The organism is Streptomyces rhizoryzae, assembly GCF_023155275.1.
Lineage (GTDB): Bacteria > Actinomycetota > Actinomycetes > Streptomycetales > Streptomycetaceae > Streptomyces > Streptomyces rhizoryzae.
Map to the genome: position 1 here is coordinate 1 of NZ_JALMUV010000006.1, position 227,578 is coordinate 227,578.

The window sequence follows — 227,578 nt, forward strand, 5'->3', positions numbered from 1 at the left end:
GGACGTAAAGCGAAGCAGTCCGGCACACCACCCCCGCAGGCCCGTCACCGCACCCAACAGCCCCGCGCAGCGGAATCCCGGCCCCGCGCAGCGGAATCCCGGCCCCGCGCAGCGGAACCCCGGCCCCGCGCCGCAGGCGCAGCAGAAACGCCCCCGCGGCGGGAGAGCCAGCAACGTGGGCGGCGCCCCGCCGTCTCAGGCGGCCCCGTAGCCGGCGATCGTCTCCGGCCCCCGCGCCGCAGGCCCCACGTAGCGGGCCGACGGGCGGACCAGGCGGCCGGTCCGCTTCTGTTCGAGGATGTGGGCGCTCCAGCCCGCCGTACGGGCGCAGGTGAACATCGAGGTGAACATGTGGGCCGGGACCTCGGCGAAGTCCAGGACGATGGCGGCCCAGAACTCGACGTTGGTGGCCAGTACCCGGTCGGGGCGGCGGTTGTGCAGCTCCTCCAGGGCGGCCTTCTCCAGGGCCTCGGCGACCTCGAAGCGCGGGGCGCCCAGCTCGCGCGCGGTGCGCCGCAGCACCCGGGCGCGCGGGTCCTCGGCGCGGTAGACGCGGTGGCCGAAGCCCATCAGCCGCTCGCCCTTGTCGAGGGCCTGCCGGACGTAGGCGGCCGCGTCGCCGGTCCGCTCGATCTCCTCGATCATGCCGAGGACGCGGGAGGGGGCGCCGCCGTGCAGCGGGCCGGACATGGCGCCGACCGCCCCGGAGAGCGCGGCGGCGACATCGGCCCCGGTGGAGGCGATGACCCGGGCGGTGAACGTGGAGGCGTTCATGCCGTGTTCGGCGGCCGACGTCCAGTAGGCGTCGACGGCCTTGACGTGCTTGGGGTCGGGCTCACCGCGCCAGCGCTTCATGAAGCGCTCCACGACCGTCTCGGCCTTGTCGATCTCCTTCTGCGGCACCATCGGCAGGCCCTGGCCGCGGGCGGACTGGGCGACGTAGGAGAGCGCCATCACGGCGGCCCGGGCGAGGTTGTCGCGGGCCGTCTGCTCGTCGATGTCGAGCAGCGGCTTCAGGCCCCATACGGGCGCGAGCATGGCGAGCGCGGACTGGACGTCGACCCGGATGTCACCCGAGTGCACCGGGATCGGGAACGGCTCGGCGGGCGGCAGCCCCGGCTTGAACGCACCGTCGACCAGCAGCCCCCAGACGTTCTCGAAGGACACGTGCCCGACGAGGTCCTCGATGTCCACGCCGCGGTAGCGGAGCGCGCCGCCCTCCTTGTCGGGTTCGGCGATCTCCGTCTCGAACGCGACGACTCCCTCAAGCCCGGGAACGAAGTCGGACATCAAGCGGCTCCTCAAGATGGGACGGCGGGCCGGCGGTGACCGGCTGCCGTGCGGTCGAGTCAGTTACGGCGCCGGTGCGGTTACGCGGCTGCGGCGGGCAGCTCGCGGTCCGTACCGGTCACCCCGGTGATGCCCCGCCGGGGCCGGTGCCACGCGACGGTTCCGCCCGCGGGGGGTCGGTCCACGGGCGCGGGCCGCCGCCGGTGGTGCCGTGCGGCGGCCTGAAGACGGACACGATAGCTTCCGGTGTCCGGGGCCCACAGAGGGCCGGGCCATGATTTTGGCGGGTTCACCACCTGCGGGGAAGCGTGACATCCGGCACACTGGGCGATTTGCCGACGAGAGGGTTACGCCCCGGCGACGGGGGGCAGACTTCCGGCCCTCCGGGCTGACCGCCGCGGCGCCGATGCTGCAAGATGAGGCCGTGCATCCCGCCGACATGCCCTCCGCCGACACCCCCGACCCCTCCTCCATGCGCGCGCACTACCGCGCCGAGGGAATCATCGAGTCCGACCTCGCCGCGAGCCCCTTCGACCAGTTCGCTCGCTGGTTCAAGGACGCGGCCACGGCCGGTCTGCACGAGCCGAACGCGATGGTCGTCTCGACGGCGGACGCCGCCGGCCAGCCCAGCTCAAGGACCGTGCTCCTCAAAGCATTCGACGAGCGCGGCTTTGTCTTCTTCACCAACTACACCAGCCGCAAAGGCCGCGAACTGGCCGAGAACCCCGCGATCTCCCTGCTGTTCCCCTGGCACCCGCTGGCCCGTCAGGTCATCGTGACCGGCACCGCCGAGCGCATCGGCCGGGACGAGACCGCCGCGTACTTCCGCACCCGCCCGCACGGCTCCCAGCTGGGCGCCTGGGCCAGCGACCAGTCCGCCCCGATCGCCTCCCGGGACGAACTGGAGCGGGCCTACGCGGAGTTGGCGGACCGCTACCCGGAGGGCGAGCAGGTGCCCGCGCCGCCGCACTGGGGCGGCTTCCGGGTCGTCCCCGGGGAGATCGAGTTCTGGCAGGGGCGGCTCAACCGCCTCCACGACCGGCTGCGGTACGTCCGCGAGGGCGCGCCGCGGGCCGGGGCCTGGCGGGTGGAGCGGCTGGCCCCCTGAGCGTACGGGCGGGCGCGGGGGGCCTTCCGGGGCGTCCCGCGGCCCGTCGCCCGGCCGCCCGCGGCGGCGCGAACGCAGACGACCCGCGGGCTGCTTCCTCCGCGCGTGGTGCGCGAAGGGCCGGTCGGACGAACCGGCAGCCCGCGGGTCGGGTGACTGCTTGGGATTGGGCCGGCCTGCGCATCTGCAGTATGCGCTGTCCGGCGCTGCACTTCGGTGAAGCGACGGGCTGCTAGCCCGCAGCCACCTCACGCGTCCGGTGCGAAATCATCTGCCGAACCACCTCCCTTCTCGTGTACCCCACACGTTAGGAACCGGCGCGGCGCCGCACAACCGGTTTTTTCCCGCGGCGCCCCGGAGGCGTCCCCGCAGGCGGGCCCGGGAGCGGAATCCGGGCGGCGATTTCGGCGAAGGGGATGTGTTCCACGTCACGTTCCAGTTGAATGACCCCACGTGGAGCACGTGCGGCCGCGTTCGTAAGGGGTGCCAGTGACTGCCTCGTCAGCTTCTTCGGCCTCATCGGCCTCATCGCCGCAGCGACCCGCCGCGCCCGGGCCGGCCGGCGGCCCCGGCGGAACGTCCGGCGGACCCCCGCCGTCCGGCGCCGGCGCCGATCCCGGCCGGCCGCCGGACGCCGACGACTCCGGACTGCTCGCCGCCCTCCTGGACGGCATGGACGCCGCCCTGATGGCCTTCGCCGCGGACGGCACGGTCACGCACTGGAACCACGAGGCCGAGCGGATCCTCGGCTGGAGCGCCGAGGAGGCCGTCGGCCGCCGCGGGCTGGCCGGCTGGGCGGTCCGCCCCGAGGACGCCGAGGGCGTGAGTGCCGCGCTGGCCGCCGCGATGCGCTCCCCGGGCCGCCAGGTGCACGACTTCGCCCTGCTGGCCAAGGACGGCCACCGGGTCCTGGTGCGTACCCAGTCCTCGGCGGTCCGGGGCCCCGACGGCCGGGCCGCCGGCGCCTACTGCGCGTTCGGGGAGTCGCACACCCAGCTCGACCTGGAGCGGGCGGTGGCGCTCAGCGAGGCGCTCTTCGAGGACGCCACCTGGGGCCTGGTGCTGATCGACGCCGACCTGCGGCCCGCGGCCGTCAACGCCCATGCCGCCCGCACCTTCGGCACCGGCCGCAGCACGCCGCTGGGCCGCCCGCTGGGCGATCTGCTGGCCCAGGGTGTGGAGGAGCTGGAGAGCGCCCTCCAGCACGTCCTGGCCGAGGGCAGCCCGCCGGCCGTCGCCGAACTGTGGGTGACGCTGCGCGACGGGGAGGCCGAACTCCCGCGCCGGTGCTGGCGCAGCGGCTTCGTACGGCTCGCCTCACCGCTGGCGGAGGAGCCCGTTCCGCTCGGTGTCGCCTGGCTGTTCCAGGACGTCACCGACGCCAAACGGGCCGAGCAGGACGGTTCCCTGCTGCGCTTCCGGGCCCACCAGCTGCACCGCGCCGGCCGGGCCGCCGCCGAGTGCCCGGACCCGGCCGAGGCCGCCGCGGTGCACCTCGACTTCGCGCTGGCGGGCTTCGCCGACCACGCCCTGGTCGACCTCGCCGGGCCCCCGGCCCCGGCCCCGTACGGCGCGCTGGACGCGGACGCCGCCTGGGACGCCGACCCGCCGCCCGGCGAGGAGAGCGCCCCCGGGGCCGCCGGCGGCCCGGACCGCGCCCCGCGGCTGGTGCGCGCGCTGGCCTCCCCGGCCGGTGCCCCCGGCCCCTCGGAGGCGCCCCCGGCGACCGGCATCCCGGTGGCCTACGCCCCGAACCACCCGGCCCTCCAGGCGTACGCCCGGCGCGGTGCGGTACGGGCCGGGGCCGGCCCCGGTGCCGCCGAGGGCTGGGCGGCCGCCCGCAGCTGGCCGGACGGCACGGTGCACGGCCTGTGCGTGGTGCTGCGCAGCCGGGGCCGCACCTTGGGCGTCGCCACGTTCCTGCGCACCGCGGCCCGCCGCCCCTTCGACCGCGCGGACGCGGACTACGCCGAGGAGGTCGCCGCCCGGATCGCCGCCGCCCTGGACCTCGCGGGGGCGGCGGGCGCCTGAGCCGGGCGGCCCGCCGGCGGCGGCCGGTCAGTGCCGGTAGAAGATCCGGTCCGCGTACTCCCGCATGACCCGGCCGTTCCACTCGTGGCCGCCGTCCACGTTGCCCGAGCGCAGCAGCGGCGGCTGCACCCCGCGCTCGGCGAGCGCACCGGCCGCGGTGGCCACCACGGCCTGCATGATCGCGCTGGTGACCACCGTCGAGGCGGGTGCGAACGGCGCGTCGATCCCGGGCAGCGTCAGCTCCGCGTCGCCGACCGGGATGCGGCTGTCCAGCACGACGTCGCAGTGGTCCTTGAGGTACGTCCCCGAGGAGTGCCGGGACTTGGTCGCGTCCGCGTACCCCACCGACGTGACGCCGATGACCGTGATGCCCAGCGCCCGCGCGTTGATCGCCATCTCGACCGGCAGCGCGTTCCGCCCCGACAGCGAGATGATCACCAGGACGTCGCCGCGCTCCAGCGGGCTGGTGTCCAGCACCGCCCCGGCCAGCCCGTCCACCCGCTCCAGCGCGCTGCCCAGCGTCGCCGGGCGGACGTCCACCCCGACGACCCCGGGGACGGACAGCAGGTTCATGACCGCCAGGCCGCCGGCGCGGTAGACGGTGTCCTGGGCCGGCAGCGAGGAGTGCCCGGCGCCGAAGGCGAAGACCCGGCCGCCGGCCGCGACGGTGTCCGCGATCAGCCGCCCGGCCTCGGTGATCCGCTCCCCCTCCGCGTCCCGGACCTCCCGCAGCAGCGCGATCGCGGCGTCGAAGTACCGCCCGGCCAGTCCCTCGCCCCGGTCGCTCTCAGCCATTGCCGCCGGCCCCTCTCGTCGGTCTGCGTCGGATCAGCGGCGGCCGGCACCGGAACCCGGCCGCGCCGCCTCGTGGATCAGTGGCCCGGATCACGTTGCGGTCTGGACCAGTGCGCTGTCAATACGCCGGGCACCGCACCGGTCCGCCCGCCCGGGGGGCCGTCCGGTGCGCGGACGACGACGCACCGATGTCAGTGGGATGCGTCAGAATTGAATCCAGGGCCACCGCACGACATATCGAGGGGCACGCATGTCCGGACTGATCGACACCACGGAGATGTATCTCCGCACCATCCTCGAACTGGAAGAGGAGGGTGTGGTCCCCATGCGCGCCCGTATCGCGGAGCGGCTGGAGCAGAGCGGCCCCACGGTCAGCCAGACCGTGGCGCGCATGGAGCGGGACGGCCTGCTGACGGTCGCCGGCGACCGGCACCTGGAGCTGACCGAGGAGGGCCGCCGGCTGGCGACGCGGGTGATGCGCAAGCACCGCCTCGCCGAGTGCCTGCTGGTCGACGTCATCGGTCTGGAGTGGGAGCAGGTGCACGCCGAGGCGTGCCGCTGGGAGCACGTGATGAGCGAGGCGGTCGAGCGCCGCGTCCTGGAGCTGCTCCGCCACCCCACGGAGTCCCCGTACGGCAACCCCATCCCGGGCCTGGAGGAGCTGGGCGAGAAGGCCGAGGCCGACCCGTTCCTGGACGCCGGCATGGTGAGCCTGATGGATCTGGACGCCGGTGCCGACGGCAAGACGGCCGTGGTGCGCCGGATCGGCGAGCCCATCCAGGCCGACGCCCAGCTGATGTACACCCTGCGCCGGGCCGGGGTGCAGCCGGGCGCGGTGGTCAGCGTCACCGAGTCCCCGGCCGGGGTACTGGTCGGCAGCAGCGGCGAGGCCGCCGAGCTGGACGCCGGGATCGCCAGCCACGTCTTCGTCGCCAAGCGCTGACCCCGTCAGCTTCCTCCGCGGGCGCCGGCCCGGCGCCCGCGCACCGGCGGCGGGCCGGAAGCGGTGTGCGGCGGCCGGTCCCGTGGCACGCCGACGCCGACGCCGACGCCGGCGCACGGCCGTGCGCCGGGCACGTGCGCCGGCTGCGCTGACGGGCGAGGGGGCTGCGATGCGTCCACCGCATCCGGTGCGGGACGGTCAGGGCCCCGGCGCTGCGAGCAGCCGGGGCCCTGCCTCCCCATGTCCCCCCGCCAAGACCCGGAGCCCCGAGCTCTCAGGGTCTTTCCCCACGGGCTCCCTTCCCGGTGGAGCCCGCCTCCCGGCAGATGTCTCCCCGTGGTGGGCGTGGACAATCCCGCAGCAAGGTCACTCGAAAGGGGGGAGTTGGGCGCGACGGCGCTCCGTTCGAATAGGGGTTCGATAGGCTGAGGGTGCGGGGTCGGTCAGGGGGTGATGGGGGGTGTCAGGGCGCATGGTGCGGCGCAGCGAGGTGACGGGGTCCGGCGGTGTGCGGCTCGCGGCCTGGGAGTTCGCCGAAGGGCCCGAGCGCGGTGGCGGGCCGGAGGAGGGCGGGCGGCGGCCCGGTGTGCTGCTGCTCCACGGCCTGATGGGGTGCGCCTCGCACTGGGCGGCCACCGCCCGCCGGCTCGCCACCGCCCACCGCGCGGTGGCCCTGGACCAGCGCGGCCACGGCCGCAGCGAGCAGCTTGCCGCCGGTCCGCCCGCCCGCACCGCCTACGCGGACGACGCCATCGCCGCCATCGAGCAGTTGGAGCTGGCCCCGGCCGCCTTGGTCGGCCACGGCATGGGCGCGCTGACGGCCTGGCAGGTGGCGGCCCGCCGCCCGGATCTGGTCAGCGCCCTGGTGATCTGCGATATGCGCGCCTCGCCGCTGGGGGCGGCCTCGCAGCGCGCCTGGGCGGAGTGGCTCTCTTCCTGGCCGGTGCCGTTCGCCACGCTCGCCGACGTCCGCACGTGGTTCGGGGAGGGTGATCCGGCGCTGGAGCGGCCCCGGCCGGAGCGCGGTGCGTTCTTCGCGGAGGTGATGGCCGAGCGGTCCGACGGCTGGCGGCCGGTGTTCTCGCGCCGCCGGATACTCGGCGTCCGCGAGACCTGGGTGCACGACGCCCACTGGGACGAGCTGGCCCAGGTGACCTGCCCGGCCCTCGTGGTCCGCGGCCTGGATGCCGAACTGGGCCGCGCCGAGGCCCAGGAGATGGTCCGGGTCCTGCCACGCGGGGCGTACGCCGAGATCCCCGACGCCGGCCACCTGCTGCCCTGGGAGCAGCCCGAGGCGTGGTACCGCGCCATCGAACCGTTCCTGCACGCGGTGGCGGCCCGCTCCTGAGCCGACGGGCCGCCGACTGGGCGGAGTGCGGCGCTCGTCGAGGAGGTGACGTGCCCTCCCGGCCGTGCCCCGCAGCGGAGTTGACCGGCTGCCGGCGGGGAAGGGCCGTCCGGCGCCACCGCGGCGGCAGCCGGTCCGCCGGTCGTCCGCCGCCCGTCCGCCGCTCGTCAGCCGGTGGGGCCGAACCTCCAGATCAGCGGGTCGGCCGCGTCGTCGTCGCCCCAGCGGACCTCCAGGGACCTGGCGCCCCGGGGGATCATGTAGGTCTGGCAGATGACATGGCTCCGGCCGACCGCCCAGTCGTCGATGTCGAGCGGGTCCTCGCAGCCGGGGAGGTTCGCGGGGGAGCCGAGGAGCAGGCCGCCGCGCTGGCCGTCCGCGTAGATCTCGGTGCCGTTGGCCACCCTCGGCAGGCCCGTGACGACCGAGGGGCCCCTGTTGGTGAACTTCACATACGCGGTGGCGGGGACCAGGCCGTTCGCGTCCTTCGGATCCTGCACCATCTTCTGGGCCTCGGCCTCGGTGCCGACGCGGACCTTCTGTGCCGCGACCTCGTAGGTGACCTTCCCGGCGTCCTCCCGGTACCGGCCGGTGCCGCTCCGGCCGGGCCCGAGCGCACCGCCGCGGGACGGCGCGGCCGGGCCGGTGTCGGCCGCCGGTGCGGCGGCCGCGGCGTTCGGCCGGGCGGCCGCACCGGCAGGGCCGGCGGTGCCCGCCGCGCCGTTCGTCCCGCCGCAGGCGGTCAGCGTCAGCGCCAGTACGGCGACGGGTGCGGCGGCGCGCAGCCATGCGGCCCTCATGTGCGGCAAAACGTTCTCCTGGCCCGTGTGTTCCCCCGTTGCGCGGCACCGCTGCCGGTGCTCGCGAACGGCTGTGCGGGCGGAGCATAGGAGCGCGCTTTCGCGCTTGTCGAAACGGCGGAAGCCGCCCCCGGACCGCTGCCTTCCGGTGCCGCCGGAACGCCCCGGCGGATTCGCCGCAATTCTTGTGAATCAGCCGGTGGGGGCCGCGCCCGGCCGCCGTCCCCTTGCGGGTGAATTCAGCGGGCTTGGGGGCGCGCCGGCCCCGGAGGGTAATCCCTCGACAAAACTTGGCCGGATTCCGCCCCCACCGGCCCCCCGGCCCCACCGCCCCCCGGCCCCGGCAGGCCGCTCGGCGCCCCTTCTGCGGCCGGGGAGCGCTCACTTGGCGGTGCGGGTGAAGTCGCCGCGCTGGACCCGTTCGGTGAGCGAATCCCCGGACAGCAGGGAGCCGTAACCGGTCGCGGCCCAGAGGCTGCGCGCGGCCGGCACCTCGAAGTACGGGACCGGGCGGCCGTCCAGCCGGTCGGTGAGCACCTCCGGTGCCCGCCGGGCCCGTACGGCCCGCAGGCAGGACTCGCAGGCGGCGACCCGCAGTTGCTCGCGGCGGCCCAGCGGCCGCCAGGGTATGCGGCGGGCGGCGGGGCCGTGGAGCGGGTGGAAGAAGCACAGCGGGAGCGCGCCGGGTGCGGGTGAGAGCGCCGCCCGGCCCTCGGCCACCAGCGCGAACACGCCCGCCAGATCGGGCACCGAGCGCGCGCGGTCCAGGACCGTACCGGCCGCGGCGTACGCGTCCAGCGCCCGTTCGATGCCCGCCGGGTCGCCCGCCGCGGCGCGGGCCTCCTCGCCGAGCCGCACCACCTCCTCGCCCGCCCGCTCGCGCAGCCCCTCCGCATCGGCCTCGCGGGCCGCGGCGAAGACCGACCGGGGCATCGCGAACGGCGTGCCGAACCCCCGCAGCCGCGACCGGCGCCGCAGCAGCAGCCAGGCCGCGGCCAGCACCAGCAGCGGCCCGATCGCCAGCGTGACGATCCGGACGACGGGGGAGGAGCCGGGCGGTGCGGACGCCCCGGCCGCGCCGCCCCCGCCCGGGGACGTGCCGAGGTGGGCGGTGAGCCGGTCGTAGACCCGGTCGCCGTCACCGGCCTTGATGATCTCGATGGCCCGGGAGACCCGCTTGGCCAGCCCGGCGCCCTTGAGGGAGTCGTCGAAGTACACCGAGGCGGCGGCGCGTTCGGCCTGGTGGGCGTGGGCGGGCCACTCACGGGCCGCGATGTCGCCGGCGAGGTCCCCGGGCGTGATGAGGATGGCCGGGCCGCCGCCCATCCGCTCGTGCACCACCTCGGTGAGCTGCTCGGGCTTGCCGCCCCAGTTGTCGCCCTCGACCAGCGGGACGAGCACCACCCGGATCGGCAGCCCGGTCCCCCGGATCTGCGCCACCAGCGCCTGCTGCTCCGCCGGGCCGACCGCCGAGGAGAGCGAGGGATCGACGTACACCGGCGAGGTGCGCAGCGCGTCGGCGATCCGCCCGCCCGGGCTCGCGCCGTCCGCCGCGGCGGGGCCGGCCGTGCCGCACAGCAGCGCGGCGGCGGCCGCGGCCGCGGCGAGCACGGCCCGGGCCGGACGGCGGTGGTGGGGAAGGTCAGTTGACACCGAAGGACTCCCGTACCTCGCGGGTGAGTTGGTCTATGCCGGTGCCCTGGACGAGCCGGGCCAGCGGACCGGGGTGGACGGTGTACGGGGCGTACCGCCGGGGCCCGGTGCCGTCGGAGCCGTACAGCCGCAGGATCGGCCCGGGGGTCTCCCGGCAGGCCGCGCACACCGGCCGCGGTGGCGGGGTGGAGCCGCGGCCGGGCCGCCGCCGCTCCCGCTCCGCGGCCGGGCCGTGCAGGGGGTTGCGGTAGCAGACGTGGTCCGGCGCGGCCGGCTCGGCCACCGCCGCCCGGCCGGCCCGGGCCAGCACGAGGGCGCAGGCCAGGCTCGCGGAGGTGGCGTCCGCGTCCGGGCGGCCGTCGCTGTCGCCGTCGATCAGCAGGGCCGCGGCGTCCAGGCACTCCCAGGCCCGGCGCCGGGCCGCCTCCGGCAGCTCAGCGGACCGCGCCAACTCCGCGCCCAGCGCGGCGCATTCGACCCGGGCGGTCCGCCGCAGCCAGGACGGCCGCGGCTCGACCGGCGACGCCGCGGTGTCCCGGGCGCGGGCCCGCACCCCGTGCAGCCACCGCACCGCCGACCGGACCGCCACCACCAGGCCGAAGACCAGCAGGGCGGCCAGCGCGCCGATGAACAGTCCCGGCCGGAAATCGCCGGTGAACAGGCCGGGCAGCGCCTGCTGGGCCGCCGGGTCCTCGGCGGGCGGCGGGGCGGGTGCGGGCGGCGTCCGGTCCGCCGCGGACACCGGGGCCGTGGCGGCCGCGGCGACCAGGGCGTCCAGCCGGGCGGCCAGCGCGTCCGCGGGGTTCGGTCCGGCCGCGGGCTCGCGGGAGGCCGCCTCCAGGGCACCGGTCTTCAGGTGCGTGCCGTGGTCGGCGACGTCGAGCGAGCCGGAACCGGGCTCGGCGAGCACGAACACGGCGTTCCGGCGCAGCCGGTCGTGCAGCGACGCCAGGAACAGGTCCTTGTTGCCGGCGGACTCGTCGTCCAGCGACGTGGGCACCACGGCGACCAGCACGGGCACGGGGAGCGCCGCGAGCCGCCGCCGCAGCCGGGCCTGCTCGGCGGCGTCCAGCGGGGAGGGGCTCTCGGGGTCGACGTACAGCGGGTCGTGGCGCAGCCCGCCCGCGACCCGGTCGATCCGCGCCCGCAGGTCGGCGGCGGTCGGGACCGAGCCGTCGCCGGTGGTGGTGGCGTCGAAGACCCGGGTGGCGGTGAAGGCCAGCAGCCCGGCGAGCGCGAGCGCGCCGAGCGGCGCGGCCGGCCGTACCCGGCGGGCCGCCCGGGCCGCCTTGGTACCGGACCGCCCGGGCCGCAGCCGCCACCGGCGCCCGGCGTACCCCGCGATCAGCAGCGCGGTGAGGGGCACCCCGGCGACCACGACACCGGTCAGGAAGCTCTGGTCCTCGCGGTCCGTCCGCGTGGTGTGCAGCGGAGGCGGCTCAGGGGCGGCGGACGCGCCGCCGTAGGCCGCGCGGGCCGCCTCGGCGCGCTGGGCGGCGCGGCCGGAGGTGAGCACGTCGACGAAGTGCCGGAAGGTCTCGCGGGCGGTGGCGTCGTAGGGGAGTTCGTACCGGGTGGCGGTCGCAGCGTCCTGTGCGCCGGGGACGCTCACGCCGTAGGTCTGCACCTCGCTCAGGCGCGACTCGGACAGGGCGACGTAGAGGCCCTTGCGGCCCAGGTGGTCGTGGATGCCGGCGAGCAGACCGGAACGCAGGCCGCCGGAGAGGTCCGGCAGCACCACCACGTACGCCGGGACGCCCAGCCGCCGGGCCTGGGCGGCGAAGTCGGGGGCGGTGGAGCGCGGCACCGCGCGCGGCAACTGGTCGGTGACGTAGACCGGATCGTGCCGGAGCTGCTCGGCGAGGTAGGCGGACGGGCCCGGGGCGGCGGCCCCCGCGGGCGCGGCCGCTGCCGGGCCGGCGGCGAACAGCACCGCCAGCCAGCCCGCGACCAGCACCATTCCGGCGCGCATCACCGCCGCCACCCCCCTCGTCCGTACCGTCGTTCGACGCGTCGCGATGACGCTACCGCCCGCGCGCGGCGGGCGGGGAAGCCTGTGGATAACGTCCCGGCAAAGCCGGTGAGCTGGGGCGTCGGGGCAGCGGGACGGGCCCCCGGGGGTGCCGGGGGCCCGCCGGCTCAGCCCTTGCTGACCGCCACCAGGATCTCCGGCAGCCGCCGGGCCACCCGCGGCGCCGCCACCCGCAGCCCGAGGGCCGCGATACCCAGCCCGTACAGCGCGCCGGCCGGCACCAGCACCCACAACAGGCCGGTCAGCCCCGCGACATGGAGCCAGACCACCACGGCCACCAGCGGCGAGGTCAGCACCGCGGCGACCAGGAAGCCGCCGAACAGGCTGATCCAGGCGATCGCCGCCTGACCGGGCGCCACGCTCTGCCGGCCCTCCGACGGGATGGAGTACGGGAACAGCGCCGAGCCCATCGCCCCCGTGGCCAGCAGCGCCCCCAGCAGGCCCAGCGACAGGCCGTAGACCTCCAGGAAGCGCGACCACGGGCCGATGAACGCGGCGGCGCCGACCACGACCAGCGTGACGTACGGGAACGCCACCAGCACCAGGGCCAGCGCCCGCGCCCGCAGCTCCGCGTAGGCGTCCCGCGGGGTGGCGATCGTCGAGGCCACCATCCAGAACGCCGAGGTGTCCTGCCCGAACTGGTTGTACATCTGCATGCCGAGCAGCGCGGACGCCGAGAAGGCGGTGTAGATGGTGCCGTTGCCCTGGAGGGAGGAGACGACGGGGATGAGGAGGCCCAGGCCGAGCGCCATCGCCCAGGACATCTTCGCCTTCGGGTCGCGCCAGGCGTAGCGCAGCGACCGCAGCATGACCGTGCCGGTGCGCCCGCCGGGCAGCAGCCGGGCGAGCCCCCGCTCGGCGCCGCCGGCCCGGCGGCCGCTGCCCTTCTCGACGGCCTGGAGGGTGGAGGAGTCCGGCGCGGTCATCAGGACCGTCAGGGTGCGCCGCCACCACCACAGGAGCAGCACCAGGGCCAGCACCGCCAGCCCCAGGCCGAGCGCGGCGCGCCCGTAGGCGCCGTGCCCGGCGTCGTCGACCGCGCCGATCGCGGAGGCCGGCGGCACCCAGCGGAGCACCTTGGCGAGCGGTTCCAGGACGGACAGGCCGTCCGGGCGGCCCAGCCGCTGCGCGGCGATGCTGACGCCCTGGCCGCCGAGCGCCACCAGCAGGCCGCCCAGCACGGCCAGATCGCGGCCCCGGCGGCTGGTCAGCAGCCGCACCGAGGCGGCGGCCACGGCGCGGGCCAGGACGACGCAGACCAGCACCACCAGGGCCACGGCCGGGACGGCGACGACCGCCGCGGCGGTCCCGTCGGCGACCGCGATCACCGAGCCGGTGGCCAGGGCGAGCGTGACGATCGGACCGACCCCGACCAGGGCCGTCACCAGCAGCGCACCGGTCAGCGGGCGCGGCCGCAGCGGCAGCATCACCAGCCGGGTGGGGTCCAGGGTCTCGTCGCCGGAGGGGAAGAACAGCGGCATCACCGCCCAGCCCAGGGTCAGGATGCCGGTGAGGAGGACGGCCAGCGCCCCGGCGTGCGGGACGCCGCGCAGCGCCACCAGGCCGATCAGGGCCAGGGCGGCGACCAGCAGGCCGGCCAGCAGCGAGATGACGAAGGCCGCCGCGCGCCCCGGGGACCGGCGCAGTCCGTTGCGCATCAGCGTGAGCTTGAGCCGGACGAAGACGGCGACCGGCGACGGGGCCGCGGCGGTGGTGGGCTCGGTGCTCATCGGGCGCCGCCGCCCAGCCAGTCGAGGTTCTGCCCGGCACCGCGCGCGCCGGCGCCGACGAGTTCGAGGAACGCCTTCTGGAGCGAGGGCGCGGCGCCGCGCACCTCGGCCAGCGGCCCCTGCGCGCGGATCCGGCCGGCGGCCATCACCGCGACCCAGTCGCACAGCGACTCCACCAGCTCCATCACATGGCTGGAGAAGATCACGGTGGCGCCGGAGGAGGTGTAGCGCTCCAGGACGCCGCGGATGGTCTGCACGGAGACCGGGTCGACGCCCTCGAAGGGCTCGTCGAGGAAGAGGACCTCGGGGTTGTGCAGCAGCGCGGCGGCCAGCCCGATCTTCTTGCGCATGCCGGTGGAGTAGTCCACGACGAGCTTGTGCTGGGAGCCGGAGAGGTCCAGGACGTCCAGCAGCTGGTCGGCCCGCTTGTCCACCTCGTCGCCCGGGAGGCCGCGCAACCGGCCCGTGTAGCCGAGGAGTTCGCGCCCGGAGAGGCGCTCGAAGAGGCGCAGGCCCTCGGGCAGCACCCCGATCCGGGACTTGACCCCCACCGGGTCCCGCCAGACGTCGTGCCCGCCGATCTCGACCACGCCGGAGTCCGGCCGCAGCAGGCCCGTCACCATGGAGAGCGTGGTGGTCTTGCCGGCGCCGTTGGGCCCGACCAGGCCGATGAAGTGCCCGGCGGGCAGCGTCAGATCGATGCCGTGGACGGCGGTCTGCTCGCCGAACCGCTTCCACAGGCCCTCGATGCGTACCGCGGGCGGGCGGCCCCCGGTGCCGTCCGGGGCGGCCGCCCCGCCCTGCTCGTGCTTCGCTATCCGTTCGCCGGCCACGGCCTGCCCTTCGACGTCCCCGCAGGGGTCCGGTCGTGACCCCCGTCGCGCTACACGATAAGGGCGGGTCCTGACAAACCCCCCGCGGGGGCGCGTCAGTGGCCGCGGAGCGCCGCCGCGTCGCGGGCGCAGGCGTACGCGAGCGGGCTGAGCAACTCCTCGGCGTCCGGCAGCCAGCGGTTGCTGGCGGTGGGGCGGCGGACCCACTGCACGGCGCCGTGCGGGCCCACCCGGGTCGGCGGCGCGGCGATGTACTCGCCCTCGCCGCGGCAGACCAGGTCCATCGCGGCCGGGGCCCAGCCGAGGGCGCGGACCAGGTCCGGGACCTTCGCGGCGGCGCCGGGCAGGACGAGGAAGAGCATCCGGCGGTCCGGGGTGCGGGTCACCGGGCCGAGGGCCGCGCCCAGCCGCTCCATCCGGGCCAGCGCCAGGAAGCCGGCCGTCTCGGGCACGTCGAGCGCCTCGAACGTCCGGCCCGTCGGCAGCAGGATCGACGCCCGCGGCTGTGTGCTCCACATCCGGCGGACCGCGGTGGCGCTGCCGCTGGCCAGTCCGGCCCAGCCGGGCGCGGTCGGATGGGCGCCCGGCAGCGGGCAGTTGAGGGCGCGGCACGAGCAGCGCGGCGTGTCCCCGTCGTGCTCCAGCCACGCGCCGGGGAACACCTCCCAGTGGCGCTCCTCGGCGTAACGCACCGCTGTGTCGAGCAGCTGCTCGCCGCGCTGCTGGGGGACCCGCGTGGCTCCTGTGACTCCGATGGTGTCTTCCACGCCCAGGACAACTCCGGCTGTCACCAAGGGTTACGGCCGAATGGGTGACGACCCCCGGCGCATCGTTCCCCTGCGCGGGGCGCATGGATGCACCGGTGGGGGCGCGTGTGCGGAGGGGACCCGGGGAGCGGGTAGCCACCTGCGTGACGGGCGGAGAGACCGCCCGGCGGACGACCGCGGGGCGCCTGGGGAGCATGCGCCGCGGCGCCGTGACCGGTGCACGGACACCGCTCGCCCTCCCTCCCGCGCGGACCAGCCCGTCCGCGCGCGGACCACCGGGAGACCGCGCCCCGCACGACGACGCACGGGCACCGCGCACCTCGCGCGCACCCCGGGCATCCGCTGCGAAGCGCAACTCCCGGTGGATACCGCGCATATCCCGGATTTCTCGGATATCCGGGATATGTACGGGGAATTGATCGCGGGGACGGCGTTCGCGGTGAACGCGCAGCAGCAGTAGGGGGTACCCACCATGGCCGCCAGGCCACTCGTCGCGCGCCAGCCCAATGAGCGGTTGCAGGCGCTCATCCAGGAAGCCGGCTGCTCCAACGCCGGGCTCGCCCGCCGCGTCAACATGTGCGGGGCGGAGCACGGCCTCGACCTGCGCTACGACAAGACCTCCGTGGCCCGCTGGCTGCGCGGGCAGCAGCCCCGGGGCCGCGCCCCGGCCGTCATCGCGGAGGCGCTGGGCCGCAAACTGGGCCGCACGGTCACCATCGACGAGATCGGGATGGCCGACGGGAAGAACCTCGCGTCCGGGGTGGGGCTCCAGTTCTCGCCCACCGTCCTGGGCGCCATCGAGCAGGTCTGCGAGCTGTGGCGCAGTGACGTCGGGCGGCGGGACTTCCTCAGCGGGTCCACGGTCGCCGCCTCCGCGCTGGTGGAGCCCAGCCGCGACTGGCTGATCACCGGGGCGGACTCCCAGGTGTCGCGCAACGCCGGTGCCCGGGTGGGCATGTCGGACGTCGCCGCCGTACGGGCCATGACCTCGGCGCTCAGCGAACTGGACCACCGCTTCGGCTCCGGCCACGTCCGGCCCGTCGTCGTCCACTACCTCAACAGCGTCGTCTCCGGGCTGCTGGCCGGGTCCTACCGTGAGGCGGTGGGGCGGGAACTCTTCGCCGCCGTCGCGCGGTTGACGGAACTGGGCGGCTACATGGCCGTGGACACCGGGCAGCCGGGCCTGGCGCAGCGCTACTACATCCAGGCGCTGCGGCTGGCGCAGGCGTCCGGCGACCGCGGCTACGGCGGCTACGTCCTGGCCGCCGGGATGAGCCACCTGGCCGCCTCGCTGGGCAATCCACGCGAGATCGCCCAGCTCGCCCGGGCCGCCCAGGAGGGTGCGCGCGGGCAGGTCACGCCCCGGGCGGAGGCGATGTTCTTCGCCGCGGAGGCGCGCGGCCACGCCCTGCTGGGCGACGCCCGGGCCTTCCAGGCGGTCGCCGGCCGGGCGGTCTCGGCGATGGAGCGCGCCGAGGCGGCCGCCGACGCGGGCGACGACCCCGCCTGGATCGCCCACTTCGACCCGGCCTACCTCGCCGACGAACTCGCCCACTGCCACCGGGACCTGGGCCAGCCGGGACCGGCCGCGCAGCGCGCCCGGGAGGCGCTGGACGGCCATCCGGAGGGGCGGGCGCGCCGCCGCGCCATCGGGCTGGCCCTGCTGGCCGGCGCCCAGGTGCAGCAGCGCGAGATCGAGCTGGCCTGCCATACGGGCACCCAGGCCGTCGAGCTGCTGAGCGGGTTGCGGTCGGACCGCGGCGCGGAATACCTGGAGGACTTCCGCCAACGACTGGAGCCGTACCGGGACGAACCCGTCGTAAGGGAATTCAGCGCACGGATGGAGCTGCGCGCCGCGGCGTGAGCAATGCCTCAAGGAGCGGAGCGGGACGGTGGTGACGGGGGCCCGGGGAGGGACGGAAGGAGGGCCCGGCCGACGGGCGTTCGGCCGTGTGCCGCCGGGGCGGGCCGGGCCCCGGGCCCGCCCGCCGCGCGGCCGGCGGCACCGGTGGCGCGGCCGGCCGCCGACCCCGGTGGTGACCAGGACACATGGTCGAACGTTGCTGCGAACCGGTAGCGTGCAGCCGACGATTCCGTAGGTCTGCACGATGGTAGGAGTCCCGGTGACGCAGAGCGGACAGGGTCACGACCCGCAGAATTCTGCGGCCGGCCCGGCCAGGGAGGGCATAGTCCTGCCCTCCGGCGGCGGTGACGCATGGGCGCCCGACCAGCAGGCCGCCCCGCCCGCCGGCCAGCCGTGGGGCCAGCCCTGGGGCCCCGGGCAGCCCGGCGCCGCCCCCGGCCCGCAGCCGTACGGCGGGACCCCGGCACCGGGCCACCCGGCCGCCCCGCACCCGTCCGCGCCGCTCCCGCCGCCCGCCGCCGCCCCGCAGCAGCCGATGCCGCCGCAGCAGGGCTACCCGCCCCAGGGGCAGCAGCCGATGCCGCCGATGCCGGCCGCGGCGCCCCCGATGCCCCCGCAGGCTCCCCAGCAGCAACAGCACCAGCAGCCCCACCACCAGCAGCCCGGACCGGCGCCGCAGCCGGGTGCGCAGCTGCCGCCCGCCGCGAACGACTCCGAGGCGACCACCGTGCTGCCCCTGGGCGCGCAGCCCCGGCCGGGCCACGCCCCCGGCGCCCCCGGGACCCCGGCGCCGCAGCACGCCCCGTACGGCGCCCCGCCCGCGGCGCCCTCCGGTGAACTGGTCCGCGCGACCCCGCAGACCGGCGCGCCGCTGCCGCCCGCCGCGGGCGACGGCGACGCGACCACCCTCCTGCCGCCCGTCGGCGGCGGCGCCCCGGGTGCCGCCCCGGAGCCGCGCGATCAGGCCACCCAGATGCTGCGCGCCGTCAAGCCGCACCAGGGCGCCCCGCAGGCCGCGCCGATGCCCGGCGCCACGGACGGCTCCGAGGCCACCCAGCTGATCCCGCCGGTCGGCGGGGCCACGGGCGCCGGCGGCCCCGGGGTGCCCGCCCCGCCGCCCGGTGCGCCGTTCGGCATCCGGCCCGGTGCGCCCGACGACCGGCCCACGCCCGCCGAGTTCGACGGCCTGTTCCGGGACGGCCCGGCCACCCCCGGGGCCGCCCCGGCGGCCGACGCCACCGCCCAGCTGCCCCGCTTCGACGAACCGGCCCACCCCCCGTACGGCCGGCCGGCCGCCCCCGGCGGCCCGTTCGCCCCCGGTGGCGGGCGCGACGACCACGCCGCCTACGAGGAGAGCGGCGGCGGGCGGCGCAGGCTTCCGGCGGCCGCGGTCGTCGGCATCGCCGTGGTGGCGCTGGCCGGCGTCGGCCTCGGCGTCGGCTGGGCGCTCAGCGGCGGCGGTGGCGACGAACCCGCCCCGAAGAAGGACCCCGGTGCCGCGCCGGCCGCGTCGGCGAAGGACGACACCTCCGCCCAGCCCGCCGACGACCCGGCCGCCGCCCAGGCCAAGGGGCTGGACGCGCTGCTCGCCGACAGCAACAACAGCCGCTCCGCGGTGATCGGCGCCGTGCAGAACATCAAGACCTGCACCAACCTCGACGGCGCGGCCGGCGACCTGCGGTCCGCCGCGGGGCAGCGCAACGACCTGATCAAGCGGCTCCGGCAGCTCCCCGTCGACAAGCTCCCGGACAGCGCCCGGCTGACCGCCGCGCTGACCAAGGCGTGGCAGTCCTCGGCGGCCGCCGACAACCACTACGCGGCCTGGGCCGACAAGACGGCCGGCAAGGGCGGCTGCGACAAGGGCCACGCCAAGGGGGGCAAGGAGCCCGCCCAGGGGAACGCGGCCAGCGGCGCGGCCACCGAGGCCAAGAAGGAAGCCGCCGGCCTGTGGAACCCGATCGCCAAGAAGTACGGCCTGCGCGCGCACCAGCCCGAACAGCTCTGAGCCGCGCGGCGGTCGGGGCCGCCCGGGCGCACCGGCGTCACAGGTCGTCGGTGCGCCGCTGCTCCAGCGTCCTGGTGACGTCCACGAACCCCTCCTGGGCGGCGACCAGTTCGCCGTCCCTGACCACCTGGTACGTCACGTCCGCGTTGACGATGCGCGGGAAGTCGGCGACCGCCAGCATGTCGTCGTCGCGCCAGCGCAGCTTCGGCGTCAGCCCGCCGGTGTCGATGGCCCGCTCGCCGCGGTCCAGGGCGGTCTGGAGGGCGTGCGCGGTGACGTCCCGTACGCCCTCCGCGTCGAGCTGCCGGATCACCGCGGCGAGCACCGTGTAGGCGATCCAGGTCGTCTGCACGCCCTGGTCGGCCGGGTCGACGCGGTTGTCGCCGAACGCCTCCTGGGTGATCACCTCGCGCATCGGCCGCCAGCGCGGGTCGCCCGCGGCCGGGTACCAGCCGGTGATGTCCGCGCCCTCCAGCGGCCCCGAGGCGCCGCCGGTGCGGTCCACCAGCGCCTGGTCGACGCTGCCCAGCACCGACCCGATGCGCACCTTCGGGCTGTCCTCCTGGAGGCGCCGGAAGGAGTCGAAGAAGGTGTCGGTGTGGTCGCCGAGCGAGGCGTTCAGACAGGCGCCGGGTGCCGTCCCGGTGGCCGCGGCGGTCCCAGGGGCGGCCGGGGGCGCGCCCACCGCCTTCAGCGCGGCGGCCACCTGCGCCGAGTAGTCGGTGCCGTCGTCGGGCGCCTTGATGTCCGCGGCGGCCCGCCGGCCCCCGGCTCCCTGCGGTCCGCTGCCGAGCCCGGCGTCGATCAGGCCGGGCATCTGGTCGCCCTGGACGGTGTCCGGGCGGACCAGCGCCACCCGCCGGCAGTCGCCCGCCAACTGGCGGCCGTTCCCGGCCAGCAGGGCCGCCTGGCCGCCGTTGACCGGGTACGACAGCGGGCTGGCGAACTCCTCGGCGGAGGCGCCGTACCCGCCGATGTACGGGATCCCCGCCACCTCCAGCGGCGACATGAACGCCCGTCCCCACCGGCTGTACGAGCCGACCACCGCGACCGCCCCGGCGTCCACCGCACGCTGGGCGCAGCCGGTGGCCTCCACCGAGTCGTCGTGCTCGTTGCAGGTGAGGACCTTCAGGGGGTGGCCGGCGATCCCGCCGCGGGAGTTGACCCAGCGCGCGTACGCCTGCGCCATGGCCGGCATCCCCGGCATGTTGGTCGTCCGGGTGCCCTCGGGCGCCCAGGTCATCACCGTGACCGGCTCCCGCTCCCCGGATCGCGCCCCGGGGAGGGAGCCGCAGCCGGACAGCAGCGACGCGATGACCGCCGTGCACGCCACCGCGGCGGCGGGGCCGTGCGGGGAGGGGCGGGGGGAGGGGCGTCGCCGTCCGGTCATGGCCCCGCAGCCTTCCGCGCCCCCCGGAACGGCCGAGTGACGGCCGGTCAACGGATGGTGACGCCGGGGTGAACTCCGGGGGGCCGATTGCGCGCAATCGGGAGGAACGTACGATCGCATGCTGTGCAAGGTTCGGAGAAGTCTTCCCGTCGCGGCCGCCGCTCGACCACCATGGGCGGTATGCCGCTCACTGACATGCCGTGGTGGCGCTGGCGCAGCAATGTGCGCTCCGCGCTGCACATGCTCTCCGACCCGCTCTTCCAGCAGCACACCTGGCTGGCCGGCCGCCCCGGCTACGGAGACGTGACCGACGCCGTGTACCGCCTCGTCGAGGACACCTGGCTGGACAACTGGTCCGCCGACAAGTACATCGGCACGATCTTCCGCGACGAGCGGGAGGCGCAGCTGGTGGACGCCGCCGTCCTGCGGGTGCTGCGGATCATGCACCAGGTGGGGGCGGACGCCCCGGTCGCCGCCTACCTGGAGCACCCCAACTGGCCCGACGCCGTCCGGGCCGCCCGGGAGGCGCACGTCCAGCTGGCGGCCGCGGACGGTGACGACCCGGATACCGCACCGCACTCCCTGGACGCGCTGGCGGCGCTGACCGGCGCCCTGCGCGCCCCGGCGTGAGCGGTGCCCGCCCCGCCCGGGTCCGGCCGGCCCGGCGGATGTGCGACCCTATGAGGTCATGAGCGAGTCGCAGCCCACCCAGTCCGGCCAGCACGACCGGAACGACCAGTACGTCCTCACCCTGTCCTGCCCGGACAAGCAGGGCATCGTGCACGCCGTGTCCAGCTATCTCTTCATCACCGGCTGCAACATCGAGGACAGCCAGCAGTACGGCGACCGGGACACCGGGCTGTTCTTCATGCGGGTCCACTTCAGCGCGGACGCGCCGGTGGACGTGGCGAAGCTGCGCGCCAGCTTCGCGGCGGTGGGCGACTCGTTCGGCATGGACTGGCAGATCCACCGGGCCGACGAGAAGATGCGGATCGTCCTGATGGTGTCCAAGTTCGGGCACTGCCTGAACGACCTGCTCTTCCGCTCCCGGATCGGCGCGCTGCCGGTCGAGATCGCCGCCGTCGTCTCCAACCACACCGACTTCGCCGAGCTGGTCGGCTCCTACGGGATCCCGTTCCACCACATCCCGGTGACCAAGGACACCAAGGCACAGGCCGAGGCCCAGCTGCTGGAGCTGGTGGAGAAGGAGCGGGTCGAGCTGGTGGTGCTCGCCCGCTACATGCAGGTGCTCTCCGACGACCTGTGCAAGGCGCTGGCCGGCCGGGTCATCAACATCCACCACTCCTTCCTCCCCAGCTTCAAGGGCGCCCGGCCCTACCACCAGGCGCACGCCCGGGGTGTGAAGCTGATCGGCGCGACCGCGCACTACGTCACCGCCGACCTCGACGAGGGCCCGATCATCGAGCAGGAGGTCGAGCGGGTCGGCCATGAGGTCACCCCGGACCAGCTCGTGGCGATCGGCCGGGACGTCGAGTGCCAGGCGCTGGCGCGGGCCGTGAAGTGGCACAGCGAGCGCCGGGTGCTGCTCAACGGCACCCGCACGGTGGTCTTCGCCTGAGGTCCGCGGTGGTCTTCACCTGAGGTCCGCCCCGGCCGGCCGCCAGGGCGGCCGGGACGGACCGGCGGCGCCTCACAGGCGGGACAGCGCCGCCGTCGCGAACAGCACCTCGCGGATCGCCTCGCGCTCGCCGTCCTGTCCCGCCGCGGCCTCCTCCGGCGCGATGTGCCCGGCCGCCAGCTGGCAGAACTCGTCGCTGTCCAGGGCGATGTGGGCGACCGCGCACTCCGGTGAGCCGACCGCGCCGGGGGAGTCCAGGGCTATGTACCAGTCGCCGCCGCCGTTGCCCTCGACCTCCAGGTGGAGCGAGCGGCCCGGGGCGCCCGCGGCGACCAGCCGCCGCGGCGGTGCGGCCAGTCCGGCCCGCCGCCGCTGGGCGAGCGCGGCGGGCAGCAGCCGGGCCGCGAGGTCGACCAGCAGATGCAGATGGCCGGAGCCCGGTGGTTTGTACGGGTAGTCCACCGCCTCGGCGATGTCCCCGGCGTGCACCCAGGTCTCGAAGGCCCGGTCCAGGAACGCGTCCCGCAGGGTGAGGCTGAACTTCCCGTAGGGGACCGGGAGTTCGGCGACGCCGCCGCCCGCGAACGAGGCCGTTCTGGTCAGTGCCTGGCTCTGGTCGCGCCACGGCCCGTGCGGCGCCCGCGGGTCCGGGTCCTCGCCCAGGGCGCGCCAGTACGCCTCGGTGCGGCGGCGCGGGCCCGGGCGCTCCGGTGCGGCGGGGCCCAGCGGATCGGGCAGCCCGAGGGCCGTCGCGGCCATCCCGTCCACCGCCAGCAGGTGCCCGATCACCCCGGCGACGGTGGTGCCGCGCTCGACCGGCTCCCGGCCGTCGAACCAGCGCAGCCGCACCGGCGCCCGCCACTCCGCCTCGCCCATGTCGCGCAGCAGGGCGTCCAGCTTGGCGGCCTCCGCGTCGTAGGGCGTCGCCCACTCCGGGACCGGGATCCGGGCCGGGCGGCGGCCCAGGCAGCCCTCCAGGACCCGGGACCGCAGCAGTGGATTGAGGTCGAGGCTGTCGGCGGGGTGCAGCAGCGCCACCGCGTCGCGCAGTCGCAGCGCCTCGTCGGCGCAGGGGGCGCAGTCGGTCAGATGCGCCTCGACGGCGGCCGTCTCCTCCGCGGAGCAGGCGGCCAGCGCCCAGGCGCCCAGCAGCGACTTGAGGACCTTGTGGGACGGGGCGGCCGGCGGGGGGCGGGGCCGGGTCCGGAGCGGGCGTCCGGCGGGGGACGGGCGGGAGGTCGGGCAGCGGGCCGCGGTCCTCCGCCGCGGGGCGCGGGGACGGTATCCGGGGCCGCTCACCGGGGCCGCCGGGCCGCTCGCGGCCGTCCCACTCGTCCGGGCCCCTCACCGCGACCGCCCCTGGCCCGTACCGGGCGGGGAGGGGTGCGGCGGGCGCGTGGTCTGCGGGCCCCGGGCGGTGCCGCGGCGCATCGGGACGGCCGGCAGGGCCTGGTGGTTGTGGGCGGTGGACAGCAGCTGGAGGCCCAGGCGGAGCCGGCGCCGCGCCTCGTCCTCGGTGACGCCGAGGTCGGCGGCGGTCTGGCGGTAGTCCCGGCGCTGGAAGTACGCCAGCTCCAGGGCCTCCCGCAGCGGGGCGGGCATGGACGTGACGATGTAGTCGGCGCGGGCCGCGGTGGACGCCTCGTGGATCCGCCGCTCCAGCTCCCGCTCCGCCTCGGCGGGCGCCGCCCCGCCCCCGCCGTCGCCGGGCGCCGCCGCGGCCCCGGTCCGGCGCAGCCGCTGGACGGCCTGGTGGCGGGTGATCCCGGCCACCCAGGAGCGCAGCGAACCCTGCTTGGGGTCGTAGGTGTCCGGGTGCTCCCAGACGTAGCCGAAGACCTCGCGGGTGATGCGGTCGGCGGCGTCCTCGTCCGCCAGGACGCGGTAGGCGAGGCTGTGCACCAGGGAGGCGAAACGGTCGTAGAGCTCGCCGAGCGCGGCCGCTTCGCCGCGGGCGAGCCGCTGCTGCATCCGCCTGTCCCAGCGCGGTGGTGCGTCATGTGCCATGGGACCCCCATCCCTGCCCGTCGCGGCCGTGCCCACACCCCGGCCGGCGCCGCGCCGGGACCGCCCCCGCGGTCCGGCGCCCGTGTGCGGGGCCCGCGGTGGAACCGGGCCCCGCGCCGTCACTTTCGACCACTGTCGTACCCGTGCTCACCCCTCCGCTCACGATCGCCGGTGCGTCACCCGATCCGGCGGCCCGCCGGCCCGCGCCGGGCGGCGGACGGACCACCGCGACCGAGAGTAGTGCGCCGGTGTGACAGCGCAGGCGCCTTTGCGGCAAAGCCGGACCGGCGGGCGCCCCGGATGGTAAGGGCGCGGCGCGGACGGGTGGGGGAGCCGCCGGAGCGCGCGATCGAAGTCGAGCGGGGCCGACCGTTCCCGCCCGGATCGGGCCATGTGTTACGCGGGTGTGACCGGTTGCGGGCGAAAACCCGCCGCCCGCTGGGCATAGCCTTGGGGGGCACGGCCTGCCGGCGCCGCGGAACCGCAGAAGCGTTTCAGGGGGGACGGGCCGGGCAGTCGAGCCGGGGAAGGGTGGGCTCCGGATGACCGTCGGGACACATCCGGTCCGCAAGCGAGCGAAAGGCTTCGAGCGCGTGTCGTTGAAGGTGGCAGAGGACGAAAAGGGCCCCTGGGCCGTACTCCAGGTCTCCGGCGAGATGGACCTGGTCACATCGCCGGCGGTCCGCCAGCACGTGCACGACGCGGTGGCCGAGGGCCGGCGCTCCGTGGTGCTGGACCTGTCCGGCGTGCGGTTCTGCGACTCCAGCGGGGTGGGCGTGCTGATCGCCGCCCGCCGGCTGATGCGCTCCTGCCAGGGCCGGCTGCGGCTGATCCTGCCCGCCCAGGGGGCCGTCGACGGCTCCCACGTCAACCGCGTCCTGGCCGCCCTCGGAGTCCGCCGGCTCTTCGAGGTCTACCCCGACCTGTCCACCGCCGTGGACGAGGCGGCGGCCCCGCTCTCGGCCTGAACCGGCCGGCCCGCCGCCCCCGCTCCCTCACCCCGCCCCGTAGGGGAACTCCGCCCGTACGACGAAGCCGCCCTCCGGCGTGGGGCGCGCCTCCAGCGTCCCGCCGAGGCTCTGCGCCCGCTCGCGCAGCCCCACCAGCCCGTGCCCGCCCCCGGGGAGCGCCGGCACCGGTGCCGCGGCGTCCGGCGGCCCGTTGCGCACCTCCACCCGCAGCCCGTCCGGTGCCCGCCCGGCCGGGTCCGCGCCGTCCGGTGCGGTCAGCGCGACCGCGCCGACGCGGACCCGCACCCGCGCCCCCGGGGCGTGCTTGCGGACGTTGGTGAGCGCCTCCTGGACGGTGCGGTAGGCGGCCCGCTCCACCGTCCGGGCACCGCGCGCCCGCCCGCCCGCGGCCGCCGCCCCGCCGTCCGCCGGCTCCGGCGCCGCCGGCCCCTCGTACGTGACGTCCAGCGCGCTCAGCTCGATCAGCCGGGGGAGGTCGTCCAGGCCGGGCTGCGGGGCCGGTTCGCCGGCCTCCCGGGCGTCGCCGCCGGCCGCCCGCAGCACTCCGACCATGTGACGCAGCTCCTCCAGGGTGCGGACCGACAGCTCCCGGATGGTCCGCGCCCCGTCGCGCACCGCCCCGTCCGCCGTGCTGATCTGGAGCGCGCCGGCCTGGAGGCTGATCAGGCTGACCTGATGGGCCACCACGTCGTGCATCTCCCGGGCCAGCCGGGCCCGTTCGGTGGCCTTGACCCGCTCGGCCAGCAGCCGGTCCTCGCGGCGCAGGCTGCGGGTCAGGTCCTCGACCCGGACGGCCAGTTCGCGGCGGGTGCGCACCAGCAGGCCGAGCGCTATCGGGGCCGCGGAGGTCACACAGGCGTCGATCAGGACGAGGGTGTTCTCCCGGTAGGCGGTCGGCTCGAAGTCGGAGATCGGGTACGGCAGGAAGTGCGCGGTGACCAGCAGCAGCGCGCAGACCCCCAGCCGGGCGCGGCCGGGCCGCAGCGCGGCGAGGGTGTAGAGGGCGATCATCGGCGCGAACCAGATGTAGCCGATGTAGAGCCCCGGCAGGGTCACCAGGAACACCGCCAGCGGCCACCGGCGGCGCAGCAGCAGGGCCGTCGCCGCGACCACCGAGACGGCCAGCTCCAGCGCCATGCCCAGGCCGTTGACGAGCAGCGCGTCGGCGATCGCCAGCAGCGCCGGGACCACCACCGGGCCGATCCGGCGCAGCCACCGGGCCGGCCGGCCGTACAGCAGCCACCGGGCCGCGCGGCCGGGGAGCCGGCCCGCGGCCCCGCCGGATATCACCGGGCACCCCCGGGGACGCCCGGCACCAGGCCCGCCCGGTCGGCGACGATCGCCGCCTGGACGCGGTTGATACCGCCCAGCTTGCCCAGCAGCGCCCGCACGTGGTCCTTGACCGTGCTGGGCGCCAGCCCCATCCGCCCGGCGATCTGCGCGTTGCCCAGGCCCTCGCCGAGCAGCGCCAGCACCTGCGCCTCGCGCGGCGTCAGCCCGCTCACCGCGCGGGCCGCGGCGGCCTGGTCCTCGGCCGTCAGATAGCCCCCGATGACCGCCCGGGTCACCCCGGGGTCCAGGACGCTGCCGCCCGCCGCCAGCGTCCGCACCGCCCGTACCAGCTGCTCCGGGTCGGAGTCCTTGAGCAGGAAGCCCGCCGCGCCCGCCCGCAGCGCCGCGGTGAGGTACTCCTGCGCGTCGAAGGTGGTGAGCATCGCCACGGCCGGCGGCCGCGGGGCGGCGCGCAGCCGGCGCAGCACGGTCAGCCCGTCCACGTCCGGCATCCGGATGTCGAGCAGGACCACCTCGGCCGCGCAGTCCAGTACGGTCTGCACGGCCTCCGCGCCGCCGCAGTCCGCGACCATCTCGATGTCCGGGGCGGTCCCCAGGATCATCCGCAGTCCCGATCTGACCAGCCGCTCGTCATCCACCACAGCGACACGGATCACCGGCCGCCCCTTTCTCCATCGCACCCGTTCCGAGCCCGGAACCGCCCGGCGCTGCGCGACTCCGTCCCCTGCCGCGGACCCCCCTCGTGGGAGGGCCCCGCACCCCGCCGACCGGCGGGGGTACGCCCCCGACCTGCGGACGATGCCGCGCGGCGGACCCGCGGGCAGAGTGGTTCTCATGCTGCACCACTGAAGAGGCCACAAGCCCGGTACGCGTTGCAGTTCACATCGACGGCCGCCGCGGCCCCCACACGCGGCGGCCGTCACCGGCGTGCGGGGGCGGTCAGGAGGGGGATCTCCCCCGCACCGCCCCGGGGGGCCTACGAGGCCCTGCCGCCGCCCCCGCCGCCGTCTTCCGGCCCACCGGCCTGCGCGCCCCCCGCGCCCTCCGGTGGTGCCTCCCCGGAGCACCGGCACCCCGCCGGCCGGTCGCCCCGGCTCTCCGCGACCCGTACGGCATCCCGCAGCGCCGCCCCCAGTTGCGCGGACAGGAACCGCAGCGACCCGCTCCCGGCCGCCGGATCGCCGAGGACGGCATCGGCGTGCTCCAGCAGTGGCCGGCCGTCCGGACAAGGACGCCCCGGGCCACTTCGCGCGCCCCCTGGGACGCCGTGTCCCACCCGCCACCCGTACGGGCGGAACGCCCTACGCGTCCAGGTCGAGGCGGCCGGCGAGCTCGGTGAGCGGCGAGGCCCGGCGCCGTTCCCGGCCGCGGAGTTCGGACACCAGCCGCAGGCTCGTCGCGTGGTAGCGCATCCACTCCGGGGCGATGCCCTCGGCGGTGAGCAGCGCCGCCACCGCCGCGTCGTCCTGGTCCAGGTCCGCGAGGGCCAGTGCCCGGTCCACATGGAAGCGTGCCCGCCAGGTGGGCGGCAGGGACCGCAGGTCCCGGACGGTGCGCGCGGTGCGCAGCGCCTCCGCGGTGTCCTCCATCTCCACCTGGAAGTTGACCGTCGCCACACCCAGGTTGGTTGGGCCGAACGGTGTCGCGTAGTCGACCCGGTCCGTGCCGAGGCGGGCCGCCGCCGCGCCCGCCAGGGCGAGCAGTTCCCGTACCGCGTCCCGGCGCTCCAGCCGGACGGCCGCGGTGGCCGCCCGGAGCAGCAGGACGCCCCACAGCGCCAGCTCGACCGGCGGGGAACGGAATCCGGGCTCGATGCGATCGGCGGCACGGAGCGCGACGCGTTCGGCGTCCGCCAGCCGCCCCTGCTTGGTCAGGACCCAGGCGAGGCTGGAGAAGCCGACGGTCTCCAGATGGGGATCGTCCCCCTTGGCCGCCGCCGCCATCGACCGTTCGAGCGCGGTGAAGGCGGCGTCCTCCTTGCCCAGCGCGGTCAGTGTCGTCGCCGCGACCTGGTACGCCTCGGCCAGCACGGACTGGGCGGCGGCCGCAGCAGGTCCGGTGGACGCGTGCGCCACCGCCTTGGCGTCCCGGATCAACTGCGGCAGCAGCGCGCCGATTTCGGCCATGCGGCCTTCCCGGCGGATGCGCTCCGTCGAGCGCAGCGAGGACCGCAGCGCCGCGAGGTCCGGCGGATCCTCCGGGTCCGGTTCCTCCCCCAGCAGGTCGGCCACCGGGGAGACGGCCTGGCGCAGCGCCAGCACGGACGGCTGCTCGCCGTCGGCGCGCACCTCGAAGGTGGCGGGCTTGCCGACCAGCGCGGACGGCTCCACGTCCAGGGCGCGGGCCAGCGCGTTGAGGGTGGTCAGCCGGGCCGTGCGGCGGACGCCCTGTTCGAGCTTGCGCACGATGTCGACGGACAGCCCGGCGCGCTCGGCGAGCCCTTCCTGGGTCAGTCTGCGCCGCGCGCGCAAGCGGGCGATGCGCTCCCCGATGCCGGGCCCCTCGTGGAACAACTCCATGGCCACCCCCGCGAGTCGGACGTACCGACCACGCTACGCCGGTGCGCACCGGGGCGCCGCATCACGGACCGTCGCCACCCCCACCCACCCGCCCCATCGCCAGCACCACCACCGACGTCATGGCCGCCAGGCCGTACGCGGTGGTGGTCATGGAGAGGGCGCCCTCGGGGGTTTCGAAGGACTGGTTGAAGAAGTCGGTGACGGTCAGCCAGACCACCGTGCGGACGGTGAGGTACAGCTCCACGGAGGCGAACACCAGCAGCGCGCCCCGCAGGTCGCGGCGGGCCCGCAGGGCCAGTACGCCCAGGACGCCGCAGGCCAGCACCGAGCCGAGGGTGGTGAACTCGGCGGACGCCGCGAGGTTGAGGGTGCCCAGGACGGAGCCGTCCACCGCGCCGCGGAGGTAGCGGGCCGTGTCCATACCGGCCGTCGACAGGTCCCGGACGGTCCAGGCGAGCCGGGCCAGGCCCAGCACCAGGAGGAGCGCTCCGCAGATCCGGGAGAGCCGCCGCTCGCGGGGGCCGGACGCGGCCGCCCGCCCGGCCTCCGCCGCCGGGAGCATCGTGGTGAGCACCGCCACCGCCACGACCAGGCCCAGCACCCGGGTGGCCAGCGCCCAGCCGCCGAGCGGATCGGTGGCGTACTGGTCGCGGTAGGCGGCGTCGGTGAACCCCACCGCCTCGCGCAGGGAGACCGCCAGCAGGAAGAAGCCGCAGAACAGCGCGGCGCCGCGGGCCGTCCGCCGGTGCGCGGCCGCCAGGCCCGCGGTCACCAGGAAGGCGGCGGCGAAGCCCCACTCGTACGGGCCGACCAGCTGCGAGGCGGGTGAGGCGCCCGGGTTGAACAGGCCCTCGGCGAAGTCCACCGGGGAGGCGTCGCCCTGGACGATCCCGTAGACCGTCCAGGCGGCGAGCGCGGCCGCGTAGAGGGTGAGGAAGAACGCGGTGGTGTGGTAGGCGCCGTGGTGCCGCGGGGCCGCGCGGGCGGGACCGGGGTGCGGACGGACGTCCAGTGCGTCGCCGTCCCGCATCGCCATGCCCGTTCCCCGTTCCGTCCCGCGTCCCGCACCGCCGCCGGCCGCGCCGCCGTCGCCGCAGCCTCACTGTGTCAAGGACGGGCGGAGGGCCGGGGGAGGTTCCGCCCCGTGTGTCGCGAGTTGATCAAGACGCGGGCCCCGGGACGGGGCCGCGCCGGACGGATCCGGGTGCGGGCGCGGCCCGTTCACCGCACGCGGCGGGCGGTGGCCGCCACGAAGTCGCGGATGCCCTGCCGGGTGGCCGCCCGCAGTGCGGTGAGGGCGTCGCGGTCCTCGGCCCAGTGCAGCTCGGTCACCGCGGCCATGATCCGCTCGGTGCGGTCGAGGACCTCCGGGTCGTCGCTCACCATCTGGGCGCGGAACATGGCCTCTTGGGCCGCGTAGCGGTTCTTGTAGACCTCCTCGCGCAGCTCCGGCGTGTCCTCGCCGCAGCGCTCGTCCTCGTGCAGCACGAACCAGCGGTGGACGAGGACCCGCCGGTAGTCCAGCAGGGCGCCCGCGTACGCGCAGTAGGCGTCGATCCGCTCCTGCCGCAGCCGCTCCGCGCGGGCGAACCGCTCGCTGCGGTCGGCGGCCCGGCTCTGGAAGTGGTGGGTGACGGCGGACCCGAGCAGGGTCCCGACGACGGCGACGACGCTCCCTATGACTGCCTCCATGACAGGAAGTGGATCACAGGGGGAGGGCGGATTCCGGCCATTTCCCCAACGGGGTGCCGGGGACAGGGGTGTTGGCGGCGTCCCGTTGCGCGTACCGGGGTGCCGGTGGTGGCAACAGGCGGCGCTGTGCCCCGAGTTGGCGGCACAGGGTGCTGCCGCCGGCCCGGGGGCGGTGCGGCAAGATGGCGCCATGGGCATTTTCGGGGGAGAAGGCCGGCTGGTCGGTGGCCGGTACCGGCTGGGCATACGGCTGGGCCGCGGCGGTATGGGAACGGTCTGGCGGGCCACGGACGAACTGCTCGGCCGCCAGGTGGCCGTGAAGGAGCTGAACCTGGACGACGCGGCGGCCGGGCCCGGGGCGCGGGTCCGGCGCGACCGGGCGATGCGGGAGGCCCGGGCGGTCGCGCAGATCAAGCACCCGAACGTGATCGTGCTGCACGACGTGGTCGAGCAGGACGGCCGCCCGTGGATCGTGATGGAGCTGGTCGAGGGGGAGTCGCTGGCCGACCGGCTGGCCTCCGGCGGGCCGCTGGCGCCGGACGAGGCGGCCCGGACCGGCCGCGCGCTGCTGGGCGCGCTGCGGGCCGCGCACGCCCGCGGTGTCCTGCACCGCGACCTCAAACCGGCCAATGTGCTGCTGGAGGACGGCGGTCGGCGGGTGGTGCTGACCGACTTCGGGATCGCCCGGCTGCCCGGTGCGACGACGCTGACCGACGCCGGCGGCTTCGTCGGCTCGCCCGAGTACACCGCGCCGGAGCGGATGGCCGGGCGGACCGCCGGCCCGGAGGCCGACCTGTGGTCGCTGGGGGTGCTGCTGTGCGCCGCGCTCAGCGGCACGACCCCGTTCCGCCGGGACTCGATGGCCGCGGTCCTGCACGCGGTCGTCTACGAGGACCTCGAACTCCCGCCCGCCGTCGGCCCGTTGGCGGACGTGGTGCGGGGGCTGCTGGAACGCGATCCGCGGCGCCGGCTGGACCTCGACGCGGCCGACCGGCTGCTGAGCGGCCCGGCACGGGCGGACCGCCGTGCGGGCGGGGGTGGCCTCCGGGGTGGCGGCCCGGTACGGGACCCGTTCGCCGAGGAGCCCACCGGGGGCCGCTCCGGCGCGCGGCCCCCGCACGGCGGCCCGTTCGGTGTCCCGCCGGACGACCCGTCCGGTGAACCGCCGGGCGGCCCGTTCGCCAAGGCGGCCGCCGCCGCACCCGGGGACGAGCCCCGCCCCTCTCCCGCGGCCCCCTTCCTTCCCACCGACCCCTTCCGCGCCGCCCGTACACCGGTCCTCTCCGGCCCGGCAGCCGCCGGCCTCCCCGGCGGGCCGGCTCCCGCGTTGCCGGGCCAGGCGCCCCCCGGGCCCGCGGCGGCCCCCGCCCCCGCAACCGGTGGCCGGGCCCGCCCCGCGCTGCTGGTCGCCGCCGCCGTAGCCGTCCTCGGCGGTGCCGCGGCGGGCGTCGCCGTCCTCGTGGCGCACGGGAACGGCGACGGCGGCACCGGTGACCCCGCCGCCGCGCACCCGGGGACGTCCGCGCAGGCCACCGCCCACAGGAAGGGGCAGCGCCCGCCCCGGGGGCCGGGGGGCCCGCAGGGCGTCGCCCCCGGGGCGCCCGCGCCCACGGTCACGGTGACCGCACCGGCCGCCCCGGGGGACGGCCGGCAGGCCCCGCCCGGCTACCGCCTCGTGGACGACCCGGCCGGCTTCCGCATGGCCGTCCCCACCGGCTTCACCCGGTCCTACGAGAACTCCCGGGTCTACTACTCCTCCGAGGGCAGACGCTTCCGGATCGGCGTGCAGCTCCAGCAGCCGGTGCCCGAGGGGCCGCTCGGCGCGATGCGCACCGCGGACGCCAACGGGCCGAAGAGCTACCCCGGTTACCGCGGCGGCCAGGTCGTCGAGACCACCCACAACGGCCTCCGGGCCGGCCGCTGGGAGTTCGTCTGGGACGGCAGCGCCCGGGACGCCGGCGCCCGCTACACCTACGACCTCAGCTGGAACGAGGGCGGCCGGATGATGGACGTCTGGGTCTCCTCCCCGGTCGCCTCCCGGGCGGACGCCGCGCGGCAGTTCGACACCGCGGTGCAGACCTTCGCACTGTCCGGGCGGTGAACGGCCGGCCCCCGGTCCGCCCGCGGGGCACCCGGCCCGCCCCGCCCCGGCCCCGGACCGCCGCCCACGGCACCGTCCGCCCAGGCCGGCGCCGTTACGGCCAGCGGACACTGGCGCGATTGTGCGCAGCGCGTGAAAACCTGTTACTCCCGGGTACACAAAGCGCCTGCGGACGCATACGCTCGCCCGCATGACGGACTCGCAGGACACCGGAACGCCCACCGCCCCCGCCCCCCAGGCCCCCGCCGCGCCCGCCGCCCCCGCCGGAGGCAATCCGGTCGTGCTCGCCGCGCCGGGCACCCGCACCGCCGCCGACGTGGTGAGCCCGGAGGTCGCCGCCCGCCTCACCCGGGACGTGGTCGGTTCCGGCCGGACCGCCAACCACACCCCGTTCACCGGCGAGAAGCTGGCCGACCTGCCCGAGTCCACCCCCGAGGACGTCGCCCGCGCCTTCGAGCGGGCCCGCGCCGCGCAGCAGCGCTGGGCGAGGGTCCCGGTCCGGCAGCGCGCCGCGGTCCTGCTCCGCTTCCACGACCTGATCCTGCGCCGCCAGGCCGAGGTGCTGGACCTGATCCAGCTGGAGACCGGCAAGGCCCGGCTGCACGCCCACGAGGAGGTGCAGGCCGTCGCGGTCGCCGCCCGCCACTACGGCCGCAAGGCACCCGCCTACCTCCGCCCCAAGGGCCACACCGGTGTCGTCCCGACCCTGACCAAGGTCACCGAACTCCGCCAGCCGCGCGGTGTGGTGGGCCAGATCGCCCCCTGGAACTACCCCTTCGAGCTGACCGTCGGCGACGCCCTGCCGGCCTTCGCCGCGGGCAACGCCGTCGTCATGAAGCCCGACACGGAGACCGCGCTGACCGCCCTGTGGGCCCGCGAGCAGCTGATCGAGGCCGGGCTCCCGGAGGACGTCTGGCAGGTGGTGATCGGCGAGGGCCCGGTCGTCGGCCCGGAGGTCGTCCGGCACGCCGACTACGTCTCGTTCACCGGCTCGACCCGCACCGGTCGCGAGGTCGCCCGGGGCGCCGCCGCCCGCCTCGTCGGCGTCTCCCTCGAACTCGGCGGCAAGAACGCCATGCTGGTGCTGCACGACGCCGACGTGGAGAAGGCCGCCGCGGGCGCCGTGCGGGGCTGCTTCTCCTCCGCGGGCCAGCTGTGCATCTCCATCGAGCGGCTCTACGTCCACGAGTCCGTCGCGGACGCGTTCCTTACGCGGTTCGCCGCCCGCACCAAGGCCATGCGGCTGGGCAACGCCCTCGCCTACGGGGCCGACATGGGCTCCCTGGTCGGCGCGCGCCAGCTGGAGACCGTCACCCGGCACGTCGAGGAGGCGGTCGCCAAGGGCGCCCGGGTGCTCGCCGGCGGCCGCCCCCGCCCGGACATCGGCCCGCTCTTCTACGAGCCGACCATCCTGGACGGTGTGGAGGCCCCGATGGCCGTGTGCGAGGAGGAGACCTTCGGCCCGGTCGTCTCGGTCTACCGCTTCCGCGACGAGGACGAGGCGGTGGCCCGCGCCAACGCCACGCCGTACGGCCTGAATGCCAGCGTCTGGACGAAGGACGGCCGGCGCGGCCGGGCCGTCGCGGCCCGCCTGCGCACCGGCACGGTCAACGTCAACGAGGCGTACGCGGCCGGCTACGGCAGCGTGCAGTCCCCGATGGGCGGGATGGGCGATTCGGGCCTGGGCCGGCGGCACGGCTCCGAGGGCATCCTCAAGTACACCGAGGCCCAGACCGTCGCCCAGCAGCGCCTGATGCCCCTGGCCCCGGCTTTCGGCATGGACGACGAGAAGTACGCCGCCTTCATGACCCGCAGCCTGCGCGCCATGAAGGCCCTGCGCCTGCGCTGAACCCCGGCAAGCCAGCCCGCCCCGGGCGCGCCGGCCAGCCCCTCCGGCCCGGGGCGGCGCCCCGCATACGGATACGGAGGTACCGGTGCCACAGGACCACACAGCCCAGCCCACCGCGCCCGGCGAGCCCCCCGAGGCGCAGCCCGCCGGCCCCCCGCCCGGCGAACGGCGCTCCCACGACTACGACTACGACGTCCTCGTCATCGGCTCCGGCTTCGGCGGCTCCGTCTCCGCCCTCCGCCTGACCGAGAAGGGCTACCGCGTCGGCGTCCTGGAAGCCGGCCGCCGCTTCACCCGCGCGACCCTCCCCAAGAACTCCTGGGACCTGAAGAACTACCTGTGGGCCCCGGCCCTCGGCCTCTACGGCATCCAGCGCATCCACCTGCTGGGCAACGTCATGGTGCTGGCCGGCGCCGGCGTCGGCGGCGGTTCGCTCAACTACGCCAACACCCTCTACGTCCCGCCCAAGGCGTTCTTCGACGACCCCCAGTGGCGCGACATCACCGACTGGCAGCAGGAGCTGGCGCCGTACTACGACCAGGCCCGCCGGATGCTCGGCGTCCGGCTGAACCCCACCATGACCCCCTCCGACGTGCACCTGAAGGCCACCGCGCAGGCCATGGGCGTCGGCGACTCCTTCCACCTGGCGCCGGTCGGGGTGTTCTTCGGCGACGGCGAGGACGCCGGCGGCACGGTCCGGGCGGAACCGGGCGCGGAGGTCCCCGACCCCTACTTCGGCGGCGCCGGCCCCGCCCGCCGGGCGTGCACCGAGTGCGGTGAGTGCATGACCGGCTGCCGGCACGGCGCGAAGAACACCCTCACCGAGAACTACCTCCACCTCGCCGAACGGGCCGGCGCCGTGATCCACCCGATGACCTCGGTCGTCGCCGTCACCGAGGACTCCCGCGGCGGTTTCGCGGTGCGCACCCTGCCGACCGACAACCGGAGGAAGGGCGCCGGCCGCACCTTCACCGCCCCCAAGGTGGTGCTGGCCGCCGGCACCTACGGCACCCAGACGCTGCTGCACCGCATGAAGGACACCGGACTGCTGCCGCTCCTCTCCGACCGCCTCGGCGCGCTGACCCGCACCAACTCCGAGGCGCTGGTGGGCGCGCAGACCACCGACCGGCGCTACCGCAAGCGGCACGGCGCCGACCGGGCCGACTTCACCAGGGGCGTGGCGATCACCTCGTCCATCCACCCCGACGAGAACACCCACATCGAACCGGTCCGCTACGGCCGGGGCTCCAACGCCATGGGCGGCCTGACCATCCTCCAGGTGCCGTACCGCCCGGCCGGCCGGGTCCTGGGCTGGGTCGCCAACGTGGTCCGCCACCCGCTGCCGGCGCTCCGCTCGCTGTCCAACCGCCGCTGGTCCGAGCGGACCATCATCGGCCTGGTGATGCAGTCCCTGGACAACTCCCTCACCACCTACCGGCGTCCGCGCGGCCCGGGCAAGGGCCTGCTCACCGCCCGGCAGGGCCACGGCGCCCCCAACCCCACCCAGATCCCCGAGGCCACCGAGGCCGCCACCCTGCTGGCCCGGGAGATCAACGGATTCGCCGGCAGCAACGTCGGCGAGCTGATGGGCACCCCGCTCACCGCGCACTTCCTCGGCGGCTGCCCGATCGGCGCGGACGCCGACCACGGCGTCATCGACCCCTACCACCGCCTCCACGGCCACCCGGGCATCTCGGTCGTCGACGGCTCCGCGGTCTCCGCCAACCTCGGCGTCAACCCGTCCCTGACCATCACCGCCCAGGCCGAACGCGCGATGTCCCTGTGGCCCAACAAGGGCGAGCCGGACCCGCGGCCGGCCCCCGGGCAGCCGTACGCGCGGGTCGAGCCGGTCGCGCCGGTCCGCCCGGCGGTCCCGGAGGGGGCGTTCGGCGCGCTCCGCCTGCCGCTCCTGCCCGTCCCGCCGGTGCCGAAGAAGGACCGGCAGGGGTGAGACGGGGAAGGGCCGCGCCCCCAGGGGACGCGGCCCTCCTCGCTGCCGTGCGGGGCGCCGGTTACGCGGCCGCGCCCCCGGTGGCCTTGCGGCGGCGGACGGCGAAGATCGCCCCGGCGCCGACCACCATGGCCACGCCGCCGATCATCGCGATCGTCGGCAGGGCGGACGAGGCACCGGTCTCGGCGAGGTTGCCGGTCACCGGCAGCTTGGCCAGGTCCTCCTTGGGCTTGGCCGGGGTGACCGGCTTGGCGCCGCCCTGCGGCCCGGGCTTGTTGCCCGGCTTGCCGGGCTTGGCCGGCGGGACCTGGCCCGGCTTGCTGCCGGCCGCCAGGATCGCGAAGTCGTACCACTGCTCCGCCGACGAGCCGCAGGAGCCGTCCGCGTTGTAGTAGTCGCCCGCGACCAGCGCGAACCCGTCACCGGACTTCGCGGACTTGTCCGCGCTGATCCGCATCGTCAGCTCGGCGGTCTCGTGCGGGTCCAGCTCGAACCAGCCGAAGTAGTCGCCGTCGGTCCACTCACCGAACGCGGTCCACTTGCCGGTGTCCGGGTCCAGGTACTCCAGGTGCAGCGTCGACTCGGCGCGGTGGTCGCCGCCGTCCAGCGGCTCCAGCGGCACCGCCAGGATGAACGGGTAGACCTCGTCCAGCTTCCGGTCGGTGGTGTTGGTCAGCGCGACGGTGAAGCGCGACCAGCCGGCGCCGGCGACCAGCTTCGAGGGCAGGTTGCGCACCTCGGTCTTCAGCGACGCGTCGTCGATGGTGCAGTCGTCCTCGCCGTCCGAGGGCGCGGTGGCCGACGGGGAGCCGGGTGCGGTCGTACCGCCCGGCGGGGTCGGCGCGACGGACGGACCGGGCGTGGCGGAGGGGCTCGCGGTGGACGGCGCGGTCGGGCCGGCGCCGCCGGTGGTGCTGCCGCTCGCGGCTCCGGTGTCACCGGCCGGCGTCGGCTCGCCGGCGGCCGGGGGCGCGTCCGGCGCGGAGGTGGTGCCGCCGTTCCCGTCCGGGCCGGGGGCCTGCGGCGTCGGGGCGGTGGTCGCGGTCTCGGCGCCGGGGCCGGTCGCGTACGCGGCGGGGGCCGCCAGGAGGGCGGCGGGGGCGATGACGGCCGTCGCGGCGACGGCCGTCAGGGCACGGCGGAGCTTCATCCAGAAGACCTCTCGGGAACCGAGTGCCGCGGGAACGCGGCACCAGGGGCGCGGGCCGTCGCGGTGGGGCGCGGTATGGCCGTGCGATGTCAGGTACGTGACCACCGATGGCCGAAAAAGGTTGTTCACTCAACCGAAAAGATCGCCGTGATCCCGCTCACACCTTTCACAGCCGCCCCACAGGCACCGCAATGGCGCCGCAAAGGTGCCGCCACCCACGCACAGCGAAGGGCCCCGGGACTCCTCCGCGAGGGGGGACGCGGAGGCCACGGGGCCCTTGGCTTTCGGTGCCGGCGTCAGGGCAGCGCCGGCACCGACGGGCGGCGCTGGGGGGGGGGTAGCGCCGCTGGCTCATGGGTGGTGCGGGTCGTACGGGGTGGTGCGCGGTGCCCGCCGCCGCTTCTGGTGTGGACCAATGGCGCGCACGGCAAAGGTCCGTACCGGAGGCGGTCTGCGGTTCGTCAAGCATCGTCCTGGATGCGCCTCACCTGGCGCAACCGTTTCGACCGGATGCGGTCGGTCCCGGGCGTCCCCAGGACCGACCACCCCATCGGTGTGACCGGGCTGCTGTCCCCTGCTGACCGGTCACGGACCGGAACGAGGTCCCACGACGGCGGCCGCTGCCGGCGGCCGGACGTCTCATCGCTCCGGCGTTCCGCCCGAGGGGCGGCGTCTACGCGTAGTCCTGCAGGCCGCGCCTGGCTGGCGTGGCACCGGGAACAACGACCCCTCTCCGAACCCGGTCACGCGCCGTACGGGTGAGAGGGCACCCGAACTCAGATCCAGCCGCGCCCCCACGGAAACACCGCACGGATCCGGCCGCGCGCTCCGGCGTGCGCCGGGCGTCAGACCCGGCCCCGGCACAGCTCCAGCAGCGTCATCGCCAGCGCGGTGCCCGGCCGCCCGAGCTGGTCGCGGTAGTGGCCGAGGATCTCCATCTCCCGGGAGAGGTTCACCCGGCGCCCGCCGGAGGCGATCCGCTCGCGCTGGATGACCGCGGAGACCGCCATCCGCTCCTGCACCAGCCCGATGATCCGGCCGTCGAGATCGTCGATCCGGCGCCGGGCGTCCTGGATCGCACCGGCTGCCTCCGGGGTGCGCGCGCCGGTGTCCGGGGCGGCGGCGGTGCGGGGCTGCTGGGCGGTGTCGCTCGTCATGTCCATTTCCGTTCTCCTGGGGTAGGGCCCCGAGAGCTCCGCCGGACCACTGGCGGTCCCGGACAGACACAGGCGCCCCGGACCGTCATCGGCCCGGGGCGCCTGGGGAAGTCGCTCGTCAGATCAAGCAAGCGTGACCATGGCAGCCGGACGGGCCGGTGCCATAGGTAAAGACGAAGGTCAGCTGCTTGGACATGGCGCCAAGTATGAGCCCGTTAGAATCGAAAGTCCAACCCCCGCTCCACACCGCCGGAAGGCCGCCGAAGTGCCATCAGCACCCCCTGCTGCCGCCCCGGACGTCGTCCTCGTAGTCGACTTCGGCGCACAGTACGCCCAGCTCATCGCCCGCCGGGTCCGCGAGGCCCGGGTCTACAGCGAGATCGTGCCGTCCACCATGCCGGTGGCCGAGATGCTCGCCAAGAACCCCAAGGCGATCATCCTCTCCGGCGGCCCCTCGTCGGTCTACGAAGAAGGCGCGCCCACCCTCGACCGCTCGCTGTTCGAGGCCGGCGTCCCGGTCTTCGGCATGTGCTACGGCTTCCAGCTGATGGCCACCACCCTCGGCGGCACGGTCGACAACACCGGCGCCCGGGAGTACGGCCGCACCGCGCTGTCCGTCAGCCGGCCCGGCTCCACCCTCTTCGAGGGCACGCCCACCGAGCAGTCGGTGTGGATGTCGCACGGCGACGCCTGCTCCGCCGCCCCCGAGGGCTTCACGGTCACCGCGTCCACCGACACGGTCCCGGTCGCCGCCTTCGAGAACGACGAGAAGAAGCTCTACGGCGTGCAGTACCACCCCGAGGTGATGCACTCCACGCACGGCCAGCAGGTCCTGGAGCACTTCCTCTACCGCGGCGCGGGCCTGGAGCCCACCTGGACGACCACCAGCGTGGTCGAGGAGCAGGTCGCCGCGATCCGCGAGCAGGTCGGCAGCAAGCGCGCGATCTGCGGACTGTCCGGCGGCGTGGACTCCGCGGTGGCCGCCGCCCTGGTCCAGAAGGCCATCGGTGAGCAGCTGACCTGCGTCTACGTCGACCACGGCCTGATGCGCAAGGGCGAGACCGAGCAGGTCGAGAAGGACTTCGTGGCGGCGACGGGCGTGCAGCTCAAGGTCGTCGACGCCAGCGAGCGGTTCCTGGCCGCGCTGAAGGGGGTCTCCGACCCCGAGCAGAAGCGGAAGATCATCGGCCGGGAGTTCATCCGGGTCTTCGAGCAGGCCCAGGCCGAGCTGGTCGCCGAGGCCGGCGCCGAGGGCGAGGAAGTGGCCTTCCTGGTCCAGGGCACGCTCTACCCGGACATCGTCGAGTCCGGCGGCGGCACCGGCACCGCCAACATCAAGTCGCACCACAACGTCGGCGGCCTGCCCGACGACATCGAGTTCGAGCTCGTCGAGCCGCTGCGCCAGCTGTTCAAGGACGAGGTCCGGATGGTCGGCAGCGAGCTGGGCCTGCCGGACGAGATCGTCCACCGCCAGCCGTTCCCCGGCCCCGGCCTGGGCATCCGGATCGTCGGCGAGGTCACCCAGGAGCGCCTGGACCTGCTGCGCGAGGCCGACGCGATCGCCCGCGAGGAGCTGACCGCGGCCGGTCTGGACCGCGAGATCTGGCAGTGCCCGGTGGTGCTGCTGGCCGACGTCCGCTCGGTCGGTGTGCAGGGCGACGGCCGCACGTACGGCCACCCCGTCGTGCTCCGCCCGGTCTCGTCCGAGGACGCCATGACCGCGGACTGGACGCGCATGCCGTACGAGGTGCTGGCCCGGATCTCCACCCGGATCACCAACGAGGTCGCCGACGTCAACCGCGTGGTGCTGGACGTCACCAGCAAGCCGCCGGGGACCATCGAGTGGGAGTGAGCTCCCGCTGACCCGCGACGACGCCGCCGCCCGGACGCCCGGGCGGCGGCGTCGCCGTATGCGGGCCGCGTCGGGCGGGGTGGTTGACGGGCCGAGGGGCCGGAGCGGAAGATGTATTCCGCATTACGGCATCCAATATCCGCATGGCGGAAGAAGTGGGTCACGCTATGAGCACCATCGCATTCCTCGGCCTCGGCATCATGGGCAGCCCCATGGCGGTGAACCTCGCGCAGGCCGGCCACACCGTCCGCGGCTGGAACCGCAGCCCCGGCAAGGCGGGCGCGCTGGTCGCCGCGGGCGGCACCGAGGCCGCGTCGGTCGCCGAGGCGGTCGCGGACGCGGACGTGGTCATCACCATGGTCCCGGCCTCCCCGCAGGTCGAAGCGCTCGCCTACGGGCCCGACGGCATCCTGGCGCACGCCCGGTCCGGTGCGCTGCTGATCGACATGTCCTCCATCACCCCGCAGACCTCCATCGACCTGGCCCGCAAGGCCGCCGAGCAGGGCATCCGGGTGCTGGACGCCCCGGTCTCCGGCGGCGAGGCCGGCGCCGTCGAGGGCGTGCTGTCGATCATGGTCGGCGGTGAGCGGGCCGACTTCGACGCCGCCCGGCCGGTGCTGGAGGCCGTCGGCACCACCCTCGTCCACTGCGGCCCGCACGGCGCCGGGCAGACCGTCAAGGCCGCCAACCAGCTCATCGTCGCGGTCAACCTCCAGGCGTGCGCCGAGGCCGTGGTCTTCCTGGAGAAGTCCGGCGTGGACCTCGCCGCCGCCCTCGACGTGCTCAACGGCGGCCTGGCCGGCTCCACCGTCCTGACCCGCAAGAAGGACAACTTCCTGCGGCGCGAGTTCGCCCCCGGCTTCAAGCTCGAACTCCACCACAAGGACATGGGCATCGTCACCGACGCCGCCCGCACCGTCGGCGCCCCGCTCCCGGTCGGCGCCGCCGCGGCCCAGCTGGTCGCCTCCGCGGTGGCCCGCGGCGACGGCGGCCTGGACCACTCGGCGCTGCTCCGCGGCGTGGAACTGCTCAGCGGCTACCGGCACGCGGAGTGACCCCGCCCCGGCCGGCGGCCGCACGGGCCTGGCCCCGGAACGAAGCGGAGGGTAGCTTCCGCCCACCGCCGTGAGCCGTACGCGCCAGGAGGAGAGCCGCGATGCCCGAGCCGACGCCGATACCCACCGACCAGCTGCACTTCGCGCTGCCGCCGACCCACCCGACCGCCGAGGAGGAGCGCCGCCACCGCAGGGAGCGGCTGGTGGCGGCGGTGCGCCTTTTCGGCCGCCACGGGCTCGACGAGGGCGTCTCGGGCCAGCTCACCGTCCGCGACCCGGAGTTCGCCGACTGCTTCTGGACCAATCCGTTCGGCGTCCCGTTCGCGCTGCTGACCGTCGGCGACCTCATCCTGGTCAACGGCGAGGGCCAGGTCGTCGAGGGCCGCCACCACGTCAACCAGGCGGCGTTCACCCTGCACGCGGAGATCCACCGGGCCCGCCCGGACGTCGTCGCCGCCGCGCACAGCCACTCCCCGTACGGCCGCGCGCTCTCCGCGCTCGACGCGCCGCTGGAACCCCTCACCCAGGACGCCTGCGCGTTCTACGAGGACCACGCCCGCTACGACGCGTACACGGGCGTGGCGGTGGACCCCGCGGAGGCGCGGCGGGTCGCCCGCGCGCTCGGCCCGCACAAGGCCCTGATCCTGCGCAACCACGGACTGCTGACGGTCGGCGGCTCGGTGGACGCGGCGGCCTGGTGGCTGCTGGCCATGGAGCGCTGCTGCCAGGTGCAGCTGGCGGCGAAGGCGGCCGGTGACCCCGTCCCGATCGGCCACCGGGACGCCGTGCGCACCCGCGAGCAACTGGGCAGCGACCTGGTCGCCTGGATCAACTACCAGCCGCTGTACCAGCGGATCGCGCGCAGCGAACCGGAGATGTTCGGCTAGCGGACCGGACCGGACCGGACCGGGCCGGGGAGCCCGGCGGGGAGGGCGGGCCGGCCGGCCCCGGGCGCCGCGCCGCCCTCCCCGCCGCGCGTCACACCCCCGGGAACAGGTCCAGGAACGTCCCCGCGTCCGCCGCCGGCCCCCGGCTGAACGGCGCGTCGAAGTCCCAGACCAGCACCAGCAGGAACGCGATCAGCGCGCTGAACACCCCGGCCATCAGCATCTCCCGCCCCGACCGGCGGATCTGTAGGGTGAACATCACCGCGATGGAGACCACGCCCCCGATGATCAGCCCGAACCACACCACCCCCGGGAGCGTCGAACCGGCCGCGTCCGCACGGGCGGTGCGGGCACTGTCCACCGCCGCGACCTGGTCCACCAGCGGCTGGTACGACTCCCGCTCGAAGTCGTCCCGAGGGTGGTAGCCGATCACATCGGAGCGGATCTTCCCCAGGAGTGCGGCGCCGCGGTCGGTGAGCCGGCCGTGCTCGGCCATCACCGGCCACTCCTTGTGGACGACGTGGCTCACATAGGAGGTGACGTCCCGGCGCACGGTGTCCCGGACGGGCGCGGGCCACGCCTCGCCCCGCACGCTGACCTCGTGCAGCGCCTGCGCCTCGGCCCGCACGGTGTCCTCGGCGGTGCTCCGGGCCTCCCAGACCCCGGCGATGGCCAGGCCCAGCACGATCGCGTAGACCACCCCCACCATCATCGTCAGGTACTCGATCACATCGGGTGTTTCGGACGGGTCGTCGTCCTCGCCGATCCGGCGCTCCTTCAGGACGGTGATGGTCAGGACGACACCGCAGACCGCGGCCATGGCGAGGGTCAGCACCAGCCACTGCGACATGGAGACCTCCTACGAGGAACTGCGCCCGCCGGAACGGGACGAGGAGCGCGAACGGGGACGGAGAGCGGCACCGGCGAGCACGGCCGGGGCGGTGACCAGCAGCATCCGGGTCACCACCGACCGCTGGTGGTGCGGCCGGGGGCGGACCGGGGTGTAGGCGTGCGGGCGCGCGGGGGCCGGGGACGGCGTGCGGCGCGCGGTCGGTGGCTGTGGCGGTGGGGGCGGTGGTACCGGCGGCGCCGGCCGGGCGGCCGGGGCCGGGGGCGACGGGCGGGGCGCGGGCGCGGCCGGGGTGGGCCGGGGGCGCGGCCGCGGGGCCGCGGTCGGGGCCGGCGGCGGCACCGGCCGCGGGGTCGGCCGGGCGGTGGGGCGGGGCGATGGCCGGGTGCAGGGGAAGTGCCAGCCCGGCGGCACCGGGAACTCGGTCGGCAGCCGCACCTGGGGCGCCGTCCCGGCGTACGCGCAGTTGTCGCCGGACGGGCGCTGGGGGAGCCCGGGGCGGGCCGCGGCGGCCGGCGGGGACGCGGCCAGCGCCAGGGCCGCGGCGAGCGTCGAGGCCGCGGCCAGCGCCAGCGCGGCGGCCCGCGCCGCGGTGGCGAACGGGGGCCGGGCCGGGCGGCGGCCGGGCCCCGGGTCGGTGCGGTGGCCGGTGCGGTGGCGGCCGGACCGGCGGCCCGGTGCGGTGGGTCTCCGGTCGCGGCGCGGGGCGCCGGCGGGGTGGTCGGCGGGGTCGTCGGAGAGGCCGCCGGAGGGGGCCTCGGGGGGTGGTTCGTGTATCTCGCGCACGGCGGGAAGCCTGCGCAGGGCCCGGGCCGGACAGCCGCCGATCGGCGGCGATTCGCCCGAACGGGGGAGGCGGCGGGAATGCGCGTCCGGACGCCGCCGGCCCCGCCCGCCGCGCGGCCCCGCGCCCGCGTCAACCTGCCGCTCCCGGACGTGCCCGTCCTGACCAGGACGATTACCTGCCGGGCCGGGCGGCTGGGGCACAATCCCCGGTCAGGGAAGAGAAGTTGGGACGAGCGGCGGCGGGGCGGTACGGACGTGTCGGTGGATGCGGCGGGCAGGGTGGCCGGACGGGGCGGGACGGGAAGCGGCGGACCGGCCGGCGACGGCGGTGCGTGCCGGTGCGGACAGTGCCCGCACGGCGCCCGCGAGGGGCACCGGCAGGCGCTCGCCGCGTTCGTCGCGCTCCGGGAGGACTTCGCCGCCGGGCGGGGCGTACCGGCCGGTCTGGCGCACTCCGCCGGCGCCGCCCGGCAGTGGGTGTCGGACGAACTGACGCTGTCCGCCAAGGCGTTGGCCGAGCGGCGGGCCTGGGAGGGTGCCGGCTGGCCGGTGGCGGTCTCCCGGCGCACCGCGTGGGTGGTGTGGGCGGCGGTCCTGGCGCTGCTGCTCGGGCAGGCGCTGACCGCCGTCGGGACCGGCTGGACCGCGGGCCGCACCGCGACGCTGACGGCGGCCGCCGCCCTGGCCCTCGGGGTGACCGCGGCGGCCTGGCGCCACCGCCGACAGGCCGGCCTCCTCGCCCCGCTGATCGGTGAGGACCACCGGCTGTCCACCTCCCGTGCGGTCGCCGCGGCATGGGTGCTGACGGTCCTGTACGCCGTCCTCACCCTGGCCGTGGAGCTGGCCGTGGCGCCCGGGCCCGACGCCCGGCGGCGGCTCCTGCCGGGACTGGGCCTGCTGCCGTCGGCCGGACTGCTGGCCATACTGGCCATGGCCTGCGCGGTGGCGGTGCTGGCGTACGGGATGACCGCCGGGCGGGTCCGCTCCGGACGGGTGCAGAAGGTCCCGGCCGACCGGCCCCGGGCCGCGGACCTGCTGGCCGACGACGCGGGCCGGGGCAGCTTCACCGACGCCCAGTACGTGCTGGTGAACGCCGCCGTGGCGGCCTTCGCGCTGGTCCGCCTGGCCGACGACCCGACCCGGCTCCCCGCGCTCCCGTGGGTGCTGGTGGTGCTCGCCGGGCTGTCCGGCGTGACGTATCTGGCGGGCAAGGCCGTCACCGGCGGCCGGCCGGTGATCCATTCCGTCGTCCGCTCCCGGGAGCTGGGCGACCTCGCCGCGCCGATCCGCACCGGCGACGACATCGAGATCCGCGGCACCGGCTTCGTCCCGCCGGGCGCGGGGACCCCGGACCGGCTGGCCCGCACGGTCGTCCGGATCGGCGCGGTGCACGTGCCCGTCCCGCTCGTCCCCGTCCCCGGCGGATTCGCCAACCCGACGGACGGCGTGCTGACCGTGCCCGTGCCGGTCGACGTGGAGCCCGGCCCCGTGGAGGTCCGCGTGATCACGGCCGCCGGCGCCGAAACCCGCCCCTACCGCATCGACGTCCAGGACTGAGGGGACCGCGACGGAAGGGGCCGAGGCCGACGGGGGCGGGGCCGATGGGGGAGAGGTCAGTGGGGGAGAGGTCGTAGGGGGCGGGTGTGCGGGGGGGGGCTGGGGCTGGGGCTGGGCTGCCGGGCGGGGGGCTGAGGTGGCTGCGGATGTGCGGAGTCGGGGCGCGGTGCGGTGCGGGGAGGACGGTGCGGGCGCGGGAGGCCGGGCGGAAGGCGCCTGGGGCGGCGGCGGGGTCCGCGAGGTGAGGTGACGGCGCCCGGCCGCTGCGCCGGGCCGGCTTGAGGGTGCCCGGCTTGCGGGGATCTGGCGTGCAGGGCTCCGACTTGAGCGTGCCTGGCTTGCGGGGATCTGACGTGCAGGGCTCCGACTTGAGCGTGTCTGGCTTGCGGGATCCTGGCTTGCAGCCGTCCGGCTTGGAGGTTCCTGGCTTGCCGGGGCCCGGCTCGAAGGCGGCTGGGGCGGCGGCGGGGTGGTGTGTCCGCAATCGTGAAGTGCCGTAATCCGTAAGGAAGTTGGCGTCAGGGGCTGATCCGGGGGGCGGAGGCGGCTGGCCGGCGGCTGCCGGCGGAAGGAACCCCGGGCGGACGCCGGTCCGTATCTCGCCAAGCCGTGCGGGCGGCGGCACAATCGTCTGCTCCCGGAGGCAACGGAGAGGCGGCCGCCATGGCCCACGCATACCGCACACCCCCGGCCGAAGCGGGCGGCGGCACCGGATTCCGCGGCCGGCTGGGCCGCCACGCCCTGCTCCCGCTGCGGCTCTTCCTGGGCGGCACCTTCCTCTACGCCGGACTCCGGAAGCTCACCGACCCGGCCTTCCCGGCCGCCGGCGGCCACGGCTCGCTGGGCGAGCTGCTGCGGCAGGTGCACGGCACCGCCGCCGTACCGCAGTTGGTGGAGCTGGCCCAGCGCAACCCAGGCGCCGTCGGCTACGCCCTCGCCGGCGGGGAGGTGCTGGTCGGCCTCGGCACGCTCGCCGGGCTGCTGGGGCGGGTGGCGGCGCTCGGCGGCGCGCTGATCTCGCTGACGCTGTGGCTCACCGTCAGCTGGCCCACCACCCCCTACCCCTACGGCAACGGCCTCGCCTACCTGCTCGCCTGGACCCCGCTGGTGCTGGCCGGCGCGCCCCGCCTCTCCCTGGACGCGGCGCTGGCCCACCGCCGCCGCCGGCACGGGAGGCAGCTCTACGGATGACCGGCGCCGGCCGCGCGGGCCGGGCCGGCGGGCGCCGCTCACACCGGCTCCCGGGGCGGTGCGTCCCGGCCGTGCTGGCGCCGGGCGGCGGCCCACACGGCGGTGGTGATCCCGGAGAGCAGCAGCCCGGCGGGGAGGACGAGGAACAGCCACGGGCCGGGGGCGTGCCAGAGGCCGAGGGCGTCGAGGCCGTAGCCGGTGCCGACGGCGAGGGCGGCGGCGCCGGAGACCAGGCGGCCCGGTTCGAAGGGGTGGCGCTTCACTGCGGGGCTCCCTGGGGGGTCGGGGCCGGGGCGGGCGTGGGCGGGGGGACCGGGGCGGCCCGCTCGACGGAGAGCTGTCCGGCGCCGACCGAGAGGTCCAGCTCGACCGTGCCGTGCGGCCGTTCGCCCTTCGTGAGGCCCTGGGCGGGCAGGGTGACCGTCCGCTCGCGGTGCCCGGCGACGAGCTCCACGGAGCGGGCGTCCTCGCCCGGCAGCTGGATGTCGCCGACGCCGAGCGAGAGGTGCAGGGTGGCGGTGGCGTCCCGCGGCACCGTCACCCGGAGCCGTCCGGCGCCGACCTCCGCGCTGGCCCGGACCGTGGTGCCGGGCTTCAGGGCGAGGCGGCCGAGATCCAGGCGGCCCTCCCCGGCGCCGACCGCGTAGTGGCGCTGGACCGCGGCGGCCGTGGCCGGGGACCAGGTGCGGCGCTGCCAGTCGGCGGTGACGCCGGGGGGCAGCACCGTGGCGGCGGCCAGCAGCGCGGCCGTCAGCACCGTCCAGAAGACCGTGCCGCCGCCCGTGCGGCCCAGCCAGGCGCTGAGGATCAGGCCCAGCCCGAACACCGCCAGGGCGCAGGCCAGACCGGCCTGGAGGGCCGGTGCCAGCGCGGCGTGCCGGGCGACGGCGAGCGCGGTGCCGGCGCCGGCCAGCGCGGCCAGCAGGAACGTCCGGCCGCCGATCCCGCCGCCGGCGGGGCGGGCCGGCGGGGCCGGGGGCGCGGCGGGACGCGGCGCGCCCGCGGGGGCCCAGCTGCCGCGCGGGCGGGGGCCGTCGGACGCGCCGTGGGTGAAGTCGTAGCCGACGTCGATCCGGGTGTCGTCCGGGCCCCAGAGGTAGACGCGGCGGATCGACGGCTCCCCGGTGCGCGGATCGCGCCACCAGGAAGGGGTGTTGGGCGCCGGGGGCGCGGTGGCCTCCGGCGGGGCGTCGGCGACCGCCTGGGCGGTGGCGGCGTCCACCGCCCCCGGGCCCTCGGCCCGGGCGCGCCGGCGCTGCCGCGACCAGTACGCGGCACCGGCCACCGCCAGCGTCACCATCAGCGCGAAGGACAGCATGCTGCCCTTGCCGAGCGTGGTCAGGAACAGCGCGCAGCCGGCCAGCGCGGACAGCAGCGCCGTCAGCGCCGACCCCTCGACGCGGCCCGAGAGCAGCCGGCGGACCTCGTTCTCCTCCTCGCCGTCGAGCGGGACGAGCAGCCAGGCGAAGCCGTAGAAGATGAGGCCGAGGCCGCCGATGGACAGCACGGCGAGCACCACGCGGAAGATCACCGGATCGACGTCCCACTGCCGGCCCAGCCCGCCGCACACGCCCGCGACGACCTTCTGCCGCCGGCTGCGGCGCAGCGGGGCGGGCGGCGGGGGGCTGCCGGCGGGGCCGGGGGCCGCCGGACCGGCGGCGGGGGGTGCGTCGTTCATGGAGCCATGGTGACAAGGGCGGCGCGGTCGCGGTATCGGTGAAAACCCTGGCTGATCCCTGAGATCCCCCGAGGCGACCCCGAGAGAACCCCCGACCGGCCCCGGGAGGGCCGGTGCCGGGGCGTACCGACGGGCGTGCGGGCGCGCCGCGTGGGCCGTGCGCGGCCCGCGGAGGGTGGGCCATACCGGAAAAAGATCTCGTCGCGGCGGTGGCCGGAGGGCTGTTCCGCGCCACCGAAGACTATCGTTGCGCCCTGAATACGTACGGGTTTCCGGAGGGGCGTGCGGTGGCGGAGACGGCGTCGGCGAACGAGGGGCGACTGGTCGCCGGGCGATATCGCCTGGTCGAGCGGATAGGGCAAGGAGGGATGGGGACCGTCTGGCGGGCCCGGGACGAGGTCCTCGGGCGCCAGGTCGCGGTCAAGCGCCTGCATGTCTCGCCGCAGCTGGACGCCGACGAACTCGCCACCCGCCACGAGCGCACCACCCGCGAGGCGCAGGCCGCCGCGCGCATCAACCACCCCAACGTCGTCAGCGTGCACGACGTGGTGGACGACGAGGGCCTGCCCTGCATCGTCATGGAGTACGTCCCCTCCGCGACGCTCGGCGACGCCATCAAGGAGGCCGCCCGGTCCGGCACTTACCTCGCCCCCCGGGAGGTCGCCCGGATCGGCCGCGGCATGATCGCCGCCCTGCGGGCCGCGCACTCCGCCGGCGTGCTGCACCGCGACGTCAAACCGGGCAACGTACTGCTCGGCGAGGAAGGCCGGGTCGTCCTCACCGACTTCGGGATCGCCGTCGCCACCGGCGCCTCCACCCTCACCAAGACCGGCGAACTGGTCGGCTCCATCGACTATCTGGCGCCCGAACGGGTCAAGGGCAGCACGCCGGGGCCCGCTTCGGACCTGTGGGCGCTGGGGGCGACGCTCTATCAGGCGGTCGAGGGGAAGCCGCCGTTCCGCAAGCCGACCGCGGTCGAGACGGCGTACGCGATCGCCGTCGACCCGTTGGAGCCGCCGCGCAACGCCGGCCAGCTGGCCCCGCTGATCGAGGCGCTGCTCGCCAAGGAGCCCGGCGACCGGCCCACCGCCGAGGTCGTCGAGCAGGCCCTGCGGACCGCCGAGGCCGAGGCGGACACCGCCCTGATGGGCTGGCCCACGCTGGCCCTGGGAACGGTCACCCGCGACCGGGCCGCGAGCGACGACCCGTCCGAGGCACCCACCCGCCCCGGGACGTCCGCCGCGCCGTCGGCCACCGGGCGCGACACCGCGGACGGCACGGGAAGCGGCACCGGGACCGCGACCGCGACCGCGACCGGGACCGCCACCGCCACCGGGACCGGGACCGCGACCGCCACCGGCCCGGACAGCGGCACCTGGACCGCTTCCGGCACCGGGGCCGCGACCGGCACGGGAACGCGCACCGCGACCGGGTCCGCGACCGCAGCCGCGACCGGTGCCGTCGGGCCGGCGGGGCCCGGACCGGCCACCGGTGCCGTCCCGCCGCCCGCGGCCCCCACCGCCACGGGCCAGGCCACCGGCCCGGTGCCCGGCGCGGCCACCGGGTCCACCACCGGCCTCGGTGCGGACCTGGCAGCACCCGGCACCCCGGCCCCCCGCAAGCGGCGCGGCCGGGTCGTGGTCTGGAGCGTCGTCGGCGTCCTGGTCGCCGGGGGCGGCGCCGGCGCCGCCTGGTACGTCACCCAGCACGACACCGGTACCGCCCAGAAGAGCACGGCGGGCACCGGCACCCCCGTACTCCCCAGCACGCCGCGCACCAGCATCGGCCCGCCGCCGCCCCTCCCCGAGGGCTACCGCCAGGCCACGGAGCAGGATCTGGGCGTGACGTTCCCGGTCCCCGCCGACTGGAAGCGGGAGGTCAAGGACAACGGCCGGCAGATCATCTACACCTCCGACGCCGACCTGGCGCAGCTGACCATCAGCGGCCTGGACTTCGCCTCCGCCGACCAGGTGGAGCACTTCAAGAGCGTCGAGGCGGACCTGAAGGTGCAGTACCCCAGCTACAAGCGGCTCCGCCTCCAGGACACCATCTTCCAGGGCGACCCGGCCGCCATCTGGGAGTTCTCCTTCCAGGGCCGGGTCCGCGAGTACCGCGGCATCGACCTGGGCTTCGGCCGCGAGGGCGGCAAGGAGTACGCCGTCTACGTCTCCGCGCCGTCCGCGAACTGGACCAAGTTCGAGCAGGTCTTCAACAACGTCAAGGACGGTTTCCGCAGGACCGCGGCGGCGGGCTGAGCCACCCCGGGGGGATCTCGGGCAACGTCAGGGACGCCTCAGGGTGGACCCTGATGTCCCCGGCCCGCCGCACGTGTGACGATCTGAGGCATGACCCCAGCGCCACCCCGCGCCGAGCCGCTGCACCCGCCGGCGCCGGACCCCGACGACCCGCCCGTGCGGAAGCTGTACCGCAGCGCCGAGGGGCGGCTGCTCGGCGGTGTCGCGCGCGGACTCGCCGGGCACCTCGGCCTCCCGGTCTCCTGGGTGCGGATCGTCTTCCTGGCGCTGTTCCTGGCCGACGGCATGGGCGCGCTGCTCTACGCCGCGTTCTGGTTCTTCGTCCCGCTCGGCGTCGGCGGGGTGGGGACGCGGCAGGCGGCGGCCGGGGAGGACCGGCGGCGGCTGCGCGACCGCCGCCCCGACAAGGGCCAGGTCCTCGCCCTGGTCGGGCTGCTGGTGGGGGCGGCCGTCGTGGCCTCGCGCTTCCAGCCGGGCCGGGCCAACGTCTATCTCTGGCCGGTGCTGCTCATCGGCGCCGGTGTCGCCCTGGTCTGGCGCCAGGCGGACAACTCCCGCCGCGCCCAGTGGCTGGAGCTCGGGCGCCGCAAGGGCTCGCTGCCGGTGGTGCGCGGCGCGGCCGGGGTGCTGCTGGTCGGCGCCGGGGTCACCGGCATCGTCGTGCTCCAGGGCTCGGTGCAGAATCTCGGCTCGGTCCTCCAGGCCGCGCTCGCCGTGCTGGTCGGCATCGCCCTGCTGGCCGGCCCCTATCTCGTCCGCATCACCCAGGACCTCTCCGAGGAGCGGCTGATGCGCATCCGCGCCCAGGAGCGCGCCGAGGTGGCCGCGCACGTCCACGACTCCGTCCTGCACACCCTCACCCTGATCCAGCGCAACGCCGACGACCCCCGGGAGGTGGCGCGGCTGGCCCGCGCCCAGGAGCGCGAGCTGCGCGCCTGGCTCTACAAGCCCGAGGGCCGCGGCAAGGACGAGGACGAGCAGCCGGCCACGCTCGCCGAGGCGGTGCGGGCGGCCGCCGCCGAGGTCGAGGACCACCACGGCGTCCCCCTCGAAGTCGTGGTGGTCGGCGACTGCCCCCTGGACGAGGCGCTCGGCGCCCAGATACAGGCCGCGCGCGAGGCGATGGTCAACGCCGCCAAGTACGGTGGCGAGGGCGGTGCGGTCCAGGTGTTCGCCGAGGTCGAGGGCCGGACGGTCTTCGTGTCGGTGCGCGACCACGGCCCCGGTTTCGACCTCGACGCGGTTCCCGCGGACCGGATGGGCGTGCGGGAATCCATCATCGGACGGATGGAGCGCCACGGCGGCACCGCCCGGCTGCGCTCCGCGCCCGACGGCGGCACCGTCGTCGAGCTGGAGGTGGAGCGCGCCGAGGAGGGCGCGCGCACCGAGCGCCGCACCGGCGGGGAGGGGGAGCCCGGATGAGCGCGCGGACGCGCCCGGCGGCGGGCCGAAGGACCATGACGGGGCACACAGCGAAGGACGGACGGACGAGATGAGCAGCGACGACGCACAGCAGGCCGAGACCGGCGCCGGGGACCGGGACCGCACCGTACGGGTCGTGCTGGTCGACGACCACCGGATGTTCCGCACGGGCGTCCAGGCCGAGATCGGCCGGACCGAGCAGACCGGTGTCGAGGTGGTCGGCGAGGCCGCCGACGTCGACCAGGCGCTCACGGTGATCACCGCCACCCGCCCCGAGGTCGTCCTCCTGGACGTGCACCTCCCCGGGGGCGGCGGGGTGGAGGTGCTGCGCCGCAGCGCCGCGATGATGGCCGACCCGGAGCGCCCGGTGCGGTTCCTGGCGCTCTCGGTCTCCGACGCGGCCGAGGACGTCATCGGCGTGATCCGTGGCGGCGCCCGGGGCTACGTCACCAAGACGATCACCGGCACCGACCTGGTCGGCGCGATCTTCCGGGTCGCCGACGGCGACGCGGTCTTCTCCCCGCGGCTGGCCGGCTTCGTCCTGGACGCCTTCGCCTCCACGGACGCCCCGCCGGTCGACGAGGACATGGACCGCCTCACCCAGCGTGAGCGCGAGGTGCTCCGGCTGATCGCCCGCGGCTATGCCTACAAGGAGATCGCCAAGCAGCTGTTCATCTCCGTCAAGACGGTTGAGTCACATGTCTCCGCCGTACTGCGCAAGCTCCAGCTGTCCAACCGCCATGAGCTGACCCGCTGGGCGGCGGCCCGACGCCTGGTCTGACCTGCGGTTTCGTCGGGGAGCGGGCGGGCCGGGGCGAATGATCGCCGGGTGCGCCCGGTGCGGAGGGGGAGGGAGGGGCGCGTAAAGAAGGGCAAAAGACGGGCAACCAGGATCGCGCGGATCGCCATCTAAGGGCGCGGAGAGGCTCACTGCCCGCAGGCGGGGCCGGAACCACGCCTACGTCTACGCGCAATCCCTGGAAACGAGATCCCGATGAGTCTGACGGGCACGCCCTTCTTCCTCTTCTCGATCCTGCTGCTGATCGTCGCCGTCATCCTGCCCTTGGCCCTCTGGGGCCGGGTGGCCGGACCGCCGCTGGTCAGGGGCCTGGCTCGGCTGCTGATGCTGCTGTTCGCCCAGGTCACCGCCATCACGGTGGTCTTCGTCATGGTCAACAACGCCAACAGCCTCTACGACAGCTGGGGCGACCTGCTGGGCACCGGCGGCCACATCGAGGCGGCCCGCAACCTCGGCCCGGACGGGCTCGGCGGCAAGAACCTCAAGGACGAGCCCAAGGTCCGCCAGAACTTCCGGCCGGCCGACGACCCGGTGGTGGGCCCCGGCGTCCAGATGACCGACCTCACGGGACAGATCTCCGGCGTCAACGGCGAGGTGTACGTCTGGCTGCCGCCGCAGTACAACGACCCCGCCTACAAGGACAAGAAGTTCCCGGTGGTCGAGCTGCTCCCCGGCTACCCCGGCTCGGCCAAGTCCTGGATGGGGTCGCTGAAGGTCAACGAGCAGCTGGCGCCGCTGATGCGCAGCGGCGCGGTCAAGCCGTTCATCCTGGTGGCACCGCGGATGAACGTGCTGCCCAACGCTGACAGCGGCTGCGTGAACATCCCCGGCAAGGTCAACGCCGACAGCTGGCTCACCGTCGACGTCCGGCAGATGGTGATCGACAACTTCCGGGCCGGCGACAAGCCGGACTCCTGGGGCCTGGCCGGCTACTCGGCGGGCGCGCACTGCGCCACCAAGCTGGCGCTGGCCCACCCGGACCGCTACCGCGCCGCGGTGGGCATGTCCGGCTACAACGACCCGGCGATAGAACGCGATTCGCTGGCCGGCAAGGACCCCAAGCTGCGCGCCGAGACCAACCCGATGCACATCCTCAAGGCCGCCAACGAGGCCGGGCGGCCGCCCCGCACCGCGCTGTACATCTCCGGTGCGAGCGGTGACGGCTACCAGGCCGGGATGGGCCTCAAGCAGCTGGCGAAGAAGCCGACGACGGTGACCGTCGAGCAGATCGCGTCGGGCGCGGGCGGCCACACCGTACCGGTGTGGAAGCGGCAAGTCCCCGAGATCTTCCGGTGGTTCGGGCTGTTCCTGCGGGCCTGAGCGGGCCTGAGCGGGCACGCGGCCGAGGGCGAGGCCGGCGGAATTCACCCTTCGGGTGAACTTCCGCCGGCCTTCGCGCATGCGGGCACCAACGCGCGGCGGGGGCCGTTCTCCCCATGATGGCGATTACGGAACGTGACGGGGGGACGGCTGATGTGGAGCGGATCCGGCAGGGGACGGCGGCTGGGCCGGACGGGTCGCGGCGGCGAAGGGCAGGGAGTCGATCGGGGCGATCTCGACGGGTGTGCCGGGGTGCGGGGCGTGGATCATCGCGCCGCCGCCGATGCAGAGGCCCACGTGGCTGATGCCGGAGTAGAAGAAGACCAGGTCGCCCGGGGCGAGGTGGTCGCGGCCGACGGGCGCGCCGCAGGCGATCTGGGTGTAGGTGGTGCGCGGCAGGGCGACCCCGGCGGCCCGCCAGGCGGCCAGCGTCAGCCCCGAGCAGTCGTAGGCGGCCGGACCGGTTGCTCCCCAGGCGTACGGCCTGCCGAGCGCGCCGCGGGCGTAGGCGACGGCGCGGGCGGCGCGGGCGGCGGTGGGCGCGGTGGCCTCCGCGCGGCCGCCCGGCGCGGGCCGAGCGGCCGGCGGGGCCGCGACCACCGGCGTGGTCCGGGGCGCGGGCGCGGGGTGCGGCTCGGCCTGCGGTGGGGGCGCGGTGAGCACCGCGGGGCGGCCGCCGAGGCGGCGTACGCTGCCGAGCCGGCGGGCCCAGCCCGCCACCGCGGTCGCCTGATGGCTGCCCGTGCGCTCCAGTACGGTCGCGCCGTCCAGGCAGCGCTGCGGATCCGCCGCGAGCAGCGGGCCGGACCGCGGCACGGTCCGGGGGGCCGGCTGCGGGGCGAGCGGGGGCCGCTCGGTGGCCGTGTGGTGCGACGCCATGGCGGCCGTCACTTCCTTCCCTGCGGGGTGAAGGCGACCGGCGGGCACCGGCCGGTCGTCCGGAGGAGGAAGCTAGCCACGGGGTCACGGGGGCGAACCTCTTTGCCCGGCATTGTTCGTTTCCGACCGGCGGAGGCCCGGGGCCGACCGGCACGGGGAGCGTGGGGCGGCCGGGTTCGGCGGGCCCTGACCGAAGCGGGCGTCCTGGCCGCCCTGCCGGAAAGGGCGTGCTATAGGGCGGATACGATCCACCACTATGGACGTAGTAATCAATGTCTTCGTCGCCCTGCACATCATCGGTATCGCCTCCCTCCTGGGTGGCTTCCTGACCCAGATGAAGGCGATGGGCGCGGGCACCGCCCGCTTCGTGCCGGCGATGCTGCACGGCGCGCTGACGATGCTGGTCACCGGCATCGTGCTGGTCGGCCTCAACCACATGCAGGAGCACTCGCTCAACAACATCAAGATCGGCGTCAAGATGGCCGTCCTGGTGGTGATCCTCGCGCTGGTCTACGTCAAGCGGGACGAGGAGAAGCTCCCCAAGCCGCTCTTCGGCGCGGTCGGCGGACTCACGATGCTCAACATCTTCATCGCGCTGCTCTGGACCTGAGCGCCGCCGCGCCCCCGGCCCCGCGCCGCACCGGCGGCCCACCGCGCGGTCATCCGATCCCGTGCTCCGGACCCCGGAGACGGCGGATGGCCGCGCGGTGGCGTGCGGGAGCCGGGCCCCTTGCCGCGCCGGTGCCCCAGGGCGACCCCCTAGCCCGGCCGCACGCTCCCGTAGATCGGCATGGAGGAGATCGACTCCACCCGGACACTGGCGCCCGGGTGCGGCGCGTGGATCATCTCGCCGCCGCCGATGTACATCCCGACGTGGCTGATGTCGTTGAAGAAGAAGACCAGGTCACCGGGGTGGAGATCGCCGGTGGCGATCCGGGTGCCGACCTTGACCTGGTCCCAGGTGGTGCGCGGCAGATCGACCCCGGCCGCCTTCCACGCCGCCTGGGTCAGCCCCGAGCAGTCGTAGGAGTTCGGGCCGGTCGCGCCCCAGACGTACGGCTTGCCCATCTGGGCGCGGGCGAAGGCCAGCGCCTTCTGGGCCTTGGTGCCGTACGCCCCGTCCGCCGAGCCGCCGTCGGACGTACCGCCGCCGGAGCCCTGGCCGGCCCCGGCCCCGCCACCGGGGTGCTGCCGCTGCTTCTCGGCCTGCTGCCGGGCCAGCTCCTCGGCCTTGCGGCGGGCCTCCGCCTCCTTGCGGCGCTCCAGCTCGGCCAGCCGCGCCTTCTCCTGGGCGGTCAGCCGGGACAGCAGCTGCCGGGCCTCGGCCAGTTTGGTCTGGACGGACTGCTTGGTCTCCTTGAGCGTCGCCTGCGACTGCTGGAGGTCCTCCAGGCTGCGGGTCGCCTCGGCCCGCCGGCGGGTGGCCGCCGCGGCCTGCTCCTGATAGTCGGTGATCACCTGCTTCTGCCGGCCGGTCAGCCGCTCCATGAGGTGGTTGCGGTCGACGAACTGCTGCGGATCCTTGGCCAGCATCAGCTGGGCGGTCGGGTTGATCCCGCCGGACTGGTACTGCGCCGAGGCGAAGGCCCCCAGTCGGCGCCGGGACTCGTTCATCCGCTCCGCGCGCCGGGCCGCCTCGTCGAGCAGCCGGTCCACGGTGTGCTGCCGGCTCCGGGCCTCCTCCCCGGCGGCGTCGTATCTCTGGGTGGCCACCTCGGCCTCCCGGTAGAGGCCGTCGACCTTCCGCTTGACCTCCTCGACGGAGGGCCGGGGCGCCTCGGGGGCGGCGTTCGCGGTCTGCGACAGCAGGGTGACCGACGCCAGTGCGGCGGTGGTCAGCCCGGCCGCCGTACGACGGCCGCCGGGCGTGGCGAGTATGGGGGTGCGCGGCTTGCGATGGGACGCCAAGGCCGGCGACTCCTTCCCTGGACCGCTTACCGGGTTGCGAGGGGGGTCCCCCGGCCCGTTCAGGGCTGGCGGAGGGTTCGGGCGGTCGGTGCTGACGGAAGGCTTGCCCTACGGCCGGTGCGTCCGCGTGGCGGCGGTGCGTACCGGCCGATTCACCCCGGTGGTGCTGGTGGGTCCCCGGCTCCGGATGCCTGGCGGCAGGACCGGACTCGGCGGGGGCGGCCCGTGCGGACGCTGTCGTCCGCTGGGACGGCGGGCTGCCCGAGCGAGACCGTAGCCAACTCGTGTGGCTCCTGTGAAGGCCGGTGGTCGATATGCCCGAAACCTTTTCGTGACCGGATCGTGAGCGGCCCGCGGGTTTGCGCCCGGCGCCGCCACGTACCGCACGGACCGGCCCAGGACCGGGCAATCCGCCGCCGCGGGACCGGTTGTCAGTGCGGCGGCCTAGACTCGGTGGGCGATGAGCAGCCTCTTTGACGACAGCTTCCTGGCGGATCTCGGCCCCCCGGACGAGGAGCCCCCGCCGCCCCCCGAGGACGAGCACGGCCCGGCCCCGGAGGAGGTTCCCGCTGACCTCTTCGGCGGCAGGTTCGACGCGCCCGCGCCCAGGGAGCCGTACTACCGCGACGGTGCCGCCCGCCCGGTCCTGGACCCGGCGGCGCTCCTGGCCGGGCTCAACGACCAGCAGAAGGCCGCCGTGGTGCACAGCGGCGGCCCGCTGCTGATCGTCGCCGGCGCCGGCTCCGGCAAGACCCGGGTGCTCACCCACCGCATCGCCCACCTCCTCGCCGAGCGCCACGTCCACCCCGGCCAGATCCTCGCGATCACGTTCACCAACAAGGCCGCGGGCGAGATGAAGGAGCGCGTCGAGGAGCTGGTCGGCCCCCGCGCCAACGCCATGTGGGTCTCCACGTTCCACAGCGCCTGCGTGCGGATCCTGCGCCGGGAGTCCAAGAAGCTCGGCTTCACCTCGTCCTTCTCGATCTACGACGCGGCCGACTCCAAGCGCCTGATGGCCCTGGTCTGCCGCGATCTCGACCTGGACCCCAAGCGCTTCCCGCCCAAGTCGTTCAGCGCGAAGATCTCCAACCTCAAGAACGAGCTCATCGACGAGGAGACCTTCGCCGGGACGGCCGCCGACGGCTTCGAGAAGACCCTGGCCGAGGCGTACGCGATGTACCAGGCGCGGCTCCGCGAGGCCAACGCCCTGGACTTCGACGACATCATCATGACGACGGTCCACCTGCTCCAGGCGTTCCCGGACGTCGCCGAGCACTACCGCCGCCGCTTCCGTCACGTCCTCGTCGACGAGTACCAGGACACCAACCACGCCCAGTACACCCTCGTCCGCGAGCTGGTCGGCCCCGGCACCCCCGACACGCCCGCCGCCGAGCTGTGCGTGGTCGGTGACGCCGACCAGTCGATCTACGCCTTCCGCGGCGCGACGATCCGCAACATCCTCCAGTTCGAGGAGGACTACCCGGACGCCACCACGATCCTGCTGGAGCAGAACTACCGCTCCTCGCAGACCATCCTCTCCGCCGCCAACGCCGTCATCGAGCGCAACGAGAACCGCCGCCCCAAGAACCTCTGGACGGACGCCGGCGCCGGCCCCCGGATCACCGGCTACGTCGCCGACACCGAGCACGACGAGGCGCAGTTCGTCGCCGACGAGATCGACCGGCTCACCGACGCCGGCGACGCCAAGGCCGGCGACGTCGCGGTCTTCTACCGCACCAACGCCCAGTCCCGCGTCTTCGAGGAGATCTTCATCCGGGTCGGGCTGCCCTACAAGGTCGTCGGCGGGGTGCGCTTCTACGAGCGCAAAGAGGTCCGCGACATCCTGGCCTACCTCCGGGTGCTCGCCAACCCCGAGGACGCCGTCCCGCTGCGCCGGATCCTCAACGTCCCCAAGCGCGGTATCGGCGACCGCGCCGAGGCGATGATCGAGGCGCTGGCGCTGCGCGAGAAGATCACCTTCCCGCAGGCGCTGCGCCGGGTCGACGAGGCGTACGGCATGGCCGCCCGCTCCGCCAACGCCGTCAAGCGGTTCAACGCCCTGATGGAGGAGCTGCGCACGATCGTGGAGTCCGGGGCCGGCCCCGCCACGGTCCTGGAAGCCGTCATGGAGCGCACCGGCTATCTGGCCGAGCTCCAGTCCTCCACCGACCCCCAGGACGAGACCCGCATCGAGAACCTCCAGGAACTCGCCTCGGTGGCCCTGGAGTTCGAGCAGGAGCGCGACGAGGAGAACCCCGGCACGCTCGCCGAGTTCCTGGAGCAGGTCGCCCTGGTCGCCGACTCCGACCAGATCCCCGACGCGGACGACGAGGGCACCGGCGTGATCACGCTGATGACCCTGCACACCGCCAAGGGTCTGGAGTTCCCGGTGGTCTTCCTGACCGGCATGGAGGACGGCGTCTTCCCGCACATGCGCGCCCTCGGCCAGACCAAGGAGCTGGAGGAGGAGCGCCGGCTCGCCTACGTCGGCATCACCCGCGCCCGCGAGCGGCTCTACGTCACCCGCTCCACGATGCGCAGCGCCTGGGGCCAGCCCTCGTACAACCCGGCCTCCCGCTTCCTGGAGGAGATCCCGGACGAGTACGTGGAGTGGAAGCGGACCGGTCCGGCGACGCCCTCCGCGACCATGGGCGGCCTGTCGTCGGGCGGTTCGGGCGGTTCGGGCGGCGGGTTCGGCGGCGGCATCGGCGCCTCGCTGTCGTCGGCGCGGGCCAAGGGGCCGAGCGGCTTCGCGACCCGGCGCGCCAAGGACCGCCCGGTGGTCTCGCTGGCCATCGGCGACCGCGTCACCCACGACAGCTTCGGCCTGGGCACGGTCGTCGCGGTCAAGGGCAGCGGTGACAACGCCGAGGCGACCATCGACTTCGGCGGCGAGAAGCCCAAGCGCCTGCTGCTCCGGTACGCGCCGGTGGAGAAGCTCTAGGGGCCCCTGGGGGTGCCCGAGGGAGGCGCTGCGCGGCCCGCGCCCGGTGGGGCGGGGGCCCGCGGCTCTCCGGAGGTGCTCAGTACGGGTTCAGACCGTGCGAGCGCAGCCACGGGAGCGGGTCGACCGCCGCGCCGCCGCCCGGGCGCACCTCGAAGTGCAGGTGCGGGCCGGTGGAGTTCCCGGAGTCGCCGGAGTAGGCGATGGTGTCGCCGGCCTTGACCGTGCCGGACCGGATCCTGGTGCTGCTCAGGTGGCAGTACCACGTCTCGGTGCCGTCCGGCGCGGTCACGATCGCCATGTTGCCGTAGGCGGAGTTCCACTTGGTCCGGACGGTGCCGTCGGTGGCGGCCCTGACGGGGGTGCCGGTGTCGACCGGGAAGTCGATGCCGGTGTGCACCGACATCCAGTTCATCCCGGCCTGGCCGAAGAGCGCGCTCAGCCCGTGCTGGGTGACCGGCAGCACGAACTTGGGCCGCATCGCCTCCTTGCGGGCCGCCTCCTCCGCCTTGCGCTTGCGCTCCTGCTCCTGGCGCTCCTTGAGGTCCAGCCGCTCCTGGGTGCGGCTGGCCCGCTCGCGGAAGTCCTGGGCGCTGGCGCTGAGTCCGGCGAGCTGGGAGTCGAGCTTCTTGTTGGCCGCGGTGGTCCGCTTCGCGGCGCCGGCGTCCGGGGCGGTGTGCGCCGCCTCGTCCTTGGTGTCCCCGCCGAACTGGCTGACCGAGGCCGCGGCCGCGGCGCAGACGCCCATCGCGGCGACCGAGGGCACCGCGACGGTCAGCAGCGCCGACCGCTTGGCCTGGCGGCGCCGGCCCCGGCTGCCACCGCGGACCGCCTTGCCCGCCGCGGCTCCGCCGCTTCGCCGGGCGGCCGGGGCGGGCTCGTCCGGTACGGGTTCGTCCGGGACGGCGGTGATCGGCATCGCCTGGGTCATCGCGTCGGCGATCGACGCCGGGCCGGAACCGGAACCCTCGGCGGGGCCGGCGCCTTCCCGGCCGCCCTCCTGGTCCGCCCCGGCGAACGCGGCCGGCAGGGCGTCCCACACCACGGTGTCGTCCGCGGGCGGGCCGGCCTGGGCCGGGATGCCGGGGGCGAGGTCGGCCGGCAGGACCGGGGCGTCCGCGTAGTCCGTGGTCGACCAGACGGCGGTGGCCTCGTAACCGACCGGTTCCTGGAGGACGGTGGCGGCCGCCGCGAAGGCGGCGCCGTCGTGGGCCGGGGCGCCGTAGCCGGTGCCGTACGGGTCGGTGCCGTACGCCGCCGCGGGGTAACCCCCGGTGTCGTACGGGGCGGTGGCGCCGCTCCCGTCGCCGTACGCGGCCCCGGTGGCGCTTGCGTGGACGCCGGTGCCGTACGCCGCTCCGCCGCCGTCGTAACCGGTGTCCGGAGCGCCGAAGTCCGCGCCGGAGCCGCCGTCGTAGCCCGCGCCGCTCCCGTACGCCCCGGTGCCGTACGCCGCGCTGCCGTGGCCGGTGCCGTAGGCGGCCGTACCGTCGCCGCCGTAGCCGGGGCCGTCGTACGCCGGGGTGCCGTAGGCGGGGGCGTCGTAGGCGGTGTGCGCGTACGGGTCGTAGCCGGGGGCCCCGTAGGCGGCGGTGTCGTAGCCGGCGGTGTCGTAGGAGGGGGTGCCGTAGCCGGTGTCGTACCCGGTGGTGGGGTAACTGCCGGTGGCGTAGGCGTCGGTGGAGTGGCCGGCCGGGACGTAGGGGCCCTGGTCGTAGCCGCCGGGGTGCGCGCCGAAGAGGGGGTCGTCGTCGCCGTATGCCGGGGCGTGCGCCCGGGAGGCATCGGAAGCGGGGGCGGTCGGAAGCTGAGCCCCTGACGGGTGACGGTCGTCCACCAACTTCTCTTTCGCCTCGGCTGCAGGAGAATTAGCGGCGACTGTACCCGGCGGTACACGACGGCGACAATCTTCCCGGGGTTTCGGGCTCGGCGACGCCGGGCATCCGGGCGCTTTCGGGGTGTGCGCGAAACGGAATCTTGGCGGCACGTTCGAGGATCGTTCGACGTCGGGGCGCCGGGATGGCCCCCAAGTGGCCGTTCGGTGGCGGCAAATGAAAGGATCAGGCCACCGAGAGCGCACCTTGGCCGGAAATGGCCGCTTCCGGCGCGGCCAGCGCGGACCGGACGCCGGCCGCCACCGCGGCGTTGACCGGCAGCGCCAGATGCCCCACGCCGGCGATCCGGACGTTCACCGCGCGCAGGTCGGGATGGTCCAGGCGGGCGGCCGTGGCCGGCACCATCACCTGGTCCGCCTCGCTCCAGAACGCCACGAACCGCGTCCGGCAGTGCGGCGCCGGACGCGCCAACTCCGCGAGCACGGCGGAATCCGGGCGCATCTGGCGGACGAGCGGGTGGGCCGACAACAGGGGCGCGACGCGGGTGCCGGCATGCGGGGTGCCGAGCGTGACCAGCGTCCGGATCCGGGCGTCGCCGCCGTGCCGCTGCACGTAATAGCGGGCGATCAGGCCGCCCAGGCTGTGGCCGACGACATCCACCCGGCCGTGGCCGGTCCGGGCGCACAGCTCCTCCACATGGCGCCCCAGCAGCTCCGCGGCCCGGCGCAGATCGCAGGTCAGCAGGGAGTGGTTGAGCGCCTCGACGTGGCACCAGCCGTGGCGGAGCAGCGAGCGGCGCAGCAGGACGAAGACCGAGCGGTTGTCGGCGAAGCCGTGGAGCAGCAGCACCGGCGGGCGGGCGCGGCCCTCGGTGGGGAGCCGGGCCGGCGCACCGTCCGCCGGGGGCGCGGGCAGGGGCCGCTCCTGGGCGATACCCGTCGGATAGAGCGCCAGATGGGCGGCGAGCACCGCCAGATCGACCAGGGTGCTGCGGAGAAGGGATGCGGAGAGAACGGGCAGAGCCCCCATGGCCGACCTCCCGAACGGCATGCGGAAGGCGGCGGTGACCCCCGTATGCCCTCGCGGGAAGCCGTGAGCGGCGAGGGCGGTGCGGCGGCGGTCCCGCGCGGTGGCCCGGCTGCGACTTCCCGGGCGCCCGGCCCGCGCCCGCCGCGCCGGGCGGTCCCGGTGGCGGCGCGACACGCGGCACGCGGCGCGTGGTGAATGTGTCCCGTGTGTGATTTCCCCCTCGCCGGATGTCACGAAACGGCTGCGTACGGGATGCTGTAGATAACGTTCGTTCACGCTCGTGGCCGCCGGATCGCGGTGGCGCGACCGAATGTCGGCTCGGCGGCACCGCCTCGGGGGTGCCGCGCATGGCTTGGAGGCAGTGATGAGTGTGGCGCGGCAAGACGGGACGCAGGCGGAGGGCCAGGGCGCGGCGGGCCGGTCGGGGCCGATCCGGATCGTCGTCGCCAAGCCGGGACTCGACGGGCACGACCGGGGCGCCAAGGTCATCGCCCGGGCGCTGCGCGACGCCGGCATGGAAGTGATCTACACCGGGCTGCACCAGACGCCGGAGCAGATCGTCGACACCGCGATCCAGGAGGACGCCGACGCGATCGGGCTGTCCATCCTCTCCGGGGCGCACAACACCCTCTTCGCGAAGGTGCTCGCCCTCCTCCAGGAGCGCGACGCGGCGGACATCAAGGTCTTCGGCGGCGGCATCATCCCCGAGGCGGACATCGCCCCGCTGAAGGAACAGGGCGTCGCGGAGATCTTCACCCCGGGCGCGACCACCGCCGCGATCGTGGAGTGGGTCAACGCCCACGTCCGCCCGCTGGCGGTCTGACCGCGCCGCGCGGACCGTACGGCCGCCCGCCGCCCGGGGGCACCGGGCGGCCGGGGCGGTCATGACGGCTCCCCGGCCAGCTCGGCGTGCATGGCGGCGCGCAGCCGGAGGGTGCCCACCAGGCGCTGGAACGCCTCGGACCAGTAGCCGCCGGCGCCCGGGGAGGCGCCCTCGGGCTCGTCGGTGACCGCGGTGAGCATCTCCAGCCGGTCGGCCGCCGCCGGGTCCAGGCACCGCTCGGCCAGGCCCATCACCCCGCTGAAACTCCACGGATAGCTCCCGGCGTCCCGGGCGATGTCCAGCGCGTCGACCACCGCCCGGCCCAGCGGCTCGGACCAGGGGACGGCGCAGACCCCCAGCATCCGGAACGCGTCCGCCAGGCCGTGCACCGCGATGAACTCGGCCACCCACCGCGCCCGTTCGTCCCCCGGGAGCACGGTCAGCAGCTTCGTCAGATCCCGGGACGAGCCGGCCGGGGCCAGCTCGGCGGCGGCCTGGTCCGGGTCGCCCGGGGCACCCAGCAGCGCCCGCGCCCACGCGGCGTCCCGCTGGCGGACCGCCGCCCGGCACCAGGCGTCGTGCAGCTCCGTCCGCCGGTCGCCGGCCACCGGGAGCGCGACGATCTCCGCCGGGGTGCGGCCGCCGAGGTGGCCGGGCCAGCGGTCCAGCGGCGTCGCCGCCACCAACTGACCCAGCCACCAGGACCGTTCCCCCCGGCCCGAGGGCGGTCTCCCGGTGACGCCGTCCCGCTGCATCCCGGCGTCGCAGACCCGCGGCGGATCGACGGCGAGCGCCCCGGGGCCACCGGGGACCGGCCGGGACAGCCGGACGCAGGCCAGGCTGCGCGCGGCCATCCGCGCCCCGAGCGCGGAGCCGGGCAGCGCGGAGAGCAGCGCGGCGGCGGTGCCGCGGACGGTCCGGCTGCGGTCGGACAGCGCCTGCTCCAGGAACGGCTCGTCGGTCGCCGTCAGCGTCTCGCCCAGGCAGTCCAGGAACAGCATCCGGTCCTCGGCGCGCTCGGTCGCCCAGGTGGTGGCGAGCAGCTCCAGACCGGCTTGCGGGTCGCGGCGGCGCACCGCGGTCAGCAGGGCCACCCGCTCGGCGAACAGGCCCTCCTCCCACCGCCGCCGCACCGCCTCGGGGGCGGTGCCGTCCGGGAGCGCCAACGGGCCGGCGGTGCCGCGGAGGGCGAACTTCCAGTCGTCGTTGAGCCGGGCCAGCCACAGGCCGCGGGGGCCCGCCAGGGCGAGCGCGGCGGGGCGCAGGTCCGTCCGGGCCCGGGCGACGTCCAGCAGCGCGGGGAGCAGCGCCTCGGGGGCGCGGTAGCCGTGCGTGCCGGCGGCGGCCAGCCACTGGGGGAGCAGTTCGGTGAGATCGGGGTCGGTGCCGCGCCGGCCCTCGGCCCCCGGGCCGCGGTCGGCGAGCAGCAGTGCCAGCCGGCGCCGGGCGGCGGGCGGCAGCGCGGGGCGCGGGTCTGCGGGGGCCGGGGCGGGCCGTTCACCGGCCGGCGCGGGGCGCAGTGCGGCGCGCCGCCGCAGGGTGCTCACCGCCGCGGCGTCCAGCAGCGCCGCCGCGGGGCTCTGCCCGGGCCGCACGGCCACCGGCGGGGTGCGCCGCCCGGTGCCGAGGAGCGCGGCCCGCACCAGCTCGGGCCAGGGAGCGGGGTGGGGCGCGGCCGGGGCGGCGGACGGTGTGGGAGGGGTGAGTGCGGGGGCCGGTGTGGGTGGTGTGGTCGCGGATGTGGTCGTCATGCACTGCCTCCGGGCGAGGGTGAGGGTGCGGGTGAGGTGGGGTCGGGGACGGGAAGGGAGTGCGGAGACGGCGGCCCCGGAGGTCACGGGGAGAGCGGCACCGGTGCGGGATCCCACACCGTGAGCGGCAGGAAACCCCGGTGGCCGCACTCGCCGAAGACCGTGACCGGCGCGCCGCCCGATAGGGAGACCAGCTGCCACAGCGCCGCACGGCCCAGGCGGCGCCGGTCCAGCGGGAGCGCCGACTCGCCGTCCGCGTCGGCCAGTTGCCAGCCGCCGTCCGGCCCGCCGGGCAGGGGCGTGACGTCCGTGAGGACCACCGGCCAGGAGTCCAGCCAGGGGTCCTCGCGCAGCGCGTGCCCGTACGCGGCCAGGGCGGCGTCGATCCCGCAGCCGGACGGGACCGGGCCCGGGGCCGCCGGGGCGTGCCGGGCACCGAGGGCGGCGCGCAGGGGCCGGGCTCCGGGGTAGTAGGCCAGCTCGGCGTCGAGCAGCACGCCGGGCGGCAGGGACACGTCCAGGGGGCGGTGCGGGCCGCCGTAGGAGAGGTGCAGGGCCATCCGGCCCGTCCGCTCCCCGCGCAGGTAGATCCGGCGGGCGGTCAACGGCCCTTCCGCGCCGTCCCGTTGGGCGAGCACCAGCCAGCGGTCCCGGACCGTCACGGTGTCCGGCCCGGACAGGACGTCCGCGGCCTCCGTGGTCAGGCCGACGCGGCTCCGGACCGTCGCCGCGAGCGCGGCCGGGAGTCGCTCGACGTCCAGGAAGCCCTGGTCGAGGAGGTGCAGCAGGGCGCACCCCTCCAGGAGGCGGGACGGCCAGTCCGGCCCGGAGCCGGCCACCGACCCCAACTCCCGTGCCCGGGCGGCGAGTCCGGGTGCCTGGGCGTCGACCATGCGGGCGGCGGTCTCGTCCCACGCGCCGGCGCTCCCGGCCCCGCCCGGGCCGGAGCCGTCCCCGTCCGTGCGGAGCGCCGCGGAGAGGCCGGTGTGCAGCAGGTCCTCCAGCCGCTGCTCCAACTCCGTGGCGCCGGCCGCGATCCGCTCCAGCCGCCGCTCGGCCCGCCGCCGCGCGGCGGCGGACTGGCGCCGTTCGGGCGGTGGGGGTGGTTCGTTCGCCTTGGGCGGCCGGGCTGGTTCAGGCGGCTGAGCCGGCCGGTTCGCCTTGTGTGGTTCCTGTCGTTCGGGCGCTGTCATGTCGTCCCCCCTGCGGATTCCCGTCGAGCCCGGCCGTGCGCTGCCCGTCCCGGCGCGCGGGCCGGTCCGGCCGGCGTGCCGACCGGTTTCGGATTTCCTGTCATCGACGCTACGGCCGACCACTGACAATCGCCCTGCGCGGCGGCGTACGCACAGGTCAGATGTGGTTTTCGGGGCGTTGTCAGTGGTCTGGTGCAGGCTTGGAAACGCAAGCGGCCGGCGGGAGTTCGCGGGGTGCCGGCCGCGCATCGTGCGACGAGGGGGAAGCATGACCGAGAACGGCACCACGACGGCGGACGGCGCGCGCGACGCGGCCGGGGAGGCCCTGCGGCCGCACGCCGAAGTCGCCTTCGCGCAGGAGCTGGCGGCCCTCGCGGCGGCCGACGACCGGCCGCGGCCCGCGCGCTGGCGGCTCTCACCGTGGGCGGTCGCGACGTACCTGCTCGGCGGCACGCTCGCCGACGGCACGGTCATCACGCCCAAGTACGTCGGCCCCCGGCGGCTCGTCGAGGTCGCGGTGGCCACCCTCGCCACGGACCGCGCGCTGCTGCTGCTCGGTGTGCCCGGCACCGCCAAGACGTGGGTGTCGGAGCATCTGGCGGCGGCGGTCAGCGGCGACTCCACACTGCTGGTGCAGGGCACCGCCGGCACGCCCGAGGAAGCCATCCGCTACGGCTGGAACTACGCCCAGCTGCTCGCCCACGGCCCCAGTCGGGACGCCCTGGTGCCCGGCCCGGTGATGCGGGCGATGGCCGAGGGGATGACCGCCCGGGTCGAGGAGCTGACCCGGATCCCGGCCGACGTCCAGGACACCCTCATCACCCTCCTGTCGGAGAAGACCCTGCCGATACCGGAGCTGGGCCAGGAGGTGCAGGCGGTCCGCGGCTTCAACGTGATCGCCACCGCCAACGACCGCGACCGCGGGGTCAACGACCTCTCCAGCGCCCTCCGCCGCCGCTTCAACACCGTCGTCCTGCCGCTGCCCGCCACCCCCGAGGAGGAGGTGGACATCGTCGCCCGCCGGGTCGAGCAGATCGGGCACGGCCTCCACCTCCCGCCCGCGCCCCGGGGGATGGACGAGATCCGGCGGGTGGTCACGGTCTTCCGGGAGCTGCGGGACGGGGGCACCGCCGACGGCCGCACCAAGCTCAAGTCCCCGTCCGGGACGCTCTCCACCGCCGAGGCCATCTCGGTGGTCACCAGCGGCCTCGCGCTCGCCGCCCACTTCGGGGACGGGGTGCTGCGCCCCGCCGACCTGGCGGCCGGGCTGCTCGGCGCGGTGGTCCGCGACCCGGCCGCCGACCGGGTCGTCTGGCAGGAGTATCTGGAGACCGTGGTCCGGGAGCGCGACGGCTGGCAGGACTTCTACCGCGCCTGCCGGGAGGTGAGCGGATGAACGGGGCGAGCGGGGCCGGGCCGGTGCTGCTCGGGGTGCGGCACCACGGACCCGGATCGGCGCGGGCGGTACGGGCCGCCCTGGAGCGGTGCGCGCCCAGTGCGGTGCTCATCGAGGGGCCCCCGGAGGCGGACGAGCTGGTGCCGCTGGCCGCGCAGGAGGACATGCGGCCGCCGGTGGCCCTGCTGGCCCATGCCGTGGACGACCCGGGGCGGGCCGCGTTCTGGCCGCTGGCGGCGTTCTCCCCGGAGTGGGTGGCGCTGCGCTGGGCCCTGGAGCACGGGGTTCCGGTGCGCTTCATCGACCTGCCGGCGGCCCATACGTTGGCCATGACGGCCCCGGAGAGCGAGCCGGGGACCGGGCCGGCGCCGGAGACGCGGCCGGGGACGGGGCGAGGCATGGAGGCGGCTGCGGGGGCGGCCGGGGAGGGGGAGGGCGGCGCGTCCGGCGCGTCCGGCTCGGGGGAGCGCACGGACCCGTCGGGGACGGCCCCGTCCCGGACGGATGCGCCCCGTACGGACGCGCTCCGCGTGGACCCGCTGCGGGCGCTGGCCGAGGCCGCCGGTCACGGCGACCCCGAGCGCTGGTGGGAGGACGTGATCGAGCACCGCGGAGCCGGCGGCGACAGACCGAACGGTGACGGGCCGAACGGCGACGGGGCGGGCGGTGACGGGGCGGACGCGCTGGCCCCGTTCGCCGCGCTCGCCGAAGCGATGGCGGAGCTGCGGGCGGTGTACGGTGACGGCGGCCACCCCCATGACGCGCTGCGCGAGGCCCATATGCGGCTCCGACTGCACGCCGCCCGGCGGGAGTTCGGGGACCGGGTCGCCGTGGTCTGCGGCGCCTGGCACGTCCCCGCGCTGGCCGGCCGGCGCACGGTCACCGCCGACCGGCAGCTCCTGAAGGGCCTGCCCAAGGTCAGGACGGCGCTGACCTGGGTGCCCTGGACGCACCGGCGGCTGGCCCGGCGCAGCGGCTACGGCGCCGGCATCGCCTCCCCCGGCTGGTACGGCCACCTCTTCGAGGCCCCCGACCGCCCTGTGGAGCGCTGGCTGACCAAGGCCGCGCGGCTGCTCCGCGACGAGGACTACCCGGTCTCGTCCGCCCACGTCATCGAGGCGGTACGGCTCGCCGAGGGGCTCGCCGCGGTCCGCGACCGCCCGCTGCCCGGCCTCGCCGAACTCAACGACGCGGTACGGGCCGTGATGAGCGCCGGATCCGACGTACCGCTGGCGCTCATCCACGACCGGCTGGTGGTCGGCGACGCCCTGGGCCGAGTGCCGGAGGGGGCCCCGGCCGTCCCGCTCCAGCGCGACCTCGACCGCATCCGGCGCACGCTGCGGCTCACACCGGAAGCGGGTGAGCGCCAGGTGGAGCTGGACCTGCGCAAGGAGACCGACACCGCACGCAGCCACCTCCTGCACCGGCTGCGGCTGCTGGACATCCCCTGGGGCGAGCCCGCCCGCTCCCGGGCCGGCACCGGCACCTTCCGGGAGACCTGGCGGCTGCGCTGGGAGCCGGAACTGGCGGTGCGGGTCGCGGAGGCCGGCATCTGGGGCACCACGGTGCTCGGCGCGGCCACCACCAAGGCCGCCGCGGACGCCCTGGCGGCCACCGCCCTCGCGGACGTCACCGCGCTCGCCGAGCGCTGCCTGCGCGCCGCGCTCCCCGCCGCGCTGCCGGTGGTGATGCGGGCCCTGGCCGACCGCGCCGCCCTGGACGCGGACGTCGGCCACCTGGCCCACGCGCTGCCCGCACTGGTCCGCGCGGTGCGCTACGGGGACGTCCGGGGCACCGACGCCGCGGCGCTGCGCGCGGTGGCCCTCGGCCTGGCCGACCGGATCTTCGTCGGCCTGCCCCCGGCCTGCACCGGCCTGGACGCGGACGGCGCCGCCGAGCTGCGCCGCCACCTCGACGCCACCCACGGGGCCGTCGCCCTCCTCGCCCAGGCGACGGAGGGCCAGGCGGAGCCCGTCCCGCACCGGCCGGCCGGTGGAGCAGCGGCTGAGCCACTGCGGGAGCGGTGGGCGGCAGTGCTCGGGACGCTCGCGGGGCGGGACACCGTCCCCGGGCTGCTGCGCGGCCGGGCCGCCCGACTCCTGCTGGACGGCGGCCGGTTGGCGGACGGCGGTGCGGAGCGGCTGATGGCCCAGGCCCTCTCGCCCGGTAACCGGCCCACCGATGCCGCCGGGTGGATCGAGGGTTTCGTCGGCGGCCCGGACGGGGGCCTGCTGCTGGTCCACGACGAACGGCTGCTGGCCCTGGTGGACGGCTGGCTGACCGGCGTCCCGGACGCCGCGTTCACCGACGTCCTGCCACTGCTGCGGCGCACCTTCGCGGAGTACGACGCCGGGGCGCGGCGCACCCTCGGCGAACTGGTCCGCCGAGGCCCCGTGGGCGCGCCCGACCACCGGGGGGCCGGTTCCGCGGACGCCGCGGCGCCCGGCTTCGGCCCCGGCCTGGACCGCGACCGCGCCGCCGCCGTCCTCCCCACCCTCCACCTCCTGCTGGGCATACCCCAGCACGGTTACGAGGAAGGGGACCCCGCTCCCGGGCCCGCCCCTGGGCCCGGGCCGTCGGGCGCCGGCCGGGGAGAGGGGCACGGCAGCCCTCAGGACAACGGGGGCGGAGACGGAGCCACGGCGGGCCCGCCAGCGATGGCGGTACCGCAAACCAACAGACGAACGGGGGCGGGCCGATGACGACCACGGGCGGGCCGGAGACAACCACAGGCGGGCCGGAGGCGACCGCAGGAAGGCCGACGACCACCACGGCAGCCCGCGCCGCGGGGGGCGCCGAGGGCGCGGAGCGGTTGCGGCGCTGGCGGCTGGTGCTGGGCGGGGCCGGCGCGGACGGCACCGGAGGCGAACTCCGCGGCCGCGACGCCGCGATGGACGGCGCCCTGGAGGCGCTCTACGGCCGGCGGCCGCAGCAGCGCCCCGGCCGCGGCCCGCGCGACGGCGGCAGCCGGGCGGCCGGCCTCGGCGCGTCCGCGCCCCAGGTGGCGCGCTGGCTCGGCGACATCCGGACGTACTTCCCGTCCCCCGTCGTGCAGGTGATGCAGCGGGACGCCATCCACCGCCTCGGCCTGGCCACCCTGCTGCTGGAACCGGAGATGCTCGCGGCCGTCGAACCCGACGTCCACCTGGTCGGCACCCTGCTCTCCCTGAACAAGATGCTGCCGGACACCACCCGGGAGACCGCCCGCGCCGTCGTCCGCAAGGTCGTCACCGACCTGGAGAACCGGCTGGCCACCCGCACCCGCGCCGTCCTCACCGGCGCACTGGACCGCGCCGCGCGGACCGCCCGCCCCCGCCACCGCGCCATCGACTGGGACCGCACCATCCGCGCCAACCTCCGCCACTACCTCCCCGACCACGGCACCGTCGTCCCCGAACGGCTCATCGGATACGCCCGCGCCGACCGCACCGTGCGGAAGGACGTGGTGCTCTGCATCGACCAGTCCGGGTCGATGGCCGCCTCCGTGGTGTACGCCTCGGTGTTCGGCGCGGTCCTGGCGTCCGTACGCGCCCTGAAGACCCGGCTGGTCGTCTTCGACACCGCCGTCACCGACCTGACGGAGCACCTGACCGACCCGGTGGACGTGCTGTTCGGCACCCAGCTCGGCGGCGGTACGGACATCAACCGCGCGCTGGCCTACTGCCAGCAGCGGATCGACCGCCCCGCCGACACCGTCGTCGTCCTCATCAGCGACCTCTACGAGGGCGGCATCCGCGACGAGATGCTCAAACGGGTCGCCGCGATGCAGGCGTCCGGAGTGCGGTTCGTGACCCTGCTCGCGCTCTCCGACGACGGTGCCCCGGCCTACGACCGCGAGCACGCGGCGGCCCTCGCCGCCCTCGGGATACCGGCGTTCGCCTGTACGCCCGACCGTTTCCCGGAGGTGATGGCCGCCGCGTTGGAGAAAAGGCCGCTACCCATACCGGACATGGCGGAGCAACGGTGACAGGAAGCCCGGCGGGACTTGCATGGCACCTGGCGGGTCGTGCAAGGATCAGGGCATCGCTCGATCACCCGTGACGCGCGCGACACCGAGGCACTGTGCCCGGCTGTCCCCGTCCCTCTGGGAAGGTCCCCTCGTGCCTGCTGTGTTCGTCCTGCCTGCCGCCGTGCGCCTGCCGCGCACCGTGGCCGCGCGGCGCGCACTGCTGGCGGGGCTCTTCCTGATCGGCTTCGTCCTCCTCGGCTTCGCGTTCGGCACCGGCGCACACGCCGCCGACCGGACGCCCGCCGGCGGCCACCCGGCCGCACCCGCCCTGACCGGGGCCGACACCCCGGCCCACGCCACCGCCCCGCAGGACACCGGCCCGCTGCCGGAGTCCGGGGACACACCGGCGCGGCAGGGCGCGGCGGACGGCACCGCACTCACCCGCCGGGCGGACGCCGCCGCGGCCACGGTCGAGGACGCGGTGCGCCCCGCCGAGCAGGCCGCCGCGCCGGTCACCGGCCGGCTGACCGGCCCGGTGGACGACGTGACCGGCACGGTCGGGCGGATCGGCGGCATCGGGGACCGGATCGGCGGCGCGCTGCCCGTCCACCTCCCCGCCGGCACCCACCCGGGACGGCCCGGCGACGGCGGTACGCCCGCACACGGCGGCGCACCCGGTGACGCCCGGCCGGGTCAGGGGACGGCGGTGCCGGGCTCCGGCCCGTCCGCACCGCACCTGTTCCGCCCGGCGCACTGCACCTCCGTGGTGCACCACCCGGCTGCCGCGCAGCCCCGGCCCGCCGCGGTCACGCAGCGGGACGCCGGCCACCACGGCCTGCCGGGCCCGTGCCCGCAGGGCCCCGCCGCACCCGCCCCGCACACCGCGGGCGACGGCCACGGCCCCCGCGGCGGCGACCAGCACGCCGCCGCCACGGCGGACCTCCCGCGCTTCCGGCTCCTGCCCGGTGGCGTCCGTACGGCCGACGGCGCCCCGACGCGCCGCCGCGCCGAAGAAATCCTCGAATTCCCCGGCTAGGGCAGACCGCACTCCGCGTCTGACAAGACCTGCCACGCGGGGGTGGCACAGGTCTGCCCGTTGAACCTCCCGAATTCGAAGGACATCACCCATCATGCGCTCGAACATCCGCCGTTCCATCGCCGTCGCCGCCACCGCCACCGGCCTGTGGGCCCTGGGCTCCGTCGCCGCCAACGCCGCCGAACTGCCCGCCACCCCGGACCTGCCCGCGGTCGGCACGGTCACCGGCGCCGCCCAGCACCTGCCCACCGGCGCGGTCACCGGCACCGTCCAGAAGACCGCCGGCACCGTCACCTCGACGGTGAACGGCGTGGCCGGCAAGGCGACCGGGACCCTCGGCGGCGGCGTCACGGCCGGTCAGCTGCCCACCGGCGGGCTGCCGCAGGCCGGCGGTGTGGTGGACGGCGTGCGCCACCTCGTCGACGGTGCCGGGCTGCCGGCCCTGAACACCGGTGACGTGCAGAAGGCCGCCGACGCCAAGCAGGCCGCCAAGACCGTCAAGAAGGTCACCAAGGCCGCCGGGAAGGCCGACCTGGGCAAGGCCGGCAAGCTGGTGAACGGCGGACTGCCGGCCGCGCCGAAGCTGCCCGCCGTCCCCGGTGTGCCGACCGCCGGGCTGCCCGGCGGCCTGCCGAAGGGCCTGCCCGGTGTGCCGGCGCTGCCGAAGGTGCCCGCTCTGCCGAAGGCGCCCGGCTCGGCCGACAACCTGCTGGCCGGTCTCGCGGGTGCGGGGCTGCGTCCCGAGCAGCTGACCAAGCAGGCCCAGGGCGCGCTGGCCACCGCCCGCCCGGTGGCGGACCGCACCGCCGCCGATGTGCTGCCGCCGGTCGCCGGCCGGACGGTCGCGAAGGTCCTGCCGGTCGCCCAGGGCGCGGTCGGCGACGCCGGTGCGCTCGCCGGTGACGCGGCGCGCCAGGCCACGCCGTTCGTGTCGGTCGTCAACGGCCGGGTGCAGCTGTTCGTCGAGAGCGCCAAGGGCGCGGCGGTGCCGTTCGCGCAGGGTGTCGCCGGGCACGCCACGGAGCTGGCGCAGGGCGTGGGCAGCGACGCCGTGCCGTTCGCGCAGGGCCTGGCCACCGTCGTGGTGGCCGACGCCAAGGGCACCGCGGTGACCACCGCCGCCGGTGCGCAGAGCCTGGCCCCGACCGGCATCGTCCCCTCGCTCCCGTCCGTCCCGTCCGTGCCCTCGGCCCCGTCGATCCCCTCCGTTCCCTCCGTTCCCTCCGTCCCCGCCGTCCCGTCGGTCCCGTCGGTGCCTGCCGTCCCGGCCGTGCCCGCCAACCTGGCCGACCTGACCAACGCCGCCAACGTGCCGGCGCTGCCCGCCCTGCCGGTCCAGGGCCTCTGAACCGTCCGGCCGCCAGCACGGTGCGCGGCGGTCCGCAGGTCACGGCGGTGACGTGCGGCCGGTGCCACCGTGACGCCGGATGAGGCGGACGAGGTGATGTGGGGATCACCTCGACCCGCCCCGTGAAAAACGCCGGGTGGTCCTCTGTGGGGGAGGGCCACCCGGCTTTTTCCGTAGGGGGGAGGGGAACGGATCCCTTAGGGGGCGCGAGGCCCCCCTGCGGGTCCACAACGACGGCGGGGCGGGGGGTATTCCGGGAGGGGGCTCGTCTCCAGACGGATTGGTGGCCTGAATGCCCCGCCGCATCAGGGTAATTGCGGAGTTGGTCGCTGAACCTGGCGCTCCGCCGCCGGAATTGGGAAGGCCGAGGCGACCCGGCCCCAGGCGGCGCCCCCGGTTCAAGCCGTCGCATCCTTGCTGTGGGAGCCGAGGCTGCGTTGCCAGGGAGCGTACGGCCTGTGGTGGGCCTCCTGCCGTGGCCTCCGCGTCGGCGCCCGCCTTGGCGCCCGGGGGCGATCACCGTGACCGGCCCGCCGTGAGAAGCCGGTGATCCGGGCCGGTTGGTTCAGCAGTCCGCGCCGGGTGTGGCCGAGGGGTGCGGGGCGCCGGGAGCGTCACGGTGTGGGGCGCTGCGGCGGCTGCCGGGAGGAACTTCGGTGGAGGCGCCGGGGAGGTCGTAGAGCGTATGCGTCGGCATTTCCCTCGCCGGTCACTTCAAAGTGCCGACGATTAATCGAGAAAGGCCGGGAGCGGGTGCGGAAGGGGCGGTGACCGGGCCCGTGCTGCGCCCCCTCGGCCACTCCTCAGGGCCTCGCCCGCCGCTCCCCGAGCGCTCCGCATCGGCAGCCGGTGCGGGAGGACCCGTTCTCCGTGTTCGCCATGCTCTCCGTGTGGTCCGCACGATCTGCGTGGTCCTGTCCGTACGGGAGGGAGACGGCCCCGTGTGTCCGTCCGGCGGCTCGGGGCTGCTCGTGCGCGAGGCGGCAACCCGGCTTCCACCACGGCGAGTTGAAGCGGCGCATGGGTTTCCGGGCGCCTCCGTGGAGAACTGTGCGCGCCCTCGGCGCCGTCTCCCCCGGCGGAGGACCCCCGCCCTGGCGCGCCCCGGCGGGCCGGGGGGCCGGGGGCCGGGGGCCGGATCGGGGCGTACGGCGCGATCGGCGCGACCGGTGTGTTCGGCGCCCGAACGGCGCATGGCGGGGGTGTGCACGGCGGGTGGCGGGGGAGCGGCGCCCGGGGGTGTCCGGTCCTGGGAAATACTTCCGGCGCGCCGTCGCGGCCCTGCGGAAAAGTGGCGGCGGAGTAAGTTGGCCAATAGATCTGTGACAGTAATCACCGCCGGAGTGTGATCTGCGATTTAGGGACGCATGTCCACCGGCGATACCCTGCGAGACGGACATGCCGCGTATCCGGTCACCGTGTATACGCCTCCCCTGTGACAGCGCCGTCACGTTGCCCTTCGCGGCACGCCCATCGCAGACGAACGAACCGCGATCACTACGGCGATTCTGAGAAGACAAGGGACGGACGCGCGTGGACCTGTTCGAGTACCAGGCGAGGGACCTCTTCGCCAAGCACGGTGTACCGGTGCTGGCCGGTGAAGTCATCGACACGCCTGAGGCGGCGCGCGAGGTGACCGAGCGGCTGGGGGGCCGGTCTGTCGTCAAGGCGCAGGTCAAGGTCGGCGGCCGCGGCAAGGCCGGCGGCGTCAAGCTGGCCGACAGCCCGGACGACGCGGTCGAGAAGTCGCGCCAGATCCTGGGCATGGACATCAAGGGCCACACGGTCCACAAGGTGATGATCGCGGAGACGGCCCCCGAGATCGCCGAGGAGTACTACGTCTCCTACCTCCTCGACCGCACCAACCGCACCTTCCTGGCCATGGCCTCCGTCGAGGGCGGCATGGACATCGAGGAGGTCGCCGCCACCAAGCCGGAGGCCCTCGCGAAGGTCCCGGTCGACGCCAACGAGGGTGTGACCAAGGAGAAGGCCCAGGAGATCGTCGCCCAGGCGAAGTTCCCGGCCGAGGTCGCCGACAAGGTCGCCGACGTCCTGGTCACCCTGTGGCAGACCTTCATCAAGGAGGACGCCCTCCTGGTCGAGGTCAACCCGCTGGCGAAGGTCGCCTCCGGTGACGTCCTCGCCCTGGACGGCAAGGTCTCCCTGGACGCCAACGCCGAGTTCCGGCAGCCGGAGCACGCGGCCCTGGAGGACAAGGCGGCGGCCAACCCGCTCGAGGCCGCGGCCAAGGCCAAGGGCCTGAACTACGTCAAGCTCGACGGCCAGGTCGGCATCATCGGCAACGGCGCGGGCCTGGTCATGAGCACCCTGGACGTCGTCGCCTACGCCGGTGAGAAGCACGGCGGCGTCAAGCCCGCCAACTTCCTCGACATCGGCGGCGGCGCCTCCGCCGAGGTCATGGCGAACGGCCTGGAGATCATCCTCGGCGACCCGGACGTGAAGTCGGTGTTCGTCAACGTCTTCGGCGGCATCACCGCGTGCGACGAGGTCGCCAACGGCATCGTGCAGGCCCTGGAGCTGCTCAAGTCCAAGGGCGAGAACGTCACCAAGCCGCTGGTCGTCCGCCTCGACGGCAACAACGCGGAGCTGGGTCGCAAGATCCTCTCGGACGCCAACCACCCGCTGGTGCAGCGCGTGGACACGATGGACGGTGCGGCCGACAAGGCCGCCGAGCTGGCCGCGGCCAAGTAAGGGACGAGGGACAACCACAGCCATGGCTATCTTCCTCAACAAGGACTCCAAGGTCATCGTCCAGGGCATGACCGGTGCCACGGGCATGAAGCACACCAAGCTCATGCTCGGCGACGGCACGAACATCGTCGGTGGCGTGAACCCCCGCAAGGCCGGCACCTCCGTCGACTTCGACGGCACCGAGGTCCCGGTCTTCGGCTCCGTCAAGGAGGCGATGGAGAAGACGGGCGCCAACGTCTCCGTCCTCTTCGTCCCGCCGGCCTTCGCCAAGGCCGCCGTCGTCGAGGCCATCGACGCCGAGATCCCGCTGGCCGTCGTGATCACCGAGGGCATCGCGGTGCACGACTCCGCCGCCTTCTGGGCCTACGCCAAGGCCAAGGGCAACAAGACCCGGATCATCGGCCCGAACTGCCCCGGCCTGATCACCCCCGGCCAGTCCAACGCCGGCATCATCCCGGGCGACATCACCAAGCCCGGCCGCATCGGCCTGGTGTCGAAGTCCGGCACGCTGACCTACCAGATGATGTACGAGCTGCGCGACATCGGCTTCTCGTCGGCGGTCGGCATCGGCGGTGACCCGGTCATCGGCACCACCCACATCGACGCCCTCAAGGCGTTCCAGGACGACCCGGACACCGACCTGATCGTCATGATCGGTGAGATCGGCGGCGACGCCGAGGAGCGGGCGGCCGACTTCATCAAGGAGCACGTGACCAAGCCGGTCGTCGGCTACGTCGCGGGCTTCACCGCCCCCGAGGGCAAGACCATGGGCCACGCCGGCGCCATCGTCTCCGGCTCGTCCGGCACCGCCCAGGCGAAGAAGGAGGCCCTGGAGGCCGCGGGCGTGAAGGTCGGCAAGACCCCGTCCGAGACCGCGCTGCTGGCCCGGGAGATCCTGGCCGGCTGACGCCGCACCGTCCGGCGGGCCGCCCCGTCCGGCGCCCGCCCGGCACACGGCCGTGGGCCCGCACCCCTCTCCGGGCCCCCCCCCCACGGCCGTTCCTCCGGCAGACGAAGCCGACCACTCCGGCTACCCCGATTGCCCCGGCCGTCCCGGCCGTCCGCCTCCCCAGGCCCCGGGTGCCCCGGCCCGCCGCGCCCACCCTCGTCGCCCCGACCACCGCCGACGTGGCCGACGCGACCGCCCCGCCCGGCGCCCTTACCGCCCGCCTCCCTCACCGTGCGTCCGGCGCGAGCCGGGCCCCGCGCGGCAATGCCCCGTGCCCGCCCGTCCCGTGCCCGCCCGTCCCGTGCCCGCCCGCCAGGTGGCCGCGCTTCCCCCCGGGCTCCCCGGCCTGCTGCACCGCCTCCGCTCCCGCCCCCACCGCCGTTCCCGGCTCAGCCCTCCTCCCCGCCTCGGCCTTCGCCCCCGCCTCGGCCTTCGCCCCCGACGAGCCGGCGGACGGCGCGGCCGGGGCCGACGGGACCGCCACCGCCGGCTGCCGCGGCGGCGGCCGGTAGCCGTCCGGCGTGCTCAGCGAGACCGTCAGCGCCGTCACCGCCAGCAGCCCGGCCGCCCCGAAACCGGCGCGGGTGGTCCGCCGGGCCCGCCGCTCCCCGCCGGCCCGCACCTCCCGCGCGGCCGGCGGCGCCACCGGGCGGGCCGCCGCCAACGCCGTCAGCCGGGCGTGCAGCACCGCGCCCTGCCGGTCCGGCGGCAGGCCCCGCAGCCCCAGCTCCGGCAGCTCCGCGGCCAGGCACTCCCGGGCGTGGGTCAGCCGCCCGGTCGCCGCCCCGGTACTGGCCTCCACCTCCACCGCCGTCCGGTGCAGCCCCAGCCCCACCCCGTCGTGCAGCAGCAGCGTCCGCCGGTAGGGGACGGGCAGCGCCAGCACCGCCGCCAGCAGTGCCCGGTCCGCCGGGGCGGCCGCCGGCGGCGCGGGCGTCCCCGGACCGGGCCGCTCGGCCGGCCGCAGCCGGGGGAGCGCGCGGCGCCACGGCGCCAGCGCGTACTCGTACGCCGCCGCCCGCACCCACCCCACCGGATCCGGGTCCCCGGCCACCTCCGGCCACCGCTGCCAGGCCGCCTGGAACGCCCGCTCCACCGCCCGCCGGGCCAGCCGCGCCCGCCCGGTCAGCAGCAGCACCTGCCGCACCAGCGGCCCGGCATGCGCCGCGTACAGCGCGTCGAAGGCAGCCGAGGCGCTTGATGAGCAGTCAGCTTCCGTGCAGCCACCTGTATCTGGCTCAGCATCAGCGCTGCGTGAGACTTCCGGGCAACGGGGGGCGTGGTCGCGCGTGGTCATGGCGGAAGTCTGGGAACGACGCGGGGCGGAACTCACGCGACACGGCGGACGCATGCCCGGTACGTGGTGGAAAGGGGCGTTATTGGCAGCATGACGGTGTGAGCCAGTTGACCGAACGCGGCACCACCCTCTCCTCGCACGGCCGGACCGCGGCCCGGCGCTCCTCGGCGATCGGCACCGCCACCGTCAGCGGGGCGACCGCCGCCGGACTCGGCCTCGGCGCGCTCGCGGTCGCCGTCCTGTTGCTCTGGATCGCCTCGCCCTACCCCGACAGCGGTCCGTCCCGCGCGCTGCACCTGGCCGCCGGGCTCTGGTTCATGGCGCACGGCGGGGGGCTGGTCCGCGCCGCCACGCTCTCCGGCGCCCCCGCGCCCCTGGGCGTGACGCCGCTGCTGCTCGCCGCGCTCCCGCTCTGGCTGCTGCACCGGGCCGCCCGGGACACCCTGGCCGCGGCCGCCGACGGCGCCCCCGGTGGCCGCCAGGCGCCCGGTACCGGCCCGGCGGCCGCCCCGCGCACCCTGCTCGGCGCCCTGCTGGCCGGCTACCTGCTGGTCGCCGCCGGGGCGCTGCTCTACACCTCGACCGGCCGGCTCTCCGCCGCCCCGCTCTCCGCGCTGCTCGCCGTCCCGGGCACCGCGGCCGCCACCCTCGCCTTCACCGCCTGGCACACCCTGGGCGCGGACGCCGCGAGCCTGCTGCCGGACCGCGTGCGGGGCGCCCTGGCGAAGCTGCCGCCCGCCGTCCGCACCGCCCTGGCCGGTCCCCGCTCCGCCACCGCCCGCACCGCGGCGGGCGCCGCCATCCTCGCGCTGCTGGCCGCCGGCACCGCGCTCACCCTGCTCGGACTGGCCCTGCACGCCGGGCGGTTCGGCACCGACCTGGCCCGCCTCGCCCCGGACTGGGCCGGCCGCGGCACCCTGCTGCTGCTCTGCCTCACCCTGCTGCCCAACGCGGCGGTCTGGGGCGCCGCCTACGGACTGGGCCCCGGCTTCACCGTCGGCGTGGGCGGCGCGGTCGGGCCGCTGGGCACCGCACCGCGCCCGGAGCTGCCGCCCTTCCCCCTGCTCAGCGGTCTGCCGGACCCCGGCCCGGGCTCCTGGCCCGGCTGGTTGGCGCTGGCGGTGGTCCCGGCCGCGGCGGGCGCGGCGCTGGCCCGGTGCGCGGCCGGCGACGGGCACCGCACGTGGCAGCGGACGGCCGGGACGGCCGCCCTGGCGGCCGGGCTGTGCGGACTGGCGATGGCGGTGCTGGCCGGACTGGCGGGCGGCCCGGTGGGCCGCGGCACGCTCGCGTCGTTCGGCCCGAGCTGGTGGCTCACCGGGCCCGCGGCCGCCGGCTGGACCGCGCTGACCGGTGTGCCCGGCGCGCTCGCCCTGCGGGCCTGGCGGCGGCGCACCGCGCGCCGTGCGGCGGAGGGCGGTCCGCCGGGCCGCACCCGCCGCCCGGGCCTGCTGTTCCGCCGCCGGTCCGCGGACTAGGGCTAGGGGGTGTCCGCACAGTCCCGTCTGCCGCCCGGCCGCCCTCCGGGCGAACGACGCGACTTCACGGACACCCCCTAGCGCCCCCGGCCCCCGCCCACGTACCCCCGGCCGCCCCCGGCCGCGCCCCCGGTGGCCGTCACTGCTGCTGCTGGCTGAGCAGCGGGCGCAGCTGGGGCGGCAGGTGGCGTTCGCAGGACTTGCTCGCGGCCCGGGTCAGTGCGTCGTTCACGCAGGTGAAGTAGTCGCGGTAGACGACCTGCACGGTGAACGTCGCGGCCACCATCATCAGCGCCAGCGAGGCGGTCACCAGACCGCCGATCGCGGCGGTGGTCTGCGGCCGCACCCCGGCGCCCGGCGCACCCGGGGCGCCGCCCGGCCGGCCCGGTGCGGACGGGGTGGCGCCGCCGGCCGACGGCGCCACCCCGTCCGCGGCGGGTGCCTTCTTCGGTTCGGCCTTCCCGCGCAGCGCGCTGACGCCCCAGTAGAGGGCGAGCGAGCCGAGCAGCAGCGCCATCTCCGGCAGGCTGAAGAGCACGAAGAAGAACGCCCACATCCCGGCCAGCAGGGCGTAGCGGGCCCGCCGCTGGAGCGGGTCGGTGGGGTCCCAGCGCAGTCCGCCGGGGCCGCCGCCCGGGCCGCCGGGACCGCCCGGGCCGCCCTGGCCGCCGCCGCGGCCCGGCCGGCTGCCGAACCCGCCGCCCTGCCGGCCCGGCTGGCGGCTGCTCCACTGGCTGCCCCAGGCCGGCGGCCGGTCCGTCGGCCGCTGCCCTTCGCCGGCCCCGTCGCCGCCGCCCTCCCCGCCGCCGTCGCCGTCGCCGCGCGGGTGCCCGGCCAGGTGCGCGCGCGGGCGCCACTCCTGGTCGGGGGCGCCGGCCGGCGGCGGCGCGAAGGGGTTGTCGTCCCGGCCGGCGGAGGAGCCGGCGGGCGGTGAATCCGGGGCGGACGACGACGTGCGCTCGCGCGGCAGCAGGACCGCCCCGGGGGCGGTGACGGGCCGGGGGTACCACCCGGCGGTGGCGAGGGGCGAAAGGAGAGCCGCGCGGCGGCGTCGGTCCGGCATCTGGAGTGAGTCTTCCCCTTGTCGTGGGCGTCCGTCCGGCGGGTCGGCCGGGCGGACGGTCACCGTGAACTGCATGCGTTCTCCCGCCCGACGCTACCTCCCGTGCCCGCCCCCGTCCCGCGGGGGCCGCTCGGTGTGCCGGTATCGTTGCTGACGGTCGGCGCCTTCGTAGGGTTCCCCGGATTTCCGCGACCCCTCGCTTTGTGCGACCGCACAAACCTCTACACATCTGCCCAGACCCGCAAGACCTGGCGAGAAAGACCGCATCGTGGCCCCCTCCTCCCCTCCCGCCCGCCCCGCCCCGGCCCGGATCGTGGTACTCGTCTCCGGTTCGGGCACCAACCTCCAGGCGCTGCTCGACGCCATCGCCGCGGAGGGCGCGCAGGCGTACGGTGCCGAGATCGTCGCCGTGGGCGCCGACCGCACCGGGATCGCCGGGCTGGAGCGCGCCGAGCGGGCCGGGCTGCCGACGTTCGTCTGCCGGGTCAAGGACTACCCTGACCGGGCGGCCTGGGACGCGGCGCTCACCGCGGCGACCGCCGCGCACGCCCCCGACCTGGTGGTCTCGGCCGGCTTCATGAAGATCCTCGGCAAGGACTTCCTGGCCCGCTTCGGCGGCCGGACGATCAACACCCACCCGGCGCTGCTGCCCAGCTTTCCCGGTGCCCACGGCGTCCGCGACGCGCTCGCGTACGGTGCGAAGGTCACCGGATGCACCGTCCACTTCGTCGACGACGGGGTCGACACCGGCCCGATCATCGCCCAGGGCGTGGTCGAGGTCCGGGAGGAGGACGACGAACCCGCGCTGCATGAGCGCATCAAGGAAGTCGAGCGATCGCTGCTCGTCGAGGTCGTGGGGCGCCTGGCCCGGCACGGCTACCGCATAGAGGGACGAAAGGTACGTATCTCGTGACCGCCACCGAAGGTACGCAGCGGCCCATCCGCCGCGCGCTGGTCAGCGTCTACGACAAGTCCGGGCTGGAGGAGCTGGCCCAGGGGCTGCACGCGGCGGGCGTCCAGCTGGTCTCGACCGGCTCGACGGCCGGGCGGATCGCCGCCGCCGGGGTGCCGGTCACCAAGGTCGAGGAGCTCACCGGCTTCCCGGAGTGCCTCGACGGCCGGGTCAAGACCCTGCACCCCAAGGTCCACGCCGGCATCCTCGCCGACCTGCGCCTGGAGAGCCACCGCGAGCAGCTCGCCGAGCTCGGTGTCGAGCCGTTCGACCTGGTCGTCGTCAACCTCTACCCGTTCCGGGAGACCGTCGCCTCCGGGGCCACCCCCGACGAGTGCGTCGAGCAGATCGACATCGGCGGCCCCTCGATGGTCCGCGCCGCCGCCAAGAACCACCCCTCGGTCGCCGTGGTCACCAGCCCCGAGCGCTACGCCGACGTCCTCGCGGCCGTCCGCGCCGGCGGCTTCGACCTGGCCGCCCGCAAGCGGCTGGCCGCCGAGGCGTTCCAGCACACCGCCGCCTACGACGTCGCGGTCTCCTCCTGGATGACCGACGTCCACGCGCCGGAGGAGGGCGCCGCCCTGCCCGCGTTCCTCGGCGGCACCTGGGAGCGCCGCAGCACCCTGCGCTACGGCGAGAACCCGCACCAGGCCGCGGCCCTCTACACCGACGGCCGGCCGGGCGGCATCGCCAACGCCGAGCAGCTGCACGGCAAGGAGATGTCCTTCAACAACTACGTGGACACCGAGGCCGCCCGCCGCGCCGCCTACGACCACGAGCAGCCCTGCGTCGCCATCATCAAGCACGCCAACCCCTGCGGCATCGCGATCGGCGCGGACGTCGCCGAGGCGCACCGCAAGGCGCACGCCTGCGACCCGGTCTCCGCGTACGGCGGCGTGATCGCGGTCAACCGCCCGGTGACCGTCGCCCTGGCCGAACAGGTCGCGGAGATCTTCACCGAGGTCATCGCCGCCCCGGACTACGAGGCCGGCGCGGTGGAGGTGCTCGCCAGGAAGAAGAACCTCCGCGTCCTGAAGGTCGAGGGCAGCCCGCACCAGCCCGGTGACCTCAAGCTGCTCTCCGGCGGCGCGGTGCTCCAGCAGACCGACGTCTTCCAGGCCGCCGGCGACGACCCGGCCACCTGGACCCTCGCCAGCGGCGAGCCGCTGGCCGAGGCCGAGCTGGCCGACCTCGCCTTCGCCTGGAAGGCGTGCCGCGCGGTGAAGTCCAACGCCATCCTGCTCGCCAAGGACGGGGCGTCGGTCGGCGTCGGCATGGGCCAGGTCAACCGCGTCGACTCCTGCAAGCTCGCCGTGGAGCGCGCCGGCGAGGAGCGGGCGCGCGGCTCCTACGCCGCCTCGGACGCCTTCTTCCCGTTCCCCGACGGCCCCGAGATCCTGATCGCGGCCGGTGTCCGGGCGATCGTCCAGCCCGGCGGGTCGATCCGCGACGAACTGGTCGTGGAGGCCGCCAAGAAGGCCGGCGTGACGATGTACTTCACCGGCACCCGGCACTTCTTCCACTGAGGGCCGGCGGTTCTCCTGAGGTCCGGCAGCGCGGAGGGCCGCACCCCTTGCCGGGGTGCGGCCCTCCGCCGCGCCGGGGCGCGGTCAGTAACGCGGCCGGTTGAACCAGGCGTTGCCGTCGTCCTTGGCGACGAAGACCAGCACCAGGATGCCCAGCACGGTGTGCACCAGGCCGAACGGGAAGACGCCCAGGCTCAGGATGATGCCGACGACGCAGGACACGATGGTGGCGATCCGGACGCCCTTGCCGCCGTTGCCGAACTGCGCGGCCAGCGTGATGGCGGCCACCGTGAAGATCACGATGATCGCGATCACCGCGATCAGCACGCCCTTGCCGACGCTGAACATCGACATGTCCTGATAGGGCGAGGACGCGGCCTCGTGCGACGCCTTGGTGACGCCGCCCAGCCCCATCACCGCCAGCACCAGGCCGATGAGGTTCAGCCCGGCGAGCACGAACAGCAGCACCCGGGCCGCCTTGACGCCGCCCGGCATCACCGTCGGGTAGGGCGCCTGCGCCGCGGGCACCGGGCCGCCCGGGTACGGGCCGTAGGGGGCCATCGGCTGCGGCTGCGGCGGCTGCTGGGGATAGCCGTAACCGGGCTGCTGGCCCGGCGGGGGGCCGTAGGGGCCGGGATTGGGGTTGGGGTAGCTCACGAGCGGTGCCCTTCAAGGCGAGGCGGAACGGTATCGGCGAGCGCCACGAAGGCCCCCGGTCGCTGCTGCGCGGGGGCCTTCATCGGCTGGTGCGGGCGTCCGAGGGCCCGTTACGGCATTACTTGGGGGCCGGGACGACCACCGTGCCGACGAGCTTGTCGGCGAACGTCTGGCTCTTGTCGTCCCACAGCGGCCACAGCCAGCCGATGCCGCACAGCAGGCCGTTGAGGTAGCGGCAGATGTAGCGCACGAAGGTCATGCCGAAGCCCATGGGCTGGCCGGTGGCCTCCTTGACGACCTTGATGCCGAGCGCCTTCTTGCCCGGGGTCTGGCCGGTGCTGCCTTCCTTGGCGATGAGGAAGAACATGCCGCCCACGGCGAGCAGCCACGCGAGCGAGATCAGCACGTAGAAGAAGCCCGGCGTGCTGGCCGACGAGGCCGTGTTGATGGCGTTCTGGAAGCAGTTGTAGTCGCTCGGCGCGCAGTTGGAGGTGTCCGGCGTGGCCGAGCTGACCGAGCTGGCCGCCACGGCGATGGCGATGATGTAGAGGATGCCGGGCACCACGCCGACGATCAGGCCGTCGATGAGGATGGCACCGAACCGCGAGCCCCAGCCCGCGTAACCCGTCGGCATCCCGGGCATCCCCGGCTGGCCGTACGGGGCCGCCGCCTGCTGCGGGTAGCCGTAGCCGGGCTGGCCGCCCTGCGGCGGGACCTGGCCCTGCTGCGGGTAGCCGTACGGCTGCTGGGGCTGCTGCGGCGGGACCTGGCCCTGCTGGGGGTAGCCGTAGCCCGGCTGGCCGCCCTGCGGCGGGACCGGCGGCTGCTGGCCGTACGGGCCCTGCGGCGCCTGCGGCGGCTGCTGGCCGTAGGGGTTGTTCGGATCACCGAAACTCATGGTGCTGCTTTCCTCCGTTGGTGTCAGTGGGGGACGACGCGGCGCGACTCGGAGGAAAAACAGGTTGTTTCATGGCCCGCCCCCGACGATGCCTGCGGCACTGCGCCGTCAATCCTTCTAGGTGAGGATTCGCTCTGTCCAGTCAGGGCGGTCAGCTTTTGTCCAACCGCAATGATCATTTCCGGACAACCGGCGTCCGCGCGCCCTGATTGGAACACGGGTGCCCTCATCCGCGAGGATGGGGGTATGACTGCCCAGATTCTGGATGGCAAGGCCACCGCCGCCGCGATCAAGTCCGAGCTCACCGCCCGCGTGGAGGCGCTGAAGGCCAAGGGTGTCACCCCGGGCCTGGGCACCCTGCTGGTCGGCGACGACCCCGGCAGCCGCTGGTACGTCAACGGCAAGCACCGGGACTGTGCCCAGGTGGGCATCGCCTCCCTCCAGCGCGAACTGCCGGAGACGGCCACCCAGGAGGAGATCGAGGCCGTCGTCCGGGAGCTCAACGAGAACCCCGACTGCACCGGTTACATCGTCCAACTCCCGCTGCCCAAGGGCATCGACGCCCATCGCGTGCTGGAGCTGATGGACCCGGCCAAGGACGCCGACGGGCTGCACCCGATGAGCCTGGGCCGCCTGGTGCTCGGCATCGAGGGCCCGCTGCCGTGCACCCCCTACGGCATCGTCCAGCTGCTGCGGCGGCACGGCGTGGAGATCAACGGCGCGCACGTGGTCGTCGTCGGCCGCGGCATCACCATCGGCCGCCCGATGCCGCTGGTGCTCACCCGCAAGTCCGAGAACGCCACCGTCACCCAGTGCCACACCGGCACCCGGGACCTCGCCGCGCACCTGAAGCGGGCCGACATCATCGTCGCCGCGGCCGGTGTGCCGCACATCATCAAGCCCGAGGACGTCAAGCCGGGCGCGGCCGTCCTGGACGTCGGCGTCAGCCGGGACGAGAACGGCAAGATCGTCGGCGATGTGCACCCCGGTGTCGCCGAGGTCGCCGGCTGGATCGCCCCCAACCCGGGCGGCGTCGGCCCGATGACCCGCGCCCAGCTGCTGGTCAACGTCGTCGAGGCGGCGGAGCGCGCGGCCGGGCTGTGACCCGCCGTCCCCGTCCGCTTCCCGCCGCACCCGCCGAGCGCGGCGCACCCGCCGCACCCGCCGCGCTCGTCGTACCTGCCGTACCCGTCGTACCGTCGAAACCGACGCATCAGGACACCGGAAGGGGCTGACCGCCAGACATGGCTGCCGAAGCGCATTCGGAGGGCGCGTCCGCGCCGCAGCGCACCCCGCGCCGCTTTCCGCAGCTGACCCGCGACACCGCCCGCCCCGAGGGCGGCGGCCGGGCGGCCTCCGGCGATTACCCGGCACCGGCCCGCCAGTGGCCGCTGCTGGCCGTGCTGGGCGGGGTCGCCGCCGGGCTGCTGCTGGTCGCGCTGGACGCGTTCCGGATCGGCGCGATCGTGATCGGACTGTCCCTGCTGGGCGGCGCGGCCCTGCGGTGGGCGCTGCCGTCGGTGGGGATGCTGGCCGTCCGGTCCCGCTTCACCGACCTGCTCACCTACGGGGGGCTCGGCTTCGTCATCGTGCTCCTGGCGATGATGGTCCAGCCCAAACCGTGGATCCACGTCCCGTTCCTCGACGACATCGTGCACTTCACGGTCCGCTAGGGACGCCTTCCGCGCGGCGCCGCGGCACACCTCGTGCCGTAGCGCCGCGCGCCTGTGTGACGCGGGTAACTTGGCGACGTCCGGGGGGTGCCCCAACCGCGAGAGGGACGTCCATGGCCAAGATCAAGGTTGCCAACCCCGTCGTCGAGATCGACGGCGACGAGATGACCCGCATCATCTGGTCGTCCATCAGGGACCGGCTGATCCTCCCGTACCTCGACATCGACCTGAAGTACTTCGACCTCGGCATCGAGCACCGGGACGCCACCCGGGACCAGGTCACGGCCGACGCCGCGCACGCGGTCCGCACGTACGGCGTCGGGGTGAAGTGCGCGACCATCACCCCGGACGAGGCCCGGGTCGAGGAGTTCAACCTCCGGGCGATGTACCGCTCGCCGAACGCCACCCTCCGCGCCATCCTGGGCGGCGTGGTCTTCCGCGAGCCGATCATCATGGCGAACGTGCCGCGGCTGGTCCCCCACTGGACCCGGCCCATCGTGGTGGCCCGGCACGCCTTCGGCGACCAGTACCGCGCCACCGAATGGAAGGTCCCCGGACCCGGCGCGCTCACCCTGACCTTCACCCCGGCCGACGGCCGCGAGCCGGTGGAGCTGGAGGTGCACGACTTCCCCGGCCCCGGCGTGGCGCTGGCGATGTACAACCACGACGACTCGATCCGGGACTTCGCCCGCGCCGCGTTCCGCTACGGGCTCGACCGCGGCCACCCCGTCCGCCTCTCCACCAAGAACACGGTCCTGAAGAAGTACGACGGCCGCTTCAAGGACCTCTTCCAGGAGGTCTTCGACGCCGAGTTCCGGGGCCCCGTCGAGGCCCGCGGGCTGACCTACGAGCACCGGCTGATCGACGACATGGCCGCCGAGGCCCTGCGCTCCTCCGGCGGCTTCGTGTGGGCCTGCAAGAACTACGACGGCGACGTGCAGTCGGACGTCGTCGCGCAGGGCTTCGGCTCGCTGGGGCTGATGACCTCGGTGCTGATGACCGCCGACGGCCGGACCCTGGCGGCGGAGGCCGCGCACGGCACGGTCACCCGCCACTACCGGCAGCACCAGCAGGGCAAGGCCACCTCCACCAACCCGATCGCCTCCGTCTTCGCCTGGACCCGCGGGCTGGCGCACCGCGGCCGGCTCGACGGCACCCCCGACGTCGTGCGCTTCGCCGAGGCGCTGGAACGGGTCTGCGTGGAGACCGTCGAGGGCGGCCGGATGACCAAGGACCTGGCGCAGCTCATCGGCCCGGCGCAGCCCTGGCTCACCACCGGGCAGTTCCTGGACGCCGTGGCGGAGGCGCTCCAGCGGCAGCTGGCGCCGGCCTGACGGCCCGCCCGGCCCGCCGCGCCGGCCGGGATGCACCGCCCCGGCGGACCGGCCGGAGAAAAAAGGGGGATTGCCCTCCCGGATCCCGGGCATGCGCTCCTTACCCCCCACGGGTGTGGCACCACTGCACGGCCGTCCGCGCTTCCCCCTCCGCAGCGCGGGCGGCCGTCGGTGCGGGCGGCCCGCCCACCCGCGCGGACCGGCCGGGCGGTGGGCCGGCCGGGCGGTGGGCCGGCCGGGCGGTGGGCCGCCCGGGTCGGTGCGGGGGCCGGTGAGGTGTCCCACACCGGCCCGTCACCAGCGGCGGGCGGGGGTCCGATAGCCTGACGGCCGGTTCTCTCGATACCAAGAGACCTCGATAGATGGGCAGGGACACCCACCGCCACCCAAGGTGGTCCAGGGGCTTGCCCCCGGAATACCGCGCAGGAGATCGCCATGACCCGCACTCCCGTCACCGTCACCGTCACCGGCGCCGCCGGCCAGATCGGTTACGCCCTCCTCTTCCGCATCGCCTCCGGTCAGCTGCTCGGCGCGGACGTGCCGGTCAAGCTGCGCCTCCTGGAGATCCCGCAGGGCCTCAAGGCGGCCGAGGGCACCGCGATGGAGCTGGACGACTGCGCCTTCCCGCTGCTCCAGGGCATCGACATCACCGACGACCCGAACGTCGCCTTCGACGGTGCCAACGTCGCGCTGCTCGTCGGCGCCCGCCCCCGCACCAAGGGCATGGAGCGCGGCGACCTGCTGGAGGCCAACGGCGGCATCTTCAAGCCGCAGGGCAAGGCCATCAACGACCACGCCGCGGACGACATCAAGGTCCTGGTCGTCGGCAACCCCGCCAACACCAACGCGCTGATCGCCCAGGCCGCCGCCCCGGACGTCCCGCGCGAGCGCTTCACCGCGATGACCCGCCTGGACCACAACCGCGCGCTGACCCAGCTGGCGAAGAAGACCGGCACCCCGGTGTCCGAGATCCGCCGCCTGACCATCTGGGGCAACCACTCCGCGACCCAGTACCCGGACATCTTCCACGCCACCGTCGCCGGCAAGAGCGCCGCCGAGACCGTCAACGACGAGCAGTGGCTGGCCGACACCTTCATCCCGACCGTCGCCAAGCGCGGCGCGGCGATCATCGAGGCCCGCGGTGCGTCCTCGGCCGCCTCGGCCGCCAACGCCGCCATCGACCACGTCCACACCTGGGTCAACGGCACCGCCGACGGCGACTGGACCTCCATGGGCATCCCCTCGGACGGCTCCTACGGCGTCCCGGAGGGCCTGATCTCGTCCTTCCCGGTCACCACCAAGGACGGCGGGTACGAGATCGTCCAGGGCCTGGAGATCAACGACTTCTCCCGCGCGCGCATCGACGCCTCCGTCAAGGAGCTGGCGGAGGAGCGCGAGGCGGTCCGCGCGCTCGGCCTGATCTGAGCGGCTGAACCGGGCCGGCGCCCGCCCCGGCGGCACCAGCCGCCCCACCGGCACCGCCCATCCCACCCGCACCACCCACCGAGCCCGTACGGCAACTGCCGTGCGGGCTCGGCCCGTTGCGGCCGCCGCACCATCGCGTAATGCACTGACACCGGGCGTCCGGCTCCCCTATGCTGCCAACCCTTCACACGTCCGGGTGACCGTCGCGCGCCGGCGGAACGACCGCGCCGCACCGGCGCGTTGTGAGGGGTACCTGCCGTCGGCGAGGGCGGCAGCAGCGACGGGGGAGGCCGATGTCCGGTACGCACGTGCCCGCACAGCCCGGGGAGGGGGAGGAGCGGCCGCGGCTGCGCAAGGAGCCCGCCGCCCCGGCGCCCGGCCCGCTCCCCGCGACCCCGCCCGCGGCCAGCGAGACCACCCGCCTGCTCTGCGCCGGGACCTACCTCGACGACACCTTCCGCGACGCCGTCATCGACGAGCTCTACGTCCACGAGGAGCGGTTCGCCGCCCCGTCCCTGGGCATCGACGCGGCCCGGGTGCTGGCCCACGCGCTGCGCGCCCGCCGGCTGGAGCTCGGCTGGTCCGCCGCGATCCTGCTGGCCTGGGTGGTCTCCCTGCCGCTGTCCATGGGGCTGACCCTGGCCTACGTCGGCCCGGTGGTGCTGCTGGGCCTGGGCCGCTTCGCCCGCCGGCTCGCACCGGCCGTCTGGTTCGCCCGGTTCCTCGCCTTCGTGCTGCGCTGGTACGGCCGGATCTGGCTCGCCGTGTTCCTGGCGGGCATGGTGCTGGGCGCCTTCGCCAGCACCTGGGCGAACGTCCTGCCGGTCCTGTCGCCGTTCGCCCTGGTCAGCGCCCTCTTCTCGGAGAGCGGCGCGCTCGGGTCGTCCGGCGGGGGATGGAGCGTCCCGGACGGCGGCGCCTCCGTCCCGGACCTCGGCTTCCCCTACCTCGTCGCGGTCTGGGTGACGATCGCGCTGCCGGTGCTGGTGGCGGCCCTGGTGGCGCTCCAGCGGGGCCAGTTCGCCCGCTCCCTGGACCGCGAGCTGTCCCCGGCCGCCTTCCGCGACGTGCTGTCCGACCCGGCCGAGCGGGCCGAGGGCCTCCGCTTCCAGCGGCTGCGCGAGCGCATCCGCATCGAGCAGCACGGTCCGCTGGTGATGTACCGCCCCGGCGACCCGTTCTGCGGCGCCGGTGAGCCGTTCAAGCCGTGGTCGCTGTCGGTGGAGCTGGTGCCGCGGGCCGACGGCCCCGCCGTACCGCTCGACAACGGCGAGATCCTCGCCCGGATCGTGCCGCTGGTGGAGGCGTTGCGGGTGCCGTCCGGCTCCCCGGAGACCGCCGCGGCGGTCCGCGACCGGCTGCGCTCCCTCGAAATCGACCAGTGCGTCTTCCTGCCCGCCGACGGCCTGCCCACCCGGGCCGCCGCGCCGTACGACCCCGCGGCCTTCGAGGAGCACCGGACCGCCGCCCTGGAGGAGGGCGGCGAGACCCGCCGGCACTTCCTGCGGATCCGCGTCGGCGGGTGGCACGAAGGCGTGGTCACCACTGTCTTCGTCCGGGTCCACACCCAGGGCGGGATGCTGATGATGGAGGTGGCCCCGCACGTGCTGTGGCCGCTGCGCCCGCTCTTCCAGAACGCCGACCGGATCGCCCACCAGTACCGCCACCACCACCGCTTCGGCCGTGCGGTCTGGGCGTTCACCCACAGCCCCCGCGCCGCCGCCGAGGCCGTGCTCACCCTGCTGCGCGGGCTGGGCGGCGCCTGGGGCCGGGCCACCGAGGGCCACGGCGCCGCCCTCCCGGAGGGCCCCGCCGTCTCGATCCGCGAACTGGCCGCCACCGACGACGCCTCGCTCTTCCAGTCCATGGACGTCGCCCGCTACCTGAAGACCGTTCAGCAGCGGGTGGCCGCCGGGGTGAAGAGCGCGCTGCACGACGCGGGCTACCAGACCGCCGAGTTCGAGCAGCGGATCGTCCATGTCGCCGACGGCGGCGTCTACGTCGAGTCCGCCCAGGGCGCCGTCGGCATCGGCGACCACAACACCATCACCCACACCGGCGACCCCACCCCCAAGAGCGACGCCGCATCCCCGAAGGGCAGGTCCTGACGTGGCACCGACCGACTCGTCCGGCAACGGCATCCGCATCGGCAGCGTGCAGGGCGCGTTCGCCATCGGCGACCACAACACCGTCACCCACCACGGCGCCAACCACCAGGGCGCCGCGCCCGCCACCGACCCGGCCCAGGAGGAGCTGCTGCGGGCCGTGCGCGCGCTGCGCGAGGACCTCGGCCGGGCCGTCGCGACCCCCGAGGTCCAGGCGCTGGCGGACGAACTGGCCGGCACCGAGGAGGAGATCACCGGCAGCGGCGCCGCCGCCCCGGGCCGGCTGGCCCGGCTGCGCGGCGCGCTGACCGACGCCGGTGCGGTGGTGGGCCTCCTGGCGTCCGGCGCGGCGGTCGTGCAGGCGGTCGCCGCGCTCCTGGGAGGCTGACCGGCCGTGCCCCAAGGCCCCGTTCCGCGCTGGAACCCCGACACCCAGTCCTGGGAGACCGGTCCGCCGCGCCCCGTCCGCCCGTACACCGGCCCGATGCCGCCCCGCCCGGCCGCGCCCCCGCCCCCGGAGGCCGCCCCCGGGCCGGACCCGTCGCCCGATCCGTACGGCCCCGCCACCCCCGCCGCGCCCGGCTACCCGCCCGGCCTGCCGTACACCCCGGAGCCCGGCCCGGGTGACGGGCCCGGCCCGGCGTCCGGCCGCCGGCGGACCCTGATCGCGGCCGCGGTGACCGCCGTGCTCGCGGCCGGGGCCGGCGGCGGCTACCTCCTGTGGGGCCGCGGGCCGGACGCCCCGCCCGCCGCCCGCCCGGCGGCCTCGGCGAGCGGCACCCCGGCCGCCGACCCCACCGCGTCCGCGACGGACTCCGCGCCGCCCACCGGCGACGCCTCGGGCTCCCCGTCCGCCCCGGCCGTGCCGGACGGCTACCGCCTCGTGCACGACGAGAAGGGCTTCACGCTCGCCGTCCCCGAGGGCTGGCAGCGCGAACTGCGCTCCACCGGCGTCTTCTACAACGCACCGGACAAGCGCAGCCTGATCCAGATCTTCCAGATCACCGAGCCGGACCTCACCCCGCGCCAGGCCCTGGAGCAGGCGTCCAAGGGGCTGTCCGGCAATCCGGGCTACGAGGAGCTGGGCATCGCCCCGCGCCAGGGGCCGGCCGGGACCGACGGCGCGGTGCTGACCTACGCCTACGACAGCGACCGCCTGGGGGTGCGGGTGCGGGCCGTGGACTGCGCCTTCACCGTCCCCGACGGGCGGCAGTTCGCGGTGCTGGTCCTGGGGCCGGAGTCCGACTGGCCCCGGCAGGAGGCGATCCAGCGGGCCGCGCTGGACGCGTTCTCCCCCGGTGCGTGAGGTGCCGCCCGGGGGCGCCGGGCGGCACGGCCGCTATCCGGGGAGTTCGGTGCGCTCCCACCACTCGTAGACGGGGAGCCGGCCGTCGGCGGTGTCCCACTCCCGGGAGGTCGGGCGGAAGTGCTCGTAGCCGCCGCGGTACGCGACCTTCAGATCGCGCCCGTCCGGCTCGATCTCGACGATCCGCTCGGTGATCCCGTCGGGCCCGCCCTGGAGAACTGCCTTGGGTGCCTTGCTCGCCATGGCGGCAGTGTCTCGCGCACCGCAGGGCGGGCCGGGACGGCTCGCCGGGGGCGGCGCTCAGTCGTGCGGGAAATGCTCGGTCTCGATGGTCATGCCGAGGGGGGTGTCCGTGAGGTCGAGCGGTTCGCCGTAGGCCACCGTGAGGTCGCGCTTGTACTCGCCGTCCTGGGGGTGGGTGAAGACCCGGCAGCGGCGGACGTACGCCGGAAACGAGGGGGGCCTCCCGCCCGAAGTGGTCTTCGACGGCCCACAGGACATGGCGGATGGCCTGCCGGGCTCGGCCCTCTCGATCCTGTCGGTCCGTTCGAGGCTGATGGTCGTCGTGCCGCTCCTCCCCGCTGCGCCGCGGGATGCGGGGGGCCGCACGGTTCGACGATACGTGTGTGCGAGCGTCACGGAGTGCGGTGGCTCACACGCTCTGCGACGGGCCCTCCAGGACGGAGATGTCGGCCGTCCGGGAGGGGTCGGGGGTGTGCGAGGGCACCGGGCGGTCGTAGGCGCCGAGCCGGATGGTGCCGGTCTCGCCGTCGACCTCGGTGGTCAGCTCCGTGGGGTAGTGCCGGCCCTGGACGGCGACGTAGAGGGTCTGGGTGGCGTCGCCGGCCTTCTTGACGATCGGCAGGACCCGGGTGCCGTCGCGGGTGGTGGGCGCGCCCTTGGTGAGCGTGGCGGAGGGGGACGGGTCCTGCGGGTCGGCGCCCTGGGGGTCGGGGGGCCGCGGGGCCATCGACCGCTGGAAGGCGGTGAGGTCGCAGGCGGCCGCGACGCTCTGGAGGAAGCTGTCGTCGGTGGTGCCGTGGAGGTAGCGGTCGCGGTAGGTGCGGGCCGCGTCGGCGCCCTCCTCGCCGGGGAGCTGGCTCTTCCAGAACGCGGCGTCCGGCTTCAGCCAGACGTCCTTGCCGCGCTTGATCAGGTCCACCCGGCCGAGCCGGCCCCGGCTGATGTTCCCGGCGCAGTTCCCGGCCCGGTCGAGGGTGAGGTCGAGCGCGGTGTCGTCGGTGCTGGTGGAGGTCCGCAGCCGCAGGGAGGTGGCGCCGGCGAGCTGGTGGAGGGCGTCGTCGGAGATCTGCTGGGCCGATTCGCCGGCCAGGTCGCCCTCGCCACCGCCGCCGGCGGCCGGGGCCGCGGCGCCCGCGGTGCACATGGCGGCCATCGCGGCACCGGCCGCGCCGCAGGTCAGAGCGGTCAGGGAGCGGTGTCTGCGGGGCATGGGGGCACCTCCGGCTCGCAGGGGCTCCCCGGGGTCCGCGGCGGGCCGTCCGGAAGGCTCCCGGCTGGGCATACGGCTATTCAGCGTACTTTCCGGGCTATTCGGGCGCATGCGGAGGGGTTGGACGCCATGCGGTGACTCGGGTCACTTTCCATGAATGTTTGCGCATAGGCCGGGGGCTTTGGGTTAGGGGTCCCGGTTGCTGGCGGGCCAGTGGTTGAACCAGTGGAGAACACCGGGCAGGCCCGTCCCGCCGGCGCACCGCACCGCAAAACGGGAAGGCAGAAGAACGTCGTGTCGGCAACCGAGACAAACGAGACCATTCACGTAGGCGGGGTGTGGCGGACGGCTGCATCCGGTGCCACACGGGGGGTCCTGGACCCCGCCGACGCGACGACGCTCCAGGTGGTCGCCGAGGGCGGCGCGGAGGACGCCGACGCGGCGGTCGCGGCGGCGAAGGCCGCCTTCGACGGCGGCGCCGGGGTCTGGCCCCGCACGCCGGCGGCCGACCGCGCGGCGCTGCTGCGCCGGGTCGCGGACCTGCTCCAGCGTGACCGCGAGGAGATCGCGCTCATCGAGAGCCGGGACACCGGCAAGACCCTGGAGGAGGGCCGGGTCGACGTCGACGACGTGACCAACGCCTTCCGGTACTTCGCCGACCTCGTCGTCAACGAGAGCGGCGGCCGGGTGGTCGACGCCGGGTCGGCGGACGTGCACAGCGTGGTCGTGCACGAGCCGGTCGGCGTCTGCGCGCTGATCACCCCGTGGAACTACCCGCTGCTCCAGGCCAGTTGGAAGATCGCGCCGGCGCTGGCGGCCGGCAACACCTTCGTCGTCAAGCCGAGCGAGGTCACCCCGCTCTCCACCGTGCACCTGGTCCGGCTGCTGGCCGAGGCGGGGCTGCCGGACGGCGTCGCCAACCTCGTCACCGGCGCCGGGGTGCCGGTCGGCCAGCGGCTGGCCGAGCACCCGGACGTGGACCTCTTCTCGTTCACCGGCGGGCTGGTCAGCGGCACCAAGGCCGGGGCGGCGGCGGTCTCCGGCGCCAAGAAGATCGCCCTGGAGCTGGGCGGCAAGAACCCCAACGTGGTCTTCGCCGACGCCTGCGCCACCGACGAGGGCTTCGACACCGCCGTCGACCAGGCGCTGAACGCGGCGTTCATCCACAGCGGGCAGGTCTGCTCGGCCGGCGCGCGGCTGATCATCGAGGAGTCGGTCCGGGACCGCTTCGTCGCCGAACTCGCCCGCCGGGCCGAGAAGATCAAGCTCGGCCGGGGGACCGAGCCGGGCGTGGAGTGCGGCCCGCTGGTCTCCCGGCAGCAGCTGGAGAAGGTCGAGGCGTACGTGGCCTCGGCGCTGGCCGAGGGCGCGAGCCTGCGCTGCGGCGGCGCCCGGCCCGAGCCGAACGACGTCCGCCCGGCCGGCGGCTACTTCTACCTGCCGACCGTTCTGGACGGCTGCCACCGCGGGATGAAGGTCGTCCGGGAGGAGACCTTCGGGCCGATCCTCACCGTGGAGACCTTCCGCACCGAGGACGAGGCGGTCGCGCTCGCCAACGACACCGAGTACGGGCTGGCCGGGGCGGTCTTCTCCGCCGACACGGCCCGCGCGCGCCGGGTCGCCGCCCGGCTGCGGCACGGCACCGTATGGATCAACGACTACCACCCGTACCTGCCGCAGGCCGAATGGGGCGGTTTCGGGAAGTCCGGCATCGGGCGCGAGCTGGGCCCGAGTGGACTCGACGAGTACCGGGAAAGCAAGCACATCTACGAGAACCTGCGGCCGCAGCCGGTCCGCTGGTTCGCCGGCTGACCCGCACCGCCCCCGGCACGACCCCTCAGGCCCGGATCCGCGTCCCCGGGCCCCGCGCGCACTTCGCAGTAAGGAGCACTCCCCATGCCCGTGTACGACTATGTCGTGGTCGGCGGTGGTACCGCCGGTTCCGTCATCGCCTCCCGCTTGACCGAGGACCCCGGGACCACCGTCGCCGTCATCGAGGGCGGCCCCTCCGACATCGACCGCGAGGACGTCCTCACCCTCCGCAAGTGGCTCGGCCTGCTCGGCGGCGAGCTGGACTACGAGTACACGACCACCGAGCAGCCCCGCGGCAACTCGCACATCCTGCACAGCCGCGCCAAGGTCCTCGGCGGCTGCTCCTCGCACAACACCCTGATCTCCTTCAAGCCGCTGCCCTCCGACTGGGACGAGTGGGCGCAGGCCGGCGCCGCGGGCTGGGGCGCGAAGGACATGGACCCCTACTTCGGCAAGCTCCGCAACAACATCGTGCGGGTGGCGAAGAAGGACCAGAACCAGATCGCCACGGACTGGATCGAGGCCACCAGGACGGCCCTCGGCGTCCCCGAGGTCGTCGGCTTCAACGACCGGCCCTTCGAGGAGGGCGTCGGCTTCTTCGACCTCGCCTACCACCCGGAGAACAACAAGCGCTCCTCCGCCTCCGTCGCCTACCTCCACCCCCACATGGAGGCCGGCGACCGCCCCAACCTCACGCTGATGCTGGAGACCTGGGCGTACCGGCTGGAGCTGGACGGCACCACCGCCAAGGGCGTCCACGTGCGCACCAAGGACGGCGAGGAGGTCTACGTCGAGGCCGCTCGCGAGGTGCTGGTGTGCGCCGGTGCGGTGGACACCCCGCGGCTGCTGATGCACTCCGGCATCGGGCCGAAGCACGACCTGGAGGCGCTGGGCATCCCCTGCGTGCTGGACCTGCCGGGCGTCGGGGAGAACCTCATCGACCACCCCGAGTCGGTCATCGTCTGGGAGACCAACGGGCCGATCCCCGGCAACTCCGCGATGGACTCGGACGCCGGTCTGTTCGTCAAGCGGGACCCGGCCCACAAGGGCCCGGACCTGATGTTCCACTTCTACCAGATCCCGTTCACCGACAACCCCGAGCGGCTGGGCTACGAGCGCCCCGAGCACGGCGTCTCGATGACCCCCAACATCCCCAAGTCCCGCTCCCGCGGCCGCCTCTACCTCACCTCCGCGGACCCCGAGGCCAAGCCCGCGCTGGACTTCCGGTACTTCGAGGACCCGGACGACTACGACGGCCGGACCCTCATCGACGGCATCAAGCTGGCCCGCAAGGTCGCCCAGGCCGAGCCGTTCAAGAAGTGGCTCAAGCGGGAGGTCTTCCCCGGCCCCGAGGTCACCGACGACGCCGAGATCGGCGAGCTGGTCCGCAAGGCCGCGCACACCGTCTACCACCCGGCGGGCACCTGCAAGATGGGCGCGCGGGACGACCGGATGGCCGTCGTGGACCCGGAGCTGCGGATCCGCGGGCTGTCCGGCATCCGGATCGCGGACGCCTCGGTCTTCCCGACCATGCCCGCGGTCAACCCGATGATCGGCGTCCTGATGGTGGGGGAGAAGTGCGCCGATCTGCTCCGCCAGGCCCCGGCCCAGGGGGGTGATGCGTGATGGCCGGTACGTCCGCCGACATGTCCGCCGTCCCCGACACCGCCCCGGAGAGCGGGAGTTCACCGGAGGAGCAGCCCACGGTGTTCTCCGTGCGGAACCTCTGGAAGGTCTTCGGCCCCAGAGCCGAGCGGGTCCCCGAGGACGCCGCGCTGGCCGGTCTCGGCGCCGCCGAACTGCGCGAGCGGACCGGCTGCACCGCCGCCGTCCGCGACGTCTCCTTCGACGTCCGCAAGGGCGAGGTCTTCGTCGTCATGGGCCTCTCCGGCTCCGGCAAGTCCACCCTCGTCCGCTGCCTGACCCGGCTGATCGAGCCGACCAGCGGCACCCTGGAGATGGACGGCGAGGACGTCCGCGCCATGGACCGCGGCACCCTGCGCGAACTGCGCCGCCGCCGGGCCGCCATGGTCTTCCAGCACTTCGGCCTGCTGCCGCACCGCACCGTCCTGGACAACGTCGCCTACGGCCTGGAGATCCAGGGTATGGGCCGGGCCGAACGCCGCGAGCGGGCCGCCGAGATGGTCGCCAAGGTCGGCCTGGCCGGGCTGGAGAAGCGCCGGCCCGGTCAGCTCTCCGGCGGCCAGCAGCAGCGCGTCGGACTGGCCCGCGCGCTGGCCGTGGACCCCGAGGTGCTGCTGTTCGACGAGCCGTTCAGCGCGCTGGACCCGCTGATCCGCCGCGATATGCAGGAGGAGGTGGTCCGCCTGCACCGCGAGGAGGGGCGGACCATGGTCTTTATTACCCACGACCTGGCCGAGGCGCTGCGGATCGGCGACCGGATCGCCCTGATGCGGGACGGCCGGATCGTCCAGCTCGGCACCCCCGAGGAGATCGTCGGCTCGCCCGCCGACGACTACGTCCGCGACTTCGTCCGGGACGTCCCGCGCGAGCAGGTGCTCACCGTGCGCCGCGCCATGCGGCCCGCCGGGGACGGCGAGGCCGGCGAGGGCCCCGCGCTCACCCCCGACACCCTGATCAGCGACGCCATCGAGGCGGTCGCCCGCTCCGGCGGCCCGGCCCGGGTCGTCGACGGCGGCCGCTGCCTGGGCATCGTCGACAGCGCCTGCCTGCTGAACGTGGTGGCCCGGATCGCGCAGCCGCACCAGGAGACGGCCGGGGAGGTGGCCGCCTGATGTACGCCGCCGCCCCCTACCGCGGCGCCACCCGCGCCGTCGCCTCCCGCGCCCCCGCCGCCGGGCCCCGCGCCCGGCTGCGCGCCGCCCTGCTCCGCCAGTGGCGCCAGGCCCAGCGCACCGCCGCGATGAACGTGCCGGCCGGCACGGTGAAGCGGGGCCGCGCATGAGCACCGCCGCACCCCCCACCACCGCCGGTGCCGCCCTGGGCGCCGGCAGATTCCGCCCGGTCCAGGCGCTGCGGCGCCGCCGCGGCCTCGGCAAGCTCCTGCTGCTCGCCGTCGCCGCGGCGGTCCTGATACCCGTCGCCGAGACCGTCTGGCCGGGCGGAGCCTGGCCCGCCGCGCTCAGCGTCGACGTCTCCGGCCCGCTCAACGGGGCCAGCAACTGGATCATCGACAACCGCGACAGCCACTGGCTGTTCGTCTACGTCCTGGGCCACCTCAGCAACGCCGTGGTGCTCTCCGTCCGCGGGGTCTACCTGCTGCTGCTCGCCCTGGGCTGGACCGGGGTGACGGCCGGCGTGACGCTGCTGGCCTGGCGCGTCGCCGGCCTCCGCATCGCCGCCACCGCCCTGGTGTCCTTCCTGGTCAGCGGGGCGCTGGGGATGTGGGTCCCGACCATGCAGACGCTCGCCCTGATGATCGTGGCGGTGCTCGCCTCGGTGGTCGTCGGCGCGCTGCTCGGCCTCGCCGCCGGCCTGTCCCCGCGGCTCTTCAAGGTCCTCCGGCCGCTCCTGGACACCATGCAGGTGCTGCCGGCCTTCGCGTACCTCCTGCCGGTCGTGATGATCTTCGGCATCGGCGTACCGGCCGCGCTGCTGGCGACCGTGGTCTACGCGGCCCCGCCGATGGCCCGGCTCACCGCGCTGGGGCTGCGCGGCGCGGACGCCGGCGTCCTGGAGGCGGTCTCCTCGCTCGGCGCCACCGGGCGCCAGCGCCTGTTCACCGCCCGGCTGCCGCTGGCCCGCAAGGAACTCCTGCTCGGCCTCAACCAGACGATCATGATGGCGCTGTCCATGGCCGTGATCGCCTCCATGATCGGCGCGGCCGGCCTCGGTGACCGGGTCTACCAGGCGCTCGCCTCGGTCGACGTCGGCGCCGCGCTCGCCGCCGCGGTCCCGATCGTGCTGCTGGCCATCGTCATGGACCGCACCACCGCCGCGGCCGGCGGGAAGCTGGGCGCCGACCCGTCCGCCGCCCGCCCGCGGCTGCTGCGCGGCTGGCCCGCCTGGGCCGGCATCGCCGTGCTCACCGCGGCCGCCGCGCTCGCCGGCCGGCTGGCCGGTTCCACGATCTGGCCCGCCGGCGCCACGGTCGCCATCGCCCGCCCGGTCAACGACGTCAAGGAGTGGATGGTCAACCACCTCTACTCCGGCGTCCCGGTCATCGGCGGCACCGCCGACTGGGCCGCGCACTTCACCAACTGGGTCCTCAACCCGCTGCGCGACGGCCTGACCGCCCTGCCCTGGTACGGCGTGCTGCTCGCCGTCGCCGCGCTCGCCTGGCTCATCGGCACCTGGCGCACCGCGCTGACCGCCGTCCTGGCCATGGCCGCGATCGGCGTCCTGGGCGTGTGGAAGCCGTCCATGGACACCCTCTCCCAGGTCCTCGCCGCCCTGGTGGTGACCCTGGTGCTGGGCATCGGCACCGGCATCCTGGCCGCCGGCAGCAAGCGCTTCGAGGCGGTGCTGCGGCCGGTCCTGGACGTCATGCAGACCATGCCGCAGTTCGTCTACCTGATCCCGGTCGTCGCGCTGTTCGCGGTGGGCCGCGCGCCGGCCGCCGCCGCGGCCGTGGTCTACGCGCTGCCGGCGGTCATCCGGATCACCACCCAGGGCCTGCGCCAGGTCGACCCCGGCGCCATGGAGTCCGCCCGCTCGCTGGGCGCCACCCGCTGGCAGACCCTCCGCCAGGTCCAACTGCCGCTCGCCCGGCCGGCGTTGCTGCTGGCCGTCAACCAGGGCGTGGTGCTCGTCCTCGCCGTCGTCATCATCGGCGGCCTGGTCGGCGGCGGTGCCCTCGGCTACGACGTGGTCACCGGCCTGGCCACCGGCAACCTCGCCCTCGGCCTGGTCGCCGGCGTCGCCATCGTCTGCCTGGGCCTGATGCTCGACCGGGTCACCCAGCCCACCGAACGGCGGACGACCGGGAAGGGAGCCTGACCATGTCCCGCACACCGATACCCGCCCGCACGCTCACCAGGGCGCTCGCCGCGACCGCCGCCACCGGCGCGCTGGTGCTGGGCCTGTCCGGCTGCGGCAAGGCCGACATGACCAAGCAGGCGTCGCCGTTCGCCGCCGCCAAGGGCTCCAGGTCCGTCACCCTGTCCGTGCAGACCTGGGTCGGCGCCCAGGCCAACGTGGCGGTCGCCAAGTACCTCCTCGAACACGAGCTGGGCTACCACGTCGACACCGTCCAGGTGGACGAGATCCCCGCCTGGGACGCCCTCAGCCAGGGCCGGGTCGACGCGATCCTGGAGGACTGGGGCCACCCCGACCAGGAGAAGCGCTACGTCGCGGACAAGAAGACGATCACGGCCGGCGGCGGCAACGGCGTCACCGGCCACATCGGCTGGTGGGTGCCCAAGTACTGGGCCGACGCCCACCCCGACGTCACCGACTGGCGGAACCTCAACAAGTACGCCAAGGAGCTGCGCACCTCCGAGAGCGGCAGCAAGGGCCAGCTGATGGACGGTTCACCGTCCTACGTCACCAACGACAAGGCGCTGGTCGCCAACCTCGGCCTGAACCTCCAGGTCGTCTTCGCCGGCTCCGAGGCCGCCCAGATCACCCAGATCCAGCAGTTCGCCAAGCAGCACAAGCCGTTCCTCACCTACTGGTACGAGCCCCAGTGGCTCTTCAACCAGGTGCCGATGGTGGAGGTCAAACTCCCGCCGTACACCGACGCCTGCGCGGCCAAGGGCGCCAAGGACCCGCAGTCCGTCGACTGCGCGTACCCCACCACCCCGCTCCAGAAGTACTTCAACACCGACTTCGCCAAGAGCGGCAGCCCCGCGGCGCGGTTCCTGAAGAACTTCCGCTGGTCCAAGCAGAACCAGAACGAGGTGGCCGAACTGATCGCGTCCAAGGGCCTGTCCGCCGACGACGCCGCCAAGCAGTGGGTCGGCGAACACCCCGACGTGTGGAAGCAGTGGCTGCCGGGGAAGTGATGGGGCGGGCTCGGCGGCGTACGTTGAGGCGGAGGCCGGCGGGGCGGCCCGCCGGCCCCGCCCGCACTCACTCCGGCGTGAACTCGTACCGCAGCTCGTAGAGATGACCGGCCTTGACCATGACGGTGGCCTCGATGGGCTGTTCTCCCTCCGTGTAGACGACGCGCAGAGTACGGAGAACGGGCAGGCTGCTGGGCAGCCGGAGCGCCGCGTACTGCTCCTGTGTGGGGACGCGCGCCGACACCCGGTCGACGCTGAGCCGGGGCGGATACCCGAGCTCGGCGAGGAGCGTAGGGGTCCCGCCCTTGATCCTGCGGCGCTCCATCATCGCGGTGCCGCGCGCGAGCGCCAGCGGGTAGTAGGACTTGACCAGCTCCACGGGCTCGTCATCGACCCACAGCACCTGACGGCGGAGCAACGCCGGGCCGCCCTCGCTCAGTTGCAGCGCCGCTGCGACGTCCGCGGGTGGCGTGGCCTCCGCCACCTCAAGGAGCTCGCTCCGGGCCCGCCGGCCTTGCTGCGCCGCCTCCGCGAGCCAGCTGTACGGCTCGCCGTCCCGCGCGGGAGCGGCGTACGAGGCAGGCCGTACGGTCCGCTGCCGGTGTTCGCGGACGGTGACCGCGGCTCCGGGGCGCCCGATGACCAATCGCTCGTCCTTCAGCAGCTGCAACGCCTTCTGCACCGTGGCGTTCGAGGCGGCGAACCGCGCCTTGAGCTGTGTGGTGGACGGCAGGCTGGCGCCCGGCGCCAGGTCCCCGCTCATGATGTCCTCGCGCAGATCGGCGGCGATCCGCTCGTGCAGCGAGCGGCGGTCGGGCGCGTCCGCTTCGGCCTTGGGCATGGTCATCCGATCCTGAGTTCGTAGCGCAGCCGTTGCCGGTGTGCGGGCATGACCATCACATCGACCTGGATCGGCCGGTCGTCGCGGTCCACGGTGAGCCGGGTCAGCTGCAACACCGGCTCCTGCGGCCCGGTCCGCAAGGTCTCCCGTTCTTCGTCGTCCGGCATCCGGGCGATCACGTCCTCCCGGATCCGGGCGCCGGCGTGCCCGAGCTCGGCGAGCAGCCGGACCGCCCCACCGGGGATCTTGGCCGTCCCGGCCAGCCGGGTGCCTCGGGCGACGTGGGCCGGGTAGTACGTATCCGTCAGCTCGTTCGGCCGGTCGTCGAGGGTGATCAGACGGCGGCGCACGACCACCGCCTCCCCCTCGCGTATGCCGAGCAGCTCGGCCACGTCGGGCGGCGCCGGCACCTCACCGGCCCGGACGATGCGCTGTTCGCCCCGCCGCCCCTGCGCCGCGGCCTCCGCCGCCCACACGTCTGACGGCCCGTCGCCCTCCGGCGAGACGTACGGCATCGAGGTGCTGACCCACTCGTCGGTGCCCACCGCGTCCTCCTGTCCAGCCGGTGATCTTTCGACCTCGCTGCTTTACACGGTAAGCGAAGCGTCAACGAGGGTGTCACCTCGCTGCTATTCGCGAATAGTGATATGGTTCGAGCGATGCTCGACCGGTGAAAGGTGAAGCAATGCCCCTCATCGACCAAAGCGCCGACTGCGACGTCTGCACGGCCCTCTCGCGCCAGCGGGACGCCGCCCGCCGGGCCGGCTGCTCCGTCACCTTGCAGAGCCGTAATGCCGAGATCGCCAACCACCGGCAGTTCTTCCTCACCATCGAGGAGATCGCCGTCGGGGCGGTGGTCTACGACCGGGACGCCGACATGGTCGGCATGGTGCGCGGCACCGGTGGCGTCATGGTGCAGTTGGAGCACCCGACGCAGCTCACCTGGGAAGTGCCGTACACCAGGCTGCGCCCGGGGACCGAGTGGGAGGTCAAGCAGCTGCGGGCGCTCGCCAAGCTCCAGCGGGACCGGGACCGGGACCGGGAGCGGGAGCGGGGGCGGTGCTCGTGACCACCGAGTGCCATGAATGCGACCGGCTCAGGAAGGTATTGCGGGCTGCGGCAGCGGCGGGCGACCGGTCCAAGGTGACCGACTGCCGGGTGCTGCTCCGGCGTCATCCGCACCATGACGACGTCCCGGTGACCGCGGGGGAGCCAGGGAGCGGCCGGCCCGGATGGTGACCGGGCGGTTCACCGTTCCAGGAGTTCGTTGACCAGGTCGATGGCCAGGTCGCGGGTCCGGTGGACGGGCAGGCCCTCGTCGGTGAACCAGTCGTCGGTGGCCTCGGGGTGGGGGCCGACCACGGCGACCTTGCCGGTGCCGAACGGGGCGACCAGGGCGGCGACGGTGCCGTTGGGGTAGGTGGCCAGGACGGTGGCGTCGGCGCCCTCGTCGAGGTCGAAGTGCGGGCCGTCCTGGAAGTAGACGGTCCGGGGCAGGCCGCGCCAGCGGGTGTCGACGACGGTGTCGCCGTCGTGGGTGACGGTCGCGCCGGGCGTGACGATGTACTGGTCGGTGTCGCCGGGCAGCAGGCCGAAGCCTGGGCTCTCGCCGGCGAGGTAGCCACCGAGGCAGAAGCCCAGGTAGCGGCCGCCGCCGCGGACGTAGTCGCGGATGGTGTCGCTGTGCTTGCGCAGCCGGCGGTAGGCGGGGGAGAGGGAGCCGCCGCCGGGCTGCGCGTAGACCGCGGCGGCCGCCAGGGTCGCGGCGGTGAGCGGGAGCTCCTCGTGCGGGCCGACGTAGCGGACGTCGAGGTTCCAGGGGCCGGTGGCGAGCAGTTCGGCCACCGCCTCGGAGCAGCCGGCCGGGCGGGCGGCCGGGCCGCGGTAGACCAGGGCCAGCGGGCGGCCGCCGGTGTCCGGCGGCGGGGCGGCCTCCGCTGCGCCGCGGGCGCCGAAGAGGCCGCGGAGGGAATCGAGGAAGCCGGTGGGAGGGGACATGGGGCTCACCGTGAGGGGCTGGGGGAGTGCGGGGTCAGCTCGGCGCAGGCCGGGGCGGCGGGTCGGAGGGCCAGGCCCTCGGCGGGGATGCCGCGCCAGGCCGTGCCGGGGGTGAGGTACTCGCCCTTCATCACCAGGGAGAGCGCGTCGAGCCAGACGCCGTCGCCGACCACGCCGTCGTAGAGCACGACCGCGCGGGTGCCGACGGTGGCCCCCGGCCGGACCGTGACCTTCGACATCTTCATGACCCGGTCCTCGAACAGGTGCGTCTGCAAGCTTACGCCCGGCCCGATCGCCGCGTCGTCGCCGATCTCGACCAGGTCGAACTCGGTGAGGAAGGTGGTGCTCAGCCACGTCCGCCGGCCGATCCGGGCCCCGAAGAGGCGGAGCAGGGGCGGGAGGAAGGGCGTGCCGGTGAGCATGGCGAGCCCGGCGGGCACCGCGGCCGCCTCGTAGAGGCCGGTGACGAACTCGGTACGCCGCACGAACCAGCTCCACAGCGGTTCGACGCGCGGCCGGTAGCCGCCGACGACCAGCCATTTCAGCAGCGCGCAGGCGGCGATGACGGCGAGCCCGGAGGCCATCAGCAGCACCGGGGCGAGCAGCAGCGGCAGGGTCGGGCCCGGGCCGTGCGCCACGCCGGACAGCGCCACCAGGAAGCCGAACGCGGCCGCGCCGAGCAGTGACGCCGGCAGTGTGACGCGGAGGTACTCGATGGCCAGGCGGCGGCGGACGGCCGCGCGGGTGGGGCGGAACGTCAGCTCCTCGGGGAAGGTGCCGCTGCTCTGCCGCTGCGGGAGGTGGATGGCGGGCGAGCCCAGCCAGGAGGAGTCCGGCGGCACCTCCTCCCCGGGCGGGACGGTGCCGACGCCGACCAGGGAGCCGGGGCCGGTGCGGGTGCCGGCCGGGAGGTAGGCGGCGTTGCCGACGAACGCGCGCCGGCCGACCTCGGTGCGGCGGCACACCACCCGCCCGCCGGCGAACGCCGCGCCGCCGACCCCCGCCATGTCCGCGACGAAGCTGCCCTCGCCGAGGGTGAGCAGGTCCGGGTCGAGGTGGGAGGCGGTGGAGACCTCCGCGCCGGGGCCGATCCGGGCGCCCAGCAGCCGCAGCCAGGGGACCGTGTAGAGGGTCGCGTAGAGGGAGTTGGTGAAGGCCAGGCTGGTCTCCAGCAGCTTGTCGGAGAGCCACTTGCGGACGCCGAGGGCGGAGCGGACCGGGTGGGTGCCGACCGGGGTGCGGCGCAGCACGAGCCGTTTGGCCAGCGCGACCGCGGCGCAGACCGACAGCACGTAGACCGGCGCCGCCGCGACGAGGGTGACGAGCAGGGCGGGGCCGCTGCCCCAGGCCAGCCAGGCGCACCACACCAGCGCGGTGCCCGGGGCCAGGACGGCCAGGGTGAGCAGTTCCAGGAGGGCGGTGCCGAGCACCGCGGCGGCGGCGTACCGCGGCCGGCCGCGCTCGGTGGTGCCGCCGGCCCGCAGCATGTCCTCGATGTGCGAGGCCAGCGCCGGTACGGGGGACGGCGGCGAACCGGCCCACCGGGCGCCGGCCGGCACCGTCTCGCCCTGGCCGAGCACCGACTGCTCGGCCAGCCCGGACCCGGCCGCCATCGAGGCGCCGGGCTCCAGCACCGCGTGCGCCCCTACGTAGGCGCCGCGGCCGATGGTGATCGGGGCGACGGTCACCCAGCCGTCCGCCACCCGCCAGGCGCGCAGGGTGACGCCGTAGCCGACCGAGGCGTCCGCGCCGACCGACAGCAGCGCCGGCAGCGGGACCGCACCGGTGGCGAGGGTGGTCCGCGGGCCGATCCGGGCGCCCAGCAGGCGCAGGTAGCGGCCCATCAGCGGGGAGCCGCTCAGCGCCGGGAGCGGGCTGACGCTCAGCAGCAGGGCGAGCGTCCACAGGCGGAGGTAGGTCGTGCCCCACAAGGGGTAGCGGCCCGGCCGGATGCCGGCCGCCAGCGCCCGGGCGCACACCACCGGCAGCAGCCAGCGGACGCCGAAGTAGCTGACCAGGACGGCCAGGACGGGCCGCACCGGGACCGGGGTCCGGCTGGTGAACTCGCCGTTCTCCCAGCTGAACACGGCCGCGAGCGGCAGGGTGATGAGGAACAGCAGGACGTAGACCACCCCGGCCTGCGCCAGGCCGGCGGCGGCGATCCGGGCCCTGCCGTGCCGGAGCGGGCGGGGGCGGACGGCCCCGTCGCCGGGGCCGGATCCCGGCCCGCCGCCACCGGCCGGGATCCGGTCCTCGCCCGCCGCGCCGGCGCCCGCCCCCGCCGGGGCCGCCGCGTCGGCCAGCTCCGCCAGCCGGGCCGCCAGGCGCCGCACGGTCGGATGGGCGTAGACGTCCCGCAGGGTCGCGCCGGTGCCGCCGCCGACACCGCGGCCGCGGAGCAGCGAGACGACCTGGGCGGCGAGCAGCGAATGCCCGCCGAGCTCGTCGAAGAAGTCCGCCTCCGTGGACAGCGCGTCGGGGCCGATCCCGAGCACCTCCGCCCACACGTCCCGCACCCGGGTCTCCAGCGTGCCGCGCGGCGGCGCCACCGGGCCGCCGCCGCCCAGCCGGCGGCCGGTCGGCGCGGGCAGCCGCTTGCGGTCCACCTTGCCGCTCGGCAGGGCCGGCAGCCGGGGGACGAGGTCGAGGAAGGACGGCACCATGTAGGCCGGGAGCCGCTGCCGCAGCCGCTGGTGCAGCCGGGCCACCAGCGCGTCCCCGTCCGCCGCCCGCGCCCGCCCGGTGCCGTCCGGGGCGGGCACCACGTACGCCGACAGTTCCGCCTGCTCGCCGCCGCCCTCCCGGACCGGCAGGGGCACCAGCGCGGTGGCCGCCTCGGCCACCCCCGGGTCCTCCAGCAGCACGTTGTCGATCTCCCCGAGGTCGACCCGGTAGCCGCGGATCTTCACCTCGTCGTCCGCCCGCCCCAGGAACTCGATCTCCCCGTCCGCGGTCAGCCGCCCGAGGTCGCCGGTGCGGTAGAGCCGGCCGCCGCCGGGCGCCGCCGGATGCGCGATGAAGCGCTCCGCGGTCAGCTCCGGGCGCCCGACATAGCCGCGGGCGACGCCCGGGCCGCCCACGCAGATCTCGCCGACCGCCCCGTCGGGCACCGGCCGGCGCTCCTCGTCCAGCAGCACCACCGCGTACGTGGGCAGCGGCCGGCCGATCGTGACCGGCCGGCCCGGCCGCAGCTCCGCGACGGTCGCGGTGACGGTGATCTCGGTCGGCCCGTAGGTGTTGAGGATCCGGCGCCCCGGCCGGCTCCACCGCTCCACCAGCTGCGCCGGGCAGGGCTCACCGCCCACCACGATGCTGCGCACCCGCGGCAGCTCCCGCGGGATGGTCGCCAGCAGCGTCGGCACGCAGTACAGGACGGTGACGCCGGACGCGTCGAGGGCGTCGGCGAGTTCGGCGCCGAGCCGCCCCGCGCCGGAGCCGGCCGGCCCGGCGACGAGGGTCGCGCCGACCGCCCAGGTGGGCCAGATCTCCTCGATGGAGAAGTCGAACGAGATGGTCATGCCCTGGTGGACCCGGTCGTCCGGGCGGACGCCGTAGACGTCCGGGACGACGCCGAGGAAGTTGCAGATGCTGGACTGCGCGATGGCCACCCCTTTGGGGCGGCCGCTGGAACCCGAGGTGTACATGATGTAGGCGAGCGGGTCGGCCTCCTCCGCCGCGGGCGGCTCCACCCGGCCCTCGGGGGCGGCGGCGATCCGCCCGGCCTCGTCGTCGAGCCGCACCACCCGGGCCCGGTCGGGGAACGCGCCGGGTCCGCCCGTCCCGGAGACCGTCAGCACCGCGTCCACCCCGGCGTCCGCCGCGATGAACGCCACCCGGTCCGCGGGCGCCGCCGGATCGATCGGGACGAAGGCCGCGCCCGCCTTGCCCACCGCCAGCAGCGCGGCGTACATCTCCACCGACCGCGGCACCAGCAGCGCCACCCGGGAACCGGGCCCGATGCCCAGTGCGCGCAGGTGGTGGGCGAGTTGGTTGGCCCGCGCGTCCAGGCGGGCGTAGCTGAGCCGCTGCCCCCCGCACTCCAGCGCCGTTGCGGTCGGCGCGCGGTCACAGGTGGATTCGAAGAGGCGGTGCAGCCGCGTGGGGAGCCGCCTGGTCGTGGCCATGACTCCATCGGAGCGCCGATCAACCATGATCGCATTTCCGCCCCCCGCGCGCCGGCTCCGACCTGCGCGTTCGCCGTCAACCCCGGGGCGCGGCGGACGCGTCACCCGGCGCACCCCCGGTCACCCGATCGGATGGCGCGGCGCACGGAGCGCCACCGTATGCCGGGCCGCCGCCCCAGTCTGGAAGGCGCCCGCAGCCCCGACCGGGACCCACCCCGGCCCACGAAAGGCCCGGCCGCCATGCCCCTGCCGCCGCCGCACTGCCCCACCACCGACTGCGAGGACCGCCTGTGGAAGGACACCACCACCACCGAGGTCCACTGGGACAACTGGCGCTGGTGGTGCCACCGCTGCGACAAGAAGTGGTACCCGACCCGGGAGCAGATCGAGGAGTACCGGCACGGCGTCGGCGCGAGCCGCCGGGACCCGCGACTGGCGGCCGGGCCGCGGTGAGCCGGTACGGGCCGCGGTGAGCCGGTACGGGCCGCGGTGAGCGGTGGGCCGCCGGCCGCGGGCGGCCCACCGCGCTGCGGAACGGGCCGTCAGCCGGTCTGCCCCGGCCACGCCACCTCGGTGGCCACCGGCGCCCCGTAGTCCACGCCGGGGACCTCGAAGCCGTAGAGCCGGTGCACCTCACCGCGGAACCACTCCAGGTCCGCGAGGTCCGCGATGTTCTCCGTCGTCGCCCGCTGCCACCGCTCGGCGACCGCGGACTGCACCTCGGCCGTCAGCTCCCAGCGGTCCAGCCGGACCCGGCCCTCCTCGTCCAGCTCCAGCGGGCGCACCCCGGTGAGCTGGTCCCACAGCTCGCTCAGCTGCTCGGCCGGCGACACCATCCGCTCGCCCAGGACGCCGCGCAGCAGCCCGACGTAGAGGGCGATACCGGGGATGGCGGTGGACGACTGGGTGACCGCGGCACCGTTGACGGAGGTCACCGCGCGCCCGCCGACCAGCTCGGCCAGCCGCTTGTCGAGACCGCGGGCGGTGGCCTCCAGATGGGCCTTGGCGGCGCCGATGGTGCCCTTGCGGTAGATCGCCTCGGTCAGCGGCGAGCCGATGTAGGACAGCGCCGCGGTGGAGAAGCCCTCGGCCAGCAGCCCGCGCCCGGCCAGGTGGTCGATCCACCGCTCCCAGTCGGCGCCGCCCATCACGGCCACGGTCTGCGCGATGTCGTCCTCGGTGGCCGGCGCGGTCTCCACCTCCTTGACCTCGGGCTCCCCCGCGTCGTCGAAGACCAGGGTGCGGGTGCGGGACGGCTCGCCGATCGGCTGGAGCACCGAGGCGTAGGTGGCCCCGGTCTCCGGGTCGGTGCGCCGCGGCGCGGCGACCGAGTAGATCAGGTGGTCCACCTTCCCGCCGAACCGCTGCTCCACCAGCTCGGCGACCTGGTCCTTGAGGGCGTCGGAGAACGCGTCCCCGTTGAGGAAGACCAGGTCCCGCCCGGCCGCGCGGGCCAGCTCGGCGGTGGCGGCGGTGCGGTACCAGCCGGCCGTGGCGGTGCGCCGGGCGGTGGCCGGCTTCTCGAAGCAGACCGCGATACCGCGGATCCCGGCGCGCTTGAGGCCGGCCAGGGTGGCGGCCAGCCCGTAGCCGGCGGACGAGCCGATGACCAGCGCCACCGGGCCGTCGGCGGGCGGCGGCGCGGCGGGGGCGGCCACCGCCTCCCACATGCCGGAGACCAGCTGCCGGCACCCGGCGGGGTGCGAGTCGAGGAAGAGGAACCCGCGGCTGCGGGGGCGGTCGAGGACGCGCTCGGTCACGTTCAGGTCCTTGGGACGGTTCGGACAGGACACCCCTGATTGTCGCGATCTCGCCCCCGCGCGGACCGCCCGCCCCGCCCGGCGCGGCGAAACGGCATAGTGGAGCCCGCTCCAACAGGGGCATGACAGCCGGACCGGCGCGCTCCCGGCCCGCCGCCCGGCACCGGAACCACCGGCCCGCCACCACCGGCACGACCGCACGCACCAGGGGGGACCCGCACCATGCCACCGACACCGCCCGCACCGCACGAACCGGCGGACGGCACCGGGCCGCACGCTCCGGCGGACGGATCCCGGCCCCGGCCCCGCGCCCGCGCCGCCCTCGCCCTCCTCGCCGCGGCCGCGCTGCTGGCCACCGCCACCGCCTGCGGCCCGGTCGGCGACTCCGCCGCGGCGTCCGGCGACCGGAAGCACGCGTCCGCGCCCCGCCTCCCCGACGGTGCCCCCACCAGCCTCGACGACCTCAAGCGGTGGAAGGACGGCGGCTGGAAGAACTGGGGCAACTGGGCCCGCAAGGCGCAGGACTTCGCCAACCCGATCATCAAGGACCACTGGCAGCCGGACCGGATGGCCCGCGCCCAGGCCGCCCCGGACGTCGGCGTCCGGGCCGGCGGCGCGGTCGGCGGCCACGGCACCACCGACCCCGAGCCGCGCCCGGTCACCGCCGAGGAGGTGGCCCGCCCGTACCACCGCAACATGGCGCCGGTCGGCAAGATCTTCTTCGACAGTCCCAAGGGCCCGATGGTCTGCTCCGGCACCGTCGTCGAGGACCCGGCCCACCCCGGGAAATCCGACCTGGTGTGGACCGCGGGCCACTGCGTCCACTCCGGCCGCCAGGGCGGCTGGATGCGCAACGTCGTCTTCGTGCCGTCGTACAACGACACCGGCGTCCCGATGAGCCGGGTCGGCACCACCCCGACCCGGCAGGTCACCCCCTACGGCCGCTTCTGGGCCGACTGGATCACCACCTCCGGCGAGTGGATCGACCTGGGCAGCGCCGAGTCCGGCAACGCCGGCTCCGCGTACGACTTCGCGGTCCTGCACGTCCGCCCGGAGAACGGCGGCGGGAAGTCGCTCCAGGAGACCGTCGGCGCGGCCGCCCAGGTGTGGTTCAACGCGCCGCACGCCGACGGCATCAGCTCGGTCAAGGCGTTCGGCTACCCGGCCGCGCCGCCCTACGACGGCGCCCGCATGATGGCCTGCCTGGACCGCCCCGGCCGCCTCACCATGCAGCAGGGCACCCCGGCCATGGACCGGATCGGCTGCACCATGACCGGCGGCACCTCCGGCGGCGGCTGGTTCGTCAGCCGCGGCGGCAGGCTCACGCTGATCTCCAACACCTCGATCAGCTCCAGCGCGCACACCTGGCTGGCCGGCCCGTACCTCGGCCCGGAGGCCCAGCGCGTCTTCACCACCATCAGTACGAAGTTCGCGGGCCGCTAGGGGGTGTCCGTAAAGTCGCGTCGTTCGCCCGGAGGGCGGCCGTAGGGGCCTGCCCGCCGCCCCCGGGGCACCGGCCGGACGGCGCCCCGGGCCGATCACGGATACTTGCCGGGCAAGGCTCCCGCCCGCAACAGAGGACTCGCCCCATGAAGCTCAGCCGCCCGGTCTCCTGGTTCCTCCTCGCCTTCGGCGCCTGGTCGTGGGTGGTCTGGACCACCTTCGTCAAGAACCTGGTCAAGGACGCGAGCGGCCTGGCCTTCGACCACGGCGACCCCACCGCCTACTTCTGGATCCACCTGGCCCTCGCCATCACCTCGTTCCTGCTGGGCACCGCGATCGGCATCCTCGGCCTCCGCGGACTGCGCGCCCTGCGCCGCGAGACGGCGGCCGCCGCGGCCGCCGCCCCGCGCGCCTGACCGCCCGCGCCGCACCGCTCTCCCGCGACCACCCCGGCCGCCACGACCGCCGGGCCCCGCTCACCGGGTCCGCCGCGTCAACCGCGCCCGCCCGCGCCCCGCGTCCGGAGTGATTCACGTCCCGTACCGGCCGCAGCTGGATCCCCACCGGTGCCGGTGCCGTCTTCGGTGCTGTGGGCCCGCTGCCGGGGCCGGCCGGGTGGCCGGCGGGCAGCGGCCCCACCACCGCAAGGGACCGGCGGCAGGGCTCTGACCTGCTCTTCCGCCCGGTCCGGCGGGGCGTTGACGAGTGGTAGGCGAAAGGTGGATCAGATGGACCAGCTCTCCCCGGCGACGGGCGGGAAGCGGGACGCGGGGGGAGAGCGCCGCGCGGGTGACCACCCCGGCAGCGGCGGCGGCTCCATCCGGCCGTTCGGAGGGGCACTCTTCCGTGGGGCGCGTTCCCCGGCGCGGCCGCGGGCGGGTACGTTCACGGACGTGCCGACGACCCTGAGTACCTCCGCGTCCCCCTCCGCCGTCCGGACCGTCGCCGCGCTGGCGTCCTCCGTGCTGCTGGTGTCGCCGCTGCTGGCCGGCACCGCGTACGCCGCCCCCGCGGACGGCGGGCAGCAGCCCAAGGTGCCCGTCCCGCCCGCGAAGATGTCGCAGGTCGGCGGGGACCGGCTGGGCCTGCCCGGCGTCCAGGTGCAGCTCCGGGCGGGCGCGCCCGAGCTCCCCGACGCCAAGGAGCTGACCGCCCGCTCCTGGATCGTCTCGGACGCGGAGACCGGCGAGGTACTGGCCGCCAAGAACCCGCACTGGCAGCTGGCGCCGGCCAGCACGCTGAAGATGCTGTTCGCCGACACCGTGCTGCCGAAGTTCCCCAAGACCACCACGTACAAGGTCAAGCCCGCCGACCTGGCGGGGATGGGCGCCGGCAGCAGCCTGGTCGGCATAAAGGAGAACCTCACCTACACCGTCCACGACCTGTGGCTGGGGGTCTTCCTGCGGTCCGGGAACGACGCGGTGCACACCCTCTCCGCCATGAACGGCGGCACCGCGGCGACCGTCAAGGAGATGCAGCGGCGCGCGGTGGAGCTGAACGCCACCGACACGCACGTGGTCACCCCGGACGGCTACGACGCGCCGGGGCAGGTCTCCAGCGCCTACGACCTCAGCCTGTTCGCGCGGGCCGGCCTGCGGAACCCCGACTTCCGCGAGTACTGCTCCACGGCGAGCGCACAGTTCCCCGGCGACCTGGGCAAGGACGGCAAGCGCGCCACGTTCGGCATCCAGAACACCAACCGGCTGCTCAGCGGCGACTACGACATCAAGCCGTACCCGGGCATCGCGGGCGTGAAGAACGGCTCCACCACCAACGCCGGGTCCACCTTCACCGGCGTCGCCCAGCACGGGAACCGCAAGCTGCTGGTCACCGTGATGAACCCGGAGAAGAAGGTGCACAACGAGGCGTACCGGGAGGCCGCCCGGCTCTTCGACTGGGGCTTCGCCGCGGACGGCAAGGTCGAGCCGGTCGGCCGCCTCGTCGGGCCGAAGGGCTCGGACGACGGGCCGGGCGGCAGCGGCGCCGCGAAGAACGGCGACCGGCAGGCGCAGGCTGCCCTGGACGCGGCCGGCGGTTCCGGCATGCCGTGGACCGCGCTGGGCATCGGCGCCGGCGTGGTGGCGCTGCTGGGCGCGGTGGCGTTGGTGATCCGGCGCCGGCGCCCGGTGCCGGACGGGCCCCGCGGCCGGCGCGGGTCGAGGGGCGACCGCCCGTAAGGCGCGGAGGGAGGCGCGGGGCGGGGCCGGTGCGTCCGGTGCCGCCCCCCGTATCAGCCGTCCGCCCCCGCGCCCGTGGCCGGGGCGGCGCCGCGGTCCCCGCCCGCGCGCTGCGTCGCCGTCCACGCCGCGCAGAAGACCAGCAGCTTCGCGGTGAAGTTGATCCACAGCAGCAGGGCGATGGGGGTGCCGAAGGCGCCGTACATGCTGCGCGCGGCGACGCCCCGCAGATAGCCGCTGAGCAGCCATTTCAGCAGTTCGAAGCCGATCGCGCCGATCAGGCCGGCGGTGATCACCGCGCGCCGCGGCGGGTGCGCCCCGGCGAGCTTGGTCAGGACGTAGACCAGCATCAGGAAGTCGGCGAGCACCGCGATGCAGAATCCGGCGGCCGTCAGCAGGACGCTGGCCGCCCCCTCCTGCGGCAGCCCGATCGCCTCCGCCGCCCGGCCGACCGCCGCCGAGGCGAACGCCGAGCAGGCCACCGAGACCACCGCGACCCCGCCCAGGCCGAGCAGCAGCCCGCCGTCGCGGACCTTGCCGAGCAGGAAGTTGACCTCCTCGTCGGGCGCCTCCCAGACGGCCCGCAGGCAGTCCCGCAGCGACTGCACCCAGCCGATGCCGGTGAGCAGCAGCGCGCCGCCGGCGATCAGGCCGACCGTGCCGGCGTTGTCGACCAGCGCGCCGAGGTCCAGCTGCCCCGCGATACCGGGGATCTGCTCGGCGAGCTTCTTCTGGAGCTGGCGCACCTGGGCGTCGCCGAGCGTCGAGGCGACGATCGCGGCGCCGACGGTCAGCAGCGGGAAGAGCGCCATGAAGCTGGTGAAGGTGATGGCGGCGGCGAGCCGGGTCCAGTGCACCTGGAGCATGCGGTTGTAGCTGCGCCACAGGTGGGTGGCCAGCAGCCGGTCCACCACCGGGGTGAGCCGCGGGCCGACGACCGGGAGCCCCCGCACCCAGGTCAGCTGGCCGTCGGCCTTGCGCTCCCGGTCCCCGGGCGCGGCCCCGGTGCCATCCGCCGCGTCCGCGCCGCCGCCGTTCCCGTGGCCGTCGCCGTGTTCGGTGCCGCTGCCGTTGCCGCTGCCGTTGCCGTGGCCGTCGCCGTTCCCCCGCATTCCGCGTCCGCCCTTCATCCGCGTACCGCCGCCGCCCGACCCGACTGGCCGGAACACTAGCGTCCGGATACCCCGGAAACCGGGAGGTACCCGGCGGCCCGCGGGTGCGCCGGGACGGTCAGCGGGACGGTGCGGGCGGCCGGGACAGGCCGGCCTCGGCGGCCTGGCGGGGCAGCGTCACCGGCCCGCCGCCGGCCCCGAACGGGTACTCCCGCTCCAGCCGCCAGACCTCGTCGGCGCCCTTCTCGTAGAGCGCGAAGCCGCCGATCGTCCAGGCGGCGGAGAAGTCCGCCAGCTCGCTCTGGGCGCGGTCCATGGCCGCCTCGTCGATGCCGTGCGCGACGGTGACGTGCGGGTGGTACGGGAACTGCAACGCGCGGGCGCACGGCCCGGACGCGGCGCGGATCCGCTCCTGGAGCACCGTGCAGCCGCGCGCCCCCTCGACGACCTGCACGAAGACCACCGGCGACAGCGGCCGGAAGGTGCCGGTGCCCGCCAGCCGCAGCGCGAACGGCCGGCAGCCCGCGGCGACCTCCGCCAGGTGCGCCTCGATGGCGGGCAGCGCCGCGGTCTCGGCCTCGGTCGGCGGCAGGAGGGTGATGTGGGTGGGGATGGCGCGGGCGGCCGGGTCGCCGAAGCCCTCGCGCTTCCGCTGGAGGAAGCTGCCGTAGGGCTCCGGGACCGCGATCGACACGCCGAGCGTTACGGTCCCCACTGCGTTCTCCCTCCTGACGTGTGTGTGCGCGCCGCGGGGGCGCGCACCTTCTCGGTGTGCCGCGCGGGCGCGCCCGCGCGGCCTTCCGCGGACGGTCAGCGCTTGGCCGGCAGGAAGCCGATCCGGTCGTACGTGGCGGCGAGGGTCTCGGCGGCCACCGCGCGGGCCTTCTCGGCGCCCTTGGCCAGGATCGTGTCCAGCGTCTCGGGGTCGTCGAGGTATTCCTGCGTACGGGTCCGGAACGGGGTGACGAAGTCGACCATCACCTCGGCCAGGTCGGTCTTGAGCGCGCCGTACATCTTGCCCTCGTAGTCGCGCTCCAGCGACGGGATGTCGCGGCCGGTGAGGGTGGACAGGATGGTGAGGAGGTTGCTGACGCCGGGCTTGGCCTCGCGGTCGAAGCGGATCACCGTGTCGGTGTCCGTCACCGCGCTCTTGATCTTCTTGGCGGTGGCCTTCGGGTCGTCGAGCAGGTCGATGATGCCCTTCGGCGAGGAGGCCGACTTGCTCATCTTGATCGACGGGTCCTGGAGATCGAAGATCTTCGCCGTCTCCTTGACGATGTACGGGTTCGGGACGGTGAAGGTGGCACCGAACCGGGTGTTGAAGCGGTCCGCGAGGTCGCGGGTCAGCTCCAGGTGCTGGCGCTGGTCCTCCCCGACCGGGACCTGGTCGGCCTGGTACAGCAGGATGTCGGCGACCATCAGCACCGGGTAGGTGAACAGGCCGACCGTGGTGCGGTCCGCGCCCTGCTTGGCCGACTTGTCCTTGAACTGGGTCATCCGGGACGCCTCGCCGAAGCCGGTGACGCAGTTCATCACCCAGGCGAGCTGGGCGTGCTCGGGGACGTGGCTCTGCACGAAGAGCGTGCAGCGCTCCGGGTCCAAGCCGGCGGCCAGCAGCTGGGCGGCCGCGACCCGGGTGTTCCGGCGCAGCTCCGCGGGGTCCTGCGGAACGGTGATCGCGTGCAGGTCGACCACCATGTAGAAGGCGTCGTGGGACTCCTGCATCGCGACCCACTGGCGGACCGCGCCGAGGTAGTTGCCGAGGTGGAAGGAGCCGGCGGTGGGCTGGATACCGGAGAGCACACGAGGACGCTGGAGAGCCATGGCATTCATTCTCTCAGGTCCGCGGGGGCCCCGGACGTGGAGGCCCGCAGGGGGTGTCCGAACGGATCCCGTAGGGGACCCGAAGCCCCCTCGCAGGGCCCAACGCCGGGGGTGGCGGGGGGTATTCCCCGGTGCGGGGGCCTACCGGGCAGGCCGTCCGCCGGGCCTCGCCGGGCCGTCCGCCGGGCCGCTCGCCGGGCCGCTGCTGAGCCACCCGCCGGGCGTGCGTGCGCGGCTGACGCGGCCGCTTCGGCGCGGGGACGGCCACCGGCGCCGGGGAGCGGCCCGGCGCCGGGGCCCCGCAGTGGAGGCCAGGTCGGCTGCGGCCCGGGCGGTCCGGTCCGGGCCGGTCCGGTCCGGAGCGGTGCCGGCCCAGTCCGGTCCTGGCCCGGGGCGGCCTGGCTCGCACGGATATGGCCCGTCCCGTCCAGACCCAGGGCGGTCCCGTCCGACAGGCTGTGGCCCAGCCGCCCAGCCGCCCAGCCGCCCAGCCGCCCGGCCGCCCGGCCGTGGTCTGCCCGGCCGGCCAGGGACCGCCCAGCCGTCGCCCGACCGTCGCCCGACCGGGCCCTGGCCGGGCCGCCCGGCCCCCGCCGCCCGGCCCGGCGGGCTACTCCGGGAGCGGGATGCCCGGGGCCGGGTGGGCGGTCATCAGGTCGGCTACCTCCTTGCGGAGGGTGGAGAGGGCTTCCTCGTCGCCGGTGGTGGCGGCGCGGACGCCGCGGTCGAGCCAGTCGGCGACCTGGGGCATGTCGGACGGGGTCAGGCCGCGGGAGGTGAGCGAGGGGGTGCCGATCCGGATGCCGGAGGGGTCGAAGGGCTTGCGGGGGTCGAACGGCACGGTGTTGTAGTTCACCACGATGCCGGCCCGGTCCAGGGCCTTGGCGGCGACCTTGCCGGGCACCTCCTTCGAGGACAGGTCGATCAGCACCAGATGGTTGTCGGTGCCGCCGGAGACCAGGTCGAAACCGCGGGCCAGCAGCGCCTCGGCGAGCGCCTTGGCGTTGGCGACCACCGCGTGCGCGTACTCCCGGAACGACGGCGCGGCGGCTTCCCGCAGCGCCACCGCGATGGCGGCGGTGGTGTGGTTGTGCGGCCCGCCCTGGAGGCCGGGGAAGACCGCCTTGTCGATCGCCTTGGCGTGCGCGGCGCGGGACATCAGCATCGCCCCGCGCGGCCCGCGCAGCGTCTTGTGGGTGGTGGTCGAGATGACGTCGGCGTGCGGCACGGGGGAGGGGTGCGCGCCGCCCGCCACCAGGCCCGCGATGTGCGCGATGTCGGCGACCAGCACCGCGCCGGCCTCCCGGGCGATCTCCCCGAAGGCGGCGAAGTCGATGGTCCGCGGCACCGCCGTACCACCACAGAAGATGATCTTCGGGCGCTCCTTCAGGGCCAGGTCGCGCACCTGGTCGAAGTCGATCCGCCCGGTGTCGGCCCGGACGCCGTACCGCACGCCGTTGAACCACGTGCCGGTCGCCGAGACGCCCCAGCCGTGCGTGAGGTGGCCGCCCATCGGCAGCGACATGCCCAGCACGGTGTCGCCGGGCGAGGCGAAGGCGAGGTACACCGCGAGGTTGGCCGGCGAGCCGGAGTACGGCTGGACGTTGGCGTGCTCGACGCCGAACAGGGCCTTGGCGCGGTCGACGGCCAGCGTCTCCACCACGTCGATGTTCTGCTGGCCCTCGTAGTAGCGGCGGCCCGGGTAGCCCTCGCTGTACTTGTTCTGGAGGACCGTCCCGGTGGCCTCCAGGACGGCGGCGGAGACGTAGTTCTCACTGGGGATCAGCCGCAGGGTGTCGGCCTGGAGCCGCTCCTCGGCGCCGATCAGCGCGGCGAGTTCCGGGTCGGCGGCGTGCAGGGCGGGATGGGTGGGCGGATGTGCCGTCATGGCGTCCTCCGGGGCGATCGAGCGGGTCGGTCGTGGTCCCGGGGTACCCAGGCGGGCGGCACCTCAGCGGCGTGTGGCCGCGCACCGCTCCCTCGGGGTCCGTTCCCCGTGCGCCAGTCGCGGTGCGCACCGGAAGTCTAGGGGGCGCCCGCCGCGTCCCGCCCGCCGGGCACCCCCGGCACCCCGGCACCCCCGCACCCCCGCACGGGCCCCGGCACCCCCGGGGCCCGTGCGGCCCCGGGGCCGGAGGGCGGCCGGACTGCGCGGGCCCGGGCGGCGGCGGGAGAATGAGGGGGCGGGGGAGCGGGGGCCGGCAACTGCTCGTACGACCGGACCGCACGGTCCGGCCCGGCGGACGGAGTCAGCGTGACCTCACCCGAAGCGTTCATCGCCGCCGCCGAGGCCCACGGCGCGCACAACTACCGGCCGCTGCCGGTCGTGGTGGCCACCGCCGAGGGCGCCTGGCTGACCGACGTCACCGGCCGGCGCTACCTCGACCTGCTGGCCGGGTACTCCGCGCTGAACTTCGGCCACCGCAACCCCCGGCTCCTGGACGCGCTCCGCGCCCAGCTGGAACGGGTCACGCTCACCTCCCGCGCCTTCCACCACGACCGGTTCGCCGACTTCTGCACCCAGCTGGCCGAACTGTGCCGGATGGAGCTGGTGCTGCCGATGAACACCGGCGCGGAGGCGGTGGAGACCGCGATCAAGGCCGCCCGGAAGTGGGGCTACCGCGTCAAGGGCGTCCCCGACGGGCGGGCCGGGATCGTCGTCGCGGAGAACAACTTCCACGGCCGCACCACCACCCTCGTCTCCTTCTCCACCGACCCCGTGGCGCGCGCCGACTTCGGCCCGTACACCCCCGGCTTCACCGTCGTCCCCTACGGCGACCTCGCCGCCCTGGACGCGGCGGTGGACACGGACACCGTCGCGGTGCTGATCGAGCCGATCCAGGGCGAGGCGGGCGTCCTGGTGCCGCCGGCCGGCTACCTCGCCGGCGTCCGCGAGCTGACCCGGGCCCGGAACGCGCTGTTCATCGCCGACGAGATCCAGTCCGGCCTGGGCCGTACCGGCACCACCTTCGCCTGCGAGCACGAGGGCGTCGCCCCGGACGTCTACGTCCTGGGCAAGGCGCTGGGCGGCGGCCTGCTCCCGGTGTCCGCGGTGGTCTCCTCGCGCGAGGTGCTGGGCGTCTTCCGGCCCGGTGAGCACGGCTCGACGTTCGGCGGCAACCCGCTGGCCTGCGCGGTCGGGCTGGAGGTGATCGCCCTGCTGCGCACCGGCGAGTACCAGCGGCGGGCCGCGGAACTGGGCTGCCACCTGCACCGCGCGCTGGCGCCGCTGGTCGGCGGCGGTGCGGTGGACGCGGTGCGCGGCCGCGGGCTGTGGGCCGGGATCGACATCAACCCCTCCCGCGGCGACGGCCGCGCGGTCTGCGAACGGCTGCTGGCCCGCGGCGTGCTGGCCAAGGAGACCCACGGCGCGACGATCCGGATCGCGCCGCCCCTGGTGATCTCCAAGGAGGACCTGGACTGGGGGCTGGAGCAGCTGCGGGAGGTGCTGGGGGCGTAGGCGGCGGGACGGGCCCCTGCCGGGGGCGGCCGCCGGGGCCGTACAGTCGGCGCCATGCTGCTCGGGATGGTCTGCGCGTTCGCCTCCGCGCTGTGCTTCGGTACCGCGTCCGTCTTCCAGGCCGTGGCCGCCCGGGACACCCCGGCCGGTACCGGGTCCGGGGTGGACGCCCGGCTGCTGCTGCGGGTGCTGACCCAGTGGCGCTATCTGCTGGGGCTGCTGCTGGACGGGCTGGGGTTCCTGCTGGAGCTGGTGGCGCTGCGGACGCTGCCGATCTACACGGTCGGCGCGGCGCTGGCGGCCACCCTCGCGGTGACCGCGGTGGCCGCCGGACCGCTGCTGGGCAGCCGGCTCCGCCGCGCGGAGTGGCTCGCGGTGGCGGTGGTCTGCGGCGGCCTGGCGCTGCTGGCGCTCGCCTCGGGCGCCGAGGGGCACCGGGCCGGCGGCCCCGCGCTGCGGATCGGGGTGCTGGTGCTGGCCGTCGCGCTGCCGGCCGCCGGGGCGCTGGCCGGGCGGCTCCCGGGCCGGGCCCGGGCCGCCGCGCTGGGCCTCGGGGCGGGCCTGGGCTTCGGCGTCGTCGAGGTCGCGGTCCGGCTCATCGACGGCTTCCGGCCGGCCGACCTGCTCACCAACCCCGCGGTCTACGCGCTGCTGATCGGCGGCGGCGCGGCGTTCCTGCTGCTGACCTCCGCCCTCCAGCGCGGGTCGGTCACCACCGCCACCGCCGGGATGGTGCTCGGCGAGACCCTCGGCCCGGCCGCGGCCGGTGTCGCCTGGCTCGGCGACCGCACCCGCGACGGCCTGGCCCCGCTGGCCGTCGCCGGCTTCGCGCTGGCGGTCGCGGGTGCGCTGGCCCTGGCCCGCTTCGGCGAGGCCCCGGCCCGGCAGGGGTCCGGCGACGGCGGCGGGCAGGGGGCGGCGGACGGCGCCGCCGGAGATGCGGCGGCCCTCAGCGGCGGCCCCGGACGGCGCCCCTGAAGCCACGCCCGGCCCGCGCCCCTGAACCACGCCCCTGAACGGCGCCCCTGAGCGGTGGCGCGGTCCCGGGCGGCGGGCCGGCGCGGCCGCCGGTTCAGGCCGTCGCCGCCTGCCGCTGCGGTCCCAGGAGCCGGTCGAGGTGGTGGTCGAGCATCCGCCCGGCGGCGTCCGGTGTGCGGTACCCCAGGGCCACGTCCACGCCCAGGCTCGCGGCCAGTGACCAGCAGATGTCGGCGTCGAGGCGGTCCTCGTCACACGGTGCGCCGCCCCGTTCCTGCCGGGCCGCGGCGATGAGCCCGGCGGTGAAGGAGAGCAGTTCGTCGTCCCCCGGGGCCAGGACCGTGGCCATCGTCGGGTCGGAGACGGCCCGCCCGGCCGCCGCGAGGGAGAACCGCATGAGCCGCGTGCTCTCCTCGTCGGGGCCGGTCAGGGCGTGGAGGCAGATGCGCAGGAGGTCCTCCGGGCCCGTCGCGCCGGCTGCCCGCACCGAGGTCTCGATCCTGCTGTGCACGGCGCGGACGGCACGGTCGAGCGCGTCGCGGACCAGGGCGTGCATCGAGGAGTAGTAGTGCTGCACCTGCCCCATGGAGACGCCCGCTTCGTCCGCCACCTTGCGCAGCGTCACCTGCTCGATGCCGCCCCGGACCGCCAGCGCCCAGACGGCCTCGACCAGGCGCTTCCTGCGCTCCTCGTGGTCCACGATCTTCGGCATGGCGCCTCCTTGCCACCGTTCGCCATGCAACCGCATTGCAAACGCGTACTCGTCCCTTTACAGTGCAAGTGCACTGTAACCGCCCCGCGACGGCCGCGCAGGTGCCAGGACCTCCCCTGACGCGGTGTGCGCGGGCGGCGAAGACGCTTCACGCATCCGGAAGGCAGCACATGAAGTACGACATCTTTCAGGGCCTCGGTGTGGTTCTTTTCGTCCTCGGGGCGCAGGGGGCGATCCGCCAGCTCATCGACCACGACAACGCCGGCCTGCTGGGCTGGCTGCCCGGTGGATTCGCCGCCGGCATCACCGCCCACGTGCTCGCCGCCGTGCTCGGCGCGGTCGTCGCGGGCTGGGCCCGCGGCGCGGCGAAGGCGGCCGGCCGCAGCAGCTGACGGGGTGGCCGGCCCGGCCGCGAGTCCCGGCCCGGCCGAGGGGTTCCTCGGCCGGCCGGGGAGCACGCGCGCGTCCGCTACGGCCGCAGGACCGCCTTGACGCACCGGCGGGTGTCCATGGCGCCGAACGCCTCCACCGCGCCGGCCAGCGGAAAGACCGCGTCGAAGACGCCGCCCGGCCGCAGCGTGCCGGCCAGTACCTCGGGCAGCAGGCCGGGCAGGGTCGCGCGCACGTTCGCGCCGCCGCCGCTCAGGCAGAGGTTCTTGCCGAACAGCTCCCACAGCGGCAGGCTGACGTCCCAGGGCAGCCCCACGTAGCCGATTCGGCCGCCCGGGCGGGCGCAGCCGATCGCCTGCCGCACCGCCTCCAGCGACCCGACGGCCTCGATCACATGGCCGCTGCCGCCGCCGAGCAGCTCGGCGACCTCGGCCGCGCCCTCCTCGCCGCGGCCGGCGACGACATCGGTCGCGCCGTGCGCCCGGGCCAGCCGCTGCCGCTCCGGGTGCCGCGACATCACCACGATCCGCTCCGCGCCCAGCCGGCGGCTGGCCAGTACCGCGCACTGCCCGACGGCGCCGTCCCCGACCACCACGACCGTGGCGCCGGGGCGCACCCCCGCGTGGACGGCGGCCTCGTGCCCGGTGGGCAGCACGTCGGTGAGCGCCAGCAGGTGGGGCACCAGCGCGTCCGGCGGCGCCTGTGCCAGCCCCACCAGCGTGCTGTCGGCCAGCGGCACCCGGACGTACTCCGCCTGCCCGCCGTCCAGCGCCGACCCGTCGGGCCCGAACTCCCCGAAGAACATGCCCTGTTCGCAGGCGATCGTCTGCCCGCGGCGGCAGTGCGCGCAGCCGCCGCAGGAGGTGCTGAACGGCGCGATGACGAACTGCCCCGGGCGCACGGCGGTCACCTCCGCGCCCACGTCCTCGACGACCCCGACGAACTCGTGGCCGCTGCGGATCGGCCGGGGCAGCGGGGAGCGCCCGCGCAGCACCGACAGGTCCGAGCCGCACACCGCGGCCGCCACCACCCGCACCAGCGCGTCCGACGGCTCCTCGACACGCGGGCGCGGCACCTCCTCGACCCGGACGTCGCCCACACCGTGCAGGACTACGGCACGCACCGGAACACCTCCTTCATCCTCGGGCCAGCGCGGTCGCGCGCATCAGGAACTCGGCCAGGAACCCGTCGTGCGGGACGCCCGGCGGCAGCCACCAGGTGGGCCGGTCCAGGCCGTAGACATTGCGGACGGACGGTTCGGCCAGCACCGCGTCCACCAGCGCGTCGTCGTCCGTGGCGACGCCGGCGACCAGCGACCCGCGCAGCGGCGCGGTGCCGTCGGCCGGCGACCACGGCGCGACCCAGGCGCACGGGAACGGCAGCTCCACGCCGAGCTGTTCGGCGCCGGGACCGGCCAGCAGGTGCACCGCCGGGCGCAGTGCGGCGCTGCCGTCCGCCAGGTCGTGCACCCCGCCGCCGAGCACCGCCCGGGTGCCCGCGGCCCGCTGCCGCAGGAAGTCCTCGACCCGGTGCGCCTCGGCCGCCGGCAGGCAGGGCAGCCCGGCGTCCTCGTGCTCCGGCGGCAGCGGCCGCAGCGCGCCGAGCCGCTCGGCCAGGGCCTCGGCGAACCCGGTGGCGTCCCGCTCCACCAGCACCCCGGTGGCGTTCAGGCAGGACACCCCGCCCAGCCCGCCCACCGACTCGGCGATCACGTCGAGGTACGGCTCCCAGGCGCCGGTGACCAGCACCTTGACCCGGCCGGGCCCCTGCGGCAGCACCGGCGTGCCCGAGCGGCCGCCCGCATAGCGGGCCACCACCTCGTCCCCGCCGAAGACCATGGCGAGGTCGCCGCCGCGGATCAGCTCGTCGGCGGCCTGGTGGCCGCACGGCAGCAGTACCGCGTCCTCGTCGGCGAACCCGGCCGAGCGGAGCGCGAGCACCAGCCGGTGCGCGGTGAACGGGTCGCGGCGGGACGGCCGGACGGCGACGCGGTAGCCCAGCGCCAGCGCCTCCGGCCACAGCGAGTGGACCGCCGGGTGGTTCCCGGAGGCGTTGACGCTCAGCAGGTGGCCCCGGCGGCGCCACACCACCGCGCCGCCGGCCCCGGTGTCCGCGTGCCGCCAGTCGGCGGGCAGCGCCCCGCGCGGCCGGGCCCGCTCGACCGCGGCCACCGCGTGCGCCAACGCCGCCGCGACGGTCTCCGCCGCGGCCCGCACCACGGCCACCGGCACGCCGGTGGTGCGGGCCACCAGCCGGTGGTGCGCCTCGGGGTCCAGCCCGCCGAGCCGGGCGCCGGTGAACGCGGTGGCCGCGGCCCGCAGCCGGTCCGCCCGCTCGGCCGCCGGCCAGCCGGCCGCGACGGCCGGGCGCCGCCGCAGCCGGTCCAGGGTCCGCCCCACGTACAGCGCGGGCGCCAGCGTCAACTCCGCGACCGGCCGGCCCGCCACGTCCCGTACGGTCTCCCGCCGCCCGGTGCGGTAGGTGCCCTCCGGGACCAGGGCGTCCAGGAAGCGGGGCGGGCCGGGCGCGGCCGCGGGGGCGGGCCCGGCGACGGCGGTCCCGGGGGAGCCCGGGAGCGCCGCCGCCATCAGTACGCCCCCACGATCACGGGCACCCCGGTGAACGCCTCCACCGGGCGGACGTCGGCGACCGCGTGGCCGACCCGGTCCGCCGGTGCGGCGGCCCGGCGCGCCATGTCCCGCTCGCGGTTGTGCGGCAGCAGGGCCGACTTGCTGAGGTGGTGCATCACCACCTGCCCGGTCTCCCCGACGGCGACCGGCTCGCCGCTGCCGGGGTCGACGACCTCGTACGTGACGTTCACCGACGGTGAGTCGAACACCGAGTCGCCGTCGTCCGTGACCGGCCGCTCGAAGGCGGCGCCGAGCGCCATGGTGCTGCCGTACAGCCCGTAGACCGGGATGCCGGGGAACACCTCGCGGGTGAACAGGTCCCGGGTGTCCCGGTCCATGCTCGTCCCGCACCAGGTGATCACCTGGACCTGTCCGCGGACCAGGTCCACCAGCCGCTCGTCCCGGGCCAGCCGCTCCAGCAGCGGCGGCGGGGCCTGGACGGCCCCGACGTGCTGGCTGGCCAACACGTCCCCGGCCTGGGCGAGCACATGGTCCAGATAGCGCTCGGCCTCCTCGGGGCGGCCCTCCCGCAGGCACCGGCGCACCCAGCGGGGGTCGAAGTCGATGGCGAACCGCAGGCCGCCCCGGCGGCGGGCGTGCTGCCCGGTGAGCTCGGCGTAGTCGTGCGGGCCGCTGGGGCCCAGCGACAGCCAGTTCACCCCGCGCGGATAGCCCCGCTCGTCCATGGCGCGCATGGCCTGCGCCATCTCGCGTTCCATCCAGTCCGCGAGGTAGACCACCCGCTTGGGGGCCCCGGTGGTGCCGCCGCTCTCGAAGACCCCGATCACCTCGGCGGCGCCGCCGTAGCCCCGGGGCAGCAGGTCCTCCACCGGCGTGTGCCGCAGGTCGTCGACGACCTGGGGGAACAGGCGCAGATCGGCCCTGGTGCGCACGTCCGTGCGCGGGTCGAAACCGAGCGTGTCCCGCCGGGCGAGCCAGAACGGCGTGCCCGTCTCCGGTGAGAAGTGCCACTGCATGGCCGCCCGGACCAGCTCGTCCGGGTCCACGTCCGCGTCGGGCGGGGCGTCCAGCACCGCCAGGGCGTCCGCTGTGTTCATCCCGACTCCCTCCACCGCTTCCGGCGGTCCGTATACGTACTGACGGACCGTCAGCGAAGCTCGATGCCGACGGACTTGACGGCGTCGAGGAACTCACCGCGGGCCACCGCGCCGGCCACCAGCTCGATCTCGTCGGACATGAACCGGTCCCGGTCCAGGGTCGGCGCCAGCGAGCGGACCTTCTCGTAGGTGGCCTTGCCGGCGGTGCTCAGGCCCTCGAAGCGGCCGGTGAGGTCCACGGCCTGGGCCGCGGCCAGGAACTCCACCGCGAGGATCTTGCTGTTGTTGGAGAGCACCCGGCGGGCGTTGCGCGCCGAGATCAGGCCCATGCTGACGATGTCCTGGTTGTCGCCGTTGGACGGCACGCTCTGGGTGCTGGCCGGGCCGATGGTGCGGTTCTCGGCGATCAGCGCGGTCGCCGGGTACTGGGCGCCCGCGAAGCCGCTGTTGAGGCCGGGCTCGCCGGCCACCAGGAACTCCGGCAGCCCGTAGCTGAGGTGCCGGTTGAACAGGCGGTTGCTCTGGCGCTCGGAGAGCACACCGAGCTGGGTCAGGGCGATGGTGGTGAAGTCCATCGCGAACGCGACCGGCTGGCCGTGGTAGTTGCCGCCGTGGAAGACCTCCTTGCCCGGGAAGAACAGGGGGTTGTCGGTGGCGGAGTTCAGCTCGGTGCGCAGGGTGCCCGCGGCGTGGTGCAGGGTGTCCCGGACGGCGCCCAGCACCTGCGGGATGGCCCGCAGCGAGTACGCCTTCTGGAGGTAGACGTCGGTGCGGGTGACGTCATCGCCGGACTTCTTGCTCTGGTACTCCTCGCGGAGTTCGCTGTGCGAGACGGCCAGCTTGCTGTCGGCGAGCAGGGTGCGCAGGTTGGCCGCGGAGTCGACCTGGCCGCGGTGCGGGCGGGCCAGTTCGTGGCCCTCGGCGAGGAACGGGCTGGTGGAGCAGCGCAGGGTCTCCACGATCAGCGCGGAGACGATCTCCGCCTGGTGGAGCTGGTCGAAGGCGCGGCCGACGACGAGCGAGCCCACACCGGTCATCCCGGAGGTCCCGTTGATCAGCGCCAGACCTTCCTTGAACCGCATCTGAAGCGGCTCGATGCCCCGTTCGCGCAGCACCTCGCCGGTGGGCACCCGGCCGCCGTCGCGCAGCACGTAGCCCTCGCCGATGACCGTGCAGGCCAGGTGCGACAGGGTGGCGAGGTCGCCGCTGGCGCCGAGCGAGCCGATCTCCGGGATGGCAGGGGTGATGCCGAGGTTGAGATAGAGCGCCAGGCGCTCCAGTATCTCGGGCCGGACCGCCGAGTAGCCGCGGGAGAGCGCGTTGAGCCGCGCGGCCAGGATGGCGCGGGCCTCGTCCTCGGCGAACAGCGGGCCGACGCCGGCGCTGTGGCTGCGGATCAGGTTGGTCTGCAACTCGACCTCCTTGGAGGGGTCGACCTGCATGTAGATCATCTCGCCGTAGCCGGTGGTGACGCCGTAGACCGCGGCGCCCTGCCGGACGATGTCCTCGAACTGCTGCCGGCTGGCCGCCGCCTTGGTCAGCACCTCGGGCGTCACCGTGCACGGCACGTAGTGCTCCGCGATCCGCCGGACGTCCTCGATACCGAGGTTCTCGCCGTCGAACGAGATGGACTCGGTGGTGGTGTCGACTGTCGTGGTCATGGCTCTCTCCCTGTGTAGAGGTCGCGGGGCCGGGGGTTCCGGCGGGGGACGGCGCCGCGCGCCCGGCCGGCGGCGCGGCCGGGGGCGGAACCGGGGGAACGGGGTGCAACGAACCGCTGCGGAAGCCGCGGGAGCCCTCACCGGGCACCGCACGGAAAGCCGCCGCGGGACAACGCTTCACGAGGAAACCGCCACGGCCGCAGCCGCACGGGAAGGCATCCGGGGAAAGCGTCACGGAAAATGCCGCGGAAAACACGGCAGGAAAGACGGAACGCAAGAGGGAACGCGGCAACGCAAGACGGGTACGGAAATGCGTCGGGGAAAACCGTGCGCCGGGCCCCGCAGGGCGGCATGGCGGACGGAAGGAATTACCGGGAAGAACCGAGTCGGTGCCGGGCACGCTCGGTTGATCTGCCGTTCACGCTACACGCTAACCTCCGGAATCGCACGGGTCAATCCTGGTTCTCGCAGCACCGCCCTTAACAATTGACGCTGCCGCCACTCCTGGGAAGCACCCCCCGCAAAGATCACGCCAACCGGCCGGTGGACGTACGCAGTGGCCGGAATCAAGCGGCCCTGGCGCTTTTTACGGGGGTCGTCCGGCCCTGAGTGGCTTATTCGCACGGGGGGTGGGGCTGAATGGCGATTATTCAGGCCGACGGACGGTGTCCGGCCGCCGACGGCCGGCCTGATCCGGCCCCGCGCTCCCCGCGGGGCCGGAGGGGCCCCGTGTTACCGGTGGTCAGGGCAGGTGGCGGGCCGGGCGGAGGTCGTCCGGACACGTCCGATCGGCCTCCGCCGGACCGGGCTGAAATCCGGTCGATCGGTCCGGCCACCCTTGCCGCGATGGTCAACGGCAGGTAATGATCTATTCAGGAAAGCTCTTGGCGCGGAAACCCTTCCCGGCCGCGCCGGAAATCTTTCACGCAGCAGTGTGTGACAACGGGCGAGGCAGTGATGGCGCGGCAGTGGCGTGCGCGCAATGACGCATCCCCTCTCCCGGAAAAGCCGACCCCTTACCCATAGGTATTTCTTCGCCTGCCCTTTTCCAGCACCCCCGGAAGAGCCGGCCGGTCCGGCACGCCGTAAATCTCCGCGCCCGAGGCCGGCCCGTACCCCCGGGCCGGTGCGCCCCCGGGACAGGCTCGTACCCGAGATCAGGGAGTATCGCTGTGAAACCCGCGGTCAATGACCGATTCCCCAAGGACGCCGCTCTCGACGACATCATGCACAGCATGCGCGTGAACGGTTATGCCGTCGTCGAGAACGTGCTGCCGCCCGAGACGGTGGACGCCCTGCTGGCCGAGATGACCCCGTACATCGACGCCACCCCGTTCGGCCCGGACGCGTTCGCCGGCCAGAAGACCAAGCGGACCGGCAGCCTCGTCGCCCGCTCCGCCACCGGCCGCGAGCTGATCACGCACCCCCTGTGCACCGGCGTCGCCCGCGCACTCCTCGACACCTCCACCGAGTTCCAGCTCTCGCAGACCCAGCTGATCAGCGCTCACCCGGGCTCGGTCGCGCAGAAGCTGCACAAGGACGAACTGGTCTGGGACTTCTTCCCGTTCGCCGCCGACCACCACGTGATGTGCCAGTTCTTCTGGGCGCTCACCGACTTCACCGAGGCCAACGGCGCCACCCGCGTGGTCCCCGGCAGCGACGCGCTCTCCCCCGACGAGGTGCGCCAGGAGGACTCCATCCCGGTCGAGATGACCAAGGGCTCGGTGTTCATCTTCTCCGGGAAGGTGGTGCACGGCGGCGGCCACAACCGCACCGACGACGTCCGGCGCGGCCTGATCCTCAGCTACTGCTCGGGCTGGGTCCGCCAGGAGGAGAACCAGTACCTCGTGGCACCGCCGGAGCTGGCCCGCACCTTCCCCGAGGAACTGCTCAAGGTCATCGGCTACCAGCAGGGCTGCTTCGCCATGGGCTACGCCGGTGACATCGAGGAGCCGATGGACGTGCTGTTCGGCCGCAAGGCCGCCACCCCGGTCGTGCCCTCCGAGGCCACCCGCCGGTCCGCCAGCGCCACCGCCCGCGAGTGGAGCAAATCGGTCGCGGAACAGACCGTCTGATCCCCGCCGGAACCCCTCCGCCGGGCCCGTCCCGCCGCGCGGCACCGCGCACCTCCGCGCCGACCACAGAAGGATGACGATGACTTCCGTCGAAGAGCCGGTATCGGTCATGCCGATCATGAACATGGTCTACGGCCTCTGGGTCTCCCAGACGCTGGTGACCGCCCACGAACGCCAGGTGTTCGAGCGGTTCGCCGAACGCCCCGGCATGACCCCGGCCGACCTCGCCGGCGTCCTGGGCTTCGAGGAGCGCCCGGTCGAGCAGCTGGTCACCTGCTGCGCGGCCCTCGGCCTCCTGGAGCGCGACGGCGCCGGCTACCGCAACACCCCGATGACCGACCGGTACCTGCTCCGCGGCGGTGACGACTACGTCGGCGGCTGGGTCGAGGTGGTCTCCCGCCACGACTACCCGGGCTGGCTGCGGCTGGACGAGGCGCTGCGCACCAACCGCCCGACCGCCTGGGACAGCGAGAAGGGGGACTCCCTCTTCGACGACACCAACCCGGTGGTGGTGGAGACGTTCTGGGAGGGCATGAGCGCCATCTCCCGCCCGACGGCCCGTCAGATGGCCCGGACCGTGGACCTGTCGGCGGCCCGCTCGCTGCTGGACGTCGGCGGCGGGGGCGGCGCCTACGCCATCGAGCTGTGCCGGGCCTACCCGGAGCTGTCCGCCACCATCTTCGACCTGCCGTTCGTCTGCGACCTCACCCAGAAGAAGGTCGAGCAGGCCGGCTTCGCCGACCGGGTCTCCTTCGCGCCCGGCAGCTTCTTCACCGACCCGCTGCCGGCCGGCCAGGACGTCATCCTGCTGTCGATGATCCTGCACGACTGGGACATCGACCAGTGCCGTGCCCTCCTGCGGAGCTGCTACGACGCGCTGGCCCCCGGCGGCCGGCTGCTGATCAGCGAACTGCTGGTGGACGACACCAAGGACGGCCCCCTGGACGCCACCCTGATGAGCCTGTCGATGCTGGTGGAGACCTTCGGCCGGAACTACACGGGCGCGGAGTACCGGTCCTGGCTGGAGGACACCGGCTTCACCGAGGTCGAGGTCCGCCCGTTCGCCGCCCCGGCCGCGAACGGTGTCGTCATCGGCCGCAAACCGCTCGACTCCTAGGCGGGCCGCACCCGGTGACCGCGGAGCGCCGCCCCCCCCCGCCGCCCCGCTCCGCGGGCACCGCGCCCTACGCTGGCGCCCGACAGCGCCCACCACCGCGGAGGAGGACCAGACGATGACCCACGACGCCCCGGAGCCGGGCCCGCTGCCCGGCGGGCTGACGCCGCGCCGGCCGACCCCGGCGGACCACGCCCGGATCCAGGTGGCGCTGGCCGAGTGGTGGGGCGGGCTCGGCGGCGCCGCCGGTGCCCAGCAACGGCAACTGCTCGTCCCGCGGCTGTTCCTCCAGCACTTCGCGGACACCAGCGTCCTGGCCGAGCGCCCCGACGGCACCCTGCACGCCTTCCTGATCGGCTTCCTCTCGCAGAGCGATCCGGAGACCGCCTACATCCACTTCGTCGGGGTCTGCCCGGACGGCAAGCGGAGCGGCGTCGGCAGCGCGCTGTACGCGTGGTTCTTCGGCCTGGCCCGGTCCGCCGGCCGCAGCCGCGTCCGCTGCATCACCGGCCCCAACAACCGCGACTCGATCGCCTACCACACCCGCATGGGCTTCCGGCTGGAACCCGGCGACACTGTGGACGGGGACGGCGTGCCGATCCACCGCGACTACGACGGCCCGGGCCTGGACCGGGTCTCGTTCGTCCGGGACCTCTAAGCCCCGCGCTCCCGCCGCCCGCACGTCCATCTGCCGAGATGCCCTTCTTGCCATACGGGACGCCGCGCGTTTAACTCGGGTGACGGCGCGGGCCTGGGGCGATCTTCGCTCCCCAACACGGCGGGGGATCCATGGACTTGGACATCGACGGCAAAGTCTTCCTCATCACCGGCGGGACCAAGGGGCTGGGGCTGGCCGCCGCCAAGGCCCTGGTCGCCGAAGGCGCCCGGGTCGTGATCTCCTCGCGCAGCCAGGACACGGTGGATGAGGCCGTCGCGGCGCTGGGCGGTCCCGACCACGCCCTGGGAACGGCCGCCGACAACGCCGACCCGCAGGCCGCCGAACGCCTGGTGGCCGGCGCCCTGGAACGGTTCGGACGCCTGGACGGCGTGCTGATCAGCGTGGGCGGGCCGCCCACCGGCCCGATCACCACCATCACCGACGACCAATGGCGGGACTCCTTCGAGTCGGTCTTCCTCGGCGCCCTGCGCTTCGCCCGCACCGCCGCCCCCGTACTCCCCTCCGGCGGATCGATCGGCTTCGTCCTGTCGTTGTCCGTGAAGTCCCCCTGGCCGAACATGAGCGTGTCCAACGGTCTGCGCCCGGGGCTCGCCATGGCCGCCAAAACCCTGGCCGACGAGTTGGGGCCACGCGGTATCAGGGTCAACGGCTTCGTCGTCGGCTCGATCGCGACCGACCGCCTCAGGGGCCTGGAGCAGGCCACCGGCGACCCGGAGCGGACGCGCGCCGAACGCACGGCCGACATCCCGTTGCGACGGTACGGCACACCCGAGGAGTTCGGCCGCATGGCCGCCGTCATCCTCTCGCCCACCGCGTCCTACATCACCGGCGCGATGATCCACATCGACGGCGGCGCCCTCCGCACCCTGTGACACCAACGAGGCCCGCCACCCCAGAAGCGAGGAGCGGCGGGCCCTGCCGTGCGCGGCTGCGTCAGCCGCGTTCCTTGGCGAACTGCACCAGGCCGGCGAATGCCTGCGGGGTGAGGGTGAGCACGGGCCCGCCGGGGTTCTTGCTGTCCCGGACCAGGACCTCCCCGACGCGTCGGGCGTGCTCCGGAGCCCATTCGATGCAGGCCCCGCCGTTGTTGCTGTACGAGGACGTGATCCAGCGAGGGGAGTCGGTTGTCACGGGGTGCCCTTTCGTAGCTCTTGAACCATGGCCACAGACGCGGCCTGAGGGAGCGCCTCGGCTTGCATCTGATGGTATGCCGTCAAGAGAGGCAGAACGGAGGAGCTGTCCCGCTCCAGGTGCCCTCGCTGTGCCGACTCGGCGTAGGACAAGAGTGAGCGATCCGACAGTGTCAGTACGTACAACGGCAAGTCGAATGGACGATGCTCCCCCATGCTGTAGGGCGCGATCTGGAACACGGTGTTCGGCAGTTGGGCGAACTCCAGCAGGCGCTCGAACTGCGCGTCCATGACCTGGCAACTGCCGATGGGGCGTCGGACGCAGCTCTCGTCCAGCACGGCGAAGACCAGCGGGGGGCGCGGCCGAGCCAGCACAGCTTGGCGTTCGACGACGATCGACACGCGTTCGTCCGCCTGTTCAGGGGTGATCGCGCCGCGCTTGACCGCGCTTTGGGCGAGGATCGATGCGTATTCCGGCGTCTGCAAGAGCCCTGGGATTACGCCGACTTCGTACAGACGGATTTCTGCGGCCTTCGCCTCAGCAGCCTTGTACTCCGGAAACCCTTCCAGCAGGCTGCCGTTCCGGATCTCGCCCCATGCGCGCTCGAACGAGTCTGTGGTGCCGGCGAGTCCGAGGGCTGTGTCTAACGCCCGCGAGAAACGGCGAGTTGGCGGTTTGCATCCAGTTTCGACAGCCGAGATGTGCCTCCCCGAGTAGCCCACCCGCTCGGCCAACTGGTCCTGAGTCCAGTCGCGTGCCTCCCGCAAGCTGCGCAGACGGGCCCCGTAGGCAGCCTGGGGTGAGGCATCGGGGTTCAGCTCCTTCAGGTTTACCAATGTGTCCTCCGTTTCTGGAACGTTGAAGACCCTCCGGCTCCAGGGCCACGCTGTGCCACACGGTAGTGCTCCTGCTACGGAGAGGAGTGGGGTATGCCCCCTCGTCCCCCCATCGCTCGAACCGGACCGGCCGACGCGGCAGTTGCCCGCGTTCCGCTGGACGCCCCGATTCGGCTCGCCCCCGTCCCGTACCCCGTCTGCCGGATCTGCGTGGCGGCGGCGAAGTGTGCCAAGGCCAGCAGCGTTCCGGCGACGAAGGCGCGGTTCTACCGGATCATCGCGCAGCACCCCCACCGGAGGGCGGGGGAGGCTCAATGTGTCGCATGAGCCGACCGGTTCACCTGCCGGACCCGGGAGTGAGGTCCGAGCCCGGTCCCGCTGCCGGGTGCGATGTGTGCGGGGCCCTGGCGGCTCAGCGCGAAAGGGCCCGGTCCGTCGGAGACCTCTCGAAGGTGATCGACTGCAACGTGGAGATGCGTCGTCATCCGCACGCGCTGAAATGAGTCAGCAGAAGTGAGCTGCCGGCCGCCATATCCGCCAGCTCAGCCAATTCGCGGGATGAAGTTTCGATTTCCAGGAACGGATGACCCTCCGGCCCCTGGGGAATGCCGCGAAAGAGCGCACTCCCGAAGTGCGGCCGAAATTTACTGGACTCCGCCCACGCGGACTGACCTCGGGATTTTTTCCTGAGCTTCTGCCGGGTCTCGGGGCGGGTAGGGCCCGCGCGTATGTCTTCGATGGGGCAGGAGGCGGGACGGTAAGCGCAAGGCGGTTCGGGGACGGACCTCGAACTCGTGAGGCGAGGAGGCTTGTATGTCTCTCAAGGAAGCACTCCGGCGGATGGCCGCCGGGCGCGGTGGTGAAGAGGACGATGGCGGAGAGCCGAACCCTCCCACCGGTGACAGCGACGACGGGCGCGACTACTACGGCTGAGCACCGGTAGTCTGCTGCCACCTCGGGCCGGCCCTCGATTCTCCCGGGGTCGGCCCTGCTCGCTGAGAGGACATGGCGATGCCCGGGAAAGGCCCGTACGAAATTCCCGCTCGTGTGCACAGCGTGCTGCTGCCGCAGTCCACACGTCTTGTCCTGGACCGGCGAGGTTCTACGGTCTGGGACGTGCAGACGTCCGAGGGGCGTTACGCGGTGAAGCTGGGGTACCCGACTCCGGTTCATGAGTGGACGGCAGCGGCTCCGGCGCGGGAAGCGGCAATTCTGCGACAGCTCGCGCAAAAGGACAACATCTACTCCGGGGAATGGTCGGAGGGCACCTGGAGCGCTCAGCCCTGGCACGACGGCTCGTCACTGTTCGAACTATGGCGGCCGGGCCGACACCATTCGTACCCCCGAGAACCCAGCAGGGGCCAGGCGCTTGCGTGCGCTACCGCTCTGGCTGATCTTCACGCAGCCGGATGGGCCCATGGTGACGTGCAGCCCAACCATTTCCTCATCAGGCCCGATGGGGCCTCGCTCATCGACCTCGCCCTGGCCCATGGTGGCGAGGTGCCCGAGGCGTACGACTTTCCCTATCGGGGCTGTCTGGTGCACTACGAAGCCCCTGAGATTTCGCACAGCATTCTCGCCGAGGGCATGGCAGTGCCCACCATGGCGGCAGATGTATACGGGCTCGGAGCCTCGTGGTTCCTCTCTGCTACTGGCTGGAGGCATGTGTCCTACCCTGACGATGCGGACCGAAAGGACCAGCGCCGCGCCATCGTGGACAAACCGCACCGGCCGATCAACGTACCCGGGCCACTGGGTGAGGTCATCGAGGAGATGATGCGTCGCACCTCTGCTGATCGGCCGACCGCGGCCGAGGTGTGTGCAGCAATCCGCGACATGCTCTGAGCGGCTCTGCTTCCGCATGCCGTCCGATGATGCGGAATCGGCGGAAAGCGCGGGGTGCGGGACTTCGGGGCGGCGCCGGGTCAGCTCCAGAATTCCCGCAGGGCGGCGTTGACGGCGGCGGGTTCCTGGGTGTGCGGGTAGTAGCCGGGGACACGGAGGAGGCGGGCGCCGAGGGATTCCGTGAGGGACTCGGCCACCGCGATGAGGGGGAGCCCCACGTGCTCGCGGTACGCGGCCGGTGCCTCCTCCCACGTCCCGCAGATCACCAGAACGGGCAGGGCGGCGTCCCGGATGGCCGCCAGCGGGATCTTCGCCTCCCAGATGGGCCGCTCGCGCATGGACGTGGCGACGGCCCGGAGCCGGCGCGGCGTGGGCTCGGGCATCGTCATCCCCAGCCCCTCGGTGGACGCCCGCAGGTACTGCTCGGGCGTGACGCCGTCCGGGATGCCCGGGGCGCCGTCGCGTACCCGGTCGAGCAGGCCGGCGACGACCGGATGGTGCGCGGCGGCGGTGAAGGCGGAGGGCTGGACGAGGGTGAGGCTGCGGACGAGGCCGGGGTGGCGCGCGGCGGCGAGGAGCGCGGCGACGGCGCCGTTCCCGTGGCCCACGAGGTGGGCGCCGCCGGGACCCGCGGCCAGGGTGCCGTCGCCGAGGATCTCCGCCACGTCGTCGGCGTCGGTGGCGAAGTCGCTGCGCGGGGTGTCCGGGCTGTCGCCGTAACCGCGGCGGTCCATCAGGAGCAGCCGCCGGGTGTCCGCGAGAGGCCGCTGCCCGGCGAACCCGTACACGGAGTCGCTGCCCCAGGTGAAGATGTTGTGGACGAAGAGGGCGGGGGCGGCGGTGTCCACCGGGGCGCCCGGAGCCGCCGGGGCCCGGCCTTCTCCGACCCGGTCGCGGTCGTCCCACACGGTCACGTGTACGGCTGCCATGGGGCATCCTCCCGGGGCTGGGGAACGTCAACTCAGAGGAGGATATGCCGCGTTCGGCCGTATGGGTCGCCTCGGCCGCCCCGGCCGGCGTCCGGGGAGCGGCGGGGGTGCCGGGCCCCCGGTCGGGCCCCGCCCGGTCCCGCCCCGGTCAGGCGGGTGGCGGCGGCAGCACCCGCAGCAACGCCTCCAGGACCGCGGAGAAGGCGTGGTCCGGGGGGCGGCCGTAGGCGATCACCAGGGCGTCGCGGGGCGGGGTGGCGGCTGCCGGGTCGGTGAACCGGGACAGGCCGTGGACGGCCAGGCCCTGCCAGAGCGCGGCCTGGACGACGGAGTGTTCGGTGCCCTCGGGGAGTTCCAGCACCGCGTGCAGTCCCGCGGCGATGCCCGAGACCCGTACGTGCGGGGCGTGTTCGGCCAGCGCGACCACCAGCTGGTCGCGGCGGCGGCGGTAGCGCAGCCGCATACCGCGCAGGTGGCGGTCGTACGCGCCGCAGGACAGGAACTCCGCCAGGGTGAGCTGGTCCAGCATGCCGGACTGCCACTCACCGGCGGACTTGACGGCCAGCACGCGGTCGAGCAGGCGGTCCGGGACGACCATCCACGCCAGCCGCAGCGCCGGGGCCAGGCTCTTGCTGGCGGTGCCGAGGTGGACGACGTGATCGGGGTCGAGGCCCTGGAGGGCGCCGACCGGCTGGCGGTCGTAGCGCAGCTCGCCGTCGTAGTCGTCCTCCAGGACGTAACCCCCGGTGGCGCGCGCCCAGTTGACGGCTGCGGCCCGGCGGTCGGGGTGCAGCGGGGCGCCGGTGGGGAACTGGTGGGCGGGGGTGAGCAGCACCGCGCGCAGCGCGGAGTGGCCGGCCAGTCCGCCGGTGTCCGCGCCGTCCGCGTCCACCGGGAGCGGAACGGTGCCGAGTCCGGCGCGGGCGATCACGTCGCGGTGGAAGTGCAGGCCGTACGCCTCGGTGGCGACCCGGCCGGGGGCGCCGCCGCGCGGCCGCAGCGCCCGGCACAGGAGGGAGAGCGCCTGCATGAAGCCGGCGCAGACCACGATCCGCTCCGGGTCGGCCCGGACGCCGCGGGCCCGGGCGAGGTAGTCGGCGAGCACCGCGCGCAGCTCCGGGCGGCCGGCCGGCGGACCGTAGCCGAACGCCTCGCTGGGCGCGGCGGTCAGCGCCCGCCGGGCCGCCGCCAGCCAGGCGGTGCGCGGGAAGGACGACACGTCCGGGGTGCCGGGGGTGAGGTCGAAGCGGGGCGGGGCGGCGGCCGGGGACGGCGGGCCCGGACGGTGCCGGGGCGCCGCGGTGCCGGCCCGCGGCAGGACCCGTTCGGCCACCTCGGTGCCGGAGCCCTGGCGGGCGCGCAGCCAGCCCTCGGCGACCAGCTCGGCATAGGCGTCGGCGACGGTGTTGCGGGCGATGCCCAGGTCGGCGGCGAGCGAGCGGGAGGACGGCAGCCGGGTGCCCGGGGCCAGCCGGCCGGAGCGGACCGCCGTCCGCAGCGCGGTCATCAGCGACGCCCGCAGCCCGCCCGCGCCGCTCCGGTCCCGGTGCAGGTCCGGATGCAGGTCCAGATGCAGGTCCAGCCCGGAAGTGGCCCGCGATTTCTCCATGGAAGTGGACCATACAGCTGCGCCACTCAGGCCGTAGCGTCGGGAGCATGACGAACGATGCGACGAACGCGGCACAGGGGACAGCGGCCGCAGCCGGCCACGCCCACGGCCCCCGGATGCGCTGGGCCAAACTCGCCCCCGAGGTCTACAAGGCCATGATCGGGCTGGACGCGGCGGCCAAGAAGGGCCTCGACCCGACCCTGGTCGAACTGGTCAACGTCCGCGCCTCCCAGCTCAACAAGTGCGCCTTCTGCCTCCACATGCACACCGCGGACGCCCGCAAGGCCGGGGAGACCGAGGAGCGCCTCGCCCTCCTGCCCGCCTGGGAGGAGGCCGCCGGCTACTACACCGAGCGGGAGCGGGCCGCGCTGGCCCTCACCGAGGCGATCACCGTCCTGACCGACGGTTTCGTCCCGGACGCGGTCTACGAGCGGGCCGCGGCGGTCTTCGAGGAGACCGAACTGGCCCAGCTGATCGCGTTGATCACCACCATCAACGCCTGGAACCGCTTCGGCGTGACCACCCGCCTCGCGCCGGGCCAGGGGTGAGCGCGATGAGCCACCGCATGCGGTTCTGGAGCACCGTGCCCGCCTTCTACCAGGCGCAGCTGCGGCTGACGCAGGCGGCGAAGAAGGGGCTGGGCGATCCGGTCCTGGGCGAGCTGGTGGTGCTGCGCGCCTCCCAGCTCAACGCGTGCGCGTTCTGCGTCGACATGCACGTCGCCAACCTCCGCGAGGCCGGCGTCGACCAGCGGCGGATCGACCTGCTGCCGGTCTGGGAGGAGGCCGGCGGCCTCTACTCCGAGCGGGAGCGCGCCGCGCTGGCCTTCACCGAGGCGGTCACCGTGCTGACCGACGGCTTCGTCCCGGACGCGGTCTACGAACGGGCCGCCGCCCAGTTCACCGAGACCGAACTCGCCCACCTGCTGGCCGTCATCGTCGCCATCAACAACTGGAACCGCGCCAACGTCACCGTCCGCCAGCCCCCCGGGGAGGAGCTGTGACCGCCCCCGCCGCCGCGCTGCGCGCCCTCCACCACGACCGCCGCCCGGACGACCCGCTGATCCTCCCCACCGTCTGGGACGCGGCCTCCGCCCGGGTCTTCGCCGACGCCGGTTTCCCGGCCCTGGCCACGCCCAGCGCGGGCATCGCCGCCAGCCTGGGCTACGCGGACGGCGCCACCCCGGCCGGCGAGATGTTCGCCGCCATCGCCCGGATCGTCCGGGCGGTGGACGTCCCGGTGACCGCCGACGTGGAGGCCGGCTACGGGCTGTCCGCCGCGGAGCTGGCCGGCCGGCTCGCCGAGGCCGGCGCGGCCGGCTGCAACCTGGAGGACTCCGACCACGCCACCGGCGCCCTCCGCGACCCCGGCGCGCAGGCCGAGTGGCTGGCCGCGGTCCGCGCCGCGGCGGGCGACGGACTGGTCATCAACGCCCGGATCGACACCTTCCTGCGCGGCGGCACCGGCACCGCCGCCGCCCTGGAGCGGGCCCGCCGCTACGCCGAGGCCGGCGCCGACTGCCTCTACCCGATCCTCGCCCCGCCCGCCCTGCTCCCCGAGCTGGCCGCCGCCGCCCCGCTCCCGCTCAACGCGCTGGCCACCGCGGACGGCCCGGCCCCGCGCGAACTGGGCGCCCTCGGCGCCACCCGGATCACCTTCGGCGGCGGCCTCCAGCGCGGCGCGACGACGGCCCTGGCGGCGGTCGCGGAACGGCTCCGGGAGGGCGCGGCACCGTGAGCGGCCGCGGCGCGGCCGGTGGGCCCGGGCGGGGTCAGGGGACCAGCAGGTGCACCAGCACCGACCCGCCCAGCACGAGGATCAGCACACCGCCGAGCACGGCCAGCAGGCCGCGCCGCACGTTGTCGGGCTGGTAGCTGCCCAGCACGCTGACGGACCGCCGCGCCCCTCGTACGGTCAACGCCCGTCCGCCCGCAGCCCGTTGGGGCGGTCCGCACCCGGCGCCCGGCGGTCCGCACCCGGCGCCCGGCGGTCCGGCGCCCGCCCCGCCTACCATGGGGCATGCTCTCCCTCGCCCTGGCCCCCTGGCGGCGGCCGCCGGTGCTGCTGCGGAACGCCGACGTCCCGCACTACGCGGCCAGCACCATGAAGGTCGCCGTGCTCGCCGCCGTCCACCGCAGCGGTCTCGCCCCCGACCGGGAGATCCCGGTGGTCAACCGCTTCCGCTCGGCCGCCGGCGGGACGTACGCGCACGATCCCGCGCAGGACAGCGACCCCGCGCCCTGGGAGCTGCTGGGCCGCACCGCGCCGCTCGGCTGGCTCGCCGCGCGGATGGTCAGCCACTCGTCCAACCTCGCGACCAGCCTGTGCACGGCCGCGGTCGGCCCGGAGGCGGTGGCGGAGGTGTGGCGGCGGGCCGGGGCGTCCGCCGCGTCCGGGAGCCCGCGCGGCATCGAGGACGCCGCGGCCCGCGCCGCCGGGATCGACAACACCGTCACCGCCCACGACCTGCTCCGCCTGCTTGCCTCCCTGGAGCCGGCGGTGCTGGCCCGGCTGGAGGACAACGCGCACGCCGTGGACCTGGCCGCCGGACTGCCCCCCGGCACCCGGCTGGCCAGCAAGAACGGCTGGGTCGACGGGGTGCGGCACAGCGCCGCGGTGGTCCGCCCGCCGGACGCCCCGCCGTACGTCCTCGCGGTCTGCTACACCGGCCCGCTCGCCAACGGCCAGGACACCGGCGACCCCGCCGCCCGCCTGCTGGCCCGCCTCTCCGCCCGGGTCTGGGACCACCGCCACCGCCTGGCCGGTCCGGCAGGTAGCTGACATTACGTCAGATCCCGCTCCTTCCGGCGCGATTGCCGCCGGAAGGAGGGCTTCCCGACGGTCGTGTCCACACCGTTACGGGTATCAGGAGAACGGGAGTACGGGCGGCCCGGCCGGCTTGATAGCTTGGTGGTCGAGAGCCCGCGGGGGAACGGGGAGAAGCGGTTCATGGCCGAGCAGTTCAGGGTCGACCTGGAAGAGCTGGACAACGTCGTACGGCAGCTGCGGCATGTGCAGCGCGACATGGACGAACCAAGCCAGACGGTGAAATACGGCACGACGATCCCGAAGGCGGCGTTCGGCGTGGGCTTCACCGAGGCCCGGAAGCTCGCCGGCGCCCACGACGGCATGCAGGCGTACATGACCGAGGTGCTCGGCGCCCTCCAGCAGCTGATCGCCACCTTCGGCGAGAAGACCGAGGCCAGCCGCGGCGCGTACGAGGACCAGGAGCACGCCGCCCGCCACCCGCGGCACGACTGACACCCGCCGCCCGGCCCCGGGCGGACGTGAGCACGAGCGGAACGAGGGAGGGGGACCGGTATGGCGGAAGCCGCGCCGGGGCGCGACGGCGCCGCGGAGATGGCGCGCCGGCGGGACGAACGGGAGCGGGCGGAGCGGCTGAAGTCGCTCCAGGGGCAGCGGCTGACCCCGCGGTCGCCCTCCGGCTTCCACAAGCACGGCCTGCCCGAGCTGCGCGCGATGATCGAACACGCCGGTCCGGAGGCGATCGAGACCGCCGGCCGGCAGTGGCGGGCCGCCGCCGACCGGCTGGGCGGCGAGGACGGGCACGGCGGTATCCGCAAGGCGTTCAAGGACGCCGTGGAGCACGCCTCGGCGCACTGGGAGGGCGCCGCGGCGCAGGCGTTCCGCCGGGAGGCCGCCAAGGTGCTGGCGAAGATCGACCGCAGCTACCAGCACGCCCGCAACGCCGAGTCCACACTGATCGGTTCGCGCACCGCGGGCCCGGAGGTCGGCGTCGCGCACAACCTCCGCGAGGCGATGAAGGCGATGACCCGGCTGCGGCTCGCCGGGGCCGCCGACGACCCGATGGCGGCGGCGGCCGGGGCGGACGAGGGCCAGTTCAAGCGGGACATGGCCAACCCCAAGCTGGACACCCGGATGGCGCTGGAGCTCAACCGCGGCAGCCTCCCGCCGGCCCGGCAGCGCCAGGTCGAGGCCGCCATCGTGATGGACGAACTCGCCGCCCACTACGAGTCCCAGGGCGAACGGCTCCGCGAGGGCACCGGCCAGGGGCTCGACGGCGACTGGCCGATCGCCCCCTCCGGCCGCCCGGCCCCGCCGCCGGTGAACGTCGCGGTGACCGGCGGCCCCGCCCCCGAGAAGCCGGCCGCCGCGCAGCGGCCCAACGGGGTGGGCGGCGGCGCGGTCCCGGCCGCGTTCGACAGCCCGCGCGCCGACCGGCCGGTGACCACCGGCCTGGCCGCGCTGCACGGCGGCACGCTCACCCCGCCGCACGCCGCGACCCCGGTCGTCACCGGACCGGCGGCCGGCGCCCACACCCCGGTCACCCCGCCCGCCCCGGTCGCCGGCGCCCTGCTGCCCGGCGTCATCGGCATCGCGGGCGGCGCGCCGCGCGCCACCGGTGCGCGGGGCACGGGCGGTACGGCCCGCTCGGACGGCTCCGGGCGGAACGCCGGGGGCGGCGCCGGCAGCCCGGACGCGGTCGCCGCGCGCGCCGCGCTGGCGGGCCGGATGCCCGCCGCCCCGGTGGCGCCCGCCAAGCCGGACGGCCCGGCGGGCGGCAGCCGGCAGGGCGGCGCCGGGCTGCACCGCAGCCGCGGCGGCGCCCGTGCCACGGCGGCGGACCCGGCGAACGGCCCGGCGGCGGGCCCCGGCCCGGTCCGGGGCCACGACGGCGGAACGGCCGCCGCGTCCGGTGCGCCGGGCACCGCCGGCCCGGGCGGGCGCGGCCGCGCCGCCGACCGCCGTCCCGGCTACCTCGACGAGGACGACCCGGACACCACCCCGCGCCGGGAGATCGCGCCACCGGTGATCGAATGAGCCGGGACCGAATGAGCCGGTGAGCGCCGGCGGCGGCACGGGTACGAGCGGCGGGCGCGGGGGCGGGCTGCGGCGAGCCGGGCGAGCGGGGCGACGAACGGGCCCCGCCGCCCCCCCGCCGCCCGAAAATCGGACGACGTGTCCCGCTCCCCGCTGTTAGCGTCCGGAGATATGGAACCGCTCGGCGAGAAACAGATACGCGCGTCCTTCGTGAACTGCTCCAAGGGCGAGGCGAGCCGCCTCAACCTCCCCGCCGGCCTGCCCGGCCTGCCGTGGGAGGACCTCGACTTCCTGGGGTGGCGCGACCCCCAGGCCCCGGACCGCAGCTATCTGGTCGCGCCCCGCGGCGACGGCCTCATCGGCGTCACCCTGCGCGTCCCGCAGGGGGTGCGGCGCAGCTTCACCAAGACGACGGTGTGCTCGGTCTGCCTGACCGGCCACCCCGGCTCCGGCGTCAGCCTGCTGGCCGCCCGCCGCGCCGGACCGGCCGGCCGCCAGGGCAACACCGTCGGCACGTACCTCTGCGCCGACCTCGCCTGCTCCCTCTACGTCCGCGGCCGCAAGCAGTCCCAGCTCGCCGGGCGGCACAAGGAGAACATCCCGCTGGAGGAGCGGATCGCGCGCACCGTGCGGAATCTCGACGCCTTCCTGGACAAGGTGCTGGAGGGCGAGCCCGCCTGACGGCCGGGGCGGGCGGCGGGGTTCACAGCCCCCGGGCGGCGAGGAAGTCCCCGATCAGCGCCAGCCACTCCGCGTTCCGCTCGACCATCGGCAGGTGCCCGCTGGCGACCTCCGCGTACTGCGCGCCCGGGATGTGGTCCGCCAGATAACGGGAGTTGGCCGGGTCCAGCAGCGCGTCCAGCGTGGTGGCGATGACCAGCGTCGGCACCGTGATGCCGGGCAGGTCGGCGGTCGTGTCCACCTCCCTGACCAGCGCCGCCTGCTCGGCCGAACCGGCCGGCGGCAGCGTCGGGTCCGGGTCCAGGACGGCGGCCAGCTCGGCCGGCGGCAGCGCGTTGAACCGCTGCGCCGACAGCCCGCTCAGCGCCCGCGCCTGGGCGAAGCCCGCGTAGTCGCCGCGGTCCAGGAGCCGCAGCCACAGGTCCAGCCAGACCCGGGCCCGGGCGTCCGCCTTGGCCAGCCCGGCGGTCAGCACCAGCCCGCGCACCCGCTCCGGGTGGCGGGCCGCGGCGCGTACCGCGACCGCGGTGCCCATCGAGAAGCCGATGGCGGTGAAGGTCTCCAGACCGGCCGCGACGGCCTCGGCGACCACCGCGTCGGCCAGCGCGTCCAGCTCCAGCGGGCCGCCGGCCCGCGGGGTGTCCCCGGAGCCGGGGTAGTCGGGTGCCACCACCCGGTGGCCGGTCGCGGTCAGCGCCGGGATCAGCGTGCCGTAGTTGTCCCGGACCGAGCCGGTGGCGCCGTGGGCCAGCAGCACGCCGGGGCCGCCGGCGGGACCCGCGACGGTGGTGGACAGCGGAGGAAGGGAAACGGACGTCTTCGGTGCGACGGGAATCTGCGTCATGCCGAGAAGGTTGCCGCTTGACACCGGTGTCAAGGTCAAGCCGGACCGCGGGAAGCGGGGGAGAGGAGCACCACATGGGGCACGGGTCACGGACGGGCGCCCGGCCGGCGGACCGGATGCGGATCGGCGAACTGGCCCGCCGCACCGGCGTCAGCACCCGCGTACTGCGCTACTACGAGCAGCGCGGCCTGCTCTGCGCCGGGCGCGACCCCAACGGCTACCGCACCTACGACGCCGACGCCGTGGACACCGTCACCCGGATCCGCGAACTGCTCGCCACCGGTCTGAACACCGACGCCATCCGCGCGCTGCTGCCCTGCGCCCAGGGCGGACCGGGCCTGACCCCGTGTGCGTTCTCCTGCGGCGTCGTCGAGCGCCAGATGGCCCGACTCGACGACGAGATCGCCGAGTTGCGGCAGCGCCGGGCGGCCCTGGCGGCGTACGCCCGCACCATGCGGGAACGGCGCGCCCAGGACGAGGCCCTGGCCGCGATGGCCCTGCGCTCGGCCTGACCGGCCCGGCCCGGCCCCGAAACGCCCAGGGCCCCGCCTCCGGAAAGGAAGCGGGGCCCCGTGCCGATGCGGGCGGAAGGTCAGAAGCGCCGGGTGATCAGCGCTCGCTTGACCTCCTGGATCGCCTTGGTGACCTCGATACCGCGCGGGCAGGCGTCCGTGCAGTTGAAGGTCGTCCGGCAGCGCCAGACGCCGTCCTTGTCGTTGAGGATCTCCAGCCGCTGCTCGCCGCCCTCGTCACGCGAGTCGAAGATGAAGCGGTGCGCGTTGACGATCGCCGCCGGGCCGAAGTACTGGCCGTCGTTCCAGAACACCGGGCACGAGGTGGTGCACGCCGCGCACAGGATGCACTTGGTGGTGTCGTCGAAGCGCTCGCGGTCCTCGGCGGACTGGAGCCGCTCACGGGTCGGCTCGTTGCCGGTGGTGATCAGGAACGGCATCACGTCCCGGTACGCCTGGAAGAAGGGCTCCATGTCGACGACAAGGTCCTTCAGCACCGTCAGGCCCTTGATGGCCTCGACGGTGATCGGCTTCTCGGGGTTGATGTCCTTGATCAGCGTCTTGCACGCCAGGCGGTTGCGGCCGTTGATGCGCATGGCGTCCGAGCCGCAGATGCCGTGGGCGCAGGAGCGGCGGAAGGTCAGCGAACCGTCCAGCTCCCACTTGATCTTGTGGAGGGCGTCCAGGACGCGCTCCTTGGGATCGATCTCCAGCTGGAAGTCCTCCCAGCGGGCGTCCTCGGAGACCTCCGGGTTGAACCGGCGGATCCGGAAGGTGACGCTGATCGTGTGCGCCGCGGTGGTCTCGGCCGCGTCCAGCGCCGCGGAGTGCTTGTCGAGAGTCGGGGTGCTCATCAGTACTTACGCTCCATCGGCTGGTAGCGGGTCTGCACGACCGGCTTGTAGTCGAGCCGGATCGACTCGGAGCCGTCGGCGCCCACCTCGCGGTACGCCATGGTGTGCCGCATGAAGTTGACGTCGTCGCGGTTGGGGTAGTCCTCGCGGTAGTGGCCGCCGCGGGACTCCTTGCGGGCCAGGGCGGACACCGCCATGACCTCGGCCAGGTCGAGCAGGTTGCCCAGCTCGATGGCCTCCAGCAGGTCGGTGTTGAAGCGCTTGCCCTTGTCCTGGATCGCCACGTTCCTGTAGCGCTCCTTGAGCTCGCCGATCTTCTCCACCGCGGTCTTGATGGTCTGCTCGGTGCGGAAGACCATGACGTTGGCGTCCATGGTCTCCTGGAGCTCCTTGCGGATCTCGGTGACCCGCTCGCCGCCGGTGGCGTTCCGCAGCCGCTCGACCTGCTCGGCGACCAGCGCCGCCGGGTCCTCGGGCAGCTCGACGTAGTCGGCCGTCGCGGCGTACTCCGCCGCGGCGATACCGGCCCGGCGGCCGAAGACGTTGATGTCCAGCAGCGAGTTGGTGCCCAGGCGGTTGGCGCCGTGCACCGAGACGCAGGCGACCTCGCCGGCCGCGTACAGGCCGGGCACGACGGTGGTGTTGTCCGCCAGGACCTCACCCTCGACGTTGGTCGGGATGCCGCCCATGGCGTAGTGCGCGGTCGGCTGGATCGGGATCGGGTCCGTGTAGGGCTCGATACCGAGGTAGGTGCGCGCGAACTCGGTGATGTCCGGGAGCTTGGCGTCCAGCTGCTCCGGCGGCAGGTGGGTCAGGTCGAGGTAGACGTGGTCGCCCTCGGGACCGCAGCCGCGGCCCTCGCGGATCTCCGTGTAGATGGAGCGCGAGACGACGTCCCGCGAGGCGAGGTCCTTCATGACCGGCGCGTACTTCTCCATGAAGCGCTCGCCGTCCTTGTTGCGGAGGATACCGCCCTCACCGCGGGCGCCCTCCGTCAGCAGGATGCCCATCCGCCAGATGCCGGTCGGGTGGAACTGGAAGAACTCCATGTCCTCCAGCGGCAGCCCGCGGCGGTAGACGGCGGCCTGGCCGTCACCGGTCAGGGTGTGCGCGTTGGAGGTCACCTTGAAGAACTTGCCGCAGCCGCCGGAGGCGTAGATCACGGCCTTCGCCTGGAAGATGTGGATCTCGCCGGTGGCCAGCTCGTAGGCGACCACACCGGCCGACCGCTTGACGCCGTCGACCTCGGTGATCAGCTGGTCCAGGACGTAGAACTCGTTGAAGAACTCCACGCCCTCCTTGACGCAGTTCTGGTACAGCGTCTGGAGGATCATGTGGCCGGTGCGGTCCGCGGCGTAGCAGGACCGGCGGACCGGGGCCTCACCGTGGTTGCGGGAGTGGCCGCCGAACCGGCGCTGGTCGATCCGGCCCTCCGGCGTGCGGTTGAAGGGCAGGCCCATCTTCTCCAGGTCCAGGACCGAGTCGATGGCCTCCTTCGCCAGGATCTCCGCGGCGTCCTGGTCGACCAGGTAGTCACCGCCCTTGACCGTGTCGAAGGTGTGCCACTCCCAGTTGTCGTCCTCGACGTTGGCCAGGGCCGCGGCCATACCGCCCTGGGCGGCGCCGGTGTGGGAGCGGGTCGGGTAGAGCTTGGTCAGCACGGCGGTGCGGCTGCGCTTCGTCGCCTCGATGGCGGCGCGCATGCCGGCGCCGCCGGCGCCGACGATGACGGTGTCGTACTTGTGGATCTGCATGGGTGGAATACCTCAGTCCCTCAGCCCGGGGCCTAGCGGATGTTCGGGTCGAAGGTGAAGATCACCAGCGTGCCCAGAAGGACGGTGAACACCGTGGCGGTGTAGAGCAGCATCTTGAGCCAGAAGCGGGTGTTGTCCCGCTGCGCGTAGTCGTTGATGACGGTGCGCAGGCCGTTGGCCCCGTGCAGCATGGCCAGCCACAGCATCAGCAGGTCCCAGACCTGCCAGAACGGCGAGGCCCAGCGGCCGGCCACGAAGGCGAAGCCGATCTTGGAGACGCCGCCGTCCAGCACCAGCTGGATCAGCAGGTGGCCCAGGACCAGGACGACCAGCACGATGCCGGACAGCCGCATGAACAGCCAGCCGTACAGCTCGAAGTTGGTCCGGGTCGACCGGGGCGTCTTGCGGGTGCGCTTGCGGGGCGCCTCGATGACGGGGGCGGGGTTGTCCGCGTCGTAGAGCGCGACGTTCTCCGCGGCGGTGGCGCCCGCGGTGGTGGATTCAGCAGACATCTCGCGTCAGCTCCCGAACAGCGTGCGCAGCGTGTGCTGGAGCACGGGGTAGAAGGCACCGGCCATCAGCACGACCCAGACACCGACGACGGTCCACAGCATCTGCTTCTGGTACTTCGGGCCCTTGGACCAGAAGTCCACGGCGATGACGCGCAGGCCGTTGAGCGCATGGAAGAGGATGGCGGCCACCAGGCCGTACTCCATCACGTTGACGATCGGCGTCTTGTAGGTCGCGACGACGTTGTCGTACGCGTCGGGGGAGACACGTACGAGAGCGGTGTCGAGGACGTGTACGAACAGGAAGAAGAAGATGAGGACGCCGGTGACTCGGTGAGCCACCCAGGACCACATGCCTTCCCGGCCGCGGTACAGCGTTCCAGCCGGCACGGAAGAACCCTCCGGGAGCGGGGACTAGGGCCGCGCCGGCTTCTCTGTCGGTCGGGCCCGGCCGGGTACGGTCCACCGGCCGCTCGTCATCGTATCGACGCCCTGTCGGTTCCTCGCGCGGGGGGCCTTAGGTGTGATCAAACAGGCACCAACGGGCTATCACACAAGCACGAAGGGGTCCATCAAGGACAATTCACCGCGAGTCGCCCCAGTCTGGCGCGGGCCAGCCGCCGTAATTCCTCCGCCGCCACCGACCGCTCCTCGTCCGGTTCGTGCGCGAGCCGGGTGCGGATCGCGTGCAGGGTCTGGTCCAGCAGCTCGTCGTCGTGGTAGCCGTCCAGGCAGATGACGAAGGCGTGCCGGAAGCGGCGCTCGTAGGCGGCGTGCGCGGCGCGCAGCGCGGTGTGGGCGGCGAGGGTGCCGGGGCCGGGGCGGGCCGGCGGGAGCGGTGCGGGCGGCTCCTGGGCCAGCGCCGCGGTCTGCTCGGCCGGGGTGAGGTCGTAGCCTGCCTCGTCACCGGCGGCTTGGAGCGCGGCGGCGTCCGGGTAGGGGCGGTGGTCGGCGAGCCGGCCGGCCCAGCGCGGGCAGGCGCAGCAGGTCAGCAGGGCGGCCACGGCCTGCTCGTGCGGGAGGGTGTTGAGGCGGTCGAGGCCGGGCGCCGGGGGCGGGGTGCGCGGGTCCCGTGCCGGTATGCCGCGCCCCGGGGCGTGCGGGCGGGGCCGTGGCAGCGGACGGGTGGCCGGGGTGTCACCGGACAGCGTGGGCTCCTCGGGCGGCGGGGACGGACGGATGCGGAAGGGGGGTTTCGGTGCAGGGGAGGGGTGGACTGACGAATCCGGAGAGGCGTGTGGGACGAAACGGATGAAAAGTCTGATACGTACGGAAGTGAAGACAGAAGTGGCGATGCGTCACATGAGGTGGCACCCGGCGGATTCCCGGCGGTCCACGCGACCCGGAAGGGAGTGAGTGACGGTGAGGCCACGCTAACGACGCCTGTCGGCCACTGTCCGACGGATGCGCGATTTTCACCCGGATGAGAGAGCTTTCGCGCGCCCGATGGACACTCCGCTCCCCGCTCTGGCAATACCTTCGCCCCGAAAAGTGAGGATTGCACGATGTCGAACCCGATGCGGCCGCCGCTTCCCCCGCGGCCCTCGGCCTCCTGGCAGCCCCCGTCCCCGGCCGGCCCGCCCGCCGGCCGGCCCGGCCGCCGCGCACTGCTGGCCGTCCCGGCGCTGGCCGCCGCGCTGGCCCTCGGCGGCTGCTCCCAGGGCGCCGGCTCCGCGCCCCCGGGCGCCGCCCCCAGCTCGTCCAGCCCCGCCGCGCCCATTCCCAGCTGGGCCAAGGTGACCGGCCCGCCGCGCATCGTCCCCGCCGTACGGGACTTCCGGCCGGCGACCGGAAACGGCTGGCGGCCGACCAAGGGCGCCCGGATCGTGGTACCGGGCGGGCAGAAGAGCACCGCCGCCGACGAAGCGCAACTCATGGCCAAGGATCTCGGCGGGCTCGCCGTGGTCTGGGGAAAGCAGGACGTCCGCCCCGGTGACATCGAGGTGGACCTCACCGGCGGCACCGGCCGGCCCGACAACGCCCCGGCCGCGGGCACCGCCGACGAGGCGTACACCCTGACCGCGCGCGGCGGCCGGCTCACCCTCTCCGCCCCCACCGACGCCGGGATCTTCTACGCCACCCGCACCGTCAAACAGGCCGTCCGCACCGCCGGCGGCCTCCCCGAGGGCACCGTCTCCGACCGCCCGGACCGCGCCGAACGCGGCATGATGCTCGACAACGCCCGCAAGCCGTTCACCGCGGCCTGGATCGAGGACCGCATCCGGCAGCTCGCCGACCTCAAGCTCAACCAGCTCCAGCTGCACTTCTCCGACGACCAGGGCTTCCGCATCCAGAGCGACAGCCACCCCCAGATCGTCTCCGCCGACCACCTCACCAAGGACCAGGTCCGGCACCTGATCAAGGTCGGGCAGAGCCTGCACGTCGCCCTGATCCCCGAGATCGACTCGCCCGGCCACCTCGGCGCGGTCCTCGACCACTACCCCGACCTCCAGCTGCGCAACGCCTCCGGCAAGGTCCTCCGGGGCGCCATCGACATCTCCAAGCCGCAGGCCGGGGCGCTGGTCGACTCGCTGCTCAAGGAGTTCGCGCAGCTCTTCCCCGGCCCGTACTGGCACCTCGGCGGCGACGAGTACCAGGCGCTGATGGCCCGCGACCCCCAGGCGTCCTACCCGCAGCTCGCCAAGGCCGCGCGCGACAAGTACGGCTCCGGCGCCACCATCAAGGACCTGGCGACCGGCTGGCTCAACGACCGGCAGAAGACCGTCCAGGCGGCCGGCAAGACCCGCATCGAGGCGTGGAACGACGGCTTCTTCGCCAGCGGCAAGGTCACCGCCGACAAGAACCGCACGGTCGCCTACTGGACCGGCAAGGAGATCGGCGCCCGCGATCCCGCCGAGTACCTCCGCGAGGGCCGCACCGTCCTCAACCTCAACGACGAGTTCCTCTACTACGTCCTCGGGGAGCCCAACAACTTCACGTACCCGACCGGCGAACGGATCTACAAGAGCTGGACCCCGCGGGTGCTGCGCGGCACCTCGCCGGTCTCCGCGCCGCCCGGCCAGACCGGGCCCGACCGCATCCCCGGCGGGCGGTTCGCGGTCTGGTGCGACCACGCCCAGGCGCAGACCCCGCAGCAGATCGCGGCCGGCATCAAGGTGCCGCTCGCCGCCCTGGCCCAGAAATCCTGGGACCCGCGCACCCCCGCCCTCCCCTGGCCGGACTTCAGGGCACTGGCGAACCGGCTCTGAACTCCCGGACGCAAACCCGCGAGAGCCGGCCGGGGCCCCCGTCCCCGGCCGGCTCTCGCGCGTCAGGGCCAGCCCCCTCACCGCGCGGCACCCCCCTCTTCCCCGCCTCATCGCGCCTCGCCGCTGAGGCGGGGAACAGGGCATGAAGAGAGCTGGGGCGCCGCGGCTATGCGCGGGGGTGGTCCCACGGAGGATTCATCGGGCGCCGGTGCCAGTACCACGCACGGCCGGCGATGGGCACGCCCGCGGCCCGGGAAAGATTTTCGCCGCCATCTTCAACGGTGAGGCCGCGGTACGTCTGGTCGATCTTTGCAAGGGCTTCCTCGGCGGCCTGCCGTTCGCCCGCAGGCAACTGGTCGAGCGCTCCGTCCAGATGATCGCGCAGCTCAAGGTCCTCCACGTACAGGGAAGCCGGGTACCAAGCCGATGGGGGCCAGTCCGTTGTCATGCGAACGGTGAGTCGCTCCCAGTTCACGAGCAGAGCGCGCACTTCCCGGAGGCCCTCCGCGATCCCTTCGGGGAGATACGCATCGGTGACCTTGCAGGGAAGCTGAAACTCTTTGATGATGTCGGAAAACTTGGTGACGGTCGCGCGGGGAAACTCCGGAATGGCTTCTTCGACGGCTTCGACCGTCAGCCCCTCCGACTCGCTTTCAGGCTCGGTCACACGTGCGTGCGTGAGCCCGCCCCGCGGTGTGGCAACTCGCCAGACACTGGGGACGGTCTCCGTTCCCGGGAAGAGAACCGCCACGCCAAGCGACCGTGCCACCTTCAGCGCAAGCGTCTCCTCCGAAGGGTGCGACCGTACGGCGTCCGTCGCGTAGATGCTCACCGACCAGTTCAGGTCACCGCGAACCGCTGCGTATTCACAGGTGACTTCGGCGTCCCAGTTCCGGGAATCGAAGTCGGATTCCTCCGACACGTCAACATCGCCAAGCGAGAGGCCGAACACCTCGGCAAGGACAGGTGCAAGCCGTGCCGGGAGATCCTGGCCGGTGGTGATCAGGTTATAGGTCATCAGTGATAGGTCCTGTAGAGTTCCAGAGCCTTTTCTACGGCTTGCGGGTTGTTCTTGAACTTCGGTGCATTGCTGAAGAGTTTTTCGAGCTTGCTGACATCGCCATCCACGCGTGTGATCTGCTTAAGCGCATCGTATGCGATCCGATCGAGGTTGACGATGCCAGGACCGGAATCGGGGAAGACGGTTCCGGTGTCCTCGACGCCATATGTGCGTCCGTTGATCTCGTACCTCTGGGACACGTGGTCCCATTTCGCGTTCCCCGCGGCGATCTCGGCGATGTCATTGTTCACGGCCTGCTTGTATTCCGGCAGGATGAGGCTGTTTTCCGCTTTGACCTCCCCGCTCTTCGCACCTGCCAGGGTGTGCCTGGGGTGGGGTGCGCGAAGGGTCTTCCCTCTCGCCGGACCGGGGATGGTGTCCGAAGCCGGCCACGTCGCACGGCCTCCCCCGCCGCCACCTTGAGGAGTGCGCATCAGCGGCTGGCCAGTCGGGCCGACCGGCCCTTCGGCGGCCATCGCCAGGCGCGGGCCACCAAGGTTGGGCAGCTGCATGGGGAAGCCGGGCAGTGGGACGCTGAGGTTGCCCACGCTGGTCAGCTTCATGGCGCCCAGCACGTTCTTGACGCCGCCGGCGTCCGCGACGGCCTGGGCGCCGCGGGCGGTTCCGCCGAGGGCGCCGCCCAGGAGCATGCCGGACACCCCGGCGTCCTTGGCCTCGGCGGCATTGATGCCGTGCTGGTCCCCGAGAAGGTTCCGGCCGCCCTGGGCGACGACCACGTCCACCGTGACGGCACTGAGGCCGCCGATGGCGGCGGTGGCCAGGACGGTGCCGGCGATCTCGGTGATGGTGGCGGAGACAGCGACGCCCGCCGTGCCGGCCGCCGCGACGATCGCCTCGGTGGCCCCCGCGGCCGCGACCTCGCTCATGCCGCCGGTGAAGAGGGCCAGCGCCGTGCCGGCGACCAGGACCGCGCCCGCGATCTCCAGCTCGTGCTCGATCTTCTTCTTCGCTTCGGCTATCTGGTCGGCGAACTTATCCAGCGCCCTGGCCATGTCCTCCGCGGCACACGCGAGGTCGTCCAGATACCCCTTTCTCCCGCCGTGGTACTTCTTCCAGAACGCGGCGAACGCCTCGATCGACTTTCCCTTGTTGGTGTCGATGACGTCCTGTGCGGACTTGTGTGCGGCAGAGGTGATGTCCTTGACGTCATCGGCAAATGTCCGCCAGGCGCGAGCGGCTTCCCGGAGCTCGTCCTCATCACCCTGCGGCCACCACATGCCGGTGAGGTCCTGGACGATTTCCTTGGCCTTGTCTGCGGCACTCAATGGGCACCGCCGCCTTGCGACGTGAAGCCCGAGGCGTTGGAGCGATCCGCTTCCTCGTGGTTGTCAGCCATGTCCTTCAGGGAGGTGCCGATGCTTTCCAGGCCCTGCACCAGCGCATGGGCTGCGCGCTCGATCCGGGTGCGATGAGGGCCGTAGACATCTTCGAACTTCTTCCCCTGCTCGTCGTCCCCCCAAGGCTCCCCGAGCCCGTCGAGCGCGTGCTTCAGCTTCTCGGCCGCTTTTGCCAAAGCGGCTGACTCCCTGTTGAATTTCGGTGCTTCGTTCTTCAGCTGATGCGTGTCCACATCGAAGCCGGAAGCAGCCACGATCCCCCCAAGCGCTTTACCATCAGGTTCACTGCAAACCTACCGCGCACCACTGACAGTGCACCGTGGCTGCTCAGCGCATCGACCTGTTTACCGAGTTCGCCCTGCTTCCAGGCGGTATGACCCGCGCGGATATGGCCAAGCAATGGCTCGAATTCGCGTGCCGTACACACGGATCGACTTCGGGAAGAGGAATGCGTGAGAGGGGCTGCGGCTGCCATGGCGCAGCAGCGTAGGTATGTGGCGCCCGAGGGCAATGGCACGGCCCGCTTCCCTGGGGGTGTCCGGACTCCGTGCGGGCGGCGCGGGTGCGGGCCGCTGTGCCACCGCGCACGCGATGCTCCGCGGTGCGGGTCATGTCTGGCGGGCCGCGGGCCGCGGGCCGCGGCCCGCGGGGTGCCGGCGAGGCCGGTGCGCGATGGCGGAGCACCGGAGAGTGGCCGGCGTCGGGGGGCGCGAGCCGGAGTCGTCGACGGGCCGGGCGCAGCAGGCCGGGTGCGTCCGCGCGCGGTTTCCCTTCCTGTGCGGGTGACGTTTTTCCAGGATTTTGCGCAGTGCGGAACGAGCCGACTGGTCTCGTCCGAACTCGCCGCATGATCAGGGAGGCGCTATGGGACGGGAATTCTGGCGGACGGTCCGGATGGCCATCGAGAAGGACAACTGGACTGCCCGACTTTTTGTGGTGTGCCTCGCGATGGGCGTTGTCCTCGGCGCCTGGGTGGGTGTCACCCGCTAGTCGGGGCCCGGGTCGTCGTACGGCCGCGCGAGGCGCTGGAGCGGCTGGCCGTCGGGTCGGTCACGGCGGCGGCGCGGTGAGGCGTCCGGCCGCGGAAGGTGGGGGCGCGAGAGACGGCCGGGGCCGCCACCCCCCACAGGAGAGGCCCCGGCCGTCGTTCGCGGGGAGCCCGTGACGGGCTCCTAATCGATACAGCGCCGCGGGGCCCGAAAGCGTCACAGGGGGTACGGGCGGCGGCACGGCCAGTGGTCTGGACGCGGGCCGGGCAAGGCCCGTAACGTGCCGAAACGCGCCGGTGGCGCACCGGCCGCGGCGGATCCCGGCGGCCGGAAGCGCGGCCGGTTACCGGGGAGTTCGGATGGCGACGCACCACCCCGCCCCCTCGCGCCGCCCGCCCCGGAGGTGGCCCGGGTGCCGGGCGCCCGGTCAGACCCGTTACGGTCAGCAGGAACGGCCGGAGCGCCGGCGCCCGGCGCAGCGGCTGACCGCGCCGGGCGCACGGCGGTTCCGGTGGACCAGACGGCAGACCAACGGCTACGTAACAGCGACAGCGCGAAACGGCAAGGACCGGGCGGCGGACATTCAGCGTGCGACAGGATGGACCCGTGCGAGGGGACGACATTCAGCCGGACGACGGACGGCTGACGGTTGCCGTGCAGGCGGCGCAGGACGGCGACGAGACCGCGTTCCGGACGGTCTACCGCGCCATACATCCGCGGCTCCTCGGCTACGTCCGGACCCTGGTGGGCGAGGCCGACGCCGAGGACGTCGCTTCCGAGGCGTGGCTCCAGATAACCCGCGACCTCGCCCGCTTCAGCGGCGACGCGGACCGCTTCCGCGGCTGGGCCGCCCGGATCGCCCGTAACCGCGCCCTGGACCACATCCGCATGCGCGGCCGCCGCCCCGCCATCGGCGGCGACGAGACCGAACTCGCCGACACCCCCGCCGCCTCCGACACCGCCGGCGAAGCGCTGGAAGCCCTCGGCACCGGCCGCACCTTCCGGCTGATAGGCCGCCTGCCGCAGGACCAGGCCGAGGCGGTCACCCTGCGGGTCGTGGTCGGCCTGGACGCCAAGAGCGCCGCCCAGGTCCTCGGCAAACGGCCCGGCGCGGTACGCACCGCGGCCCACCGCGGACTGAAGAAGCTGGCCGAACTCCTCACCGGCGACGGCGCCGCGGACGACGGCGGCGAAGTGGCGGAATCGTACGTACCAGGTGTGACGGAAACGGCCGCCCGAACGCAGAAGGACATGTGATGGCCGACGACCGGTACAACTGGCTCGACAAGGACGCCGCGGAGCGACTGCTGCGTGGCGAACCGGTCGGTTCCCAGGTCGGAGACGGCGCACGCGAACTGGAACAGCTCCTGGAGGCCGCCGCGGCGGCCGGCACCGCCCTGCCCCCGAGCACCGCGCTGCCCGGTGAGGAAGCCGCCCTGGCCGCCTTCCGGCAGGCCCGGCACGCCCCCGGTGCCCGCCCCGGCGCACGCACCCGGACCGCCCGCGCCGCCGAACGCGCCGGGCTCGCCCGTCCCTTCAGACGCGGCTTCGCGGTCGCCCTCGCCGTCTGCGCGATCGGCGGCATCGCGGTCGCCGCCGGCACCGGAGTCCTGCCCACCCCTTTTCAGGGCGGCGAACCGACCCAGCCCGGCGCCACCGTGACCGCCGCCGAGTCGCCCAGCATCCTCGACTCCCAGCGGCCGGCCACCCCCACCGGTGAGGCCGGCCGCACCCCCACCACCCCGCCCGGCGGACGCCGCACCGCCCCCGGTGCCACCCCCGCCCCCGGCAGCAGCCAGGGCACCGCCCCCGCTCCCGGCACCACCCCCGCCCCCGGCGACACCCCCGGTGACCACGGCGGACCCGGGGCCGACCCCGACGGCAAGAACAAGAAGAAGCTGCTGCTGGCCCTCTGCCGGAACTACGAAGCCGGCAACCGCGGCGCCCTCGACCGCGACACCCTCGCCCGCCTCCAGGCCGCCGCCGGCGGCCCCGGCCAGGTGCACGCCTTCTGCCGCCAGTACCTCCTCCAGGCCGGCCGGCCCGGCGCCGGCACGGGTGACAACGATGGCGCGGGCGGCGGCAAGGGCAACGGGAACGGCAAGGGCAACGGCAACGGCGGCGGACACGGCACCGGCGGCGGCCGCACCGGTGGCGGCACCGGCGACGAGGAGGGCGACCCGGCCGCCCCGCCCGGCATCCCCCGGTCCGGCATCGTCACCCCCGGCACGCCCGCCCCCGCCACCGGTACGCCCGCACCGGCGCCCACCGCACCGACCCCCACCGCGGCGCCCACCACCGCCCCGCCGGCACCCGCCGGAACACCGCCCGGCACCCAGGTGTGACGTTTTTCGAGCCGGTGACGCAGTAAGAAACGAGCCGACTGGTCATCGGCGGCGCAAGAGCCAGGGTTCCCCCCGTACCCGTGGCTCAGCGCACACGGCGCGGGCGGGGCACGTTCCCCCGGCCCTGCCCGCGCCCCCCTCTTTGCGCCTGAGCCGGCGCCGCTTTCACGGGTGTGGAGGCGGTGGGTGGGGGCTGCTCAATTGTCGCTTCGGCCGGAGACATGCCGGTGTTTGCGGCTTCCGTGGGTGCTGTGGGTGCTGTGGGTGCTGTGGACGCTCTGGGTGTTCTGGACATGGCCGGGGTGGAGTTCGGGCTTCTTCGGGGTGCTGGTGCGGGAGTTGAGGGCTGAGCGGTCCGCTGTGGTGTACGTGCCGGTGGGCGGGAGGCCCGCCTGGTGCTGGAAGCGGCGCAGGGCCCGGGCCGTCTCGGTCGCGTAGCGGCCCGTGGGCGGGCGGGTGAAGAGATCCAGCTGGGCCAGGCGGGCCTGGAGGTCGCGGACGGCGGGGCCGTGCGCACCGGGGCCGAGCAGCACGGCGGGCCGCGCCGGATGGCAGGCCGTCGCCAGCATCAGCACCACCGCCGCCAGCAGGGCCGCCGGCCCTCCGCTCCCGCTTCGCATGACCCACCCCCTTCCCAACGGTGCGCAGGGACGAACCTCCGGGCATGCTGTGATAGCGGCATGAACCGGGACTGTTCACCCGTTTGGAGGCGTAGCGGACATGGTGCGGTACAGCGAGAGCGGGCTACCCATCGAGCCGGTGTACGGGCCGGAGGCCCTGGCCGGCTGGGATCCGGACCGCGAGCTGGGCGGGCCGGGCGCGTACCCGTACACCCGGGGGGTCTACCCGACGATGTACACGGGCCGGCCCTGGACCATGCGGCAGTACGCCGGGTTCGGCACCGCCCGGGAGTCCAACGCGCGCTACCGGCAGCTCATCGAGCACGGTACGACCGGGCTGTCCGTCGCCTTCGACCTGCCGACGCAGATGGGGCACGACTCCGACACCCCGATCGCGGCGGGCGAGGTCGGCAGGGTCGGGGTGGCGATCGACTCCGTCGAGGACATGGCGGTGCTCCTCGGCGGGATCCCGCTGGGGAAGGTCTCCACCTCGATGACCATCAACGCACCGGCCGCGCTGCTCCTGCTGATGTACCAACTCGTCGGCGAGCAGCAGGGGTTGCGGGGGGACCAGCTGAGCGGCACGGTGCAGAACGACGTGCTGAAGGAGTACATCGCCCGCGGCACGTACATCTTCCCGCCGCAGCCCTCGCTCCGGCTGGCCGCGGACATCTTCCGGTACTGCCGTGCGGAGATCCCGCGCTGGAACACCATCTCCATCTCCGGCTACCACATGGCCGAGGCCGGTGCCTCGCCCGCGCAGGAGATCGCCTTCACCCTGGCCAACGGCATCGCCTACGTCCGCACCGCGCTCGCCGCCGGGATGGCCGTCGACGAGTTCGCGCCCCGGCTGTCGTTCTTCTTCGTCGCGCGCACCACGCTGCTGGAGGAGGTCGCCAAGTTCCGGGCCGCGCGGCGGATCTGGGCGCGGCTGATGCGGGAGGAGTTCGGCGCCCGCGACCCCAAGTCGCTGATGCTGCGGTTCCACACCCAGACCGCCGGGGTGCAGCTGACCGCCCAGCAGCCGGAGGTCAACCTCGCGCGGGTCACCGTCCAGGGGCTGGCCGCGGTGCTCGGCGGCACCCAGTCGCTGCACACCAACTCCTTCGACGAGGCCCTCGCCCTGCCGACCGAGAAGGCCGCCCGGCTCGCCCTGCGCACCCAGCAGGTCCTGGCGTACGAGACCGACGTCACCGCCACCGTCGACCCGTTCGCCGGCTCCTACGCCGTGGAGGCGCTGACCGACGCCGTCGAGGAGGAGGTCCTCGCGCTGATGGCGCGGGTCGAGGAGTACGGCGGCGCGGTCGCCGCCATCGAACGCGGCTTCCAGAAGGACGAGATCGAGCGCAACGCCTACCGGATCGCCCAGGAGACCGACGCCGGTGAGCGGGTCGTGGTCGGCGTCAACCGCTTCCGCACCGACGAGGAGGAGCCCTACGAGCCGCTGCGGGTGGACCCGGCCCTGGAGGCCCGGCAGGCCGAGCGGCTGGCGGTGCTCCGCGAGCGGCGCAACCGGCACGCGGTGGCCGCGGCGCTCGGCGCGCTGCGCAAGGCCGCCGAGGGCCCGGACAACGTCCTCCCCCCGATGCGGGAGGCGCTGCGCGCCCGGGCGACGCTGGGCGAGGTCTGCGACGCGCTGCGGGAGGTCTGGGGGACGTACGTGCCGACGGACGCGTTCTGACGGCACCGCCGGCCGCCGCCCGGGCGGGAGCCGGGTGCGGCGGCCGGAACGCGTCCGCCACACTGAGGGCATGTCCGCACCCCGACGCCGCTGCCCCGTCTGCACCCGAGAGATCGCCGTGGTCGGCGGCCGGTACGCCCGGCACGACCCCCCGGGCCGGCGGACCGGGATCGAGCTGATCTCCTGCCCGGGCTCCCGGCGCACCGCGCCGATGATGGCCCCCGCGGAGAAGCTCTTCGACCCCGAGGAACCGCCGATGCCGGGCCAGCAGCCGCTGTTCTGACGGCGCGGCGGGGCGGCCGGCGCGGCGGGGGCGGCCGACTACGGTGCCAGCACGTCGAGTTCGGCCATCGCGCCGGCCGTGATCTCGCGGGTCAGCGCCTCCGCCCGGGCCGCGTCCCCGGTGCGGATCGCCTCGGCGACCTGCACGTGCAGGGTGACCGCGGCCGGATCCGGGTCGGTGAACATCACGTGGTGGTGGGTCCGGCCGGTCAGCACCGCGGCCACCACCTCCCAGAGCCGGGCGAACATCTCGTTGCCGGAGGCGGTCAGTACCACCCGGTGGAACGCCACGTCGTGGACGAGGTACGCGTCGAGCTGCTGGCCGCGCGAGGTCGCCACCATGCCCATCGCGTGCTCGGTGAGCTCTGCGCACTGGGCGGGGGTGGCGTGCCGGGCGGCCAGCCCCGCCGCCACCGGCTCGACGGCCGAGCGCAGCACGGTCAGCGAACGCAGCTGCCGGGAGCGGTCCCGGCCGGCCAGCCGCCAGCCGATCACCCGCGGGTCGTAGACGTTCCACTCCTCGGCCGGGCGGACGGTCACCCCGACCCGGCGCCGGGACGCGACCAGGTGCATCGACTCCAGCACCCGGACCGCCTCGCGGATCACGGTGCGCGACACGTTGAAGCGTTCGGCCAGCTCATCGGTGCGCAGGACGGTGCCCGGGGGGTGGTCGCCGGCGGTGATCGCGGGCCCCAGGGACTCCAGCACGCGGGCGTGCAGCCCCTTCTCCCCGCTCCCGGTCGCTTCCATGGGGCAAGCCTACGATCTCGCCGCCCGGCCAATTAAGTATGACGTTTGCGTCACAGGGTCTTGAATACGTCGTACTTCATGGGTTTCAGTTGGCCTGTACAACGTCGAAGAGGACACTGTTGCGCCGTATGGCGGGCGATGTCCTGTCTGTGAGTTATCGAGGTATTCGGGATGGGCAGCGCCGAGGTCATCGTCGTGATGGGTGTGGCCGGGACCGGCAAGACGACCATCGGCCCCCTGGTGGCCGGTGCGCTGGACGTGCCGTACGCCGAGGGCGACGACTTCCACCCGCCGGCCAACATCGCCAAGATGTCCGCGGGCGTCCCGCTGGACGACGCCGACCGCGGCCCCTGGCTCGACGCCATCGGCGCCTGGGCGCACGGGCGGGCCGGCCGCGGCGGGGTGGTCAGCTGCTCCGCCCTCAAGCGCGCCTACCGCGACCGGCTGCGGGCCGCCGCCCCCGGGGTGGTCTTCCTCCACCTCGCCGGCGACCGGGCCCTGATCGAGGCGCGGATGGCCGAGCGCAAGGGCCACTTCATGCCCACCGCGCTGCTGGACTCCCAGTTCGCCACCCTCGAACCGCTCGGCGCGGACGAGGCCGGCGTGGCCGTGGACGTCGCCGGCACCCCCGAGCAGATCGCCGACCGCGCGGTCGCCGCGCTGCGCCGCCCCATCCCGGCGGCGTGACCCCCGGGCCGACGACCGGCCCCCAAGACCGCCGGGCCCCGCCTCTCCCCCCCCGCGGGGCCCGGCTCCCCCTCCAAGCAAGGAAATCGCCGTGCCACATCTCAGCGTCGAGATGCTCGCAGCGGACGCGACCGTGCCCCTCACCACGGCCGGTCACGCCCAGCTCGGCATCGCCGTCCTGGCGGGTATCGCCGTCATCGTCCTGCTGATCACCAAGTGCAAGCTGCACGCCTTCCTGTCGCTGATCATCGGCTCGTTGGTGGTCGGCGCGGTGGCCGGGGCCCCGCTCGACAAGGTCATCACCAGCTTCTCCACCGGGCTGGGGACGACCGTCGCCGGCACCGGCGTGCTGATCGCGCTGGGCGCCGTCCTCGGCAAGCTGCTCGCCGACTCCGGCGGTGCGGACCGGATCGTCGACACGATCCTGGCCCGGGCCGGGCGCCGGGCGATGCCCTGGGCGATGGTGCTGATCGCCGGGATCATCGGGCTGCCGATCTTCTTCGAGGTCGGCATCGTGCTGCTGATCCCCGTGGTGCTGCTGGTCGCCAAGCGCGGCAACTTCTCCCTGATGCGGGTCGGCATCCCGGCGCTGGCCGGCCTGTCCGTGATGCACGGTCTGATCCCGCCGCACCCGGGGCCGCTGGCCGCCGTCGACGCGGTCAAGGCCAACCTCGGCGTGACGCTGGCGCTGGGCGTGGTCATCGCCATCCCCGCGGCGGTCATCGCCGGCCCCCTCTTCTCCCGCTACGCGGCCCGCTGGGTCGACATCGCCCCGCCGGAGAAGATGCTGCACTCCGCCGGGGAGGCCCCGGACGCGGGGGAGACCCCGGCCAAGCGCCCCGGCTTCGGCATCACCGTCGCCACCGTCCTCCTCCCGGTGGTCATGATGCTCGCCAAGGCCCTGGTGGACGTCGTCGTGGACGACCCCCGGGACTCCCTCCAGCGGGTCTTCGACGTCGTCGGCTCGCCGATGATCGCGCTGCTCACCGCCGTGGTCGTCGCGATGGTCACGCTCGGCCGGCCGGCCGGCTTCACCCGCGGCCGGATCGCCGCCACCGTCGAGTCCTCGCTCGGCCCGATCGCCGGGGTCCTGCTGATCGTCGGCGCGGGCGGCGGCTTCAAGCAGACGCTGGTGGACTCCGGCGTCGGCCAGATGATCCTGGAGATCTCCCGGCACTGGAACATCTCCACCCTCCTGCTGGCCTGGCTCATCGCGGTCGCCATCCGCCTGGCCACCGGCTCCGCCACCGTCGCCACCATCTCGGCCGCCGGCCTGGTCGCCCCGCTCGCCGCCGAGATGAGCACCACCCACGCCGCCCTCCTCGTCCTCGCCATCGGCGCCGGCTCCCTCTTCTTCAGCCACGTCAACGACGCCGGCTTCTGGATGGTCAAGGAGTACTTCGGCATGGACGTCGGCCAGACCCTCAAAACCTGGTCCCTGATGGAAACCCTGATCTCGGTGGTCGGGATCGTGGGAGTGCTGGGGTTGTCGGTGGTGGTGTAGCGCCACCACCTGCCGACCACCGCGGCACGGCCGGACGAGCCCCCGCGGACCGCCTCCGAGGCGGCCGGCGGGGGCTCACCCGCTCCCGGGCGCCCGTCACCCCAGGTGCGGCGCCGTCCGGTGTTCCAGGAAGTGCTGGATCCGCAGCCGCTGGGTGGGGTGCATCGGCAGGCCGGGCAGCTCGTCCGGCGGGACGAACCGCAGCGCGGTGGACTCCTCGGAGACCCGCAGCGCGCCCCCGGTGATCCGCACCGTGAAGCACACGTTGAACTGCCGCCAGCACCCGCCCCTCGCCGTCCGTGACGACGGCCGAGGCGGCGACCACCAGACTGTTCGGCTCGGGAGCGGCGGGGTCGTCGTAGAACTCGGTACGGGGCATGGGACCGGCCTTTCGGTCGTTCGGTGGAATGCGTTCCGGTGACCGTACGGCGGCGCCCCCGCGGCGTAGCCTCGTGAGCATGGCTGAGCACCTCGGGGACCGGCTGGCGCGGCTGCGGCGGATGGCGGATCTCACCCAGGAGGCGTTGGCAGAACGGTCGGACGTGTCCGTCGACGTGGTACGGAAGCTGGAGCAGAAGCGCAAGCACAGTGCGCGCCTGCCCACCCTGCACGCACTCGCCCGGGGGCTCGGGGTCGAGCTGACCGCGCTGCTCGGGGACCCGCCGGGGGTGCCCTCCACCGGCGAGGCGGACCCGCCGCAATTCGTCGCGGTGCGCCGCGCCGTCATGCCCCCGCTCTTCGCCCCGCCCGCGGAGCCGAGTGGCGCCGAACGGCTCACCGTTTCGCTTCTCCGGCGTGAGATTTCGGACGGCTGGACGCTGTACCACAACGCCGAGTTCGGACGCGTCATGGAGGTATTGCCGGGCATCATCGCGGACGCGCGTTTCGCGGCGTCGGTAGGCGGTGCGGACGAAAAGGCGGCAGGTCAGGCGGCGTTGGCAAAAGCCCTGCAATTGGCCGGTCACCTGGCCATCCGCCTCGGACGGACCGACCTCGGACTGGCCGCTCTGGAACGCGCCATGGCTGCCGCGGAGTGCTCGTCCGATCCCCTGCTGGTGCCGATGGTGAGTAATTCCGTCGCCTGGAATTACCAGCGGCAGAACCGTCTGGACGATGCCGCACACGTGGCCGTGCACGCCGCGGACCTGGCCGAACGGGGGCACGGCAAAACCGCCGCGGGCCTGCGCGTTTGGGGCGGGCTCATGATGTCCGCCGCGACCTCGTCGGCCCGTTCGGGGGATTACGGCGCGGCCGACGAGCTGATGACCACGGCGGAGGCCGCCACCCGCCGGCTGGCCACGCTTCCTCCCCCGGAGGACGGGAAGATGTTCTCGGTGTTCAGCCGGTCCTCGGTCCGTATCGAACGTGTCCGTCTCGCCGTTCAGCACGCACGGCCGGACGAGGCGCTGGCCCTCGCCAAGGGAATGCGGCTCAGCCCGGATGTCCCCGTGTCCTGGCGTACCTGGCTTTTGCTGGATGTCGCCCGCGCGCACACGGACGTGGGGAATATCGAAGGCGCCGTGCAAACCCTCGAACGGCTGCGCCGGATCGCCCCGGCCTGGATGCGCCACCACACCTTCGCCGTCGCCATCGTCACGGATCTGTGGGCCGGCCCGCACCGCCCGCCGGGATTGCGCAAGCTCGCCGAATTCCTGGGGGTCGTCGGCCGAGCCGGGTAGGCGGGGGAGCGCCTGCAAGGCCCTGAGAGTAGGACGTTCCGTCCCTGTCGCGCGCTGTCGCCACCCGGTTGGCTTGGCGGACGCAAGGTCCCCCGGCCGCCGCGACGGGCGGGCCTGGGGGAAAAGCCATCTACGGCATAGGGGTTGACGACGTGACCCGAAGTCATCGAACGCTCTTCGAGCCGCAGCGCGGGGCGAAGGGGGCCACCCGGTGAACGCCATGGACACCGCGCGGCTGTTGCCGTGGGCGAGTCCGGAGGGGAAGCCGTGCTTTCTGCTGGCGGGGGACGGGGCGGGGTACGTCTCGCGGCTGGCGGACGAGGTGGAGGCGGCGCAGCTGGCGGCGGCGGAAGAGCTCAACGCGGAGGCCGGCCGGGTGCTCCGGGGCCGGATGTGGACGCCGGGCGAACTGCACCTGCTGGCCGTCGAGTTGAACGACTCGCTGCGGAACGTGCGGCGGGTGGCGGAGAGCCGGGGTGCCCGGCTGCTCCGGAAGGAGGAGGCCCAGGAGCTCCCCCGACCGGAACGGTGTGAGTAGGGGCGGCGCGCGCCCCGGTCGGGCCGGCGGGCCCGGCTCACCGTTCCGGTCCGCCCTGCGGGGAGCGTTCCGGACGCTCCCCTGAAGGGTGCCGCACCGGCTTGGCCCGCGCGGTGAGGGAAGCGGCTCCCGCCCTCCTCCGGTGGCGGGGGAGGGCGGGAACCGTCCACGTATGCGGGATGAGGGGTGCGGGGCGGGGGCCGGTCAGGCCGCCGCCGTCGCCGCTCCCGCGTAGGAGGTCAGGGCTTCGGTGAGGGCGGTGGGGGCGGAGGGGGGTGGGGTGGCGAGGGCGAGGTAGCCGTCGGGGCGGATGAGGAAGACGGTGGGGGCGGGGCCGTAGGCGGAGCGGAGGTGGCCGTGGGGGTCGAGGAGGTCGGGGGCGGGGCCGGTGGTGTGGAGGGTGCGGAGGGGGAGGGGGGTGGTGGAGGTGAGGCGCTCCAGGGCTTCCGAGGGCGGGGTGTTGAGGGCGAGGAGGGTGAAGTGGGGGCCGCGCAAGAGGTCGAAGAGGCGGACCGGGGTGCCGTCGGGGAGGGCGCAGGGGGCGTCCGGGGCGCGGTCGCCGGCGGTGAGGGCGCCCTCGGGGAGGCCGGTGCGCAGTTCGCGGGTGAGCGGGCTGTCGCGGTAGCCGACGTCGAGCTGGTGCAGGTCGCGGCCGCGGTGGAGGCTGCCGGAGCGGTGCAGGCGGGTGCTGGTCTCCAGGATGCGGGCGGCGAGCGGGCGGCGCTCGGTGCCGTAGGTGTCCAGGAGCGCGTCGGGGGCGCCGTGGCGGAGGACGAGGCCCAGCTTCCAGCCGAGGTTGTAGGCGTCCTGGACGCTGGTGTTGAGGCCCTGGCCACCGGCCGGGGAGTGGATGTGCGCGGCGTCGCCGGCGAGGAAGACCCGGCCGTGGCGGTAGTGCTCGGCCATGCCCGCCTTGGGGCGGAAGAGGGAGGTCCAGCGGACCTCGCGGACCTGCTCCGGCGTGAGGTGGGTGTGGGTGGCGATCAGCGCGCGGACCGCCTCGGGTGAGGTGTCCGGTTCGTCGGAGGCCGCGGCGGCGAGCAGCTGGAAGTCGTCGGTGTGCGCGAGGGGGAGCAGGGTGAGGAAGCCGCCGGTCGGCAGCATCCAGCGGTGCCAGTGCTCGCGGTCCAGGCCGTCCAGCCGGACGTCGGCCAGGACCGCGTGGCCCGGGGCGAGCGCGGGGCCGGTCATGGCGACGCCGAGCTGCTTGCGGACGGTGCTGCCGCCGCCGTCGCAGGCGACGAGGTAGCGGGCGCGGACGGTGCGGGGGACGGGGGCGGCGCCGCCCGCGGCGGCGGGGGTGCCGGTGGGGGTGAGGTGGGCGGTGATGCCGTCGGCGTCCTGGGTGAAGCGGGTCAGCTCGGTGCCGAAGGCGACGCTGCCGCCGAGCTCCCGGAGGCGGTCGTGGAGCAGCTGGACGTTGCGCCACTGGGGGAGCATCAGGGCGTTGGAATGCGGCGCGGACGGCGTCGGGTCGACCCGCTCGATCATCTGGTGGGTGTGGACGATCCGGCCGTCCTCCCACAGCGCCATGGGCGGGTAGTCGCCGCCGGCGGCCTGCGCGGCGGCCAGCACACCGAGGTCCTCGTAGACCTCCTGGGTGCGGGGCTGGATGCCGGTGCCGCGGGCGCCGGGGGAGAGGGTGGGCTGCCGCTCGGCGACGAGGGCGGTCACGCCCCGGCGGGCGAGGTCGAGGGCGAGCACCAGGCCGGTCGGGCCCGCGCCGGCGATCAGGACGTCCACGGCCGGGGCGCCGGTGCCGCCCCCGGTCCCGGCGGCGGTCTCGGCAGGGTGGGCGAGAGGTTCCTTAACGTCGTTAAGTGCCATGGGGCGAGGCTGCCCTTAACGGTGTTAAGTTGTCAACATGGTTTCGCGTATCGACCGGGAACGGGTGGTGGAGACCGCGCTGCGGCTGCTCAACGAGGGCGGTCTGGACGGGCTCACGCTCCGGCGGATCGCCAAGGAGCTGGACGTCCAGGCGCCGGCGCTCTACTGGCACTTCAAGAACAAGCAGGAGCTGCTGGACGAGATGGCCACCGAGATCTTCCGGCGGCTGTTCCGGTCCAGGCTCGCCGGGGGCGGGCCCGGTCCGGACTGCCGGTGGCCGTCCTGGCAGGAGATGCTCGTCCGCACCTGCACCACCCTCCGCCAGGAGCTGCTCTCCTACCGCGACGGCGGGAAGGTGGTGGCCGGGACGCGGATGACGGACGACACCTTCGCCGGGCCGCTGGAGCTCTTCCTCAGCAGCTTCACCGCGGCCGGCTTCCCGCCGGCCGACGCGGTCACCGCCTGGTGGACCGCGTACAACTACACCATCGGGCTGGTCATCGAGGAGCAGTCGGTGCACCCCGACCCCGCGCACCCGGAGGTCCGCGACCCGGCCTACGACCTGGCGGACCGGGAGAGCCGGCTCGGTGCGGCGTACCCGCTCGCCGCGCGGGCCGGGCGGCAGATGTTCGGCGACGTGGAGGAGTCCTTCCACGCCGGGCTGCGCCTCATCGTGGCCGGGATCGAGGCCACGTACGTGCGGGGGAAGGGGAGCGCGGGGAGGTGAGGGGGGCCCGGCTCCGCGGGGGCGGGACGGCTCCGCAGCCCGTGCGGCCCGGGCCCGGCTCCGCGCCCCGCCGACTAGCGGCGCGGGTCGATCGCGCGCCGCAGGCGCGGGGTCAGGGGGCGTTCGACGCAGCGGTGCAGGAGCCAGGCCAGCAGCAGCATCAGGGCGACGGTCAGCGGCAGGGTGGCGTAGGCGGGGAGTCCGGCGCCGCGGTGCAGGGCTCCTAGCACCACCCAGCCGAGGTGCTCGTGGACGAGGTAGAAGGGGTAGGTCAGGGCGCCGGCGACGGTCAGCCAGCGCCAGTCGGCCCGGCGGAAGGCGCCCAGCGCGACCGCGGCGACCAGGGCGAAGCCGGCCGTGACGAGGGCGATGACCACGGCCGCCGAGCGGTAGGAGAAGGCGTGCGCGGAGGGCGCGTGCCACAGTCCGGCGACCGCGTAGTGCTGGCCGATCAGCCAGCCGGCCAGCACGATCGTCCAGGCGACCAGGTCCTTGGCGCCGTAGCGGTGCAGCAGGTACAGGCCCACCCCGCCGATGAAGAACGGGGCGTACTGCGGCATCAGCACGGTGTTCAGGAACGGGTCGTGAGCGGACTGGGCCAGCGCGGCGGCCAGCGTCCAGCCGGCGCAGAAGAGGACCACCCGGCCGCGGGTGGCGCCCGGCAGGACGACGCAGAGCGCGAAGAGCGCGTAGAACCGCATCTCCGCCCACAGCGTCCAGCAGACGCCGAGGACCCGGTGCACGCCGAGCGGGGACTGGAGCATGGTCAGGTTCGTCAGCACGTCGCTGGGGGAGAGGGCCTTGAAGGCGACCCAGGGGAGTGCGAAGACGGCGGTGACCAGGAGGACCGCGACCCAGTAGGCGGGGTAGAGGCGGGCGACGCGGCTCGCGGCGAAGGAGCGCAGGCGCCGCAGCCCCGGCGCGGAACGGCCCGGCGAAGGGCCGTGGGCGGTGGGCGGGGCCCAGCCGCTCAGGCAGATGACGAAGCCGCTGATCACGAAGAAGATCTGGACGCCCAGGCAGCCGTACGCGAACGCCCCGGACAGGGCCGGGAATTCGCGGGCCGGGGAGGCGCCCCAGGCGCGGGAGATGTCGCCGTTCCGGCCGCCGTAGTGGTACGCGGCGACCATCAGGGCGGCGACCAGCCGCAGCCCGTCCAGGGCCCGCAGCCGGGCGGTGCCGCCGCTCCGGCCGCGGCCCGGTATCGCGGGGTCCGGGACGGCGGCCGGGCCCGCCCCGGCAGCGTCGTCCGCGGTGCGGACCGGCGCCGCCAGGGGAGCGCCGGCCGCCGGCGGGGCGGTGGCCATCAGGCCGCGACCCGCTTCGTGATCCGGCGCTGCACGGCCCGGGCCCGGCGCGCCACCCGGCGCACCGCGGCGTTGCGCGGGATGAACGAGAGCTGGGAGGGGAGCGCGCCGGGCAGCGCCAGCGCGGTCAGCCGGCGCCGCTTGAAGTACCGCCGGGTGTACGGGCCGAGGTGGGCGGTGAGGTACCGCTCGGCGGCCGGGCGCAGCTCCGGGTAGATCTGGGGCTGCATGGCGTAGCCGACGGCCCGGACCAGCGGGCCGACGGTCGCCGGGGTGGCCAGGGTGCGGGGCCGTTCGCCGCGGTCGGCGAGGTCCGGGACCAGCGCGTCCACCAGCGTCACCGGCACCCGGTTGCTGTTCTGGTACGGCGTCAGCCGGTCCAGCAGCAGTCCGGTGCCGGTCCGGGCCACCGGCAGGCCGAAGAAGGCGGACGCGGTCAGCAGGGCGGTGGAGAAGCAGCCGACCACGAGGGCCGGCCGGACCCGCTGGTAGAGCACCTCGGCGATCAGCGGCCGGTCCAGCACCGTCAGCGCGACGCCCAGCTTCTCCGCCTCCCGCTCCAGCAGGCGCGACCAGCGGGCCGGTGCCGACGGGTGCGGTTTGAAGACGAGTGCGCGGTGGCCCCGCGCGACCGCCCCGCGCGCCATCGCCACGTGCAGCTCCTCCTCTTCCTGCGGGGTGAGGATGGCGAGCGCGGAGAGGTACTGGCCGAGCAGCAGCGCCGCGCCCTCGGGGACGTCCGCCAGGTCGTCGGCGTCCGCGCTCTCCGCGGCGAGTTCGGCCAGGACGGCGGTGAACGACGCGGTCGGCACGATGTGCGGTTCGACGCCGAACTCGGTGAGCAGCAGCGGCGCGAGGCCCGGTACGAGGTCCAGGTGCAGCAGCCGGCCGATCCGGGTGCCGATCAGCGGGTTGAGCTTGTCGCGGGTGGGGCCGTAGCTCATCAGCCCGTCGGCGTAGATGTCGATCGGCGCGTCCGGGAACAGCTGCGCCAGCGCCAGCGCCGGGTTGACCTGGATGGACTCCAGGACCAGCGCCACCTCGTCGTCGCCCAGCCCCCACAGCAGCCGCAGCTGGCGCTCCCACAGCGGGACGTCGTCGGGGCGCGGGGACCAGCCGCCGGGGTGGAACGGGCGGATCGTCTCGTTCCACGACAGCACGCCGTCGAAGCGGCCGCGCAGCCGCGCGAAACCGGGCATCGCGTCCAGCGCCGGGCTGGTCTCCGGGGTCGCCGCGTTGTTGGCGATCAGCAGCAGCCGGCGGTCGGCCGGGGCGAACAGGCCGGCGTCCAGGGCGGCGGCCAGGGTCGCCGCGCCGTAGAGGGTGGACGCCAGGAAGATCTGGGTACGGGGCCGGCCGGGCATCAGGCGGCGACCTCCGCGGGGGCGGGGCGGCGGCGCACCCGCCGCAGCCGGGACGCGCGCTGGGCATCCATGGAATCGAGGGCTTCCTTCAGTACGTCCTGCGGCATGCGTTTCATGGCCGCGGCGCTCAGCGCCCGCAATTGCCGGGCGACCGGCGGTTCGAATCGTTCGATGGTGCCGAGGTGGTGGGAAATGATGGCGCAATATGTGCGCACCGCTTTCGGCAGCAGCAGTGCCGCGTCCCGGTCCCGCGCCGTTTCCTCGATCACCTGGTCGAAAGCGCGGATGAAGTGCAATTGCCGGACGTCGCCGATCTGGGTCAGTGAGGACGCCACTCCGCGCCGGTAGAAAACACCCAGCAAACCGGCCACCGCCATGGATTTCGCCTCGCGGTGCAGCCGCCAGATCCACGGCCGGTCCTCCGCGGTGCGCAATCCGTCGGTGAAGTGCAGCAGTCCGCCGTCCAGCAGCCGGCGGTGGTAGATCCCGGCCCAGGCGTACGCGTAATCGACCGAGGTGGAGCGGTCGGCGGGCAGGATCACGCTGCGCGGATCGAGCACCACCCCCCGCCGGCCGTGCGGCACCCGGTGCACGGTGCGCCGCCGGCCGGTGCACTGGACGTGGTCGGTGCGTACGAAGTCGCACCCCAACTCCTCGATGGCCGCGAGGAGTTCGGAGAGGTAGCCGGGGGCCAGCCAGTCGTCGCCGTCCAGGAAGGTGAGGTACTCGCCGCGCGCCGCGTCCAGGCCGGTGTTGCGGGCGGTGGCCAGGCCGCCGTTCTTCTCGTGCCGCAGCAGCCGGGCGCCCGGGAGTTCCGCCGCGGCGCGGCGGAGGATCTCCGGTGTCTCGTCGTGCGAACAGTCCTCGACGAGCAGGAATTCGAAATCCTCACGGGCGTTCGCCGCCAGGCTTTTCAGGGTATCGGGCGCGTATGTCTGCACGTTGTAGAACGGCACGACGACGGAGAGCTTGACCACCCGCCAGACGTTAAGGGCGGTGCCCGGCATTCGTCTTGACGCGCCGCGTACCCGGTGGTGAACGACGCATGGCGGGATGGTTAACCGGTGCGGCGGCCGGACGGTGTCCGGGGTGTATGCGGCGATATCCGTTGAGGTATCCGGACGGGTTCGGGAAGCGTCGGTCGGCTGTTAACCCTTTGTTGCTTCCCAGTTGGCCCGCCCACCGTCGCGCCTTCCTAGCGTCTTCGGCGTGCCATCACCCATCCATTCCGCACCGCGGGTCGCGGTCCTCGCCGACTCGGACACCCGGTGGAAGTGGGGCGCCCTGACCGCGCGCCGGCTGCGGCCGGACGCCCGGATCGACGGCTACCTGCTCCGCGGCCGCGCCACCCCCACCGTCCGCCAGCTCGGCGAGGTCGGCGCCCGCGCGGACTCGCTCCGGGAGATCGGCGCCGCCGGCTTCCTCGCCCTGATGGAGCGCGGCGCGCGGGACCCGGACGGCGCCGACTGCCAGGTGCTGGTGCTGTCCTGCGTCGGCGGCGCCGTCCAGGCGATGCTGCACGGCCTCGCGCACGCCTGGCGCGCCCCGGACACCCGCCGCCCCGTCGTCGTCACCGGCTACGTCGGCGTGGTCTACGAGAAGCTCGCCGACGGCCTGCTGCTGCGGCACGGCGCCGATGTGGTGCTGGCCAACTCCCGGCACGACGCGGAGCGCTTCCGGGCCGTCTACCGGGGCGCCGGCGCACCGGACGGCAGCGTGGTGGAGTGCGCGCTGCCGTTCCTCGGCGGCGCGCCCTACCGCGCGCCGGACGGCCCGGCCGGGAAGCCCTGCACCGTGGTGTTCGCCGCCCAGCCCTCCGTCCCGGACAGCCGCGAGGGCCGGACGTACCTGCTGCGCCGGGCCGTTGAGCACGCCCGCCGCAACCCCGGCCGCGAGGTGCTGGTCAAACTCCGCAGCCGCCCCGGCGAACACACCACCCACATCGAGGAACTCCCGTACCAGAAGCTCGCCGCCAGGATCCCCGGCGGACTGCCCGCCAACTGCCGCCTGGTGTACGGGAACATGGGCGAGGTCCTGGACCGCACCGACCTGCTCGTCACGGTCAGCTCCACCGCCGCCCTGGAGTCGCTGCACCGCGGGATCCCCACCGCCGTGCTGACCGACCTCGGCATCCGCGAGGCGCTCGGCAACCACCACTTCCTCGGCTCCGGCTGCCTGGCCTCCTGGGACCAGCTCGACGCCGGGCACCGGCCGGAGCCCGACCCCGCGTGGCTGGCCCGCCAGGGCGTCGCCCCGGCGGCGGGCGCGCCCGGGGAGTACGAGCGGGCCTTCGACGCCGCCCGGGACCGGGTCGCCGCACTGGCCGCCGCCGACCGCCTGCCGCCGCTCACCCCGTACTACACCCCCCGCACCGCCCCCGGGTACCTGCCCGGCATCCTCGCCCGCTACGGCCTGGACCCGCACGGCGCGCCGCTCGCCGGGTACGCCGCAGCGGACGACGAGGCCGCCGGGCTGCGGAAGTTCGCCCGCGACACCGTCCGGGAGGCCGCCCGCGGCGCCTACCGCCACGGCGTCCAGCGCATCGCCCCGGCCGTCCGGCGCTGGGGGCAGCTGTGACCCGTCCCCGTCCGACCGAGGAGAGCACCGTGCCCCCCACCGTTGTGGCCGTCATCCCCGCACGCGGGGGATCCAAGGGCGTGCCCGCCAAGAACCTCGCCGCCGTCGGCGGCGTGCCGCTGGTCGCCCGGGCGGTGCGGGTCTGCCGGGCCGCCCGCCTGGTCACCGACGTGGTCGTCTCCACCGACGACGCCGGGATCGCGGCGGCCGCCCGGGGCGCCGGCGCGGTCGTCATACGCCGCCCCGGCGAGATCGCCGGCGACACCGCCACCAGCGAGGCCGCCGTCCGGCACGCACTGGACGCCTACGAGGCCGGGCAGGACCGCCGGGTGGACGCGGTGCTGCTCGTCCAGTGCACCAGCCCGTTCCTGGTGAGCGAGGAGATCGACGCGGTGGCCGCGGCGGTCGTCGAGGACGGGGCGGACAGCGCGCTGACCGTCGCGCCGTTCCACGGCTTCGTCTGGCGGGACACCGGACCGGACGCCGGTTCCCGGGGCACCGGCGGCGGCCACGGCGTCAACCACGACAAGTCCGTCCGGCCGCGCCGCCAGGACCGCCCGCAGGACCTGCTGGAGACCGGCGCCGCCTACGCCATGGACGCGGCCGGATTCCGCGCCGCCGGCCACCGCTTCTTCGGCCGCACCGCCCTGGTCCGCACCGACCCGGCCCGGGTCCTGGAGATCGACGACCCGCACGACCTGGCCCGCGCCCGCGCGCTCGCCCCGCTCCTGGACGGCCCCCGCCCCGGCGCCCTGCCGACCCGGGACGACATCGACGCGGTCGTCCTCGACTTCGACGGCACCCAGACCGACGACCGGGTGCTGGTCGACGCCGACGGCCGGGAGACCGTCGCGGTGCACCGCGGCGACGGCCTGGGCATCGCCGCCCTGCGCCGCGCCGGGCTGCACCTGCTGATCCTCTCCACCGAGCAGAACCCGGTGGTCGCCGCCCGCGCCCGCAAGCTGAAGGTGCCCGTCCGGCACGGCATCGACCGCAAGGACATCGCCCTGAAGCAGTGGTGCGAGGAGACCGGCGTCACCCCCGACCGGGTGCTCTACGTCGGCAACGACGTCAACGACCTGCCCTGCTTCGACCTGGTCGGCTGGCCGGTCGCGGTCGCCTCCGCGCACGACGTGGTGCGCGGCGCGGCCCGCGCGGTCACCGCCACCCCCGGCGGCAGCGGCGCCGTCCGCGAGATCGCCGGCTGGCTGCTGGGTCCCTCCCTCTGACCCCGCCACCCCACCCCTGCCACCCCCCAAACCCTCACCCCGAACAGAACGAAGGACCTCCCATGACCAGCACCACCCGCCTCCGCGCCCTCGGCGACCGCCTGGTCGGCCCCGGCCGCCCCGTCTACGTCACCGGCGAGATCGGCATCAACCACAACGGCGACCTGGAGAACGCGTTCCGGCTCATCGACGCCGCCGCGGACGCCGGCTGCGACGCGGTGAAGTTCCAGAAGCGGACCCCGGAGATCTGCACCCCGCGCGACCAGTGGGACATCGAACGGGACACCCCCTGGGGCCGGATGACCTACATCGCGTACCGCCACCGCGTGGAGTTCGACGAGGACGGCTACCGCGCCATCGACGCCTACTGCGCCAAGCGCGGCATCGCGTGGTTCGCCTCCCCCTGGGACATCGAGTCCGTCGCCTTCCTGGAGAAGTTCGACGTCCCCTGCTACAAGGTCGCCTCCGCCTCGCTCACCGACGACGAGCTGCTGCGCGCCCTGCGCGCCACCGGCCGCACCGTGGTCCTGTCCACCGGCATGTCCACCCCGAAGCAGATCCGGCACGCCGTCGAGGTCCTGGGCAGCGACAACATCGTCCTGTGCCACGCCACCAGCACCTACCCGGCCAAGGCGGAGGAGCTCAACCTCCGCATGATCCACACCCTCCAGGCCGAGTACCCCAACGTCCCGATCGGCTACAGCGGCCACGAGACCGGCCTCCAGACCACCCTGGCCGCGGTCGCCCTCGGCGCCGCCTTCGTCGAGCGCCACATCACCCTCGACCGCGCCATGTGGGGCTCCGACCAGGCCGCCTCCGTCGAGCCGCAGGGCCTGACCCGCCTGGTCCGCGACATCCGCACCATCGAGGAGTCGCTCGGCGACGGCGTCAAGAAGGTCTACGCCAGCGAGCTCGGCCCGATGAAGAAGCTGCGCCGGGTCGCCGGGGTGGTCGCCGAGGCGGAGGCGGCCGGGGCCGCCGCCGACCGCGAACCGGCCGCCGTCTGACGGGCCGGCCGGAGTCCGCGCGGTGACCTCCCCCGAACGGGCCCCCGCCCAGGGCGGCGGGGCCCCGCCGCAGGAGGCGGCGGGAGCTCCCGCCCGCCGCCTCCTCGGCCTCCCCCGGCAGCGCGCCCGCACCCGGTCCGGCGCTGCCGCCCTGGGCTCCGCCCCCGCGGAGTGCGACACCCTCGCCTTCGTCGAGAGCCCGGTGCAGCTGCTGAACGTCCTCGAATGGGCGCACGCCCGGGCCGGCACCGCGCCGCCCGCCCCGCTCACCGTCGCCGTGCTCGCCCCGCACGACCCGATGACCCGCGGCCAGCTGCGCCGGATGGCCGAACTCGCCCGCGAGGAGGGCCACACCGTCCGCTGGGAGGAGGCGCGCGGCGGCGCCACCGCCCCGCTGCGCACCGTCGGCGGTCTGGCGCCGTTACTGCGCGCCGCCCGCCGGATCGTCCTCGGCGACCCCTTCTCCCGCTACGTCCAGCTGCTGCTGGGCCTGGCCCGGGCGCGCGAGGTGGTCGTGGTGGACGACGGCACCGCCACCATGGAGTTCACCGGCCAACTCGCCCGCGGCGAACGGCTGGTGCGCTGGCACCGGCACGGCACCGGCCGCGGCCCCCGCGAGCTGCTCCTCGCCCCGTTCGCCGCCACCGCCCGCCGCCGCCTGACCCCCGGTCCCCAGGGCGCCCGGCACCGCCGCACCGTCGCGCTGTTCACCTCCATGCCGGTCGAGGCGCCCGGCGGGATGGCGGTGGCCGCCAACGACTTCGCCTGGACCCGCGCCCGCTTCGGCCCGCCCCGGCTGACCCGCACCGCGGACCTCGTCGGCACCTCCCTGGTCGAGACCGGCGTGGTCGACACCGACCGCTACCTGGCCGCGGTCGCCGCGCTGGCCCGGGCGCACGGCGCCACCCGCTACTTCGCGCACCGCCGGGAGAGCGCCGGCAAACTGCACCGGCTGGCCGCCGAGACCGGTCTGGAGGTGGTCCGCCCCGACCTCCCGCTGGAGCTGATCGCCCGCCGCGGCCCGATCGGCCGGACCGTCCTCAGCTTCCCCTCCACCGTCGTCCACACCCTGCCGCTGGCCCTGCGCGGCACCGGCGTGCAGGTCGCGGTGTGCGACATCGACCCGGCCTGGCTGACCGCGCACGCCTCCCCGCGCGCCCGGGGCTTCCTGGACGGCGTCACCGGCACCGCCCGCGCCGCCCGCCGCCTGCCGCACGCCGGAACGGAGGGCCGCACGGGGGACGCGAAGCTCACCGCCGAGCCTGACGGGGAGCGATGAAGCCCTCGTTCATACCCCTCCGTAAATCCGTCCATGCACCCAGCTGCCTAAAATTTCTTCCCCTGACGGGCTGAACTTTTGTTGATCGAGGGCCAGTTACCCCCGAGGGGGACGTAATCTTCAACGGGTGAACCAACTGATGTCCCGCGAAGCCGCCGACCCGCACGCCCCCGCCCTGCCCGGTACGCTCCCCGAGCCGCTACGCGCCGAACTCATCGCGTTCCGCCGCGACTTGCACATGCACCCCGAGCTGGGCAACCAGGAGCACCGCACCACCGCGGCGCTCAAGGACCGCCTGGAGCGGGCCGGCCTGCGCCCCCGGGTCCTGGCCACCGGCACCGGCCTGCTGTGCGACATCGGTACGGACGGCGCGGACGGCGGGGCGGACGGCATCCTGGCCCTCCGCGCGGACATCGACGCCCTCCCCATCCCCGACACCAAGACCGTCGACTACGCCTCCACGGTCCCCGGCCGCGCCCACGCCTGCGGCCACGACGTGCACACCACCGTGGTGCTCGGCGCCGGCCTGGTGCTGGCCGGGCTGGCCCGCGAGGGCCGGCTGCCCCGCCCGGTGCGGCTGCTGTTCCAGCCCGCCGAGGAGGTGCTGCCCGGCGGCGCCGCCGAGGTCGTGGCCGGCGGGGCGCTGGAGGGCGTCGGCCGGATCCTCGCGGTGCACTGCGACCCGCGGGTGGACGCCGGCCGGATCGGGCTGCGCACCGGCCCGATCACCTCCGCCTGCGACCGCCTGGAGGTCGCCCTCGAAGGCCCCGGCGGCCACACCGCCCGCCCGCACCTGACCACCGACATGGTCACCGCCGCGGCCCGGGTCGCGCTGGACGTCCCGGCGGTGATCGCCCGCCGGATCGACGCCCGGGCCGGCCTCGCGGTCACCTGGGGCCGGCTGGAGACCGGTCACGCCTGCAACGTCATCCCGCAGCGCGCCACGCTCGCCGGCACCGTCCGCTGCCTGGAACTGGACGCCTGGCGGCAGGCGCCCGACCTGGTCCACGCCGCGATCGACGAGGTCGCCGCCCTGCACGGCGCCAAGTCGCAGATCGGCTACGTCCGCGGCGTCCCCCCGGTCGTCAACGAGGCCGGCAGCGTCCAGCTGCTGCACGACGCGATGGCCGCCCGCCGCGGCGCGGACGCCGTCGAGGGCACCGAGCAGTCCCTGGGGGGCGAGGACTTCTCCTGGTACCTCGAACACGTCCCCGGCGCCATGGCCCGGCTCGGCGTCCGCCCGCCCGGCGAGCTGTCCGGCCTCGATCTGCACCGCGGGGACTTCGACGTGGACGAGCACGCGATCACCGTGGGCGTGGAGCTGTTCACCGCCGCGGCGCTGCTCTGACGCCCCGCCGACCGTACATATCACGCCACATCCCGCCACACGGGCGGCCGGTCCCGCGCCGGCCGCCCGCCGTGTTTCCCGGACGGGCCGTGAGAGACGAATCGATAACGGCGATGCCATGGAGGGTTTTGCGCCAGGTCTACGCGCGTTAATCTCCCGACAAGCCGGCGCCAGTGGGGGCGCTGACAGCGAAGGGAAGGCCCCGTGCGTCGGGTCATCAGGGTTGTCGCCGCGGCCACCGCCACCGCGTGCCTCGCGCTCACCGCCACCGCCTGCGGACAGAGCTTCGCGGAGGCCAACCGCGCCACACACGCGGGCGTGGGCCTGGCCTTCGACATCGGGGGCCGGGACGACCACTCGTTCAACGAAGCGGCCGCCCGCGGCACCGAGGACGCCCGCAAGCACCTGGGTGTCAACGTCAAGATGCTCACCGCGAAGAACGGCGAGACCGAGGCGGACCGCGAGCAGCGGCTGACCTCGTTCGCCGAGGCCGGCTACAACCCGGTGATCGGGGTCGGCTTCGCCTACAGCCAGTCCGTGCAGAACGTCGCCAAGGACTTCCCCGACACCACCTTCGGCGTGGTGGACGCGGTACCGACCGGCAAGAACGTCGACGCGATGGTCTTCGCCGAGCACGAGGGCTCCTACCTCGCCGGGGTCGCGGCCGCACTGAAGAGCCGGACCCACAAGGTGGGCTTCATCGGCGGGGTGAACAACGCGCTGATCCAGAAGTTCCAGGCCGGCTTCGAGCAGGGCGTCCGGGACACCGACCCGCGGGCCAAGGTCGTCTCGCAGTACCTCTACCCCAACAACGACAAGGGCTTCAACGACCCTGCCGCCGCCAAGGCCAAGGCCCAGGGCATGCTCGACAGCGGGATCGACGTGATCTACTCGGCGGCCGGCCAGTCCGGCGCCGGCTCCATCGAGGCGATCAGCAAGGTCAAGGGCGCCTGGGCGATCGGCGTGGACTCCGACCAGTACCGGCAGCCGGGCCTGGCCCGCTACAAGGACCACATCCTGACCTCCGTGGTGAAGAACGTGGACGTCGCGGTCTTCGACCTGATCAAGAGCTGCGAGCAGCACAAGCCGCTGACCGGGATCCACACCTACGACCTCAAGCACGGCGGTGTCTCGCTCGCCACCTCGGGCGGCTTCATCAAGGACATCCAGCCGCAGATCGACGCGGCCCGGAAGAAGATCATCGAGGGTCGGGTGAAGGTCAAGGAGACGCCGCAACCGTAGCCTCCCCGGGGCCGCCCGCCGGCCCCGCGGCCCGTCCCGTCCAGCTCCGCCCGTCCGCTTCTTCCGCTCCTTCGTCCCTGAGGGGAGTGCGCCATCAACGCAGCACCCACCAGCAGCAGCCCGCCCGGCCCGGCCGCCCCTGCTGTAGAACTCCGCGGGATCACCAAGAGGTTCCCCGGCGTCGTGGCCAACCACGACATCCACCTCACCGTCCGCCGCGGTACCGTCCACGCCCTGTGCGGCGAGAACGGCGCCGGCAAGTCGACGCTGATGAAGATCCTCTACGGCATGCAGAAGCCGGACGAGGGCACCATCGCGCTCGACGGCGAGCAGGTCGCCCTGCACTCCCCGGGCGACGCCATCGCCCGCGGCATCGGCATGGTGCACCAGCACTTCATGCTCGCCGACAACCTCACCGTCCTGGAGAACACCGTCCTGGGCGCGGAGAAACTGCACGGCATCGGCGCCGGCGCCCGCGCCCGGATCCAGGAGATCTCGGACGCGTACGGCCTGGGCATCCGGCCGGACGTCCTGATCGAGGACCTCGGCGTCGCCGACCGGCAGCGGGTGGAGATCCTCAAGGTCCTCTACCGCGGCGCCCGCACGCTGATCCTCGACGAGCCGACCGCGGTCCTCGTCCCGCAGGAGGTCGACGCGCTCTTCGCCAACCTCCGGGAACTGAAGTCCGAGGGCCTGACCGTCATCTTCATCTCCCACAAGCTGGGCGAGGTGCTCTCGGTCGCCGACGACATCACCGTCATCCGGCGCGGCACCACCGTGGCCTCCGTCGAACCGGCCAGGACCACCCCCAAGCAGCTCGCCGAGCTGATGGTCGGCAGCGAGCTGCCGTCGCCGGAGACCCGCGAATCGACCGTCACCGACGAGGAGATGCTCACCGTCAGCGACGTGCACCTGTCCGCCACCGACTCCGACGGCGTGGTCCGCACGGTGCTGGACGGCATCTCGTTCACCATCCGCAAGGGCGAGGTGCTCGGCGTCGCCGGCGTCGAGGGCAACGGCCAGGCCGAACTGGTCGAGGCCATCATGGGCACCCGCACCCCCGACCGCGGCACCCTCACCCTGGACGGCACCGACCTGTCCCGGTCCTCCACCCGCGCCCGGCGCGAGGGCGGCATCGGCTACATCCCCGAGGACCGCCACCGGCACGGCCTGCTGCTGGACGCCCCGCTGTGGGAGAACCGCATCCTCGGCCACGTCACCGAGCGCCCCAACAGCAAGGGCCGGCTGCTGGACCTGGCCGGTGCCCGCAAGGACACCGAGCGGATCATCGCCGAGTACGACGTCCGCACCCCCGGCATCGAGGTGACCGCGGCCTCGCTCTCCGGCGGCAACCAGCAGAAGCTGATCGTCGGCCGCGAGATGAGCCACCACCCCAAGCTGCTGATCGCCGCCCACCCCACCCGAGGCGTGGACGTCGGCGCCCAGGCGCAGATCTGGGAGCAGATCCGCGCCGCGCGCCGCGAGGGCCTGGCGGTCCTGCTGATCTCTGCCGACCTGGACGAGCTGATCGGCCTGTCCGACACCCTGCGGGTGATGTACCGCGGCCGGCTGGTCGCGGACGCGGACCCCGCCGTGATCACCCCGGAGGAGTTGGGCTCCGCCATGACCGGTGCCGCCAGCGGCCATCTCAGCGCGGCGGACACCACCGCCGCCGCCCCGAAGGGTGGCGAGAAGTGAGCACGTCCACACCCCCCGCCGCGCCAACGGCCAAGAAGAACCCGGCCGTCGACGCCGTCGCGCGCAGCGCCGCCCGGGACCGCGTCCTGCTGGGCATCGCCGCGCCGGTCCTCGCGATCGTCGCCGCGATAGTGATCAGCTCGCTGGTCTTCCTGGCGTCCGGCGAGAACCCGTTCCGCGCGTACGGGATCATGGCCGACTACGGCCACTACAGCGACAGCCAGGTCTGGATCATCAACAAGGCGGTGCCGTACTACCTTTCGGCGCTCGCGGTGGCCGTCGGCTTCCGGATGAACCTCTTCAACATCGGCGTCGACGGGCAGTACCGGCTGGCCGCCTTCGCCGCCGCCGCGGTCGGCGGGGCCGTCGCCCTGCCCGGCGCCCTCCAGATCATCCTGCTCATCGTCATCGCGATGCTGGTGGGCGCGGTCTGGTCCGGCATTGCGGGCCTGCTGCGGACCACCCGCGGGGTCAGCGAGGTGATCACCACGATCATGCTGAACTCCATCGCGGCCTCGGTCATCGGCTACTTCCTCCAGGACGGCCGGCTGGCCGTCAAGGACGGAAACCTCCTGCACACCACGTTCCTGCCGGAGTCCAGCCACTTCTTCTCCTTCGCCACCCACCCCAAGCCGGTCGAGGGCTTCGTGGTGATCGCAGTGGTGGCCGGCGCGCTGTACTGGTTCCTGATCAACCGCACCCGCTTCGGCTTCGACCTGCGCGCGGTGGGCGCCTCCGAGCCGGCCGCCGAGGCCAGCGGCGTCAGCGTCAAGCGCATGGTGGTCATCTCCATGCTGCTGTCCGGCGCCGCGGCCGGCCTGGTCGGCATGCCGACCCTGCTCGGCGAGTCCTTCCAGTACGGCACCGACTTCCCGGCCGGTATCGGCTTCACCGGTATCGCCATCGCCCTGCTCGGCCGCAACCACCCGGTCGGCATGGGGTTCGGCGCCCTGCTGTGGGCGTTCCTGGACCGCACCGGCTCCCGGCTCGAGTTCGAGGGCTACGCCCAGGAGATCGTCGGTGTCATCCAGGGCGTGATCGTGCTCTGCGTGGTCATCGCCTACGAGGTCGTCCGCCGCTACGGGCTGCGCCTCCAGCAGCGCAAGGTCGGCGAGGAGCTGGCCGTGCTGGCCCGCACCGGCGACGGCACCGCCGACAACAGTGACAAGCCGGAGGTGACGGCGTGAGTACCGAACTCAAGTCCGCGGCGCGGCCCGCGGCCCCCGGCAGCGGCGGCGGGAAGCGGAAGCTGACCTACCCCTGGGTGCTGCTGATCGTCGCCGGCGCGCTGGTCGCGGTCTCCGCCCTGCGGGCCGTCAGCGGCGCCGCCGACCTCACCTCGGCCGGCCAGTTCGGGGCCGCGCTCAGCGCCGCCGTCCCGATCGGCCTGGCCGGTCTGGGCGGCCTGTGGGCCGAGCGGTCCGGTGTGGTCAACATCGGCCTCGAAGGCATGATGATGCTCGGCTCGTTCGCGGCCGGCTGGGCCGGCTGGCAGCACGGGCCCTGGGCGGCGGCCGCGGCCGGCGTCCTCGGCGGCGCGCTCGGCGGCCTGGTGCACGCCGTCGCCACCGTCACCTTCGGCGTCGACCACATCGTCTCCGGTGTGGCGATCAACATCCTGGCGCTGGGCGCCACCCAGTACCTGGCCACCCTGCTCTTCGGCCGGGAGGGCAGCGCCGCCATGGTGGCCGGCGGCAACGACAAGCAGTCGCCGCCGATGCCCGACATGCCGACCTTCACCGTCCCCGGCCTCGCCGACTGGCTCAACGGCATCGAGGGCCACCACTGGTTCCTGGTCTCCGACCTCGCCGGGGTGCTCGGCGGCGCGGTCACCGGCGTCTCCTGGCTGACCCTGCTGACCGTGGGCCTGTTCGTCGGCACCTTCTTCCTGCTGTGGCGCTCGGCGTTCGGCCTGCGGCTGCGGTCCTGTGGCGAGGCCCCGCTCTCCGCCGAGACGCTGGGCGTCAACGTCTACGCGTACAAGTACGCGGCGGTCGTGGTCTCCGGCGCGCTGGCCGGCCTCGGCGGTGCGTTCCTGGCGATCAGCGTGCACTTCTACCAGGACGGGCAGACCGGGGGCCGCGGCTACATCGGCCTGGCCACGATGATCTTCGGCAACTGGCGGCCGGGCGGCGTCGCCCTCGGCGCGGGCCTGTTCGGCTTCATGGACGCCATGCAGCTGCGCAGCGGCGGCCCCACCGTGCACGCCCTGCTGCTGGGCCTGGCCGCGCTGCTCGCCGGCCTGGCGGTGGTCCGGCTGCGGGCCGCCAAGCGCGCACAGGCCGCCCTCGCCGGGGTGGCTGCCGCCGTCCTGGTGGTCTGGTACGCGCTGTCCGACAACGTCCCGCTGGAACTCGTCGAGGCCAGCCCCTACATCGCTACGCTGCTGGTCCTGGCGCTCTTCTCGCAGCGCCTGCGGGCCCCGAAGGCGGTCGGCAAGCCGTACCGCAGGGGCCAGGGCCACTGACGGGCGCGGGCCGGCGGCGGGGCAGGGGCGTGCCCCCGTCCCGCCGCCGGCCGCCGCACCCCCACGGAAGAAAGAGCGCATGACGCACCACCCCGACCTCACCGACCACCCGCCCGTCGACTGGCCCGCCCTGCGGCAACGGGCCCGGGAGGCGATGTCCCGGGCCTACGCCCCGTACTCCGGCTATCCGGTCGGCGCCGCCGCCCTGGTGGACGACGGCCGCACGGTCACCGGCTGCAATGTCGAGAACGCCTCCTACGGCCTGGCGCTGTGCGCCGAATGCGGCCTGGTCTCGGCCCTGTTCGCCGGCGGCGGCGGCCGGCTGACCGCCTTCACCTGCGTCGACGGCGCGGGCGAACTGCTCGTCCCGTGCGGCCGCTGCCGCCAGCTGCTGCACGAGCACGGCGGCCCGGAACTGCTGGTGGACACCCAGGCCGGCATCCGCCCGCTGGCGGACCTCCTCCCGGACGCGTTCGGGCCCGGGCACCTGGCCGGCTGACGGCGGGGCGGTGCGGTCCGGCCACCGGGCCGCCCTGCCCTGGCCTCCCCGGCGTCTATGCGTGTAGAACGGGATCCACCCGTTCGAAAGGAATCCGTCCATGGACGCCATCTCCGTCATCCGTACCAAGCGCGACCGCGGGGAACTGACCCCCGGGCAGATCGACTGGGTCATCGACGCCTACACCCGCGGCGAGGTCGCCCACGAGCAGATGTCGTCCCTGGCCATGGCCATCTTCCTCAACGGCATGAACCGCGCGGAGATCGCCCGCTGGACCGCCGCCATGATCGCCTCCGGTGAGCGCATGGACTTCTCCTCGCTGCCCCGCCCCACCGCCGACAAGCACTCCACCGGCGGCGTCGGCGACAAGATCACCCTCCCGCTCGCCCCGCTCGTCGCGGCCTGCGGCGCCGCCGTCCCGCAGCTCTCCGGCCGCGGCCTGGGCCACACCGGCGGCACCCTCGACAAGCTCGAAGCCATCCCCGGCTGGCGCGCCCTGCTGTCCAACGACGAGATGCTGGCCGTGCTCCGCGACGTCGGCTCCGTCATCTGCGCCGCCGGCGACGGCCTGGCGCCCGCCGACAAGAAGCTCTACGCGCTGCGCGACGTCACCGGCACCGTCGAGTCGATCCCGCTGATCGCCTCCTCCATCATGTCCAAGAAGATCGCCGAGGGCACCGGCTCGCTCGTCCTGGACGTCAAGGTCGGCTCCGGCGCGTTCATGAAGAACCTCGACGACGCCCGCGAACTGGCCGCCACCATGGTCGAGTTGGGCACCGACCACGGCGTGGACACCCGCGCCCTGCTCACCGACATGTCCACCCCCCTCGGCCGCACCGCCGGCAACGCCCTCGAAGTCCGCGAATCCGTCGAGGTGCTGGCCGGCGGCGGCCCCCAGGACGTCGTCGAGCTGACCCTGGCCCTGGCCCGCGAGATGCTCGACGCGGCCGGCCTGAAGGACGCCGACCCCGCCAAGGCGCTGGCCGACGGCTCCGCCATGGACCACTGGCGCCGCATGATCAGCGCCCAGGGCGGCGACCCGGACGCCCCCCTGCCCGTCGCCCGCGAACAGCACACCGTCACCGCCGCCGCCACCGGCACCCTCACCACCCTCGACGCCTACGCCGTCGGCCTCGCCGCCTGGCGCCTGGGCGCCGGCCGGGCCCGCAAGGAGGACCCGGTGCAGGCCGGCGCCGGCATCGAACTGCACGCCAAGCCCGGCGACCCGGTCACCGCCGGCCAGCCCCTCCTGACCCTCCACACCGACACCCCCGAGAAGTTCCCCTACGCGCTGGAGGCACTGGACGGCGGCGTGGCGATCGCCCCGGCCGACACGGCCTTCACCGCCCGCCCGGTGGTCCTGGAACGCATCGTCTGACCTGCGCTTTTCTCATCCGGGTGAACGGGATCGGTGGACCGCCGCCGGTCCCGTTCGGCATGCTGGGATCGGTGATGTACCGATAGAGGAGACCGCCATGAGCGCACTCACCGTCGACCACGCCTCGGGCAACAGCCCGGAGTGGGACGACCTCGTCCGCATCTGGGAGCAGGCGGACGCACGCGAGGGCTGGAAGGTGGAGATCATCGAGGCTGCTCGTCGACCGGCGGGCCCCCGCCGGTCCGACCCTCACCCTCTACGGTGAGCCGGCGGGCGAGGTCTACCGCGTCCTGGAGACCGTGAAGTCCGGCGACGCACTGGTGCTTCCCGCACCCTTCGGGCTCGCCCTGGACACCGCGGTCTTCCCCGCGGACTGACGACGCGCCGCCCGCCGCCGGACCCGCCCCACCGGGACGGGCCCGGCGGGGCTCCCGGCCCCCCCCGCGACGGCGCACCCGGGCCCGCCCCCGCCGCCCCGAAAAAAATCTCGGGCCGCGATGTCGAGAATCCGCGGCGTGCTCCGTCCCCGGAGTGCACGCGGCCACAAGGCGCCGCACCCGTCCTTCAGGAGGACCACGATGGCCAAGTACTTGCTGCTCAAGCACTACCGCGGCGCGCCGGCAGCGGTCAACGACGTGCCGATGGACCGGTGGACACCGGAGGAGGTCACCGCGCACGTCCGGTACATGCAGGACTTCGCGGCCCGGCTGGAGAAGACCGGGGAGTTCGTCGACGGCCAGGCGCTCGCCCCCGAGGGGGCCTGGGTCCGGTACGACGGTCCGGGGCGCCCGCCGGTCACCGACGGCCCGTTCGCCGAGACCAAGGACCTCATCGCCGGCTGGATGGTGATCGACGTCGACAGCTACGAGCGCGCCGTCGAACTGGCCGGGGAGCTGTCGGCCGCTCCCGGGGCGGGCGGCAAGCCCCTCCACGAGTGGCTGGAGGTGCGCCCGTTCCTCACCGCGCCGCCCACCGTCACGGAGTGACGCACCCCATGGACGAGGCCCTGCTCCGCAGCCTCACCCCGGGCGTGCTCGCCGTCCTCGTCCGCCGCGGGGCCGACTTCGCGGCGGCCGAGGACGCCGTGCAGGAGGCCCTGGTCGAGGCGGTCCGCGGCTGGCCGGCCGATCCGCCGCGGGACGCGAAGGGCTGGCTGGTCACCGTCGCCTGGCGCAAGTTCCTCGACCAGGCCCGGGCGGACGCGGCCCGTCGCCGGCGGGAGGCGGCCGCCGAGGAGGAGCCGGCGCCCGGGCCCGCGCCCTCGGCGGACGACACCCTCCAGCTCTACTTCCTGTGCGCCCACCCGTCGCTGACGCCGTCGTCCGCGGTCGCGCTCACGCTGCGCGCCGTCGGCGGGCTGACCACCCGTCAGATCGCCGCGGCGTACCTGGTGCCCGAGGCGACCATGGCCCAGCGCATCAGCCGGGCCAAGCGCACGGTCTCCGGTGTGCCGTTCGACCGGCCCGGCGACGTCGCCACCGTGCTGCGCGTCCTCTACCTGGTCTTCAACGAGGGCTACTCCGGCGACCTCGACCTCGCCGCCGAGGCCATCCGGCTCACCCGGCAGCTCGCGGCCGCCCTGGACCACCCCGAAGTGGCCGGGCTGCTCGCCCTGATGCTGCTGCACCACGCCCGGCGCGCCGCGCGGACCGCGCCGGACGGCAGCCTGGTGCCGCTCGCCGCGCAGGACCGCGGCCGCTGGGACACCGGGCTGATCGCCGAGGGGGTCGCGCTCCTCCAGGCGGCGCTCGCCCGCGACCGGCTGGGCGAGTACCAGACCCAGGCCGCCATCGCCGCCCTGCACGCCGACGCGCCCACCGCGGGGGAGACCGACTGGGTGCAGATCGTCGAGTGGTACGACGAACTGGTGCGCCTGACCGGCAGTCCGGTCGCCCGGCTCAACCGTGCGGTGGCGGTCGGCGAGGCGGACGGACCGCGCGCCGGCCTGGCGGCCCTCGCGGAGGTGGACCCCGCCCTGCCCCGGTACACCGCGGTGGCGGCGTACCTCCACGAGCGGGACGGCGACCCGGCCGCGGCGGCCCGGCTGTACGCCGAGGCGGCCCGCACGGCACCCAGCCTCGCCGAGCGCGCCCACCTGACCCGCCAGGCCGCCCGGCTCAACGCCCGCGAGGACCGCTGATCCGGCGTGCCCGGCGCTTCCCGCGGCGCGGGGGCGCCGCAGGCGAACGGACCCGCCCCGCCAGGACAGGTGGCGGGCCGGGTCCGTTCGGATCGGGGGCCGGGCGGCGGCCGGTCAGGCGGCCTTGCCCAGGGCCGGCAGGCGCCGTGCGGCGGCGGCCTGGCGGGTGGCGTAGAGGGTGATGGCCGCGGCGCCGGTCATGGCGGCCAGGCCCAGCAGGACGGTGCCGGACCAGCCGGCGGCGTGGAAGGCGGCGGCGCCGAGCGCACCGCCCAGGCTGCTGCCGATGTAGTACGCGCACTGGTAGAGCGCCGACGCCTGGGCGCGGGCGGTCTTCGCGGTGCGGCTGACCGAGGACGAGGCGACCGCGTGCCCCGCGAAGAAACCGGCGGTGATGAGGACCAGGCCCGCCAGCACCGCGGCGACCGAGGCGGCCAGGGTGAGCAGCAGACCGGCGGCGGTGGTGCCCACGGCCAGGTAGAGCGCACCGCGGCGGCCGGTGCGGGCCACCAGCTTCCCGGCGGCGGCCGAGGAGACCGTACCGACCAGGTAGATCACGAAGATCGAGCCGACGATGCCCTGCGGGAGGTGGAACGGCGCGGCCACCAGCCGGTAGCCGATCACCGTGTAGACCGCGCCGAAGACCGTCATGAACAGTGCGCCGATGGCGTACAGCCGGCGCAGCAGCGGATCGGCGAGGTGGCCGCCGAGCGTGCGGGCCAGCGCCCGCGGACCGGCCGGCCGGGGCGAGAAGTGCCGGGGGCGGGGCACCAGCAGCCGGAACGCCACCGCGCACACCACGGCCAGGACGCCCACCGCACCGAGCGCCGCCCGCCAGCCCCACGCCTGGGAGACCCAGCCGGTGACGATCCGGCCGGACATCCCGCCGATGCTGTTGCCGGCCACGAACAGGCCGATCGCCGCCACCAGCGCCTTGGCGCGCACCTCCTCGGCCAGGAACGCCATCGCCGAGGCGGGCAGTCCGGCCAGCGCCACGCCCTGCACGGCGCGCAGCGCGATCAGCGTGCCCAGGGACGGGGCGAACGGCACCAGCAGCGCGATCACCGCGGCCACCGTCAGCGACGCGGTCATCAGGGTGCGGCGGCCGAACCGCTCGGAGAGCGCGCTCAGCGGGATCACCCCGAGGGCCAGCCCGAAGGTCGCCGCGGAGACCGTCCAGCTCGCCTGGTCCGGCGCGGCGTGCAGGTCGGCGGAGAGCGCGGGCAGCAGGGCCTGGGTGGAGTACAGGAGGGCGAAGGTGGCCACTCCGGCGGCGAAGAGGGCGAAGCTCATCCGGCGGTAACCGGGGCCGCCCGGCCGCAGCTTGTCCGCCTCGGGGTCGGGGCGCGCGGCGGCGGAGGAAGAGGAGTCGGGGGACTGGGGGGAGGCGGCCGCACGGTCGGTGACGGACGCCCCGGTATCAGCGGGAGGCATGGTTCGACGGTAGGGTGACCCGTCTCATGCGTCCAATGCATCAAAACGCGATAATCGATGCCATGGTGCATGATCGCAGCTCAGCGGAGTCCCTGTTGCAGGGTCGCAACAGAAAAGACATTCCGGCGACCCGCCGGGCCACGGTGGCCCCGGTCACCGGGCCCGAGTCCGCCGAGCTGGGGCCCGGCTCCTGGGCGCTGGCCCTCGTCCCGCGGCTGGCCCAGTTCGCCGCCGTCGCCCGGCACGAGCACGTCACCCGCGCCGCGCACGAACTGGGCATGCCCCAGCCGACCCTGAGCCGCGCCCTGGTGCGGCTGGAGGACGACCTCGGGGTGACGCTCTTCGCCCGGCACGGCCGCACGCTCTCCCTCACCCCCGCCGGGCACGCCTTCCGCACCGCCGCCGAACGGGCCCTGGCCGACCTGGAACGGGCCACCGAGGCGGTCCGCGCGGACACCGACCCGGCCGCCGGCAAGGTCGCCTTCGGCTTCCTGCACACCCTGGGCACGGAGACCGTCCCCGGCCTGCTCCGGGCCTTCCGCGCCGACCACCCCGGCATCCGCTTCCAGCTCGTCCAGAACTACGGCGAGGCGATGATCGAACGGCTGCGGGCCGGGGACCTCGACCTGTGCCTGACCTCACCGGTGCCGGACTACCCGGACCTGGTCGCCCGCCGCCTCGACGAGCAGAAGCTCCGCCTGGTCGTCCCCGACGACCACCCGCTGGCCCGCCGCAAGCGCATCCGCCTCGCCGAGGCCGCCGGCGAACTCTTCGTCACCCTCGAACCGGGCTACGGGCTGCGCCGGATCACCGACGCGCTGTGCGCCGAGGCCGGGTTCACCCCGCGGGTGGCGTTCGAGGGGGAGGAGGCCGAGACGCTGCGCGGCCTGGTCGCCGCCGGCCTGGGCGTGGCCCTGCTGCCGCCGCCCGCGGTCCCCCGCCCGGGCGTCGCCGAACTCACCGTCACCGCCCCGCGCGCCGTCCGCGAGATCGGCGTCGCCTGGCTCGACGGCCGCGTGGACCCGCCACCGGTCGCCGCCTTCAAGAAGTTCCTCCTGAGCCGGCGGGGGGCGCTGCTGCCGTGACCCGGCACCGGGGCGGCCCCGCAACGGGAGAGGCCCCGCGCCGGACGGCGCCCCCGGTCCGTCAGTGGCGCAGGGACGCGCCGAAGCCGGAGGCCAGGGGCATGCGCAGGCCCAGGGGCGGGGGTGCGGCCAGGGCGTCCAGGACCGGGCGGGCGTAGGAGCGGGCGAAGAGGGCGCCGAGGAGGAAGTCGGTGGCCAGGGCGTGGACCTCGGCGCGGTGCTGGTGCAGCGCGTGGCCGTCGGAGTGCACCTCGAACCGGCAGGTGTCGCGGTTGACCTTCTTGGCGCGCTGGGCGTAGCGGTAGGAGAAGTCGGGGTCCACCCGCTCGTCGTTGGTGCCGTGCACCAGCAGCACCTGACGGCCGATCAGCTGCTTCACCGGATCGGGTGCGGCGCCCGGTTGCCGGGGGTCCGGCAGCCAGGGGGCGAGGGCCAGGACGGCGTGCACGGCCGGGTGCCCGGCGGCGTGCAGCGCGGCGCGGGCGCCCCGCCCGGTGCCGACCAGGGCCACCGGCACGTCGCCGTACCGCCGGACCACCTCGTCCACCGCCCAGGCGGCGTCCTGCGCGGGGTGTGCGGCGGCGCCGTTCCAGCCGCGGCAGCGGTAGTGCACGACATGGGCCGCCAGCCCCTCGGCGCGGCCGGCCCGGGCCAGCCGGGCGGCCAGCGGGCGCACCGCCAGCGCCGGCACCGGCGACGGCCGCCGCAGCCCGGTCGGTCCGCAGCCGGGCAGGAGCAGTGCGACGGCGTTCACCGTCCGGTCCGTGCCGCCCGCTCCCAGCGGTTTTCCCAGCCGGGCCTCGCGCACCGGCAGTGCTTGCTGAGCCATGCGAGAACGATGGCAGAACGCGGCGCGGTGTCCACCCTGCGGACGGGTCACTGTTACGTATCGTTCGATGAGTTCTACGCGCGTAGGGGCTAGAGTGCGGCAATGACGAGCGAGACCAGTACCCTGCCGACCGCAGAACAGATCCGCCGCGCCCCCAAGGTGCTGCTCCACGACCACCTCGACGGCGGGCTGCGCCCCGGCACCGTCGTCGACCTGGCCCGTGAGACCGGCTACGCCTCCCTGCCCGAGACCGACCCGGAGAAGCTGGGGATCTGGTTCCGCGAGGCCGCCGACTCCGGCTCCCTGGAACGCTATCTGGAGACCTTCGCGCACACCTGCGCCGTCATGCAGACCCGGGAGGCGCTCTTCCGGGTCGCCGCCGAGTGCGCCGAGGACCTGGCCGCCGACGGCGTCGTCTACGCCGAGGTCCGCTACGCCCCCGAGCAGCACCTGGAGGCCGGGCTCAGCCTCGAAGAGGTGGTCGAGGCGGTCAACGAGGGCTTCCGGGAGGGTGAGCGGCGGGCCCGCGCGGCCGGCCACCGGATCCGGGTCGGCGCCCTGCTGACCGCGATGCGGCACGCCGCCCGCGCCCTGGAGATCGCCGAACTCGCCAACCGCTACCGCGACCAGGGCGTGGTCGGCTTCGACATCGCCGGCGCCGAGGCCGGCTACCCGCCCACCCGCCACCTCGACGCGTTCGAGTACCTCAAGCGGGAGAACAACCACTTCACCATCCACGCCGGCGAAGCCTTCGGCCTGCCGTCCATCTGGCAGGCGCTCCAGTGGTGCGGCGCCGACCGGCTCGGCCACGGCGTGCGCATCATCGACGACATCGAGGTCGCCGACGACGGCTCGGTCACCCTCGGCCGGCTCGCCTCGTACGTCCGCGACAAGCGCATCCCGCTGGAGCTGTGCCCCACCTCCAACCTCCAGACCGGCGCCGCCGCGTCCTACGCCGAGCACCCCATCGGCCTGCTGCGCCGGTTGCAGTTCCGCTGCACGGTCAACACCGACAACCGCCTCATGAGCGGTACGAGCATGTCCCGGGAATTCGAGCACCTGGTCAAGACATTCCGCTACACGCTCGATGACATGCAGTGGTTCACGGTCAATGGTATGAAGTCAGCTTTCCTTCCTTTCGATGAACGTCTGGCCATGATCAACGACGTCATCAAGCCCGGCTACGCGGAATTGCGCTCCGAATGGCTCTTCCGCCAGAGCGCCGCAACCCCCGCTCCCAGCAGGGAGTCTGACGATCAGTGAGCGGGGCGCGGAGTCGCTAGCGCAACGGCCGGTGGATTGTCCACCGGCCGTTTTTCCGTACGGCCGGGGTGTTTGCGGCGGCGGTGGCGCAATCACTAGGTTTCCTAGCCGGTCAACCCCCATCACGAGGACGTAGAAGCCATGAAGCAGGGAACTGTCAAGACTCTCGGTGCCGTCGCGCTCGGTGCCGCCCTCGCCGCGACCGCCGCGGGCGCCGCCTCCGCCGCCCCGGCGGGCAACTCGATCGACACCCACGGGGTGCTGCGCAGCCTGCCCGTGAAGGACGCCACCAAGACCCTCACCGGGGCGACCAACACCAAGGGCGGCGACGGCAACGACGTCAAGACGCACCTGAACTCCAAGGGCAACAAGCTCCTCGGCGGCCTGCCCGCCGGCGCGGTCACCAAGAACCTCCCCCTCGGCGGCTGATCGGCCCCGCCCCGTCCCCCAGGGGACGCCCCGCGACCGCCCCGGCCCGTGCACCGGTATCCAGTACGGGCCGGGGCTTCGCGCGCTCCGGGGCGCGCCGCGGCTACCAGGCCGCGGCGCCGCCGGCCCGCTGCTCCGAGGGCAGGAGTATCCACAGCGCCAGGTAGACCAGGAACTGCGGGCCGGGCAGCAGGCACGAGAGCAGGAAGATCACCCGCATCGTCGCCGGGCTCGTCCCGAAGCGGCGGGCCAGGCCGGCGCAGACACCGGCGATCATGCGATTGCTGACGGGGCGGACCAGTGCGGCGGCCATGTCGGCCTCCTCCTTCTCGACGCTGCGGGGCGGTCTGCCCCGACCCCTCAAAAGTAGGTCCGGCCGACCGGGAAGACGTCAGCCTGCGGTGCCAGGCCGACCCTGGGGATTCTCGGGGTCGCACCCCCGAGACGGTCGTTCCGGCGGCGGAGCCGGGACCGGGCCGCGGGGACGACCGCCAGGTGCGCCAGCGCCACCCCCAGCGTGTTCAGCAGCACCGCGTCGACGTCCGGCACTTGGCCCGGCACCGCGGTCTGCACCAGCTCGATGGCCAGCGAGATCATCGCCCCGCCGAAGACCGTGCGGGCCACCGACCCGAGGGGGGAAACGTTCAGGCGCCCGCCTGCCAGCGGCAGCAGCACCCCCAGGGGCGCCAGCAGCAGCAGCGGACCGCCCAGGTGCCACACCGCGGCCCAGCCGCCGCGCGCCAGCTCCGCGTCGATCGACGCCAGCGGCTGGAGGTTCGCCGCCGGCACCCACGGCACCGTACGGGGACGCAGCATCAGCCAGCCGACGATCAGCAGATGCACCACGAGGAGGAGAAACCCGGTGGCGCGCAAACGGGGGGCGACGGTGGTGCGGGGGCCATGACGCTGCACACAGGCCAGGACGCCGGTAGCGGGGGCCGCGGTTCCGCCCCCTTGCGCCCGTCTTGGCCGGAACCGCTCAGCTCTCCGCCGACCCCGGGTCGCCCCACCCCGCGTGCTGGGCGATGTCGGGGTTGGCCAGCACGTCCGGGGAGCAGTCGTAGCGGTGCGCCGCCGCGCCGTCCGGGCCGCCCAGCAGCGCCGCCCCGGTGCGGCCCAGCGCGGTGGACCGCCCGTAGGTGCACACCAGCTGCGCCAGCGCGAACGACGGCAGGTCGTCCGGCTGGACGGACAGCCGCAGCGCCTCCGGCGCGTCCCCGGTGCGCGGTCCGTCCACCCGCAGCGACCGGGGCACCGCGGTGCTGAACCCCGCGCGGGTCTCGTCGGCCGACGGCGGGCGCTCCAGCTCCGCCAGCAGGGACCGGGCCGCCCGCAGCCGGAACGCGGCCTGCGGTCCGCCCTGCGGCCCCGCCTCCGCCCGCTCCACCGCGACCAGCGCCGACCCGCACACCAGATAGACCGGCACCCGCGGCCCGTCCGCCGCGCCCGGGGACGCGTCGGAGGCGGGGACGTGGCAGGTCACCCGCGACGGCGCGCCGCCCGCGTCGACCGGCACCGACGTCCCGCGGATCCCGCAGGCCGCGGCGGCCAGCCCCAGCGCCGCCAGCACGGCGCCGCGCCGCGCCGCCCGCCGCGCCGTGCGCAACGGACCGGTGCGCGGGGTCACCGCCGGCCCTCCGCGCCCTCGCCGGGGCCCGCGGGCCGCGCCCGGCCCGCCGCCGGCTCCTCGTCGCCGGCCAGCCGGGAGGCGTCCCGGGGCAGCCGCAGGGTGAACACCGCGCCGCCCTCGGGGTGGTTGGCCGCGCTGATCCGGCCGCCGTGGATGTGGGCGTTCTCCTGCGCGATCGACAGGCCCAGGCCGCTGCCCTCGGAGCGCGGCCGGGACGCGCTCGCCTTGTAGAAACGGTCGAAGACGTGCGGCAGCACCTCCTCCGGGATGCCCGGACCGTGGTCCCGCACCCGGATCACCAGCTGCCCGCCCCCGGGGCCGTCCGGGCCGTCGGGGCCGTCCGGGCCGTCCGCCGGCTCCGGCGCCCCGGCGGCCGCCGCCTCCGCGCCGTCCGCGCCCTCGGGGCGCTCGGCCCGCTCCGGGGGCTCCGGGCGCTCCCCCTGCGCGGTGCCGTCCGCCGCCGGCGGCGCCTCGGCCGGTTCGGTGCGGACCGAGACCCGGACCGGGGAGCCGCCGTGCTTGAGGGCGTTGCCGATGAGGTTCGCCAGGATCACGTCGAGCCGGCGCGGGTCCAGCCGGGCCACGGTGCCGCGGTCGGCGTCCAGCTCCACCGCGTCCAGCCAGGCCCGCGCGTCGATGCAGGCGGTCACCTGGTCGGCGACGTCGACGTCGTCCAGCACCAGCCGGGCGGTGCCGGCGTCGAAGCGGGTGACCTCCATGAGGTTCTCCACCAGGTCGTTCAGCCGCCGGGTCTCGCTGACCACCAGCTGCACGGCCGGCGCGATCATCGGGTCGAGGGAGTCCGCCTCCTCCTCCAGCACCTCGGTGACCGCGGTGATCGCGGTCAGCGGCGTCCGCAGCTCGTGCGACATGTCCGCGACGAACCGCCGGGACGCCGCCTCCCGCCCGCTCAGCTCCTCGACCCGCTGCTGGAGCCGCTCCGCGGTGCGGTTGAAGGTCCGCGACAGGTCGGCCAGCTCGTCCGTGCCGGTCACCCGCAGCCGGGTGTCCAGCCGCCCCTCGCCCAGCTGCCGCGCCGCGTCGCCCAGCCGCTGGACGGGCCGCAGCACGGTCGTCGCGGCGGCCTGCGCCAGCAGCGCCGAGCCGACCAGCGCCAGCGCGGTGGCGATCCCCAGCGACCAGCCCAGCGAGGTGAGGTCCTGCCGCTCGGTGGCCAGCGACTTCATCATGTAGCCGGTCGGCCCGCCGCCGATCACCTGCGCCCCGGCGATGAGGTAGGGGACGCCCCCGACCTCCTTGCGCTGCCAGTACAGGTGGTGCGCGGAGCGGTTGTTCTCGTCGACCGGCCGGACCTCGTCGACGGCGCTGCGCAGCGACTGCGGGACGTCGGCCAGCGTCAGCAGGTCCTTGTCGGTGGTGGCCGCGCACTCCTTGCCCTCGCGGTCCGTGCCGATCAGCAGCACCGTGTAGTTCTGCGGCCCGGCCGCCATCTGCCGGGCGGCGTCCTGGAGTTCGGAGCAGCGCGGGCGCAGCGGCAGCGTGCGGGTGCTGTCCTCCAGCGACTTGCGGAAGTCCTTCAGCGCGGCGTTCTGGGTGCGGTCCAGCACGGTGTTGCGGTTGAGCCAGTACGCGATCCCGGACGCCGAGACCGCCGCGGTCAGCGCCACCAGCGCGAACACCACGACCAGCCGCATCCGCAGACTCGTCAGCCGCAGCAGCCCCGCGGCCCGGCGCAGCCGCCGTCCCGCCCCGCCCCGCCGCTCGCCCTCCCCGGCTCCGGCGCCGCGCGTGGCACCGGCCGTCACTGCGGCGCGTCCAGCCGGTAGCCGACCCCGCGGACGGTACGGATCAGTGTCGGGGAGGAGGGCACGTCCTCCACCTTCGCGCGCAGCCGCTGCACACAGGCGTCCACCAGGCGCGAGTCGCCGAGGTAGTCGTGCTCCCACACCAGCCGCAGCAGCTGCTGCCGGGACAGCGCCTGACCCGGCCGCCGGCTCAGCTCCAGCAGCAACCGCAGCTCGGTCGGGGTCAGTTGCAGATCCTGGCCGTTCTTGGTGACGGTCATCGCCGACCGGTCGATCACCAGCGAGCCGAACGTCGCCGAATCGCTGGACTCCCGCTCGCCGCGCCGCAGCACCGCCCGGATCCGGGCGTCCAGCACCCGGCCCTGCACCGGCTTGACGACATAGTCGTCGGCGCCGGACTCCAGCCCCACCACCACGTCGATGTCATCGCTGCGCGCGGTGAGCAGGATGATGGGCAGCTGGTCCGTACGCCGGATGCGCCGGCACACCTCGAAACCGTCGATGCCCGGCAGCATCACATCCAGCACGATCAGGTCCGGCCGCTGCTCGCGCAGCAGCTTCAGACCGTCCTCGCCCGTCGCCGCGGTCATCACACGGTGACCCTGGCGGGAGAGCGAGAGTTCGAGGGCCGTGCGGATGGCGTCGTCGTCCTCGATCAGCAACAGGAAAGGCACGCTCGCCATTCTGGCGCATGGGACGCCGGGAGATCGACCGGCGCCCGCACCGGTGCCGTCCGGCCCGCTGTCCGGCGCCACGCCGCACCGTGACCGGCCCTGTGACACGCCTGTGACAGACGGGGGACACCGCGATGAAACTGGGTTGGCAGTCTTTTGGGCAGCCGGGAGAGATCAACTCCGCCAGGACGGGAAACCGGCAGCGAAACACCGAACGAACTGGCTCGACCGACGGGGGGCAGCGCGATGAACACACTGCACGGCACGAATACCGGCGCAGTCGTCACGCGCCTCCACGACCTCGGGCGCGAGAAGTCCGGTGCCACCATGACCGGGCGGGGGTGCGGTCGTGGCACCGGACGTCAGCGGCCGCCGTACATGGTGGCCATTGACGCAACGGTGGCGCCCAAGGGGCCCGACGGGGGGAACGGGGGCCAGGAGAGCGCCAACGGGGGGACCGGCGGGGCGGCCGCGTACGGGGAGACGGGGGAGAAGCGCACCGCGGCGGAGGCGGCGGAGGCCGAAGCGGCCTTCACCGCCTACGTCCAGGAGCGCCGCGCCTCCCTGTACGCCACCGCCTACCACCTGACCGGCGACCGCTACGAGGCCGAGGACCTGCTCCAGAGCGCGCTGTTCTCGACCTACCGGGCCTGGGACCGGATCAGCGACAAGGCCGCGCTCGGCGGCTACCTGCGCCGCACCATGACGAACCTGCACATCAGCGCCTGGCGCCGGCGCAGGCTCAACGAGTACCCGACCGAGGAACTGCCCGAGACCGCCGCCGACGCGGACGCCATGCGCGGCACCGAGCTGCGCGCCGTCCTGTGGCAGGCGCTGGCCCGGCTGCCCGAGGCGCAGCGCACCATGCTGGTGCTGCGCTACTACGAGGGCCGCACGGACCCGGAGATCGCGGACATCCTCAACATCAGTGTCGGCACGGTGAAGTCCAGCATCTGGCGCTCGCTGCGCCGGCTGCGCGAGGACGAGGTCCTCAGCTTCGGCCGTGACGAGGAGGAGTCCTTCGGCGCGCTGGTCGCCTGAGGACGGGGGGTAACGGGGGAACGGCCCGAGGGGGATCCGGGGGGAGAGCCCGAGGGGGGCACGGGGGAAGCCGGGGCGACCCGGCGGCAACGGGGGAACACGGGGGAAACGAGCGGGTTCGGGCGGCCGGGGGGTCTGCCCGAACCCGCTCTTGCGTTCTTCCGTATGCCCCGGCCCGGCCCGCGGCACGCGCCACGGCACCCGGCCCGGCGCCGCGCCCAGGGGCGCACCCCAGGGCCCGTCAGGCCCCCAGGGCCCGTCAGGTCCGCACGGCCGCCACCGGATCGTCCGCGCGGGCCGCCGCTATCCGGGCCAGCGCCTCCGGCTTGGCGCACGGGTGCGCGCCGAGCGCGGTGTGCCGGGCCACGAGCGTCCGCTCGCCGCGCAGCAGCCGCAGGCCCCGGCGCAGCAGATACCCCGCAGGCTTCCGGCCCTCGCGCAGATCCCGCAGCAGCCGGCGGCGGAACGTCGTGGCCGGCCGCCCGCGCAGGCACAGCGCGTCGGCCAGCACGCCCGCCGCCCGGCAGCGCGCGACGATGTCGGCGGCGAAGATGCCCTCCGCGATGAACAGCCGCGCCCCGTCGAGCGCCAGCGCCGCCGCACCGGTCCGCGCGCTGGCCGCGATGTCGTACACCGGTACCGCGGTCCGTCCGGTGCGGCACAGCTCCTCGATGGCCGCGAGCGCGGCCCCCGCGTCCCAGGAGAGCGGGGAGTCCCAGTCGGCGCCGCCGCCGTCCGGAAGTTGGGGCAGGGAGGGGTCGGTGCCCTCCTTGTAGAAGTCGTCCAGGTTGAGGACGGGCAGGCCGGTCAGGGCGGCCAGGGACGTCTTCCCGGAGCCGGAGGGCCCGGTCAGCAGGACGACGCGGGCCGGCGGCCGGGCGGTTGAGGGGGAGGTCACGGGTACTCATTGTCGGGCATTGCGCCGTGGGGGGTACCCCTGGCGCGCGAGGTGGAACCCCCGCCACCGCTCAACTACGCTACGCAGTCATCCGATTACGCGGGCGGCCGTGCGCTCGCCCGCGTGACCGGTGGCGTACCACGGCTCCCGATCCACAGGCAGGTGGCACAGATGCCCTCCCACGCACGTCCCAAGCCCCGCCGCGTCCCGCGCGGTCTGCTCCGCGCCGGGCTGGTGGTCTCCGCGGCCGGCGCCGCGCTGACGGGCGGTGCGGCGGCGGCGAACGCGGCCGCCCCCGCCTCCGGCACCGGAACGCAGACCTCCGCGAAGGACACCGGCGCGGTGGCGCACGCGCTGACCCACGCGGTGACGGACTCCGCCGGCGGCGCCCTCGCCCCGGTCAAGGACCTCAAACTCGACCCGCTGGCCAACACCAGCGTCGACCCGCTGGCCAACGCCGTCGGCACCCAGATCGCCGACTTCAAGCCGGTGAGCACCGCGCTGCTGACCGACCCGGTGGCCAAGGGCGGCGCGCTGCGCACCCTCCCGCTGGTCGGGTCCGCGACCCGGATCCTGCCGGGCTAGGGGGTGTCCGGGCGGACGCACCACCGCCCCGGGTGCCGCGGCACCCGGGGCGGTCGTACGTCCGCAACGCGCCCGGCTCAGACACCCATCGGGTGCCACACCGTCTTGGTCTCCAGGAAGGCCAGCAGCCGCTCGGTACCGGGGTCCGCGGTCCAGTCGGCGGCCCGCGGGCGCAGCACCCGCTTGAGGTTGTCGGCCGCCGCGGTCTCCAGCTCCGTTGCCAGTTCGGCGCCGGCGCCGGTCAGGTCCAGCGCGTTGACGTCCTGGTGGGCGGCGAGCGGGGCGGCCAGCTCCGCGGTCCGGCCGGAGAGGAGGTTGACCACCCCGCCCGGCAGGTCGGAGGTGGCCAGCACCTCGGCCAGCGACAGCGCGGGCAGCGGGGCCCGCTCGGCGGCCACGACCACCGCGGTGTTACCGGTGACGATCACCGGGGCGAGCACCGACACCAGGCCCAGGAACGACGACTCCTGCGGGGCCAGCACCGCCACCACGCCCGTCGGCTCCGGGGACGAGAGGTTGAAGTACGGGCCCGCGACCGGGTTCGCCGAACCGGCGATCTGGGCGACCTTGTCGGACCAGCCCGCGTACCAGACCCAGCGGTCCACCGCCGCGTCCACCTGCGCCGCCGCCGCGGCCGGGGACACGCCCTCGGCCGCCGCGACCTCCGCGGCGAACTGCTCGCGGCGGCCCTGGAGCATCTCCGCGACGCGGTAGAGGATCTGCCCGCGGTTGTACGCCGTGGCGCCCGACCAGCCGCCGAACGCCTTGCGGGCGGCGACCACCGCGTCCCGGGCGTCCTTGCGCGAGGCCAGCGGCGCGTTGGCCAGCCAGCCGCCCTCCGTGTCCGTCACCTCGTACACCCGCCCGCTCTCGGACCGGGGGAACTTCCCCCCGACGTACAGCTTGTAGGTCTTGAGAACGCTCAAGCGATCAGACATCGAGGTACGCCTCCAGACCGTGCCGGCCGCCCTCGCGGCCGAAGCCCGACTCCTTGTAGCCGCCGAACGGCGAGGCCGGGTCGAACTTGTTGAACGTGTTGGACCAGATGACCCCGGCCCGCAGCTTGCTCGCCATCCACAGCATCCGGGAGCTCTTCTCCGTCCAGATGCCCGCCGACAGGCCGTACGGCGTGTTGTTGGCCTTGGCCACCGCCTCCTGCGGCGTGCGGAAGGTCAGCACGGACAGCACCGGGCCGAAGATCTCCTCGCGGGCGACCCGGTGGGCCTGGGTGACGCCGGTGAACAGGGTCGGCGCGAACCAGTAACCGGAACCGGGCAGTTCGCACGCCGGGGACCAGCGCTCGGCGCCCTCGGCCTCGCCCGCGTCGGCCAGCTCGGTGATCCGGGCCAGCTGCTCCGCGGAGTTGATCGCGCCGATGTCGGTGTTCTTGTCCAGCGGATCACCCACCCGCAGGGTCGCCATCCGGCGCTTGAGCGCGTCCAGCAGCTCGTCCTGGACGGACTCCTGGACCAGCAGCCGGGAGCCCGCGCAGCACACGTGCCCCTGGTTGAAGAAGATGCCGTTGACGATGCCCTCGACGGCCTGGTCGAGCGGCGCGTCGTCGAAGACGATGTTGGCCGCCTTGCCGCCCAGTTCGAGGGTCAGCTTCTTGTCCGTACCGGCGACCGTGCGGGCGATCGCCTTGCCCACCTCGGTGGAGCCGGTGAAGGCCACCTTGTCGATGCCCGGGTGCCCGGCCAGCGCCGCGCCGGTGCTGCCGTCACCGGTGACGATGTTGACGACGCCCTTGGGCAGCCCCGCCTGGCGGCAGATGTCCGCGAAGAACAGCGCGGAGAGCGGGGTGGTCTCGGCCGGCTTGAGCACGACCGTGTTGCCGCAGGCCAGCGCCGGCGCGACCTTCCACGCCAGCATCAGCAGCGGGAAGTTCCAGGGGATGATCTGGCCGGCCACGCCCAGCGGCTTCGGGTCCGGCCCGAAGCCCGCGTGGCCGAGCTTGTCCGCCCAGCCCGCGTGGTAGAAGAAGTGCGCGGCCACCAGCGGCAGGTCGGCGTCCCGCGACTCGCGGATCGGCTTGCCGTTGTCCAGCGTCTCCAGGACGGCCAGCTCGCGCGAGCGCTCCTGGATGATCCGGGCGATCCGGAAGAGGTACTTGGCGCGCTCGGCACCGGGCAGCGCCGACCACTTCTCGAACGCCTTCCGGGCGGCCCCGACGGCGCGGTCCACGTCGTCCGCGGTGCCCTGGGTGTACTCGGCGAGCACCTCCTCGGTGGCGGGCGAGACGGTCTTGCGGAGGCCGCCGCCCGCGCCCTCGGTGAACTCGCCGTCGATGAACAGCCCGTAGGAGGGCGCCAGGTCCACGACGGAGCGCGACTCGGGCGCCGGTGCGTAGTCAAAGGTCATGGTCAGTCCACCGTGACGTAGTCGGGGCCGGAGTAGCGGCCGGTGCTGAGCTTCTGGCGCTGCATCAGCAGGTCGTTGAGGAGGCTGGACGCGCCGAACCGGAACCAGTCGGCGGTCAGCCACTCCTCGCCCAGCGTCTCGTTCACCATCACCAGGTACTTGATCGCGTCCTTGGTCGTCCGGATGCCGCCGGCCGGTTTGACGCCGACCTGGACGCCGGTGGCCGCGCGGAAGTCCCGGACCGCCTCCAGCATCAGCAGCGTCACCGGGGGCGTGGCGTTCACCGCCACCTTGCCGGTCGAGGTCTTGATGAAGTCGGCGCCGGCCAGCATCGCCAGCCAGGACACCCGGCGCACGTTGTCGTACGTCTCCAGCTCACCGGTCTCGAAGATCACCTTCAGGTGGGCGGCGCTGCCGTCCGGGCGGGCGCACGCCTCCTTCACGGCCTTGATCTCCTCGAAGACCGCCAGGTAGCGGCCGGAGAGGAAGGCGCCCCGGTCGATCACCATGTCGATCTCGTCGGCGCCGGCGGCCACCGCGTCCCGGGTGTCGGCCAGCTTGACCGGCAGCGCCGCCCGGCCCGCCGGGAAGGCGGTGGCGACCGAGGCGACGTGGATCCCGGAACCGGCCAGCGCCTCCTTGGCGGTGGCGACCATGTCCGGGTAGACGCAGATCGCGGCGACCTTGGGGGTGGTGCGGTCGGTGGGGTCGGGGTGGACACCCTTGGCGCACAGCGCCCGGACCTTGCCGGGGGTGTCCGCGCCTTCGAGCGTCGTCAGGTCGATCATCGAGATGGCCAGGTCGATGGCGTACGCCTTGGCCGAGGTCTTGATCGAGCGGGTGCCGAGCGTGGCGGCGCGGGCCTGTAGCCCTACCGCGTCGACGCCGGGGAGTCCGTGCAGGAAGCGGCGCAGCGCCCCGTCCGAGGCGGTCACGTCCGCCATCGCAGCCAGGCGCCCCGCGGCCTCTTTGCCGTATGCGGGAACAGTGGTGGGCATGGTCACGAGGGGAGCATATCTACGCGCGTAGCGTCCTGTCACCCCCCGGATCCGGACGCTCTTGCCCACAACGGGCGGGAGGTCGGGCGGGAACGGGGTGAATGTCCGGAAAAGCGGACCGCCGGGTCCGCTGCGCCACGGTCCCGCATCGATGCCGTAACGCAATGTCCGGCATGCGGACGGTCAGGCAGAATCGGCGGCATGACGAGCCCGGAACGGTCCACCTCGCCCGCACAGCAGTACGCGGATCGCAGCTACCGCTCACCGGCGGCCCTGGCCGGCGGCGCCCTCCTCATCCTGCTCGGCCTCTGGCTCGGCATCGACGCGGTGCTGCGCGGCACCCCCGCCACCAAGCTCACCGCGGTCTTCGCACTGCTCCTCGCGGTCCCGCTGATCACCGCCTTCTCGCTGCGCCCGCAGGTCCGGGCGAACGACGACCGGCTCCTGGTGCGCAACCCGTTCCGGACGATCGTCCTGCCCTGGTCCGCCGTCGAGGACCTGCGCGCGGCCTTCTCCGCCGAGGTGTTCACCCACGACGGCACCAAGTACCAGCTCTGGGCCGTCCCGGTCTCCCTCCGCCAGCGCAAGAAGGCGACCCGCCAGGCGGCCCGGGGCGCCGCGGGCCGCCCCCGCTTCGGCCTCAACGCGGACACCGGCCCGGTCCCCAAGGCGATGGCCGACCAGACCCTGGCCGAACTCCGCGACCTCAAGGACCGCGCCGCCCACCGCGACACCGCCCAGGGCGACCCGGAAGTCCGCTGGTCCTACGCCATCCTGGCCCCGGCCGCGGTGGGCGCGGTGGGCCTGGCGGTGACCCTCCTCCTCTGACCCCGGGCCCCGCCCGGGATGCGAACGGCCCGCCCTCTCCGGCCATCGGGAGAGGGCGGGCCGCGTTCCCTCACCGCGCGGGCGGCCCCTGCGCGGCACCCTTCAGGGAAGCGCCCGGGACGCTTCCCGCAGGGCGGACCGGCGCCACGAGCCGGGCCCGTGGGCCCTCAGGGGACGCGCGCCGCCCCTGCTCCTGGCATGGCCGGCCGGGGGAGTCCTGTCCGGGCACCGGCCCGTCCCCACCCCTGTCCTCGTCACCGTCACCGCCGATCTCGTCACCGTCTTCCTCCGGATCGCCCTCCCACCGCCGCAGCCGGTCGCCCCGGCTCGCCGAGACGCGGTGGACGTTGATCAGGTGGGTGTTCAACTCCACGGCGAGCAGGTGGAGTTCGCCGGGTGTCCAGGTCCGGTCGGTGAGGATGCGGCAGGCTTCCTCGATGAGTGCGGCGGCCGCGTCCATCTGCTCGGCCTCCACCCGGTCGGCCAGGCGCGAGACGTAGCCGGTGCCGGTGCCGCCGAGGAGGTAGCACGGCTTGCCGTCGGGGCCGGTCCAGGGGAGGAGGCGGGCGGTGTCCATGGGGTTCGTGGCATGGCCTCGCGCGGCGGCATGGGGCATGTCGTCATCTCCCTGTTCATGGAGGGCCGGCCCCGGATCGCTCGTACGGTCGCGCGGGGGCGGGCGGTACGTGGCTCGCCGGGTGCGCTGCCCCGGCCGAGTGAACTAGTTCAGTATCGGAGTGGCCGAAGCACTCGCGCTACGGATTCGAGTGCTCTAGTGTGCTGAGCGTCATCGTTTCCCAACTGGCATGAGGGGCGCGGGAGATGGCTGGTACGAAAACATTCACGAAGATCTCCGATCACTTCCGGGAGCGGATCCTGTCGGGCGATCTGGAGCCGGGGGCGAAACTGCCCACGAACCGGGAGATCTCGGGACAGTGGCAGGTGGCCGCCGCCACGGTGTCCCGTGCTCTCCAGGCACTCCAGGTCGAGGGGTACATCCGCACCACCCCCCGGGGTACGTACGTCGCCGACGATCCGGTGTGGACGCTGTCGGCGCGTGACCGGCTCGCCCGGGTCCAGCGCGTCAAATCGTTCCTCGCGGACGGCGAGACGAGCCGGGTGACGGCGGCCGAGCTGGTGACACCACCCCTGTACGTCGCCGAGATCTTCGATCTGGACACGGGTGACCAGGTGGTGCGCCGGGAGTGGCTGGCGGGACGGGGCAAGACCCGTACGGTCTTCGCGGTGACGTGGTACCCGGCACCGTTCGCCGCCCTCGTCCCGGACCTGCTGAACATCGCGCCGGGGCGCAACCACGGCCTGTCCGCGCGGGTACTGGAGGCCACGGGGCGCACCATCACGCACGCCAGGGACGACATGCACGCCCGGTCCGCCGACGCGCGCGAGGCAAGTGCTCTGGGCCTCCCCGTGGGCTCCCCGATCCTCGCGGGTGCGCACCGCTGGTCCGACGCCGACGGCGTCATCGAGTACGGCGAGTGGTGCCTGCCGCCCCGTTTCACGATCGGGTACGAATACCAGCCGTGAATCGCCGAGGGCCGGGCTCCTGCGGGTCCGGCCCTCGGCGTGTATGGCGAGACGGGCCGTCAGTTGAGCAGGTAACGCGGAGACCTGCCCGGGCGGGACTTCCTCGTCCCCTCGCCCGCCGGGTCGTCGTCCGCCCCGGCCGTGCTGTCCAGCAGGAGCAGACGCGCGCCCCGGCTCGCCGAGACGCGGTGGATGTTGATCAGGAGTGTGTTCAACTCGACCGCCAGCAGGTGGAGTTCACCGGGTGTACAGGTCCGGTCGGCGAGGCGCGAGACGTAGCCGGTGCCGGTGCCGGTGCCGCCCAGGAGGTAGCACGGCTTCCCGTCGGGGCCGGTCCAGGGGAGGAGGCGGGCGGTGTCCATGGGGTTCATCGCACCGTCACCCCACCGGGTCGGCCGAATGGCGGGGGACAGATGCGACGACCTGTGAGGTGCCTCCTCAGGGTTCTCGGAATTTCTCATCCGTGTCCCCATTGCGGAAGCGGCCGGTCAGGGGTCTGCAACCACAGCGCATGCCGGCCATCGGGCTCTACGGTCAGACCGAACCGCTCCGGGCCGGGACGGCTCTGGCTCCGCCACCAGCGGTACGCCGCCTCGACCTCGCGCCAGAGGCGGCGGTCCCCGTGCTCCCAGACCGTGAAGCGTTCGGCCGTCTCCCCGTCCCAGTCGACGGCGGCCCAGGACGTGGCGTCGGTGGTGGCCAGCCAGAGGCGTGCGGACACCCCGTCGACGCCGGGGCCCTCGTGCCAGGTCCACCACACATCGGGGAGCTGGAGTCCGAGGGCGAACTGCGCCGCCCAGTCGTCCCCGGCGACAGACCAGGGAGGCAGGGCGGTGGATCTCTCGTCGGGCACGTGGTCGTCCCGCACCACGTCACGGAAGATCCGCAGGTCGGTGCGCTGGCCGCGCAGGAGCATGAACGCGGACCGGGGATGGAAGCGGCCGGCGGCGCTCCCGTCGGATGCCGCGACGAGCCGCACCAGCCCGTAGCAGAGCCATGGTGTCTCCCAGGGGAGGAGCAGCACACCGCCGGGCTTCACACGGGCCACCCAGCCGGGCGGCACGCTGCGGACGGAACAGGTCGCCAGCAGGCGGTCGAGGTCGTGGCACACGTCCAGCGCGTCCGGTTCGGCCGCGTCTCCGGTGACGACGCGGGGAGCCAGCCCGGCCGCCCGCAGGTTCGCCGTCGCGCGCTCGGCCAGCGCCGGGTCCACCTCGACCGTGGTCACCAGGTCGGGACCCAGCCGGTGGGCCAGCAGGCCGGCGTTCCAGCCGGTCCCCGTCCCGATCTCCAGGACGCGGTGCCCGTCGCGTACGCCGAGCAGGTCCAGCATCGCGAAGACGATGCCGGGGGCGGAGGCGGAGCAGGACGGCCAGCGTTCACCGTCCCCGGGGTCGGCGCCGTCATTGAGCTGGGTCACGACGGGGGCGTCGGTGTAGGCCGCGCGCAGCCAGCCCTCCGGGTCCTTTCGGCGGTCGCACGGAACGAGGTCGTCGCCCAGCCACACCAGGTCGGGAAGGAACAGGTGGCGGGGCACGCCCTCGCAGGCCGCCGCCCACTCTGGCGCCAGGGGCTGCGGCAGCGTCTCGTTCAGCCGGCCGAGCAGGCCGCTCGCGGCGGCTCGCTCGGCGGCTCCGGTGGCCACGGTCATCCGCCGGCTCCTACTTCCCCTTGCCGTGGTTCGGACCCGGGCTCGGGTCCTTGGTGTCGGACGACGGCTTGGCCGTCCCCGGGTCCTTGCCCCCGGCGTGCTTCCCGTCGCCACCGCTGCCGCCCTTGCCGGTTCCCCATGCCATTGCTGATCTCCTGTCCTCGTGTGTGTCGTCGTGCGGACGCGCACGCGCCGGCACGCCCTGCCGTGGTCGTTCTGACGGTCCCGCCCTCCGCCGTACGGGGGAGGGCGGGACCGCTCTCCCTCACCGTGCGGGCGGGACCCGCGCGGCACCCTTCAGGGGAGCGCCCGGGACGCTCCCCGCAGGACGGACCGGCGCCGCGAGCCGGGCCCGTGGGCCCGTTGGGGCAGCGCGCTGCCGCTGCTCGCGGTTTCGCCGGTCGGGGGAGTTCTGTGCGGACGGGAGGTCCTCGTCCTCCTCGTCCGCCGGGTCGTCGTCCTCCTCGGACGCGCCTGCCGCCAGGAGCAGGCGTGCGCCCCGGCTCGCCGAGACGCGGTGGACGTTGATCAGGTGGGTGTTCAACTCGACGGCGAGCAGGTGGAGTTCGCCGGGTGTCCAGGTGCGGTCGGTGAGGATGCGGCAGGCTTCCTCGATGAGTGCGGCGGCCGCGTCCATCTGTTCGGCCTCCACCCGGTCGGCCAGGCGCGAGACGTAGCCGGTGCCGGTGCCGCCGAGGAGGTAGCACGGCTTGCCCTCGGGGCCGGCCCAGGGGAGGAGGCGGGCGGTGTCCATGGGGTTCACGGGGTCCGCAGGACGGTCGTCGGCGAGGGCGCGGGTCATGTCGTCGACTCCTGCTGCGGCGCCGTCCGCATGACGTGCAGGAAGCCGCCGGCCTGCTCGATCTCGCGGGCGACCCGCTCGTACTCCTCCGTCGTGGTCGAGACCATCGCACGCTGTGCCGTGACCATCGCCCCGGCCGCGCCGGAGCTGACGAGCTCGACCGCCTGCCGGAACCCGGCCCGGTCCTCCGGCGGCAGCGGCCCCGCGTCGTCCACGATCACGGCCGCGATCTCCCAGCAGAACGCGTCGGCGTACTCGGCGCACTCCGTACGTAAGCGGTCGAGCGGTACGCCGGGGAGGCGGCAGAGGTAGATCACGCAGCGGAAACGTCCGAACCGCGTGCTCCCGGGAAGGGTGGCGGCCTCCACCGGGCCGACGCCCGCCGCCGCGTCAGCGAGAGCCTGCCGCCGCCGTGCGTCGCCCTCGGACCGGCGGGCCACCGGGGGCCGCTGCCGCGGCCCGCGCTCAGTATTGACCATGCGTCCATCGTGTCCGGTCCCTCACGGAGGGTGAAGAGATGAGGCGTAGGGTGCAGCGAGGGCGCGGGATCAGCCGTCGTACGCCGCGTAGGACTTACGCGATCAGCGGCACCCCGATGAGTTCGCTGATGTTGCGCACTCGCGCCACGGACACCTTGGCCAGGCGCTTTCCGATGACACCGGGGAGCGCCTGGTGCCTGACCCACTGCGGGGCGTCGAGGGCCACCTCGATCAGGGTGTCGGCGGACCGGTCGTAGAGGCCGGCCGCGCACTGCGCGAGGGCGACATCGAGCTTGTACCTGTTGCGCGCGACCTTCGACATGGTCCGGGGGAGCTTCTTCATCTCGGGCTCGTCGGCCAGCTTGAGGGCGCGCCCGTAGTTCTTCAATGCGACCTGGATGCCAACCGCCTCGGTCTTCGCGGCCGTTGGGCCGAAGTGGGTGCCGTAGAGCTTCTCGTCGCGGCCCAGCCGCGCCGCGGCGGCGAGCGCCTGCGACAGGTAGTCGTCCGCCGCGTGCTCGTCCTCCCGCCGCGACGCGGCGACGGCCGCCGAGATCATGAGGCGGCCATAGGCGAGGAGTTCGGGGCGGGAGGGCTTGCTGAACGATGGCTCGATCGCCAGCGCGGCCCGCTCGGCCACCGCGACCGCCCGGGGCGTCTTGGCGCTGCGCAGGTAGATCCACGACAGCGTGGACTCCAGCAGCGCCGACACCACGGGGTCACCGGCTTCCCTGGCCAGAAGCTTGGCGGAGGTGAGTGCGCTCAGCGCCAGGTCGCGCCTCCCGAAGCCGTTCGCGCAGGAAGCGGCGACCCGATACGTGCTCGCCAGGACCAGCGCGAGCTGTTCCCGCTCAGCCCCCGTGGCGCTGCTGTAACGGACCTGCCCCTCCATGAGGATCTTCGATGCCAGACTGCTCACCCTGGCGCTGTCGCTGGCCCAGTAGGCGGCCCAGGCGAGGTCGCGTGCTTCGGCCAGCTCGCCGAGCGTGCTGGGATCGCCGACGCCGTCCCATTCCCCGAGTGCGCTGTCGTGCACCGCTTCGGACAACTGGTGCAGCGCGGCACGGTCGTCGCGGTTCATCCCCCGCCGCGGCGCCTGCTGCCCCAGGATCACCGCTACGTCGGTCTTGAGGGCGTTGGCGAGTTTCAGCAGGGAGCCGACGGACAGCTCACCCCGGTCCTGCTCCGCCTTCTGCACCAGGGCGAGTGAGACGCCCGCGGCCTCGGCGAGCCCCTGCTGCGTCAGATCGGAGCCCCGCAGATGCTTGATGCGCTTGCCTGTCGTCAGGTCTGCCCAGTTGCTCACGATCACCTCGGTGGGTCGGCTCGGGCTCAGTGGCTGTATCCCGATGGTAGGGCGCGCCACTGACACTTCCAGGGCGAACGGAACAAGCCGCCGTTGCTCGAAAACACCGATGGCCGGGCCCCTCCTGGGAGACAGTGAGTACGCACTGAGCGTGTAGCGGAGAAGAGGAGAGAGGTACACATGACGGACCCCGAGGGCGCACGGCTTTTCCGTGAGGCGTGGATTGCCGGGGTGCGCGCGCATTATCCCGGTGAGCCGAAGCCCGGTTATGTGGCGCCCTGGGAGGACACGCCGGCCTGGGAGCGGGAGGCGGCGGGCGCGGTGTACGAACAGGTGCGTCATTTCCTCGGCGTCAGCGGGGGCCACGCCACACGGCTCAGCCGGGAGCAGAAGGGGCGGTTCGTGGCGACCTGCTGGACGGCTCAGATGTTCAAGCACTTCACGGACCCGAAGCCGGGTTACGTGGCCGACTGGGCGGAACTGCCGCAGTGGCAGCGGGAGACGGACTCCGACATCTTCGACGCCATTGCGAAAGCGGTGAGTTGACGGGGCGGGTTCGCCCGCGGGGGCGCCGGATGGGTGCGAGGGGAAGCGGAGAGGGCCGGGCTCCCGCGAGCCCGGCCCTCTCCGCTCTCGGTATGACGCGTCGTCAGATCCCGGCGGCCGCCGACAGATCGCGCTTGATCGCGGACAGTGCCGCCGTCGCCTTCTCGCGGGCGGACGGGAGGGCGGTGGCGTCGGCGACCGGGACCACGACCTCCAGGTAGCACTTGAGCTTGGGCTCGGTGCCGCTGGGGCGGACCACGACGCGGGCCGCGTCGATGCCGTCCGCCGCGGAGCCCGCCAGGTAGTAGCGCAGGCCGTCGGTCGGCGGGAGGGCGGCGCTGCCCTCGTTGAGGTCGTCGGCGCGGGTCACGGCCAGGCCCGCCAGGGCCGCCGGGGGCTGGGCGCGCAGCCGGGCCATCGCGCCGGCGATCAGTGACAGGTCCTCCACCCGCACCGAGAGCTGGTCGGTGGCGTGCAGGCCGAACTCCACGGCCAGTTCGTCGAGGAGGTCGGCCAGGCCGCGGCCGTCCCGCTTCAGCTCGGCGGCCAGCTCGGCGATCAGCAGGGCGGCGGTGATGCCGTCCTTGTCGCGGACGCCCTCGGGGTCGACGCAGTAGCCGAGCGCCTCCTCGTAGGCGTAGCGCAGGCCGTCCACCCGGGCCAGCCACTTGAAGCCGGTCAGGGTCTCGGTGTACGGGAGGTTCGCACCGGCGGCGATGCGGGACAGCAGCTGCGAGGACACGATCGTGGTGGCGAACGTGCCGGCGGCGCCCTTGCGGACCAGGTGCGCGGCGAGCAGCGCGCCGACCTCGTCGCCGCGCAGCATCCGCCAGCCCTCGGGCGTGCCGGGCGCGGGGACGGCGACGGCGCAGCGGTCCGCGTCCGGGTCGTTGGCGATGACGAGGTCGACGCTGCCCGGACCGGCCGCGCGGGCGGTGGCGAACGCCAGGTCCATCGCGCCCGGTTCCTCCGGGTTGGGGAAGGCGACGGTGGGGAACGCCGGGTCCGGGTCGGCCTGCTCGGCGACGACCGCGGGGGCCGGGAAGCCGGCCCGGGCGAAGGCGGCGGTCAGGGTGTCCCGGCCGACGCCGTGCATCGGCGTGTAGACCACCGAGAGGTCCCGGGGGGAGCCGGGGGTGAGCACCGCGTCGGTGCGCTCCAGGTAGGCGGTCAGGACGGCGTCGTCCAGCACGTCCCAGCCGGACTCGGGGCGGGGCACGTCGGCCAGCGCGCGGACCGCGGCGATCCGCTCGGCGATGCCGGCGTCCGCGGGCGGCACGATCTGCGAGCCGTCGCCCAGGTAGACCTTGTAGCCGTTGTCCCGCGGCGGGTTGTGGCTGGCGGTCACCTCGACGCCGGCCACCGCGCCCAGGTGGCGGATGGCGAACGCCAGGACGGGCGTGGGCAGCGGGCGGGGCAGGAGCGCGGCGCGCAGGCCGGCGCCGACCATGACGGCCGCGGTGTCCCGCGCGAAGTCGGCGCTCTTGTAGCGGGCGTCGTAGCCGATGACGACCAGCCCGTCCCCCTGGCCGGTGTCCTTGAGGTACGCGGCGAGCCCGGCCGCGGCCCGGATGACCACCGCGCGGTTCATCCGCATCGGCCCGGCGCCCAGCTCACCGCGCAGCCCGGCGGTGCCGAACTGGAGGGTGCCGGCGAACCGGGCCGCCAGCTCGTCGTGCCGGCCGGCCTCGATGAGCCCGGCCAGCTCGTCCCGGGTCTCCGGGTCGGGGTCCTCGGCCAGCCACGCCTGGGCCCGGCCGATCAGCTCCGCGGGAACGGTAGCCACGTGATGCTCCTGCCTGTGGGTGCGTTGTGGGGGATGCCGTGCGGGCCCGGCCGCCCGCGTGCGGGCACGCCCGCCGGATCCGTCGCCGGCCCGCGCCGGCAGCGGGATCCTGCCGCCCGGGACGGTCCGCCGGTCCGGACGGCGGCCGGTTCCGGCCAGGGCCGGTGGGCCCTGTCGCCGGACTCCCGCCCTTAGATCTTGCCGAGGACCTCGCCGAGCAGCGCGCCCATCCGGGTCGCCGAGTCGCGGCCCGCCTGGAGCACCTCCTCGTGGTTCAGCGGCTCGCCCGTCATACCGGCGGCGAGGTTGGTGACCAGGGAGAGGCCCAGCACCTCGGCGCCCGCCTCACGGGCGGCGATGGCCTCCAGCACGGTGGACATGCCGACCAGGTCGGCGCCCAGGGTGCGGATCATGCGGATCTCGGCCGGGGTCTCGTAGTGCGGGCCGGGGAACTGGACGTAGACGCCCTCCTCCAGGCTCGGGTCGATCTCCTTGCACAGCGCGCGCAGCCGCGGCGAGTACAGGTCCGTCAGGTCGACGAAGTTGGCGCCGGCGATCGGGGAGGTGGCGGTGAGGTTCAGGTGGTCGCTGATCAGCACCGGCTGGCCGGGGCGCATGCCCTCGCGCAGGCCGCCGCAGCCGTTGGTGAGGACGACGGTCTTGCAGCCGGCGGCGACGGCGGTGCGGACGCCGTGCGCGACGGCGGCGACACCGCGGCCCTCGTAGTAGTGGGTGCGGCCCAGGAAGACCAGGGCCCGCTTCTCACCGATCTTGTACGACCGGATCTTGCCGCCGTGGCCGGCGACGGCCGGCGGCGGGAAGCCGGGCAGCTCGGTGACGGGGAACTCGTGCTCGGGGGCGCCCAGGGCCTCGGCGGCCGGTGCCCAGCCCGAGCCCATGACCAGGGCGACGTCGTGGGTCTCGGCGCCGGTCAGCTCGCGGAGGCGGGCGGCCGCGGCGTCGGCGGCGCCCTTCGGGTCGATGTCGGGGGTAACGGTTGCGTTCACGCGGACGAGGGTAGCCGGTAATCCCCTACGCGCGTAGATGTCGCTGCCCACGGGCCTTCGGGGCGGGCTTTGTGGCTTCTGCCGAAGGGCTCCGGCGCGGGCCCGGGACGGGGCGGGCGGCGCCCGGTCAGCAGGGGCGCTTGCGGATCTCCATGACGTAGTCGTGCGGCGCGCCTGCCGACTCCGCGGCATCGGCGATCTCGCCCAGATAGCGCGCCGAGGGCAGGCCGCCCTCGTAGCCGTTGAGGACGTAGATCCACGCCGCCTCGTCGCCGTCCAGGGTGTGCGCACGGACCCGCATCCGGCGGTATATGCCCAGGCCGACTCCCTCCCAGCGGTCCATGGACTCCTCGTCCATGGGGGCGATGTCGTAGAGCGCGACGAAGAGCTGCGAGCCGGGGTCCTCGACCACCGTCGCCAGCGCACCCTCCCAGCCCATCTGCTCGCCGCCGAAGGTGAGCCGCCAGCCGTTCAGCCAGCCGGTGCCGCGCAGCGGGGAGTGCGGAGCGCGGCGGGACATCAGCCGCGCGTCGAGGTTGCCGGCGTACGCGGCGTAGAGCGACATGCTTCCGAGGGTACGGGAGGTTCCCCGTCGGGCTCGTGGTACCGGAGGTTCGTACAACCGGCTGGCGAGAGCACGTGCCCGGCGCCCGCCCGGCGGGCCCCGCGCCCCCGGGGGAGAGCCACCGGCGGGCGTGCGGGACAATGGAGTACGTGACTCGGATCGTGATCATCGGTGGTGGACCCGGCGGATACGAAGCGGCCCTGGTGGCGGCCTCGCTCGGCGCGGAGGTGACCGTCGTCGACTGCGACGGTCTGGGCGGGGCGTCGGTGCTGACCGACTGCGTCCCCTCGAAGACGCTCATCGCGACGGCCGAGGTGATGACGACCTTCGACTCCTCCTACGAGGAGCTGGGCATCATCGTCGAGGACGACACCCCGTACAAGGACCGCCCCGCGCGGGTGGTCGGGGTCGATCTGGGCAAGGTCAACCGACGGGTCAAGCGGCTGGCGCTGGCCCAGTCCCACGACATCACCGCGTCGGTCACCCGGGCCGGCGGCCGGGTGATGCGCGGCCGTGGCAGGCTGGAGCCCGGCCAGGCCCCGGACGGCTCGCGCAAGGTCACGGTCACCGCCGCCGACGGCTCCACCGAGGGCCTGATCGCCGACGCCGTGCTGATCGCCACCGGCGCCCACCCGCGCGAGATCCCCGACGCCCAGCCGGACGGCGAGCGGATCCTGAACTGGACGCAGGTCTACGACCTCACCGAGCTGCCCGAGGAACTCATCGTCGTCGGCTCCGGCGTCACCGGCGCCGAGTTCGCCGGCGCCTACCAGGCGCTCGGCTCCCGGGTCACCCTGGTCTCCTCGCGCGACCGGGTGCTGCCCGGTGAGGACCCGGACGCCGCCGCGGTGCTGGAGGACGTCTTCCGCCGCCGCGGGATGAACGTCATGGCCCGCTCGCGCGCCCAGTCCGCCAAGCGGGTCGGCGACCGCGTCGAGGTCACCCTCGCCGACGGCCGGACGATCTCCGGGACGCACTGCCTGATGGCGGTCGGCTCGATCCCGAACACCGCCGGGATCGGCCTGGAGGGCGCCGGCGTCAAGCTGAAGGAATCCGGTCACATCTGGACCGACAAGGTCTCCCGGACGACCGCCCCCGGCGTCTACGCGGCGGGCGACTGCACCGGCGTCTTCGCGCTGGCGTCGGTCGCCGCCATGCAGGGCCGGATCGCGATGTACCACTTCCTGGGCGACGCGGTCACCCCGCTCAACCTCAAGACCGTCTCCGCCAACGTCTTCACCGACCCCGAGATCGCCACCGTCGGCTACTCCCAGGCCGACGTCGACAACGGCGTGATCGACGCCCGGGCGGTCAAGCTCCCGCTGCTGCGCAACCCGCGCGCCAAGATGCAGGGCATCCGCGACGGCTTCGTGAAGCTCTTCTGCCGCCCCGGTACGGGCATCGTCGTCGGCGGTGTGGTCGTCTCGCCGCGGGCCAGCGAGCTGATCCACCCGATCTCGCTCGCGGTGGACAACAACCTCACGGTCGAGCAGATCGCCAGCGCCTTCACCGTCTACCCGTCGCTGTCCGGCTCGGTCGCCGAGGTCGCCCGCCAGCTGCACACCCGCAAGGCGGCCGGGGAGTGACCCCGGGGCCGTAAGCGGGCCCTTGGAATATTTGTGCCCACCGTGGGCACTTGGGGTGAAACGGTCCTGCACGCCCGGGTCCGGACAACTCGCCCCAGGGGTCCGCGGCGGGCCGCGGAAGAGCGCAACTGGCCAGGTCCCGCGCGGGTTTGGCCACACTCCGTAACGGGGAGTGAGGCATGTGCATGCCGCATACCACGTGATGCGATGCCGGGTGAACAACTTCCGTTAATTGGTGCAACGTGCTGAAAACAGACGGTCGTTGGCGTTACTGTCAGTTTCGTGTTCGCTGCAGAACGTCGCCAATTGATCCTAGAAATGGTGCGGGCCAACGGAGCCGTCTCGCTCCGTGAGCTCGCCCGCGTCGTCCAGACCTCCGAAGTGACCGTACGGCGCGATGTGCGGGCGCTGGAGGCCGAAGGGCTGCTGGACCGCCGGCACGGCGGTGCGGTCCTGCCCGGAGGCTTCACCCGGGAGTCCGGCTTCCCGCAGAAGTCGCACCTCGCGACCGCCGAGAAGACGGCCATCGCCGATCTCGCGGCCGGTTTCGTCGAGGAGGGCGAGGCCATCGTCGTCGGCGCCGGGACCACCACCCAGGAGCTGGCCCGCCGGCTCGCCCGGGTCCCCGGCCTGACCGTCGTCACCAACTCCCTCCTGGTCGCCCAGGCGCTGGCGCACGCCAACCGCGTCGAGGTGGTGATGACCGGCGGGACCCTGCGCGGGTCCAACTACGCGCTGGTCGGCAGCGGGGCCGAGCAGTCGCTCCAGGGGCTGCGGGTCTCGCGCGCCTTCCTCTCGGGCAGCGGTCTGACCGCCGAGCGCGGGCTGTCCACCTCCAACATGCTCTCGGCCAGCGTCGACCGGGCGCTGGTGCAGGCGGCGGGGGAGGTGGTGGTGCTCGCCGACCACACCAAGCTCGGCTCCGACACGATGTTCCAGACCGTGCCGACCGACGTGATCACCCGGCTCGTGACCGACGAGCCGCCCGCCCACGACGACCGGGCCGCCACCGAACTCCAGGCGCTGGCCGACCAGGGCGTCCAGATCTCCGTCGCCGGCAGCTCGCTCGGCGGGCAGGCACCGGACCGCCCGGGCCCGGAGGCCGCCCCGCCGGAGCGCCGGGGCCCGCGGCGGGACGTGCCGCTGCCGGGCCAGCGCCGCAGCCACCCGGGCGCGGCCGGGGCGCCGCAGCTCCGCCCGGCGGGCTCGCTCGGGGACGGCCGGGTGGCCGACCTGGCGCCCCGGCGCCGCTGACGCGGGGGCGGGAGCGGGCCGGGGCCGCACCGGCCCGCCGCGGGCTCAGGCCCCGGTGCGGGCGGTGCCCGCCGCTTCCGCCTTCAGACCGCGCAGGGTCAGCGTCAGCAGCCGGTCGGCGAGCTGCGGATCGTCCGGGGACTCCTCGGCGGCCAGCGCGATGCCGTTGGTCAGCTGCATCAGATCGCCGATGGAGACGTCCCGGCGCACCGCTCCGGCCCGCTGCGCGCGGGCCAGCAGCGCGGCGCCGGCCTCGCCCAGCGGCACACTGCACCGCGCCATCCCCGAACTCTCGTCCGCCGACGCCGTCATCAGGGCCCGGGACAGGCCCCGGTAGGTGCTGGCGTGGGTGATCAGCGTGCGCAGCCAGTCGACCAGCGCGGTGCACGGCTGCGGGGCGTCGGCCAGCTCCCGGGCGTAGCCGAGCAGGGCCTCCACCTCGCCCTGGAAGACCGCGCCCATCAGCGCGGTGCGGTTGGGGAAGTGCCGGTAGAGGGTGCCGATGCCGACGCCGGCGCGGCGCGCGATGTCCTCCAGCGAGGTGTCCGTGCCGTGTTCGGTGAACGCCGTCCGGGCCTCGGCCAGCAGCCGCTCGTAGTTCCGGCGCGCATCGGCCCGCATGGGGCGCGCCGCGGCCGCCCCCGCCGGTGCGTGCCCCGCCGCGGACCGCTCCGCCCGCCGCCCTGCCGTCTCGGTCGCCATCGCCCGTCCTTCCTCGGTCCGCTCCGGTCCCGGACCCCTCGTCGCACGCCCGGCCGCCGGCTCCGGGCGGAGGACGTGCCGGCGGGGCCCGGCCCGGATGCGTCCAGGATGCCATCGCGGCGGGGGGCCGCGGACCGGGTGTCCGCCCCGCGGATGCGGTGGCCGCGCGGCGGACGGCCGGTGACCGGCCGGCGTACCGCGGGCGGCGGGCCGGCGAACTCATGGGCGAGGCCGCAACGCCACCCAGGCAAGGGCCATCAAACCAGGCGCAAAGAGGTCTTCCGGGGACGTCCGGAGGCCGTCCGGAAGTCTGGGGAACAACGCATGGGACTGACCAGCCGGCCACTGCTGTACGCCATGATCGTGCTCGCCCTGGCCTGCGTGGGGGTCACGGCCTGGCTCTGGCCGCGGTTCGCCGGGCGCGGGCCGCGGGCGGTGCTCGGGCGGCTCGGCATGATCGCCGGGACCCAGCTGGCCGTCGTCGCGGTCCTCGGCCTCGCGGTGAACCGCAGCTTCCAGTTCTACGCCTCCTGGCACGAGCTGCTCGGCCTCTACGACGGGGCGCCGGCCGCGGCCGGCAAGTGGGGCGGTGAGGGCGCCGCCGGGCCCGCCGGCGACCCGTCCAAGGGCCTGGTGCAGCCCTCCGGGCCCGAGGGCCTGGACAAGGTGCACGGCGTGCCCAAGGGGCCGCCGGAGAAGAACGGCCGGGTCGAGACCGTGCGGATCGTCGGCAAGCGCACGAAGGTGGTGGACCCGGCCTACGTCTACCTGCCGCCGCAGTACTTCCAGCCGCAGTACGCCCGCCAGCGCTTCCCGGTGATCGTCGCGCTCAGCGGCTACCCGGGCGGGATATTCCTGCTGGGCCAGCACCTGCGGCTCCCGGAGACGGCCGGCCGGCTGATCCGCGGCGGCACCCTCCAGCCCACCGTCATCGTGATGCTCCGGCCCACCGTGGCCCCGCCGCGCGACACCCAGTGCGTCGACGTGCCCGGCGGACCGCAGGCCGAGACCTTCTTCGCACAGGACGTCCCGGAGGCGCTGCGGTCGCACTACCGGGTGGGCCGCGACCCGGGTGCCTGGGGCGTGCTCGGCTACTCCTCCGGCGGCAGCTGCGCCCTCCAGCTGGCCATGCGCCACCCCCGCACGTACACCGCGGCGGCCGCCCTCTCGCCGGACTACAAGGTGGCCAACGACCCGACCACCGGCAACCTCTTCGGCGACGGGAAGGACCGCGGCCGGCGCCGCGCGGAGCACGACCTGATGTGGCGGCTGGCGCACCTGCCCGTCCCCGACGTCAGCGTGCTGATCGGGACCAGCCGAAGCGGCGAGAAGAACTACCCGGCGGCGAAGGCGTTCCTGGCCGCGGTGCGGCCGCCGATGACCGCGGACGCGATCGTGCTCGACCACGGCAGCCACAACTTCGCCACCTGGCGGCGCGAACTGCCCGCCGCGCTCCAGTGGATGAGCCGGACGCTGGTCTTCCCCGAGGAGGTCGCGGCGACGTCCTGACCGCCGCCGGCCGGGCCGGCACCACGGGAAAGGGGCGGGCCCCCGGTACGGCGTACCGGGGACCCGCCCCTTACGGGCCGGTGGCCGTTCAGTCCTTGATCTCGCAGATGACGGCGCCGGAGGTGAGGGCGGCGCCGACTTCGGCGGTCAGGCCCTTGACGGTGCCGGCGCGGTGGGCGTTGATGGGCTGTTCCATCTTCATGGCTTCCAGGACGACGATCAGTTCGCCTTCGGCGACCTGCTGGCCTTCCTCGACGGCGACCTTGACGATGGTGCCCTGCATGGGGGAGGCCAGGGTGTCGCCGGAGGCGGCGCTGCCGGACTTCTTGGCGGCCTTGCGCTTGGGCTTGGCGCCTCCGGCGACCGCGGCGCGGGCCAGCGGCATGCCCAGGGAGGCGGGCAGGGAGACCTCCAGGCGCTTGCCGCCGACCTCGACGACGACCGTTTCGCGGGTGTCGGCCTCGGCCTCCTCGGCGCCGGGCGCGGCGAACGGGGGGATCTCGTTGACGAACTCGGTCTCGATCCAGCGGGTGTGGACGGTGAACGGGTCGGTGGAGCCGGTCAGTTCGGGGGCGAAGGCGGGGTCGGTGACCACGGTGCGGTGGAACGGGATGGCGGTGGCCATACCCTCCACCTGGAATTCGGCCAGGGCCCGCGCGGCCCGCTGGAGGGCCTCCTTGCGGGTGCGGCCGGTCACGATCAGCTTGGCCAGCAGGGAGTCCCAGGCCGGGCCGATGACACTGCCGGCCTCCACCCCCGCGTCCAGCCGCACCCCCGGACCGCTGGGCGCGTCGAAGCGGGTCACGGTGCCCGGCGCGGGCAGGAAGTTCCGGCCCGGGTCCTCGCCGTTGATGCGGAACTCGAAGGAGTGGCCGCGCAGGACCGGGTCGTCGTAGCCCAGTTCCTCACCGTCGGCGATGCGGAACATCTCGCGGACCAGGTCGATGCCGGCGACTTCCTCGGTGACCGGGTGTTCGACCTGGAGGCGGGTGTTGACCTCCAGGAAGGAGATGGTGCCGTCCTGGCCGACGAGGAACTCGCAGGTGCCGGCGCCCTCGTAGCCGGCCTCCTGCAAAATCGCCTTCGAGGCCCGGTACAGCTCGGCGACCTGTTCGTCGGAGAGGAAGGGGGCGGGGGCCTCCTCGACGAGCTTCTGGTGGCGGCGCTGGAGGGAGCAGTCGCGGGTGGAGACGACCACGACGTTGCCGTGCTTGTCGGCCAGGCACTGGGTTTCGACGTGCCGGGGGCGGTCGAGGTAGCGCTCGACGAAGCATTCGCCGCGGCCGAAGGCGGCGACCGCCTCGCGGACGGCGGAGTCGTACAGCTCGGGGACCTCTTCGAGGGTGCGGGCGACCTTCAGGCCGCGGCCGCCGCCGCCGAAGGCCGCCTTGATGGCGATCGGCAGGCCGTGTTCCCGGGCGAAGGCGACGACCTCGTCGGCGCCGGAGACCGGGTCGGAGGTGCCGGCCACCAGGGGGGCGCCGGCGCGCTGGGCGATGTGCCGGGCGGCGACCTTGTCGCCCAGGTCGCGGATGGCGTGCGGCGGGGGGCCGATCCAGGTCAGGCCGGCGTCCAGTACGGCCTGTGCGAATTCGGCGTTCTCGGACAGGAAGCCGTAGCCGGGGTGGATGGCGTCGGCGCCGGAGTCGGCGGCGGCCTGGAGGACCTTGGCGATGTCCAGGTAACTGGTGGCAGGGGTGTCACCGCCCAGGGCGTATGCCTCGTCCGCCGCACGGACGTGCAGAGCGTCCCGGTCGGGGTCGGCGTAGACCGCCACGCTCCCGATCCCGGCGTCCCGGCATGCACGGGCCACGCGGACAGCGATTTCGCCACGGTTGGCGATGAGCACCTTGCGCACGATGGGTCCTTCCTTGGCGCTACGCCGCAACACACTGAACGCAGCGAGTTTAGGGACTGGCGACACCGCGTGCCGACCCGTTCCCAGGGGTGAGCTTGCCCACACGGAGCGTGCACGCGGCGCGAACGAGGGAGCGAAGTCCGTTGGAATCCCAGGGTAGGCCCGGATTCCGGGGCTCCGGCTCACGGCACGGTGTGGCCTAGGTCTCGAACTTCGGGCTCCCGGCGAACCGTCAATTCTTTGTGGAGTCCCTACGAATGGGCGAGTGAAAGTTTTCGGGTGGGCGCGGCGGGGGGCGGGGGCGCGGGGCATGGCGGAGGAGGGGTGGATGCGGTGGTGCAGACCCCTTGCCGTGAGTGTTACCCGGCAGTAGCGTGCGGGATACCTTCCGTACTCCTGGTAACAGCTCGTTCGCGGCGGCGCGTGGCGGCGCCGGGGCGGGGCCGGGGGTGCGGAGCGGCACACGGTGCGGGCGGCGGCCGCGAGGCGCCCGAAGCGCTCGACGGCGGCGGAAGTGGGGTGGGCGGGTGGTGGCGGCACGCAGACCGGTGGCCCTGGCGGTGGCGCTGGTCCTGGTCCTGGAGGCGGCCGGGTTCCTGCTGCTGAACTGGATCATGAGCATCGTGGTCGCCCGGCAGCAGATGTCTCTGGCCGGGCTGCGGCCGGGCGCGATGACCGCCGGCGCCTGGGCCGGCGGCGCGGTCTGCGCCCTCTTCCTCCTGCTGTGCGCCGCGGTGCTGCTGCGCGCCGCGCTGCGCGACCGGGCGCCCGGCCGCCTGGCGCGGATCGCGCTGATCTGCTGCGCGGTGCTGCACGCCGTGCTCGGCGCGCTGGCCGTCGGGCTGCTCGGCTGGCCGGCGTTCGGCGCCGCGATGGTGGTGCTGGCGCTGCTCGTACTGACCCTGGTGGCGTACGGCGAGGGGCGCCCGGACGCGGCACCGGTCGAGGACCCGGCGCCCGGCGGCGCGCCCGCCTGAGCCCCGCCGCCCCCGGGGCGGCCCGAAGTCCGGCCCCGGCGGCCCCCGTTGGGCACCGGCCCCCGGGGCGCCCCGGGGGCCCTTGTAGGCTCGTCGGGCCGTTCGCCGCGGTGCCGCCCGGTCGCCGGGCCGGACGGCGGGCGGTGTCGGCAGGGGGAGCAGCGGGGGAGGGGCCCATGGGGGCGCGCGACATGGCCGCGGACGGACCGGAACAGTTCGACCCGCTCGGCCCCTATCTCGTGCTGGCCCGGCTGGACGACCCGGCCTCCCCCGTCCCCGTACCCGAGCGCCGCTACGTGGCCCGCACCCCGGACGGCGACCGCACGGTGCTGCTCGGCACCGCGCTGCCCGGCACGGACCCCGGGCGGTTCCTGGCCGAGGCGGAGACCTCCCGCTACCTGCTCGGCCCGTGGGCGTCCCCGGCCACCGACGTCTCCGGACCCGGCGCGAGGCCCTGGCACGCCCGCCCCTACGTCCCGGTGCTGCCGCTGCCCGCCGCGCTCGCCGCCCACGGCGGGCCGCTGCCCGAGCGCACCGTCCGGGCGCTGGGCGCGGCGCTCGCCGAGACGCTGCTCATCGGGCACGGCCAGGGCCTGAGCCACGCCGGCCTGGCCCCGGCCGCGGTGCTGCTGGCCGCCGACGGGCCCCGGCTGACCTGCTTCGGCGCCGTCCGGGCCGCCGCGCCCGACGGCACCCCGCGCTCCGGACTGCCCGGTCTGGAGTCCGGCAGCCTGCCGCCCGAGCAGGCCGCCGGCGGCACCCCGCAGCCCGCCGGCGACGTCTACGCGCTGGGCGCCACCCTGGCGTACGCGGCCACCGGCCACACCGTGCCCGAGCAGGACGAGCTGCCGGCCGGGCTGCGGTCGCTGGTCGGCGCGTGCCTGGCCCGCGACCCCGGGGCCCGGCCGCAGCCCGCCGACGTCCTCGACGCGCTCGCCCCGGCCGCCGCGGCTCCGCCACCGGGCGCGGCCGCCCCGACCGCACCGGACGCCGCGTCCGGCGCCCGCGCCGCCGCCGGGCTCGGCCCCGGCTGGCTGCCCGGCCGGGTGATCGCGGAGCTGGCCCGCCGGTCGGCCGCGCTGCTGGCCCTCGACGTCCCGGCCGCCCGGCGCCCGGCCGCCGGCCCGGCTCCCGCCGCGCCCGCCGTGCCGCCCACCCCGGTGCCGGCCGGCGCCACCCTCCCGACAGCCGCCCCCCGCCGCCAGGACTGACCACCGTGCCCCAACCGCTCGCCCACGACGACCCGCCCGGCTTCGGCCCGTACCGCCTGATCGCCCGGCTGGGCAGCGGCGGTATGGGCACCGTCTACCTGGCCCGCTCCCCGGGCGGCCGCACCGTCGCGCTCAAGACGGTGCACGCCCGGATCGCCCGGGACCCGGAGTTCCGGACCCGGTTCCGGCTGGAGGCGGACGCCGCCCGGGTCATCGGCGGGCGGTACGGCGCCCAGGTGGTCGACGCCGACCCGGCCGCCGCCACGCCCTGGCTGGCCACCGAGTACGTCCTCGGGCCGCCGCTGGACGAGGCGGTGGAGCGGTGCGGCCCGCTGCCCGAGGACGCGGTGCGGGCGCTGGGTGCCGCGCTGTGCGGGGCGCTCGGCCAGCTGCACCGCTCGGACGTCGTCCACCGCGACCTCAAACCGTCCAACCTCCTGGTCACCGCGGACGGCCCGAAGGTCATCGACTTCGGCATCGCCCGCGCCCTCGGCGACGAGCGCCTGACCCGCACCGGGTCGGCGGTCGGCACCCCCGCCTTCATGTCGCCGGAGCAGGCGTCCGGGCAGGAGCACACCCCGGCCGGCGATGTGTTCGCGCTCGCCGGGGTGCTGGTCTTCGCCGCCACCGGGCGCGGCCCGTTCGGCGGCGGGCAGCCCGCTGACCTGCTCTACCGGGTGCGCTACGCCGACCCCGACCTCACCGGCGTCCCGGCCGGGCTCGCCGCGCTCCTGGTCCGCTGCCTCGCCAAGGACCCCGCCGCCCGCCCCGCCACCGCCGAGCTCGCCGCCCGGCTCCACGACGGCGGCGGGGAGTTCGCCGACCACCTGCCCGCTGCGCTGCTGGCCCTGATCGGCGCCCGGGCGAGCGGGATCTGGCAGCCCGCGCCCCCGCGGCTGCCGGCCCCCGAGGGCGCCCCGACGCAGCCCCCGGGGCCGCCGGACCCGCCCGCCACCGGACCGTCCCGCCGCGGCCTGCTGACCGCCGGCGCCGGGGCCGCCCTGGGCCTGGCGGGCGCCGGTGCCGGACTGTGGGCCTGGCTCTCCTCCGGCGGCCCCGGCCCGGACCCGGCCCCGTACCGCAAGCCGCAGGCCGGCCCGACCGTCCCCGCGCCGGCCAAGAAGAAGCTGGACTCGCTCTGGCAGCAGCAGGTCGCCGAGCCGGACACCGACGGCACCCCGGGGAACCCCGCGCCGCCCGCCGCCCTCGGCGACCTCGGCCTGGCCTTCGCCTCGTCCGGACTGGCCGGCTTCGACCCGGCCGGCGGGCGGGTCCGCTGGGTCACCGACCCCGACCACGGCAGCTGGCAGACCGCCACGGACGGCACCCGCCTGTTCCGCCTCCTCGTCGTCAACCGGTCCGGCGCGAACGCCCCGCTGCGGATCGCCGAACTCGACCCCGCCACCGGCAAGTCCGGCGCCCCGGTCGTCGAAGTCGCCGCCTTCAACGGCGTCACCTGGCTCAACCAGCTGCTCGCCGCCACCGCCGACACCTTCTACGTGGTGGGCTGCACCGGCCCCAGCACCGACATCTACTTCGAGAAGGGCCAGACCTGGTACGTCGCGGCCCTCGACCGGGCCCGCGGCACGGTGCGCTGGCGGCAGCCGCTGCCGGACCGCCCGCCCAAGGTGAAGTACGTCGGCTCCACCCGCCTGTACTACCTGGCCGCCAAGGCCGTCGGCGACCGCCTCCTGCTGCTCTTCGAGACCAACGACGGGGACATCCGCGCCCAGGCCCGGGACACCCGCACCGGCGCCCTCGCCTGGGACCGCCCGGCCCCCGTCAACCGCGACCGGGTACGCCCCACGCTGGCCGCCGACGCCCGCCACCTCTACCTGGGCAACGGGCCGCTGCGCGCCGTCCGGCTGAGCGACGGCGCCCTCGCCTGGGACACCGCCGCCACCCGCCGCGGGAAGACCTACGGGCCGCCGGCCCTCAAGGACGGCGTGCTCTACGCCGTGGAACAGGGCCTGGGCGCCGCCGCGTTCGACGCGGCCACCGGCGCGCTGCGCTGGACCCAGCAGGGCGGCGACGCCGGGCAGTCCGCGCTCGTCGACCCGCCGGTGGTCGGCCCCGGCCACGTCTACGTCCACAGCGCCGTCGAGGGCGTGCTGCGCGCGGTCAGCCTCTCCTCCCACCTGACCGCCCACACCTACCGGACCACGGCGGACCGCTTCGCCGCCCACGAGAAGGGCAGGGTGGTGCTCGCCCTCGGCGGCCACTTCCTCGCCGCGTTCCCCCTCCGGTGACCCCGCCGCCCGCCCCCGCCCCGTCCGCAGAAAGCCCCCGCACCATGCATCCTCTCGGCACCGGAGACCCGCTCCGCCTCGGCCCGTACCGCCTGCTCGGTGTGGTCGGCGAAGGCGGGATGGGCAAGGTCTACGCCGGCCGGGACGCGGCCGGCACGGTCGCCGCGGTCAAGGTGCTGCGGCCCGAACTCGCCGGTGACGCACAGCTCGCCCGGCGGTTCGTCCGCGAGGCGCAGGCGGCCCGCGCGGTCACCGGGGACGGTGTGGCCCGCGTCCTGGGTGCGCAGACCGAGGGCGGGCGCCCGTGGATCGCCACCGAGTTCCTCGCCGGGCCGACGCTCGATCAGGCCGTCGCGGCGCACGGGCCGTTCGGCGAGGCCGCGGTGCGGGCGCTGGCCGCGTCCCTGGCCCGGACCCTGGCCGCCATCCACGCCGCCGGGCTGATCCACCGCGACCTCAAGCCGCCGAACATCGTGCTGACCTCGTCCGGCCCGCGCGTCATCGACTTCGGCATCGCCCGCCCCGAGCACGGCCTGACCCTCACCGCCACCGGCCAGGTCCCGGTCACCCCCGGCTACGGCGCGCCCGAGCAGGTTCTGGGCCGCCGGGTCGCGCCGGCCGCCGACGTCTTCTCGCTGGGCGCCGTCCTGGTGTACGCGGCGAGCGGCCGGCGCGCCTTCGACGGCGGCCACCTCGCCGCGGTCCAGTACGCCGCCGTGCACGACGCACCGGACCTGTCCGGCGTCCCCGCCCCGCTCCGCCCGCTGATCGAACCGCTGCTCGCCAAGGACGCCGCGGCCCGCCCCGGCCCGGCGGCGATCGCGGCCGCCTGCGCGCCGCCGCGGGGCGCCGACCGGGCCTGGCGCCGCGGCCCGCTCGCCCGGGAGATCACCGAGCGGGAGCGCGGGATCCGCGAGCTGGCCGCGCCGCCCGAGGCCGCGGACGCCGCCCGGCCGGTGGCCCGGCGCCGGCTGCTGCTCGGCGCCGCAGCCGGCGGGGCGGTGCTCGCCGCGGGCGGCGGCGCGGCCGCCCTGTGGTGGCCGCGGGCCCGGCCGCCGGCCGGGAAGACCGACCTGTTCGCCTTCCCGCCGGCCGTGCCGACCCCGAAGGCCCACCCGCTGTCGGCGGATGACGGCGACTTCCTCGTCGGCGGCTCGCCCACGCCCCTGTGGGGCCCGCTGGACGTCCTCACCGACGACACCCCGGCCCCGCTGCCGGTCCGCGACGTCCTGATCGTCGGCGCCCGGGGCGGCGGCATCGCGGCGCACAACGTCGTCGACGGCACACGCCGCTGGGCGGTGCCCGGCCTCCGCGCCGCCGGCCGCTACCTCTCGCTCTCCGACCGGCTGATCGCCGCCGTCGACACCCGGGGCACGCTGCGCACCTTCGTCGCCTCCACCGGCGAGCCGCGCTGGACCGCGCCCGCCGAGGCGGAGGCGCTGCTGGCCGCCGACGCGCACACCGTCTACGTCCTGACCAAGGACCACCGGCTGCGCGCGGTGAGCCGGTCCGACGCGCGGATCCGCTGGACCGCGCCGCTCGACCCGCCGTTCCGCGCCAAGCCCGCTGCGCCCGGCGTCACCGCCGCCGGGCGGCTGGTGCTGGGCACCCTCGACGGCCACGTCCTGGCCGTGGACACCGCCACCGGCCGCCGGGTCTGGGACATCCGGAACCAGTCCGACGGCTACGTCCGCCCCGCGCTGTGCGGCACCACCGTCCACTTCGGCGGCCGCACGCTGACCGCCCGCCGGATCACCGACGGCACGCCGCTGTGGACGTTCCGGGAGAAGGACCCGTGGGGCGAGCAGGGGCCGTACGGCGTCGTCACCGCCTATCCGGACGCGGTCTACGCGGCCCTGTACTCGCCGCGGTTCGCCGACCCGCCGGACCCCACCCTCCCGCTGAAGCGCCGGCCGTCCGACGGCAAGGAGGTCTTCCAGATCCGCAGTGACGCCGGGTTCACCACCCCGGTCGTCGTCCAGGGCGGCGGCATCTGGACGATCTCCGCGGTGGCCGGCCGGGCCGAGGTGTCGACCGTGGACAAGGACAGCGGCATGGTGGTCTGGCGCTACCGGCTCCCCGCCTCGCGCCGCCGCCAGTGGCTCTCCGCCGACGGCAACCGCGTCTTCGTGCTCAACGACAGCACCCTGTGGGCGCTGCCGGTGTTCTGAGGGGCGCGGGGTCGCCCTCCGGTGGCGCCATGGCCTCGACGAGGCTCCGGGTATCCCGTGCGACGCGCGACCACCTCGCCGCCCGGGCGGGGGAACGCGGGCCGGGCACCGGCCGGTCGGCCTCACCGGCATGCCGGTGAGGCCGGCAGCTGACGGGAGCGGCTACCCGCCCGGTGTGGTCACCGCGGACACCGACGCGCCGGGCATGCCGGGCGTCCCCTGAGCCGCCCGGCGCGGTGCCCGCCCGGCCG

General features: G+C 74.6%; 198 protein-coding genes, 2 pseudogenes and 1 riboswitch. Of the genes and pseudogenes, 107 read left to right on the top strand and 93 right to left on the bottom strand.

Annotation, left to right across the window (positions count from 1 at the left end; genetic code table 11):
* Positions 1–195: 195 nt before the first annotated feature.
* Positions 196–1,290 (bottom strand): citrate synthase 2, encoded by a 1,095-nt coding sequence (locus MUU72_RS07200; protein WP_248012294.1) that lies wholly within the window; start codon positions 1,288–1,290, stop codon positions 196–198.
* Positions 1,291–1,762: 472 nt separating this feature from the next.
* On the opposite strand from MUU72_RS07200, the gene pdxH reads away from it, so the two are divergent.
* Both pdxH and MUU72_RS07210 read left to right on the top strand, forming a co-directional pair.
* Positions 1,763–2,398 (top strand): pyridoxamine 5'-phosphate oxidase, encoded by a 636-nt coding sequence (gene pdxH / locus MUU72_RS07205; RefSeq protein ID WP_308403795.1) that lies wholly within the window; start codon positions 1,763–1,765, stop codon positions 2,396–2,398.
* Between the two features lie 672 nt (positions 2,399–3,070).
* Positions 3,071–4,429, top strand: a complete 1,359-nt coding sequence (locus MUU72_RS07210) for a PAS domain-containing protein (protein ID WP_372503030.1) — start codon at positions 3,071–3,073, stop codon at positions 4,427–4,429.
* 27 nt (positions 4,430–4,456) lie between these two features.
* On the opposite strand, the gene MUU72_RS07215 is transcribed toward MUU72_RS07210, so the two are convergent.
* Positions 4,457–5,224: an SIS domain-containing protein gene (locus MUU72_RS07215; protein WP_248012296.1), complete on the bottom strand. Its 768-nt coding sequence runs from the start codon at positions 5,222–5,224 to the stop codon at positions 4,457–4,459.
* A 250-nt stretch (positions 5,225–5,474) separates the two neighbouring features.
* Here MUU72_RS07215 and MUU72_RS07220 point away from each other — a divergent pair, with 250 nt between their 5' ends.
* Both MUU72_RS07220 and MUU72_RS07225 read left to right on the top strand, forming a co-directional pair.
* Complete coding sequence (locus tag MUU72_RS07220; RefSeq protein ID WP_066985298.1) at positions 5,475–6,167, top strand: iron-dependent transcriptional repressor DtxR; 693 nt, start codon at positions 5,475–5,477, stop codon at positions 6,165–6,167.
* Positions 6,168–6,639: 472 nt separating this feature from the next.
* Positions 6,640–7,515, top strand: a complete 876-nt coding sequence (locus tag MUU72_RS07225) for an alpha/beta fold hydrolase (protein WP_248012297.1) — start codon at positions 6,640–6,642, stop codon at positions 7,513–7,515.
* Positions 7,516–7,682: 167 nt separating this feature from the next.
* On the opposite strand, the gene MUU72_RS07230 is transcribed toward MUU72_RS07225, so the two are convergent.
* The 6 genes from MUU72_RS07230 to MUU72_RS07255 all read right to left on the bottom strand — a co-directional run bounded on the left by MUU72_RS07230 (position 7,683) and on the right by MUU72_RS07255 (position 15,330).
* Positions 7,683–8,315, bottom strand: coding sequence for a hypothetical protein (locus tag MUU72_RS07230; RefSeq protein ID WP_308403796.1), 633 nt, complete (start codon positions 8,313–8,315; stop codon positions 7,683–7,685).
* Between the two features lie 381 nt (positions 8,316–8,696).
* The gene (locus MUU72_RS07235; protein WP_248012299.1) at positions 8,697–9,968 is read right to left on the bottom strand and encodes a hypothetical protein; all 1,272 of its coding nucleotides are present in this window, start codon (positions 9,966–9,968) and stop codon (positions 8,697–8,699) included.
* Positions 9,958–11,940, bottom strand: coding sequence for a hypothetical protein (locus tag MUU72_RS07240; protein ID WP_248012300.1), 1,983 nt, complete (start codon positions 11,938–11,940; stop codon positions 9,958–9,960). The genes MUU72_RS07235 and MUU72_RS07240 overlap by 11 nt, the downstream gene beginning before the upstream one ends.
* A 167-nt stretch (positions 11,941–12,107) precedes the next feature.
* Positions 12,108–13,730 (bottom strand): transporter, encoded by a 1,623-nt coding sequence (locus MUU72_RS07245; RefSeq protein WP_248012301.1) that lies wholly within the window; start codon positions 13,728–13,730, stop codon positions 12,108–12,110.
* Positions 13,727–14,548 (bottom strand): ABC transporter ATP-binding protein, encoded by an 822-nt coding sequence (locus tag MUU72_RS07250; protein ID WP_248012465.1) that lies wholly within the window; start codon positions 14,546–14,548, stop codon positions 13,727–13,729. Before MUU72_RS07250 ends, MUU72_RS07245 begins: the two co-directional genes overlap by 4 nt.
* 110 nt (positions 14,549–14,658) lie before the next feature.
* Entirely contained in the window at positions 14,659–15,330 is a 672-nt protein-coding gene (locus tag MUU72_RS07255) for a bifunctional DNA primase/polymerase (protein ID WP_248012302.1), read from the bottom strand.
* A 472-nt stretch (positions 15,331–15,802) separates the two neighbouring features.
* On the opposite strand from MUU72_RS07255, the gene MUU72_RS07260 reads away from it, so the two are divergent.
* On the top strand, positions 15,803–17,194 hold the full coding sequence (locus MUU72_RS07260) for an NsdA family TPR-like regulatory protein (protein WP_248012303.1): 1,392 nt from the start codon (positions 15,803–15,805) through the stop codon (positions 17,192–17,194).
* 259 nt (positions 17,195–17,453) lie between these two features.
* Positions 17,454–19,199, top strand: coding sequence for a hypothetical protein (locus tag MUU72_RS07265; protein ID WP_248012304.1), 1,746 nt, complete (start codon positions 17,454–17,456; stop codon positions 19,197–19,199).
* Between the two features lie 37 nt (positions 19,200–19,236).
* Here the strand turns inward: MUU72_RS07265 and MUU72_RS07270 are convergent, their stop codons facing one another.
* Positions 19,237–20,589, bottom strand: a complete 1,353-nt coding sequence (locus tag MUU72_RS07270; protein ID WP_248012305.1) for an ABC transporter substrate-binding protein — start codon at positions 20,587–20,589, stop codon at positions 19,237–19,239.
* A gap of 171 nt (positions 20,590–20,760) precedes the next feature.
* Between MUU72_RS07270 and MUU72_RS07275 the strand changes: the two genes are divergently transcribed.
* On the top strand, positions 20,761–21,219 hold the full coding sequence (locus tag MUU72_RS07275; protein WP_248012466.1) for an SCO4402 family protein: 459 nt from the start codon (positions 20,761–20,763) through the stop codon (positions 21,217–21,219).
* Between the two features lie 58 nt (positions 21,220–21,277).
* Complete coding sequence (gene purU / locus MUU72_RS07280; protein WP_248012306.1) at positions 21,278–22,168, top strand: formyltetrahydrofolate deformylase; 891 nt, start codon at positions 21,278–21,280, stop codon at positions 22,166–22,168.
* Positions 22,169–22,240: 72 nt separating this feature from the next.
* Here the strand turns inward: purU and MUU72_RS07285 are convergent.
* Positions 22,241–23,516 (bottom strand): annotated as a pseudogene (locus tag MUU72_RS07285) (zf-HC2 domain-containing protein).
* On the bottom strand, positions 23,513–24,175 hold the full coding sequence (locus tag MUU72_RS07290; RefSeq protein WP_248012307.1) for an RNA polymerase sigma factor: 663 nt from the start codon (positions 24,173–24,175) through the stop codon (positions 23,513–23,515). Before MUU72_RS07290 ends, MUU72_RS07285 begins: the two are co-directional and overlap by 4 nt.
* A 542-nt stretch (positions 24,176–24,717) precedes the next feature.
* On the opposite strand from MUU72_RS07290, the gene MUU72_RS07295 reads away from it, so the two are divergent.
* Complete coding sequence (locus MUU72_RS07295) at positions 24,718–25,143, top strand: STAS domain-containing protein (protein WP_282503781.1); 426 nt, start codon at positions 24,718–24,720, stop codon at positions 25,141–25,143.
* 27 nt (positions 25,144–25,170) lie between these two features.
* Here the strand turns inward: MUU72_RS07295 and MUU72_RS07300 are convergent, their stop codons facing one another.
* The 5 genes from MUU72_RS07300 to kilB all read right to left on the bottom strand — a co-directional run bounded on the left by MUU72_RS07300 (position 25,171) and on the right by kilB (position 30,650).
* Positions 25,171–26,433: a sensor histidine kinase gene (locus tag MUU72_RS07300; RefSeq protein WP_372503031.1), complete on the bottom strand. Its 1,263-nt coding sequence runs from the start codon at positions 26,431–26,433 to the stop codon at positions 25,171–25,173.
* Positions 26,433–27,095 (bottom strand): response regulator, encoded by a 663-nt coding sequence (locus MUU72_RS07305; protein ID WP_248012308.1) that lies wholly within the window; start codon positions 27,093–27,095, stop codon positions 26,433–26,435. Before MUU72_RS07305 ends, MUU72_RS07300 begins: the two co-directional genes overlap by 1 nt.
* Before the next feature lie 645 nt (positions 27,096–27,740).
* Positions 27,741–28,958, bottom strand: coding sequence for a helix-turn-helix domain-containing protein (locus tag MUU72_RS07310; protein WP_248012309.1), 1,218 nt, complete (start codon positions 28,956–28,958; stop codon positions 27,741–27,743).
* Between the two features lie 61 nt (positions 28,959–29,019).
* Positions 29,020–29,994, bottom strand: coding sequence for a hypothetical protein (locus MUU72_RS07315; RefSeq protein WP_248012310.1), 975 nt, complete (start codon positions 29,992–29,994; stop codon positions 29,020–29,022).
* A 185-nt stretch (positions 29,995–30,179) separates the two neighbouring features.
* A complete protein-coding gene (gene kilB / locus MUU72_RS07320) occupies positions 30,180–30,650 on the bottom strand; it encodes a plasmid transfer protein KilB (RefSeq protein ID WP_248012311.1) in 471 nt (156 codons plus the stop codon).
* A gap of 190 nt (positions 30,651–30,840) precedes the next feature.
* On the opposite strand from kilB, the gene MUU72_RS07325 reads away from it, so the two are divergent.
* From MUU72_RS07325 to MUU72_RS07335, 3 genes are all read left to right on the top strand, one after another.
* Positions 30,841–32,751 (top strand): serine/threonine-protein kinase, encoded by a 1,911-nt coding sequence (locus MUU72_RS07325; RefSeq protein WP_248012312.1) that lies wholly within the window; start codon positions 30,841–30,843, stop codon positions 32,749–32,751.
* A gap of 190 nt (positions 32,752–32,941) precedes the next feature.
* Complete coding sequence (locus MUU72_RS07330; RefSeq protein WP_248012313.1) at positions 32,942–34,600, top strand: succinic semialdehyde dehydrogenase; 1,659 nt, start codon at positions 32,942–32,944, stop codon at positions 34,598–34,600.
* Between the two features lie 85 nt (positions 34,601–34,685).
* Positions 34,686–36,551, top strand: coding sequence for a GMC oxidoreductase (locus tag MUU72_RS07335; protein WP_308403789.1), 1,866 nt, complete (start codon positions 34,686–34,688; stop codon positions 36,549–36,551).
* A gap of 61 nt (positions 36,552–36,612) precedes the next feature.
* Here the strand turns inward: MUU72_RS07335 and MUU72_RS07340 are convergent, their stop codons facing one another.
* On the bottom strand, positions 36,613–37,701 hold the full coding sequence (locus MUU72_RS07340; RefSeq protein ID WP_248012314.1) for an LAETG motif-containing sortase-dependent surface protein: 1,089 nt from the start codon (positions 37,699–37,701) through the stop codon (positions 36,613–36,615).
* Positions 37,702–38,546: 845 nt separating this feature from the next.
* Entirely contained in the window at positions 38,547–38,858 is a 312-nt protein-coding gene (locus MUU72_RS07345) for a chorismate mutase (protein WP_248012470.1), read from the bottom strand.
* A 265-nt stretch (positions 38,859–39,123) separates the two neighbouring features.
* Here MUU72_RS07345 and guaA point away from each other — a divergent pair, with 265 nt between their 5' ends.
* From guaA to MUU72_RS07360, 3 genes are all read left to right on the top strand, one after another.
* Positions 39,124–40,710: a glutamine-hydrolyzing GMP synthase gene (gene guaA, locus MUU72_RS07350; protein ID WP_248012315.1), complete on the top strand. Its 1,587-nt coding sequence runs from the start codon at positions 39,124–39,126 to the stop codon at positions 40,708–40,710.
* A gap of 167 nt (positions 40,711–40,877) precedes the next feature.
* Positions 40,878–41,765 carry a 2-hydroxy-3-oxopropionate reductase gene (locus MUU72_RS07355; RefSeq protein WP_372503017.1) on the top strand — a complete coding sequence of 296 codons (888 nt, stop codon included), beginning with the start codon at positions 40,878–40,880 and terminating at the stop codon, positions 41,763–41,765.
* A gap of 101 nt (positions 41,766–41,866) precedes the next feature.
* Positions 41,867–42,652: a class II aldolase/adducin family protein gene (locus MUU72_RS07360; protein WP_248012317.1), complete on the top strand. Its 786-nt coding sequence runs from the start codon at positions 41,867–41,869 to the stop codon at positions 42,650–42,652.
* A 91-nt stretch (positions 42,653–42,743) separates the two neighbouring features.
* Here MUU72_RS07360 and MUU72_RS07365 read toward each other — a convergent pair whose 3' ends face one another.
* Entirely contained in the window at positions 42,744–43,502 is a 759-nt protein-coding gene (locus MUU72_RS07365; RefSeq protein ID WP_248012318.1) for a bestrophin-like domain, read from the bottom strand.
* Between the two features lie 9 nt (positions 43,503–43,511).
* On the bottom strand, positions 43,512–44,288 hold the full coding sequence (locus MUU72_RS07370) for a hypothetical protein (RefSeq protein WP_248012319.1): 777 nt from the start codon (positions 44,286–44,288) through the stop codon (positions 43,512–43,514).
* A gap of 255 nt (positions 44,289–44,543) precedes the next feature.
* Between MUU72_RS07370 and MUU72_RS07375 the strand changes: the two genes are divergently transcribed.
* Positions 44,544–45,845 carry a hypothetical protein gene (locus MUU72_RS07375; RefSeq protein WP_372503018.1) on the top strand — a complete coding sequence of 434 codons (1,302 nt, stop codon included), beginning with the start codon at positions 44,544–44,546 and terminating at the stop codon, positions 45,843–45,845.
* Between the two features lie 663 nt (positions 45,846–46,508).
* Positions 46,509–47,036 carry a DoxX family membrane protein gene (locus MUU72_RS07380; protein WP_248012320.1) on the top strand — a complete coding sequence of 176 codons (528 nt, stop codon included), beginning with the start codon at positions 46,509–46,511 and terminating at the stop codon, positions 47,034–47,036.
* Between the two features lie 38 nt (positions 47,037–47,074).
* On the opposite strand, the gene MUU72_RS07385 is transcribed toward MUU72_RS07380, so the two are convergent.
* Positions 47,075–47,299: a hypothetical protein gene (locus MUU72_RS07385; RefSeq protein WP_248012321.1), complete on the bottom strand. Its 225-nt coding sequence runs from the start codon at positions 47,297–47,299 to the stop codon at positions 47,075–47,077.
* Complete coding sequence (locus tag MUU72_RS07390; protein ID WP_248012322.1) at positions 47,296–48,714, bottom strand: PspC domain-containing protein; 1,419 nt, start codon at positions 48,712–48,714, stop codon at positions 47,296–47,298. Before MUU72_RS07390 ends, MUU72_RS07385 begins: the two co-directional genes overlap by 4 nt.
* Before the next feature lie 368 nt (positions 48,715–49,082).
* Here MUU72_RS07390 and MUU72_RS07395 point away from each other — a divergent pair, with 368 nt between their 5' ends.
* The 4 genes from MUU72_RS07395 (at position 49,083) to MUU72_RS07410 (ending at position 54,510) form a co-directional block, all read left to right on the top strand.
* On the top strand, positions 49,083–50,969 hold the full coding sequence (locus tag MUU72_RS07395) for a serine/threonine-protein kinase (protein ID WP_248012323.1): 1,887 nt from the start codon (positions 49,083–49,085) through the stop codon (positions 50,967–50,969).
* Positions 50,970–51,059: 90 nt separating this feature from the next.
* Positions 51,060–52,391, top strand: coding sequence for an ATP-binding protein (locus MUU72_RS07400; RefSeq protein WP_248012324.1), 1,332 nt, complete (start codon positions 51,060–51,062; stop codon positions 52,389–52,391).
* A 70-nt stretch (positions 52,392–52,461) separates the two neighbouring features.
* On the top strand, positions 52,462–53,172 hold the full coding sequence (locus MUU72_RS07405) for a LuxR C-terminal-related transcriptional regulator (RefSeq protein WP_248012325.1): 711 nt from the start codon (positions 52,462–52,464) through the stop codon (positions 53,170–53,172).
* A 213-nt stretch (positions 53,173–53,385) separates the two neighbouring features.
* The gene (locus MUU72_RS07410; protein WP_248012326.1) at positions 53,386–54,510 is read left to right on the top strand and encodes an alpha/beta hydrolase; all 1,125 of its coding nucleotides are present in this window, start codon (positions 53,386–53,388) and stop codon (positions 54,508–54,510) included.
* 126 nt (positions 54,511–54,636) lie between these two features.
* Here the strand turns inward: MUU72_RS07410 and MUU72_RS07415 are convergent, their stop codons facing one another.
* Entirely contained in the window at positions 54,637–55,389 is a 753-nt protein-coding gene (locus tag MUU72_RS07415; RefSeq protein ID WP_372503019.1) for a C40 family peptidase, read from the bottom strand.
* A gap of 256 nt (positions 55,390–55,645) precedes the next feature.
* On the opposite strand from MUU72_RS07415, the gene MUU72_RS07420 reads away from it, so the two are divergent.
* Positions 55,646–55,999: a hypothetical protein gene (locus MUU72_RS07420; RefSeq protein ID WP_248012327.1), complete on the top strand. Its 354-nt coding sequence runs from the start codon at positions 55,646–55,648 to the stop codon at positions 55,997–55,999.
* A gap of 149 nt (positions 56,000–56,148) precedes the next feature.
* Here the strand turns inward: MUU72_RS07420 and MUU72_RS07425 are convergent, their stop codons facing one another.
* The gene (locus MUU72_RS07425) at positions 56,149–57,297 is read right to left on the bottom strand and encodes a C40 family peptidase (RefSeq protein WP_248012328.1); all 1,149 of its coding nucleotides are present in this window, start codon (positions 57,295–57,297) and stop codon (positions 56,149–56,151) included.
* A 460-nt stretch (positions 57,298–57,757) separates the two neighbouring features.
* Between MUU72_RS07425 and pcrA the strand changes: the two genes are divergently transcribed.
* On the top strand, positions 57,758–60,241 hold the full coding sequence (pcrA, locus tag MUU72_RS07430; RefSeq protein ID WP_248012329.1) for a DNA helicase PcrA: 2,484 nt from the start codon (positions 57,758–57,760) through the stop codon (positions 60,239–60,241).
* 79 nt (positions 60,242–60,320) lie between these two features.
* On the opposite strand, the gene MUU72_RS07435 is transcribed toward pcrA, so the two are convergent.
* A complete protein-coding gene (locus MUU72_RS07435; RefSeq protein WP_248012330.1) occupies positions 60,321–62,078 on the bottom strand; it encodes a M23 family metallopeptidase in 1,758 nt (585 codons plus the stop codon).
* Between the two features lie 223 nt (positions 62,079–62,301).
* The gene (locus tag MUU72_RS07440; RefSeq protein ID WP_248012331.1) at positions 62,302–63,105 is read right to left on the bottom strand and encodes an esterase/lipase family protein; all 804 of its coding nucleotides are present in this window, start codon (positions 63,103–63,105) and stop codon (positions 62,302–62,304) included.
* A gap of 364 nt (positions 63,106–63,469) precedes the next feature.
* Here MUU72_RS07440 and MUU72_RS07445 point away from each other — a divergent pair, with 364 nt between their 5' ends.
* A complete protein-coding gene (locus MUU72_RS07445; RefSeq protein ID WP_248012332.1) occupies positions 63,470–63,928 on the top strand; it encodes a cobalamin B12-binding domain-containing protein in 459 nt (152 codons plus the stop codon).
* 59 nt (positions 63,929–63,987) lie between these two features.
* On the opposite strand, the gene MUU72_RS07450 is transcribed toward MUU72_RS07445, so the two are convergent.
* Together MUU72_RS07450 and MUU72_RS07455 are read right to left on the bottom strand one after the other, a co-directional pair.
* Positions 63,988–65,679, bottom strand: a complete 1,692-nt coding sequence (locus MUU72_RS07450; RefSeq protein WP_248012333.1) for a DUF5691 domain-containing protein — start codon at positions 65,677–65,679, stop codon at positions 63,988–63,990.
* An 83-nt stretch (positions 65,680–65,762) separates the two neighbouring features.
* Positions 65,763–66,872 carry an SWIM zinc finger family protein gene (locus MUU72_RS07455; protein ID WP_282503783.1) on the bottom strand — a complete coding sequence of 370 codons (1,110 nt, stop codon included), beginning with the start codon at positions 66,870–66,872 and terminating at the stop codon, positions 65,763–65,765.
* 268 nt (positions 66,873–67,140) lie between these two features.
* Here MUU72_RS07455 and MUU72_RS07460 point away from each other — a divergent pair, with 268 nt between their 5' ends.
* The 7 genes from MUU72_RS07460 (at position 67,141) to sucD (ending at position 78,220) form a co-directional block, all read left to right on the top strand.
* Positions 67,141–68,268: an ATP-binding protein gene (locus MUU72_RS07460; RefSeq protein ID WP_248012335.1), complete on the top strand. Its 1,128-nt coding sequence runs from the start codon at positions 67,141–67,143 to the stop codon at positions 68,266–68,268.
* A complete protein-coding gene (locus tag MUU72_RS07465; RefSeq protein WP_248012336.1) occupies positions 68,265–70,970 on the top strand; it encodes a DUF5682 family protein in 2,706 nt (901 codons plus the stop codon). The genes MUU72_RS07460 and MUU72_RS07465 overlap by 4 nt, the downstream gene beginning before the upstream one ends.
* Entirely contained in the window at positions 70,967–72,235 is a 1,269-nt protein-coding gene (locus tag MUU72_RS07470; protein ID WP_248012337.1) for a VWA domain-containing protein, read from the top strand. Before MUU72_RS07465 ends, MUU72_RS07470 begins: the two co-directional genes overlap by 4 nt.
* A 133-nt stretch (positions 72,236–72,368) precedes the next feature.
* On the top strand, positions 72,369–73,253 hold the full coding sequence (locus MUU72_RS07475) for a hypothetical protein (protein ID WP_248012338.1): 885 nt from the start codon (positions 72,369–72,371) through the stop codon (positions 73,251–73,253).
* Positions 73,254–73,347: 94 nt separating this feature from the next.
* Complete coding sequence (locus tag MUU72_RS07480; protein ID WP_248012339.1) at positions 73,348–74,601, top strand: hypothetical protein; 1,254 nt, start codon at positions 73,348–73,350, stop codon at positions 74,599–74,601.
* A gap of 1,533 nt (positions 74,602–76,134) precedes the next feature.
* Positions 76,135–77,313 (top strand): ADP-forming succinate--CoA ligase subunit beta, encoded by a 1,179-nt coding sequence (gene sucC / locus MUU72_RS07485; RefSeq protein ID WP_248012340.1) that lies wholly within the window; start codon positions 76,135–76,137, stop codon positions 77,311–77,313.
* 22 nt (positions 77,314–77,335) lie between these two features.
* Positions 77,336–78,220, top strand: a complete 885-nt coding sequence (gene sucD, locus MUU72_RS07490) for a succinate--CoA ligase subunit alpha (RefSeq protein ID WP_066983485.1) — start codon at positions 77,336–77,338, stop codon at positions 78,218–78,220.
* A 268-nt stretch (positions 78,221–78,488) separates the two neighbouring features.
* On the opposite strand, the gene MUU72_RS35580 is transcribed toward sucD, so the two are convergent.
* Positions 78,489–79,400, bottom strand: coding sequence for a SigE family RNA polymerase sigma factor (locus tag MUU72_RS35580; RefSeq protein WP_248012486.1), 912 nt, complete (start codon positions 79,398–79,400; stop codon positions 78,489–78,491).
* A gap of 257 nt (positions 79,401–79,657) precedes the next feature.
* On the opposite strand from MUU72_RS35580, the gene MUU72_RS07500 reads away from it, so the two are divergent.
* Positions 79,658–81,037, top strand: a complete 1,380-nt coding sequence (locus MUU72_RS07500) for a cell division protein PerM (protein ID WP_248012472.1) — start codon at positions 79,658–79,660, stop codon at positions 81,035–81,037.
* A gap of 139 nt (positions 81,038–81,176) precedes the next feature.
* On the opposite strand, the gene MUU72_RS07505 is transcribed toward MUU72_RS07500, so the two are convergent.
* Entirely contained in the window at positions 81,177–82,100 is a 924-nt protein-coding gene (locus MUU72_RS07505) for a hypothetical protein (RefSeq protein WP_248012341.1), read from the bottom strand.
* Between the two features lie 268 nt (positions 82,101–82,368).
* On the opposite strand from MUU72_RS07505, the gene purN reads away from it, so the two are divergent.
* Positions 82,369–83,013, top strand: coding sequence for a phosphoribosylglycinamide formyltransferase (gene purN, locus MUU72_RS07510; RefSeq protein ID WP_248012342.1), 645 nt, complete (start codon positions 82,369–82,371; stop codon positions 83,011–83,013).
* Positions 83,010–84,578 (top strand): bifunctional phosphoribosylaminoimidazolecarboxamide formyltransferase/IMP cyclohydrolase, encoded by a 1,569-nt coding sequence (purH, locus tag MUU72_RS07515; RefSeq protein WP_248012343.1) that lies wholly within the window; start codon positions 83,010–83,012, stop codon positions 84,576–84,578. Before purN ends, purH begins: the two co-directional genes overlap by 4 nt.
* 84 nt (positions 84,579–84,662) lie before the next feature.
* Here the strand turns inward: purH and MUU72_RS07520 are convergent, their stop codons facing one another.
* Together MUU72_RS07520 and MUU72_RS07525 are read right to left on the bottom strand one after the other, a co-directional pair.
* Positions 84,663–85,235, bottom strand: a complete 573-nt coding sequence (locus tag MUU72_RS07520; RefSeq protein ID WP_248012344.1) for a hypothetical protein — start codon at positions 85,233–85,235, stop codon at positions 84,663–84,665.
* A gap of 118 nt (positions 85,236–85,353) precedes the next feature.
* Positions 85,354–86,133, bottom strand: a complete 780-nt coding sequence (locus tag MUU72_RS07525; RefSeq protein WP_248012345.1) for an RDD family protein — start codon at positions 86,131–86,133, stop codon at positions 85,354–85,356.
* 246 nt (positions 86,134–86,379) lie between these two features.
* Between MUU72_RS07525 and MUU72_RS07530 the strand changes: the two genes are divergently transcribed.
* The 7 genes from MUU72_RS07530 to MUU72_RS07560 all read left to right on the top strand — a co-directional run bounded on the left by MUU72_RS07530 (position 86,380) and on the right by MUU72_RS07560 (position 93,976).
* Positions 86,380–87,237, top strand: coding sequence for a bifunctional methylenetetrahydrofolate dehydrogenase/methenyltetrahydrofolate cyclohydrolase (locus MUU72_RS07530; protein WP_248012346.1), 858 nt, complete (start codon positions 86,380–86,382; stop codon positions 87,235–87,237).
* 140 nt (positions 87,238–87,377) lie between these two features.
* Positions 87,378–87,806 carry a DUF3017 domain-containing protein gene (locus MUU72_RS07535; RefSeq protein ID WP_248012347.1) on the top strand — a complete coding sequence of 143 codons (429 nt, stop codon included), beginning with the start codon at positions 87,378–87,380 and terminating at the stop codon, positions 87,804–87,806.
* Positions 87,807–87,919: 113 nt separating this feature from the next.
* A complete protein-coding gene (locus tag MUU72_RS07540; protein WP_248012348.1) occupies positions 87,920–89,140 on the top strand; it encodes an NADP-dependent isocitrate dehydrogenase in 1,221 nt (406 codons plus the stop codon).
* A gap of 435 nt (positions 89,141–89,575) precedes the next feature.
* Positions 89,576–90,565: a malate dehydrogenase gene (locus tag MUU72_RS07545; protein WP_248012349.1), complete on the top strand. Its 990-nt coding sequence runs from the start codon at positions 89,576–89,578 to the stop codon at positions 90,563–90,565.
* A 293-nt stretch (positions 90,566–90,858) separates the two neighbouring features.
* Entirely contained in the window at positions 90,859–92,673 is a 1,815-nt protein-coding gene (locus tag MUU72_RS07550) for an AbeC-like domain-containing protein (RefSeq protein WP_248012350.1), read from the top strand.
* Between the two features lies 1 nt (position 92,674).
* Positions 92,675–93,058: a hypothetical protein gene (locus MUU72_RS07555; protein WP_248012351.1), complete on the top strand. Its 384-nt coding sequence runs from the start codon at positions 92,675–92,677 to the stop codon at positions 93,056–93,058.
* A 6-nt stretch (positions 93,059–93,064) separates the two neighbouring features.
* On the top strand, positions 93,065–93,976 hold the full coding sequence (locus MUU72_RS07560) for a serine/threonine kinase C-terminal domain-containing protein (RefSeq protein ID WP_248012487.1): 912 nt from the start codon (positions 93,065–93,067) through the stop codon (positions 93,974–93,976).
* 33 nt (positions 93,977–94,009) lie between these two features.
* On the opposite strand, the gene MUU72_RS07565 is transcribed toward MUU72_RS07560, so the two are convergent.
* The 3 genes from MUU72_RS07565 to MUU72_RS07575 all read right to left on the bottom strand — a co-directional run bounded on the left by MUU72_RS07565 (position 94,010) and on the right by MUU72_RS07575 (position 95,429).
* Positions 94,010–94,219 (bottom strand): DUF5988 family protein, encoded by a 210-nt coding sequence (locus MUU72_RS07565; protein ID WP_248012352.1) that lies wholly within the window; start codon positions 94,217–94,219, stop codon positions 94,010–94,012.
* 57 nt (positions 94,220–94,276) lie between these two features.
* On the bottom strand, positions 94,277–94,477 hold the full coding sequence (locus MUU72_RS07570) for a hypothetical protein (RefSeq protein WP_248012353.1): 201 nt from the start codon (positions 94,475–94,477) through the stop codon (positions 94,277–94,279).
* 151 nt (positions 94,478–94,628) lie between these two features.
* Positions 94,629–95,429, bottom strand: a complete 801-nt coding sequence (locus tag MUU72_RS07575; RefSeq protein WP_248012354.1) for a hypothetical protein — start codon at positions 95,427–95,429, stop codon at positions 94,629–94,631.
* 336 nt (positions 95,430–95,765) lie between these two features.
* Between MUU72_RS07575 and MUU72_RS07580 the strand changes: the two genes are divergently transcribed.
* The 6 genes from MUU72_RS07580 to MUU72_RS07605 all read left to right on the top strand — a co-directional run bounded on the left by MUU72_RS07580 (position 95,766) and on the right by MUU72_RS07605 (position 103,168).
* Entirely contained in the window at positions 95,766–97,241 is a 1,476-nt protein-coding gene (locus MUU72_RS07580; protein WP_308403797.1) for an aldehyde dehydrogenase family protein, read from the top strand.
* Between the two features lie 84 nt (positions 97,242–97,325).
* Complete coding sequence (locus tag MUU72_RS07585; protein ID WP_248012356.1) at positions 97,326–98,867, top strand: GMC family oxidoreductase; 1,542 nt, start codon at positions 97,326–97,328, stop codon at positions 98,865–98,867.
* Positions 98,868–98,887: 20 nt separating this feature from the next.
* Complete coding sequence (locus MUU72_RS07590) at positions 98,888–99,997, top strand: quaternary amine ABC transporter ATP-binding protein (protein ID WP_248012473.1); 1,110 nt, start codon at positions 98,888–98,890, stop codon at positions 99,995–99,997.
* Positions 99,997–100,167 (top strand): hypothetical protein, encoded by a 171-nt coding sequence (locus tag MUU72_RS07595; protein WP_248012357.1) that lies wholly within the window; start codon positions 99,997–99,999, stop codon positions 100,165–100,167. The genes MUU72_RS07590 and MUU72_RS07595 overlap by 1 nt, the downstream gene beginning before the upstream one ends.
* Entirely contained in the window at positions 100,164–102,161 is a 1,998-nt protein-coding gene (locus MUU72_RS07600; RefSeq protein ID WP_248012358.1) for an ABC transporter permease subunit, read from the top strand. Before MUU72_RS07595 ends, MUU72_RS07600 begins: the two co-directional genes overlap by 4 nt.
* Positions 102,162–102,163: 2 nt before the next feature.
* Positions 102,164–103,168 (top strand): ABC transporter substrate-binding protein, encoded by a 1,005-nt coding sequence (locus tag MUU72_RS07605; RefSeq protein ID WP_248012359.1) that lies wholly within the window; start codon positions 102,164–102,166, stop codon positions 103,166–103,168.
* 67 nt (positions 103,169–103,235) lie between these two features.
* Here the strand turns inward: MUU72_RS07605 and MUU72_RS07610 are convergent, their stop codons facing one another.
* A complete protein-coding gene (locus tag MUU72_RS07610) occupies positions 103,236–104,015 on the bottom strand; it encodes a GntR family transcriptional regulator (protein ID WP_248012360.1) in 780 nt (259 codons plus the stop codon).
* Complete coding sequence (locus tag MUU72_RS07615) at positions 104,012–104,524, bottom strand: GntR family transcriptional regulator (RefSeq protein WP_282503801.1); 513 nt, start codon at positions 104,522–104,524, stop codon at positions 104,012–104,014. The genes MUU72_RS07610 and MUU72_RS07615 overlap by 4 nt, the downstream gene beginning before the upstream one ends.
* Before the next feature lie 170 nt (positions 104,525–104,694).
* Here MUU72_RS07615 and MUU72_RS07620 point away from each other — a divergent pair, with 170 nt between their 5' ends.
* Positions 104,695–105,078 (top strand): hypothetical protein, encoded by a 384-nt coding sequence (locus tag MUU72_RS07620; RefSeq protein ID WP_248012362.1) that lies wholly within the window; start codon positions 104,695–104,697, stop codon positions 105,076–105,078.
* Positions 105,079–105,257: 179 nt separating this feature from the next.
* Here MUU72_RS07620 and MUU72_RS07625 read toward each other — a convergent pair whose 3' ends face one another.
* Positions 105,258–106,007, bottom strand: coding sequence for a BPL-N domain-containing protein (locus tag MUU72_RS07625; RefSeq protein ID WP_248012363.1), 750 nt, complete (start codon positions 106,005–106,007; stop codon positions 105,258–105,260).
* Positions 106,008–106,012: 5 nt separating this feature from the next.
* Positions 106,013–110,131 (bottom strand): Pls/PosA family non-ribosomal peptide synthetase, encoded by a 4,119-nt coding sequence (locus MUU72_RS07630; protein ID WP_248012364.1) that lies wholly within the window; start codon positions 110,129–110,131, stop codon positions 106,013–106,015.
* Positions 110,132–110,371: 240 nt separating this feature from the next.
* On the opposite strand from MUU72_RS07630, the gene MUU72_RS07635 reads away from it, so the two are divergent.
* Entirely contained in the window at positions 110,372–110,584 is a 213-nt protein-coding gene (locus MUU72_RS07635; RefSeq protein WP_248012365.1) for a hypothetical protein, read from the top strand.
* An 89-nt stretch (positions 110,585–110,673) separates the two neighbouring features.
* Here the strand turns inward: MUU72_RS07635 and fabV are convergent, their stop codons facing one another.
* On the bottom strand, positions 110,674–111,891 hold the full coding sequence (gene fabV / locus MUU72_RS07640; RefSeq protein ID WP_248012366.1) for an enoyl-[acyl-carrier-protein] reductase FabV: 1,218 nt from the start codon (positions 111,889–111,891) through the stop codon (positions 110,674–110,676).
* A 222-nt stretch (positions 111,892–112,113) separates the two neighbouring features.
* Between fabV and MUU72_RS07645 the strand changes: the two genes are divergently transcribed.
* From MUU72_RS07645 to MUU72_RS07655, 3 genes are all read left to right on the top strand, one after another.
* On the top strand, positions 112,114–113,334 hold the full coding sequence (locus MUU72_RS07645; RefSeq protein WP_248012367.1) for a trypsin-like serine peptidase: 1,221 nt from the start codon (positions 112,114–112,116) through the stop codon (positions 113,332–113,334).
* 146 nt (positions 113,335–113,480) lie between these two features.
* Positions 113,481–113,750, top strand: coding sequence for an SCO4848 family membrane protein (locus tag MUU72_RS07650; protein WP_248012368.1), 270 nt, complete (start codon positions 113,481–113,483; stop codon positions 113,748–113,750).
* Between the two features lie 477 nt (positions 113,751–114,227).
* Positions 114,228–115,511, top strand: a complete 1,284-nt coding sequence (locus MUU72_RS07655) for a D-alanyl-D-alanine carboxypeptidase family protein (RefSeq protein ID WP_248012369.1) — start codon at positions 114,228–114,230, stop codon at positions 115,509–115,511.
* Between the two features lie 53 nt (positions 115,512–115,564).
* Here the strand turns inward: MUU72_RS07655 and MUU72_RS07660 are convergent, their stop codons facing one another.
* From MUU72_RS07660 to glyA, 4 genes are all read right to left on the bottom strand, one after another.
* Positions 115,565–116,623, bottom strand: a complete 1,059-nt coding sequence (locus tag MUU72_RS07660) for a YihY/virulence factor BrkB family protein (protein WP_372503022.1) — start codon at positions 116,621–116,623, stop codon at positions 115,565–115,567.
* A 118-nt stretch (positions 116,624–116,741) separates the two neighbouring features.
* A complete protein-coding gene (locus MUU72_RS07665; RefSeq protein ID WP_248012370.1) occupies positions 116,742–117,338 on the bottom strand; it encodes a 2'-5' RNA ligase family protein in 597 nt (198 codons plus the stop codon).
* A gap of 95 nt (positions 117,339–117,433) precedes the next feature.
* The gene (gene trpS, locus MUU72_RS07670; protein WP_372503023.1) at positions 117,434–118,456 is read right to left on the bottom strand and encodes a tryptophan--tRNA ligase; all 1,023 of its coding nucleotides are present in this window, start codon (positions 118,454–118,456) and stop codon (positions 117,434–117,436) included.
* Between the two features lie 601 nt (positions 118,457–119,057).
* Complete coding sequence (glyA, locus tag MUU72_RS07675) at positions 119,058–120,335, bottom strand: serine hydroxymethyltransferase (RefSeq protein WP_248012372.1); 1,278 nt, start codon at positions 120,333–120,335, stop codon at positions 119,058–119,060.
* Between the two features lie 38 nt (positions 120,336–120,373).
* Positions 120,374–120,466, bottom strand: a riboswitch (ZMP/ZTP riboswitch).
* Between the two features lie 235 nt (positions 120,467–120,701).
* Here glyA and rocD point away from each other — a divergent pair.
* Both rocD and MUU72_RS07685 read left to right on the top strand, forming a co-directional pair.
* Complete coding sequence (gene rocD / locus MUU72_RS07680) at positions 120,702–121,907, top strand: ornithine--oxo-acid transaminase (RefSeq protein WP_248012373.1); 1,206 nt, start codon at positions 120,702–120,704, stop codon at positions 121,905–121,907.
* A 54-nt stretch (positions 121,908–121,961) separates the two neighbouring features.
* Entirely contained in the window at positions 121,962–122,885 is a 924-nt protein-coding gene (locus MUU72_RS07685) for a hypothetical protein (RefSeq protein WP_248012374.1), read from the top strand.
* A 94-nt stretch (positions 122,886–122,979) separates the two neighbouring features.
* Here the strand turns inward: MUU72_RS07685 and MUU72_RS07690 are convergent, their stop codons facing one another.
* Positions 122,980–123,597, bottom strand: coding sequence for a TetR/AcrR family transcriptional regulator (locus MUU72_RS07690; protein WP_248012375.1), 618 nt, complete (start codon positions 123,595–123,597; stop codon positions 122,980–122,982).
* Between the two features lie 170 nt (positions 123,598–123,767).
* Between MUU72_RS07690 and MUU72_RS07695 the strand changes: the two genes are divergently transcribed.
* Positions 123,768–123,989 (top strand): hypothetical protein, encoded by a 222-nt coding sequence (locus tag MUU72_RS07695; protein WP_248012376.1) that lies wholly within the window; start codon positions 123,768–123,770, stop codon positions 123,987–123,989.
* Between the two features lie 77 nt (positions 123,990–124,066).
* Here MUU72_RS07695 and MUU72_RS07700 read toward each other — a convergent pair whose 3' ends face one another.
* Genes MUU72_RS07700 through cmdF form a run of 4 tightly spaced genes read right to left on the bottom strand, consistent with a single transcriptional unit; the run spans position 124,067 to position 129,336 of the window.
* Positions 124,067–125,110, bottom strand: a complete 1,044-nt coding sequence (locus tag MUU72_RS07700) for an alcohol dehydrogenase catalytic domain-containing protein (RefSeq protein WP_248012377.1) — start codon at positions 125,108–125,110, stop codon at positions 124,067–124,069.
* A 13-nt stretch (positions 125,111–125,123) separates the two neighbouring features.
* Positions 125,124–126,575 (bottom strand): aldehyde dehydrogenase family protein, encoded by a 1,452-nt coding sequence (locus MUU72_RS07705; RefSeq protein ID WP_248012378.1) that lies wholly within the window; start codon positions 126,573–126,575, stop codon positions 125,124–125,126.
* Complete coding sequence (locus tag MUU72_RS07710) at positions 126,575–127,675, bottom strand: AMP-binding protein (RefSeq protein ID WP_248012379.1); 1,101 nt, start codon at positions 127,673–127,675, stop codon at positions 126,575–126,577. The genes MUU72_RS07705 and MUU72_RS07710 overlap by 1 nt, the downstream gene beginning before the upstream one ends.
* A gap of 50 nt (positions 127,676–127,725) precedes the next feature.
* The gene (cmdF, locus tag MUU72_RS07715; RefSeq protein ID WP_248012380.1) at positions 127,726–129,336 is read right to left on the bottom strand and encodes a tyrosine 2,3-aminomutase; all 1,611 of its coding nucleotides are present in this window, start codon (positions 129,334–129,336) and stop codon (positions 127,726–127,728) included.
* 1,172 nt (positions 129,337–130,508) lie between these two features.
* On the opposite strand from cmdF, the gene MUU72_RS07720 reads away from it, so the two are divergent.
* The 4 genes from MUU72_RS07720 to MUU72_RS07735 all read left to right on the top strand — a co-directional run bounded on the left by MUU72_RS07720 (position 130,509) and on the right by MUU72_RS07735 (position 134,076).
* Positions 130,509–131,411: a phytanoyl-CoA dioxygenase family protein gene (locus tag MUU72_RS07720; protein WP_248012381.1), complete on the top strand. Its 903-nt coding sequence runs from the start codon at positions 130,509–130,511 to the stop codon at positions 131,409–131,411.
* A 79-nt stretch (positions 131,412–131,490) separates the two neighbouring features.
* On the top strand, positions 131,491–132,528 hold the full coding sequence (locus tag MUU72_RS07725; protein WP_248012382.1) for a methyltransferase: 1,038 nt from the start codon (positions 131,491–131,493) through the stop codon (positions 132,526–132,528).
* Between the two features lie 115 nt (positions 132,529–132,643).
* Entirely contained in the window at positions 132,644–133,183 is a 540-nt protein-coding gene (locus MUU72_RS07730) for a GNAT family N-acetyltransferase (RefSeq protein WP_248012383.1), read from the top strand.
* 131 nt (positions 133,184–133,314) lie between these two features.
* A complete protein-coding gene (locus MUU72_RS07735) occupies positions 133,315–134,076 on the top strand; it encodes an SDR family oxidoreductase (protein WP_248012384.1) in 762 nt (253 codons plus the stop codon).
* 61 nt (positions 134,077–134,137) lie between these two features.
* Here the strand turns inward: MUU72_RS07735 and MUU72_RS07740 are convergent, their stop codons facing one another.
* Both MUU72_RS07740 and MUU72_RS07745 read right to left on the bottom strand, forming a co-directional pair.
* Positions 134,138–134,335, bottom strand: coding sequence for a DUF397 domain-containing protein (locus tag MUU72_RS07740; RefSeq protein ID WP_248012385.1), 198 nt, complete (start codon positions 134,333–134,335; stop codon positions 134,138–134,140).
* A complete protein-coding gene (locus MUU72_RS07745; protein WP_248012386.1) occupies positions 134,332–135,171 on the bottom strand; it encodes a helix-turn-helix domain-containing protein in 840 nt (279 codons plus the stop codon). The genes MUU72_RS07740 and MUU72_RS07745 overlap by 4 nt, the downstream gene beginning before the upstream one ends.
* A 1,116-nt stretch (positions 135,172–136,287) precedes the next feature.
* On the opposite strand from MUU72_RS07745, the gene MUU72_RS07755 reads away from it, so the two are divergent.
* Complete coding sequence (locus MUU72_RS07755) at positions 136,288–137,016, top strand: lipopolysaccharide kinase InaA family protein (protein ID WP_308403791.1); 729 nt, start codon at positions 136,288–136,290, stop codon at positions 137,014–137,016.
* A gap of 80 nt (positions 137,017–137,096) precedes the next feature.
* On the opposite strand, the gene MUU72_RS07760 is transcribed toward MUU72_RS07755, so the two are convergent.
* Both MUU72_RS07760 and pdxR read right to left on the bottom strand, forming a co-directional pair.
* The gene (locus MUU72_RS07760) at positions 137,097–137,945 is read right to left on the bottom strand and encodes an alpha/beta fold hydrolase (RefSeq protein ID WP_248012388.1); all 849 of its coding nucleotides are present in this window, start codon (positions 137,943–137,945) and stop codon (positions 137,097–137,099) included.
* A gap of 148 nt (positions 137,946–138,093) precedes the next feature.
* The gene (gene pdxR / locus MUU72_RS07765) at positions 138,094–139,554 is read right to left on the bottom strand and encodes a MocR-like pyridoxine biosynthesis transcription factor PdxR (protein ID WP_248012389.1); all 1,461 of its coding nucleotides are present in this window, start codon (positions 139,552–139,554) and stop codon (positions 138,094–138,096) included.
* Positions 139,555–139,601: 47 nt separating this feature from the next.
* On the opposite strand from pdxR, the gene MUU72_RS07770 reads away from it, so the two are divergent.
* From MUU72_RS07770 to MUU72_RS07780, 3 genes are read left to right on the top strand one after another with little or no spacing between them, the layout of a single operon-like run.
* Positions 139,602–140,102, top strand: a complete 501-nt coding sequence (locus tag MUU72_RS07770) for a carboxymuconolactone decarboxylase family protein (RefSeq protein ID WP_248012390.1) — start codon at positions 139,602–139,604, stop codon at positions 140,100–140,102.
* A gap of 5 nt (positions 140,103–140,107) precedes the next feature.
* On the top strand, positions 140,108–140,557 hold the full coding sequence (locus MUU72_RS07775) for a carboxymuconolactone decarboxylase family protein (protein WP_248012391.1): 450 nt from the start codon (positions 140,108–140,110) through the stop codon (positions 140,555–140,557).
* A complete protein-coding gene (locus tag MUU72_RS07780; RefSeq protein ID WP_248012392.1) occupies positions 140,554–141,291 on the top strand; it encodes an isocitrate lyase/PEP mutase family protein in 738 nt (245 codons plus the stop codon). Before MUU72_RS07775 ends, MUU72_RS07780 begins: the two co-directional genes overlap by 4 nt.
* 34 nt (positions 141,292–141,325) lie before the next feature.
* On the opposite strand, the gene MUU72_RS07785 is transcribed toward MUU72_RS07780, so the two are convergent.
* Positions 141,326–141,472 (bottom strand): hypothetical protein, encoded by a 147-nt coding sequence (locus MUU72_RS07785; RefSeq protein WP_248012393.1) that lies wholly within the window; start codon positions 141,470–141,472, stop codon positions 141,326–141,328.
* Between the two features lie 101 nt (positions 141,473–141,573).
* On the opposite strand from MUU72_RS07785, the gene MUU72_RS07790 reads away from it, so the two are divergent.
* The 4 genes from MUU72_RS07790 to MUU72_RS07805 all read left to right on the top strand — a co-directional run bounded on the left by MUU72_RS07790 (position 141,574) and on the right by MUU72_RS07805 (position 145,038).
* Complete coding sequence (locus tag MUU72_RS07790) at positions 141,574–142,335, top strand: serine hydrolase (RefSeq protein WP_248012394.1); 762 nt, start codon at positions 141,574–141,576, stop codon at positions 142,333–142,335.
* Positions 142,336–142,503: 168 nt separating this feature from the next.
* Positions 142,504–142,815, top strand: coding sequence for a hypothetical protein (locus MUU72_RS07795; protein ID WP_248012395.1), 312 nt, complete (start codon positions 142,504–142,506; stop codon positions 142,813–142,815).
* 60 nt (positions 142,816–142,875) lie between these two features.
* Positions 142,876–144,357 (top strand): hypothetical protein, encoded by a 1,482-nt coding sequence (locus MUU72_RS07800; RefSeq protein WP_248012396.1) that lies wholly within the window; start codon positions 142,876–142,878, stop codon positions 144,355–144,357.
* A 171-nt stretch (positions 144,358–144,528) separates the two neighbouring features.
* A complete protein-coding gene (locus MUU72_RS07805) occupies positions 144,529–145,038 on the top strand; it encodes an FBP domain-containing protein (RefSeq protein WP_248012397.1) in 510 nt (169 codons plus the stop codon).
* Positions 145,039–145,060: 22 nt separating this feature from the next.
* Here MUU72_RS07805 and MUU72_RS07810 read toward each other — a convergent pair whose 3' ends face one another.
* Positions 145,061–145,882 carry an alpha/beta fold hydrolase gene (locus tag MUU72_RS07810; protein WP_248012398.1) on the bottom strand — a complete coding sequence of 274 codons (822 nt, stop codon included), beginning with the start codon at positions 145,880–145,882 and terminating at the stop codon, positions 145,061–145,063.
* A 74-nt stretch (positions 145,883–145,956) separates the two neighbouring features.
* Between MUU72_RS07810 and MUU72_RS07815 the strand changes: the two genes are divergently transcribed.
* Positions 145,957–146,394: a MerR family transcriptional regulator gene (locus tag MUU72_RS07815; protein WP_248012399.1), complete on the top strand. Its 438-nt coding sequence runs from the start codon at positions 145,957–145,959 to the stop codon at positions 146,392–146,394.
* Positions 146,395–146,474: 80 nt separating this feature from the next.
* On the opposite strand, the gene MUU72_RS07820 is transcribed toward MUU72_RS07815, so the two are convergent.
* The 5 genes from MUU72_RS07820 to MUU72_RS07840 form a co-directional block, all read right to left on the bottom strand.
* Complete coding sequence (locus MUU72_RS07820; protein ID WP_248012400.1) at positions 146,475–147,248, bottom strand: succinate dehydrogenase iron-sulfur subunit; 774 nt, start codon at positions 147,246–147,248, stop codon at positions 146,475–146,477.
* Positions 147,248–149,002: a succinate dehydrogenase flavoprotein subunit gene (sdhA, locus tag MUU72_RS07825; RefSeq protein WP_248012401.1), complete on the bottom strand. Its 1,755-nt coding sequence runs from the start codon at positions 149,000–149,002 to the stop codon at positions 147,248–147,250. The genes MUU72_RS07820 and sdhA overlap by 1 nt, the downstream gene beginning before the upstream one ends.
* A 32-nt stretch (positions 149,003–149,034) precedes the next feature.
* Complete coding sequence (locus tag MUU72_RS07830) at positions 149,035–149,514, bottom strand: succinate dehydrogenase hydrophobic membrane anchor subunit (RefSeq protein ID WP_248012402.1); 480 nt, start codon at positions 149,512–149,514, stop codon at positions 149,035–149,037.
* Positions 149,515–149,520: 6 nt separating this feature from the next.
* Entirely contained in the window at positions 149,521–149,901 is a 381-nt protein-coding gene (gene sdhC, locus MUU72_RS07835; protein ID WP_016574684.1) for a succinate dehydrogenase, cytochrome b556 subunit, read from the bottom strand.
* Between the two features lie 182 nt (positions 149,902–150,083).
* Positions 150,084–150,515 (bottom strand): 2-oxo-4-hydroxy-4-carboxy-5-ureidoimidazoline decarboxylase, encoded by a 432-nt coding sequence (locus tag MUU72_RS07840; RefSeq protein WP_248012403.1) that lies wholly within the window; start codon positions 150,513–150,515, stop codon positions 150,084–150,086.
* Between the two features lie 501 nt (positions 150,516–151,016).
* Here MUU72_RS07840 and MUU72_RS07845 point away from each other — a divergent pair.
* A complete protein-coding gene (locus MUU72_RS07845; protein WP_248012404.1) occupies positions 151,017–152,720 on the top strand; it encodes a beta-N-acetylhexosaminidase in 1,704 nt (567 codons plus the stop codon).
* A 166-nt stretch (positions 152,721–152,886) separates the two neighbouring features.
* Here the strand turns inward: MUU72_RS07845 and MUU72_RS07850 are convergent, their stop codons facing one another.
* Genes MUU72_RS07850 through MUU72_RS07860 form a run of 3 tightly spaced genes read right to left on the bottom strand, consistent with a single transcriptional unit; the run spans position 152,887 to position 155,392 of the window.
* The gene (locus MUU72_RS07850; protein ID WP_248012405.1) at positions 152,887–153,738 is read right to left on the bottom strand and encodes a hypothetical protein; all 852 of its coding nucleotides are present in this window, start codon (positions 153,736–153,738) and stop codon (positions 152,887–152,889) included.
* The gene (locus MUU72_RS07855) at positions 153,738–155,066 is read right to left on the bottom strand and encodes a WXG100 family type VII secretion target (RefSeq protein WP_248012406.1); all 1,329 of its coding nucleotides are present in this window, start codon (positions 155,064–155,066) and stop codon (positions 153,738–153,740) included. The genes MUU72_RS07850 and MUU72_RS07855 overlap by 1 nt, the downstream gene beginning before the upstream one ends.
* Positions 155,063–155,392, bottom strand: coding sequence for a WXG100 family type VII secretion target (locus MUU72_RS07860; protein WP_248012407.1), 330 nt, complete (start codon positions 155,390–155,392; stop codon positions 155,063–155,065). Before MUU72_RS07860 ends, MUU72_RS07855 begins: the two co-directional genes overlap by 4 nt.
* A gap of 1,341 nt (positions 155,393–156,733) precedes the next feature.
* Between MUU72_RS07860 and MUU72_RS07865 the strand changes: the two genes are divergently transcribed.
* Positions 156,734–157,384 (top strand): RNA polymerase sigma factor, encoded by a 651-nt coding sequence (locus tag MUU72_RS07865; RefSeq protein WP_248012408.1) that lies wholly within the window; start codon positions 156,734–156,736, stop codon positions 157,382–157,384.
* Complete coding sequence (locus MUU72_RS07870) at positions 157,384–158,472, top strand: hypothetical protein (RefSeq protein ID WP_248012488.1); 1,089 nt, start codon at positions 157,384–157,386, stop codon at positions 158,470–158,472. Before MUU72_RS07865 ends, MUU72_RS07870 begins: the two co-directional genes overlap by 1 nt.
* 197 nt (positions 158,473–158,669) lie before the next feature.
* Here MUU72_RS07870 and MUU72_RS07875 read toward each other — a convergent pair whose 3' ends face one another.
* Positions 158,670–159,092 carry a peptidoglycan-binding domain-containing protein gene (locus tag MUU72_RS07875; RefSeq protein WP_248012409.1) on the bottom strand — a complete coding sequence of 141 codons (423 nt, stop codon included), beginning with the start codon at positions 159,090–159,092 and terminating at the stop codon, positions 158,670–158,672.
* A 100-nt stretch (positions 159,093–159,192) separates the two neighbouring features.
* Between MUU72_RS07875 and MUU72_RS07880 the strand changes: the two genes are divergently transcribed.
* Both MUU72_RS07880 and MUU72_RS07885 read left to right on the top strand, forming a co-directional pair.
* Complete coding sequence (locus MUU72_RS07880; RefSeq protein WP_248012410.1) at positions 159,193–160,773, top strand: acyl-CoA mutase large subunit family protein; 1,581 nt, start codon at positions 159,193–159,195, stop codon at positions 160,771–160,773.
* A 70-nt stretch (positions 160,774–160,843) separates the two neighbouring features.
* A complete protein-coding gene (locus tag MUU72_RS07885) occupies positions 160,844–161,056 on the top strand; it encodes a hypothetical protein (RefSeq protein WP_066981890.1) in 213 nt (70 codons plus the stop codon).
* 38 nt (positions 161,057–161,094) lie between these two features.
* On the opposite strand, the gene MUU72_RS07890 is transcribed toward MUU72_RS07885, so the two are convergent.
* Entirely contained in the window at positions 161,095–161,805 is a 711-nt protein-coding gene (locus MUU72_RS07890; protein ID WP_248012411.1) for a FadR/GntR family transcriptional regulator, read from the bottom strand.
* Positions 161,806–161,976: 171 nt separating this feature from the next.
* Here MUU72_RS07890 and MUU72_RS07895 point away from each other — a divergent pair, with 171 nt between their 5' ends.
* Complete coding sequence (locus MUU72_RS07895) at positions 161,977–162,492, top strand: gluconokinase (RefSeq protein WP_248012412.1); 516 nt, start codon at positions 161,977–161,979, stop codon at positions 162,490–162,492.
* A gap of 91 nt (positions 162,493–162,583) precedes the next feature.
* A complete protein-coding gene (locus MUU72_RS07900; RefSeq protein ID WP_248012413.1) occupies positions 162,584–163,996 on the top strand; it encodes a GntT/GntP/DsdX family permease in 1,413 nt (470 codons plus the stop codon).
* A gap of 96 nt (positions 163,997–164,092) precedes the next feature.
* Here MUU72_RS07900 and MUU72_RS07905 read toward each other — a convergent pair.
* Positions 164,093–164,375, bottom strand: a pseudogene (locus MUU72_RS07905) (NUDIX hydrolase).
* A gap of 79 nt (positions 164,376–164,454) precedes the next feature.
* Here MUU72_RS07905 and MUU72_RS07910 point away from each other — a divergent pair.
* Both MUU72_RS07910 and MUU72_RS07915 read left to right on the top strand, forming a co-directional pair.
* Positions 164,455–165,675: a helix-turn-helix domain-containing protein gene (locus MUU72_RS07910; protein WP_248012414.1), complete on the top strand. Its 1,221-nt coding sequence runs from the start codon at positions 164,455–164,457 to the stop codon at positions 165,673–165,675.
* A 220-nt stretch (positions 165,676–165,895) separates the two neighbouring features.
* Positions 165,896–166,213, top strand: a complete 318-nt coding sequence (locus MUU72_RS07915) for a hypothetical protein (protein WP_248012476.1) — start codon at positions 165,896–165,898, stop codon at positions 166,211–166,213.
* Positions 166,214–166,417: 204 nt separating this feature from the next.
* Here MUU72_RS07915 and MUU72_RS07920 read toward each other — a convergent pair whose 3' ends face one another.
* The gene (locus MUU72_RS07920; protein ID WP_248012415.1) at positions 166,418–168,040 is read right to left on the bottom strand and encodes an FAD-dependent monooxygenase; all 1,623 of its coding nucleotides are present in this window, start codon (positions 168,038–168,040) and stop codon (positions 166,418–166,420) included.
* 37 nt (positions 168,041–168,077) lie between these two features.
* Here MUU72_RS07920 and MUU72_RS07925 point away from each other — a divergent pair, with 37 nt between their 5' ends.
* Positions 168,078–168,767, top strand: coding sequence for a TetR/AcrR family transcriptional regulator C-terminal domain-containing protein (locus MUU72_RS07925; protein ID WP_248012416.1), 690 nt, complete (start codon positions 168,078–168,080; stop codon positions 168,765–168,767).
* A gap of 74 nt (positions 168,768–168,841) precedes the next feature.
* Here MUU72_RS07925 and MUU72_RS07930 read toward each other — a convergent pair whose 3' ends face one another.
* The 3 genes from MUU72_RS07930 to MUU72_RS07940 are packed head-to-tail and all read right to left on the bottom strand — an operon-like array spanning position 168,842 to position 172,415.
* Positions 168,842–170,074: an acyltransferase family protein gene (locus MUU72_RS07930; protein WP_248012417.1), complete on the bottom strand. Its 1,233-nt coding sequence runs from the start codon at positions 170,072–170,074 to the stop codon at positions 168,842–168,844.
* Positions 170,074–171,438: a polysialyltransferase family glycosyltransferase gene (locus MUU72_RS07935; RefSeq protein ID WP_248012418.1), complete on the bottom strand. Its 1,365-nt coding sequence runs from the start codon at positions 171,436–171,438 to the stop codon at positions 170,074–170,076. The genes MUU72_RS07930 and MUU72_RS07935 overlap by 1 nt, the downstream gene beginning before the upstream one ends.
* Positions 171,438–172,415 (bottom strand): glycosyltransferase family 2 protein, encoded by a 978-nt coding sequence (locus MUU72_RS07940; RefSeq protein WP_248012419.1) that lies wholly within the window; start codon positions 172,413–172,415, stop codon positions 171,438–171,440. Before MUU72_RS07940 ends, MUU72_RS07935 begins: the two co-directional genes overlap by 1 nt.
* 232 nt (positions 172,416–172,647) lie before the next feature.
* Here MUU72_RS07940 and MUU72_RS07945 point away from each other — a divergent pair, with 232 nt between their 5' ends.
* From MUU72_RS07945 to MUU72_RS08015, 14 genes are all read left to right on the top strand, one after another.
* Complete coding sequence (locus tag MUU72_RS07945) at positions 172,648–174,015, top strand: DUF6716 putative glycosyltransferase (protein ID WP_308403792.1); 1,368 nt, start codon at positions 172,648–172,650, stop codon at positions 174,013–174,015.
* Positions 174,016–174,044: 29 nt separating this feature from the next.
* Complete coding sequence (locus MUU72_RS07950) at positions 174,045–175,244, top strand: cytidylyltransferase domain-containing protein (RefSeq protein ID WP_248012420.1); 1,200 nt, start codon at positions 174,045–174,047, stop codon at positions 175,242–175,244.
* Positions 175,245–175,306: 62 nt separating this feature from the next.
* Entirely contained in the window at positions 175,307–176,251 is a 945-nt protein-coding gene (locus MUU72_RS07955; protein ID WP_248012421.1) for an N-acetylneuraminate synthase family protein, read from the top strand.
* Positions 176,252–176,273: 22 nt separating this feature from the next.
* The gene (locus MUU72_RS07960; RefSeq protein ID WP_372503025.1) at positions 176,274–177,530 is read left to right on the top strand and encodes a hypothetical protein; all 1,257 of its coding nucleotides are present in this window, start codon (positions 176,274–176,276) and stop codon (positions 177,528–177,530) included.
* Between the two features lie 139 nt (positions 177,531–177,669).
* Positions 177,670–178,878 (top strand): amidohydrolase, encoded by a 1,209-nt coding sequence (locus MUU72_RS07965; protein WP_248012479.1) that lies wholly within the window; start codon positions 177,670–177,672, stop codon positions 178,876–178,878.
* Between the two features lie 204 nt (positions 178,879–179,082).
* Positions 179,083–180,120, top strand: coding sequence for a BMP family lipoprotein (locus MUU72_RS07970; protein ID WP_248012422.1), 1,038 nt, complete (start codon positions 179,083–179,085; stop codon positions 180,118–180,120).
* A gap of 183 nt (positions 180,121–180,303) precedes the next feature.
* A complete protein-coding gene (locus MUU72_RS07975) occupies positions 180,304–181,818 on the top strand; it encodes an ABC transporter ATP-binding protein (protein ID WP_248012423.1) in 1,515 nt (504 codons plus the stop codon).
* Positions 181,815–183,005: an ABC transporter permease gene (locus MUU72_RS07980; RefSeq protein WP_248012424.1), complete on the top strand. Its 1,191-nt coding sequence runs from the start codon at positions 181,815–181,817 to the stop codon at positions 183,003–183,005. The genes MUU72_RS07975 and MUU72_RS07980 overlap by 4 nt, the downstream gene beginning before the upstream one ends.
* Positions 183,002–184,285 (top strand): ABC transporter permease, encoded by a 1,284-nt coding sequence (locus MUU72_RS07985; RefSeq protein ID WP_248012425.1) that lies wholly within the window; start codon positions 183,002–183,004, stop codon positions 184,283–184,285. Before MUU72_RS07980 ends, MUU72_RS07985 begins: the two co-directional genes overlap by 4 nt.
* A gap of 79 nt (positions 184,286–184,364) precedes the next feature.
* A complete protein-coding gene (locus MUU72_RS07990; RefSeq protein ID WP_248012426.1) occupies positions 184,365–184,784 on the top strand; it encodes a cytidine deaminase in 420 nt (139 codons plus the stop codon).
* Positions 184,785–184,884: 100 nt separating this feature from the next.
* Positions 184,885–186,162, top strand: a complete 1,278-nt coding sequence (locus tag MUU72_RS07995) for a thymidine phosphorylase (protein ID WP_248012427.1) — start codon at positions 184,885–184,887, stop codon at positions 186,160–186,162.
* A 97-nt stretch (positions 186,163–186,259) separates the two neighbouring features.
* Positions 186,260–186,427: a hypothetical protein gene (locus MUU72_RS08000; RefSeq protein ID WP_248012428.1), complete on the top strand. Its 168-nt coding sequence runs from the start codon at positions 186,260–186,262 to the stop codon at positions 186,425–186,427.
* 313 nt (positions 186,428–186,740) lie between these two features.
* On the top strand, positions 186,741–187,148 hold the full coding sequence (locus MUU72_RS08010; protein ID WP_248012429.1) for a YciI family protein: 408 nt from the start codon (positions 186,741–186,743) through the stop codon (positions 187,146–187,148).
* An 8-nt stretch (positions 187,149–187,156) separates the two neighbouring features.
* Complete coding sequence (locus MUU72_RS08015) at positions 187,157–188,302, top strand: RNA polymerase sigma factor (RefSeq protein ID WP_248012480.1); 1,146 nt, start codon at positions 187,157–187,159, stop codon at positions 188,300–188,302.
* A gap of 114 nt (positions 188,303–188,416) precedes the next feature.
* Here MUU72_RS08015 and MUU72_RS08020 read toward each other — a convergent pair whose 3' ends face one another.
* Positions 188,417–189,736 (bottom strand): MFS transporter, encoded by a 1,320-nt coding sequence (locus MUU72_RS08020; RefSeq protein WP_248012430.1) that lies wholly within the window; start codon positions 189,734–189,736, stop codon positions 188,417–188,419.
* Positions 189,737–189,798: 62 nt separating this feature from the next.
* On the opposite strand from MUU72_RS08020, the gene MUU72_RS08025 reads away from it, so the two are divergent.
* The gene (locus MUU72_RS08025; RefSeq protein WP_248012431.1) at positions 189,799–190,821 is read left to right on the top strand and encodes a LysR family transcriptional regulator; all 1,023 of its coding nucleotides are present in this window, start codon (positions 189,799–189,801) and stop codon (positions 190,819–190,821) included.
* Between the two features lie 61 nt (positions 190,822–190,882).
* On the opposite strand, the gene MUU72_RS08030 is transcribed toward MUU72_RS08025, so the two are convergent.
* Positions 190,883–191,650 (bottom strand): alpha/beta hydrolase, encoded by a 768-nt coding sequence (locus tag MUU72_RS08030; RefSeq protein WP_248012432.1) that lies wholly within the window; start codon positions 191,648–191,650, stop codon positions 190,883–190,885.
* Between the two features lie 102 nt (positions 191,651–191,752).
* Between MUU72_RS08030 and MUU72_RS08035 the strand changes: the two genes are divergently transcribed.
* Together MUU72_RS08035 and MUU72_RS08040 are read left to right on the top strand one after the other, a co-directional pair.
* Entirely contained in the window at positions 191,753–192,913 is a 1,161-nt protein-coding gene (locus MUU72_RS08035; RefSeq protein ID WP_248012433.1) for an adenosine deaminase, read from the top strand.
* Between the two features lie 141 nt (positions 192,914–193,054).
* Complete coding sequence (locus MUU72_RS08040) at positions 193,055–193,342, top strand: hypothetical protein (protein ID WP_248012434.1); 288 nt, start codon at positions 193,055–193,057, stop codon at positions 193,340–193,342.
* 103 nt (positions 193,343–193,445) lie between these two features.
* On the opposite strand, the gene MUU72_RS08045 is transcribed toward MUU72_RS08040, so the two are convergent.
* The 5 genes from MUU72_RS08045 to afsQ1 all read right to left on the bottom strand — a co-directional run bounded on the left by MUU72_RS08045 (position 193,446) and on the right by afsQ1 (position 197,412).
* Positions 193,446–193,655, bottom strand: coding sequence for a PspC domain-containing protein (locus MUU72_RS08045; protein ID WP_248012435.1), 210 nt, complete (start codon positions 193,653–193,655; stop codon positions 193,446–193,448).
* A gap of 47 nt (positions 193,656–193,702) precedes the next feature.
* Positions 193,703–194,215: a VanZ family protein gene (locus MUU72_RS08050; RefSeq protein WP_282503787.1), complete on the bottom strand. Its 513-nt coding sequence runs from the start codon at positions 194,213–194,215 to the stop codon at positions 193,703–193,705.
* Positions 194,216–194,321: 106 nt separating this feature from the next.
* Positions 194,322–194,969, bottom strand: a complete 648-nt coding sequence (locus tag MUU72_RS08055) for a hypothetical protein (RefSeq protein ID WP_248012437.1) — start codon at positions 194,967–194,969, stop codon at positions 194,322–194,324.
* Positions 194,966–196,738, bottom strand: coding sequence for an ATP-binding protein (locus tag MUU72_RS08060; protein ID WP_372503026.1), 1,773 nt, complete (start codon positions 196,736–196,738; stop codon positions 194,966–194,968). The genes MUU72_RS08055 and MUU72_RS08060 overlap by 4 nt, the downstream gene beginning before the upstream one ends.
* The gene (gene afsQ1 / locus MUU72_RS08065) at positions 196,735–197,412 is read right to left on the bottom strand and encodes a two-component system response regulator AfsQ1 (protein WP_016571665.1); all 678 of its coding nucleotides are present in this window, start codon (positions 197,410–197,412) and stop codon (positions 196,735–196,737) included. Before afsQ1 ends, MUU72_RS08060 begins: the two co-directional genes overlap by 4 nt.
* A 246-nt stretch (positions 197,413–197,658) precedes the next feature.
* Between afsQ1 and MUU72_RS08070 the strand changes: the two genes are divergently transcribed.
* Positions 197,659–198,453: a SigE family RNA polymerase sigma factor gene (locus MUU72_RS08070; RefSeq protein ID WP_248012438.1), complete on the top strand. Its 795-nt coding sequence runs from the start codon at positions 197,659–197,661 to the stop codon at positions 198,451–198,453.
* Between the two features lie 259 nt (positions 198,454–198,712).
* Here MUU72_RS08070 and MUU72_RS08075 read toward each other — a convergent pair whose 3' ends face one another.
* A complete protein-coding gene (locus tag MUU72_RS08075; RefSeq protein ID WP_248012439.1) occupies positions 198,713–199,351 on the bottom strand; it encodes an ATP-binding protein in 639 nt (212 codons plus the stop codon).
* 171 nt (positions 199,352–199,522) lie between these two features.
* Between MUU72_RS08075 and MUU72_RS08080 the strand changes: the two genes are divergently transcribed.
* Positions 199,523–199,936: a hypothetical protein gene (locus tag MUU72_RS08080; RefSeq protein ID WP_248012440.1), complete on the top strand. Its 414-nt coding sequence runs from the start codon at positions 199,523–199,525 to the stop codon at positions 199,934–199,936.
* 77 nt (positions 199,937–200,013) lie between these two features.
* Here the strand turns inward: MUU72_RS08080 and MUU72_RS08085 are convergent, their stop codons facing one another.
* From MUU72_RS08085 to deoC, 3 genes are read right to left on the bottom strand one after another with little or no spacing between them, the layout of a single operon-like run.
* Positions 200,014–200,874 (bottom strand): aldehyde dehydrogenase family protein, encoded by an 861-nt coding sequence (locus tag MUU72_RS08085; protein WP_248012441.1) that lies wholly within the window; start codon positions 200,872–200,874, stop codon positions 200,014–200,016.
* Positions 200,867–202,297 carry an aldehyde dehydrogenase family protein gene (locus MUU72_RS08090; RefSeq protein WP_248012442.1) on the bottom strand — a complete coding sequence of 477 codons (1,431 nt, stop codon included), beginning with the start codon at positions 202,295–202,297 and terminating at the stop codon, positions 200,867–200,869. The genes MUU72_RS08085 and MUU72_RS08090 overlap by 8 nt, the downstream gene beginning before the upstream one ends.
* A gap of 2 nt (positions 202,298–202,299) precedes the next feature.
* Positions 202,300–203,295: a deoxyribose-phosphate aldolase gene (gene deoC, locus MUU72_RS08095; protein WP_248012482.1), complete on the bottom strand. Its 996-nt coding sequence runs from the start codon at positions 203,293–203,295 to the stop codon at positions 202,300–202,302.
* 201 nt (positions 203,296–203,496) lie between these two features.
* Between deoC and MUU72_RS08100 the strand changes: the two genes are divergently transcribed.
* A complete protein-coding gene (locus MUU72_RS08100) occupies positions 203,497–204,123 on the top strand; it encodes a PH domain-containing protein (RefSeq protein WP_248012443.1) in 627 nt (208 codons plus the stop codon).
* 70 nt (positions 204,124–204,193) lie between these two features.
* Here the strand turns inward: MUU72_RS08100 and MUU72_RS08105 are convergent, their stop codons facing one another.
* Positions 204,194–204,739 carry a hypothetical protein gene (locus MUU72_RS08105; protein ID WP_248012444.1) on the bottom strand — a complete coding sequence of 182 codons (546 nt, stop codon included), beginning with the start codon at positions 204,737–204,739 and terminating at the stop codon, positions 204,194–204,196.
* A 206-nt stretch (positions 204,740–204,945) separates the two neighbouring features.
* On the opposite strand from MUU72_RS08105, the gene MUU72_RS08110 reads away from it, so the two are divergent.
* Entirely contained in the window at positions 204,946–205,668 is a 723-nt protein-coding gene (locus MUU72_RS08110; RefSeq protein WP_248012445.1) for a GntR family transcriptional regulator, read from the top strand.
* Between the two features lie 59 nt (positions 205,669–205,727).
* On the opposite strand, the gene MUU72_RS08115 is transcribed toward MUU72_RS08110, so the two are convergent.
* From MUU72_RS08115 to MUU72_RS08135, 6 genes are all read right to left on the bottom strand, one after another.
* Positions 205,728–206,039, bottom strand: a complete 312-nt coding sequence (locus MUU72_RS08115; RefSeq protein WP_248012446.1) for a hypothetical protein — start codon at positions 206,037–206,039, stop codon at positions 205,728–205,730.
* A gap of 86 nt (positions 206,040–206,125) precedes the next feature.
* Complete coding sequence (locus MUU72_RS08120) at positions 206,126–207,319, bottom strand: methyltransferase domain-containing protein (RefSeq protein ID WP_248012447.1); 1,194 nt, start codon at positions 207,317–207,319, stop codon at positions 206,126–206,128.
* 10 nt (positions 207,320–207,329) lie between these two features.
* Positions 207,330–207,464: a hypothetical protein gene (locus tag MUU72_RS35230; RefSeq protein WP_282503788.1), complete on the bottom strand. Its 135-nt coding sequence runs from the start codon at positions 207,462–207,464 to the stop codon at positions 207,330–207,332.
* A gap of 120 nt (positions 207,465–207,584) precedes the next feature.
* A complete protein-coding gene (locus tag MUU72_RS35585; protein WP_308403793.1) occupies positions 207,585–208,121 on the bottom strand; it encodes a hypothetical protein in 537 nt (178 codons plus the stop codon).
* The gene (locus MUU72_RS08130) at positions 208,118–208,600 is read right to left on the bottom strand and encodes a hypothetical protein (RefSeq protein ID WP_248012448.1); all 483 of its coding nucleotides are present in this window, start codon (positions 208,598–208,600) and stop codon (positions 208,118–208,120) included. The genes MUU72_RS35585 and MUU72_RS08130 overlap by 4 nt, the downstream gene beginning before the upstream one ends.
* Positions 208,601–208,694: 94 nt before the next feature.
* Positions 208,695–209,906 (bottom strand): helix-turn-helix domain-containing protein, encoded by a 1,212-nt coding sequence (locus tag MUU72_RS08135; RefSeq protein ID WP_248012449.1) that lies wholly within the window; start codon positions 209,904–209,906, stop codon positions 208,695–208,697.
* A 180-nt stretch (positions 209,907–210,086) separates the two neighbouring features.
* On the opposite strand from MUU72_RS08135, the gene MUU72_RS08140 reads away from it, so the two are divergent.
* Positions 210,087–210,452: a hypothetical protein gene (locus MUU72_RS08140; protein ID WP_248012450.1), complete on the top strand. Its 366-nt coding sequence runs from the start codon at positions 210,087–210,089 to the stop codon at positions 210,450–210,452.
* 103 nt (positions 210,453–210,555) lie between these two features.
* Here the strand turns inward: MUU72_RS08140 and MUU72_RS08145 are convergent, their stop codons facing one another.
* The 3 genes from MUU72_RS08145 to MUU72_RS08155 form a co-directional block, all read right to left on the bottom strand.
* Entirely contained in the window at positions 210,556–212,238 is a 1,683-nt protein-coding gene (locus MUU72_RS08145; RefSeq protein ID WP_248012451.1) for a phospho-sugar mutase, read from the bottom strand.
* Between the two features lie 191 nt (positions 212,239–212,429).
* Positions 212,430–213,245, bottom strand: coding sequence for a purine-nucleoside phosphorylase (locus MUU72_RS08150; protein WP_248012452.1), 816 nt, complete (start codon positions 213,243–213,245; stop codon positions 212,430–212,432).
* Between the two features lie 127 nt (positions 213,246–213,372).
* Positions 213,373–213,810 (bottom strand): gamma-glutamylcyclotransferase family protein, encoded by a 438-nt coding sequence (locus MUU72_RS08155; protein WP_018541767.1) that lies wholly within the window; start codon positions 213,808–213,810, stop codon positions 213,373–213,375.
* A 140-nt stretch (positions 213,811–213,950) separates the two neighbouring features.
* Between MUU72_RS08155 and MUU72_RS08160 the strand changes: the two genes are divergently transcribed.
* Both MUU72_RS08160 and MUU72_RS08165 read left to right on the top strand, forming a co-directional pair.
* Positions 213,951–215,396: an NAD(P)H-quinone dehydrogenase gene (locus MUU72_RS08160; protein WP_248012453.1), complete on the top strand. Its 1,446-nt coding sequence runs from the start codon at positions 213,951–213,953 to the stop codon at positions 215,394–215,396.
* 282 nt (positions 215,397–215,678) lie between these two features.
* Entirely contained in the window at positions 215,679–216,650 is a 972-nt protein-coding gene (locus MUU72_RS08165) for a DeoR/GlpR family DNA-binding transcription regulator (RefSeq protein ID WP_308403794.1), read from the top strand.
* Positions 216,651–216,695: 45 nt separating this feature from the next.
* On the opposite strand, the gene MUU72_RS08170 is transcribed toward MUU72_RS08165, so the two are convergent.
* Positions 216,696–217,352, bottom strand: coding sequence for a TetR/AcrR family transcriptional regulator (locus tag MUU72_RS08170; RefSeq protein WP_372503027.1), 657 nt, complete (start codon positions 217,350–217,352; stop codon positions 216,696–216,698).
* 324 nt (positions 217,353–217,676) lie between these two features.
* Here MUU72_RS08170 and MUU72_RS08175 point away from each other — a divergent pair, with 324 nt between their 5' ends.
* Positions 217,677–218,861 (top strand): alpha/beta hydrolase, encoded by a 1,185-nt coding sequence (locus MUU72_RS08175; RefSeq protein WP_248012454.1) that lies wholly within the window; start codon positions 217,677–217,679, stop codon positions 218,859–218,861.
* Between the two features lie 88 nt (positions 218,862–218,949).
* Here MUU72_RS08175 and MUU72_RS08180 read toward each other — a convergent pair whose 3' ends face one another.
* Positions 218,950–220,719 (bottom strand): acetyl/propionyl/methylcrotonyl-CoA carboxylase subunit alpha, encoded by a 1,770-nt coding sequence (locus tag MUU72_RS08180; protein WP_248012455.1) that lies wholly within the window; start codon positions 220,717–220,719, stop codon positions 218,950–218,952.
* A gap of 530 nt (positions 220,720–221,249) precedes the next feature.
* Between MUU72_RS08180 and MUU72_RS08185 the strand changes: the two genes are divergently transcribed.
* The 4 genes from MUU72_RS08185 (at position 221,250) to MUU72_RS08200 (ending at position 227,327) form a co-directional block, all read left to right on the top strand.
* Positions 221,250–221,696 (top strand): hypothetical protein, encoded by a 447-nt coding sequence (locus MUU72_RS08185; protein WP_372503028.1) that lies wholly within the window; start codon positions 221,250–221,252, stop codon positions 221,694–221,696.
* Between the two features lie 176 nt (positions 221,697–221,872).
* Positions 221,873–222,907 carry a protein kinase family protein gene (locus MUU72_RS08190; protein ID WP_248012457.1) on the top strand — a complete coding sequence of 345 codons (1,035 nt, stop codon included), beginning with the start codon at positions 221,873–221,875 and terminating at the stop codon, positions 222,905–222,907.
* Positions 222,908–222,912: 5 nt separating this feature from the next.
* A complete protein-coding gene (locus MUU72_RS08195) occupies positions 222,913–225,156 on the top strand; it encodes a protein kinase domain-containing protein (protein ID WP_248012458.1) in 2,244 nt (747 codons plus the stop codon).
* Between the two features lie 44 nt (positions 225,157–225,200).
* The gene (locus MUU72_RS08200) at positions 225,201–227,327 is read left to right on the top strand and encodes a serine/threonine-protein kinase (RefSeq protein ID WP_248012459.1); all 2,127 of its coding nucleotides are present in this window, start codon (positions 225,201–225,203) and stop codon (positions 227,325–227,327) included.
* Positions 227,328–227,578 lie beyond the last annotated feature (251 nt).

Bases quoted from the DNA above. Each gene is read 5' to 3' on its own strand.
- MUU72_RS07200 (WP_248012294.1), bottom strand. From the start codon at position 1,290: ATGTCCGACTTCGTTCCCGGGCTTGAGGGAGTCGTCGCGTTCGAGACG.
- pdxH (WP_308403795.1), top strand. From the start codon at position 1,763: ATGCGCGCGCACTACCGCGCCGAGGGAATCATCGAGTCCGACCTCGCC.
- MUU72_RS07210 (WP_372503030.1), top strand. From the start codon at position 3,071: ATGGACGCCGCCCTGATGGCCTTCGCCGCGGACGGCACGGTCACGCAC.
- MUU72_RS07215 (WP_248012296.1), bottom strand. From the start codon at position 5,224: ATGGCTGAGAGCGACCGGGGCGAGGGACTGGCCGGGCGGTACTTCGAC.
- MUU72_RS07220 (WP_066985298.1), top strand. From the start codon at position 5,475: ATGTCCGGACTGATCGACACCACGGAGATGTATCTCCGCACCATCCTC.
- MUU72_RS07225 (WP_248012297.1), top strand. From the start codon at position 6,640: ATGGTGCGGCGCAGCGAGGTGACGGGGTCCGGCGGTGTGCGGCTCGCG.
- MUU72_RS07230 (WP_308403796.1), bottom strand. From the start codon at position 8,315: ATGAGGGCCGCATGGCTGCGCGCCGCCGCACCCGTCGCCGTACTGGCG.
- MUU72_RS07240 (WP_248012300.1), bottom strand. From the start codon at position 11,940: ATGCGCGCCGGAATGGTGCTGGTCGCGGGCTGGCTGGCGGTGCTGTTC.
- MUU72_RS07245 (WP_248012301.1), bottom strand. From the start codon at position 13,730: ATGAGCACCGAGCCCACCACCGCCGCGGCCCCGTCGCCGGTCGCCGTC.
- MUU72_RS07260 (WP_248012303.1), top strand. From the start codon at position 15,803: ATGGCCGCCAGGCCACTCGTCGCGCGCCAGCCCAATGAGCGGTTGCAG.
- MUU72_RS07270 (WP_248012305.1), bottom strand. From the start codon at position 20,589: ATGACCGGACGGCGACGCCCCTCCCCCCGCCCCTCCCCGCACGGCCCC.
- MUU72_RS07275 (WP_248012466.1), top strand. From the start codon at position 20,761: ATGGGCGGTATGCCGCTCACTGACATGCCGTGGTGGCGCTGGCGCAGC.
- purU (WP_248012306.1), top strand. From the start codon at position 21,278: ATGAGCGAGTCGCAGCCCACCCAGTCCGGCCAGCACGACCGGAACGAC.
- MUU72_RS07290 (WP_248012307.1), bottom strand. From the start codon at position 24,175: ATGGCACATGACGCACCACCGCGCTGGGACAGGCGGATGCAGCAGCGG.
- MUU72_RS07295 (WP_282503781.1), top strand. From the start codon at position 24,718: ATGACCGTCGGGACACATCCGGTCCGCAAGCGAGCGAAAGGCTTCGAG.
- MUU72_RS07310 (WP_248012309.1), bottom strand. From the start codon at position 28,958: ATGGAGTTGTTCCACGAGGGGCCCGGCATCGGGGAGCGCATCGCCCGC.
- MUU72_RS07315 (WP_248012310.1), bottom strand. From the start codon at position 29,994: ATGGCGATGCGGGACGGCGACGCACTGGACGTCCGTCCGCACCCCGGT.
- kilB (WP_248012311.1), bottom strand. From the start codon at position 30,650: ATGGAGGCAGTCATAGGGAGCGTCGTCGCCGTCGTCGGGACCCTGCTC.
- MUU72_RS07325 (WP_248012312.1), top strand. From the start codon at position 30,841: ATGGGCATTTTCGGGGGAGAAGGCCGGCTGGTCGGTGGCCGGTACCGG.
- MUU72_RS07330 (WP_248012313.1), top strand. From the start codon at position 32,942: ATGACGGACTCGCAGGACACCGGAACGCCCACCGCCCCCGCCCCCCAG.
- MUU72_RS07340 (WP_248012314.1), bottom strand. From the start codon at position 37,701: ATGAAGCTCCGCCGTGCCCTGACGGCCGTCGCCGCGACGGCCGTCATC.
- MUU72_RS07345 (WP_248012470.1), bottom strand. From the start codon at position 38,858: ATGACGAGCGACACCGCCCAGCAGCCCCGCACCGCCGCCGCCCCGGAC.
- MUU72_RS07355 (WP_372503017.1), top strand. From the start codon at position 40,878: ATGAGCACCATCGCATTCCTCGGCCTCGGCATCATGGGCAGCCCCATG.
- MUU72_RS07360 (WP_248012317.1), top strand. From the start codon at position 41,867: ATGCCCGAGCCGACGCCGATACCCACCGACCAGCTGCACTTCGCGCTG.
- MUU72_RS07365 (WP_248012318.1), bottom strand. From the start codon at position 43,502: ATGTCGCAGTGGCTGGTGCTGACCCTCGCCATGGCCGCGGTCTGCGGT.
- MUU72_RS07380 (WP_248012320.1), top strand. From the start codon at position 46,509: ATGGCCCACGCATACCGCACACCCCCGGCCGAAGCGGGCGGCGGCACC.
- MUU72_RS07390 (WP_248012322.1), bottom strand. From the start codon at position 48,714: ATGAACGACGCACCCCCCGCCGCCGGTCCGGCGGCCCCCGGCCCCGCC.
- MUU72_RS07395 (WP_248012323.1), top strand. From the start codon at position 49,083: ATGGGGACCGTCTGGCGGGCCCGGGACGAGGTCCTCGGGCGCCAGGTC.
- MUU72_RS07400 (WP_248012324.1), top strand. From the start codon at position 51,060: ATGACCCCAGCGCCACCCCGCGCCGAGCCGCTGCACCCGCCGGCGCCG.
- MUU72_RS07405 (WP_248012325.1), top strand. From the start codon at position 52,462: ATGAGCAGCGACGACGCACAGCAGGCCGAGACCGGCGCCGGGGACCGG.
- MUU72_RS07410 (WP_248012326.1), top strand. From the start codon at position 53,386: ATGAGTCTGACGGGCACGCCCTTCTTCCTCTTCTCGATCCTGCTGCTG.
- MUU72_RS07415 (WP_372503019.1), bottom strand. From the start codon at position 55,389: ATGGCGTCGCACCACACGGCCACCGAGCGGCCCCCGCTCGCCCCGCAG.
- MUU72_RS07420 (WP_248012327.1), top strand. From the start codon at position 55,646: ATGGACGTAGTAATCAATGTCTTCGTCGCCCTGCACATCATCGGTATC.
- pcrA (WP_248012329.1), top strand. From the start codon at position 57,758: ATGAGCAGCCTCTTTGACGACAGCTTCCTGGCGGATCTCGGCCCCCCG.
- MUU72_RS07440 (WP_248012331.1), bottom strand. From the start codon at position 63,105: ATGGGGGCTCTGCCCGTTCTCTCCGCATCCCTTCTCCGCAGCACCCTG.
- MUU72_RS07445 (WP_248012332.1), top strand. From the start codon at position 63,470: ATGAGTGTGGCGCGGCAAGACGGGACGCAGGCGGAGGGCCAGGGCGCG.
- MUU72_RS07450 (WP_248012333.1), bottom strand. From the start codon at position 65,679: ATGACGACCACATCCGCGACCACACCACCCACACCGGCCCCCGCACTC.
- MUU72_RS07455 (WP_282503783.1), bottom strand. From the start codon at position 66,872: ATGACAGCGCCCGAACGACAGGAACCACACAAGGCGAACCGGCCGGCT.
- MUU72_RS07460 (WP_248012335.1), top strand. From the start codon at position 67,141: ATGACCGAGAACGGCACCACGACGGCGGACGGCGCGCGCGACGCGGCC.
- MUU72_RS07465 (WP_248012336.1), top strand. From the start codon at position 68,265: ATGAACGGGGCGAGCGGGGCCGGGCCGGTGCTGCTCGGGGTGCGGCAC.
- MUU72_RS07470 (WP_248012337.1), top strand. From the start codon at position 70,967: ATGACGACCACGGGCGGGCCGGAGACAACCACAGGCGGGCCGGAGGCG.
- MUU72_RS07480 (WP_248012339.1), top strand. From the start codon at position 73,348: ATGCGCTCGAACATCCGCCGTTCCATCGCCGTCGCCGCCACCGCCACC.
- sucD (WP_066983485.1), top strand. From the start codon at position 77,336: ATGGCTATCTTCCTCAACAAGGACTCCAAGGTCATCGTCCAGGGCATG.
- MUU72_RS07505 (WP_248012341.1), bottom strand. From the start codon at position 82,100: ATGCCGGACCGACGCCGCCGCGCGGCTCTCCTTTCGCCCCTCGCCACC.
- MUU72_RS07525 (WP_248012345.1), bottom strand. From the start codon at position 86,133: ATGAGTTTCGGTGATCCGAACAACCCCTACGGCCAGCAGCCGCCGCAG.
- MUU72_RS07530 (WP_248012346.1), top strand. From the start codon at position 86,380: ATGACTGCCCAGATTCTGGATGGCAAGGCCACCGCCGCCGCGATCAAG.
- MUU72_RS07535 (WP_248012347.1), top strand. From the start codon at position 87,378: ATGGCTGCCGAAGCGCATTCGGAGGGCGCGTCCGCGCCGCAGCGCACC.
- MUU72_RS07540 (WP_248012348.1), top strand. From the start codon at position 87,920: ATGGCCAAGATCAAGGTTGCCAACCCCGTCGTCGAGATCGACGGCGAC.
- MUU72_RS07545 (WP_248012349.1), top strand. From the start codon at position 89,576: ATGACCCGCACTCCCGTCACCGTCACCGTCACCGGCGCCGCCGGCCAG.
- MUU72_RS07550 (WP_248012350.1), top strand. From the start codon at position 90,859: ATGTCCGGTACGCACGTGCCCGCACAGCCCGGGGAGGGGGAGGAGCGG.
- MUU72_RS07565 (WP_248012352.1), bottom strand. From the start codon at position 94,219: ATGGCGAGCAAGGCACCCAAGGCAGTTCTCCAGGGCGGGCCCGACGGG.
- MUU72_RS07570 (WP_248012353.1), bottom strand. From the start codon at position 94,477: ATGTCCTGTGGGCCGTCGAAGACCACTTCGGGCGGGAGGCCCCCCTCG.
- MUU72_RS07575 (WP_248012354.1), bottom strand. From the start codon at position 95,429: ATGCCCCGCAGACACCGCTCCCTGACCGCTCTGACCTGCGGCGCGGCC.
- MUU72_RS07585 (WP_248012356.1), top strand. From the start codon at position 97,326: ATGCCCGTGTACGACTATGTCGTGGTCGGCGGTGGTACCGCCGGTTCC.
- MUU72_RS07590 (WP_248012473.1), top strand. From the start codon at position 98,888: ATGTCCGCCGTCCCCGACACCGCCCCGGAGAGCGGGAGTTCACCGGAG.
- MUU72_RS07595 (WP_248012357.1), top strand. From the start codon at position 99,997: ATGTACGCCGCCGCCCCCTACCGCGGCGCCACCCGCGCCGTCGCCTCC.
- MUU72_RS07600 (WP_248012358.1), top strand. From the start codon at position 100,164: ATGAGCACCGCCGCACCCCCCACCACCGCCGGTGCCGCCCTGGGCGCC.
- MUU72_RS07605 (WP_248012359.1), top strand. From the start codon at position 102,164: ATGTCCCGCACACCGATACCCGCCCGCACGCTCACCAGGGCGCTCGCC.
- MUU72_RS07610 (WP_248012360.1), bottom strand. From the start codon at position 104,015: ATGACCATGCCCAAGGCCGAAGCGGACGCGCCCGACCGCCGCTCGCTG.
- MUU72_RS07615 (WP_282503801.1), bottom strand. From the start codon at position 104,524: ATGCCGTACGTCTCGCCGGAGGGCGACGGGCCGTCAGACGTGTGGGCG.
- MUU72_RS07620 (WP_248012362.1), top strand. From the start codon at position 104,695: ATGCCCCTCATCGACCAAAGCGCCGACTGCGACGTCTGCACGGCCCTC.
- MUU72_RS07625 (WP_248012363.1), bottom strand. From the start codon at position 106,007: ATGTCCCCTCCCACCGGCTTCCTCGATTCCCTCCGCGGCCTCTTCGGC.
- MUU72_RS07630 (WP_248012364.1), bottom strand. From the start codon at position 110,131: ATGGCCACGACCAGGCGGCTCCCCACGCGGCTGCACCGCCTCTTCGAA.
- MUU72_RS07635 (WP_248012365.1), top strand. From the start codon at position 110,372: ATGCCCCTGCCGCCGCCGCACTGCCCCACCACCGACTGCGAGGACCGC.
- MUU72_RS07645 (WP_248012367.1), top strand. From the start codon at position 112,114: ATGCCACCGACACCGCCCGCACCGCACGAACCGGCGGACGGCACCGGG.
- MUU72_RS07650 (WP_248012368.1), top strand. From the start codon at position 113,481: ATGAAGCTCAGCCGCCCGGTCTCCTGGTTCCTCCTCGCCTTCGGCGCC.
- MUU72_RS07660 (WP_372503022.1), bottom strand. From the start codon at position 116,623: ATGCGGGGGAACGGCGACGGCCACGGCAACGGCAGCGGCAACGGCAGC.
- trpS (WP_372503023.1), bottom strand. From the start codon at position 118,456: ATGAATGCCATGGCTCTCCAGCGTCCTCGTGTGCTCTCCGGTATCCAG.
- glyA (WP_248012372.1), bottom strand. From the start codon at position 120,335: ATGACGGCACATCCGCCCACCCATCCCGCCCTGCACGCCGCCGACCCG.
- MUU72_RS07685 (WP_248012374.1), top strand. From the start codon at position 121,962: ATGCTGCTCGGGATGGTCTGCGCGTTCGCCTCCGCGCTGTGCTTCGGT.
- MUU72_RS07690 (WP_248012375.1), bottom strand. From the start codon at position 123,597: ATGCCGAAGATCGTGGACCACGAGGAGCGCAGGAAGCGCCTGGTCGAG.
- MUU72_RS07695 (WP_248012376.1), top strand. From the start codon at position 123,768: ATGAAGTACGACATCTTTCAGGGCCTCGGTGTGGTTCTTTTCGTCCTC.
- MUU72_RS07705 (WP_248012378.1), bottom strand. From the start codon at position 126,575: ATGGCGGCGGCGCTCCCGGGCTCCCCCGGGACCGCCGTCGCCGGGCCC.
- MUU72_RS07710 (WP_248012379.1), bottom strand. From the start codon at position 127,675: ATGAACACAGCGGACGCCCTGGCGGTGCTGGACGCCCCGCCCGACGCG.
- cmdF (WP_248012380.1), bottom strand. From the start codon at position 129,336: ATGACCACGACAGTCGACACCACCACCGAGTCCATCTCGTTCGACGGC.
- MUU72_RS07725 (WP_248012382.1), top strand. From the start codon at position 131,491: ATGACTTCCGTCGAAGAGCCGGTATCGGTCATGCCGATCATGAACATG.
- MUU72_RS07730 (WP_248012383.1), top strand. From the start codon at position 132,644: ATGACCCACGACGCCCCGGAGCCGGGCCCGCTGCCCGGCGGGCTGACG.
- MUU72_RS07735 (WP_248012384.1), top strand. From the start codon at position 133,315: ATGGACTTGGACATCGACGGCAAAGTCTTCCTCATCACCGGCGGGACC.
- MUU72_RS07760 (WP_248012388.1), bottom strand. From the start codon at position 137,945: ATGGCAGCCGTACACGTGACCGTGTGGGACGACCGCGACCGGGTCGGA.
- pdxR (WP_248012389.1), bottom strand. From the start codon at position 139,554: ATGGAGAAATCGCGGGCCACTTCCGGGCTGGACCTGCATCTGGACCTG.
- MUU72_RS07770 (WP_248012390.1), top strand. From the start codon at position 139,602: ATGACGAACGATGCGACGAACGCGGCACAGGGGACAGCGGCCGCAGCC.
- MUU72_RS07775 (WP_248012391.1), top strand. From the start codon at position 140,108: ATGAGCCACCGCATGCGGTTCTGGAGCACCGTGCCCGCCTTCTACCAG.
- MUU72_RS07790 (WP_248012394.1), top strand. From the start codon at position 141,574: ATGCTCTCCCTCGCCCTGGCCCCCTGGCGGCGGCCGCCGGTGCTGCTG.
- MUU72_RS07795 (WP_248012395.1), top strand. From the start codon at position 142,504: ATGGCCGAGCAGTTCAGGGTCGACCTGGAAGAGCTGGACAACGTCGTA.
- MUU72_RS07800 (WP_248012396.1), top strand. From the start codon at position 142,876: ATGGCGGAAGCCGCGCCGGGGCGCGACGGCGCCGCGGAGATGGCGCGC.
- MUU72_RS07805 (WP_248012397.1), top strand. From the start codon at position 144,529: ATGGAACCGCTCGGCGAGAAACAGATACGCGCGTCCTTCGTGAACTGC.
- MUU72_RS07810 (WP_248012398.1), bottom strand. From the start codon at position 145,882: ATGACGCAGATTCCCGTCGCACCGAAGACGTCCGTTTCCCTTCCTCCG.
- MUU72_RS07815 (WP_248012399.1), top strand. From the start codon at position 145,957: ATGGGGCACGGGTCACGGACGGGCGCCCGGCCGGCGGACCGGATGCGG.
- MUU72_RS07820 (WP_248012400.1), bottom strand. From the start codon at position 147,248: ATGAGCACCCCGACTCTCGACAAGCACTCCGCGGCGCTGGACGCGGCC.
- sdhA (WP_248012401.1), bottom strand. From the start codon at position 149,002: ATGCAGATCCACAAGTACGACACCGTCATCGTCGGCGCCGGCGGCGCC.
- MUU72_RS07830 (WP_248012402.1), bottom strand. From the start codon at position 149,514: ATGTCTGCTGAATCCACCACCGCGGGCGCCACCGCCGCGGAGAACGTC.
- MUU72_RS07845 (WP_248012404.1), top strand. From the start codon at position 151,017: ATGTCGAACCCGATGCGGCCGCCGCTTCCCCCGCGGCCCTCGGCCTCC.
- MUU72_RS07850 (WP_248012405.1), bottom strand. From the start codon at position 153,738: ATGACCTATAACCTGATCACCACCGGCCAGGATCTCCCGGCACGGCTT.
- MUU72_RS07870 (WP_248012488.1), top strand. From the start codon at position 157,384: ATGGCCGACGACCGGTACAACTGGCTCGACAAGGACGCCGCGGAGCGA.
- MUU72_RS07875 (WP_248012409.1), bottom strand. From the start codon at position 159,092: ATGCGAAGCGGGAGCGGAGGGCCGGCGGCCCTGCTGGCGGCGGTGGTG.
- MUU72_RS07880 (WP_248012410.1), top strand. From the start codon at position 159,193: ATGGTGCGGTACAGCGAGAGCGGGCTACCCATCGAGCCGGTGTACGGG.
- MUU72_RS07885 (WP_066981890.1), top strand. From the start codon at position 160,844: ATGTCCGCACCCCGACGCCGCTGCCCCGTCTGCACCCGAGAGATCGCC.
- MUU72_RS07890 (WP_248012411.1), bottom strand. From the start codon at position 161,805: ATGGAAGCGACCGGGAGCGGGGAGAAGGGGCTGCACGCCCGCGTGCTG.
- MUU72_RS07895 (WP_248012412.1), top strand. From the start codon at position 161,977: ATGGGCAGCGCCGAGGTCATCGTCGTGATGGGTGTGGCCGGGACCGGC.
- MUU72_RS07910 (WP_248012414.1), top strand. From the start codon at position 164,455: ATGGCTGAGCACCTCGGGGACCGGCTGGCGCGGCTGCGGCGGATGGCG.
- MUU72_RS07915 (WP_248012476.1), top strand. From the start codon at position 165,896: ATGGACACCGCGCGGCTGTTGCCGTGGGCGAGTCCGGAGGGGAAGCCG.
- MUU72_RS07920 (WP_248012415.1), bottom strand. From the start codon at position 168,040: ATGGCACTTAACGACGTTAAGGAACCTCTCGCCCACCCTGCCGAGACC.
- MUU72_RS07925 (WP_248012416.1), top strand. From the start codon at position 168,078: ATGGTTTCGCGTATCGACCGGGAACGGGTGGTGGAGACCGCGCTGCGG.
- MUU72_RS07930 (WP_248012417.1), bottom strand. From the start codon at position 170,074: ATGGCCACCGCCCCGCCGGCGGCCGGCGCTCCCCTGGCGGCGCCGGTC.
- MUU72_RS07935 (WP_248012418.1), bottom strand. From the start codon at position 171,438: ATGCCCGGCCGGCCCCGTACCCAGATCTTCCTGGCGTCCACCCTCTAC.
- MUU72_RS07955 (WP_248012421.1), top strand. From the start codon at position 175,307: ATGACCAGCACCACCCGCCTCCGCGCCCTCGGCGACCGCCTGGTCGGC.
- MUU72_RS07965 (WP_248012479.1), top strand. From the start codon at position 177,670: ATGTCCCGCGAAGCCGCCGACCCGCACGCCCCCGCCCTGCCCGGTACG.
- MUU72_RS07990 (WP_248012426.1), top strand. From the start codon at position 184,365: ATGACGCACCACCCCGACCTCACCGACCACCCGCCCGTCGACTGGCCC.
- MUU72_RS07995 (WP_248012427.1), top strand. From the start codon at position 184,885: ATGGACGCCATCTCCGTCATCCGTACCAAGCGCGACCGCGGGGAACTG.
- MUU72_RS08000 (WP_248012428.1), top strand. From the start codon at position 186,260: ATGAGCGCACTCACCGTCGACCACGCCTCGGGCAACAGCCCGGAGTGG.
- MUU72_RS08010 (WP_248012429.1), top strand. From the start codon at position 186,741: ATGGCCAAGTACTTGCTGCTCAAGCACTACCGCGGCGCGCCGGCAGCG.
- MUU72_RS08015 (WP_248012480.1), top strand. From the start codon at position 187,157: ATGGACGAGGCCCTGCTCCGCAGCCTCACCCCGGGCGTGCTCGCCGTC.
- MUU72_RS08020 (WP_248012430.1), bottom strand. From the start codon at position 189,736: ATGCCTCCCGCTGATACCGGGGCGTCCGTCACCGACCGTGCGGCCGCC.
- MUU72_RS08025 (WP_248012431.1), top strand. From the start codon at position 189,799: ATGGTGCATGATCGCAGCTCAGCGGAGTCCCTGTTGCAGGGTCGCAAC.
- MUU72_RS08030 (WP_248012432.1), bottom strand. From the start codon at position 191,650: ATGGCTCAGCAAGCACTGCCGGTGCGCGAGGCCCGGCTGGGAAAACCG.
- MUU72_RS08035 (WP_248012433.1), top strand. From the start codon at position 191,753: ATGACGAGCGAGACCAGTACCCTGCCGACCGCAGAACAGATCCGCCGC.
- MUU72_RS08040 (WP_248012434.1), top strand. From the start codon at position 193,055: ATGAAGCAGGGAACTGTCAAGACTCTCGGTGCCGTCGCGCTCGGTGCC.
- MUU72_RS08045 (WP_248012435.1), bottom strand. From the start codon at position 193,655: ATGGCCGCCGCACTGGTCCGCCCCGTCAGCAATCGCATGATCGCCGGT.
- MUU72_RS08070 (WP_248012438.1), top strand. From the start codon at position 197,659: ATGAACACACTGCACGGCACGAATACCGGCGCAGTCGTCACGCGCCTC.
- MUU72_RS08080 (WP_248012440.1), top strand. From the start codon at position 199,523: ATGCCCTCCCACGCACGTCCCAAGCCCCGCCGCGTCCCGCGCGGTCTG.
- MUU72_RS08085 (WP_248012441.1), bottom strand. From the start codon at position 200,874: ATGTCTGATCGCTTGAGCGTTCTCAAGACCTACAAGCTGTACGTCGGG.
- MUU72_RS08090 (WP_248012442.1), bottom strand. From the start codon at position 202,297: ATGACCTTTGACTACGCACCGGCGCCCGAGTCGCGCTCCGTCGTGGAC.
- deoC (WP_248012482.1), bottom strand. From the start codon at position 203,295: ATGCCCACCACTGTTCCCGCATACGGCAAAGAGGCCGCGGGGCGCCTG.
- MUU72_RS08100 (WP_248012443.1), top strand. From the start codon at position 203,497: ATGACGAGCCCGGAACGGTCCACCTCGCCCGCACAGCAGTACGCGGAT.
- MUU72_RS08105 (WP_248012444.1), bottom strand. From the start codon at position 204,739: ATGCCCCATGCCGCCGCGCGAGGCCATGCCACGAACCCCATGGACACC.
- MUU72_RS08110 (WP_248012445.1), top strand. From the start codon at position 204,946: ATGGCTGGTACGAAAACATTCACGAAGATCTCCGATCACTTCCGGGAG.
- MUU72_RS08115 (WP_248012446.1), bottom strand. From the start codon at position 206,039: ATGAACCCCATGGACACCGCCCGCCTCCTCCCCTGGACCGGCCCCGAC.
- MUU72_RS08120 (WP_248012447.1), bottom strand. From the start codon at position 207,319: ATGACCGTGGCCACCGGAGCCGCCGAGCGAGCCGCCGCGAGCGGCCTG.
- MUU72_RS35230 (WP_282503788.1), bottom strand. From the start codon at position 207,464: ATGGCATGGGGAACCGGCAAGGGCGGCAGCGGTGGCGACGGGAAGCAC.
- MUU72_RS35585 (WP_308403793.1), bottom strand. From the start codon at position 208,121: ATGACCCGCGCCCTCGCCGACGACCGTCCTGCGGACCCCGTGAACCCC.
- MUU72_RS08130 (WP_248012448.1), bottom strand. From the start codon at position 208,600: ATGGTCAATACTGAGCGCGGGCCGCGGCAGCGGCCCCCGGTGGCCCGC.
- MUU72_RS08140 (WP_248012450.1), top strand. From the start codon at position 210,087: ATGACGGACCCCGAGGGCGCACGGCTTTTCCGTGAGGCGTGGATTGCC.
- MUU72_RS08155 (WP_018541767.1), bottom strand. From the start codon at position 213,810: ATGTCGCTCTACGCCGCGTACGCCGGCAACCTCGACGCGCGGCTGATG.
- MUU72_RS08160 (WP_248012453.1), top strand. From the start codon at position 213,951: ATGGAGTACGTGACTCGGATCGTGATCATCGGTGGTGGACCCGGCGGA.
- MUU72_RS08170 (WP_372503027.1), bottom strand. From the start codon at position 217,352: ATGGCGACCGAGACGGCAGGGCGGCGGGCGGAGCGGTCCGCGGCGGGG.
- MUU72_RS08175 (WP_248012454.1), top strand. From the start codon at position 217,677: ATGGGACTGACCAGCCGGCCACTGCTGTACGCCATGATCGTGCTCGCC.
- MUU72_RS08190 (WP_248012457.1), top strand. From the start codon at position 221,873: ATGGGGGCGCGCGACATGGCCGCGGACGGACCGGAACAGTTCGACCCG.
- MUU72_RS08200 (WP_248012459.1), top strand. From the start codon at position 225,201: ATGCATCCTCTCGGCACCGGAGACCCGCTCCGCCTCGGCCCGTACCGC.